At 33.5% G+C, this 230686-nt stretch carries 199 protein-coding genes, 4 tRNA genes, 1 other RNA gene and 22 pseudogenes (2 of these 226 running past the window's edge); 117 read left to right on the plus strand and 109 right to left on the minus strand.

Going from position 1 to position 230686, the window contains the following annotated elements:
- A protein-coding gene (gene cdaA, locus IGB25_RS13400) for a diadenylate cyclase CdaA (protein ID WP_211065434.1) crosses the window boundary here: on the plus strand, positions 1–385 show its 3' end. Its footprint begins 395 nt before the window's first position; 385 of the gene's 780 nt are visible here — the last part of the coding sequence; its start codon lies beyond the left edge, outside the window; it ends in the stop codon at positions 383–385.
- A gap of 13 nt (positions 386–398) precedes the next feature.
- On the opposite strand, the gene IGB25_RS13405 is transcribed toward cdaA, so the two are convergent.
- The 4 genes from IGB25_RS13405 to IGB25_RS13420 form a co-directional block, all read right to left on the minus strand.
- A complete protein-coding gene (locus IGB25_RS13405) occupies positions 399–701 on the minus strand; it encodes a co-chaperone YbbN (RefSeq protein WP_211065435.1) in 303 nt (100 codons plus the stop codon).
- Between the two features lie 754 nt (positions 702–1455).
- Entirely contained in the window at positions 1456–2361 is a 906-nt protein-coding gene (locus tag IGB25_RS13410; protein WP_211065436.1) for a patatin family protein, read from the minus strand.
- Entirely contained in the window at positions 2358–4442 is a 2085-nt protein-coding gene (locus IGB25_RS13415; protein WP_211065437.1) for a M1 family metallopeptidase, read from the minus strand. Before IGB25_RS13415 ends, IGB25_RS13410 begins: the two co-directional genes overlap by 4 nt.
- 58 nt (positions 4443–4500) lie before the next feature.
- Positions 4501–5136, minus strand: coding sequence for a hypothetical protein (locus IGB25_RS13420; protein WP_211065438.1), 636 nt, complete (start codon positions 5134–5136; stop codon positions 4501–4503).
- Between the two features lie 120 nt (positions 5137–5256).
- Here IGB25_RS13420 and gldA point away from each other — a divergent pair.
- From gldA to IGB25_RS13435, 3 genes and pseudogenes are all read left to right on the plus strand, one after another.
- A pseudogene (gene gldA / locus IGB25_RS13425) lies at positions 5257–6157 on the plus strand (gliding motility-associated ABC transporter ATP-binding subunit GldA).
- A gap of 5 nt (positions 6158–6162) precedes the next feature.
- Positions 6163–7500, plus strand: a complete 1338-nt coding sequence (locus IGB25_RS13430; RefSeq protein WP_211065439.1) for a M28 family peptidase — start codon at positions 6163–6165, stop codon at positions 7498–7500.
- A gap of 84 nt (positions 7501–7584) precedes the next feature.
- On the plus strand, positions 7585–8448 hold the full coding sequence (locus tag IGB25_RS13435; RefSeq protein WP_211065440.1) for an RNA polymerase sigma factor RpoD/SigA: 864 nt from the start codon (positions 7585–7587) through the stop codon (positions 8446–8448).
- Between the two features lie 40 nt (positions 8449–8488).
- On the opposite strand, the gene IGB25_RS15235 is transcribed toward IGB25_RS13435, so the two are convergent.
- The 8 genes and pseudogenes from IGB25_RS15235 to IGB25_RS13470 form a co-directional block, all read right to left on the minus strand.
- Positions 8489–8872 (minus strand): transposase, encoded by a 384-nt coding sequence (locus tag IGB25_RS15235; RefSeq protein ID WP_211066853.1) that lies wholly within the window; start codon positions 8870–8872, stop codon positions 8489–8491.
- 5 nt (positions 8873–8877) lie between these two features.
- Positions 8878–9135: pseudogene (locus IGB25_RS15735) on the minus strand (transposase); the annotation flags it as partial.
- Between the two features lie 14 nt (positions 9136–9149).
- Positions 9150–9368, minus strand: a pseudogene (locus IGB25_RS15240) (transposase); the annotation flags it as partial.
- A gap of 11 nt (positions 9369–9379) precedes the next feature.
- On the minus strand, positions 9380–9601 hold the full coding sequence (locus tag IGB25_RS13455) for an IS66 family transposase zinc-finger binding domain-containing protein (RefSeq protein ID WP_211065441.1): 222 nt from the start codon (positions 9599–9601) through the stop codon (positions 9380–9382).
- 2 nt (positions 9602–9603) lie between these two features.
- On the minus strand, positions 9604–9849 hold the full coding sequence (locus tag IGB25_RS13460; RefSeq protein WP_211064596.1) for a DUF6444 domain-containing protein: 246 nt from the start codon (positions 9847–9849) through the stop codon (positions 9604–9606).
- 258 nt (positions 9850–10107) lie between these two features.
- A complete protein-coding gene (locus tag IGB25_RS13465) occupies positions 10108–11199 on the minus strand; it encodes an ABC transporter permease (RefSeq protein ID WP_211065442.1) in 1092 nt (363 codons plus the stop codon).
- Between the two features lie 4 nt (positions 11200–11203).
- Complete coding sequence (locus tag IGB25_RS15740) at positions 11204–11791, minus strand: carboxy terminal-processing peptidase (RefSeq protein ID WP_371815990.1); 588 nt, start codon at positions 11789–11791, stop codon at positions 11204–11206.
- Positions 11765–13344 (minus strand): annotated as a pseudogene (locus tag IGB25_RS13470) (S41 family peptidase); the annotation flags it as partial. The gene IGB25_RS15740 and the pseudogene IGB25_RS13470, both read right to left, overlap by 27 nt.
- 466 nt (positions 13345–13810) lie before the next feature.
- Here IGB25_RS13470 and IGB25_RS13475 point away from each other — a divergent pair.
- Genes IGB25_RS13475 through IGB25_RS13490 form a run of 4 tightly spaced genes read left to right on the plus strand, consistent with a single transcriptional unit; the run spans position 13811 to position 18176 of the window.
- Positions 13811–14821 (plus strand): sugar nucleotidyltransferase, encoded by a 1011-nt coding sequence (locus IGB25_RS13475; RefSeq protein ID WP_211065443.1) that lies wholly within the window; start codon positions 13811–13813, stop codon positions 14819–14821.
- Positions 14822–16186 carry a tetratricopeptide repeat protein gene (locus tag IGB25_RS13480; RefSeq protein ID WP_211065444.1) on the plus strand — a complete coding sequence of 455 codons (1365 nt, stop codon included), beginning with the start codon at positions 14822–14824 and terminating at the stop codon, positions 16184–16186.
- A 10-nt stretch (positions 16187–16196) separates the two neighbouring features.
- Positions 16197–16970, plus strand: coding sequence for a DUF4292 domain-containing protein (locus IGB25_RS13485; protein ID WP_211065445.1), 774 nt, complete (start codon positions 16197–16199; stop codon positions 16968–16970).
- A 3-nt stretch (positions 16971–16973) separates the two neighbouring features.
- Positions 16974–18176 (plus strand): murein hydrolase activator EnvC, encoded by a 1203-nt coding sequence (locus tag IGB25_RS13490; RefSeq protein WP_211065446.1) that lies wholly within the window; start codon positions 16974–16976, stop codon positions 18174–18176.
- A gap of 9 nt (positions 18177–18185) precedes the next feature.
- Here IGB25_RS13490 and IGB25_RS13495 read toward each other — a convergent pair whose 3' ends face one another.
- Together IGB25_RS13495 and IGB25_RS13500 are read right to left on the minus strand one after the other, a co-directional pair.
- Entirely contained in the window at positions 18186–19391 is a 1206-nt protein-coding gene (locus IGB25_RS13495) for an NAD(P)-dependent oxidoreductase (protein ID WP_211065447.1), read from the minus strand.
- Between the two features lie 90 nt (positions 19392–19481).
- A complete protein-coding gene (locus IGB25_RS13500; RefSeq protein ID WP_247653530.1) occupies positions 19482–20222 on the minus strand; it encodes a glycosyltransferase family 2 protein in 741 nt (246 codons plus the stop codon).
- A 234-nt stretch (positions 20223–20456) separates the two neighbouring features.
- Between IGB25_RS13500 and IGB25_RS13505 the strand changes: the two genes are divergently transcribed.
- From IGB25_RS13505 to IGB25_RS13585, 17 genes and pseudogenes are all read left to right on the plus strand, one after another.
- The gene (locus IGB25_RS13505) at positions 20457–20990 is read left to right on the plus strand and encodes a 3-hydroxyanthranilate 3,4-dioxygenase (RefSeq protein WP_211065448.1); all 534 of its coding nucleotides are present in this window, start codon (positions 20457–20459) and stop codon (positions 20988–20990) included.
- Between the two features lie 98 nt (positions 20991–21088).
- Positions 21089–21877, plus strand: coding sequence for a DUF3050 domain-containing protein (locus IGB25_RS13510; RefSeq protein ID WP_211065449.1), 789 nt, complete (start codon positions 21089–21091; stop codon positions 21875–21877).
- Positions 21870–22241, plus strand: a complete 372-nt coding sequence (locus IGB25_RS13515) for a hypothetical protein (RefSeq protein ID WP_211065450.1) — start codon at positions 21870–21872, stop codon at positions 22239–22241. Before IGB25_RS13510 ends, IGB25_RS13515 begins: the two co-directional genes overlap by 8 nt.
- 51 nt (positions 22242–22292) lie before the next feature.
- Positions 22293–23312, plus strand: a complete 1020-nt coding sequence (locus IGB25_RS13520) for a transporter (RefSeq protein ID WP_211065451.1) — start codon at positions 22293–22295, stop codon at positions 23310–23312.
- Between the two features lie 366 nt (positions 23313–23678).
- Positions 23679–23873 (plus strand): type II toxin-antitoxin system RelE/ParE family toxin, encoded by a 195-nt coding sequence (locus tag IGB25_RS13525; protein WP_211065452.1) that lies wholly within the window; start codon positions 23679–23681, stop codon positions 23871–23873.
- A gap of 48 nt (positions 23874–23921) precedes the next feature.
- A complete protein-coding gene (locus IGB25_RS13530) occupies positions 23922–24947 on the plus strand; it encodes a bifunctional oligoribonuclease/PAP phosphatase NrnA (protein WP_211065453.1) in 1026 nt (341 codons plus the stop codon).
- A complete protein-coding gene (gene gldI, locus IGB25_RS13535; protein WP_247653531.1) occupies positions 24934–25482 on the plus strand; it encodes a gliding motility-associated peptidyl-prolyl isomerase GldI in 549 nt (182 codons plus the stop codon). Before IGB25_RS13530 ends, gldI begins: the two co-directional genes overlap by 14 nt.
- The gene (locus IGB25_RS13540) at positions 25479–26522 is read left to right on the plus strand and encodes a peptidylprolyl isomerase (protein ID WP_211065454.1); all 1044 of its coding nucleotides are present in this window, start codon (positions 25479–25481) and stop codon (positions 26520–26522) included. The genes gldI and IGB25_RS13540 overlap by 4 nt, the downstream gene beginning before the upstream one ends.
- Before the next feature lies 1 nt (position 26523).
- Complete coding sequence (locus tag IGB25_RS13545; protein WP_211065455.1) at positions 26524–27648, plus strand: esterase-like activity of phytase family protein; 1125 nt, start codon at positions 26524–26526, stop codon at positions 27646–27648.
- Positions 27645–28202, plus strand: a complete 558-nt coding sequence (locus IGB25_RS13550) for a phosphoglycerate mutase family protein (RefSeq protein ID WP_211065456.1) — start codon at positions 27645–27647, stop codon at positions 28200–28202. The genes IGB25_RS13545 and IGB25_RS13550 overlap by 4 nt, the downstream gene beginning before the upstream one ends.
- Before the next feature lie 5 nt (positions 28203–28207).
- Positions 28208–29272 (plus strand): endonuclease/exonuclease/phosphatase family protein, encoded by a 1065-nt coding sequence (locus IGB25_RS13555; RefSeq protein ID WP_211065457.1) that lies wholly within the window; start codon positions 28208–28210, stop codon positions 29270–29272.
- Positions 29273–29640: 368 nt separating this feature from the next.
- Positions 29641–29895, plus strand: coding sequence for a hypothetical protein (locus tag IGB25_RS13560; RefSeq protein ID WP_211064473.1), 255 nt, complete (start codon positions 29641–29643; stop codon positions 29893–29895).
- Positions 29888–30340, plus strand: a complete 453-nt coding sequence (locus tag IGB25_RS15245; protein WP_211064474.1) for an IS66 family transposase zinc-finger binding domain-containing protein — start codon at positions 29888–29890, stop codon at positions 30338–30340. Before IGB25_RS13560 ends, IGB25_RS15245 begins: the two co-directional genes overlap by 8 nt.
- Before the next feature lie 14 nt (positions 30341–30354).
- Positions 30355–31002 (plus strand): annotated as a pseudogene (locus IGB25_RS15250) (transposase); the annotation flags it as partial.
- Positions 31003–31186: 184 nt separating this feature from the next.
- Positions 31187–31825, plus strand: a complete 639-nt coding sequence (locus IGB25_RS13575) for a hypothetical protein (RefSeq protein ID WP_211065458.1) — start codon at positions 31187–31189, stop codon at positions 31823–31825.
- A 50-nt stretch (positions 31826–31875) separates the two neighbouring features.
- Positions 31876–32763, plus strand: coding sequence for a hypothetical protein (locus tag IGB25_RS13580; RefSeq protein WP_211065459.1), 888 nt, complete (start codon positions 31876–31878; stop codon positions 32761–32763).
- A 96-nt stretch (positions 32764–32859) separates the two neighbouring features.
- Complete coding sequence (locus tag IGB25_RS13585) at positions 32860–33477, plus strand: hypothetical protein (protein ID WP_211065460.1); 618 nt, start codon at positions 32860–32862, stop codon at positions 33475–33477.
- 9 nt (positions 33478–33486) lie between these two features.
- Here the strand turns inward: IGB25_RS13585 and IGB25_RS13590 are convergent, their stop codons facing one another.
- The 3 genes from IGB25_RS13590 to IGB25_RS13600 are packed head-to-tail and all read right to left on the minus strand — an operon-like array spanning position 33487 to position 35266.
- Positions 33487–33948: an RES family NAD+ phosphorylase gene (locus IGB25_RS13590; protein WP_211065461.1), complete on the minus strand. Its 462-nt coding sequence runs from the start codon at positions 33946–33948 to the stop codon at positions 33487–33489.
- The gene (locus tag IGB25_RS13595) at positions 33948–34445 is read right to left on the minus strand and encodes an antitoxin Xre/MbcA/ParS toxin-binding domain-containing protein (RefSeq protein WP_211065462.1); all 498 of its coding nucleotides are present in this window, start codon (positions 34443–34445) and stop codon (positions 33948–33950) included. Before IGB25_RS13595 ends, IGB25_RS13590 begins: the two co-directional genes overlap by 1 nt.
- 59 nt (positions 34446–34504) lie before the next feature.
- Positions 34505–35266, minus strand: a complete 762-nt coding sequence (locus tag IGB25_RS13600; RefSeq protein WP_247653532.1) for a DUF6503 family protein — start codon at positions 35264–35266, stop codon at positions 34505–34507.
- Positions 35267–35381: 115 nt separating this feature from the next.
- Between IGB25_RS13600 and pheT the strand changes: the two genes are divergently transcribed.
- A complete protein-coding gene (gene pheT / locus IGB25_RS13605) occupies positions 35382–37805 on the plus strand; it encodes a phenylalanine--tRNA ligase subunit beta (RefSeq protein WP_211065463.1) in 2424 nt (807 codons plus the stop codon).
- Between the two features lie 100 nt (positions 37806–37905).
- On the plus strand, positions 37906–38124 hold the full coding sequence (locus IGB25_RS13610; RefSeq protein ID WP_211065464.1) for a hypothetical protein: 219 nt from the start codon (positions 37906–37908) through the stop codon (positions 38122–38124).
- Between the two features lie 328 nt (positions 38125–38452).
- On the opposite strand, the gene IGB25_RS13615 is transcribed toward IGB25_RS13610, so the two are convergent.
- The 3 genes and pseudogenes from IGB25_RS13615 to IGB25_RS13625 all read right to left on the minus strand — a co-directional run bounded on the left by IGB25_RS13615 (position 38453) and on the right by IGB25_RS13625 (position 40453).
- Positions 38453–38824 carry an MmcQ/YjbR family DNA-binding protein gene (locus IGB25_RS13615; RefSeq protein ID WP_211065465.1) on the minus strand — a complete coding sequence of 124 codons (372 nt, stop codon included), beginning with the start codon at positions 38822–38824 and terminating at the stop codon, positions 38453–38455.
- Positions 38814–39437, minus strand: a complete 624-nt coding sequence (locus IGB25_RS13620) for a LysE family translocator (protein WP_211065466.1) — start codon at positions 39435–39437, stop codon at positions 38814–38816. The genes IGB25_RS13615 and IGB25_RS13620 overlap by 11 nt, the downstream gene beginning before the upstream one ends.
- Positions 39430–40453: pseudogene (locus tag IGB25_RS13625) on the minus strand (quinone-dependent dihydroorotate dehydrogenase). The gene IGB25_RS13620 and the pseudogene IGB25_RS13625 overlap by 8 nt, the downstream one beginning before the upstream one ends.
- A gap of 84 nt (positions 40454–40537) precedes the next feature.
- On the opposite strand from IGB25_RS13625, the pseudogene pepT reads away from it, so the two are divergent.
- A pseudogene (gene pepT / locus IGB25_RS13630) lies at positions 40538–41781 on the plus strand (peptidase T).
- Positions 41782–41863: 82 nt separating this feature from the next.
- On the opposite strand, the gene fahA reads toward pepT, so the two are convergent.
- On the minus strand, positions 41864–43150 hold the full coding sequence (fahA, locus tag IGB25_RS13635; protein WP_211065467.1) for a fumarylacetoacetase: 1287 nt from the start codon (positions 43148–43150) through the stop codon (positions 41864–41866).
- A 113-nt stretch (positions 43151–43263) separates the two neighbouring features.
- Between fahA and glyA the strand changes: the two genes are divergently transcribed.
- The 4 genes and pseudogenes from glyA to IGB25_RS13650 all read left to right on the plus strand — a co-directional run bounded on the left by glyA (position 43264) and on the right by IGB25_RS13650 (position 45285).
- Positions 43264–44550 carry a serine hydroxymethyltransferase gene (glyA, locus tag IGB25_RS13640; protein ID WP_211065468.1) on the plus strand — a complete coding sequence of 429 codons (1287 nt, stop codon included), beginning with the start codon at positions 43264–43266 and terminating at the stop codon, positions 44548–44550.
- Between the two features lie 34 nt (positions 44551–44584).
- On the plus strand, positions 44585–44815 hold the full coding sequence (locus IGB25_RS15065) for a hypothetical protein (RefSeq protein WP_247653533.1): 231 nt from the start codon (positions 44585–44587) through the stop codon (positions 44813–44815).
- 21 nt (positions 44816–44836) lie between these two features.
- Positions 44837–44989, plus strand: a pseudogene (locus IGB25_RS15070) (DUF2059 domain-containing protein); the annotation flags it as partial.
- A gap of 62 nt (positions 44990–45051) precedes the next feature.
- Entirely contained in the window at positions 45052–45285 is a 234-nt protein-coding gene (locus tag IGB25_RS13650; protein WP_211065469.1) for a T9SS type A sorting domain-containing protein, read from the plus strand.
- A 4-nt stretch (positions 45286–45289) separates the two neighbouring features.
- On the opposite strand, the gene IGB25_RS13655 is transcribed toward IGB25_RS13650, so the two are convergent.
- The 5 genes and pseudogenes from IGB25_RS13655 to IGB25_RS13675 form a co-directional block, all read right to left on the minus strand.
- Positions 45290–46852 carry a hypothetical protein gene (locus tag IGB25_RS13655; RefSeq protein WP_211065470.1) on the minus strand — a complete coding sequence of 521 codons (1563 nt, stop codon included), beginning with the start codon at positions 46850–46852 and terminating at the stop codon, positions 45290–45292.
- 26 nt (positions 46853–46878) lie between these two features.
- Positions 46879–46986 (minus strand): annotated as a pseudogene (locus IGB25_RS13660) (glutaminyl-peptide cyclotransferase); the annotation flags it as partial.
- Positions 46987–47041: 55 nt separating this feature from the next.
- Positions 47042–47341, minus strand: coding sequence for a type II toxin-antitoxin system RelE/ParE family toxin (locus IGB25_RS13665; RefSeq protein WP_211065472.1), 300 nt, complete (start codon positions 47339–47341; stop codon positions 47042–47044).
- Positions 47334–47585 (minus strand): type II toxin-antitoxin system ParD family antitoxin, encoded by a 252-nt coding sequence (locus tag IGB25_RS13670; protein ID WP_211065473.1) that lies wholly within the window; start codon positions 47583–47585, stop codon positions 47334–47336. Before IGB25_RS13670 ends, IGB25_RS13665 begins: the two co-directional genes overlap by 8 nt.
- A 72-nt stretch (positions 47586–47657) precedes the next feature.
- Entirely contained in the window at positions 47658–48686 is a 1029-nt protein-coding gene (locus IGB25_RS13675; RefSeq protein ID WP_211065474.1) for a glutaminyl-peptide cyclotransferase, read from the minus strand.
- A gap of 90 nt (positions 48687–48776) precedes the next feature.
- On the opposite strand from IGB25_RS13675, the gene ffs reads away from it, so the two are divergent.
- The 3 genes from ffs (at position 48777) to fsa (ending at position 50396) form a co-directional block, all read left to right on the plus strand.
- An RNA gene (ffs, locus tag IGB25_RS13680) (signal recognition particle sRNA small type) lies at positions 48777–48875 on the plus strand.
- A 50-nt stretch (positions 48876–48925) separates the two neighbouring features.
- Positions 48926–49729, plus strand: a complete 804-nt coding sequence (locus tag IGB25_RS13685; protein WP_211065475.1) for an SDR family oxidoreductase — start codon at positions 48926–48928, stop codon at positions 49727–49729.
- 10 nt (positions 49730–49739) lie between these two features.
- Complete coding sequence (fsa, locus tag IGB25_RS13690; protein ID WP_211065476.1) at positions 49740–50396, plus strand: fructose-6-phosphate aldolase; 657 nt, start codon at positions 49740–49742, stop codon at positions 50394–50396.
- A 269-nt stretch (positions 50397–50665) separates the two neighbouring features.
- Here fsa and IGB25_RS13695 read toward each other — a convergent pair.
- The 7 genes and pseudogenes from IGB25_RS13695 to proS all read right to left on the minus strand — a co-directional run bounded on the left by IGB25_RS13695 (position 50666) and on the right by proS (position 56305).
- Positions 50666–52207, minus strand: a pseudogene (locus IGB25_RS13695) (acyl-CoA carboxylase subunit beta).
- 6 nt (positions 52208–52213) lie between these two features.
- On the minus strand, positions 52214–53665 hold the full coding sequence (accC, locus tag IGB25_RS13700) for an acetyl-CoA carboxylase biotin carboxylase subunit (protein ID WP_211065477.1): 1452 nt from the start codon (positions 53663–53665) through the stop codon (positions 52214–52216).
- A gap of 19 nt (positions 53666–53684) precedes the next feature.
- Positions 53685–54170 carry an acetyl-CoA carboxylase biotin carboxyl carrier protein subunit gene (locus IGB25_RS13705; RefSeq protein ID WP_211065478.1) on the minus strand — a complete coding sequence of 162 codons (486 nt, stop codon included), beginning with the start codon at positions 54168–54170 and terminating at the stop codon, positions 53685–53687.
- 131 nt (positions 54171–54301) lie between these two features.
- Positions 54302–54553: a 30S ribosomal protein S20 gene (gene rpsT, locus IGB25_RS13710; protein ID WP_211065479.1), complete on the minus strand. Its 252-nt coding sequence runs from the start codon at positions 54551–54553 to the stop codon at positions 54302–54304.
- Between the two features lie 38 nt (positions 54554–54591).
- Positions 54592–54663: transfer RNA gene (locus IGB25_RS13715), tRNA-Glu, on the minus strand.
- 26 nt (positions 54664–54689) lie between these two features.
- A tRNA-Glu gene (locus tag IGB25_RS13720) sits at positions 54690–54761 on the minus strand.
- 65 nt (positions 54762–54826) lie between these two features.
- Positions 54827–56305 (minus strand): proline--tRNA ligase, encoded by a 1479-nt coding sequence (gene proS / locus IGB25_RS13725; RefSeq protein ID WP_211065480.1) that lies wholly within the window; start codon positions 56303–56305, stop codon positions 54827–54829.
- Between the two features lie 102 nt (positions 56306–56407).
- Between proS and IGB25_RS13730 the strand changes: the two genes are divergently transcribed.
- From IGB25_RS13730 to rlmB, 10 genes are all read left to right on the plus strand, one after another.
- Positions 56408–57514 carry a hypothetical protein gene (locus IGB25_RS13730; protein WP_211065481.1) on the plus strand — a complete coding sequence of 369 codons (1107 nt, stop codon included), beginning with the start codon at positions 56408–56410 and terminating at the stop codon, positions 57512–57514.
- A gap of 72 nt (positions 57515–57586) precedes the next feature.
- On the plus strand, positions 57587–59089 hold the full coding sequence (locus tag IGB25_RS13735) for an OmpP1/FadL family transporter (RefSeq protein WP_211065482.1): 1503 nt from the start codon (positions 57587–57589) through the stop codon (positions 59087–59089).
- 42 nt (positions 59090–59131) lie between these two features.
- A complete protein-coding gene (locus tag IGB25_RS13740; protein WP_211065483.1) occupies positions 59132–60787 on the plus strand; it encodes a hypothetical protein in 1656 nt (551 codons plus the stop codon).
- A 120-nt stretch (positions 60788–60907) separates the two neighbouring features.
- Positions 60908–61597: a carboxypeptidase-like regulatory domain-containing protein gene (locus tag IGB25_RS13745; protein ID WP_256437232.1), complete on the plus strand. Its 690-nt coding sequence runs from the start codon at positions 60908–60910 to the stop codon at positions 61595–61597.
- Positions 61584–64025: a SusC/RagA family TonB-linked outer membrane protein gene (locus tag IGB25_RS13750; protein ID WP_211065485.1), complete on the plus strand. Its 2442-nt coding sequence runs from the start codon at positions 61584–61586 to the stop codon at positions 64023–64025. The genes IGB25_RS13745 and IGB25_RS13750 overlap by 14 nt, the downstream gene beginning before the upstream one ends.
- A gap of 15 nt (positions 64026–64040) precedes the next feature.
- A complete protein-coding gene (locus IGB25_RS13755; protein WP_211065486.1) occupies positions 64041–64580 on the plus strand; it encodes a RagB/SusD family nutrient uptake outer membrane protein in 540 nt (179 codons plus the stop codon).
- Positions 64581–64760: 180 nt separating this feature from the next.
- Positions 64761–65456 (plus strand): RagB/SusD family nutrient uptake outer membrane protein, encoded by a 696-nt coding sequence (locus tag IGB25_RS13760; RefSeq protein WP_211065487.1) that lies wholly within the window; start codon positions 64761–64763, stop codon positions 65454–65456.
- Between the two features lie 16 nt (positions 65457–65472).
- Positions 65473–66336 carry a DUF1735 domain-containing protein gene (locus IGB25_RS13765; RefSeq protein ID WP_211065488.1) on the plus strand — a complete coding sequence of 288 codons (864 nt, stop codon included), beginning with the start codon at positions 65473–65475 and terminating at the stop codon, positions 66334–66336.
- 426 nt (positions 66337–66762) lie between these two features.
- A complete protein-coding gene (locus tag IGB25_RS13770; RefSeq protein WP_211065489.1) occupies positions 66763–67164 on the plus strand; it encodes a hypothetical protein in 402 nt (133 codons plus the stop codon).
- A 66-nt stretch (positions 67165–67230) separates the two neighbouring features.
- Positions 67231–67950 carry a 23S rRNA (guanosine(2251)-2'-O)-methyltransferase RlmB gene (gene rlmB, locus IGB25_RS13775; protein ID WP_211065490.1) on the plus strand — a complete coding sequence of 240 codons (720 nt, stop codon included), beginning with the start codon at positions 67231–67233 and terminating at the stop codon, positions 67948–67950.
- A 278-nt stretch (positions 67951–68228) separates the two neighbouring features.
- On the opposite strand, the pseudogene ftsZ reads toward rlmB, so the two are convergent.
- The 17 genes and pseudogenes from ftsZ to IGB25_RS13860 form a co-directional block, all read right to left on the minus strand.
- Positions 68229–70149: pseudogene (gene ftsZ / locus IGB25_RS13780) on the minus strand (cell division protein FtsZ).
- Positions 70150–70168: 19 nt separating this feature from the next.
- Positions 70169–71506 (minus strand): cell division protein FtsA, encoded by a 1338-nt coding sequence (gene ftsA, locus IGB25_RS13785; protein ID WP_211065491.1) that lies wholly within the window; start codon positions 71504–71506, stop codon positions 70169–70171.
- Positions 71507–71509: 3 nt separating this feature from the next.
- Complete coding sequence (locus tag IGB25_RS13790) at positions 71510–72232, minus strand: cell division protein FtsQ/DivIB (protein ID WP_211065492.1); 723 nt, start codon at positions 72230–72232, stop codon at positions 71510–71512.
- Positions 72222–73577, minus strand: coding sequence for a UDP-N-acetylmuramate--L-alanine ligase (murC, locus tag IGB25_RS13795; protein ID WP_211065493.1), 1356 nt, complete (start codon positions 73575–73577; stop codon positions 72222–72224). The genes IGB25_RS13790 and murC overlap by 11 nt, the downstream gene beginning before the upstream one ends.
- A complete protein-coding gene (gene murG / locus IGB25_RS13800; protein ID WP_211065494.1) occupies positions 73574–74668 on the minus strand; it encodes an undecaprenyldiphospho-muramoylpentapeptide beta-N-acetylglucosaminyltransferase in 1095 nt (364 codons plus the stop codon). Before murG ends, murC begins: the two co-directional genes overlap by 4 nt.
- A pseudogene (locus IGB25_RS13805) lies at positions 74665–75896 on the minus strand (FtsW/RodA/SpoVE family cell cycle protein). The gene murG and the pseudogene IGB25_RS13805 overlap by 4 nt, the downstream one beginning before the upstream one ends.
- 5 nt (positions 75897–75901) lie before the next feature.
- A complete protein-coding gene (gene murD / locus IGB25_RS13810; RefSeq protein WP_211065495.1) occupies positions 75902–77236 on the minus strand; it encodes a UDP-N-acetylmuramoyl-L-alanine--D-glutamate ligase in 1335 nt (444 codons plus the stop codon).
- A complete protein-coding gene (gene mraY / locus IGB25_RS13815; RefSeq protein ID WP_211065496.1) occupies positions 77236–78450 on the minus strand; it encodes a phospho-N-acetylmuramoyl-pentapeptide-transferase in 1215 nt (404 codons plus the stop codon). Before mraY ends, murD begins: the two co-directional genes overlap by 1 nt.
- Before the next feature lie 2 nt (positions 78451–78452).
- Positions 78453–79919: a UDP-N-acetylmuramoyl-L-alanyl-D-glutamate--2,6-diaminopimelate ligase gene (locus IGB25_RS13820; RefSeq protein ID WP_211065497.1), complete on the minus strand. Its 1467-nt coding sequence runs from the start codon at positions 79917–79919 to the stop codon at positions 78453–78455.
- On the minus strand, positions 79916–81877 hold the full coding sequence (locus IGB25_RS13825; RefSeq protein ID WP_211065498.1) for a penicillin-binding protein: 1962 nt from the start codon (positions 81875–81877) through the stop codon (positions 79916–79918). The genes IGB25_RS13820 and IGB25_RS13825 overlap by 4 nt, the downstream gene beginning before the upstream one ends.
- Positions 81874–82194 carry an FtsL-like putative cell division protein gene (locus IGB25_RS13830; protein WP_211065499.1) on the minus strand — a complete coding sequence of 107 codons (321 nt, stop codon included), beginning with the start codon at positions 82192–82194 and terminating at the stop codon, positions 81874–81876. Before IGB25_RS13830 ends, IGB25_RS13825 begins: the two co-directional genes overlap by 4 nt.
- 2 nt (positions 82195–82196) lie before the next feature.
- A pseudogene (gene rsmH, locus IGB25_RS13835) lies at positions 82197–83107 on the minus strand (16S rRNA (cytosine(1402)-N(4))-methyltransferase RsmH).
- Positions 83091–83549 carry a division/cell wall cluster transcriptional repressor MraZ gene (gene mraZ, locus IGB25_RS13840; protein WP_211065500.1) on the minus strand — a complete coding sequence of 153 codons (459 nt, stop codon included), beginning with the start codon at positions 83547–83549 and terminating at the stop codon, positions 83091–83093. Before mraZ ends, rsmH begins: the two are co-directional and overlap by 17 nt.
- Before the next feature lie 746 nt (positions 83550–84295).
- Positions 84296–84898 (minus strand): hypothetical protein, encoded by a 603-nt coding sequence (locus tag IGB25_RS13845; RefSeq protein ID WP_211065501.1) that lies wholly within the window; start codon positions 84896–84898, stop codon positions 84296–84298.
- A gap of 3 nt (positions 84899–84901) precedes the next feature.
- Positions 84902–85912 carry an ACR3 family arsenite efflux transporter gene (arsB, locus tag IGB25_RS13850; RefSeq protein ID WP_211065502.1) on the minus strand — a complete coding sequence of 337 codons (1011 nt, stop codon included), beginning with the start codon at positions 85910–85912 and terminating at the stop codon, positions 84902–84904.
- A 3-nt stretch (positions 85913–85915) separates the two neighbouring features.
- Positions 85916–86389, minus strand: a complete 474-nt coding sequence (locus tag IGB25_RS13855; RefSeq protein WP_211065503.1) for a DUF6428 family protein — start codon at positions 86387–86389, stop codon at positions 85916–85918.
- Positions 86390–86434: 45 nt separating this feature from the next.
- Positions 86435–86767 carry a helix-turn-helix transcriptional regulator gene (locus tag IGB25_RS13860; protein ID WP_211065504.1) on the minus strand — a complete coding sequence of 111 codons (333 nt, stop codon included), beginning with the start codon at positions 86765–86767 and terminating at the stop codon, positions 86435–86437.
- Between the two features lie 226 nt (positions 86768–86993).
- Here IGB25_RS13860 and IGB25_RS13865 point away from each other — a divergent pair, with 226 nt between their 5' ends.
- Entirely contained in the window at positions 86994–88088 is a 1095-nt protein-coding gene (locus tag IGB25_RS13865; RefSeq protein ID WP_211065505.1) for an amidohydrolase family protein, read from the plus strand.
- Positions 88075–88716, plus strand: a complete 642-nt coding sequence (locus IGB25_RS13870; RefSeq protein WP_211065506.1) for an O-methyltransferase — start codon at positions 88075–88077, stop codon at positions 88714–88716. Before IGB25_RS13865 ends, IGB25_RS13870 begins: the two co-directional genes overlap by 14 nt.
- Before the next feature lie 13 nt (positions 88717–88729).
- Here IGB25_RS13870 and IGB25_RS13875 read toward each other — a convergent pair whose 3' ends face one another.
- The 7 genes and pseudogenes from IGB25_RS13875 to IGB25_RS13905 form a co-directional block, all read right to left on the minus strand.
- On the minus strand, positions 88730–90967 hold the full coding sequence (locus IGB25_RS13875) for a T9SS type B sorting domain-containing protein (RefSeq protein ID WP_211065507.1): 2238 nt from the start codon (positions 90965–90967) through the stop codon (positions 88730–88732).
- Positions 90968–91084: 117 nt separating this feature from the next.
- Entirely contained in the window at positions 91085–91537 is a 453-nt protein-coding gene (coaD, locus tag IGB25_RS13880; protein WP_211065508.1) for a pantetheine-phosphate adenylyltransferase, read from the minus strand.
- Between the two features lie 39 nt (positions 91538–91576).
- Positions 91577–92539, minus strand: a complete 963-nt coding sequence (locus IGB25_RS13885; RefSeq protein WP_211065509.1) for a D-alanine--D-alanine ligase — start codon at positions 92537–92539, stop codon at positions 91577–91579.
- Position 92540: 1 nt separating this feature from the next.
- Positions 92541–93924: pseudogene (gene hisS / locus IGB25_RS13890) on the minus strand (histidine--tRNA ligase).
- Positions 93925–93934: 10 nt separating this feature from the next.
- A complete protein-coding gene (locus tag IGB25_RS13895) occupies positions 93935–94414 on the minus strand; it encodes a DUF6495 family protein (protein WP_211065510.1) in 480 nt (159 codons plus the stop codon).
- Between the two features lie 202 nt (positions 94415–94616).
- Positions 94617–94690: transfer RNA gene (locus IGB25_RS13900), tRNA-Arg, on the minus strand.
- A 496-nt stretch (positions 94691–95186) separates the two neighbouring features.
- Positions 95187–95636 carry a GatB/YqeY domain-containing protein gene (locus tag IGB25_RS13905; protein WP_211065511.1) on the minus strand — a complete coding sequence of 150 codons (450 nt, stop codon included), beginning with the start codon at positions 95634–95636 and terminating at the stop codon, positions 95187–95189.
- A gap of 113 nt (positions 95637–95749) precedes the next feature.
- Between IGB25_RS13905 and IGB25_RS13910 the strand changes: the two genes are divergently transcribed.
- Positions 95750–96724, plus strand: coding sequence for a DUF3365 domain-containing protein (locus IGB25_RS13910; RefSeq protein WP_211065512.1), 975 nt, complete (start codon positions 95750–95752; stop codon positions 96722–96724).
- Positions 96725–96788: 64 nt separating this feature from the next.
- Positions 96789–97739, plus strand: coding sequence for a calcium/sodium antiporter (locus IGB25_RS13915; RefSeq protein WP_211065513.1), 951 nt, complete (start codon positions 96789–96791; stop codon positions 97737–97739).
- Between the two features lie 285 nt (positions 97740–98024).
- On the opposite strand, the gene aat is transcribed toward IGB25_RS13915, so the two are convergent.
- The 3 genes from aat to IGB25_RS15080 are packed head-to-tail and all read right to left on the minus strand — an operon-like array spanning position 98025 to position 100026.
- Positions 98025–98669, minus strand: a complete 645-nt coding sequence (gene aat, locus IGB25_RS13920; protein WP_211065514.1) for a leucyl/phenylalanyl-tRNA--protein transferase — start codon at positions 98667–98669, stop codon at positions 98025–98027.
- Between the two features lie 4 nt (positions 98670–98673).
- Positions 98674–99246, minus strand: coding sequence for a TIGR00366 family protein (locus IGB25_RS15075; RefSeq protein WP_247653534.1), 573 nt, complete (start codon positions 99244–99246; stop codon positions 98674–98676).
- 21 nt (positions 99247–99267) lie between these two features.
- Positions 99268–100026, minus strand: coding sequence for a TIGR00366 family protein (locus IGB25_RS15080; protein ID WP_247653535.1), 759 nt, complete (start codon positions 100024–100026; stop codon positions 99268–99270).
- Positions 100027–100116: 90 nt separating this feature from the next.
- Here IGB25_RS15080 and IGB25_RS13930 point away from each other — a divergent pair, with 90 nt between their 5' ends.
- The 4 genes and pseudogenes from IGB25_RS13930 (at position 100117) to IGB25_RS13945 (ending at position 105352) form a co-directional block, all read left to right on the plus strand.
- Positions 100117–102081: a putative porin gene (locus tag IGB25_RS13930; protein ID WP_211065515.1), complete on the plus strand. Its 1965-nt coding sequence runs from the start codon at positions 100117–100119 to the stop codon at positions 102079–102081.
- A gap of 399 nt (positions 102082–102480) precedes the next feature.
- On the plus strand, positions 102481–103521 hold the full coding sequence (gene hemH / locus IGB25_RS13935) for a ferrochelatase (RefSeq protein ID WP_211065516.1): 1041 nt from the start codon (positions 102481–102483) through the stop codon (positions 103519–103521).
- A pseudogene (locus tag IGB25_RS13940) lies at positions 103518–104859 on the plus strand (MATE family efflux transporter). The gene hemH and the pseudogene IGB25_RS13940 overlap by 4 nt, the downstream one beginning before the upstream one ends.
- Before the next feature lie 64 nt (positions 104860–104923).
- On the plus strand, positions 104924–105352 hold the full coding sequence (locus IGB25_RS13945; RefSeq protein WP_211065517.1) for a lipocalin family protein: 429 nt from the start codon (positions 104924–104926) through the stop codon (positions 105350–105352).
- On the opposite strand, the gene dusB is transcribed toward IGB25_RS13945, so the two are convergent.
- Positions 105349–106344, minus strand: a complete 996-nt coding sequence (dusB, locus tag IGB25_RS13950; protein ID WP_211066936.1) for a tRNA dihydrouridine synthase DusB — start codon at positions 106342–106344, stop codon at positions 105349–105351. The genes IGB25_RS13945 and dusB overlap by 4 nt on opposite strands.
- A gap of 217 nt (positions 106345–106561) precedes the next feature.
- On the opposite strand from dusB, the gene IGB25_RS13955 reads away from it, so the two are divergent.
- Positions 106562–108970, plus strand: a complete 2409-nt coding sequence (locus tag IGB25_RS13955) for a T9SS type A sorting domain-containing protein (protein WP_211065518.1) — start codon at positions 106562–106564, stop codon at positions 108968–108970.
- Between the two features lie 13 nt (positions 108971–108983).
- A complete protein-coding gene (locus tag IGB25_RS13960; protein WP_247653536.1) occupies positions 108984–109181 on the plus strand; it encodes a hypothetical protein in 198 nt (65 codons plus the stop codon).
- A gap of 93 nt (positions 109182–109274) precedes the next feature.
- Here the strand turns inward: IGB25_RS13960 and IGB25_RS13965 are convergent, their stop codons facing one another.
- The 6 genes from IGB25_RS13965 to IGB25_RS13985 all read right to left on the minus strand — a co-directional run bounded on the left by IGB25_RS13965 (position 109275) and on the right by IGB25_RS13985 (position 114770).
- The gene (locus IGB25_RS13965) at positions 109275–109967 is read right to left on the minus strand and encodes a TIGR04283 family arsenosugar biosynthesis glycosyltransferase (RefSeq protein WP_211065520.1); all 693 of its coding nucleotides are present in this window, start codon (positions 109965–109967) and stop codon (positions 109275–109277) included.
- A 3-nt stretch (positions 109968–109970) separates the two neighbouring features.
- On the minus strand, positions 109971–110756 hold the full coding sequence (locus tag IGB25_RS13970; protein ID WP_211065521.1) for a DUF547 domain-containing protein: 786 nt from the start codon (positions 110754–110756) through the stop codon (positions 109971–109973).
- Positions 110757–110909: 153 nt separating this feature from the next.
- Positions 110910–112025, minus strand: coding sequence for a sodium:proton antiporter NhaD (nhaD, locus tag IGB25_RS13975; protein WP_371815912.1), 1116 nt, complete (start codon positions 112023–112025; stop codon positions 110910–110912).
- Positions 112026–112028: 3 nt separating this feature from the next.
- Positions 112029–112295 (minus strand): hypothetical protein, encoded by a 267-nt coding sequence (locus IGB25_RS15745; RefSeq protein ID WP_371815913.1) that lies wholly within the window; start codon positions 112293–112295, stop codon positions 112029–112031.
- 3 nt (positions 112296–112298) lie between these two features.
- A complete protein-coding gene (locus IGB25_RS13980; protein WP_211065522.1) occupies positions 112299–113525 on the minus strand; it encodes a Glu/Leu/Phe/Val dehydrogenase in 1227 nt (408 codons plus the stop codon).
- A 174-nt stretch (positions 113526–113699) separates the two neighbouring features.
- The gene (locus tag IGB25_RS13985; RefSeq protein ID WP_211065523.1) at positions 113700–114770 is read right to left on the minus strand and encodes an anhydro-N-acetylmuramic acid kinase; all 1071 of its coding nucleotides are present in this window, start codon (positions 114768–114770) and stop codon (positions 113700–113702) included.
- An 89-nt stretch (positions 114771–114859) separates the two neighbouring features.
- Here IGB25_RS13985 and rnpA point away from each other — a divergent pair, with 89 nt between their 5' ends.
- The 15 genes and pseudogenes from rnpA to IGB25_RS14060 all read left to right on the plus strand — a co-directional run bounded on the left by rnpA (position 114860) and on the right by IGB25_RS14060 (position 134118).
- On the plus strand, positions 114860–115213 hold the full coding sequence (rnpA, locus tag IGB25_RS13990; protein WP_211065524.1) for a ribonuclease P protein component: 354 nt from the start codon (positions 114860–114862) through the stop codon (positions 115211–115213).
- A gap of 83 nt (positions 115214–115296) precedes the next feature.
- Complete coding sequence (locus IGB25_RS13995; protein ID WP_211065525.1) at positions 115297–116925, plus strand: S41 family peptidase; 1629 nt, start codon at positions 115297–115299, stop codon at positions 116923–116925.
- Between the two features lie 39 nt (positions 116926–116964).
- Complete coding sequence (locus IGB25_RS14000; RefSeq protein WP_211065526.1) at positions 116965–117243, plus strand: TraR/DksA C4-type zinc finger protein; 279 nt, start codon at positions 116965–116967, stop codon at positions 117241–117243.
- 61 nt (positions 117244–117304) lie between these two features.
- Positions 117305–117526 (plus strand): DUF2683 family protein, encoded by a 222-nt coding sequence (locus IGB25_RS14005; protein WP_211065527.1) that lies wholly within the window; start codon positions 117305–117307, stop codon positions 117524–117526.
- The gene (locus tag IGB25_RS14010; protein ID WP_211065528.1) at positions 117508–117786 is read left to right on the plus strand and encodes a Txe/YoeB family addiction module toxin; all 279 of its coding nucleotides are present in this window, start codon (positions 117508–117510) and stop codon (positions 117784–117786) included. Before IGB25_RS14005 ends, IGB25_RS14010 begins: the two co-directional genes overlap by 19 nt.
- A 333-nt stretch (positions 117787–118119) precedes the next feature.
- Positions 118120–119640, plus strand: coding sequence for a glutamate--tRNA ligase (gene gltX / locus IGB25_RS14015; protein ID WP_211065529.1), 1521 nt, complete (start codon positions 118120–118122; stop codon positions 119638–119640).
- A gap of 5 nt (positions 119641–119645) precedes the next feature.
- Positions 119646–121935: pseudogene (locus IGB25_RS14020) on the plus strand (NADP-dependent malic enzyme).
- A 116-nt stretch (positions 121936–122051) separates the two neighbouring features.
- Positions 122052–122633 carry a Holliday junction branch migration protein RuvA gene (ruvA, locus tag IGB25_RS14025; RefSeq protein ID WP_211065530.1) on the plus strand — a complete coding sequence of 194 codons (582 nt, stop codon included), beginning with the start codon at positions 122052–122054 and terminating at the stop codon, positions 122631–122633.
- Positions 122634–122707: 74 nt separating this feature from the next.
- Positions 122708–129886, plus strand: a complete 7179-nt coding sequence (sprA, locus tag IGB25_RS14030; protein ID WP_211066937.1) for a cell surface protein SprA — start codon at positions 122708–122710, stop codon at positions 129884–129886.
- Between the two features lie 20 nt (positions 129887–129906).
- Complete coding sequence (gene gcvH / locus IGB25_RS14035) at positions 129907–130287, plus strand: glycine cleavage system protein GcvH (protein ID WP_211065531.1); 381 nt, start codon at positions 129907–129909, stop codon at positions 130285–130287.
- The gene (locus IGB25_RS15750; protein WP_211065532.1) at positions 130259–130657 is read left to right on the plus strand and encodes a VanZ family protein; all 399 of its coding nucleotides are present in this window, start codon (positions 130259–130261) and stop codon (positions 130655–130657) included. Before gcvH ends, IGB25_RS15750 begins: the two co-directional genes overlap by 29 nt.
- A 46-nt stretch (positions 130658–130703) precedes the next feature.
- Positions 130704–131414: an energy transducer TonB gene (locus tag IGB25_RS14045; RefSeq protein WP_211065533.1), complete on the plus strand. Its 711-nt coding sequence runs from the start codon at positions 130704–130706 to the stop codon at positions 131412–131414.
- 107 nt (positions 131415–131521) lie between these two features.
- On the plus strand, positions 131522–133627 hold the full coding sequence (locus IGB25_RS14050; protein ID WP_211065534.1) for a gliding motility protein RemB: 2106 nt from the start codon (positions 131522–131524) through the stop codon (positions 133625–133627).
- A gap of 14 nt (positions 133628–133641) precedes the next feature.
- Positions 133642–134004, plus strand: coding sequence for a dihydroneopterin aldolase (gene folB / locus IGB25_RS14055; protein WP_211065535.1), 363 nt, complete (start codon positions 133642–133644; stop codon positions 134002–134004).
- A 43-nt stretch (positions 134005–134047) separates the two neighbouring features.
- Positions 134048–134118: transfer RNA gene (locus tag IGB25_RS14060), tRNA-Cys, on the plus strand.
- 201 nt (positions 134119–134319) lie between these two features.
- Here the strand turns inward: IGB25_RS14060 and glmM are convergent.
- Entirely contained in the window at positions 134320–135702 is a 1383-nt protein-coding gene (glmM, locus tag IGB25_RS14065) for a phosphoglucosamine mutase (RefSeq protein WP_211065536.1), read from the minus strand.
- A gap of 93 nt (positions 135703–135795) precedes the next feature.
- Between glmM and IGB25_RS14070 the strand changes: the two genes are divergently transcribed.
- Positions 135796–136386, plus strand: a complete 591-nt coding sequence (locus tag IGB25_RS14070) for an ACP phosphodiesterase (RefSeq protein ID WP_211065537.1) — start codon at positions 135796–135798, stop codon at positions 136384–136386.
- A gap of 188 nt (positions 136387–136574) precedes the next feature.
- Entirely contained in the window at positions 136575–137879 is a 1305-nt protein-coding gene (gene der, locus IGB25_RS14075) for a ribosome biogenesis GTPase Der (protein ID WP_211065538.1), read from the plus strand.
- 300 nt (positions 137880–138179) lie between these two features.
- On the opposite strand, the gene yaaA is transcribed toward der, so the two are convergent.
- From yaaA to IGB25_RS14090, 3 genes are all read right to left on the minus strand, one after another.
- Positions 138180–138941 carry a peroxide stress protein YaaA gene (yaaA, locus tag IGB25_RS14080; RefSeq protein WP_211065539.1) on the minus strand — a complete coding sequence of 254 codons (762 nt, stop codon included), beginning with the start codon at positions 138939–138941 and terminating at the stop codon, positions 138180–138182.
- Positions 138942–139035: 94 nt separating this feature from the next.
- Positions 139036–140067, minus strand: a complete 1032-nt coding sequence (locus tag IGB25_RS14085; protein WP_247653537.1) for an RluA family pseudouridine synthase — start codon at positions 140065–140067, stop codon at positions 139036–139038.
- A 14-nt stretch (positions 140068–140081) separates the two neighbouring features.
- Entirely contained in the window at positions 140082–140654 is a 573-nt protein-coding gene (locus IGB25_RS14090) for a PASTA domain-containing protein (protein WP_211065541.1), read from the minus strand.
- A gap of 213 nt (positions 140655–140867) precedes the next feature.
- Between IGB25_RS14090 and IGB25_RS14095 the strand changes: the two genes are divergently transcribed.
- Together IGB25_RS14095 and IGB25_RS14100 are read left to right on the plus strand one after the other, a co-directional pair.
- The gene (locus IGB25_RS14095; RefSeq protein WP_211065542.1) at positions 140868–141875 is read left to right on the plus strand and encodes a 3-oxoacyl-ACP synthase III family protein; all 1008 of its coding nucleotides are present in this window, start codon (positions 140868–140870) and stop codon (positions 141873–141875) included.
- A 255-nt stretch (positions 141876–142130) separates the two neighbouring features.
- A complete protein-coding gene (locus IGB25_RS14100) occupies positions 142131–143063 on the plus strand; it encodes a fasciclin domain-containing protein (protein WP_211065543.1) in 933 nt (310 codons plus the stop codon).
- A gap of 22 nt (positions 143064–143085) precedes the next feature.
- Here IGB25_RS14100 and IGB25_RS14105 read toward each other — a convergent pair whose 3' ends face one another.
- From IGB25_RS14105 to IGB25_RS15755, 7 genes are all read right to left on the minus strand, one after another.
- A complete protein-coding gene (locus IGB25_RS14105) occupies positions 143086–145890 on the minus strand; it encodes a metalloprotease (RefSeq protein WP_211065544.1) in 2805 nt (934 codons plus the stop codon).
- Positions 145887–147137: an endonuclease/exonuclease/phosphatase family protein gene (locus IGB25_RS14110; RefSeq protein ID WP_211065545.1), complete on the minus strand. Its 1251-nt coding sequence runs from the start codon at positions 147135–147137 to the stop codon at positions 145887–145889. The genes IGB25_RS14105 and IGB25_RS14110 overlap by 4 nt, the downstream gene beginning before the upstream one ends.
- A gap of 10 nt (positions 147138–147147) precedes the next feature.
- Positions 147148–147834 (minus strand): TIGR00730 family Rossman fold protein, encoded by a 687-nt coding sequence (locus IGB25_RS14115; RefSeq protein ID WP_211065546.1) that lies wholly within the window; start codon positions 147832–147834, stop codon positions 147148–147150.
- Positions 147835–147858: 24 nt separating this feature from the next.
- Positions 147859–150690 (minus strand): excinuclease ABC subunit UvrA, encoded by a 2832-nt coding sequence (gene uvrA / locus IGB25_RS14120; protein WP_211065547.1) that lies wholly within the window; start codon positions 150688–150690, stop codon positions 147859–147861.
- 145 nt (positions 150691–150835) lie between these two features.
- Positions 150836–151267: a dUTP diphosphatase gene (dut, locus tag IGB25_RS14125; RefSeq protein ID WP_211065548.1), complete on the minus strand. Its 432-nt coding sequence runs from the start codon at positions 151265–151267 to the stop codon at positions 150836–150838.
- 3 nt (positions 151268–151270) lie between these two features.
- Entirely contained in the window at positions 151271–152539 is a 1269-nt protein-coding gene (locus IGB25_RS14130; RefSeq protein WP_371815914.1) for a lipopolysaccharide biosynthesis protein, read from the minus strand.
- A 19-nt stretch (positions 152540–152558) separates the two neighbouring features.
- On the minus strand, positions 152559–152777 hold the full coding sequence (locus IGB25_RS15755) for a hypothetical protein (RefSeq protein WP_371815915.1): 219 nt from the start codon (positions 152775–152777) through the stop codon (positions 152559–152561).
- Positions 152778–153207: 430 nt separating this feature from the next.
- Between IGB25_RS15755 and lpxB the strand changes: the two genes are divergently transcribed.
- Together lpxB and IGB25_RS14140 are read left to right on the plus strand one after the other, a co-directional pair.
- Complete coding sequence (lpxB, locus tag IGB25_RS14135; protein WP_211065549.1) at positions 153208–154320, plus strand: lipid-A-disaccharide synthase; 1113 nt, start codon at positions 153208–153210, stop codon at positions 154318–154320.
- Positions 154321–154331: 11 nt separating this feature from the next.
- On the plus strand, positions 154332–155123 hold the full coding sequence (locus IGB25_RS14140) for a UDP-2,3-diacylglucosamine diphosphatase (protein WP_211065550.1): 792 nt from the start codon (positions 154332–154334) through the stop codon (positions 155121–155123).
- Here the strand turns inward: IGB25_RS14140 and rpe are convergent, their stop codons facing one another.
- The 3 genes from rpe to rpmH all read right to left on the minus strand — a co-directional run bounded on the left by rpe (position 155124) and on the right by rpmH (position 158961).
- Complete coding sequence (gene rpe, locus IGB25_RS14145) at positions 155124–155783, minus strand: ribulose-phosphate 3-epimerase (RefSeq protein WP_211065551.1); 660 nt, start codon at positions 155781–155783, stop codon at positions 155124–155126.
- 72 nt (positions 155784–155855) lie between these two features.
- Complete coding sequence (gene carB / locus IGB25_RS14150; protein WP_211065552.1) at positions 155856–158708, minus strand: carbamoyl-phosphate synthase large subunit; 2853 nt, start codon at positions 158706–158708, stop codon at positions 155856–155858.
- 91 nt (positions 158709–158799) lie between these two features.
- Complete coding sequence (gene rpmH / locus IGB25_RS14155; protein WP_211065553.1) at positions 158800–158961, minus strand: 50S ribosomal protein L34; 162 nt, start codon at positions 158959–158961, stop codon at positions 158800–158802.
- 135 nt (positions 158962–159096) lie between these two features.
- Here rpmH and IGB25_RS14160 point away from each other — a divergent pair, with 135 nt between their 5' ends.
- From IGB25_RS14160 to IGB25_RS14175, 4 genes are all read left to right on the plus strand, one after another.
- Entirely contained in the window at positions 159097–159612 is a 516-nt protein-coding gene (locus IGB25_RS14160) for a DUF2892 domain-containing protein (protein WP_211065554.1), read from the plus strand.
- A 282-nt stretch (positions 159613–159894) separates the two neighbouring features.
- Positions 159895–160149: a DUF4834 domain-containing protein gene (locus IGB25_RS14165; protein ID WP_211065555.1), complete on the plus strand. Its 255-nt coding sequence runs from the start codon at positions 159895–159897 to the stop codon at positions 160147–160149.
- Between the two features lie 24 nt (positions 160150–160173).
- Positions 160174–162618 (plus strand): YfhO family protein, encoded by a 2445-nt coding sequence (locus IGB25_RS14170; protein ID WP_211065556.1) that lies wholly within the window; start codon positions 160174–160176, stop codon positions 162616–162618.
- A complete protein-coding gene (locus tag IGB25_RS14175) occupies positions 162611–163900 on the plus strand; it encodes a glycosyltransferase family 4 protein (protein ID WP_211065557.1) in 1290 nt (429 codons plus the stop codon). The genes IGB25_RS14170 and IGB25_RS14175 overlap by 8 nt, the downstream gene beginning before the upstream one ends.
- A gap of 31 nt (positions 163901–163931) precedes the next feature.
- On the opposite strand, the gene IGB25_RS14180 is transcribed toward IGB25_RS14175, so the two are convergent.
- Positions 163932–164567, minus strand: coding sequence for an alpha/beta hydrolase (locus IGB25_RS14180; protein ID WP_211065558.1), 636 nt, complete (start codon positions 164565–164567; stop codon positions 163932–163934).
- Positions 164568–164620: 53 nt separating this feature from the next.
- Here IGB25_RS14180 and IGB25_RS14185 point away from each other — a divergent pair.
- The 6 genes and pseudogenes from IGB25_RS14185 to recG all read left to right on the plus strand — a co-directional run bounded on the left by IGB25_RS14185 (position 164621) and on the right by recG (position 172785).
- A pseudogene (locus IGB25_RS14185) lies at positions 164621–164987 on the plus strand (hotdog fold thioesterase).
- Complete coding sequence (locus tag IGB25_RS14190) at positions 164988–166088, plus strand: chorismate-binding protein (protein ID WP_211065559.1); 1101 nt, start codon at positions 164988–164990, stop codon at positions 166086–166088.
- Positions 166089–166150: 62 nt separating this feature from the next.
- Positions 166151–167878, plus strand: a complete 1728-nt coding sequence (menD, locus tag IGB25_RS14195) for a 2-succinyl-5-enolpyruvyl-6-hydroxy-3-cyclohexene-1-carboxylic-acid synthase (protein WP_211065560.1) — start codon at positions 166151–166153, stop codon at positions 167876–167878.
- Between the two features lie 34 nt (positions 167879–167912).
- Positions 167913–169829 carry a hypothetical protein gene (locus tag IGB25_RS14200; RefSeq protein WP_247653538.1) on the plus strand — a complete coding sequence of 639 codons (1917 nt, stop codon included), beginning with the start codon at positions 167913–167915 and terminating at the stop codon, positions 169827–169829.
- Between the two features lie 176 nt (positions 169830–170005).
- Complete coding sequence (locus IGB25_RS14205; RefSeq protein WP_211065561.1) at positions 170006–170635, plus strand: sterol desaturase family protein; 630 nt, start codon at positions 170006–170008, stop codon at positions 170633–170635.
- A 44-nt stretch (positions 170636–170679) separates the two neighbouring features.
- Positions 170680–172785, plus strand: coding sequence for an ATP-dependent DNA helicase RecG (gene recG, locus IGB25_RS14210; RefSeq protein ID WP_211065562.1), 2106 nt, complete (start codon positions 170680–170682; stop codon positions 172783–172785).
- On the opposite strand, the gene IGB25_RS14215 is transcribed toward recG, so the two are convergent.
- From IGB25_RS14215 to IGB25_RS14240, 6 genes are all read right to left on the minus strand, one after another.
- Positions 172778–173713, minus strand: a complete 936-nt coding sequence (locus IGB25_RS14215; protein ID WP_211065563.1) for a transporter — start codon at positions 173711–173713, stop codon at positions 172778–172780. The genes recG and IGB25_RS14215 overlap by 8 nt on opposite strands.
- Before the next feature lie 317 nt (positions 173714–174030).
- The gene (locus tag IGB25_RS14220) at positions 174031–174609 is read right to left on the minus strand and encodes a cysteine dioxygenase family protein (protein WP_211065564.1); all 579 of its coding nucleotides are present in this window, start codon (positions 174607–174609) and stop codon (positions 174031–174033) included.
- Positions 174593–175996, minus strand: a complete 1404-nt coding sequence (locus IGB25_RS14225; RefSeq protein WP_211065565.1) for an FAD/NAD(P)-binding protein — start codon at positions 175994–175996, stop codon at positions 174593–174595. The genes IGB25_RS14220 and IGB25_RS14225 overlap by 17 nt, the downstream gene beginning before the upstream one ends.
- Before the next feature lie 7 nt (positions 175997–176003).
- Complete coding sequence (locus IGB25_RS14230) at positions 176004–176867, minus strand: sulfite exporter TauE/SafE family protein (RefSeq protein ID WP_211065566.1); 864 nt, start codon at positions 176865–176867, stop codon at positions 176004–176006.
- 12 nt (positions 176868–176879) lie between these two features.
- On the minus strand, positions 176880–177575 hold the full coding sequence (locus tag IGB25_RS14235) for a DUF2490 domain-containing protein (protein ID WP_211065567.1): 696 nt from the start codon (positions 177573–177575) through the stop codon (positions 176880–176882).
- 101 nt (positions 177576–177676) lie between these two features.
- On the minus strand, positions 177677–178102 hold the full coding sequence (locus IGB25_RS14240; protein ID WP_211065568.1) for an Rrf2 family transcriptional regulator: 426 nt from the start codon (positions 178100–178102) through the stop codon (positions 177677–177679).
- Between the two features lie 181 nt (positions 178103–178283).
- Between IGB25_RS14240 and IGB25_RS14245 the strand changes: the two genes are divergently transcribed.
- From IGB25_RS14245 to IGB25_RS14255, 3 genes are all read left to right on the plus strand, one after another.
- Positions 178284–178874 carry a hypothetical protein gene (locus IGB25_RS14245; RefSeq protein WP_211065569.1) on the plus strand — a complete coding sequence of 197 codons (591 nt, stop codon included), beginning with the start codon at positions 178284–178286 and terminating at the stop codon, positions 178872–178874.
- A gap of 227 nt (positions 178875–179101) precedes the next feature.
- Positions 179102–179329: a hypothetical protein gene (locus IGB25_RS14250; RefSeq protein WP_211065570.1), complete on the plus strand. Its 228-nt coding sequence runs from the start codon at positions 179102–179104 to the stop codon at positions 179327–179329.
- Between the two features lie 91 nt (positions 179330–179420).
- Positions 179421–179615, plus strand: a complete 195-nt coding sequence (locus IGB25_RS14255) for a type II toxin-antitoxin system YafQ family toxin (protein ID WP_211065571.1) — start codon at positions 179421–179423, stop codon at positions 179613–179615.
- 164 nt (positions 179616–179779) lie between these two features.
- Here IGB25_RS14255 and IGB25_RS14260 read toward each other — a convergent pair whose 3' ends face one another.
- Both IGB25_RS14260 and IGB25_RS14265 read right to left on the minus strand, forming a co-directional pair.
- Positions 179780–180760: a PLP-dependent cysteine synthase family protein gene (locus IGB25_RS14260; RefSeq protein WP_211065572.1), complete on the minus strand. Its 981-nt coding sequence runs from the start codon at positions 180758–180760 to the stop codon at positions 179780–179782.
- Between the two features lie 73 nt (positions 180761–180833).
- Positions 180834–182069, minus strand: coding sequence for an ABC transporter permease (locus IGB25_RS14265; RefSeq protein WP_211065573.1), 1236 nt, complete (start codon positions 182067–182069; stop codon positions 180834–180836).
- Between IGB25_RS14265 and IGB25_RS14270 the strand changes: the two genes are divergently transcribed.
- Together IGB25_RS14270 and metK are read left to right on the plus strand one after the other, a co-directional pair.
- Complete coding sequence (locus IGB25_RS14270; RefSeq protein ID WP_211065574.1) at positions 182050–183267, plus strand: exo-beta-N-acetylmuramidase NamZ domain-containing protein; 1218 nt, start codon at positions 182050–182052, stop codon at positions 183265–183267. The genes IGB25_RS14265 and IGB25_RS14270 overlap by 20 nt on opposite strands.
- A gap of 304 nt (positions 183268–183571) precedes the next feature.
- Positions 183572–184821: pseudogene (gene metK, locus IGB25_RS14275) on the plus strand (methionine adenosyltransferase).
- A 217-nt stretch (positions 184822–185038) separates the two neighbouring features.
- Here metK and IGB25_RS14280 read toward each other — a convergent pair.
- The 8 genes and pseudogenes from IGB25_RS14280 to IGB25_RS14315 form a co-directional block, all read right to left on the minus strand.
- Positions 185039–186225: pseudogene (locus tag IGB25_RS14280) on the minus strand (pyridoxal phosphate-dependent aminotransferase).
- A 13-nt stretch (positions 186226–186238) separates the two neighbouring features.
- Positions 186239–187336, minus strand: coding sequence for an acyl-CoA desaturase (locus IGB25_RS14285; protein WP_211065575.1), 1098 nt, complete (start codon positions 187334–187336; stop codon positions 186239–186241).
- Between the two features lie 96 nt (positions 187337–187432).
- A pseudogene (locus IGB25_RS14290) lies at positions 187433–188436 on the minus strand (NAD(P)H-dependent glycerol-3-phosphate dehydrogenase).
- A 145-nt stretch (positions 188437–188581) separates the two neighbouring features.
- Complete coding sequence (locus IGB25_RS14295) at positions 188582–188824, minus strand: hypothetical protein (RefSeq protein ID WP_211065576.1); 243 nt, start codon at positions 188822–188824, stop codon at positions 188582–188584.
- A 59-nt stretch (positions 188825–188883) separates the two neighbouring features.
- Positions 188884–189474 (minus strand): nicotinate (nicotinamide) nucleotide adenylyltransferase, encoded by a 591-nt coding sequence (gene nadD, locus IGB25_RS14300; RefSeq protein WP_211065577.1) that lies wholly within the window; start codon positions 189472–189474, stop codon positions 188884–188886.
- Positions 189461–190048 carry a guanylate kinase gene (gene gmk / locus IGB25_RS14305; RefSeq protein WP_211065578.1) on the minus strand — a complete coding sequence of 196 codons (588 nt, stop codon included), beginning with the start codon at positions 190046–190048 and terminating at the stop codon, positions 189461–189463. Before gmk ends, nadD begins: the two co-directional genes overlap by 14 nt.
- Positions 190048–190917 (minus strand): YicC/YloC family endoribonuclease, encoded by an 870-nt coding sequence (locus tag IGB25_RS14310; RefSeq protein ID WP_247653539.1) that lies wholly within the window; start codon positions 190915–190917, stop codon positions 190048–190050. The genes gmk and IGB25_RS14310 overlap by 1 nt, the downstream gene beginning before the upstream one ends.
- A 70-nt stretch (positions 190918–190987) precedes the next feature.
- Positions 190988–192232 carry a DUF5103 domain-containing protein gene (locus IGB25_RS14315; RefSeq protein WP_211065579.1) on the minus strand — a complete coding sequence of 415 codons (1245 nt, stop codon included), beginning with the start codon at positions 192230–192232 and terminating at the stop codon, positions 190988–190990.
- Positions 192233–192386: 154 nt separating this feature from the next.
- Here IGB25_RS14315 and IGB25_RS14320 point away from each other — a divergent pair, with 154 nt between their 5' ends.
- The 17 genes and pseudogenes from IGB25_RS14320 to IGB25_RS14395 all read left to right on the plus strand — a co-directional run bounded on the left by IGB25_RS14320 (position 192387) and on the right by IGB25_RS14395 (position 211141).
- The gene (locus tag IGB25_RS14320; protein WP_211065580.1) at positions 192387–193736 is read left to right on the plus strand and encodes a Na(+)-translocating NADH-quinone reductase subunit A; all 1350 of its coding nucleotides are present in this window, start codon (positions 192387–192389) and stop codon (positions 193734–193736) included.
- 14 nt (positions 193737–193750) lie between these two features.
- Positions 193751–194923 carry an NADH:ubiquinone reductase (Na(+)-transporting) subunit B gene (locus IGB25_RS14325; RefSeq protein WP_211065581.1) on the plus strand — a complete coding sequence of 391 codons (1173 nt, stop codon included), beginning with the start codon at positions 193751–193753 and terminating at the stop codon, positions 194921–194923.
- 1 nt (position 194924) lies between these two features.
- Positions 194925–195677, plus strand: coding sequence for an NADH:ubiquinone reductase (Na(+)-transporting) subunit C (gene nqrC, locus IGB25_RS14330; RefSeq protein ID WP_211065582.1), 753 nt, complete (start codon positions 194925–194927; stop codon positions 195675–195677).
- Between the two features lie 3 nt (positions 195678–195680).
- Complete coding sequence (locus IGB25_RS14335; RefSeq protein WP_211065583.1) at positions 195681–196427, plus strand: NADH:ubiquinone reductase (Na(+)-transporting) subunit D; 747 nt, start codon at positions 195681–195683, stop codon at positions 196425–196427.
- Positions 196428–196451: 24 nt separating this feature from the next.
- A complete protein-coding gene (nqrE, locus tag IGB25_RS14340; protein ID WP_211065584.1) occupies positions 196452–197177 on the plus strand; it encodes an NADH:ubiquinone reductase (Na(+)-transporting) subunit E in 726 nt (241 codons plus the stop codon).
- 12 nt (positions 197178–197189) lie between these two features.
- Positions 197190–198482, plus strand: a complete 1293-nt coding sequence (gene nqrF / locus IGB25_RS14345; protein WP_211065585.1) for an NADH:ubiquinone reductase (Na(+)-transporting) subunit F — start codon at positions 197190–197192, stop codon at positions 198480–198482.
- 54 nt (positions 198483–198536) lie between these two features.
- Entirely contained in the window at positions 198537–198896 is a 360-nt protein-coding gene (locus IGB25_RS14350) for a Na(+)-translocating NADH-quinone reductase subunit F (protein WP_211065586.1), read from the plus strand.
- Positions 198897–198899: 3 nt separating this feature from the next.
- Complete coding sequence (locus tag IGB25_RS14355; RefSeq protein ID WP_247653540.1) at positions 198900–199904, plus strand: FAD:protein FMN transferase; 1005 nt, start codon at positions 198900–198902, stop codon at positions 199902–199904.
- A 68-nt stretch (positions 199905–199972) separates the two neighbouring features.
- The gene (locus tag IGB25_RS14360; RefSeq protein WP_211065587.1) at positions 199973–201490 is read left to right on the plus strand and encodes a S10 family peptidase; all 1518 of its coding nucleotides are present in this window, start codon (positions 199973–199975) and stop codon (positions 201488–201490) included.
- A 15-nt stretch (positions 201491–201505) separates the two neighbouring features.
- Positions 201506–202123: a recombination mediator RecR gene (gene recR, locus IGB25_RS14365; RefSeq protein ID WP_211066941.1), complete on the plus strand. Its 618-nt coding sequence runs from the start codon at positions 201506–201508 to the stop codon at positions 202121–202123.
- Between the two features lie 3 nt (positions 202124–202126).
- Entirely contained in the window at positions 202127–203251 is a 1125-nt protein-coding gene (locus IGB25_RS14370; RefSeq protein ID WP_211065588.1) for a glycosyltransferase family 2 protein, read from the plus strand.
- Between the two features lie 149 nt (positions 203252–203400).
- A pseudogene (locus tag IGB25_RS14375) lies at positions 203401–204009 on the plus strand (superoxide dismutase).
- Between the two features lie 80 nt (positions 204010–204089).
- Positions 204090–204698: a ribonuclease HII gene (locus IGB25_RS14380; protein WP_211065589.1), complete on the plus strand. Its 609-nt coding sequence runs from the start codon at positions 204090–204092 to the stop codon at positions 204696–204698.
- A 116-nt stretch (positions 204699–204814) separates the two neighbouring features.
- On the plus strand, positions 204815–207148 hold the full coding sequence (locus tag IGB25_RS14385) for a hypothetical protein (RefSeq protein ID WP_211065590.1): 2334 nt from the start codon (positions 204815–204817) through the stop codon (positions 207146–207148).
- 99 nt (positions 207149–207247) lie between these two features.
- A pseudogene (locus tag IGB25_RS15255) lies at positions 207248–207772 on the plus strand (SLC13 family permease); the annotation flags it as partial.
- 76 nt (positions 207773–207848) lie between these two features.
- Positions 207849–208679, plus strand: coding sequence for an SLC13 family permease (locus IGB25_RS15260; protein ID WP_256437236.1), 831 nt, complete (start codon positions 207849–207851; stop codon positions 208677–208679).
- A gap of 77 nt (positions 208680–208756) precedes the next feature.
- Entirely contained in the window at positions 208757–211141 is a 2385-nt protein-coding gene (locus tag IGB25_RS14395) for a hypothetical protein (protein ID WP_211065591.1), read from the plus strand.
- 2 nt (positions 211142–211143) lie between these two features.
- Here the strand turns inward: IGB25_RS14395 and IGB25_RS14400 are convergent, their stop codons facing one another.
- The 6 genes from IGB25_RS14400 to IGB25_RS14425 all read right to left on the minus strand — a co-directional run bounded on the left by IGB25_RS14400 (position 211144) and on the right by IGB25_RS14425 (position 219585).
- On the minus strand, positions 211144–212730 hold the full coding sequence (locus IGB25_RS14400) for a peptide chain release factor 3 (protein WP_211065592.1): 1587 nt from the start codon (positions 212728–212730) through the stop codon (positions 211144–211146).
- A gap of 479 nt (positions 212731–213209) precedes the next feature.
- Positions 213210–214526, minus strand: coding sequence for an OmpA family protein (locus IGB25_RS14405; protein WP_211065593.1), 1317 nt, complete (start codon positions 214524–214526; stop codon positions 213210–213212).
- A gap of 105 nt (positions 214527–214631) precedes the next feature.
- Positions 214632–216950, minus strand: coding sequence for an ATP-dependent helicase (locus IGB25_RS14410; RefSeq protein WP_211065594.1), 2319 nt, complete (start codon positions 216948–216950; stop codon positions 214632–214634).
- Positions 216951–217250: 300 nt separating this feature from the next.
- Positions 217251–218213 carry a HaeIII family restriction endonuclease gene (locus tag IGB25_RS14415; RefSeq protein ID WP_211065595.1) on the minus strand — a complete coding sequence of 321 codons (963 nt, stop codon included), beginning with the start codon at positions 218211–218213 and terminating at the stop codon, positions 217251–217253.
- Positions 218214–218216: 3 nt separating this feature from the next.
- Positions 218217–219260, minus strand: a complete 1044-nt coding sequence (locus IGB25_RS14420; RefSeq protein WP_211065596.1) for a DNA cytosine methyltransferase — start codon at positions 219258–219260, stop codon at positions 218217–218219.
- A 4-nt stretch (positions 219261–219264) separates the two neighbouring features.
- Positions 219265–219585, minus strand: coding sequence for a helix-turn-helix domain-containing protein (locus tag IGB25_RS14425; RefSeq protein WP_211065597.1), 321 nt, complete (start codon positions 219583–219585; stop codon positions 219265–219267).
- 195 nt (positions 219586–219780) lie between these two features.
- On the opposite strand from IGB25_RS14425, the gene IGB25_RS14430 reads away from it, so the two are divergent.
- The 7 genes from IGB25_RS14430 (at position 219781) to IGB25_RS14460 (ending at position 225768) form a co-directional block, all read left to right on the plus strand.
- On the plus strand, positions 219781–220305 hold the full coding sequence (locus IGB25_RS14430; RefSeq protein ID WP_211065598.1) for a hypothetical protein: 525 nt from the start codon (positions 219781–219783) through the stop codon (positions 220303–220305).
- 78 nt (positions 220306–220383) lie between these two features.
- Positions 220384–221265 carry an ACP S-malonyltransferase gene (gene fabD, locus IGB25_RS14435; protein WP_211065599.1) on the plus strand — a complete coding sequence of 294 codons (882 nt, stop codon included), beginning with the start codon at positions 220384–220386 and terminating at the stop codon, positions 221263–221265.
- A gap of 3 nt (positions 221266–221268) precedes the next feature.
- Complete coding sequence (queD, locus tag IGB25_RS14440) at positions 221269–221721, plus strand: 6-carboxytetrahydropterin synthase QueD (RefSeq protein ID WP_211065600.1); 453 nt, start codon at positions 221269–221271, stop codon at positions 221719–221721.
- A gap of 178 nt (positions 221722–221899) precedes the next feature.
- Positions 221900–222739, plus strand: coding sequence for an OmpA family protein (locus tag IGB25_RS14445; protein ID WP_211065601.1), 840 nt, complete (start codon positions 221900–221902; stop codon positions 222737–222739).
- 224 nt (positions 222740–222963) lie between these two features.
- Positions 222964–223764, plus strand: a complete 801-nt coding sequence (proC, locus tag IGB25_RS14450) for a pyrroline-5-carboxylate reductase (protein ID WP_211065602.1) — start codon at positions 222964–222966, stop codon at positions 223762–223764.
- A gap of 12 nt (positions 223765–223776) precedes the next feature.
- On the plus strand, positions 223777–224547 hold the full coding sequence (gene proB / locus IGB25_RS14455) for a glutamate 5-kinase (protein WP_211065603.1): 771 nt from the start codon (positions 223777–223779) through the stop codon (positions 224545–224547).
- A gap of 21 nt (positions 224548–224568) precedes the next feature.
- On the plus strand, positions 224569–225768 hold the full coding sequence (locus tag IGB25_RS14460) for a glutamate-5-semialdehyde dehydrogenase (RefSeq protein WP_211065604.1): 1200 nt from the start codon (positions 224569–224571) through the stop codon (positions 225766–225768).
- Between the two features lie 298 nt (positions 225769–226066).
- On the opposite strand, the gene IGB25_RS14465 is transcribed toward IGB25_RS14460, so the two are convergent.
- From IGB25_RS14465 to IGB25_RS14475, 3 genes are read right to left on the minus strand one after another with little or no spacing between them, the layout of a single operon-like run.
- A complete protein-coding gene (locus IGB25_RS14465) occupies positions 226067–226846 on the minus strand; it encodes an enoyl-CoA hydratase-related protein (protein ID WP_211065605.1) in 780 nt (259 codons plus the stop codon).
- Positions 226847–226895: 49 nt separating this feature from the next.
- Positions 226896–227399, minus strand: coding sequence for a hypothetical protein (locus tag IGB25_RS14470; RefSeq protein ID WP_211065606.1), 504 nt, complete (start codon positions 227397–227399; stop codon positions 226896–226898).
- Between the two features lie 4 nt (positions 227400–227403).
- On the minus strand, positions 227404–227886 hold the full coding sequence (locus IGB25_RS14475; RefSeq protein WP_211065607.1) for a DUF4199 domain-containing protein: 483 nt from the start codon (positions 227884–227886) through the stop codon (positions 227404–227406).
- A 105-nt stretch (positions 227887–227991) separates the two neighbouring features.
- Here IGB25_RS14475 and IGB25_RS14480 point away from each other — a divergent pair, with 105 nt between their 5' ends.
- On the plus strand, positions 227992–228786 hold the full coding sequence (locus IGB25_RS14480) for an undecaprenyl-diphosphate phosphatase (RefSeq protein ID WP_211065608.1): 795 nt from the start codon (positions 227992–227994) through the stop codon (positions 228784–228786).
- Here the strand turns inward: IGB25_RS14480 and IGB25_RS14485 are convergent.
- Together IGB25_RS14485 and msrA are read right to left on the minus strand one after the other, a co-directional pair.
- Positions 228761–229339, minus strand: a complete 579-nt coding sequence (locus IGB25_RS14485; protein ID WP_211065609.1) for a DNA-3-methyladenine glycosylase I — start codon at positions 229337–229339, stop codon at positions 228761–228763. The two genes, IGB25_RS14480 and IGB25_RS14485, sit on opposite strands and share 26 nt — an antisense overlap.
- 37 nt (positions 229340–229376) lie before the next feature.
- Complete coding sequence (msrA, locus tag IGB25_RS14490; RefSeq protein WP_211065610.1) at positions 229377–230015, minus strand: peptide-methionine (S)-S-oxide reductase MsrA; 639 nt, start codon at positions 230013–230015, stop codon at positions 229377–229379.
- A gap of 367 nt (positions 230016–230382) precedes the next feature.
- Here msrA and IGB25_RS14495 point away from each other — a divergent pair, with 367 nt between their 5' ends.
- A protein-coding gene (locus IGB25_RS14495; protein ID WP_211065611.1) for a hypothetical protein crosses the window boundary here: on the plus strand, positions 230383–230686 show its beginning. Its footprint extends 479 nt past the window's final position; only the first 304 of its 783 coding nucleotides appear in the window; it begins with the start codon at positions 230383–230385; the stop codon falls past the right edge of the window.

Here is a 230686-nt window from a genome sequence, read left to right on the forward strand (position 1 = left end):
AACAGGTGCTTTAATAGTGATAAGACGAAATTCTAATCTAGATTTTGTTAAAAATACAGGTGATCAGATGGACATCAAAATTAATGAACCCATTATTCAATCTATATTTTATAAAAACAGTACTCTACATGACGGTGCTTTGATAATTGAAGGTAAAAAAATCACAGCCACCCGTGCAATTTTGCCTGTTTCAAACGACCGAAAAATTCCTTTAAGGTTTGGATTAAGGCATCGTCTTGCGGTTGGCATTACTGAAAAAACAGATGCCTTAGCTCTTGTAGTGAGTGAAGAAACAGGACAGATTTCTTATTTAAAAAACGGAGACTTTTGTTTCTTTAAAGATGAACAAGATTTAGTAGATAAAATTAAAAATGACTTAATCTAAAATTAACGCAATCTTAATCAAGTTTGTCGTTTTTTAGAGTCGATAATAAGTCGTTAGCTTCCATAAAGCCACTTTTTCGCCATACCATTTCTCCAGATTTATAAATAACAAAAGTTGGAAGTGTTTTAATACGAAGTGCTTCCGCAAGCTCTTGGTTTTTATCTACATTGATTTTTATGACTTTAGCTTTGTCTCCCATTGCAAAGACAACATCTTTTAGGATTGGGTGTACATGCTTGCAATTTTCATCCCATTCTGTATAAAAGTTTAATAAAATAGGAACTTGTAAATCAATGATTTCACCAAACTTTGACATAATTCATCAAATTTATTTTTAACTAAAGTAATACAATTAATACTGATAAACAAGTATTTTGGTTTTCAAAACCCTATTCTCGATACACTTTTCATAACCTTTTTGGTTGAGAAAAGCACTCCAATTGATCTATTCTTGACTTTATCATAATCGAACTCACGGAATATATAAAAAATATATGTTGGCAATAGTGGTCAATTTTAGTCTGGGTTTCCTCAGAAAGTCAGAATTTAAAGTTATAGATTTCGGGTTTGTTATAACCTGAGTTCGATTTATTGAAAGCTGTAAATCAGATGATTATATCTTTTTGTTAGCAAATTTTGTCATTTCGACGAAGAATGAGGAGAAATCTCATCCTATTGAGATGTCTCGTCGCTCATGCTTCGCTCTTTCGACATGACAAATGATTAAATATCTGTATTTTATATGAATATATTTTATTGGAATTTATATCGAACTCACGTTGTTATAAATAGAATGGCTCCAATCTAACTATTTAAAACCGTTGAAACGCTATGGATTGCAAATATTAGATTGTGAATGGATTTATCCATTTTTTATGATTTCAATTTCTTCCCTGTAAGTCATTGGAATAAATTTTAACACATTCATCCCAAGGAAAATGATAGGCTAATTTTACCCATCTATTATTTTGACTTAAATTCATTTGGCAAAGATTACCAAATTCTTCAAGTTTAATTACTGAAATTGTGAAGTCAGCTGAGGAATTGAAACGGATAGCAGGTTTCTGCTCCTAATCATCATATATTATTTTGTTTTCTGCTTTTTTAGTTTTGGCATATTGAAAGCCGTCTTGCCACCATTGGGTCATCAACTCTTTGTTGAAGATTAATGAATTTTCTGTAAGCTGAATGGGCGTGTAATACAAATTGAGCTTGACTTGGCGTTGTATGGAGGCAAGTTTACCTTCGCGAACATCGTGTTTTTCGACTTGGTCAAGCATAAAGCCAAACAGATTCATTAGGAGTGAAAAAGGGTTTTTGCCCAAAATTTTGTTGTGCTCCATATTTTCGGCTTCGAGAATGATGGCATCAATTTCGGTTGCACCGCGACGAACGGCTTCCCTGATGGGCACCATGCTACCAAAACCACCATCGGCATAGTCTGAACCGTTTTTGGAAGCTAAACTCATAAATGGCACAAAATTAGACGACATCCAAATCCAATCAACAAAATCTTCATAATTAAAATCGTGTATAGATTTGTATTCTATTTTGTTTTTGGTAAGGTTAGATACTGTAACCACTACATCTTTACCACAACAGCGTGCTTGTTCAAACTCTGATTTTGAGAAGTGTTTTAGAATGGTTTTTCGCAGATTTTTACTTTCTCCAAAGGTGCGTTTGCGCTTGATGAACTGTATTACGGTGTTGAGATAGTTAATGGTAACAAACTCGCGGTTGTCTTTTTTTCGTGTTATAAATGGATTTAAACTAAAAATATCCGATTGACAGACGTTGGTATAAATCTGTTTGACTTTTTGAGTATCGCCGAGTGCTAATTGCGATATCAACAAGCTTCCCGTAGATGAGCCTACAAAAAGTTTGTAGTCGTGCTGAACGACATCAATAAGGTATTCGGCTACACCGCCGGCAAAAGCACCTTTGCTTCCACCGCCAGAAATGACTAAAGCTCTCATAATATTTTATTTAGATAAGTGATTGTTTTAGTATCTAATCTTGGTTTTAAGTTATCGATTTGTGTTTTATAAGTCGGATTTTTGAGTAAAGTTTTAAACAATTTTCTACAAAAATCTCTAAAACGCCAAGTGTGATGAAAACAGCCGTCTAATAAATTAATGATAGTTTGGTCTGAAAATGTATCGATTTGATAGAGATAACCAAAGGCGTGTTCCCGAATCTGAAATCTGTATTTTGGTGATGTGTATTGTTCTAAGTCTTGATAGGTTTGTGATGTTTTGTCAGCTTGAAATTCGGGCGTTGCCAAATTGAGCGTAAGCCAGAGTTGTTTCAAGTTTTTATCTCGAAACCCTTCTTGGTTTTGCATTTGTGTTAAATATCGTTTTCGGTCTTCAGGAAAATTCATCCAAAGATTTAAAAAGGCATTTTCACGGGTTTGGTATGATTGGTCTTCAAGTAAACTTTCGTATTCTGTTTTTAATGCTAAAGGTATTTGAGTCAAACTTTCAGATATGGCTTGCCTGACCCAAAGGTCACTTGTGTTGAAAGCCTTTTTGTAAAGCTGTATCACTTTATCATTAGCAGGTGCGTTGGCTAATTGATAGACAGCTTCTTGAGCGATGTAAATATTGAGAGGAAATTCTAAAGCAGTTTCAATGGCTTCTATTTTATTATTTATACTCAAAGGTCGTTTGACAATCAATTCAAAATATTTAGGAATAAATAATGAAGTTTCAAGTCTCGCTAAAGCTTGTTTTGCTTGAAAAGCGGACTGTTTAAACCATTGCTGTTCAAAGTCTGACAAATCAATATTGGTTAATGCCTTGACTTCGTTCATAAAATTATCAGTAGTGACGTTTTGAAATGCATATTTATTTAAGAAATTCTGCACCGCTTGGTCAAAAATCTCTTCGCCTACAATTTGATTGAGCATAAATATCGCCCAAGCACCTTTTTGGTAATAGGTTAATGAGCTGGCATTGGGTTTCAGTAGTTTTTCGCCTTGGCCATTGTCACTTGCAGTTTTTAGAGATTCAGCATATTCATAAAGTTTGTGGTAAAAATAATTGTCGCCAAATATCTGTTGTTCAGCTAAAAGTGCGTAGTAAGTCGCAAAACCTTCATGAAGCCAATGATGTTCTGAATTTGTTTCTGTAATTAAATTGCCAAACCATTGATGAGCTAATTCATGGGCGTTGACATTGACATAATTTCTATCAAAATATCCGATGCTATCAACCACAAAAGCATCAGAAAAAATGGTCAACGAAGTGTTTTCCATACCGGCATATAAAAAATCTCTTACAGGAACTTGTTTGTAATTTTGCCAAGGATATTTCACACCAATCTTGTTTTCAAAATAATCAAATATTTCTTTGGTATGTCTATAAGTTGGTTCTAATAAAAGAGAATCTTTTTTTAGCAAATATTGATGTAGCTCAACTCCAGAAGCTGATTGATTGATTTTTCTGATATAATCACCAACACTTATGGCAACCAAATAACTGCTCATAGACTTTTGCATATCATAAGACCAACGGCTTAAACTATCGTTTTCTCTCCATTGCTCTATGAGTTTGCCATTAGCTAAAGCACCGTAGTGTTTTGGGATAATGAGTGAAAGATCAAATTCAATTTTGTCATTCATATCATCAATACTCGGTAGCCAATGTGAGGTGTATTTGCCTTGACCTTGGGTAAAAATTTGATCGTTTGATTTTGTGTCGTCTTCAAAACCAACAAAATATAGTGTTTGTTTGGGTTTGGCTTGATAGCTAAAATTGATGTTGTAAATTTTATCAGGTTTAAAATTGCCTACAAACCAAATTTTATCAGTAGAAATATTTAGTAACACTTCAGCGTTTGAATTTATCAATTGAGCTGACATATTTTTAGCATCTAAAAAAATTGAATCGGTCTCTTTAGCGACATTAAAACTGAATGTTATTTTGCCTGAAACACTTTGGGTATTAAGATTTGGTTGAATTTCGGCTGAAATTTGTCGGATATCAAAATTTTTGTTTTGAGCTATTATTGAAGAAAAACAAAGTAAAAATCCTATGAAATACAGTCTAATCATAGGCTAAAAATACAGTTTGATTTTGAATAAGAGAAAAAAATATAAAGGAAAGCAAAATTTATTTTTCTTTAACCACAACAACAGAAGCCTTAACGCCAGTCAGTAAATTCCATACATTGTTAGAAACTACAAATCCAGCGTCGTCAGCAATACGAAGTTGAGCTGTGTTTGGACCTGATTGGCCTTGGTTGAGGGCAACAAACACAATTTTGTTGAAACCGACTTTCATCGGAATATCTAAAACGGTAAAACCTGGTCTGAGTAAAACATTTTCGGCTACAATTTCGCCGTTCAACAATACATTGACGCGATCGCCATCAAAAGCCATGTGGTCTCGAAACATGACTTTCATTTTATCAGAATTGCTATTGATGACGCCAAAATCCATATCGTTTTTGTATTTTTCACGGTCAAAATTTTTGCCTTCGTCACCTGTTTTGACTTTATATTGGCTATCCCAAACATTTCCAGGATCGCTGTATTTACTCTTGGCCGTAAAGTCAACGCCTTGTTCTTTATTTTTATTTAAAAACATCCCTTCTTCCTCACGATTAGGAATGCCAAATGTGCTATTGGTTGATTTAGAGTTATTTGAAGAAAAAATATTACCACTTGATGTCCTGTTGCTCGCATCAATTTGAGCAAAAGACACCGAACAAAACAGCAAAAGCAAGAAAGTTAATATTGATTTCATAAAACAAATATAATCAGATTAATCAAATAGACTTACTATCAAAATGTTAAGATTGTTATTTTATAAAACAAAAAATCACAAAAATCCATTATGTTTGAGTTTTATAAATTTAAACACTACATGGCAATATCTGCAAAATCTATAACAAAATATTATCAATCTCAAAAGGCTTTAGATGAGGTAAGTTTTGATATTCCAAAGGGTCAAATTGTTGGGTTTTTAAGGTAAAACGGAGCAGGCAAATCTACCATGATGAAAATCCTTACAGGATATATCAACAATTATAAAGGTCTTGCAAAAATTAATGATACCAACATTAAAGATAATGCTCAAAATGTTCAACGCCAAATCGGTTATTTGCCCGAGCATAATCCGTTATATTTAGATATGTATGTCAAAGAATTTTTAAAATTTAATGTTGATATATACAAATGCTCACCCAAACGAATTCACGAGGTTATTGAGCTTACAAATTTAGGAAGCGAATCGCATAAAAAAATCCATCAGTTGTCCAAAGGTTATCGCCAACGCGTTGGTTTAGCTTCTTGCTTTGGTTCACGATCCAGAAATATTAATTTTAGACGAACCAACAACGGGTCTTGATCCCAATCAATTGGTTGAAATACGTCATCTGATAAAAACTATTGGGCAAAACAAAACAACGCTTTTATCAACACACATCATGCAAGAAGTCGAAGCTATTTGTAATCGAGTAATCATCATGAATCACGGTCAGTTGGTAGCCGATGAAATGTTAGAAGATTTAGCCCATAACCAACAACAAATTATACATGTTGAGTTTGATTATAGTGTTGAGTTAGAAGCTTTAGAACGTCTTGATAAAGTTAAAAAAGCCAAAGAAATTGGATTATACGAATACGAATTGTATTTTGAAACTTCAATCGATATGCGCTCTTATGTATTTGATTTTGCTCACGATATTGGATTAAAAATAAAAACCCTCAACCGAAAACATCAAAGCTTAGAAGATTTATTTAGAGAATTAACCGTTAAAACATAAATTTTATGAAAACCCTTTTAAAATTAGCTGTTTTTATTTTCGTATCTAATATTTATGCTCAACAAAGTCAAAAAATATACAATATCATAGACAGTGTTTCAGCTGAACATATAGAAAAAGACATTCGAAAATTAGCAGGATTTGGAACAAGAAATACCTTTAGTGATACATTGAGCGAAACCCGCGGTATTGGTGCGGCAAGACGATGGATAAAAGCAGAATTTGATAAAATTTCAAAAGAATGTAATGGTTGTTTAGAAGTGTTTTATCACCGCACAATGGTTACTACCGACATGGGAAAACGTGTGCCAAAAGATGCTGAAGTTGTCAATGTGGTGGCTATTTTGAGAGGAACTCAAAATCGAAATTCGTTTGTGATGATGAGTGGCGATATAGATTCCAGAGCGTCTGATACTCAAGATTTCACAACCGATGCACCAGGTGCTAATGACAATGCAAGTGGAATGGCAGGCACAATTGAAGCGGCTCGCGTTTTGTCTCAATATAAATTCAAAAACAGCATAGCTTTTGTTGGACTAAGCGGAGAGGAACAAGGTCTTTTTGGTGGACAATTTTTGGCTAAATATGCTCAAGATAATAATTGGAACATCATTGGTGTTTTTAACAATGACATGATAGGCAATATTCAAGGTATTGATGGCGTGATTGATAACCGTAGTTTTAGAATTTTTAGCGAAGCCCATAATCCCACAGAAACAGAACGAGAGAGAATTATGAAACGTTATTATGGTGGTGAAGTCGATGGTAAATCTCGTCAATTGGCCAGATATATTCACAAAACCGTCAAAACTTATATGCCAGAAATGAACCCAATGATGATTTATAGATTAGATCGTTTTGGTCGTGGTGGCTATCATAAACCTTTTAACGACATAGGTTTTGCTGGCATTAGAATTATGGAAGCTCATGAAAATTATATTTGGCAACATCAAGATGTTCGTGTTGAAAACGGGATAGAATATGGCGATGTTGTTAAGCATGTCAATTTTGATTATGCTAAAAAACTTACGGCAGTCAATGCCATTAATTTGGCAAGTTTAGGTTGGGCACCATTACAACCTGAAAATGTAGAAATCGGTGGAGCTGTTCAGCCATCTACAACATTAAAGTGGAAAAAATCTGAAGACACAAATGTGAAAGGCTATAAAATTTATTGGCGTGAAACCACTTCACCAATTTGGCAATACAGTCGTTATGTTGGTGATGTCAACGAGTTTACACTAAAAAATATTGTTATTGATAATTATTTGTTCGGTGTTGCTACTGTTGGCAAAAACGGCTTTGAAAGTGTGGTTTCGTTTCCTTCTGGCATATTGAGATAAAATATAAATCGAAAATTTAACTTTGATTATGTAACCTAGGGTTGTTTTTTACGTATAAATATATGTAGAAACAATTTTAACAGGATGAGACAACTCAAAATCACCAAACAGGTTACCAATCGCGAAACTGCTTCTTTAGACAAATACCTTCAAGAAATCGGTAAAGTTGACTTAATTACAGCCGAAGAAGAAGTAGAATTGGCACAACGCATTAAAGCTGGCGACGATAAAGCTTTAGAAAAACTGACCAACGCTAATTTAAGATTTGTAGTTTCCGTAGCTAAACAATATCAAAATCAAGGTTTAACTTTACCAGACTTGATCAACGAAGGTAATCTTGGGTTGATAAAAGCGACAAAGCGTTTTGACGAAACCCGCGGTTTTAAGTTTATATCTTATGCCGTGTGGTGGATTAGGCAATCTATTTTACAAGCTTTAGCAGAACAATCTCGAGTTGTTAGATTGCCTCTTAATAAAATTGGCACAATTAATAAAATCAACAAAGCTTACGCACTTTTAGAACAAAACAACGAACGACCACCAAGTCCTGAGGAAATTGCTAAAGAATTGGATATGAGCGTGAACGATGTTAAAGAATCGCTTAAAAATTCTGGTCGCCATCAATCTTTGGATGCTCCTTTGGTTGAAGGTGAAGATTCTAATTTGTATGATGTTCTTAATTTTGGAGAATCGCCAAATCCTGATAAACAACTCCTTCACGAGTCGCTTCAAACGGAAATTGAACGTGCTTTAGAAACTTTAACGGCTAGAGAAGCAGATGTGATTCGCTTGTATTTTGGGTTAAACAATCAACAACCCATGACGCTTGAAGAAATTGGACAAATATTTAGTTTGACCCGCGAACGCGTGAGACAAATAAAAGAAAAAGGCGTAAGGCGACTAAAACATACCAATCGAAGCCGAATTCTTAAAAATTATTTGGGATAACAATTTGATGTGAAAATTTAAAATAATATCTGCATTGTAACTAATCAGTCCGCAAATTAGCAATAATATTTAGTGTAGATAAAACTGATTGCTGATTTTTTAAACAAGAATCTGTTACAGATCTAAGTATGGCAAAGTTATCACAGCCCTGTTCTGATCTAAATTGTCCAGAGATTTTCTGTTTTACTTTTATATTTCTTATTGCTCTTTCAGAGGCGTTGTTATCTGGAGGTACATCCAGATGATAGAGGAATGTAAAGATATAGTTCCTGTATTTTATAAGTCTTTTTTTAAAAGTTATTAATTCTTTATGTTCTTTTGGCGGATCATGATTTAAGATGATATCCATTCTTTTTTCTATACTTTTCTTTATTGGACAATCCTTGTTAAAGGCTATATCTTTTATATTTTTCTTAAAGTTGATGGCTTTTAAAAATAAGTTTTTGCAAGCTCTACTCCATTTATGATCATGCTTTCAGTTAGATAGTTTAAATCCCGAAGTAAATGTGCCATGCAAATTTGGTGTGATTGAGCGTTGGTATTGAAATGACTCTTCCAACAATCGTGCACTAACACAGCATTTTCAAAACCATTTTCAAAGGTTTGTTCTATACTTTTTTGTCCTCTATTATCAGTTATGGTAATAAAGGTTGCTTTTTCATTTTGCCATGTCCACGCCCAGTTTTTGTCTCCTGATACTTTTACTCTGTTTCATCGCTACCGATAGGTGATTTTGAGTTTGCTATTTCTTGTTTTATCAGATTATATGCAGGTTCAGCTTTAGTGACAAGTTTGTTTAATAAATAGTGTATTCCTCCTTCACTTATAGGAATATTAAAAACCGTATTGAACATTTCTTGCATTCTCTTAAAAGGCAAGTATTGTCTGGTATGAAAATATCCTATTAAACTTTCAATATTATTCCCATAGCTTACGGGTGCATTTGCTTGTGATGGATAGTCGCTTTTTGTTTCACAACCGCAAGGACAAACTTTTTATAAACCTTGTGTTCTGTGACTTTTATTTTTATTTCAGGGATGTCAAATACCTGTCGACTTCCTGCATATTGATGTGGAAGTGATGAAAGGTCGTTTCCACAACAGTTACAATAATCTGGTATGTGTTCTTCTGTAACATCAGGTATCTCAACCATCTTCAAAGTATTGCCTTTTCTTCTGTTTGCCCACCTGGCTTACGCCCTGTCTTTATTCTTAGGCTTTTCCTCTTTGGTCTATTTTCATCCTTTGAGGGTGGTATGGAGCTATTATTACTGTTTTTTGGAGTTTCATATTTGGTAAGTCGTGCTTTAAGTTGACTATTTTCTAATTCTAAAGCAATTAGCTTTTTAGAAAGTTCTTCTACCTTCTGCAAGAGTGATTCTATAAGCTTATCCTTTTCCAACTTTTTTTCTTACAAATGTAGGGTGGTATGTTTGTAACAAACAAATTATTAACCAATTAGTTATCAATCCAAAAAGTTAAAAATGTTGATAAAGGTCTGATTTTTAAAATCAAGCTCTAATGAGTGGCTTATTTGAAATTTTTTTTAAAAAATTGAAATAAGCACAAAGAAAATATATGCTCAGTTTGTATTATCCAAAATTTATAGTCTTATTTTTGACACTGATTAGTTACTCTGCATTTTTGCCGAAAGCTATTTTTAATTTTTCACATCAAATGCATCTCTCAGCGTATTGCCAATCATCATAAACGCCATGACTAAACTCATGATGGCTAAACCAGGAATAATAGCCAAATGAGCTTGACCAAGCACGATATAATTGTAATGTTCTTTAATCATATTACCCCATGTGGGAATAGGTGGTTGTGCACCAATACCAAGAAAACTCAAACCACTTTCGATAAGAATTGCCGCTGCAAAATTTGCTGCAGAAATCACAATGACAGGTGCCATAATGTTTGGTAAAATATGTTTGGTTACTATCCGCCAATGCGAGTATCCCAAAGCATGTGCTGCGGTAATGTAGGGCATTTGTTTGACGCTTTTTACTTGTCCACGTACCACTCGGGCAACTTCTACCCACATGGTTAAGCCTACAGCGATAAAAACTTGCCAAAATCCTTTACCTAAAGCTAATGTCAAAGCGATGACCAAAAGCAATGTTGGAATAGACCAAGTAACATTGATAAGCCACATCACAAATTGATCTATTGCACCGCCAAAATAGCCGCCAAGTGCACCGATAAAAATTCCGATAACTAAAGAAATAAAAACTGCCACAAATCCAATAGACAAAGAAACCCGTGTCCCAATCAGCAATCGGCTGAGCATATCTCGACCATAGCGGTCAGTGCCAAGCCAATAGGTTTTGGTGTAAATATAATTTTGTTCAATTTCTCTGACGTTTTTAAAACGGTCTATAGCAATTCTTTCTTTAGGTGCTGTAGCGTCAAAAGGCGTGATTTCAATAAAGTTATTCTTTATTTGATAATCTTGAATAGGTATGATAGAATTGACTGATTTTTGACCAGTTAACCAAGATGTCCAAGAATTTTCAGCTTCGTTTTGATTAGGAATTTCAATGACTAAAGTTTCAAAACCAGGTGATTTAGAATGTATAGCCAACTGCATTTGATTGGCATTGACCGAAGCGTCTGGTGCAATTACATAAGCTAAAAGTGCAATTAAAGCACAAAATACAATATAGCTTAAACTAAAAACGCCCCAAAAACGCGTTTTAAATTTTTGGAGCGCTAAGCTAAATAGTGATTGTCCTTTTGGACTTTTCATAACCTTATTTTTGTGACGAAGCTTCAGCCAATTTAAAGTTTTTGGTGTGTTGTCTCAAGTCTTCTAAAACAGAGACAGCTTCCTCTACATAGATGTCTTTTTGCAAGTTGTTGTGCCAGTTTTCTCGCTTATCTTTTAAAGTTTCATCGGTTTCAAAAGCATCAATTTCAGATGGTAAAGACTTAAAACTTAAGTCATTTTTGTAATTGTTGAGCGAATCAAATCTTTTGGCTTGAGCATCGGCTTCTTCAATTAATTGTTTATAAGCTTGAAAATTAAGCGGAAAATCATTTTTATCGCGTTGAGTTTTAATCCACTTAGCCTGTTCTTCAATCAAAGCAACTAATTGGTGATTGTCCATACGGTTTTGACTTTCTGAAACAATTTCTTCAAGGTTTTCATAGCCAGCCCAATCATTATAATCTGCTTGTTGAATTTTGTCATAAGGTAAAGGGTTTTCGTAATCTCTTTCACCAATATCGATAAATGAATAACGGTCTGGTATTACGACATCACTTTCAACGCCTTTTAGTTGAGTTGAACCACCGCTGATGCGATAGAACTTTTGTGTAGTCAATTTTAATGCACCCATATCGCCTAAGGAATTATTGCGCATCCAGCGGTTAAGGTTGGCTACATTTTGTACGGTTCCTTTGCCATAAGTTTGGCGACTGCCAATAATTACAGCACGTTTATAATCTTGCATAGATGCACTAAAATTTCGGAAGCTGAAGCAGAAAGTTCATTGACCAAAATCACGAGTGGACCATCCCAAAGAGTGCCTTTTTTCTTGTCTTTTAAAACTTCAACATTGCCATCTTTATCTCTAACTTGGACTACAGGTCCTTTATCAATAAACAATCCAGCCATTTCTATAACTGTTGATAAAGAGCCACCGCCATTATTTCTTAAATCGATTATAAGTCCTTGTACTTCAGACTTTTTTAGTTTTTTGATTTCTTTTTCAACATCAGATGCGGCATTGCGTTCATTATAGTTGTCCATATTGAAATAGAATTTGGGCAAATTGATAAACCCAAATTTTGTATCGGCTTTTTCAATGATGGTAGATTTAGCATAGGTTTCTTCTATTTCAACTATATCTCTTACAATGGTAATATTCTCAAAAGTGCCATCCACTCTTTTAACGGTTAATGTCACTTTAGTGCCTTTTGGACCTTTGATAAGTTCAACGGCGTCATCTAAGCGCATTCCAGTAATATTGACGGCTTGGTCTTCGTCTTCTTGTTTAACTTTTATGATTAAATCACCTACTTCTAACTCTTTGCCACGCCAAGCTGGACTGCCAGAAATAATTTCAACAATTTTCACATTGTCTCTTAATTTTTGAAGTCTTGCACCAATGCCTTCTAGTTTACCAGACATCGAAATATCAAAACGCTCTTTATCTCTTGGTGCTAAATATGCAGTATGTGGATCAAATTGAGACACGATTGTATTGACATATAAATTGAACCAATCTTCACGTCTTAAATCTTCAGAGTTTGAAAAATATCGCTCTATCGATTCACGGGTTTGGTCAATAGCTTCTTCTTTAAGTTCTTCGGTTGATTTTAATTCTATGGTATCACTTTTTTCTGCTTGAGCATTTTGGGTGTCATAGGCTGAATAATAATTAGATAGAAATGAAAAGTTTAATTGTTTTCTCCAGCGTTCTTTTAAGGCTTTTGTGTTTTTGACATACTCCAAATTTTCGTAGTCTGTATTGATATGATCATCAGAATTCAAATCGAAATCATCTTCTAAAATAGAGCTGTAAAAAGCTTTAGTTTCATCAAGACGCTGTTGGTAACGGTTGTAAACTAAATTGAAAAAGCTGATATCTTTGTCGCGGATTTGATCATCGATTTCAGTTTCGTATTGGCTAAAATCCTTAAGGTCTTTTTGGGTAAAATGACGTTTCATCGGGTCAAGACTTTCAATAAATTCTTTATAAACCTGTTCTGAAAAGTCGTTGTCAATTTCACGCTTATCGTAGTGACCTTGGTCTATCACATAGGTTATAAGTTCAATTAGAATTTTATCTTTATCAGAACCTTCTCCATCAAATTTTTTAGCGGTGAAGCTACACGAGCTTACAGCCAAAAGCACAGCAATGCATAGTAATGCAAATTTATTTTTCATTAGATTATTGTTTATAAGTTTTCAAAATTATAAAATCAAAAGCACAAATTAAGCCAAATTAAAATTTTAAGCTAATAGATTTCACATAATAGTTTGTTAAAGAGTAGCTAAGCACTGTTTGTTTTGATTTGAATATTTGATTTTAAACTAGATAGCACTTAGTTATCGCTTTCATTAGTAATAATTTAAGCATTAAAACCAAAAAATATTATTTTAACCTGAGTTGGCTACCGTAAGCCTATTCTCGTATTGAACTTTTCTTGTCTTGCCATAAACATTTAACTCACTTCATTTTAAATTGTCATTTAAATAAGATATACAAGATAGGATTAAAAATAATTTTTTTCAACAAAATTTATCAAGTTGAAATATTCATTCAAATATTTTTGTCTCAATTTTTTAATGATAAACATCATTCAAAACATAAATCCTTACTTTTGAAGAAATTTTTGAAATATTTTATATTATGAAAATCATTGTTCCTATGGCGGGTCGTGGTTCGCGACTTAGACCGCATACTCTAACCGTTCCGAAACCACTTATTCCAATTGCGGGTAAACCCATTGTGCAACGCTTGGTTGAAGATATTGCCAAAGTTGTTGATGAGCCTATCGAAGAAATTGCATTTGTAATTGGTAAAGATTTTGGCAAAGCCGTAGAAGAACAACTCGAAAATATTGCCACAGGTTTAAATGCAAAAGCTAGCATTTATGTTCAAGATCAACCGCTTGGCACAGGTCATGCCATTATGAGTGCTGAACCTTCACTTAGTGGTCCAGCTGTTGTGGCTTACGCAGACACTTTATTTAAAGCAGATTTTAGCATTGAAAAAGATACCGAAGCGATGATTTGGGTTAAGCAGGTGGACAACCCCAAAGCTTTTGGCGTAGTCAACATCAATAACAAAGGTCATATTACTGACTTGGTAGAAAAACCCGAACATCCTGAATCTGATTTAGCGGTGATAGGAATCTATTATTTTAGAGACATCAGTATATTAAAAGAACAATTGCAAGCGGTTTTAGATGAAAAACTTATTCGTGGCTGTGAATATCAAATCAATGATGGCATTGAAAAAATGAAGCAAAACGGAATCATTTTTAAACCTGGAAAAGTCGATGAATGGATGGATTGCGGTAACAAAACCGTAACCGTTGAAACCAACAAACGCATTTTAGAACATTTGAAAAATGGAGATGAAAAATTGATTTCAGACCACGTTGAAATTCACAGTTCTGAAATCACAGAACCTTGTTTCATTGCCGATGGTGTCAAATTGATAAACGCTAAAATTGGACCTTATGTTTCTTTAGGAAAAGGCACAGTAGTGAAAGACAGTGCGATTAAAAATAGCTTAATTCAAGAACACACTGAAATCACAAATGCCAATCTCAACAATGCTATGATAGGCAATTTTGCTAAATTCAATGGTCAATTTTCAAGTATCAGCATTGGTGATTATTCGGTTTTAGAATAGATGAAGAACAATATTTTGACATATCTGTTTTTGTTTTTGGGATTTATCATCTTTCAAAATATCAATGCTCAAATTGAACAGGAAATTGAACCACAAGATAGCGTTATACCGGTTAATAATAACAAGGATTTTCAACCGAAATTTTTTAAAGCTCTGTCTGAACGCGGTATAGAAAACTATAAAAAAGCTGCTGAAATTTTAGAAACTCTCAAGGCTGAGCATTCAGATAAAGCCGTGGTTTTTTTTCAATTGGGTTTAAATTATTTCGATTTAGAGCAATACAATCTGGCCTTAGAACATTTGCAAAAAGCAGATGAATTAAAACCTAATGATTTTGATATTCGAGAGGCATTATTTAGGGTTTACTATCAACAAAAAAACTATGCTAAAGCTTTAGAATTGGCAAGTGATTTAGCCTTAAAAAAATCAGAATATTATGAAATTTTAGCTAATCTGTATTTAACTACTGAGCAATATAAAAAAGCTTTAGAAGCTTTAGAAAAAGCAGATCAAAAACAAGGTTTTGATGCACACAAAGATCAGTTGAGAGAAGTGATTTTTGAAGCTTATGACAAACAAAAATTCGCTATTTCTTATTATCAAAAACGCATTGAACTCGAACCTTACAATCCGTTGAATGCTTATCGATTAACAAGATTTTTAATGCAAGAAAATCAATATCATGAAGCATTAAAAGTTTTAGAAAATTTGATTGAAAATCATCCACGTTTTACGAGAGCTTATGTTTTAAAAACACAAGTTTATCTTAAGTTAGACCAAGTTGAACAAGCATTTGATGCATTAGAAGCGGTTGTGTCTGATCGGTTTTTAGAAGAAAACTATAAAGTTCAAGCTATTGAATACATAAAATCCTTTGTTGAAAAGAATCCTGAATATCAAGACAAATTTGTTCAAGTCTTGAATGTTGCTTCTGAAACGGCTGAAAATTCTGCCAGTTTTTTAGATTTAGGCTTGTTTTATTTTGAAAACGATAAGCCTCGAGCTTTGGAAAATTTCAAAAAAGCTTTATCCCAAAACCCACAAGATTTTCAGATTTTAAGATACGTCGGTGTTTTGGAGCTTCAGCTTAACCGTCCGCAAGCGACAATTGAAACAGCAGAAAAAGCCCTTGAAATATACCCAACACAAGCGGTTTTTATGCTGATTAAAGGTCAAGCTTTACTGGAGCTAACACAATATAATTTTGCTGAAACGGTTTTACTTGAAGCAGAATCTTACATTTTTGAAGAAAATGATATGATGCTAAAGCTTTATGAAACTTTACAAAAAGTTTATGTGGGTTTAAATAATGAAGCACAATCAAAACTATATCAATCTAAAGCTGAAGAACTTAAAAATAAATAATGATAAATATATGCCAACCAAATCAGTTTTAGTTGTCTTGATATCAGTTTTGATATTAGTATCTTGTGGCGGAAGTCAGTCGGTTTTAAAAAAGAAAGACCTCAAAAATGAGACCTTAAAAGCGATTGTCAAAAACTACAACAAATCTACGCCAAGGTTTAAAACCATGCGCGGTAGAATAAAAGGGGTTTATGATGATGGCAATCAACAGCAAAATATCAATATCAGTTATAGATTTCAAAAGGATAAAATCTTATGGATGAGTGCTAAATTTGCGGGTCTAATTCAAGTGGCTAAAATAATAATAACACCTCAAAAGATTAAATTTTACGAACGCATAAACAATTCTTATTTTGACGGAAATTTTGAATTGGTCAGTGCTTTTTTAGGACTTGAACTAAATTATGAACAATTGCAAAACCTTTTTACAGGTCAAGCCTTAAAGAATATTGAGATTTCAAACACCGATTTTCAAACAGCAGGCGATTATTTTCAAATATTAACTACTTATGATAACGGTTTTACCCAACATTTGCTTTTAGATGCTAAAACCTTTAAAATCAGGCAACAAAGTTTGAATATAAACAATAAACAAATAAAAATTATTTACAAATCTTATCAAATCATAGATGGTTTTTCATTTCCAGAAGAATTTGTAATTTTAGCAGGAGACAATAAAGAGCATATTCAAATTACGATGACTTACAAAAACATAAAGTTGAACGATGAGTTGAAGTTTCCTTTTAGTTTTCCCAATAACTACTCGCCAATTCAATTGAATTAAATTATGAAACGTTATCTTTTTTTGTTGATAGTTTTAATTTATGGACAGTTTGTTTTTAGCCAAACTCAAAAAGAGTTGGAAAAAGAACGCCAACAAATAGAGCAACAAATCAAACAAATCAATAGCAATTTAGACGAAACTCAATCTCACAGAATATCGGCTATTGAAAAGGTGCAAACTCTTAACCAGCGTATAGCTGTTGCAGAACGACTTGTGCGAATCAACAATCGCGAAGCCAATATGCTATCCAGAGAAATCAACGCCAATACTCAAGCTATAGATAAACTTAGAACTCAACTCAAACAACTCAAAGCTGAATATGCTCAAATGGTAGTTGATGCTTATAAAAGTAAATCTCAACAAAACCGAATTATGTTTTTGTTGTCTTCCGATAATTTTTTACAAGCCTACAAACGCCTTCAATACATGAAGCAATTTGCGGCATATCGTAAGAAACAAGGCAAAGAAATTGAAATACAAACGCGACAACTTCAAGCTTTAAACGAAAAGCTATTTGAGCAACGCCAAGCTAAAGAACAACTTTTGGCTCAAAATCGACAAACCATTGAAAAACTCAATAAAGATAAAGTCGCTGAAAAAGAACTTATTGCTTCCATTAGGAAAAAAGAAAGCCAGTATAAGAAAGAGTTAGAACGGAAACAAGAAAAAATTACCGAGATTGACCAACTCATTCAGAAATTAATTAGAGAAGCCATTGCGAGAGAGAATAAAAAGTTGGGCAAGACCTCCAATAGCCGATTTAAAATGACGCCTGAAGCTAAACTCTTAGGAGGTAAATTTGAAGATAATAAAGGCAAATTGCCTTGGCCTGTGGTTTCTGGTTTTGTATCTCGACCTTACGGCACAAGACATCATGCTGTGGTTAAAACGGTTATGACCAAAAGTGAAGGCGTCCGCATTGACACTCAACAAGGTGCAAAAGCCCGAGCTATTTTTGATGGAGAAGTCAGTCAAATTATGGTCATACCAAACGCTTTCAAAGTGGTTATGATTCGCCACGGTCAGTATATCAGTGTTTACAAAAATATAGACAAACTCAATGTAAGAAAAGGCGATAAGGTCAAGCGTAACCAATTTATAGGTACAATTGGTCAAGATTTGACAGATGGATCTACTACTTTAGGGTTTTATATTTATAAAAACAGTAAAACCCAAAACCCAGCAGATTGGATTTATAAGATGTAAAACATTCAATTATTCTAAATTATCTACAAAGTTTTGAAGATATTCAAATTTTGGAGTCAATTTGCCTTGATTTGTTATTTGTGCTCTTTTTAAAATACCATCTTTGTCATTGTTAAAAAATGCAGGAATAACGTGTTGTGCAAACATTTCTCCAAAACCTTTGCTTGCGTCTTTGGGCAATTCGCAAGGTAAATTATCAACAGCCATAACACCAATAGCATCGGTATTCATAAAGTCAGTCTCGGTTTCTGTTTGAGGATCATAAGCGTAAAAAGGGTTTTCGATGCTTGATGGTCGTATAGTTGAAGCCACAGGACCATCGATATCGCAACTGATATCAGCAACCAATTTAATTTTAAAATCAGATGATTTGGCATCTTCTCTTGTAAACAAATAAGGAGCATTATCACCGTAAAAATGCCCTGCAATAAATAGGTCAGAAGTTTTTGCAAATTTCATAAAATCAGACTTATAAGGTGAAGGGTCTTTAAAAAAATCTTTTATGTTACTTGGCTTACCATCTTTTCTTTTGTTGTAGTCTAAAACTTTAGCATTAGTAAAAACAGGAATATTAAAATCTTTACTTAAATAATCATCAACACTGATTTGTTGTATTTTCAAATGATTTAAAATCTCTTTAGCTCCATTGGCAACTTTTCCTGAGCCAGTCAAAACAATTTTTATTTTTGGAATTTTAATTTTATCGAGTTCTTGTTTGACTTGATTTAAGTCTGATAAATTTTCAACTTTTGGTAAATGGAATAATTTTTCTCTTAAACCTAACAATCTAAAACCATTATATGCTCCTACTAAACCAGCATATCTACCAAATCCAATAAGTCTTCTACCCTTTGTATCAGTAATTGTTTCATGATCAAAAAGATCGATATTTTTTTTTAGTATAGTTTGTAAAAGTTTTCTGTTATAATCTTGTTTCTTGATGGTATGAGAAAAGAAAAAATAAGATTTATTAGGAATCAAAGACTCAACAGGCACTTCTTTTACCCCAATAAGAACATCACAAGCACTTAAGTCAGGGTTGATTTCTATACCAGCTTTTTGGTAAGAGCTATCAGGAAATATTCTAATATCAGAAGGTTCAACAATAAATTTTAGGTTGTTGTATTTTTGTTCTAAACCATGAAGTTGTTGAGGTGTAAAGACGACTCTTCTATCTGGCGGTGTTTTGCGTTCTTTGATAATTCCAATGGTCATACGATAGGAAATTTTGGATTTTTTGATGTATTGCTCGTTAGGTTAAAAATTTTACAAATGTAAAAGATTTTAAATCAGATAAAAATATAGTTAAACTTTTACAAAGGCATATTTAAACACCCAACTTAGAATTTTTATCCCTGCCATTACCGCACCTTTTATGGTTCCAGATACTTTAGATTTGCCAATACGGTTGCGATATTTAACGGGTTCTTCTTTATATTTAAGGTTGTGTTTTAAGGCTTTTAATTGCATCTCAACAGTCCAACCATAGGTTTTGTCTTGCATGTTTAAAGACAGGAGTTTGTGGTATTTTATAGCTCTAAAAGGACTAAGGTCTGTAAACTTTGCACCATACATCAATCGCATTAGCGAAGTAGCCAAAGCATTTCCAAATCTTTGCGGTAAGGTCATCGCTCCTTTTTCTCTCAAAAGTTTTTTACGTGCACCTATAACAAAATCATAATTTTCTTCTATAATAGGCTCGACCAAGCTGGTGAGTTGTTCAGGATAATCACTGTAATCGGCGTCTATAAAAACAACTATATCAGGGCTTTTAGACTGATTTTGAATGTATGCCATCGCCTTTAAACAAGCATAACCGTAGCCTTTTTGTGCTTCAAAACAAATAGTTGCACCTGCTTTTTTTGCAACATATGACGTGTTGTCTGTTGAGTTATTATCAACAACAATCACTTCATCAACAAAATCGGGTATATCTTTTACAACTTTTGCAACAGATTGAGCTTCGTTATGAGCAGGTATGATAACTTTTATAAGCGTATTTTTATACAAATTTAGAACCGTTTTTACAAGTGTATATTTTAGCAAACATACACTTTTAGTATTTATGCATAAGTCTTAAAATTTTAATTTGACTTACAATGAAGTATGAATTTGAAATTAAAAACAAATTATTTAAGGATATAAAATCTAACAATTAAAAACTCAATAGATAATTCTATAAAAAGATGTTTAAAATTAAAACTATAAAATAATGCTAAATAGATTTTTTGCTTTGTGAATTCTTTTGAAAATATTATATTAGCGTTATAAATGATAGTTATGTCAGTTTCAAAACCTTTTAATTTAAAACAATGGATTGAAGACAACAGAGATTTACTTAAACCTCCTGTTGGTAATAAAAATTTATACAAAGACGCTCAAGATTATATCGTGATGATAGTTGGTGGTCCTAATGCTCGTAAAGATTATCACTACAATGAAACAGAAGAGTTGTTTTATCAACTTGAAGGGCAAATAGAAATTCACATTCAAGACAAAGGTAAAAAACGAACCATGTCACTTCCTGGTGATATGTATCTCAATCCACCAAAAGTGCCACATTCGCCAGTTAGGCACGAAAATTCTATAGGTTTAGTCGTTGAACGCAAACGCAGTCACCTTGATATTAAAGATGGTTTATTATGGTTTTGTGACAATTGCAACCATAAACTGCACGAGGTCTATTTTCCACTTAACGATATAGAAAAAGATTTTCTAGAGCATTTCAACCATTTTTACGCGAGTGAAAGTTTGAGAACCTCAGACAATTGTGGAACTGTGATGCCTACTGATAAACGTTTTGTAACAGATTAAGGCTTTCATGTTTGAACTTGTAATATTGAAATTGTTCTACAAAATAAGCAATGAGATCAGATCATTTAAAAATCACTTAAGTTAACACTATTGTAAATATGAGTATTCATTTGCAAAAGCTTATTGAAAATCTCAAACCCTTGAGACAAAAGTTACTTGACCACAATTTATATAGATATATTGAGACACCTGATGACTTAAGAATATTTACTCAGCACCACGTTTTTGCCGTTTGGGATTTTATGTCATTGCTTAAAATATTACAACAAAAATTAACCAATGTCAATGTGCCATGGACGCCAAGCGATAATACAGAATTTACGTATTTGATAAACGATATCGTTCTTGCTGAAGAATCAGACTTAAATAGAGCTGGCAAACACCAAAGCCATTATGAGATGTATCTTGATGCTATGGAAAATCTAACAGCTTCAACGCTTCAAATCAGAAAATTTACTGATCAAATTCAACATGGTACGGATATCTTTTTGGTGATCTCTACTACCGATTTACCTAAGTCTGTCAAATCGTTTTTAATCTTTACTTTTAATACCATTTATCACAAACAAACACATGATATTGTTTCTGCTTTCACCTTTGGACGTGAAGAACTTATTCCTGATATGTTTACAGAAATTATCGCTTATATCCAAAAACAATTTCCTGATGAAAAAATTGATGATTTAAAATACTATTTTGAAAGACATATCGAAATTGATGCAGATCAACACGGACCTATGGCTATTAAACTTATAGAAAATCTTTGTCAAAACGATATTAATAAATGGCAATCTGTTGAAAAAACAGCTGAAATTGCTCTACAAAAAAGAATCGAACTTTGGGACGGGATTTTGAAATCTATTCTTAATCATAAAGCCATTGCATAAAATTAAAGCTTTCATATTGACCTTGCTTTATTTTGTTGCTATGATAAGACCTGCTCAGCCTGTTTTAAATTATATTTTAAATTACGATTATATCGTCAATGTATTATGTATTAATAGAGATAAACCCAAATTAAATTGCAATGGTAAATGCTATTTAATGAAAATGATTGAAGACAAACAAGCGGAAAAACCATTCGATAAACAAGCTTTTCAAATGGAACTTTATCCTATTGGTTTTATTTCTATTCTAAACTTAGAATTTAAAAAAGTTAGTTTTTACAAAAACACAATTTACTCATATATAGATATTTACAATATTTTAATCTCTCGTAATTTTGATAAACCGCCTCAGAGTTTTAGTTAATTTATAGAAAACAAATTAAACTTTTTTACAAATTATTTAAAACTCGATTTTATGAAAATTATAAAATTAGCCCTTGTTATGTTCATTTTTAATATAGCAATGGCTCAAGATACATCAAAAAAAGACAATACAAAATGGACTTCCGCAAGACCCGATGGTCACGCACCAATAAGCGTTATGGGAGACCACTATCACCACAAAGGTGAATTTATGTTCTCTTATCGCTACATGCCGATGTGGATGGATGGAAACATCAAAGAAGATAATAGCATCTCTGATTCAGATATCTATTCTAATTTTATGATAGCTCCACAAGAAATGCAGATGGATATGCATATGCTCGGCGTGATGTACGGTGTGTCAGATAAATTAACCCTGATGCTGATGGGTAATGTTTTATCCAACACTATGGATTTGAGCACAATGAGTGGCAATACATTTACAACAGAATCTGAGGGTTTTGGAGATTTAAAAATCAGAGCTTTGTATCAACTCTTTAATGCTGAAAAACAATCTCTACACTTTAATATGGGTTTATCTATACCGACAGGTGATATTGACCAAACCTCTGTAACGCCTATGTCAGATAACGCTCCAGTTGCCTATCCTATGCAATTAGGAAGTGGCACATTTGACCCACAATTTGGGATGACTTACTTAGGACAAACCGAACAGTTTTCTTGGGGTGTCCAAAGTTTATATACCACAAGATTAGGGACAAATGACAACGACTATAGATTAGGAAATGCTTTTGAAACCAATGCTTGGTTGGCTTATAAAGCCCATGACTATTTCAGTTTTTCAACAAGAATAAAATATGTTGATATCAGGCAAATTTCTGGAGCTGACCCAGCTTTTGATCCGATGATGATGCCTTTGTTTAACATTGAAAACTCTGGTCGAAGCCAAGTTGATTTAGGTTTGGGAGCAAACTTTTATGTGCCAGAAGGCAGTTTAAAAAACCTGAGATTTGGATTTGAGTTTATCTTGCCTTTTTACCAAAATGTTAACGGCATTCAAATGGAAAATGATTATGCTGCCACTTTTGGCATTCAATATACGATTGAATAATTTTTTTTTGAGCTAAAGAAATTGATGCTACTTCGGTTTCTTTAGCTCATGTTATCAAATTTGATGTTTCGATTTGTGTGTTTTTTCAATTGCCAAATTTCATTATGCTTTAATTGAGGTATCCTCAGAAAGTCAGAATTTAAAGTTATAGATTTCGGATTTGTTATAAATAGAATGGCTCCAATTCAACTATTTAAAACCCTTGAAACGCATAGGATTGTGCATTTTCTATAGCCTGCAATACGGTCTCGTAGGTAGTCAAAAAGCGTATCGATTATTTTTTTGGCTTTTTCTCTTGCAGTAATTGAAATAAATTTTAACACTCAAATCAAGTTATAAAATAATTGAAAATGAAACTCAAATTCTTTGTTTAAAGATGCTATCAACTTAATTGCTGAATATCCTGAAATCGGAAAGCCAACCGATAATTATGATGCTCGAATAAAAATTGTTCGTGATTATTTAATCATTTATGAAATCAAAAAAGAAAATATTTTCATTTTAAGCATTTGGAACAGCAGACAAAATCCAGAAAAATTAAAAGTCTTATTAAAAAAGTAACTCATATTTAAGGTTAAACACTCAAAAATAAAATCCTATTTTTGCACTATGCAAAATGAAAATATTCAAAAGCTAAATTCTTTAATAAAATCGTCTAAAAACATTGTTGTCTTAGGTCCTAAAAATCCAGATGGCGATGCCGTTGGAAGTTGTATGGCTTGGGGTTTGTTTTTAAAAAAACTTAATCATAATGTTGAAGTGATAATGCCTAATGATTACCCTGAATTTTTAAATTGGGTGCCAAATCAAGAACAAATTTTGATATTTAATCAAGATAAACCTAAAGTTCAAAAAGCTATTCAAAATGCAGATTTAATTTTTACTTTAGATTTCAATCATTTATCTCGAGTAGGCGAGGAGTTGCAAAAAGATTTAGAAACCATTGATCAACCTTTTGTGATGATAGATCATCATCAAGAACCTGGTGTTTATGCTGAAATCACCATTTCACATCCCGAATATGGTTCAACTGCAGAATTGGTTTTTGAATGTATTGACCACTTAAATTCTACTGATTTAATCGATAAAGACATCGCAAGTTGTTTGTATCTTGGCATTATGACCGACACGGGTTCGTTTAAATTTCCATCAACAACAGCAAGAACACATCAAATTGCAGCAGTGCTTATTGAGAAAGGTGCTATCGCACATCAAATTCAGCAAGAAACCTTTGATGCTAATTCTTACAACAGGTTAAAACTCTTAGGACAAGCTATGCAGAATTTAGAATATTTAAAAGATTTTGGCGTAGCATACATACATTTGAGCCAAAAAGAATTAGACCAACACCATTTTAGAAAAGGTGATACCGAAGGTTTTGTCAATTACGGTTTGTCGATTAAAAATGTGGTTTTAGTCGCTATTTTTAAAGAAGAGGCTCAACAAAAAATCATCAAAATTTCATTTCGCTCAAAAGGAAGTTTTGATGTCAATCAATTTGCAAGACAGCATTTTGAAGGTGGTGGTCACAAAAATGCGAGAGGTGGTAAAAGTGATCTTAGCCTTGATGCAACCATTAAAAAATTTGTAAGTTTACTGCAAGATTATAAAACCCAATTAGATGCTGCAATTTAGGATTGTTTTTAGCTTTTTTTTAATGGCTTTTTTGGTGTCTTGTCATCAACCTCAACCCAGAAAACCTGTCAGTTATCAGAACGGTTCATTTTTAGATAAATCTCTAAAACGCAATAAAGCAATTCTGAAAGCAGAAGAAAAGGCGATTTTTAAAATTATTGAAAATGATAGTTCTAATACTTACTACAATTCTTCTGATGGTTTTTGGTATCATTATGTTCAGAAAAACAACAGCGATACCATAACACCGCAATTTGGTGACCAAGTCACGTTTACTTATAATTTGCGGACTTTTTCTGAAGACACCATTTATACGATGGCTGAAATCGGTCAACGTAAATATTTAATGGACCAACAACGTTTGATGACAGGTCTCCGTGAAGGACTTAAAATTATGAAGGCTGGCGAACAAGTTACTTTTTTATTTCCATCATCTCGAGCCTACGGGTTCTATGGTGATAAAAAAAGAATAGGTTCTGACGTGCCTTTAAAAGCAACTGTAATATTAAAATCCATAAAACAAACAGAACGATGAAAACACTTTTTAAACTATTTTTACTAACCTTAATCATTTCGAGTATGTCTTGTCAAAACGAATACAGCAATTTAGACGATGGTCTTTATGCTAAATTTGACACCAATTACGGTGAATTTATTGCTAAACTTTACCACAAAAAAGCACCGATGACAGTCGGTAATTTTGTTTCTCTCGCCGAAGGCAACAACCCTAAAGCTAAAGAAAAATACCAAGGCAAAAAGTTTTTTGATTCGCTTACTTTTCACCGTGTCATAGACGGATTTATGATTCAAGGTGGCGACCCACTTGGCACTGGTCAAGGCGATCCAGGTTATAAATTTCCAAATGAAATCACAGAACTAACACACGACACCATTGGGGTTTTGTCTATGGCAAACAGTGGTCCAAACACCAATGGCAGTCAATTTTTTATTACACTGAAACCACAATCACCTCTAAATGGTTCGTATTCAGTCTTTGGTCAAATTGTTGAAGGTCAATCCGTTGTTGATTCTATAGGTAAAGTAGAAACCGATACGCGTAACAAACCTAAAGAAGCGGTAAGAATAAACACGGTAGAAATCATTAGAAAAGGTCAAGATGCCAAAAACTTTGACGCGGCAAAAGCTTTTGAAAACGGCATCGCAGAATTTGAAGAGGCACAAGCCAAAAAACAAGAGGAAATCAATAACACGATTAATTCTATGTATGACAATCTCCAAGAAACCGAATCTGGTTTAAGATACGTCATTACTAAAGAAAATCCCTCTGGCGAACAGCCACAAGTTGGCGATAATGTTAGCGTGCATTACGAAGGCCGATTAATAGACGGAACCGTTTTTGACTCGTCTTTTAAAAGAGATAAACCTATTACATTTCCACTCGGTCAACGCCGAGTAATAGCTGGTTGGGACGAAGGTATTGCTCTTATGAAAAAAGGTGAAAAAGCAACTTTGGTTATTCCACCAGACTTAGGTTACGGACCAAGAGGTGCTGGCGGAGTTATTCCACCAAATGCCTACTTGATCTTTGATGTTGAGTTGGTCGATATCAAATAAAATGAGATTAAAACCATTCACTATAAGCTACAATGTTCATTTATTGAATGTTGTGGCTTTTTTTATGATTTTTAATTTAATCGGATGCAAAACAGCCAAACTAAACTTATCTGCGACTTATCAAGTTAAATTTTTAGATGAATTTATTTTAGAAAAAAAATCTTTTGAAAATACTGAAATTGGTGGTCTATCTGGTATAGATTACAATGGTGATTATTTTGTTTTGATTTCAGATAAATCTACAAACCCTGATATTTTTAAGGCTGATATACAAATTGAAAATGATAAAATCAAAGCTGTAAATTTTAACAATCATCAAATCATAAAATGTAATACCATCAAAAGATTTGATACGGAAAGTATTCGTTTTTTACCTGATGCAACTGGCTATCTCGTTTCAACAGAAGGAGCTATCAATTCAAATGAAAATGCCCAAATCATTGAAGTTGACGAACAAGGTCAATGTCAAAAAAAATATGATTTACCAAAACATTTTGATGTCAATCATTTTAATCAACCAAGACATAATGGTGTTTTTGAAGGTTTGAGTATCGATTACAGCAAGCGTGGTTTTTGGGTGGTTAACGAATTGCCATTAATTGAAGACGGTCACAAACCTAAACTCTACAATTCATTCTCGCCAGTAAGAATAACCCATTATAATTTTGATAATTCTCAACCCGATGTTCAATATAGCTATGATTTAGAGCGTTTGGTTAAAATTCCTTTTTTGCCCTTTGGACTCAACGGTGCTACTGAAATTTTACAAATAGACAAAAGGCATATTGTTTTAATAGAACGTTCATTTTCAGCTGGTCATAGCTCAAAAGGCAATCGAGTAAAACTTTTTTTAATCGATATTTCAAAAGGAAAAAACACACTTGACATAAGAAGTTTAAAAAAAAATAAAGCCAAATCAATGCCAAAAACGCTGATTTTTGATTCTAAAAACATAAGAAAACAGCTTCAAAAGAACTTTATTGACAATATTGAAGGTATAAGTTTTGGTCCAGATTTACCAAATGGAAATAAAAGTTTAATTTTGATAAGTGATAATAATTTTAATGCTTTAGGCAAACAACTCAATCAGTTTGTTTTACTAGAACTCATAAAACCAAACCAATGAAATATACCAGACTTGTGATCACCTTTTCTTTTATGTTATGTTTTGCCTGTCAAGGTGATAGAGACAAAGTAAGGCAACTAAATATACCACCAGGCAAAACCCCTAAAGAAACCACATACTATTTGATCAGACACGCAGAAAAAAAGCGTGATAATCCGTCTGAAAAAAATCCCGAACTCAGTGAAAAAGGTTTTGAACGCAGTAAATATTGGGGCGAATATTTTGAAGATAAAAACCTTGAAATGTTCTACACTACAGACTCTATGCGAACATTTCAAACTATGATTCCTATTGTTTATCCATACAAAGCCCAAGTGCAGTTTTATGAAGCCAAAGACACTTTGTTTACTGAAGAATTTTGGACAAAAACCTATGGTAGAAACACTATCATTGTTGGTCACAGCAATACCACACCAAAATTTGTGAATGAAATAATCGGTCAAGACAAATACAAACCCATACCAGACAGTATTAATCACAGACTTTATAAAGTAAAAATTGATAAAGACGGATTTGTGGTTCAAGATACATTCGTCAATATTTTACTCAAATAATGATTGTGGAAGTTTTACTTTTTTGTATTTTGTTAATATCAACTTTGCATTATTGGCCATTTCAACATTGGGTATTTCGCACTTTGGCTTTTGCAAAAATTCAATTGAGTTTTATTCAGACTATTGTCATAGCTATTCTTTTAACACAATTCTCAAGTTTAAGTGATTTAAGTATAATTTTGAGTGCAATAATTTTATTGTTGTGGTTACATAATCTTTTTATTCTCCTGCCTTACACTTCAATTTATCATAGAGAAAGCCAAAGACTTGAAACATCAAAAGAAGCGGTAAGTTTTTTGTCAGTTAATGTGTATCAATATAATCAACAATATCATCTACTTATTGAGCTGATTAAACGTATTCAACCCGATATTTTATTAACGATGGAAAGCGATAAAAATTGGGAAAAAGCCTTAGAAGAAGTAGAAGATTTATTTCAATATTCTAAAAAAGTGCCACAAGACAATACTTACGGCATTCATTTTTACACTAAGCTCAAAGCAAACAAAATACAAGTCAACTATTTTGTTGCAGAGGATATTCCTAGTATTGAAGCCGATTTAGAAACAAAAGATGGTGATGAATTTACATTTTTTGGTATTCATCCGCCACCGCCAAGTCCTACGGAAGAAGAAACATCAAAAGAAAGAGACGCTGATATTTTAGCTTTAGGTCAAAAAATAAAAACTCTGAAAAAGCCCTGTTTGGTAGTTGGCGACTTTAATAATGTAGCTTGGTCAAAATCTTCAAAATTATTCAAAAAAACAACCCAATTGCTCGACCCCAGAATTGGACGTGGTTTTATCTCTACGTTTCACGCCAAGTATTTGTTTTTTAGGTTTCCGATTGATTTGATTTTTCACTCAAAATCCGTTTATATTCAGAACCTAAAAACTGAAAAACATATCAACTCTGATCATTTTCCTTTGTATGGAGAATTTGTTGTCCAACACAAAGCTCAAAAACAAGACACAAATACTGACCGACCTTCTGAAGATGAAAAAGAAACTATAAAAGAAATGATTAAAGAGGGGAAAGCGGTAGAGTCAGATAATAGAAAAATGTTATAGTTTTATACAATTTATTTATATAATCAATAAAATTTAGAGTTTTGTAAATAGAATTTATCTTCCTGACCTTAAATGTTAAAATCTGAATAATTTGGTGTTTTAAAAAAAATACTATAAATTTGATTTAAAATATCTGTAACTAATCAGTGTCAAAAATAAGACTATAAATTTTGGATAATACAAACTGAGCATATATTTTCTTTGTGCTTATTTCAATTTTTTAAAAAAAATTTCAAATAAGCCACTCATTAGAGCTTGATTTTAAAAATCAGACCTTTATCAACATTTTTAACTTTTTGGATTGATAACTAATTGGTTAATAATTTGTTTGTTACAAACATACCACCCTACATTTGTAAGAAAAAAAGTTGGAAAAGGATAAGCTTATAGAATCACTCTTGCAGAAGGTAGAAGAACTTTCTAAAAAGCTAATTGCTTTAGAATTAGAAAATAGTCAACTTAAAGCACGACTTACCAAATATGAAACTCCAAAAAACAGTAATAATAGCTCCATACCACCCTCAAAGGATGAAAATAGACCAAAGAGGAAAAGCCTAAGAATAAAGACAGGGCGTAAGCCGGTGGGCAAACAGAAGAAAAGGCAATACTTTGAAGATGGTTGAGATACCTGATGTTACAGAAGAACACATACCAGATTATTGTAACTGTTGTGGAAACGACCTTTCATCACTTCCACATCAATATGCAGGAAGTCGACAGGTATTTGACATCCCTGAAATAAAAATAAAAGTCACAGAACACAAGGTTTATAAAAAAGTTTGTCCTTGCGGTTGTGAAACAAAAAGCGACTATCCATCACAAGCAAATGCACCCGTAAGCTATGGGAATAATATTGAAAGTTTAATAGGATATTTTCATACCAGACAATACTTGCCTTTTAAGAGAATGCAAGAAATGTTCAATACGGTTTTTAATATTCCTATAAGTGAAGGAGGAATACACTATTTATTAAACAAACTTGTCACTAAAGCTGAACCTGCATATAATCTGATAAAACAAGAAATAGCAAACTCAAAATCACCTATCGGTAGCGATGAAACAGAGTAAAAGTATCAGGAGACAAAAACTGGGCGTGGACATGGCAAAATGAAAAAGCAACCTTTATTACCATAACTGATAATAGAGGACAAAAAAGTATAGAACAAACCTTTGAAAATGGTTTTGAAAATGCTGTGTTAGTGCACGATTGTTGGAAGAGTCATTTCAATACCAACGCTCAATCACACCAAATTTGCATGGCACATTTACTTCGGGATTTAAACTATCTAACTGAAAAGCATGATCATAAATGGAGTAGAGCTTGCAAAAACTTATTTTTAAAAGCCATCAACTTTAAGAAAAATATAAAAGATATAGCCTTTAACAAGGATTGTCCAATAAAGAAAAGTATAGAAAAAAGAATGGATATCATCTTAAATCATGATCCGCCAAAAGAACATAAAGAATTAATAACTTTTAAAAAAAGACTTATAAAATACAGGAACTATATCTTTACATTCCTCTATCATCTGGATGTACCTCCAGATAACAACGCCTCTGAAAGAGCAATAAGAAATATAAAAGTAAAACAGAAAATCTCTGGACAATTTAGATCAGAACAGGGCTGTGATAACTTTGCCATACTTAGATCTGTAACAGATTCTTGTTTAAAAAATCAGCAATCAGTTTTATCTACACTAAATATTATTGCTAATTTGCGGACTGATTAGTTACAAATATCTTAAATGTTAACAAATAATACTCGACACTCGACACTCGACACTCGACACTCGACACTCGACACTCGACTACGAGGTTAACATTATATTTCTCTAAACCTTTTGAATTTACATAGCTTAAAATCTAAGAACTCCAATGATTTTAAAAATTAAGTTTAACTAAAATATTTTAACTATGTATAATTTACTAAAATTTCCACTACTATTTTTTATATTAAGTCTTTTTCTTGTTGGCTGTACATCAGAAGAGGTTAGTCAAGACTTAAACGAAATAACAAATGAAGAAACAAGTTTTGCTAAGCGTGTTGATTTCCCTGATTTAAACACTTATCTAAGCAATAAGTATCCAAACGGCTATACTTTTGGTTATGAAAGAACATTTACAGAAGATGATGATACGTTTGTTGTCAAAGAAGTGTTTGCCAATGGAGCCACAGAAGTGACTGGCTTTGTGAATCTAACAAATGATGATTTCACACAGTATTTAGAATTGCAAAGAGCACGTGATATGATTTGGATAGATGATTTTGTAGATGGCGAGTTATATGAATTTGATGCCAGCGACCCAGATAGCCAAGAATTTTTTGTTCAAGGGTTTTTAGAGAATTCGGCACAACAAACATCAACAGCTAATCGTTTTTGGGGTTGGCAGTGTGGGGAAGAGTACGCAATACCCGAAGATTCATCAAACAAAATAAGAAATTGTTGCTATTACGTTATCTGGTCTAAATTGTCAAAAACATGTAAACCATTTTCAAGTAATAATTTACCAGGTAGTAACCCAAGATTACCTCAGGTTAGTTCAAGTTTATAAATTTTAATCAAAAGGGGATTATTAATTTAATCCCCTTAAACGATCCTTTTATGAAATATATTATTTTACTTTTTTTTATTTCAAATTTTACTTTTTGTCAGACTTTAAAGGTTTATGATAAAAATACTAAAATTAGTGTTCCCTATGCTATTGTATTTCTTGATACAATTGGATATTATACAGATGAGAACGGGGTCTTGAATATTAACGGAAATAATTTTGATAGTATAAGTGTCAAACATTTGAATTACAAAATATTAAAATTGGATTCAAAAAAAGATTTTGACACAATATACCTTAAGCCTAAAGTGAATGTTTTAAATGAAATTCTATTAGTTGATTTTAAAAATAAAAAAGAAAAAAAACTTAAATCACCATCTAATTATTTTAGTTCTTTGATGAGAAATAATAATGAAGTGATAACTTGCCTTTGCCCAAAGAAACAAAAAACTATAGGAAGTATTTTAACTGGATTTAAGTTTGAATTGAGTAAAAATAAGCATTTAAACAACAGAAAAGCACTAACAACTGAAAGCGTTAGTTTTCGTTTAAACTTCTATGAAAACAAAAATTTTATACCTGCAAAGTACTTATATTCAAAGATTTATTCTGATATGTCTATTGTTGAACTTATCGAAGATAAATATAGTATGTACCTTAATTTTAAGGATAAACCATTAGAAATAAAAGAAAATGGATTTTGTTTTGGCCTGGAACATTTAGAATTTAAAAATACTCCAAAAACTAAAACAGATTTCTTTATGAGTATAGAGAATAGCTATAATAAAAGCAAGTACTTTAAGGCTAAAACAGTTACTAATTACTCCCTTTCAGGTAAAAAGCTCTTAACAGCAAAAGAAATTGATTCTGAAGGATTCAAATTTCATAACCTAAAAGATGACCCAGTTTTAATCCCTGAAATGGTAATTTACAAGTAATAAGATATGAACAATTATTTCATTTCAATTTTCAAACTAAGTTCAAAATTATCTTTTGTGTGTTTTCTCTTTGTAACCACATCCTGTGGTTTAACGATGAAAACAATCTCAGGTTTACCTAATCCAAAAGTTCTTACTGAAAAACAAATAATTGATGTAATTAATGGTTTGCCAAAAGATAATAATGTTTATGATGCTATGTATAAACAAGCCATTGATTCATCCAAAATCATGAATTTGTTTTTTAAAGGTATGGAAACCAAAGCTTATATATATAATAGTAGAGGAGAACTTTTATGTAAAAGACAAAAAGCATTTTGTGATTCTGCAGAATTAGAATCTATTGAGCAAAGTAGTATTGAAAAGGAATATAAAATTTGTATTAATAACTCAGAAAATGAAAATTTAAATAAAATCATTGAGGATATAGAATTTTTTCAAGGTAATTATAAAAACACAAATAGTTACACAGTCTTGTACTATTGGAATTTTGCCTCTGATAAAAAGCTTTATAAAGAATATTGGCAAGCTTTCAAATCTTCTTTTAGTAATGAAAAGAATGTTGAATTCATAAGAATAAACACTGATTTATCAGAAAACTGGAATCTTCAACCTGGTAAAAAACTCAAATTAAAATTAAAAAATAAAGGAGATGGTGTTTATAAGATTTTAGTTGGTCAAATGCCATGGGATAAAAAAATACAAATCAAATAGTCAATTGATTTATAAAGACTTCAACCTCTGATCTATCGGAAAATCATCAACAGATTTGATGCTTATAGATTTATAATCAGCGTGATAAGGATTGATAAGATAATTAAAATCTCCATAAACCACAGCACTTGGCACTTTTAATACTAAGCTTTGATTTTGCATAATAAAATCATCACCAATTTTTTGGCTACTCATATGATGCGGTAAAGCATTCCATAATTTTGGTAAGTCTTTGGTAGCGAGAGTTTCTACACTTATGTTTTGTGGAATTTTGATACACATCATTTTGAAATCGCTTGGGAGTTGGTGTAAAGGCAAATGCACCAAAACTTCCGCCATAGCCAAGGCTCTACTTTGTGAAGTGTAAATCATTTCAACGCCTTTGCTGTTCCATCGATTGCCAGATAAAGCTACACCATTACCGCTTAAAGATTTAGAATATTTTAACCGTGTTAACCTGAAAACCTCCACTATGCAAAAATGCCTTGGTCTATTCTGTTGAGCTCATCCATAACAAGTGCTTTGCCGTATGAATCTTTAAGCAACTCTGCTGGTGTGAGGTTATTAAAAACCAAAGATGGTGTATTGAGCCAATCGTAAAACTGTGTATTATTGTCAAAAACTTGCTTTCCAAAAGCCGTAACTTCTGCAATTTCAAGGATTTTTTCAGAATGTATGGGTTTGAAATGAAAATCTTTAGTTTTCTTGTAGCGTTGTAAACTTTTGGTAGAAATATTGAGATATTCGTACCATTCATCTTCAGAAAAAGGTGAAAACAACATTACTGTTTTAAAAAGTTGATACGATAACCCCTTTCTGATGGACTTTATCACTAAAATTTTGTCATTGATAAAGTCAGAAAATGAAAAATTTTTGATGTCATGAAAAGGTCTGATATCTTTGGTAATGTATGCTGAAACGGCTTCATTAACAACTTGTAGCTCGGTATGGGTGCTATATTTTTTCATCTCTCGTTTATTTACAAATATATACAAATGTCTTCAAAATTAAGACAATAGTCTAAACTTTAACATTTTTCTTTAGACTTTTTGACTTGTATTTTTTCGTTTTCAATTTTAGAAACTAATTCGAGCTGTTGATTTTTAAGGGCTTTTGAGATGTTTTCGAGTTTGATATTTTCTGATTTTGGTCGATAATTTTTATAATCTACAAACCTGACGCTATCAATATATCTTTCGTTATAGGCTTCTCTAAATCGAATGCCACCACCGTTGACCATAAAGCTATATGCCAAATAATCGAGTTTGTAGTCATCTTTTCCAAACCAGTATAAATACTTATCCTGAAAATCTGAGCCACCACCAACTTGATCAAAATTTACGGCTATTTTGTGATATATTTTATTTTTTATGGTATCTAAACCCAGATAAGTTTTGTTAACTGCTTTATCATTTAATCGAAATGGCAACTGCACAAAGTAATGCACAGAATTTATTGATTCGGCATATTTTTGTGCAGTAGTATCAGCAATTTGCACTAAAGAATCATTGATATAGCGCTTAAAACTTTTATCAGGTTCATAGTAATCCTTAATCAAGGAGTCAGCACTACGAAAAATTCTTGAATATATATAATGATTGCAATGACCTTGGCTGGTGTATTTTTTGTTTCTAAATGTAAAGCTTACAGTTGAGTGTTTAAAAGCATCTGTACCAGAAACTTCAATAGCTTTATCTACAATACTTTGAGCACTTTGACGAGTATCATTATTAGATTTGCAACTAATCATTATGACTAATAGTGATATAATATAAATATTAGGTTTCATATCGTAGAGAATTATATTTACAATATTACACATTATTATTTATCAGCACACACTCGTTTTATTATCTTTGCAAATTCAAATTAATATAAGCTTTAGAGCTTAGAATACTGATTGCATGAAGATATCTTATAATTGGTTAAAAGATTTTATTGACATAAAGTGGTCAGCTGAAAAAATTGAAACCATTCTTACAGATTTAGGTTTAGAAGTTGAAGGCATAGAAAATTTTGAATCCATAAAAGGACAATTAGAAGGTCTTGTAGTTGGGAAAGTTTTAGAATGCAAAAAACACCCAAACGCCGACCGATTAAAATTAACTCAAGTTGATATTGGCGAAAAAGACCCAGTTCAAATTGTATGTGGTGCACCAAATGTAAATAAAAATCAGTGGGTTCCTGTCGCAACTGTTGGCACAACCATTTACAATCAAAAAGGAGAATCTCTTAAAATCAAAAAAGGCAAGATAAGAGGCGAAGTTAGTATGGGTATGATTTGTGCCGAAGATGAAATTGGTTTGGGCAAATCACACGACGGTATTATGGTTTTAGAAGGTGACTTTCAACCTGGTCAAGCTTTAAATACGGTCTTTCCTGTTGAAACAGACAAAGTGTTTGAAATCGGATTGACCCCAAACCGTGCTGATGCTATGAGCCATTGGGGCGTAGCTCGCGATTTGAGAGCTGGTATTATGCATCAAGGTAAAAGCCTACCAATCAATACACCTTCAATAAGTAATTTTCACGTTGAAGATCGTTCAAGACGAACTAAAATAGAAGTTAAAAACTCTGAATTAGCACCAAGATATTGTGGCATAACAATAACAGATATAAATATTGACGTTTCCCCACTATGGCTTCAAAATAGATTGAAAGCCATTGGCATCAATCCTAAAAACAATATCGTTGACATCACTAATTATGTGATGCACGAAATTGGTCAACCCTTGCACGCTTTTGATGCTGACAAAATTAAAGATTCCCAAATTATGGTCAAAACCTTAGATGAAGGCAGTTTATTTACCACCTTAGATGGTGTTGAGCGAAAACTTTCTTCAGAAGATCTAATGATTTGTGATACAGAAAAACCGCTCTGCATTGCTGGTGTTTTGGGTGGTGAAAATTCAGGCGTTTCTGAAACAACAAAAAGCATTTTTTTAGAAAGTGCTTATTTCAATTCTGTAAGTGTGCGTAAAACAGCTAAAAGACACGGAATCAATACCGATGCTTCGTTTAGATTTGAACGTGGCATTGACCCACACATTACAGAAGATGCTTTAAAACGAGCAACTATTTTAATCAGTGAAATTGCAGGTGGTAAAATCAGTAGTGAAATTGATGATTTTTACCCTAAAAAAATTGAAGACCACCAGGTTTTTCTCACCTTTGATAAAATCAATTCGCTTGTTGGTGAAGAGTTGGATTCTGGAGTTATAAAATCAATTTTGACATCTTTAGACATCAAAGTCAATAATGTTTCTGAAAGTGGAATGGGTCTAACCATACCAGCTTATCGCGTAGATGTAACACGCGAAGTAGATGTGATTGAAGAAATTCTAAGAGTTTATGGCTACAATAAAATAAAGTTAGATAACAAATTTAATGTTTCTGTAGCCAATTCTTCAAAATTTGAAGATTATAAAATTCAAAACATTATCGCTAATATGTTAGTGTCTAAAGGCTTTTACGAAACTATGGCAAATTCCTTGACAACTTCAGATTATACAGAATTTAGTAGCCAAATTTCAAAACGCAACAATGTTGAAATAATCAATCCATTGAGTCAAGATTTAGCTGTGATGAGACAGAGTTTATTGTTTTCTGGTTTAGAAAATATCAGTTATAATTTAAATCGAAAAAATGAAAATCTCAAGTTTTTTGAATTCGGCAAAAGTTATCATAAGTTTGATAAAAAAATAGCTGAACAAAAACACCTTTCTCTTTTTGTCGTTGGAAATAGAGTAGAAGAAAACTGGTTAAAATCTTCAAACCACATCGATTTCTTTTACCTAAAAGGTATTGTTGAAAGTGTTTTAGAAAAATTAGGTTTAAATTTTATATCTGCTCCAAATGAAGATGATACCATTGCAGAAGGCTTATCTTATAAAGTCAAGACAAAAACCCTTGTAAAATTTGGTCGGCTTAAAAAAGAAATTACAGAGGCTTTTGATGTTTCAAAAGAAGTTTTATACGCAGATTTTGATTGGGATACACTATTAAATCTAACAGCTAAGATTAAGTTTAAATCTCAAGATATTCCAAAATATCCAGAAGTAAGACGCGATTTTGCCTTGCTTATAGATGAAAATATTTCATTTGAGCAAATTGAGAATATTGCCAAAAAAACCGATAAAAAACTCCTGCAACAAGTCAACTTGTTTGATGTTTATCAAGGCGAAAATTTACCCGATGATAAAAAGAGTTATGCCGTCAGTTTTACCTTTAGAGACCAAAACAAAACACTAACAGATAAACAAGTAGATAAAATCATGGCTAAACTGCAAAAACAATTTGAAACACAATTGCAAGCAGAGTTGAGGTGATTGTTGAATAAATTTCATTTAAAATAAACTTTATCGCGTTTGTTTACATGCTTAAAGTATAATTTATAAGGTTTTTGTAAATTTGGTAAAATCTGAAAATATGGATATTCAAGCAACAAAGCTTCAACTGGTTAAGACTATTTTAGAGAATGAAAATTCAGAATTTATCCTGAAAATTGCTGATTTTGTAAGTAAAGAAAAAGCTGATTTTTGGAATAAATTAAATACTTCTGAGCAACAAGAAATAAAACAAGGTATTCAAGAATTGAATGACGGAGAAAGGGTTTCATATCAATCTTTTTTAAAGAAAATATCCTAATGAATGAATGTTTTTTTGTCCAAGCTTGCTGAAAAAAAAACTTCTTAAGTTTTATCTCAATATCTTTTAGAAGAATGGAATTTGAACACTCGAGATAAGTTCATATCTAAATTAACCGATAAAATCAATCAAATATCAGCATAACCGGAGAGTTGTCCACAATCAACAGAATTTAAAGGTCTTTATAGATGCGTAGTAACAAAACAAACTACCTTTTATTATAGAATATCAAAAAAATCGAATGAAATCGAGATAATCACTATTTTTGATACACGACAAGACCCAAACAAACTTGAAAAAGATATAAATTAAAACCTTGGTTATTAGGCTATTTATGGTCTAAATTCAACCTGTCTTTTTTAGCAAGTTTACTCACCACAAGCTCATAACTGTGATTAATCAAATGTTTGATAAATTTTTCAGTCAAATCTGAGTTTTCTATAACTACAGTATTCCAATGTTTTTTATGCATATGATAGCCTGGAAAAATGGAGTCTGGATATTTTTCTCGTAGCTCAATAGCCTTTTTGGGGTCGCATTTTAGATTAATACTGCACTCACCTGCTTCCCACTTTTTTAGAGAGGTTAAAGCAAACATTTTATTTATCACTTTAAAAACTAAAGTATCATCATCAAAGGGAAAGGACTCTGAACAGCCAGGTTTTGATAGACAATAATTTCTATACTCTTCAATAGTCATGACTAAAAATAATATACAGTGCAATACCTACAAAAACAGTAATTTGTAAGTATTTAAATATAAAAGCAGATTTTGAATAGTTCTGGATAAAATTATAAAATTTATGAGCAAATATGGCAATAACCCCAAAAATAATAAAAGCTTGAAGCATAAAAATAAAACCTAAAAAATAAAACTGAAAGATTGTGTTTTCGGTTTTGTTCCATAAAAATTGAGGAAAAAAAGCCATAAAAAACAAAGTAACTTTAGGATTAAGCACATTCATCAAAAAGCCTTGCTTTAAATAATTTTGAGATGTTTTTGTAATGGGCTTAGATTTTAACTCAATCGAAGCAGGTTCTTGATATATTTTGAATGCGAGATAAAGTAAATAAAAAGCCCCAGCTAATTTTATAATCAGAAATAAAATATCAGAAGCCGTAATCAAAGCCGAAACACCAAAAGCAACTAACGAGGTATGAACTAAAATTCCTAAAACCAAACCCAAACTCAACAATAAGCCTTGTTTTTTGCCACGACTTAAACCAGTGACCAACACATAAATAATATCTGGACCTGGCGATAACGTCAATAAAACTGAAGCTACCAAAAATTGCAGGATAATCTCAAACATAGCGATTGACATAAGCTTTTTTGATATCTTTCACCAACTTTGACTCTTCATAAACAAACCCTGTATAAAGCTGAACTAAAGACGCACCAGCATTAAATTTTTCGAGGGCATCATTGGCAGAATGGATGCCACCAACCCCAATTATTGGAATATCGTTTTTTGTATTTGTTTTTAGAAACTCAATAACTTCGGTTGACCTTTGCTTTAAAGGTTGACCACTCAAGCCACCAGTTTCATTTTGATGTTTAGATTTTAAATTATCTCTTGAGATGGTCGTGTTTGTTGCGATGATTCCAGCAATTTGACTTTCTTCTACAATGTTGAGAATATCAAAAAGTTGACTCTCATTTAAATCTGGTGCAATTTTAAGTAAAATGGGTTTGGGTTTTGGTCGAGATAAGTTGAGGTCTTGTAAGCGGTTTAAAATTTTTAAAAGCGGTTTTTTTTCCTGTAAATCTCTTAAATCTGGTGTGTTTGGCGAACTCACATTTACCACAAAATAATCGACAACTTCAAACAAAGCTTTAAAGCAAATTTCATAATCATCTACAGCTTTATGGTTTGGTGTGGTTTTGTTTTTACCAATATTACCACCAATTATGATGTTACCTTTGTTTTTTAAAGCCTTCACCACAGCATCAACACCTTTATTATTAAACCCCATTCTATTGATCAGGGCTTTATCCTCTTTTAATCTAAACAACCGTTTTTTTAGATTACCAGGTTGTGGTTTTGGTGTTACCGTTCCTATTTCAATAAACCCAAACCCAAGAGCAGACATCTCTTTATAAAATTCTGCATTTTTATCAAAACCAGCAGCAAGTACCAACTGGATTTTTAAATATTAAATCAAAAACTTTTGTTTGAAGCTTTTCAGACTCATATTTATAATGATTTTTATAAAGTATAGAAAGAAGTGGGGTTTTAAAAATCAATTTTAATAGACTTGTAGTTAAATGATGAACGCGTTCAGGATCAAGACTAAAAAGGACAGGTCTAATAAGCTGTTTATACATAAAAAAACTTTTATCAAAAATAAGGTTTAATAAACAAACTGAACAAAAAACCCTAAATTTGAAATACTAAAACTATAATTGATTATGATAAATAAAGAAGCTCTCCTAAATCGTTTCATTAAATACGTCAAAATAGACTCTCAAAGTAATCCCAACAACAAATCCACGCCAAGCACCAAAAAGCAGTGGGAAATAGCAAATCTTCTTAAAGATGAACTCGTGCAAATTGGTTTAGAAGAAGTTAGTATAGACGAGAACGCCTATGTTATGGCAACTTTGCCTTCAAATATCAAAAATGATGTTCCTTGTATAGGTTTTGTATCTCACTTTGACACTTCACCAGACTTTTTAGGAAAAAATGTCAATCCACAAATCCATAAAAATTATGATGGCGAGGCTATAAAACTTAATGAAGAAAAAGTCTTGTCGCCAGATTATTTTGAAGATCTTAAACTTTATAAAGGTCAAACACTAATCACTACAGACGGAACAACACTTCTGGGTGCTGACGATAAAGCTGGTATTGCAGAAATTGTTTCTGCAATGGAATATCTCGTTAAACATCCTGAAATTAAGCATGGTAGTATAAGAGTATGTTTTACACCAGATGAAGAAATTGGTCGTGGTGCACACAAGTTTGATGTTAAAAAGTTTGGGGCAAAATGGGCTTATACCATGGACGGCAGTCAAGTTGGTGAATTAGAATACGAAAATTTTAACGCAGAGAAGCTAAAATCAGAATAAATGGCAAAAGTGTTCATCCAGGCTATGCTAAAGACAAAATGATTAACAGCAGTTTAATAGCGACAAAACTTATTAGTGTTTTGCCAGAATCAGAAATTCCAGCAAAAACTGAAGGTCGTGAAGGTTTTTTTCATCTGACAAAAATTAATGGAGATGTAAGCTCAACAGAACTTCATTTTATCATTAGAGACCACGATAAGAATTTATTTGAAAACCGCAAGCATCTTTTAAGAGATATCGTTTCAGAAATTAATAAACAATATGGTATTAACACAGTTCAAATAGAAATTAAGGATCAATATTTTAATATGAAAGAAAAAATTGTTCCCGTGATGCATAGTATTGATATTGCTAAAAAAGCTATGGAACAATGTGGGGTTAAGCCATTAATTAAACCAATTAGAGGCGGAACTGATGGTGCTCAATTAAGCTATATGGGCTTACCTTGTCCTAATATTTTTGCTGGTGGGCATAATTTTCACGGTCCTTATGAATATGTTCCATTAGAAAGTATGCAAAAAGCCACAGAAGTCATTATCAAAATTGCAGAAATAACTTCAGAGACTTATGCACAGAATAATTAAATATTCGAGGCATTTTAATAAAAATTGATTTTAGATTATTTTTTAACCTATATCAAATCTTCAAAATAAGAAACAGAAAAATTTATTTGTTTTTAAAAACAGGTAAAAGTTGAGTACTGACCTCACCAAAACCAATTCTAACCTCGTGGTTTTGACAATAACCTCTCATCGTTACAGTATCAAAATCTTCAATAAATTTTCGTTCCTTACCATCATTTAACCTTAAAGGTTTTTCTCCACGCCAAGTTAATTCTAACATTGACCCATAAGAACCTGGCGTTGGTCCAGAAATGGTTCCACTAGCCATCATATCACCGCTGTTAACTGGGCAACCATTGATGGTATGATGTGCCAATTGTTGACTCATATTCCAATACATATATTTAAAATTGGTATGTGATACGACGGTTTCAGTAGCGTTTTTAGGTGTTATTCCAACTTCTAAATTGATATCAAAACTCTTTTTGTTGTCTTTTGATTTTAAATAAGGTAAAAGTGGTTTAATAGGTTTTGGACTCTCAGTTCTAAAAGGCTCTAAAGCATCAAGAGTTACAATCCACGGTGATATTGAAGAGGCAAAACTTTTGGTCAAAAACGGACCAAGTGGCACATATTCCCATTTTTGAATATCACGTGCACTCCAATCATTAAAAATGACCATACCAAAAATATTGTTTTCGGCATCATCAATAGGAATAGGCTGTCCCAAGTGATTAGTCGCGGTGGTTACAAAAGCCATTTCCAATTCAAAATCGACCAATCGTGAAGGACCAAAAATAGGTTCGTTAGCTCCCTTTGGTAATTTTTGACCTTGAGGACGATGCACATGAATACCGCTAGGAATAATCGATGAACTTCTACCATGATAACCTACAGGTAAGTGAAGCCAATTGGGTAACAAAGCATTTTCTGGATCTCTAAATATTTTACCCACATTTGTTGCATGCTCTTTACTAGAATAAAAATCAGTGTAATCACCAACTTGAACAGGCATCTGCATTTCGATTTCATCAAGCTTAAACAAAACCGTTTGGCGATGATCTTTATTATTTTTTAATTTAGGATTATTGGCATCAAATATTTCAGCTATTCTATTTCTGACACTTCGCCAAGTTTTTCTACCATCGGCAATAAAATCATTTAAAGTATCTTGAAGAAAAATATCATCAGTTAAAGGAATGCCTTCAAAATACCCTAATTGATGTAAAGCACCAAGGTCAATAGCGTAATCGCCAATTCGTGTACCAATAGTGATAATATCATCTCGAGTTAGAAACACACCAAAAGGAATATTTTGTATTGGAAAATCAGTGTTATCAGGAATCTCTAACCAGGTTTTTCGTTTGGGATCGTTGGCCAATAAGCTCATATTAAAGTTTTATAGTGTAAATAAAAAGATTAAACATTATTCAAATATATTATTTTATGTTAATTAACCGAATGCTTTTATTATTTTTGAATCAGTTTTAACGATAAATTATTATGACAGAAGATAAAGAAATATTTAAGCTTATTTCAGCAGAAGAATCTCGACAAAAAAATGGATTAGAACTTATTGCCAGTGAAAATTTTGTTAGCCCAAACGTGCTAAAAGCGACGGGTTCTGTTTTGACCAATAAATACGCCGAAGGCTATCCAGGCAAACGCTATTATGGCGGATGCGAAATTGTTGACCAAGTCGAACAAATTGCGATAGATAGAGCCAAAACTTTGTTTGGAGCAAGTTTTGCTAATGTTCAGCCACACTCGGGTTCTCAAGCTAATACGGCTGTTTTTTCAATGTGCTTACAACCAGGTGATAAAATTTTAGGCTTTGATTTATCGCATGGCGGTCATTTAACGCATGGTTCACCTGTAAATTTTTCTGGAAAACTTTACAATCCTGTTTTTTATGGCGTTGATAAAGAAACGGGAATAATTGATTATAACCAAGTTGAAAGCGTTGCACTCAAAGAAAAACCTAAAATGATTATCGCTGGTGCTTCAGCCTATTCCAGAGAAATAGATTATAAAGCCTTTAGACAAATTGCAGATAAGGTTGGTGCAATTTTGTTAGCCGATATAGCACATCCTGCAGGATTAATTGCAAAAGGATTGCTTCAAGACCCTATTCCGCATTGTCACGTGGTAACTTCAACTACCCATAAAACACTTCGTGATTCACGTGGTGGAATTATTTTAATCGGCGAAGATATCGACAACCCATTTGGTGAAAAGTTTAAAAGTGGAAAGCTTAAAAAAATGTCATCTCTGATGAATTCTGGTGTTTTTCCTGGCAATCAAGGCGGTCCATTAGAACATATTATTGCTGCCAAAGCCGTAGCATTTGGTGAAGCATTGACTGACGAATTTTTACATTACACAATCCAAGTCAAGAAAAATTCGGAAGCCATGGCAAAAGCTTTTGTGGACAAAGACTACAATTTAATTTCTAATGGAACTGATAACCACATGATGTTAATCGATTTGCGAAATAAAAACATCACAGGTAAAGCGGCTGAAGAAGCTCTTGGCAAAGCTGGTATCACTGTCAACAAAAACATGGTGCCTTTTGATGACCAATCGCCGTTTGTTACTTCTGGTATTCGTGTTGGCACGCCCGCCATTACTACAAGAGGATTTGTTGAATCTGATATGAAATGGGTGGTTGACTTGATAGATGAAGTCATCACAAATCACGACGATAATAAAGCTTTAGAAATTTTAAAACAAACTCTCGAAACAAAGGTTAAAAACAAACCTTTGTTTGTAGAAACCCAAATTGCGTAACCTAATTAATTATTAATCCTTAAATATTTTTATGATGAAAAAAACCATTTTATTAACCTTAACCTTGTTCTTAGGAACATTTATTTATGCACAAGCTCAAGACGAAGCTTTTGTTCAAGATGCTTACAAACTCACTAAACTATCTTCTGGTGCTGTAGAAGCCAATATGAGTCAAATTTACACAATGATTCCTGAAGATAATGTAGAGGCTTTCAAAAAAGAACTCCAACCTATTATGGATGATTTTTATATGAAATTGGCCTAAAAGAGTACTGAATATTACACTCACGATGAAGTCAAAGAGCTATTAAACTTTTATAATAGTGAACTCGGTCAAAAAACACTTGAAGTTCAAGAAAAAATGACTAAAGAATCTATGGGAATGGCACAAGAACTCAATATGAAATTGATGCCATTGATTCAAAAATATACGAAGTAAGTTTAGAATTAAGAAAAGTTTATTTTTCAAAACCGTCTCAAAAAGAGGCGGTTTTTTTATATTTGAACCAACCCAAAATCTTTCCTAATCCAGCAACTTCTGATGTCAATATTAGCTCAATTAACCCAATTAAAAAACTCAGTGTTTACTCTTTACAAGGTGAATTATTATTTCAAAAAAAATATAATCAAACGGATATCAATTTAGATATTCAAAACTTCGCCGACGGAATTTATATTTTAGAATTACAAGATAAAACTCGTTCATTTAAGCAGAAATTGATTGTTAGGAATTGATATGTCACTCCTCATCAAACACAACACTTTCATAAGCTCCAGCGTCAGGGTTTTGAGAACGGTTTACGCCCAATATGTCAAATGGCACTTCCGCAGAGGTTTGCGTATTACCAATGCCATTAGCAAGAGATTCTTCGCTGATATTCAATTGATTAAGTTGTGTGTCTAAAAACCCAGGAGATTGATTTAAAACAATATTTTCATACAAATTTGTATTGTTAAAATCAAATTCTGGTTCTTCTAAGGGCTGAGAATTAAACGGGTCAATATGCAACAAACTGTTTTCAAATTTAAAATTAAATGCAAGATCTTCTGAACGATTAAACAGGATCTCGACGCGTTCATTGCCATAAATGATACAATTTGAAAACGTCGCTTCAACCAAATCTGCTACAAACAAATTTTCTTGAGTTTCCAATTGGTTTTCTATCAATAAAGCTGGAAATTGTCTAAAAGAATTTTGCCAGTAATTAGCAATGGTAGAGTGTTTAAAACTGTATCGACCACCAAGCGACAGGTTAACAGAAGCTTGACCAGAATTGTTAACCACAAAATTTTCAGCCTCTATAAAACCTGTTCTAGCTAATAAACCCACATTAGATGAGTTGTAAATCTGTGTATTTTTCAGGGTTAAAGTCGGGTTTTCTGTACCGTCATTTGAGTCCATTAAAATTCCAACTGTGGCATTTTTTATGGTGGCATAATCAAATTGATGATCGGTGCTTCCTGCGGTTAGCCAAATCGTTCCCCATTGACCTGGCACTTCAGAAAATTCGGGTTCGAGTCTATCGCCTTCAAAAATGACTTCGTTTTCTAAAATTTCAGGATCGGAGCTCAACTGCCCATTAACGTGTAAAGACGCATTTTCGGCAACTATAATGCCACTGTTTTCGTGAAAATGAATTCTTGCACCAGCCTGTATTTCTAAGGTTTGTCCACTTGGCACACCTGCATAACCAAAAATGACATAAGGTTTTTCGTTTGTGAAAGTAAGCTCAGAGTCGTCTAAAATAAAGCCATCAATCAGCACTTCGTCGCCTTCTTCATTCATACCCAAAGAAATGGTTTCGTTGCTACCATCTTCAAAACGTTCAGGAAAAAGAAACACCGCATCTTGAATTAACGTGACTAAATCGACTTTTTGAAGTCGGTCGCCACTATCAAATTGAATTTCATCAGTCAACAAAAACTGGTTGTTTTGAGCAGCGAGTTCTTCAATACTTGCGGTCACTTCTACAAAGACAAAAATACTATCATTTGCCTGTATTTCAATGTTTTCAAATGTTTTGCCTGGCAAACCATCAATGTTTAATCTGTATTTTGAATTTTCGCCTTCTGCTAAACTTACGCTTGGTATAGAGATGTCGTTGTCACTTCGGTTATAGACTTTAAATTGAAACGTGCTGGATCCGATGTTAGTAAAAACAGTATCAAGGAATAAAGTATCAGTTGAAAATTCGAGATTTCCTGAACTCGGTTCAAAATCAAAATCTTCTCGGCAAGAAGACATTAACACAACAGCTAAAATTAAAAGCAACGGAAAGTAGGTTTTACAGAATTTTATCATAGTTTAAAAACGACAGAGTTTTAATATTATTTTGAAATGACTTTCACTTCAAATAATTTGTTCCAGTTTTTACCTGTAACATAGAATTTTTGAGTTTTAACTTTATAAGTAATACCATTTAACACGTCTAAATCTTAGATTTTGCCAAAAGACCCTCATTATTTATAGCCTCTTGTAGTGCGCAGTTTTTTATTCAGCTATTCTTTTCTTTAAGTCCATTCTTTCGTGCAATATTCTTGTTATTTCAACATAATTTTCATTTTTAGTCCTGTAAAATATTATATGCCGATTTGTTTTCATTCCGAAAAGTTGTTTTGATATTCCGCTGAAATTTTTCCCTAATCTAGGATTTTCAGCAATTTCTCCACATTTTGATATTAGTTCGTCGTAATATTTGTTCGCTTGTTGTTCAGACCAAACTTCAAGAGTGTAATTCCAAATTACTGATAAGTCCTCGACAGCTTTGTTCGTCAACTTATATTTAGCCATTCGAGTGCTTTTTCGCTTTTAGAGATTCAAGGTGTTTTTTGGGGTCGAAGTCGTGAGCTATGCCACTGTCAATTCCTTCTTGTATTGAGGCTTTCAAGGCAATTACCTTATTTTCTTCTTCCTCTAAAAGTCTCAATCCAGCACGAATTACTTCGCTAACATTTTTAAATCTTCCTTCACTTATACGGTTTTGAACGAATTGGTCAAAATAATTTCCGAGTGATATTGATGTGTTTTTGCTCATTTGACAACTATTTTTTCAAATATACCAAAAACTGGTATGTATGCAAAATTTCTTTTAAACTGCTCAATACTATTATTTTGAAATGACTTTCACTTCAAATAATTTGTTCCAGTTTTTACCTGTAACATAAATCTTTTGAGTTTTTTGATGATAAGCAATACCATTTAACACGTCTAAATCTGGATGTTGTCGCACTTGTTTTTTTAATTTTCTAAAATCAACAACTGCTTCAATAGCACCATTTTCGGGATTGATAATAGCAACGCCATCTTTTTGGTATGTGTTGGCATAAATTTTTCCGTTGATATATTCCAACTCATTGAGTTTTTCAGAAATAGAATTATGCGTTGTCGGTTGGATGTAATCGATTTCTTTCAAAGTTTGCGAATCTAAACGCCAAATTTTATCAGTTCCATCGCTTTTATAAATATAATTCTCATCGTGACACAAACCCCAACCTTCTTCGCTTTTGTCATATCTAAATTTATCTACAATCTCAAAGCTATTAACATCATAAATCAAGCCTTCACCTTCACGCCAAGTGAGTTGATAAATCTTATCATTTAAAATAGTTAGACCTTCACCAAAATAATGTTTTTTTAATTGATGTTTTTTATAAATTTTACCGGTTTTATAATCAACTTTTCGCAATTCCGATTTTCCATATTGACCAATACTTTCATACAAAGTGTCTTTATAAAATTCTAAACCTTGTGTATAAGCCTTAATGTCGTGTGGAAAAGCATTAATGACTTCATAATTCAAAATTTTAGGAGGTTTATTATTAAATATTTTAACAGTTTTAGTCATTTTAAACACTTCATTATCGGCATAAATTTTTAGCTTTAAATCATGCTTTCCCAACAACATGTTTTTTAAAGGCAAATCTATTTGCTTTGAAGTAACGCCTGATTTATCTTGAAATTGAAAATCAATGGAATCAATGGTTTTACCAGTCAGAGGAACAACTTCAGCTTCCAAAGTTTGACCGATTTTTAAGTTGTCGGCAGGAGTTTTAAAATCTAATTTAAAATGGTTCACATCTTTACAAGAGTTTAAAACCAAAGGCAATATAAATAAGATAAATAATAAGTTACGCATTTGTAAAACTTTAAAAGAATTTGATACAAATTTAGACAAATTTAAAAACAAAAACATTGGCAAAAGTCATAAAGGTTGTATATTTGCAATTGGCAAGTCCTACACAACCAGCTCCTGTCGAATCCTCCAGGGCGGGAACGCAGCAAAGGTAGATGGTCGTAGCGGTGTGATGTAGGTCGCTTGCCTTTTTTTATGCCTTGATGTCAATAGAAATTCCGATATTTACCAAAAAATAAATTATGCCTAAAGTTGTATTGGTTACTGGTGCATCTTCTGGATTAGGTCAAGCCATTGCTGAATATCTAACTAAACAAGACTATATTGTTTACGGTACTTCAAGACATCCTAAATCTGATAAAATTAATGGTGTAATATTTAAAGCATTAGATGTTACCAAACCAGAAACCATAACATCTTGTGTTGAAAATATTATTAGTACAGAAAAACGTATCGACATTCTTATCAACAACGCTGGTGTTGGCATAACAGGTGCAATGGAAGAAATACCTTTAAAAGAAGCTAAGGATCATTTTGATACTAATTTTTTTGATCCATTGACGGTTATCAATACCGTTTTGCCATTTATGCGAGAGCAAAACAATGGTTTAATCATCAATATTACTTCAATTGCCGCTCATATGGGTTTGCCTTTTCGCGGGATGTATTCGGCGTCTAAAAGTGCTTTAGCAAAAGTGACCGAAGCCTACCGGATGGAAATCAAAGAGTTTAATATTAAAATGGTGAACCTTGCTCCTGGCGATTTTGCTACCAATATTGCTCAAGGTAGATTCCATTCGCCTTTAAAAGAAAATTCTCCTTACTACAAAAATTATAAAGCCTCACTTGAATTGATGGACGAAGATGTGAATCAAGGAGAAAATCCCATAAAAATTGCCAAGAAAGTTCATCAAATCATTCAGAATTCAAATCCAAAAGTCAACTATAAATCTGGTGCGTTTTTACAAAGTTTTTCTGTAACTTTAAAGCATCTTTTACCTCAGAAATTATTTGAAAAAATATTATTAAAACACTACAAACTTTAAAACTTAAGCTATGAAATTTTTTATTGATACCGCTAATCTCGACCAAATTAAAGAAGCCCAAGACCTTGGCATTCTTGATGGTGTAACAACAAATCCTTCTCTGATGGCTAAAGAAGGCATTACTCGTGAAGCCAATATCAAACAACATTATATTGACATTTGTGAAATTGTGGATGGTGATGTCAGTGCAGAAGTTATCGCGACTGATTTTGACGGTATTGTAAAAGAAGGTGAAGCCTTGGCTCAACTTCACGACCAAATTGTGGTTAAAATGCCAATGATTAAAGATGGCATTAAAGCCATAAAGTATTTTTCTGACCACGGCATCAAAACCAATTGTACCTTAGTATTTTCAATAGGTCAAGCTTTGCTTGCGGCTAAAGCTGGCGCGAGTTATGTTTCTCCTTTTATAGGAAGACTTGATGATATTTCTACCGACGGCTTAAATCTGATTGCCGATATCCGACAAGTCTATGATAATTATGGTTTTGAAACCGAAATATTAGCCGCTTCAGTAAGACATACGATGCACGTGATTGATTGTGCACTCATTGGTGCAGATGTGATGACAGGTCCATTAAGCTCTATTGAAGGTTTACTCAAACATCCATTAACCGATAGTGGTTTAGAAAAGTTTTTGGCTGATTATAAGAAGAGCAATGGATAGTTTTGTTGTTTATATGGAATCTTTTGAAAATTTTATCTGATAGTTATCTAATTATTTGGGTTCAATATAAAAGGTTTTAAGTGATTTGACTGATACAAAAATAAATATAGATGAACAGTCTTGCTTTTATATGAAATTAAAAAATACTCAAATAGATAAAGAGACCTGTGTTATAAGCAACATATCTTGTAACATTCCAAGAATTATTCTTCGAGCTATAAAGTGGATATCTAAATACATCTATGGTTATCCATTTGAATCTTTTATCATTATAGAGGTATATTGCCGTGTTTACGATCTGGACGAGAAACAGTTTTGTGTTCAAAAGTAGCAAAAGCTTTGATTAGTTTTCTTCGGCTATTTTGAGGCATTATAATTTCATCAATAAATCCTCGCTGAGCGGCTCGCATTGGGTTGGCAAACATGTCAGCGTATTCTTTTTCTTTTTTAGCTAGTTCTGCTTCTGGGTCTTTGGCTGATTTAATTTCTTTTCTAAAAATAATTTCGCTTGCACCTTTAGCACCCATCACAGCAATTTCAGCCGTTGGCTAAGCGTAGTTGAGGTCGGCACCAATATGCTTAGAGTTCATGACATCATAAGCACCACCGTAGGCTTTACGTGTAATTAATGTAATTCTAGGAACCGTAGCTTCGCTTAAAGCATAAAGCAATTTGGCACCGTGCAAAATGATGCCATTCCATTCTTGGTCGGTTCCTGGCAAAAATCCTGGTACATCCACAAGTACTAATAGAGGGATGTTAAAAGCATCGCAAAATCTTACAAATCGTCTTGCTTTTTTAGAAGCATCAACATCAAGCACACCAGCCAAGCTCAAAGGTTGATTGGCAACAATGCCTACACTTCTTCCACCGAGTCTCGAAAATCCAACTATGATATTGTCTGCGTAGTTTTTATGAATTTCAAAAAAAGAATCTTTATCAATAATACCATTGATAACATCGTGCATATCATAAGGTTTATTAGCGTTTTCAGGTACAACATTTTCAAGTTCTGGTCGGTATTCTTCCCCTAATTTGTACTCCAATTTTTTGGGTTTGCTCTTGTGGCTTTGTGGTAAATAACCCAGTAGGGTTTTGATGTTTTCTAAACACTCAATATCGTTATAAGCTGTTAAGTGAGTTACACCTGATTTTGTAGAATGAGCTGAAGCTCCACCGAGTTCTTCTGCTGTGATATCTTCGTTTGTAACCGTTTTGACCACGTGTGGTCCAGTTACAAACATATAACTGGTATCTTGTACCATAATTGTAAAGTCCGTCATGGCTGGCGAATAAACAGCTCCGCCAGCACATGGTCCCATAATGGCAGATATTTGTGGTACCACACCAGATGCCTGAACATTTCTATAAAATATATCGGCATAGCCACCAAGAGATCGAACGCCTTCCTGAATTCTAGCACCACCAGAGTCATTTAAGCCAATGATAGGCACGCCGACTTTTAAGGCATGATCCATAATTTTACAAATTTTTTCAGCATGGGTTTCTGATAGTGCACCGCCAAAAACTGTAAAATCTTGTGCGTAAATACAAACCAATCTGCCGTTGATTTGACCAAAACCTGTTACCACACCATCGCCGTAGTAGATTTGTTTATTCATCCCAAAATCAGTGGTGCGATGCGTGACTAACATACCAGATTCTTCAAAACTTCCTTCGTCTAAAAGGTATTCTACACGCTCTCTAGCAGTGAGTTTTTTCTTATCGTGTTGTTTTTTGATACGTTCTTTACCGCCACCAAGTTTAGCTTGTTTAATTTTATCTTGAATATTATTTTTGTTTGTTGTCATCACATATTAATTTTTGTTGGCATCAGGAATTTTTAAAAGCTTGCATTCTTCGAGATATGTTTTTATAGCAATTATGGATGCTAGTTGGGCTTCATTTTTGTATTGTTCTTTGAGCTTTTCTGGGGTATAATATTTTTTAACAAAATGTGTATCAAAGTTTCCAGACCGAAATGCTTCATGTTGACAAACAAATTTCCCAAAACTTAATGTGGTTTCAACACCTTCGATTTCGTATAGATCTATGGCTTCAATCATTTTTTGTATAGCAGCTTCGCGGGTATCGCCATAAGTCACTAATTTTGAAAGCATTGGGTCATAGTGAATTGGCACATCCATGCCTTGTTCAAACCCGTTGTCAACTCTGATATTTTTGCCACTGGGCAATTGATATCGTTTGAGGTGACCAACGCTGGGCATAAAGTTTTGAGTTGGATCTTCAGCATAAACACGAAGCTCTAAAGCATGACCATTAATTTGCAAGTCATCTTGTTTGATGCTTAATTTTTCACCTCTGGCAATTTTAATTTGTTGTTCTACCAAATCAACGCCAGTAATCCATTCAGTTACAGGATGTTCAACTTGTAGGCGTGTATTCATTTCAAGAAAGTAGAAATTAAGATTTGCGTCCATTAAAAATTCAACTGTTCCAGCACCGATATAATCACAAGATTTTGCCACATTGACAGCAGCTTCTCCCATCTTGTGGCGTAAATTTTGGTTAAGTAAGGAAGAAGGAGCTTCTTCAATGACTTTTTGATGTCGTCTTTGCACACTACATTCTCTTTCAAACAAATGGACGACATTGCCGTGTGTATCGGCTAGTACTTGGATTTCTATATGTCGTGGTGAAGTTACATATTTTTCTATAAATACAGAGCCATCTCCAAACGCTGATTTAGCTTCACTAATGGCACGTTTCATTTGTTCTTCTAATGATTTTTCGTCTTCTACAATACGCATACCTTTTCCACCACCACCTGCCGAGGCTTTGATTAAAATAGGAAAACCAATGTTTTTGGCAATTTTTTTTGCTTTATTAATGTCTGTGATTGCTTCATCAATACCTGGTACCATGGGAATATTGTAGGACTTAACGGTTTCTTTGGCGACGAGTTTATCTCCCATAACCCGGATAGCATGAGGTTTGGGACCGATAAATGTGATTCCTTCTTTTGCGACTTGTGCTGAAAATTCTGCATTTTCACTTAAAAATCCATAACCAGGATGAATGCCATCAACATTGAGTTTTTTGGCAACTTCTATGATTTTATCAGCTCTGAGATAAGATTCTGAAGATGCAGATGGACCAATACAAACCGCTTCATTAGCAAACTTAACATGAGGTGAATGTCTATCAGCTTCTGAAAAAACAGCAACTGTTTTGATTCCCATTTTTTGGATGCTCTTCATCACTCTTAAAGCAATTTCACCACGATTGGCAACAAGTATTTTTTTCATGTGTTTTTGTTTTTCAAGCTTATTCTAATTCAATCAATAGTTCATTTTTGGAGACGGATTGACCTTTTTTGACTTTTATACTTTTGATGGTTGCGTTACTAGTAGCTGTGATTGTATTTTCCATTTTCATAGCTTCTAAAACTAATAAAGACTCACCTTCTTTGATAACTTGGTTTTCCTTGACATTAATTTCTAAAATTAATCCCGGCATAGGTGCTTTTATTTTATTTTCTATTTGGGTTTTACCAAGTGATAACCCAAGTTTTTTTATTAAAAGGTCTAGTGAGTCTGAAATTTTAACTTCGTAGATGTTAGAATTGATTTTAATATGGTAAGTCTTTTCAAGGAAATTTTTATGCAGAACTTGAATTTGATGAGATTGGTGTTGATAAAGTATATGAAAATCATACTCTGAAATACTTATTATATCTTGATGTTGTATTTTTTCATCGGTAAAATCAAATTCGTATTCACCGTTTACTTGGGTTTGATAGGATTTTGTCATATTTAGTGAGCTTGTTTTGAACGGTAAATATAAAAGGAATGACTAAAAATTAAAAGAAGAATAGTTTAAAAGAAAAAAAACCTTGCTCATTTGAACAAGGTTTGTTTATAATAAGTAAGACTTTAAATTTATTAAAGTGAAGCAACGTGCTTGGTCAGTCTCGATTTGATACGAGCAGCTTTGTTAGGGTGAATGATGTTTTTCTTTGCAAGTTTGTCAACTTTAGAAATAACATCATTAAACATTTTTTTAGCTTCAGATTTGTCTGAAGTGTTTTCTAATTTTCTAACAGCATTTCTCGCTGTTTTGTGTTGATAGCGATTACGTAATCTTTTAGTTTCGCTGTTTCTAATTCTTTTTAAAGCAGATTTATGATTTGCCATAATATATTTTTTTGTCTTACTTGATTAATTTATTATTGTAGTCCGTAGGGGAATCGAACCCCTGTTACCAGGATGAAAACCTGGCGTCCTAACCACTAGACGAACGGACCAGGTGATTATTGTTTTGAACGTTTAGTAGTCCGTAGGGGAATCGAACCCCTGTTACCAGGATGAAAACCTGGCGTCCTAACCACTAGACGAACGGACCGCACATTTATTTGCGGGTGCAAAAATACATTATTTTATTTATGTTGCAATATTTAATATAAAATTTTAATAGGCTTTGGCATAAAGCACTTTAGCGACGGCTTGGTTTTGAGAATACAAACATTTGCTTCCTTTGGGTACATCGGTTTCTAAGATACAACGAATGCTTGCTTTAGTTTCATTTTTTATGTGTTCTTCAGATTCTAAAGTACCGTCCCAATAAGCTTCCACAAAACCGCCTTTAGTATTGATTAGGGTTTTAAATTCTTCGTATGATTTTACTTGACGAGTATTGTCATTTGTAAACTTTTGAGCCTTATCAAAAAGATTGTTTTGAATATCGGTTAAGGTTTGCTTAATGGTTTCAATTAATTCATCTTGCTTGATAAATGACTTACTTAACGTGTCTCTTCTTGCCAACTCAACGGTTTTGTTTTCTATATCTTTTGGACCGATGCCAATTCTTAGTGGAACTCCTTTCATTTCGTATTCTGCAAATTTCCATCCAGGTTTATGTGTATCTCTATCATCAAATTTCACACTGATATTATTAGCCTGTAATTCTTTGATGATGCCTTGTGCTTTTTCAGAAATTTGGTTGAATTGTTCATCGTTTCTATAAATAGGCACAATAACCACTTGATAAGGAGCGAGTTTTGGAGGTAAAACCAAACCATTATCATCGCTATGAGACATAATTAATGCCCCCATAAGTCGTGTTGAAACGCCCCAACTGGTTGCCCAAACATAATCTTGTTTGCCTTCTTTGTTGGTGTATTTTACATCAAATGCTTTAGCAAAATTTTGCCCTAAAAAATGAGAAGTTCCTGCTTGTAAAGCTTTGCCGTCTTGCATTAAGGCTTCGATACAATAGGTTTCTTCAGCACCTGCAAATTTTTCACTTTCAGACTTAGTTCCTTCAATAACTGGCATAGCCATAAAATCTTTAGCAAATTTGGCATAAATACTATTCATAAGTTCTGCTTCTTCTATAGCTTCTTGTTTTGTAGCATGAGCGGTGTGACCTTCTTGCCATAGAAATTCAGTGGTTCTTAAAAATAGGCGTGTCCGCATTTCCCATCTTACCACATTAGCCCATTGATTGATTTTTATGGGCAAATCTCTGTAGGACTGTATCCAATTTTTATAAGCACTCCAAATAATAGCTTCAGAAGTAGGTCTTACTACAAGTTCTTCTTCAAGTTTGGCTTCGGGGTCAACAATAAGTTTTGATTTGTCGTTGTCGTCACTTTTGAGTCGGTAATGCGTAACGACAGCACATTCTTTAGCAAAACCTTCCGCATTTTTTTCTTCAGCTTCAAAGAGGTGTTTTGGCACGAGGAGTGGAAAATAAGCATTTTCATGACCTGTAGCTTTAAACATTCTGTCGAGTTCGCTTTGCATTTTTTCCCAAATAGCATAACCATAAGGCTTGATGACCATGCAACCACGTACATGAGCGTTTTCTGCTAATTCTGCTTTGACGACTAATTCATTATACCATTTTGAATAGTTATCTGAACGTTTTGTTAAGTGTTTAGACATATTTTGATATTTGGCATAGATGTTGTATCTATGTATATGAAATTAAAAATTACGCAAAACTAAGTATTTTGCACTATATAAAATCTTTTAAAACCACAAGTTATGAGACCAAAATTAAATTTTTTCAAATCTGTTCAATTTGTAGCAGGATTAATGTTGGTGGTTTTTGTATCTTCATGCGGTTCGTCTTATGAAAACGCAAGTGTTCAAAACGACGGTATTTACGCTAATGATGATGCTTTAGCCAATGAGGCAACTCAAGGAGAAAACACAAACAACAATGACTCTCAAAATAATAACGATTTTTATAAAAATTATTTTGAACAACAAGACAAATTGATTTCTCAAGCTAGAGAACAAAATGAGGTGTTTACTGATATTGAAAATTATTCGTCTAATAGTGAAGATAGTGTGCAACAAGACGATATTGTTGTAGATGAAAATGAAACTGAATATAATTCTTATGGCGGTTGGGGAACTCAGCCTACTTCTGTGACTATCAACTATATAGATAATGGCTTTTATAGCCCATATTGGGGTGGGTATTACAGACCTTGGTATGGTTCTTATTGGGGCTTTGGTATAGGTTATGGTGGTTTTTACGGCTCATATTGGGGTGGTTGGTCTTATCATAATGCTTTTGTATATGGATATCCTTACTGGGGCGGTTATTATGGTTATTACTGGGGCGGATATTCACCATATTATTATGGCTATAGAAATCCTTATTACGCTTATGCTTACCATAATAATTATAGAAACAATGCTTATGCTTATAACAGAGGACGCTCAAGCCTTGATTCAAGAAGAGGTGTAAGGAGTAATCAGAACATTAGAGGTCGGTCTTCTGATAGTAGAAGTAGAATAAATTCTGCTGTCGCTCGTAGTAACCGAAGTTATGTTAATTCTGATGGAAGAAGAATAAGAAATTCTAGCAATGTCAATGCACGTGTTAGAAATGGAAGATCTAATGATAGAAGTATATATTCAACTCAAAGATCGCGTTCAGGTTACTCTAACCAAAGTATTTACAGTAATTCAACTCAAAGAAATTCTACAATAAACCGAAGCAATAGAAGTTACACTCCATCAACACAACCTAACACTCGTTCTACAAGAAGTAGTTCAAGTGTAAAAAGCACAAGTCGAAGTAGTAGTTCAAGATCTTCTGGAAGTAGTGGAAGAAGTAGTCGAGGTAGAAGAAAATAATAACCAATTTAGCTGTCTGATAATTTATTGAAAATTTCAATGATTTTCGGGCAGTTTTTTAATCATAAAAAAATGAAAGTCAAATTTTTATTTTTACTGTTTTGCTTGCCTATAAGTTTTATTTATGCTCAAGATTTAACTGATGTGGTTAGGTTTTCTAGAGAAGATCTTATGGGAACCGCAAGATTTACAGGAATGGCAGGAGCATTTAGTTCACTCGGTGGTGATTTGTCAGCACTCAAGCTTAATCCAGCCGGATCGTCAGTATTTTTAACCAACCACGCTTCAGGAACTCTTAATTTAAACATCAAAAACAACGATGTAAATTTTACCGATGGTTTTACAGATGAAACCGAAACCACTTTTGATTTGAATCAATTGGGAATCGTTTTTGTTTTTGCTGCAAACAACGAAGATGTTACTTTATCAAAATATGCTTACGGGTTTACGTATGAACAAGTAGCAGATTATGATAATTCTTATGTAGCAAGAGGTAACAATAATCAATCGATAGATCAGTTTTTTGTTGATAGTGCAAATGGAATTCCACTGGATTTGTTAACCCCATTAAACGGAGAGTCTATTGCAGATTTATATACCTTTTTAGGAGAAACTGAAGGTGTTACAGCTCAAAATGCCTTGCTGGGTTTTCAATCATTTGTTATAGATCCTGTAAATCCGGATGATTTTAATAATATGGATTATATTTCAAATGTTACGGCTAACCAATTTTTACAAGATTACTTTATTCAGGAAGATGGTTATAATGGTAAATTTTCTTTTAACGCTAGTTTAGAACTTAATAAACGATTTTACTTCGGTTTAAATCTCAATGCACATTATATGGAATATGACAGGTTTACTTCATTTTTTGAATCAAATTCTGATCCGACAAGTGAAATCAACAGTATTCGCTTTGATAATAGATTGAGAACACGTGCTAATGCTTTTTCTTTTCAGTTGGGAAGTATAGTTAAAATCACAGATCAATTCAGAGTCGCACTATCTTATAATTCACCTACGTGGTATGATGTATCTGACGAAACTTCACAATTTATCAGAACAGGTAGTGATGAGTATGGTCCAGCAAGTGTTAACCCTAGGGTGCTTAATGTTTTTCCAGATTACAATTATAGAACTGCAAGTAAATGGACAGCAGGTTTGTCTTATATATTTAAAGGACGAGGTTTGTTGAGTATTGATTATAGCTTGCAAGATTATTCTAATGCTAAATTTACAACTAATAGTCTTGAGTTTTTGAATACCGACATAGAACAAAATTTGACTTCGGTTACTAATTTAAATATAGGTGGAGAATATGTTTTTAAACAATTTAAGTTTAGAGGCGGTTACTTTTTACAAGAAACTCCTTATGAAGATGATTTTATTCAAGGCGATTTAGAAGGTTTTAGTTTGGGACTTGGTTATACTATAAAAAATGTGAATATAGATTTAGCTTACAGTTTAGCAAGCTTAGATCGTAACGACCGCTTGTATCAAACAGGATTAAATCAAACAGCTCAAATAGACTCTAATATTTCTAATTTGTTTTTGACGGTTTCATTAGGTTTTTAGACAGTTTCATACCATTTATTAGCTTTGAGCGTTAAAATATGTATGAGGTATATTTTACTCTTAGCACTTGGGCTTTGTTTTAGTTTTGCTTCTTCTCAAAACCTATACTTGAAACTACTTACAGAAGATGCTCAGCAAGATAGCATAATCAAGACTTTGAATCCGAAGCAATCTTATAAGGATTTTGAAAGCTTAGAGGAAGCTTCAAAAAAAATAATTACTGACCTTCAACTCAAGGGCTATTTGAATTTGAGAGCAGAGAACTTAGAGATCATAAATGACTCGGTGTTTCAACTTAAATTTAATTTAAGAAAGCAATACAATATAGTTTATCTCAAAAATCACGCTTCTTTTCCAAATGTTTTTAGAAATTTAAAACCTTATGTTGAGGTTGAAAATCTGCCAAATACTTTATATGCTATTTTAAATCAATTGTCTCAACAAGGCAAACCCTTTAGTCAAATAAGACTAAAAGAAGTAGAATTTAATAAAAGCGATACCGTAATAGCTCAATTAGACCTTTATGAATCTGATAAGAGGACTTTAGATAAAGTCATAATAAGAGGTTATGATAAATTTCCAAGAGTTTTTCTAAAAAATTATGCAAATTTAAAAATAGGTTCGGTTTTTAATAGAGAGCAATTGATCAAGCAGTCAGAAAAAATAGATGCACTGCGATTTGTAAATCAAACCAAAACCCCACAAGTTCAATTTACCAAAGACTCTACCAACTTGTTTCTTTACCTTAAACGCTCTCAAGCCAATAGTTTTGATGGATTTTTAGGCTTTAATAATTCAGATGAAAATGATTTTCAACTCAACGGTAATATTGATTTAAAGCTCATCAATAACTTTCACAGTGGTGAAGAAATCAATCTTAATTATAAAAACGACGGCAACGCACAAGAATGGTTTGATGTAGGTGTAAGATTACCATATATATTTAAGTCTCGTTTTTCGCTCGAAGCAGGATTAGGTTTTTTTAAGCAAGATTCTACGTTTTCAAACAATACACAACAAATTAAATTAGATTATCAAGTTACTCAAAATATCAATGTTGGTCTTACAGTCGCCTTTGAAACTTCAACAAATTTGTTAGATGATGAAACACAAATAAACGATATTGAAGATTTTGACAAGACTCGTTTTGGAATTGAAGCAACTTATAATAAACCTAAGCGTTTTTCTGATCTGTTTTTAAGCAATCAATACGTTAATTTGAGTTTCGGTATAGGAAACCGTCAAACTCAAAATATAGATGCAGACCAACAATATTTAAGCTTAGAAGCACGACAGATATTTAAACTTGATAAAAGGCAATACATATATATAGGTATAAATTCTGGTTTATTAAACTCAGATGAATATTTCAGTAATGAATTATATCGTTTTGGTGGTATCAATTCTATTCGAGGTTTTGCCGAAAATCGCTTTTTTGCGAATTTATTTGGAACCATTCAGACCGAATATCGCTATATTTTAGGCTCAAACCTGTATATACATAGTGTTTTAGACTATGGTTTTTACGAAAATGACATCAATCGGTTTAGTGAAAATTTATACAGCATTGGTATAGGTTTTGGCGTAGAAACCCGAGCAGGTGTTTTAAGGCTAATCTTTGCCAACGGCGGGTCTGACACGCAAAACCTAGAATTTAAAAACACCCAAATTCACCTTAAATTTTTGACTATTTTTTAAGCTCGAGATGTCTTTAAGGTTAATTTTTAACACTCTTTTTTTAAATTAAAGTAAAAAAAATTTGTTTGATTAACTATTTATTATGATTTTTGGCGTTGGCTAATTCAAATAAATTAAAAAATGAGAACAAAGTTTAGAGGAATTCTTACGCTACTTTTAGCGTTTGTTGTGCAACTGACGTTTGCACAAGAAAAAACAATCACCGGGAAGGTGGTTGATGGAGATGGTTTGCCTATTCCCGGGGTAAACGTAATCATCAAAAACACTTCATCGGGAACACAGACAGACTTTGATGGAAAATACAGCATTAGTCTTGCATCCAATCAAATTCTGCAATTTTCTTACGTGGGCTTTAAAACTCAAGAAATCAGGGTCGGCACAAAAACTACGATTGATGTAACTATGAAACAAGATTTAGAAAAACTTGATGAGGTAGTTGTAACCTCATATCAAGGGATTTTAAAAGAATCTGAGGTGGTATCAGCATCATCTAATGTTAAATCCGAATCAATTGAGCAAGTTCCAATTGCATCTATTGATCAAATTTTACAAGGGAATGTTGCTGGGGCTAATATACGTGTGGCTTCTGGTCAACCTGGACAGTCTGCTACTGTAATTATACGTGGTCGTACATCATTAAACGGTGACACAGAACCACTTTACATAATTGATGGGATGCCAGTAAACCAGGATAACTTTAGAAACATCAACTCAAATGATATAGAGTCGATGCGTGTTCTTAAAGATGTCATTGCTACAGCCATTTATGGTAACAGGGGAGCAAACTGGTGTGATTTTGATTACAACTAAGAGAGCCAAGAAAAATGAAAATCTTAAAGTACAATATAGAGGTTTATATGGTGTTTCAAATTTGCCAGAGGCAAATTTTAACGTCATGAACACGTCCCAATTGCTTAATTACCAGCGTGATGTTCTACCTGGAGATCAATTTGGTGATAATTTGACAGAAGCTGAGGTTGTGGCTTTATCTAATTCAGTTAATACTAATTGGGCTGATATCATTCAGCAAGAAGGAATTACCGAATCTCATCAATTGGTTGTTACCTCAGGTAGTGAAAATCTTTCTGCATATACTTCACTTCAATATTTTGAACAAGAAGGAACTACCTTAGGGTCAAAGATTCAAAGATTTTCAGTTCGTAATAACCTTAATGGTAGTTTTGAAAAATTTAATTATTCTTCAAATATAAGTGTATCTTATTCAAAAAATAATTTTGTTGTAGATGCAGTCAGAGGAAACAATACAGGTGGTCAGTTAGATAATCCCTTTATTGTACCTTTTTTAGCTCTACCATATTTGAATCCATATAATCCAGATGGGTCATTAAATACATTTGGGACTGTTCAGTCTGGTGCATTTAATCCTGATGGTAGTATTAATGTTTCTGGAGCAAATGGTTTTATGAATACACCATTTATTGCTTTAAATACAGCAAGAGAAAATACTGACCAAGAAAATGAGTTTAGAATTGTTGGTAGTGTAAGAGGTGACTATAACATCATAAAAAATATAACTATAGGTGCTACTGCTGGTGTGGATTATATTCATAGTCAGGATTTATTTTTAGAAACTCCTTTTAGTATCAGAGGTTTGGCAACAAGAGATTTTTTGGCAAATGAAGACTTTTTTGGAGGGACTCAATTTGAAGCTTCTTATAGAGACTTTTCTTTCAATACAAACTCTTTTGTAAGGTATTCTAATAAATTTGGTGAAAAGCACAGTATTACTGCTACAGGTTTCACGGAATATTTTTATAGAAATATCCAAAATTCTGGATTTACCCAAAATGGCTTAAACCCTAAATTCATTGGCTCTAGTCAAGGATTTACTGATGGGCAAACACTCGTAGATGGTCAGGCTGTTTTTGCTCCAACTACTTTTTCTTCAGAGATTGAAACTTCATTACTTTCTTATTTTGGAAATTTAATTTATGATTATGACGGGCGTTATGGATTAGATTTAACTTTACGTCGTGATGGAACTTCAAGATTTCAAAGGTCAAGACGTTGGGGTACATTTTTCTCAGTTGGTGGTCGATGGAATATTAACGAAGAAAGCTTTATGGACGATGTTGATTGGGTTGAAAGTCTGAAGTTACGTGCTAGTTATGGAGAAACTGGTAACCAAAATGTTGCTGGATTCTATCCAGGTTTTCAAACTATAGCGGGTGGTACTGGTTTTCTAAATCAAAACCAATTATCCGTTAATAATTTTGTAGATGAGAATATACAGTGGGAAACAACTAAGCAATTCAATGTCGGTATTGATTTTGGTTTGTGGGACAATAAGTTAACTGGAGCTGTAGATGTGTATAGTAAAACCACTGAGGATTTGTTCTTTAATAAAAACATATCATCTGCTGGTACAGGTTTTTCAAGTGTTCAAACCAATGTTGCAGAAATGGATAATAAAGGTGTAGAACTTCAATTGTCTTACGACATATTAAGAAAAACACCTACAAACCCATGGAAAGTTAATGTGTTTTTTAATGGAGCTTACAATGAAAATGAAATAGTTGACATTGCTAACAATTCAGGTTTTGTTGATAGTGGAGGTTTCGGTTTAAGACTTCAAGAAGGTAAGAGAGCTTTCACTTATTTTTTACAGCGTTGGGCAGGTGTTGACCCTTCAAATGGTCAGCCACTCTACCTTGATGCTGAAGGAAATTTAACTACAACTTTGAATCGTGAAAATGAAGGTGTTTATTTAGACAAACAGTTTGATCCAGTATTTACTGGTGGATTTGGTTTAAATGTATCTTGGAAACAATTCACTTTAAGTTCTTTATTCTCTTATGCGGCTGATACTTACCGTGTAAATGCTTCTTTAGCACTAATTGAAGACTTCGATAGTGCCGCATTTTCAAACTTAAGTACAACGATGTTTGATGTATGGCAACAACCTGGTGACGTAGCTTCTATTCCTGCACCAAGCCAAGCAGGAGGTTTAAGAATTACTTCATCTAACCAAACTGACCGTTACCTTGAGGATGCTTCATTCTTAAGGCTAAGAAATGCTACATTGGCATATAACATAAGTAGTGAGACATTAGACAAAATAGGCTTTTTTAATGCCATAAGGATTTACACACAAGGAACTAATTTAATTACTTGGAGTAAATGGCGGGGTTATGACCCTGAAGCTGATGAAGTTGGTGAATTTTTTAGTTTTCCAACACCACGAACAATTTCATTTGGTGTAGATTTAACATTCTAAAAAAAAATAAAAATTATGAAAAAATATTTAGTCATATTTGTTACAGCTCTTTTGATTTCGAGTTGTGCAGAACAAATTAATAGAACACCTGTAGATGCTTTGATAAGTACTACCGCATTTCAAACTGTAGATGATATAGAGGCTGGTGTTGTAGGGGTCTATACAAGTTTAAATTTCACAAACCAAGTTAGACATAATGCTATCTTTACTGACAATGTAAAGATAGGAACTGATAATGGAGGTCAAGCTTTATCTTTACTTAACCTTCAATTAGATAGTCAAACTAATTCATTTGGAATTTGGTCTGCTCAGTATAATACTGCAAATGATGTTAACAGGATTATTGAAGAAGCAGAATTAATTGAAGTAGAAGGTTCAGAAGAACAAGAACGTTTAGATAATTTATTAGCTCAATGTTACTTAATCAGAGCTTATGCTCACCTTGAAGTTTTACTTTATTATAGTGAAAATATTGAAGACCCTAGTTCGGCTGGTGTTCCATATCAATCAGAAGTTAGTGTAGATGCAGAACCTGCTAGATTAACAACAAAGTAAACTGCTCAACTCATTATAGATGATATTACTACAGCGGAAAATTTATTTTCCTCAGGCTTTAATGATGTTTTTAGAGTAAATCCAGATTATGCTAGCTTCTTAAGAGCTAGATTAGCATTATATACAGGAGATTTTCCTACTGTAATAACAGCTACTAACAGCTTAATAGCAGAATATCCTTTGGCAAATCAAGCTCAATATCAAGCCATGTTTAATGGTGACACAGATCAAACTGAAGTCATTTATAGTTATGATAATGTTGCTGGGGCAAACCTCGAAAATATGGCGGGTCAGTTCATTTTCACTGGTACAGGTGGAAACTTCATTGATATGTCGTTTGAACTTTTTAACTTGTTGGAACAAGAATCTCTTAATAATAATGATGTTCGTTTTGATGTCAATGTTAATCTTAATGGTAATATAGCAGGTGGTGAATTGGGAATCAATAAATATCCTCCTGGTTCTGGTTTATATGTTAATGATTATAAAGTCGCACGTATTTCAGAAGTTTACTTAATGAGGGCAGAGGCGTTTGCAAGACAGTCTCAGTTTCAAGAAGTCGCTGATGCTGTTCAAGCTGTAAGAAATGTGAGAAGGGATACATCAGATGGTGCAAATGCTTATACTAGTTTACAGGAAGCAATTGCTGATATTAAGTTTGAAAGGCGTCTTGAATTATGCTTTGAAGGTCACAGATACATTGATATTAAAAGATATAGAAACATATTAAACGAAGGTCTTGAGCGTAATCCAGAAGACTGTGAGGGTAGTATTCCATGTAACATTAATGTAAGCGACCAAAGATGGGTTTTCCCAATTCCATTAGAAGAACTTAATGGAAACACTAATATGGTTCAAAACGCACAATGGCAATAATCAAAAAAACATAATTATGAAAAAAATATTTGCAATATTAAGTTTAATTCTGGTTTTGTCATCATGTGATGATACAGAACCAGCAAGATTTGGAGGAGAACAAACATTAGTTTACTTTCCTCAATCAACAGCTAATTTAGATGTTGTTATAGATGATGTTGGTGAACTACAACTTCAAATCAACACAACAACACTTTCAGATTCTGATAGAACCGTTACAATAGAAATTGTTAATGAAGATTTAGATGGAGATGGAAATCCTGAAACCACTGTTGACCCAGAAAACTTTGATTTACCTTCAAATACAGCTACAATACCAGCGGGAGAATTTTTTGGATTTATCACAATAAAAGGTATAGATAATTCTGTAGAAACTACACCTGAACTATTAGTTTTAAGAATCACTGATGCTCAAGGTGCTATAATTAATGATGCACCTGTTGAGGTAAGAGTTAGGCAAATCTGTCCTATACCAGAAGGTTCTTTTACTGGTCCTTATTTATTAGAGCAGACTACACCAATACATCCTGCTAATGGTGTCCCATCATTTGAAACACAAGTTGTTGATGTATTTCAAAATGGAGGTTCAACAGAACGTGCATTTACTGCTGTTTGGCTGGAAGGTGCTGGAATAGGACAACCACCATCTACAATTCCTTTTGATTTATCTTGTAATAACATTTTAGTTACAAGTGATAGTATTGGGACGGGGCTAACTTGTGGTGATGGTCCAATAACACTAGGTTCTGCATCTCAAACAGGTAATTATGACCCTACTGATGATTCGTCTTTCACTTTAATCATATCTGAATATATTTTAGATGGCGGTTGTGGTGTTGCTCCACCATTAGTAACTGAGTTTAATCTTACAAAACAATAAAAAATGAAAAATATAATTAAATTATCAACTTTAATTTTAGTCTTTGTGCTAATGAAAGGTTGTAATGCTATTAATGATAAAGCAACTTTAAGCCTAATACAGAATCTGGTTGGGTAGTTTGAAAATGAATCTTTCACTTTAATCATATCTGCTGGATCTGTAGAAATACCTATTGAATATAATGTACCAGTAAACCGTCTTGACACATCAATTTCTTATGAAGTTCAAGTTGTTGAAGGAAGTGCACCTAGTGTAGAAACTGGTACATTTACCACAATCGTACCAGCAGATACTAGAGATGCAAGTATAACGTTTGATATTGACCCTAGTATAACATCTAATTATACAGTTCAATTTACGCTTATTTCAACTAGTAATCCAGATGTTATTGTAGGGTTAGACGGTGATAACCCTATAGTTTTTGCTTTGGAAGTTTGTTATGGAGTTCTTCCTCTTGAGTGGACAGGCTCATCTTTTATTGATGGTTCTCAAGTTAATACTTTTGATATGACTCTTACACCAACAGGTAATGAAGGTGAATATGAAGTGAGTTCAGCTTGGGGTGCTAATTTTGTTGCTGAAGCAACTGGAAACCCTGCTTTTGATGGTCAGTTTATTTATGATGGTGTAATGACTCTTAATCCTGACAATACATTATCAATTGTTGGCAATGGTGATCCCGCAACATTCCCTGGCACTGTACCTGCAGGTGAAGCCACTAATGGTAATCTTTTTGACCCTTGTAACAATCAAATGTTTTATACTTTAGATCAAGGTGTATTTCAAGGAGACTTTGTTGTTGATGTGGTATTATCTCCTGCACCTTAACATAAATTTTTAGTAATATTTAATAAAAAAATCCCGCCACATGGCGGGTTTTTTTATATTTACATTATGCAAGAACAACACACCATTTTCGGAATCCACCCAATTTTAGAAGCTTTAAAAAGCAATAAACCTATAGACAAAATTCAAATTTTGAAAGGTTCTGAAAACACGCAAGAACTTTTAAACCTCGCTAATCAACTTCATATTAAAGTGAGTTTTGTGCCTCACCAGAAATTTAGAAAATACCAATCTAAAAACCACCAAGGCGTTGTGGCTTTTATAGCTCCAATCGATTTTGTTGACTTTGAATCTACTGTAGAACATGCCTTAATGAAAAATTCTGATGCTATATTTCTATTACTTGATGGTGTTACGGATGTAAGAAATTTTGGAAGTATCCTAAGAACAGCTGAGTCTTCTGGAGTTAGTGCTGTTATTGTGCCTCAACAAGGTACAGCTAGAATTAACGAAGATATGGTAAAAACCTCTGCAGGAGCTATTTTTAATATCCCAATTTGCAAAGTTAATCATTTAAAAGATGCTATATATTTTCTTCAAGCACACGAGGTTAAGCTTATTGGAGCAAGTGAAAAATCAAATCAATCTTTGTTTGATGCTAATATCATAAAGCCAGTTGCTTTGGTTATGGGTAGCGAAGGTTTTGGAATACACCATAGCATTATAAAAATGCTTGATCATACTTATTATATTCCAATGAAAGGAAAAACACAATCGCTTAATGTTGCCGTGGTCGCTGGTTTATTCCTTTATGAACTTGTTAGATAATATTTAGCTATCCCATATCGATATTTTAGATGTATTATGACTTGAGTCTTTCAAATATAATCTGTTTAGGTTAACGTGAGTTCGATTTATTGAAAGCTGTAAATCAGATGATTACATATTTTTGCCAGCAAATCTTGTCATTTCGAACGAAGAATGAGGAGAAATCTCCTCCTACTGAGATGTCTCGTCGCTCATACTTCGCTCAGTCGAAATGACAAATGATTAAATTTCTGTATTTTATATGAATATATTTTATTGGAATTTATATCGAACTTACGTTAATCTACATTATCATGCAAAAACGAATTGTTTCGTCTCAGCGTTATTTCATCATCGTCGTTATGTAATGTTGTGCGTGAGAGTTTATTTTGATTGTCTTTTGGGTCATCAAGCTCTACGCCAGCACGTTTGTATGCGGGCTGTTTTTCAATTTCATCAATGTTTTGATTTTGACTAAATCTATAGTTAAATTGTTTCATTTTTGCTCGCCGTTCTCTTGCACGGGCTTTTAACTCTGTGATAGATGCATTCAAAGGATCAATATCCTTAGGTGCTTCATCATCGATAGGTTTTTCTTGAGGTTGAGTTTTAGTTTCAAATTTGAGATTTTCATCATCTTCTTCATTCACAGAATTTTGTGTTGCATCTTCTGATTCAGAGTCTTCTAATTGATAGGTTTTTACCTTTTCGGTTGATTCAGGTTTGATTTCTTCGGGCTCATTCACTTCAATCGACCTGATGTCTTTATCTAAATCAAAAACAACTTTTTGATCTTGAGTTTCTTTTTGAGATTGATACTTATGAGATGAATTTTGTTTTTCATAAGAATTTTGTGATTCTTGATGAAATAAGTCAAAACTCAAATGTTGATTTTCACTGTCTTCACTTTTGTTATCTTCATTTTCAGTTTTATCTGTAATTTCAAAATCTTCAATCTCTAAAAATTCAGCTTCAACTTCAATATTCTCAATCTTTTCAGTGGTTTCTATTATAGGATTGCTCTCTGCTTTTTGAGTTTGATTTTTATCTTGATCATCTTCAACATCTTCAAGTCGATGAACAATTTTGGTTTGTTTTTCATGCTTATCATCTTCTAAGCCCAAAGGTTTGTTTTGAAAATCATCATTTTTTTCAGTTAAGTCAATTTCAGCTTTTTGTTCGTCCTCAAGTGTGTGAATTATTTTTTTGGTCTCAGTGTTTGTAATATCATCTTGTTGTTCAGAATTAAACCCCGTGGCAATTACTGTAACTGAAATAGCATCATCTAAGTCTTCGTCTTCGCCGACACCCATAATGATGTTGGCAGAGTTGCCCGCTTCATTTTGGATATGATCATTGATTTCACCAATCTCATCAATTGTGATTTCGTCTTTACCAGATACGATGAGCAACAACACATTTTGAGCACCTGTGATTTTGTTGTCGTTGAGTAAAGGTGAATCTAAGGCTTTTTCTATAGCCAATCTCGAGCGATTGGTTCCAGAAGCACTTGCAGATCCCATTATGGCAGTGCCACTATTGCTTAAAACCGTTTTAGCATCTCTAAGGTCAATATTTTGTGTATAGTGATGCGTAATAACTTCAGCTATACCACGAGAAGCGGTAGCTAAAACTTCATCGGCTTTTGAAAACCCAGCTTTAAAACCGAGGTTGCCGTAAACTTCTCTGAGTTTATTATTGTTGATGACGATAAGAGAATCTACATTGTCTCTTAATTTTTCTACACCAATTTGGGCTTGTTCGTTTCGGGTTTTGCCTTCAAATTGAAATGGAATGGTAACAATACCGACGGTAAGAATTTCCATTTCTCTGGCTTGTTTGGCAATCACTGGTGCAAAGACCAGTGCCTGTTCCGCCACCCATACCAGCAGTGATGAAAACCATTTTTGTGTTTTTACTCAATAAATCTTTGATGTCTTCAAAGCTTTCAACAGCAGCTTGTTCACCAATTTCTGGGTTGGCACCAGCGCCAAGTCCTTCTGTAAGGTTAACACCGAGTTGAATTTTGGTTGGAATGGGTGAATTTTCTAAAGCTTGTGCATCGGTATTGCAAATGACAAAGTCAACTCCGTTGATACCTTGTTTAAACATATGGTTAATGGCGTTTGAGCCACCACCGCCAACACCAATTACTTTGATGACATTAGATTGATTTTTGGGTAAATCAAAAGAAATGTTGCCTAATTCTTCTGTGCTCATAATATTGTATTTTATGCGTTTATTCTGCGTTATCTAAAAAATCTTTAAGTTTATCTACAAACTTTTCCATAAACGATTTTCTCGGTTTATGGATGGTTTCTTTTTGTTGTTCTGTGTTTTCTTCTGTTTGTTCGTCTTTGCTCTGAGGTTCAGTGTTCTCTTGAGTTTCTTCAGATTTATCTTTTTCGATTTGCTCTTGTTTGTTTAAGCTATTCATCACTAATCCAACAGCAGTAGCGTAAATTGGACTTGCGGTTTCTTTATTTGTATCGCCAGCGAGATGCTCATTGGGGTAACCGACTCTTGTGTCCATACCTGTGATGTATTCAACAAGTTGTTTAAGATGTTTGAGTTGTGCACCGCCACCAGTGATAACAATACCAGCAATGAGTTTTTTGCGTTTTTCTTCGTGACCGTAATTTTTGATTTCTAAGAAAACTTGCTCAATAATTTCAACCGCTCGATAATGAATGATTTTAGCGAGATTTTTAAGCGAAATTTCTTTGGGTTCACGACCGCGTAAACCAGGAATAGAAACAATTTCGTTTTCTTTATTTTCGCCAGGCCAAGCAGAGCCAAATTTGATTTTAAGCAATTCGGCTTGTTTTTCTATAATAGAACAGCCATCTTTAATATCTTCAGTAATGATATTTCCACCAAATGGAATTACTGCTGTATGACGAATAATACCATCTTTAAAAATAGCTAAATCCGTGGTGCCACCACCAATATCAATAAGTGCTACACCAGCTTCTTTTTCTTCTTGACTCAATACGGCGTTGGCAGAAGCAAGCGGTTCTAAAGTCACGCCACTAAGCTCAAAACCAGCACTTTTGATGCATCGACCAACATTTCTAATAGATGAAATTTGACCGACAACCACGTGAAAATTAGCTTCTAACCGACCGCCATACATACCGATAGGTTCTTTGATTTCGGCTTGACCGTCAACTTTGTATTCTTGTGGTAAGACGTGAATAATTTCTTCACCAGGAAGCATCACAAGTTTATGTACTTGATCACAAAGTGCATTGATGTCGTCTTCGCTGATGACTTCGTCTGCATTTTTTCTGGTAATATAATCGCTGTGTTGTAGGCTTCTGATGTGTTGTCCTGCAATGCCAACGGTGACCGCAGAAACATTTTTTCCTGAACTTTCTTCAGCTTCTTTAACAGCCAGTTGGATGGACTGAATAGTCTGCGTAATGTTATTGACCACACCACGATGAACACCTAAACTTTTGGTTTTACCCAAGCCTAATATCTCTAACTTTCCAAACTCATTTTTGCGACCAATCATAGCTACAATCTTGGTTGTGCCAATATCAAGTCCTACTGCTATATGTTCGTTTTCCATAGTTTAAGATTCAATTTTTTCGCAAACAACTTGGTTGCCGTATTGCAAGTCGATTCTTTTGTATTTGTCTAAAAGTTTATCTTTTTTAGCTTTGACATAAAACGCTTTAAAATTCATAAACTTTTTGTTGAGGTTATCTATTTTACCAATAAATATTTTAAAATTTTGCTGTCTAAAATTCAATCCAAATTGTGCATTGGGATAGGTTCTTATTTCAGTGACGTTTTGTTTTAAAAACAAGTCGTGTTGAATATATTTTAAAAGCTTAAAAACATCACTGATCTGTTGATCTTTTATACCCCAAATTATAGGAACTCTTGCAGAATAATTTGGAGATAATGGCATTTTTTTTCCGTTTGAATCAATATAATATTGTTCACTACTAATCACTCGAGCAATGGGTTTACGCTGGGTAATTTCAGTATATAGTGTGCCATCAATATTCAAAAAAACTTCCGCATTTTCTATCATTGGGTGTGCTTCAAGTTGGGTTTCTACAATATTCAAATCTAAGTGTTCTAAGCTTAATTTCTCAACGTGTTTTTTATTTTGTATTAACAATTTATTAACCGTTTTTTTATCTACAAACAGTTGATTTTCCTGTTGGTATGTAATATTTATAGCTTTGATATTCATGCTACTGTGCCGATGATTTGTAAAGCTGACCAAGAATACCATCAAGATGAGCATCAAGCTGATTTTTATGTAAATCCAATTATTTTTCATCGCTATAATAATTTTTAATGCGTTGAGCTTCAATGCCAATATCGCCAGCACCCATAAAAACTATGACTGAACATTTACTGGTTCTGATAGCATATAATATATCATTTTTTTGAATCATTGCTTTGTCTGACAGTTTTATTTTAGACAATAAATATTTTGAATTTATGCCTTCTATCGGTTCTTCTCTTGCAGGATAAATTTCCAAGAGTTTCACATCGTCAAAGCGACTGAGTTCTTGAGCAAAATCATCAGCAAAATCTTGTGTTCTTGAAAATAAATGCGGTTGAAAAATCGCCATCACTTTTTGATTTGGATGCATTTGTTTTACAGCTTGATAAACCGCTTTTATTTCGGATGGATGATGTGCGTAATCATCAATTATGGTTAAGTCTGACCGTTTGACGATATAATTAAATCTTCTTTTTACACCGTTGAAATTGGCTAAAGATTTTGCAAAACTTTCGGCTTTTTCTGGCATATAAGCTACCGACAAAGCTAATGCACTTATGGCATTAAACAAGTTGTGGTAACCTGGCATATTAAGTTGTAAATTTTTCAGATGCAGATTTGGACTTACCCAATCAAAATGATAAGCACCGTTTTTGATACTGATATTTTCAGCATAAAAGTCAGAATTTTCATTTACGCTAATCGTTTTTCCATTAAAATCCAATTGATTTTGATGATATAATTGAGCTTTATCTTTCAATTGATTTGCAAAATCTTTAAAACTTTCTTCTAGTTCTTCTTTGGTATTGTAGATGTCTAAATGATCTGCATCTATGTTGCTAATTAATGCATAATCTGGTTTTAAGTTTAAAAAAGACCGATCAAATTCATCAGCTTCAATCACGTAAACGTCATCACCATTATGAATGTAATTTGAATTATAGTTTTGTGCTATTCCACCGAGAAATGCTGTAACGGGTTGGTTATTTTCTTTAAGTAAAAATGCCAACATACTTGTAATCGTGGTTTTGCCATGTGTGCCAGCAACTGCAATGCAAGTTTTGTTAGAACTTAAATCACCCAACACCTGAGCTCTTTTAAAAATATTAAAATTATTGGTTTTAAAGAATTGAAAAACAGGATGATTTTCTTTAATAGCTGGTGTGTAAATAACAAGTGTGTCGGATTTCTTTAGATTTTTTGCCAACTTTAGGCTTTCATCGTATTCAATTTTTGCACCAAGTTTTACCAACTTATGACACATCTCGTTTGGTGTTTTGTCATATCCCAAAACTGTTTTTCTTAGTTTTATAAAATGAAAAGCCAAGGCACTCATACCAATACCGCCAATGCCGATAAAGTAAACTTGATTGATATGTGCTAAATTTAATTTCATTTGTTATTGATAATGTTTTCTACAATATCAACGATATCTTTCGTTGCATTGGGCTTAGCTAAGGTTTTTATGTTTTTTGATAAACGCTCTCTTTGTGCTTGGTTTTGAATTAAATCTTTTAAGGTTTTCTCAAATATTTGATCTAATTCTGTTTCTTCTAAACAAATAGCGGCTTGATGTTTGGCGACAGATTGTGCATTTTTAAATTGATGATTTTCTGCAACATTAGGCGATGGAATAAAAATGACGGGTTTACCCACTAAACTCAATTCGCTTACTGAGCCAGCACCAGCACGAGAAATAATGATGTCTGATGCGGCATAAGCGGCTTGCATATATTCTATGTATTTTAATATTTTAATGTTCTCGTTTGCTAAATTTTTATAGTCTTCAAAATAAAAAGCTCCACATTGCCACAATAAATTGCAGTTGAGTTGCTCGATTAGCTCTAAATGCTTTGCGATGGTTTTGTTAGGAATTGACGCACCCAAACTACCACCAATCACCAATAAGGTTTGCTTGTCAGGGTTTAAATTAAATTCAGAAAGTGCTTCTTCTTTTGAGAGTTTATTGTCAATTAAGTCTTGTCTAACAGGATTGCCTGTCCAAGTGATTTTGTCTTTTGGGAAGTAACGATCCATATTGTCATAAGCCACACAAATGGCATTAGCTTGTTTGGCGACCCATTTATTAGTTACGCCTGCATAAGAATTTTGTTCCTGAATCAAAGTTGGATAATTCATCATATTCGCCATTTTTAACAACGGTGCACTTGCAAAACCACCTGTGCCAATAACAATGTCAGGTTGATGTTTTTTGATAATTTGTCTTGCTTTTATCAAGCTAAACAACAGCTTAATAGGAAACAGTAAATTTGATAATGTCAATTTTCTTTGAATTCCGCTAATCCACAAGCCAATAATTTTAAAACCTGCTTTTGGTACTTTTTGCATTTCCATACGGTCTTTAGCACCAACAAACAAAATATCAGCATTGGGCTGTCTGTTTTTTATTTCTTGAGCAATCGCAATTGCTGGGTAAATATGACCGCCAGTTCCACCGCCTGATATGATTATTTTCCAAGGTTTCATAAAGTTTGACTCAATACATCTAATGGGTTTTCTTGTTCTTCGTTTTCTTTATATTTTAATTCTTTTTCACTGTAATCTTCGTTTGATTTTGAACTTACACTTAAAATAATTCCGATGCCTACACAAGTCATCCAAATTGAAGAACCACCGCTACTGATTAGAGGCAAAGTTTGTCCAGTTACAGGAAATAAATTCACCGCAACTCCAATATTGATAAAGGCTTGAAATATAATGGGTAAACCCACTCTGCAATGAGAAGTTTGGCGTAAACGGAATCTCTTTTCGTGAAAATAATGGCGATTCTTAACAAAATAAACAGGTAGAGCAGAAGCACAAAAAAACCACCGATTAAGCCAGTTTCTTCAATGATAATAGCATAAATAAAATCTGAAGACGACTGTGGTAAAAAATTTCTCTGTACACTTTTGCCAACGCCTTTTCCTGTTAAACCGCCTGTTGCAATAGCAATTTTAGCTTTTTCAACTTGATATTGTTCTTGTTGTTCATCGTCAGAAACAAAACTTTCTATTCTACTTGTCCACGTATCAACACGGTTTGGAAGTAAACCAGGAAAAGCCATTGATGTTAAAATAAATAAACTAACAATAATTAGAGTGCTACCAAGAATATAACCACAATACTTTATAGGATAACCGCCTAAATACGCCAGAAGCATAACCATACAAAATATGATAGCCGCCGTTGAAAAGTTGGCTGGAAATATCAAACCAACAACTGTTAAAACGGGCACCCAAAGTGGCCAAATGGTTTCTTTAAAAGTTACCTGTTTGTTGGCTATTTTTGATAAATATCTCGCTACATAAACCATCAGCACAACAGCAAGAAAGTTTGATGTTTGAAAACTCATATTAAACACAGGAATAGTTATCCAACGGCTGGCGTAAGCACCATTGATGGTTGTGCCTTGAAACAGGGTAAAAATCAATAAAACAATAGTAAACGGAAGTAGTAAAATAGAAATTCCCCTGAAATATTTATAAGGAATTTTATGCACCGCAAATATGATAACAAACCCCATAAACAAATGCACAAAATGTTTGATAAGATAACTTATGGTGTTGCCATTACCACCATTAAGGTAAGCTAAATTGCTACTTGCACTATATACAGGAATAAATGAAAACACAGCCAACAAAGCCACTATAGCCCAAATGGCTTTATCACCACTCAAATTGTTATTAAAAAAATGGACTAAAGAATTTTTCATTGGATTTATAGGTTTTGCACGGCTTCTTTAAATTGTCTTCCACGATCTTCATAATTGTCAAATAAATCAAAACTGGCACAAGCTGGCGACAGCAAAACCGTATCATCAGCTTTGGCAAGATGATAGGCTATTTTGACACATTCTTGCATAGATTGCGTTTCGTAAATTTCATCTACACAAGATTTGAAAGCTTTAATAATTTTTTGGTTGTCAACGCCAAGACAGATGATGGCTTTGACTTTTTCATTGACCAAAGGCAATAAATCTTCATAAACATTGCCTTTGTCAACACCACCAACAATCCAAATTACGTCTGAAGTTGCGGAGTCCAAAGCATAAAATGTGGCGTTAATATTTGTCGCTTTAGAATCATTGATATAGTTGACATTATTGATTTTTAAAACGTGTTCCAAACGATGTTCTACACCTTGAAAAGTTTCTAATTTTTCTCTGATGGTTTCCTTCCTGATTTTGAGTAAATGAGCAACGGTAGAAGCTACCATTGCATTTTTAGTATTCTGTTTTCCTTCGACTTGTAGAGCGGTTATTGGCATAATATGTATTTTTTTATTGAGGTTTATAATAATTTCGTTGTCTTTGAGATAGGTTCCATATTTCAATTCTTTTTCAGTTGAAATAGGAATACAGGTTGCGTTTACAGGGTGATTTTTAAGCCAATTGCAGAGGTGATTTTCATCGGCATTGTAGATTAAAAAATCATCGGGTTGTTGATTTTTGGCTATTCTAAATTTTGAAGCTGTATATGAATCAAAGTTATTTTGGTAACGGTCTAAGTGATCAGGCGTTATTGATGTTATAATGGCAATATGCGGTCTAAAATTTTCTATACCATCTAACTGAAAACTACTGATTTCTAAAACATAATGTTTAGCCTCTTTTTCAGCGACGGATTTAGCAAAGCTCAACCCAATATTTCCAGCCAAATCCACTTCTTTAAGTTCATCTTCTAATAAATGATACAACATATAGGCAACTGTTGTTTTGCCGTTTGAACCCGTGATACCAATGATATTGGCTTTGGTATGCTGGAAAGCAAATTCAATTTCTGAAATTATAGGAATTTGTTTTTCTTTGAGCTGTTTTACAATTTGAGCGTCATCGGGAATACCTGGACTTTTTACTATTAAATCGGCATCAGCAAGTCTGTTTAAACTGTGTTGGTGTTCTTCAAACTCAATATTGAGATTTTTTAAGGTTTCAATATTAGATGCAGAAATCTTTTGTGAATCACTTAAAAATACGTTGTATTGTTTTTTCGATGCCAAAATAGCAAGACCAAGACCACTTTTTCCACTTCCTAAAATTGCTATGTTTTGCATTATCTCACTTTTAGGGTTATGATTGATATGACAGCTAAAAGAATGCCTATAATCCAAAATCTCACCACAATTTTACTTTCGTGAAATCCTTTCTTTTGAAAATGATGGTGTAAAGGCGACATCAGAAAAATGCGTTTGCCTTCTCCTAATTTTTTCTTGGTATATTTAAACCAACCCACTTGCATTACGACAGAAAAATTTTCGACCAGAAAAATTCCACATAGTATGGGTAATAAAAGTTCTTTTCTTGTGGCTATGGCGATTACAGCAATAATTCCGCCAATCGTTAAACTTCCCGTATCGCCCATAAATACTTGAGCGGGAAATGTATTATACCATAAAAATCCAATTAATGCACCTGTGAAAGTCGCGATAAAAATGGTCATTTCGCCAGATCTAGGGATGTTCATTACGTTTAAATAATCAGAGAAAATAACGTTGCCTGAAACCCAAGCAAAAATGCCAAGAGTCAAAACTATAATAGCTGAAGAGCCTGCAGCAAGTCCATCGATGCCATCGGTAAGGTTGGCACCATTTGATACTGCGGTAACTATAAAAATGACAATAGGTATAAAAATTAACCAAGCGTAAGGTGCTAAATCTTCACTGATCCAAGTGATGATTTTAGAATAATCAAGTTCATTATTTTTTAAAAAAGGAATAGTCGTGGTGGTTGATTTTTCTTCATCTGCAATTTCTATGATTTGATTGGTCTCAGGATTGAGTTGAATGTTATTTCTCACCGTAATATCATTGTGAAAATACATGGTTAAACCTACAATGATGCCGAGTCCCACTTGACCGAATACTTTGAATTTACCTTTTAAGCCTTTTTTGTCTTTTTTAAATACCTTGATGTAATCGTCTAAAAAACCAATACTGCCCATCCATAAGGTGGTGATAATTAATAGAATAATATAAATATTACTTAAATCTGTAAATAGCAAAACAGGAATCAAGGTTGAAAAAATGATAATCAAACCACCCATAGTTGGTGTTCCCGCTTTTTGAGTTTGACCGTCAAGACCTAAGTCTCTGATGCTTTCTCCAACTTGTTGTTTTTGTAAAAAATTAATGATGCGTTTACCAAAAATCAATGAAATCAAAAGCGATAAAATGGTGGCTATAGCGACTCTAAACGATAAATATTGATATAAACCTGCTCCAGAAAAATCATATAAACTATCGAGATATTTTAGTAAATGATATAGCATAGTTATTTTTTAAAGCGGTTTAAATAATATTTCACAATTTCCATATCATCAAAATCTTTTCGCTTTCCTTTTATTTCCTGATAGGTTTCGTGTCCTTTTCCAGCAATGAGAATAATGTCATTGGGTTTGGCTATTTTGCAAGCGGTTTTTATGGCTTCTTTTCTGTTGGTGATGCTCAATATTTTTTGTTGATGTTGAGGTTCAACTCCTTTTTCAATATCATTGATGATTTCGTCGGGATCTTCGTCTCTCGGATTATCACTTGTAAATATGACTTGGTCACTGTATTTTGCAGCAATTTGACCCATTTTTGGGCGTTTGGTTTTGTCTCTATTGCCACCGCAACCTACTACGGTAATTAGAGTTTCGTTTTTGGTTCGTATGCTATTAATGGTTTCTAAAACATTCTTTAGTGCATCAGGTGTGTGGGCATAATCTACAATGGCTGAAATATCTTCAGATTGACTTTTGAAATGTTCAAAACGACCTTCAACAGGTTGTAGTTGACTTAAAAATTTTAGACTTTCTAACTCATCTAATTTAAACAGATTGGCGACAGCATAAACAGCAAGTAGATTATAGGCATTAAATTCGCCAATGACTTTTGTCCATACATCTTGATCATTGATTTTAAGATGTAAACCACTAAAACTATTTTCAATAATTTTGGCTTTATAATCAGCGTAGGATTTTAAGGCATATGTGTAGGTTTTTGCTTTACAATTCTGTATCATAAATTCTCCATTTTTGTCATCACTATTAGTAATGGCAAAAGCCGATTTTTTGAGTTGGTCAAACAGGCGTTTTTTTACATCTCTATAAGCTTCAAATGTTTTGTGATAATCGAGATGATCGTGAGACAAGTTAGTGAAAATAGCAAGATCAAAATCTAAACTTAGACTGCGTTTCTGTTCAATACCGTGCGAACTTACTTCCATAAAAACATATTCTATACCAGCTTCATACATTTGGTGGATGTATTGGTTTATGGTAATAGAATCTGGTGTAGTCAATCGGGTTGGAAATTCTTCGTCATTAATAAGAATTCTAACGGTTGATATCAAACCTACAGAATAACCTAATTTTAGAAACAATTGATAGAGTAAAGTAGAAACTGTAGTTTTACCATTGGTTCCTGTTACGCCAATCAGCTTGAGTTTTGAAGATGGATTATCAAAAAAGTTAGAAGCCATATAGGCTAAAGCTTCACGGGAATCTTTCACTTTTATATAAGTAACACCATTGATTTTAAGCTCTGGAAATTCTTCGCAAACCACAGCGATAGCTCCTTGGTCAACGGCATTTTTGATATAGTGGTGTCCATCTGAATGCGTACCTTTGATGGCGACAAAAATATCGTTTAAGCCCACCTTTCTAGAATCAAAATGTAAGTTGATAAAAGATTGATTAGTAGAACCTTCAACGGCTTCTAAACTGACTTTATACAATATGTCTTTTAATGTATTCAACCTAATATGAGTTTTACGTTTTGATTCTTTTTTATTTTTTGCCCTTTGGCAATAGACTGTCTTAACACTTTTCCTTCACCGACAAATTGAACATTCAATCCTAGATTTTCTATCACCGCTATGGCATCCATTAGTGGCATTCCTTTTAGATTTGGCATAGTATTGATGTGTTCTTCTGCTTTGGCAATGGTTTTATGAACCATCAATTCATCTTGAAGCAACTGGATGCTATCTGCTGTGATTTCATCTTTTATCGGTGTTTTGGTATAAATTTTTTCGGCAATTTCTGCAAAAACAGGAGCGACAACTTGGCTACCGTAAAACCCGATTTTTGTATCAGGCTTATGAACTGTTACAATACAAGAATATTTAGGATTATCAGCTGGAAAATAACCCGCAAAGGAGGCGATATATCTGCCATTTTCAATCCAATATTCAGTTTGGCAAGTGCCGGTTTTTCCTGCCATAGAAAAGTTTTGGTTATAAATGTTTTTAGCTGTTCCTTTTTCCACCGTTTGCTTTAGTAAATCTTGAAGTATTTTTGCTGTTTCTTTTGAGCAAACACTGTTTTGTATGATAGGTTTGTCATAATTTTTTATATTCTCACCCTTGTTCATCACTTTTTTAATGAATCTGGGTTTTATTCTTATGCCATCATTTGCAATAGCATTGTAAAAACTTAAGATTTGTAAAGGCGTCATAGACACGCCATAACCAAAAGACATCCAGGGCAGAGTAGTGCCATACCAGTTTTTATCATCAGGATGTGGAATAGATGGTTGACCTTCGCCTTTAATTTCAAGACCAATTTTTTTATTCAATCCCATATTGATCAATCGATCGACAAACCTTTCAGGATTATTTTTATAATTATCATTTATAATTTGAGAAAATGCTGTGTTAGATGAGACTTTTAAAGCATCACCCACAGAGATTTTTCCATAGCCACCTCTTCTTGAATCTTTTATAGTTCGATTATAAAATTTAATAACTCCATTTTTAGTATCAACTACGGTAGAAGTATCGACTACCTTATCTTCTAGAGCTACAGCAAGGCTCATTAATTTAAAAGTTGACCCAGGTTCATGGCTTTCCCACACAGCATAATTTCTTTTTTCAAAATAAGTGTTGTTTTTGGTTCGACCTAAATTAGAAATCGCTTTGATTTCACTTGTTTTGGTTTCCATAACAATCACGCTACCGTGGTCGGCTTTGAATTTTTCGAGTTGTCTCAATAAAGCATGATGCACAATATCTTGAATGTTGACATCAATGGTAGAAACCACATCTAAACCATCTTCAGGCTCAATACTATTTCCATCATTAAGCGGTTTCCATTGACCTTTAGATATTTTTTGTTTGAACTGTCTTCCTTTTCTGCCTTTAAGGTATTCATCAAAAGCCCCTTCAAGACCAACGTTGTTATAGCCAACAGTTCGTCGACCAACTTTGCCCATAGGATGCACTCTTTCAATACTTTGCTCGGCAATAAAACCACCTTTGTATGGACCTAATTTGAAAAGTGGAAAAGTTTTAAATTGTTGATATTCACTGTAGTCCAGATTGTTGGCTATGAGCAGATAACGATTTTTTTGTTTTCTGGCATTGAGAAGTTTGTTTTTGTAGTAAGAAACAGGTAAATCTGAAAAATCTGAAAGCGCTTTTGAAAGTGATATGAGATTTTTATCAAAGTCTTTTTCAGACACTGTAACGGCATCAAATCTAATCTCGTAAACCGGGACAGAGGTTGCCAATAAATTCAAATTGGTATCGTAAAGATTACCGCGATTAGGCTCGATGATAAAGCTTTTGTATACACTTTGATTGGCGATAGATTTATAATGCTCGCCGTCAATGATTTGAATTTGAATAATTTTATAAACGATTATGCCAGTAAATAAAACCAGCATTACCAGGATGACATAAAATCGTTTAAGAATGTTTTTTTGTGCTATCATTCTGATTTTGATTTTACAATGATTTCGAAAGGTGGTTCTTCAGAAAGTTTAATACCTCTTTTGGTCATAATTTTGGTAACGTTTGACTCCATTTTGAGTTGCATCACATCTTTTTTGGTATCGACAAACTCGCTTCTAAGAGCTTTCATTTTGGTTTTGAGTTCAGCAATCTTATAGACTTTTCGATCTGCACTGTGAGAGCTGGCAATCATAACAAGTGCTAGCACGGCACAAAACAAGATAAAGCTCCAATTTTTAAACGCACCGTCTTGAATTAAAAACTTGCCTTTTATGATATCAATTGCACCTTTGCTCATAATTAAATTTTTTCTGCAATCCTTAATTTTGCACTTCTAGAGCGTTTGTTCTGTCTTATTTCTTCTTCACTTGGCACAATGAGATTGCCAACTTTTTTAAAGGGTTTTTTGATGTTCCCATAAAAATCTTTTTGAATGTCATCTTCAAAATTTCCACTTCTGATAAAATGTTTCACAAGCCTATCTTCTAAAGAGTGATATGAAATCAAGCTAAGTCTGCCACCTGTTTTTACAACATCAGTTGTTTGCAATAAAAATTCTTTAAGTGCTTCAATTTCTTGATTGACTTCTATGCGTAAAGCTTGGTAAATTTGAGCTAAAAATTTATTGATTTTGGTTTGTGGTAATAATGGCTCTAAAATTGTATTTAGCTGAAATGTTGTTTCAATAGGCTGTTGTTGTCTTGCTGAAATTATTGCAAAGCAGTCAACTTTGGAGCCATTCTCAACTCTGCATATTGTCGTATAATTGAAATCAATTTGTCTTCAGAATATTCATTAACAATCTTTTTGGCTGTCAGGTCTTGGCTCTGATTCATCCGCATATCTAAATCAGCGTCAAATCGTATTGAAAAGCCACGTTCGGCAGTATTGAATTGATGAGAAGACACACCAAAATCGGCTAAAACTCCATCGACAGATTCAAAACCGTGAAATTTTAAAAAGCGTTTGAGATATCTAAAATTTTCTGGAATTAAAAGGAATCTATCATCATCAATTTTGTTTTGTAATGCCGCTTCGTCTTGGTCAAAACCAATTAATTTTCCTTTAGAATTTAGTTGATTTAAAATTTCATAAGAATGTCCACCACCACCAAATGTGGCATCAACATAAACGCCGTCGGGTTTGATGTTGAGACCTTTAACGCTTTCATTGCGCAAAACGGGTATGTGATAGTCATTCTGTGTCATCATTGTTTCCCATTACGTCTTCGGCTAAATCTGCAAAATCATCGACATCTTCAATTGAAGATTCGTAGAGGTCTTTATCCCATATTTCTATAATATTGATGGCTGAAGACAGCACTAAGTTTTTATTGATATCAGCGAAGGTTTTTAAATCTTTTGGAACCAGTAATCTACCATTGGTATCGACTTCAACAACTTTGACACCAGCAGTAAACTTTCTGATAAAATCGTTGTTTTTCTTTTTAAATCTATTGAGACCATTAATCTTTTGCATTAACACATTCCACTCCTGCATTGGGTAGAGTTCGAGACATTTTTGAAACACAGAACGCTTTAAAACAAAGCCATCTTCTAAGTGGGAATGCATTTGCTTTTTTAGGGCAGAAGGCACTAATAGCCTTCCTTTTGCATCTATTTTGCACTCATATGTTCCGATGTAGTTTGTCATTGACCTCAATAATTAGGTCAAATATATCAAAAAAATTACCACAATTTACCACTTTTTACCACATTGTTGATAAGTTTTTTGAAAGTAGCACTTATAGCTATTTGGAAGAAACAGTAAATGCAGAGTTTTTAAGTCTTAATTTAGGATATCCTTATTCTTATATAAACCACTAAATTTCAGTAAGATAAGTCAATAAATTTGTTGTTTTAATGCGAGGAAATATATATTGCATAATAACTTTGCATATGATAAAATACACTTCACAATTTCAGTACTGCGAGACCGTATCGCAGTAAAACTTAGAACTTACAGTGAAGAAATTGAAATCATAGAAAATGGATAAATCCATTCACAATCGAATATTTGCAAACCATAGCCAATGCACAATCCTAAGCGTTTCAACGGTTTTAAATAGTTGGATTGGAGCCATTCTATTTATAACAAATCCGATATCTATAACTTTAAATTCTGACTTTAAATTCTAACTTTCTTATAAACCCTAATTTAATTTAACGTAAGTTCGATTTATTGAAAGCTATAAATCAGATGGTTATATCTTTTTGTAAGCAAATTTTGTTATTTCGAACGAAGAATGAGGAGAAATCTCATTCTACTGAGATGTCTCGTCGTTCATGTTTCGCTCTGTCAACATGACAAATGATTAAATATCTGTATTTTATATGAATATATTTTATTGCAATTTATATCGAACTCACGTTAATTTATATAAATCAGAAAGCAAAATATTATAACTGCCTGATCAGAAAACTCAACTCAAGCCCAATTGTCAAAGCCACTTCCCTGTATTTTTCATCCTGCTGAGTTGTGCCATCAAATTGTTTTGGATCGGGATAGGTCAAATTGAAACGCTCTAAGGCATTTGGAATAAATGGGCAATTTTCCGAGGCTTGCTCACAAAGCATAATGGCATAAAAGTTATCACTCGGATTTTGAGCATCGTTATATAATTTTGAAAAGCACTTGATAACATTAGAATTTCCGTAATTCACTTCAACTATTGAATTGCTTGTGTTTTGGGATTTTTGAGCGTCAAAGCCTAAATATCTTAGACAACTTATCGCGTTATCATTAACCGCTGAAACTTCTGTGCCACCAGAATAAGACTCTAAAGCAATATCATAATAATCGGCAAGGACTGTTGCCCAAACTTGACCAAATATACTCCGACGTGAATTATGTGTGCAAACAAAAATGAGTTGAAAAGGCTTTGATGAATGCTGCTGTTTTAAAGTTTCAGCAATGGCTTTAATTTGATGTTTTCTTTCAAGGTCAATTTGATGGTCTTCCTTTTCAAATTGTTGTAGAAGCGATTGAATTGAATTATTCATGTTTTAATATTTCCATTTGTTAGCAATAGCCACAAGCGATAACATCACTGGCACTTCAATCAATACACCAACTACTGTCGCTAAAGATGCACCAGAATTAAGACCAAATAGCGAAATGGCTACCGCAACAGCCAGTTCAAAAAAGTTGCTCGCACCAATCATAGCCGATGGCGAGCAAACACTGTGTTTTAGTTTTAAATAACGACCGATAAACCAAGTGACAAAAAAGATAAAATAAGTTTGAATGGTCAATGGTATGGCAATTAATAAAATATCAAAAGGTTTGTTTAAAATTTTATCGCCTTGAAAGGCAAACAACAAGACCAAAGTCGTGATGAGGGCAATCATAGAGACAGGTTTCAGACGATGTAAAAACACATTTTTAAACCAATCTATACTGTATCTTTTTATTAAATATTTGTTTGAAACATAACCTGCTGTGAGTGGAATAACGACAAAAATAACAACTGAATAAATCAAAGTATCATAAGGAATCTGAATATTAGTTACCCCAAGCAAAAATTTGACAATTGGAATGAAAAGCACCAATAAAATAATGTCGTTTAAAGACACTTGAACGAGTGTATAATTAGCATCGCCTTTGGTTAAATACGACCACACAAAAACCATAGCCGTACAAGGTGCAAGACCTAGGATGATAGCTCCAGCGATATACTGCTCTGCATCTTCTGGCGATAAATAGGCACTAAAAATTTGATCTAAAAACAGCCACGCAAAAAATGCCATGGTAAAAGGTTTGACTAACCAATTTATGACTAAAGTTAAACCTACAGCTTTGTTATTTTTAGTAACGTTTTTTAAGGATGAAAAATCAATTTGCACCATCATCGGATAAATCATCATCCACACCAAAATGGCAACTGGAATATTGACTTTTGCAACTTCTAAATCGCTTAAAAATTGAATAGAATCGCCAAACAGTCGTCCTATACCAATGCCAACTAAGATAGCCAAAGCAACCCAAACGCTCAGGTATTTTTCAAATTTTCCCATAGCTTAACAGCAACCGCTTTCAGGCGAACAACAGGCTTGTGAAGCTTGCAATTCACTTAATTTAACTTTAGGTTTTGACGCTGAAACTCCACATTTGTCTTTAGCCAAACAATCGGTTTGTAATGGTATGAGTTTAAAAACTGAATCGTCAAAATCCAAACCATAAGTTTCAATGGTTTGACCTTGGTATTCCACTTCTATTGTTAAATCCTCATTGAGTTTGAGTTGTTTTTCAGAAAGTTCGATAATTTTATTTAATTTTTCAGCTTGAAGTCTGTGATTTATATCATCGGCTGTCCAGAGTTGAAAATTGATGATATCCTGAAAACGCTCTGTGCCACCACAATCAATAAAATGTTTGGTAACTTTACCAACTTCTGTCACATGAAAGTGCGAAGGCACTTCTGTACCATTGGGTAAAATAAATTTGAGATTTTCAATTTGCTTTAAATGATTTTTAATTTCAGAGAGTGTCATAATTTTATGTTTTAATTTGATTTAATAATATACGTCGGTATTGATTTAACAACAGTCGTCATTGACGGAAATATTGCGGTCTAAAAACGCATTGAGTGTGTTTTTTAATTGTGTCCATTGTTCATCATCAATACAATAGCAAACGCTCGTGCCTTCAATATTACCTTTGATTAATCCAGCATTTTTAAGTTCTTTAAGATGTTGAGAAATGGTCGGTTGTGCTAAATTAATTTGACTGACCAAATCTCCGCAAATACAAGATTGTGCTTTAAATATTTCTTGTAAAATTGCTATTCGAGCCGGATGGGCTAATGCCTTAGCTATAGATGCAATTTGGTTTTGTTCCGCTGTAAAATTTTCTGTTTTGGTTAAACCCATGTTTTGATTTTTTAGCACTTAGCCTATATTAAACTCTTACTAACCACAGCTCACTGCTCACTGTTCACTACTATTACTACATTGCAATATTACGATTAATATTCAATACTAAAAAAGTAATAATTATTTTATTTTCAAAATGTAAGTTTTGAACTGTATAAATATTCTCTTATATTTTACAATTTCTTTAATTTTAACCCAACTAATTGATGTATTTTTACGACATATGAAACGAAAACTACGTATAAACGGTCATTCTCACTTATTACCTTATCCCGAACAGATTCCTAAGTTTATGAAAGAAAAAGGCATTTTTTGGGTGGACGATGAACGTAAATTTATGCTTCAAAAAAACTGGAAACGCCCCGTAACCGATCTGAGTTTTTTTCTTGATGATAAGTTAGAATGGATGGAGCGTTATAATATTGACCATGCGGTGGTGCTGAATCTATCTCAACTTTACGGTAACGGACTACGTGTGGAAGAAATGAAAAAAGCTTTGCGATTTCAAAACGATTTTAATGCAAAAGTTCAAAAAGAAAACCCCACAAAATTTACTTGTGGTTTTGTGGTACATCCGGGTTTCGTCAAAAGTGCTTTGTGGGAAATTGAACGTCGCGTAGAAGAACTCGATATGCGTATTCTTTGCTTACCAACTCATTACATGGATTCTATCGGCACTTGGCGTTGTATTTTTGACGAAGAAAACGAACCTATTTTTGAGCTTGCCAGCAAATATAATCTTGCGGTTGAAGTTCATCCGTATGATGGTGAAAAATTTATCAAACTTGAAAACACCGCTTGGCGCTTTCATCTGATTTGGATGTTGGCTCAATGTGCTGATGCTTATCACTTTTTAACCCTTAATGGTTATCCTGACAAATACCCAAATATGCGGGTTTGTTTTGCTCATGGCGGACAACTCGCACAAATCAATTTAGGGCGAAGAATTCAGGGTTTTGATGGACGTCCTGATTTATTTAAAGGCAAAGTTCACCCGCGAAAATCAGTAGGTCATAAAAATATTTTCTTTGATACTTTGGTGCACGACACCAAATCATTTAAACTTCTGTTAGAAAATCAAAAAAGCAAACAAATTATCGCTGGACTTGATGATCCTTATCCACTTGGTGAAATGGAAAGCCAACCGCAATCATCCTATCCTGGCAAACTTTTGGATTTGGCTGTTGAGCAAAATATTATTTCAGCTAAAGAACGCGACGAAATTTGGAGTAACAATGTGGTAACTTGGTTGTTTGGAGAAGATGAAAAACTAAAAACTGATTTTTATAAACGTATTGGTCACCATGAAAATAATTGACAAAAGCATAGAAGCTTACAGTATTGAGCACAGCGAAAATGAGCCCAAATTTCTAAAAGCCCTTGCCAAAGAAACCTGGCAAAAAGTGCTTCAACCACGAATGCTCAGCGGTGCTTATCAAGGCAGATTATTGAGTTTAATTTCAAAAATTGTCGCCCCGAGTTGCATTTTAGAAATAGGCACATACACCGGGTATTCAAGTTTATGTCTTGCTGAAGGCTTAGCTGAAAATGGCGTATTACACACTATTGATGTTAATGAAGAGTTGGTTGACATTCAGCAAAAACATTTTAAAAACTCTCCGTTCTATCAAAATATCAAAACCCATCTGGGTGATGCTCAAAACATTATTCCTAAAATTGATGCTAAATTTGACTTGGTTTTCATCGATGCCGATAAACAAAATTATAGTCTGTATTTAGATTTGGTGATGCCTAAACTCAATCCTAAAGCCGTTATTTTATCAGATAATGTGCTCTGGGACGGCAAAGTCGTCAACCCACAAATCCACGATGAAGACACGCTGGCTTTACGGGCTTATAATGAAAAACTCATTACACATTCACAATTAGAAACGGTATTGTTACCGATTAGAGATGGATTAAGCATTAGTCGATTAAAAGATTGATTTACTTAAACTTTCAACGTTTTAAAGTAAAATGCCCTGAAACACTTTGTCCAGAATTCATTTCAATTTTATACCAATAATCTTGTGACGGCATTGTTTTGCCATTATACGTGCCATCCCAACCAATCAGTAAAGGTGAAATATTATCCAGCAATTTGCCATACCTGTCAAAAATAAAAATATTTTTGACGTCGTTTTCACTTTGTCTGATGCCTTTGATTTGCCAAAAATCATTAATCCCATCATTATTTGGTGTAAAGAAATCAGGGATTTGAAGTGCAATAAAATTTAATGTTACTTCACCACAGCCATTTTTATCTCTGACAATAATGGTGTTTTCAATTTGATAAATATCAAAAGTATTGGAGTCTGTAAAACCACTATCATTTAACGCAAATTCATAGTCACCACTGCCTTGGGCATTGATTATAACTTGTCCATTTCCCGCAAAACCAGTTTGAGTAAAACTCACTTCAGGTAAGCTTGAAGCATTTACACTAAAATTTTTAGTGTTTGTGCAAACCACTTCAAGACCATCGATCATTTGAACACTTGTGACCTCAACACTAAAACTTCCTGCTTCATTCACCTGAATACTTTCTGTGGTTTCACCAAGATTCCATTCATAGAATGTTTCGCCTTGCGTGTTCACTATGCTGGCATCAAGCGTTACATTGTCATCAGAATTTTCACAAATTAAAAATTCAGATTCAACATTACTAAAAATAGGAGCATCAATTTTTTGAAGAACAACAGGAACAAGACCTAAACAATAATTGTCAGCTTCTACACGAGCAAAAATTGTTAAAGGCAAAAGTTCAGTTTCTATTTCTATAAAACCTGTGTTAATTGAATTGGTTTGATTGATGGCATCGTTTTCTGAAAAATATAACTCTATATTTTGAGCTTGAATTCCAAGAACACTTAAAACTTGATTTTGAATGGCTTGATTGGTAAAAGACGTCGGACTGGTTTCTTGGACAGGACAAACTGTAAACGTAATTTCATCAAAAACTTGACTGTTTCCACTCAACTGAACACTTGCTACAGCAGTGCAATTATTAGCGTTCAAGACACGAACAAAAACATTTTGGTTAGACGTTGTATTTTCAAATGTATTAGGATTTTGAATAGGATTGATGCCTAATTCAGCTTCGTTTTGGGTTAAATAAAAATTTAAAATTTGCAAACTGTTATCTATTTGATTACTCACGTCAAATAAGTTAAAGACTCCAAATCCATTAGCATCAACACAAGTATTGAGACTTAAATCTTGTGGTAAACTCATTTGATCAAAACTGATTTGAACTTCATCAATAGCCGTGCATCCACTTGTTAAATCAGCTTCAACACTGTATTGACCTGCACCAAAATTAGCTTCAGAAACTGTGATATTGTCATCGGTATCATTAATCAATTGACCGTCAAAAAACCACCTAATCGCTGTAACTTCATCATTTTCTACCTGAAGATTTAAGGTTTCGCCTTGGCAAAGGGTTTGGTCTTGACCCAAATCTACGCCAATATTAAAACTGTTTCCTTCTATAAAAACGGCAGAATCATATCTAAAGTTAGTTTCGTCAGCAATCACTAATTTGATTTCATAGGTTTGACCAGCTATAACATCACTTTCAGCGGTTAAAATTGCCGTTTGTCCATTAAAGTTTATCGGAGCATTTACATCATTAAACTGTCCAAAAAATTCTTCATTAATCGCATCACAAGCACCCGGAATTTCAGGTCTAACTGTGGTCACTTGAACAGGAGTGTTAGTGCCAGGCACAAGTGCTAAATTTTGAAACTGTCCACCAACAGGTCGGATCAAAAAAGCAAAGGCGTCAGAAAAATCACAAGTTGAAGAGTTGTTTTCTCGATATTCTTCGGAAGCAAATAGATATCGAAAACTGATGCTATTGGCTTGTGGTACAAACGAAAATTCAAAAATTGTAGCATTGATGGTATTGCTGATACCGAGAATATTTTCTAAATCTTGATCGCCAGACCAATTGGCAGCATCATCATCACTTAGGGAATTATTTGGTCCAGGCACGTTGCTTAACCGACCAGTGGTTAAAACAATGCCGTTGTCAAAAGGAAAGTTAGCGTTGTTGGCATCAAAATATCCATAACTCAATTCACCGTTTGAAAAATTGCCAGAAACCGTGTTAGTCACATTGATGTTATCAACACAATTAGTGCCAAACAACACGTCTTCAACAAGTTGTTGATCTGAAAATGTGTTAGAACTCACACTGATATTTTGACTAAAAGAAAATAGAGTAAAAATAAGAGAAGCAATGAATAAGCTAAAACGTATAAGATTCAACACAAATAATTTTGAATTAAGACTTATAAAAAGCCATTTAGTTTAAACCCTAACGCTATCTGGTACCAAAACGGTATAATCGCCACCATTTCTGATGACATCTCTCACAATTGAAGACGAGATATAGCTTTTGCCACTTGAAGTTAGCAAGAAAACGGTTTCTATTTTTTGTAATTTTCTGTTGGTGTGTGCAATAGCTTTTTCAAACTCAAAATCAGCGGGATTACGCAAACCTCTTAAGATAAAATCAGCTTCATTTTCAATACAATAATCAACGGTTAGTCCTGAATAAGTATCGACTTTTATTTTGGGTTCATCTTTAAAAGTATCTATCAAAAACTGCTTGCGTTGTTCTAAGCTAAACATATATTTTTTGTTGGCATTCACGCCAATAGCTAAGATAATTTCATCAAACAAGGTCATTCCACGACAAATAATATCGTAATGCCCTATCGTTAAAGGATCAAAAGAACCAGGAAAAACCGCACGTTTCATAACAAAACTTTTGGGGTAAAGATAATAAAATAAAAGCGTCTAAGCCATCTCAATAGCATTACTAAAAAGAGCCGATAAAGAAATGCCAGTAGCTTTAGCTTGTTGAGGTAAAATACTGGCTTTGGTCAAACCTGGACAGGCGTTGATTTCTAAAAAATGCGGTTGACCATTGTGAAAAATAAATTCTGAACGTGTCAAACCTTTCATCTTTAATATTTTAAAAATTTTAACCGCTAAATTTTGAACAGATTGGGTTTCATTTTCTGTTAAATTGGCTGGTGTGATTTCTTGAGATTTGCCATAATATTTAGCTTCAAAATCAAAGAATTCATTTTCTGAAATAATTTCTGTAACAGGCAAAGCCTTAACTTCTCCTTGATAATTTATCACCCCAACGGAAACTTCTCGACCATCGAGAAAGGATTCAATAATCACTTCGTCGTCTTCTTTTAAAGCGTGATTTATCGCTTGTGGGATTTCGTCTTTGGTTTTAACTTTAGTAATTCCAAAACTACTACCAGCCCGATTGGCTTTGACAAAACAAGGCAAACCTACTTTTTTGATGATATCATCAGCATCAATAACATCACCTTGATTATAAAAATAATTTTCGGCAGTTGGTATGCCATAGGCTTTTAAAACACTGATGCAGTCTCTTTTGTTATAGGTTAAAGTCGCATTGTAATATTCAGCGACCGTTTGTTTGATGTTTAAATTTTGAAGATAACCTTGTATCAAACCATCTTCGCCTGGCGTGCCGTGAATGGTATTAAACACGACATCAAAGGTGATTTTTTGTCCATCGATTACAACAGAAAAATCGGATTTGTCAATGGGATATTTTTGGGCGTCGTGCCAAACATACCAATTGTCTTTTAAAATATGAGCTTGGTAAACATTATAATCGTTTTTTAGATGCTCATAAACATTTTCTCCACTTTGTATGGAAACATCACATTCACTGGTGTAGCCACCCATAGCGATGGCGATGGTTTTTTTCATATCAGTTATTAAGTTTTTCAGTCATCACATTGACCAAATCCGATTGCTGAATTTGTTCTTGTTTGCCACTGTTCATATTTTTTAGTGTCAAATTTTTGTTTTGAATTTCATTTTCGCCAAGTAAAGCTACGTATTGATATTCGTTTTTATTGGCGTAAGTCAATTGCTTTCTTGGTTTATCAGCATCAGGATACAATTCTCTGCAATACCATTATTTCTAAGTCTTGTAATCAACTTAATGGAATGACGAGCTTCATTTTCTCCAAAGTTGATAAACAACAAACGATTATTTTTGACAAGGTTTTCAGGAAATAAATTTAAACTTTCCATCACCAAAAATATCCTATCTAAGCCAAAAGAAATGCCAACACCGCTTAAATCTTTAAGACCGAAAATACCAGTCAAATCATCGTAGCGACCACCACCACCAATGGAACCCATCTTTACGCCTTCAGGAGCTTGAACTTCAAAAATAGCTCCAGTATAGTAATTCAAACCGCGTGCTAAGGTAACATCAAAATCTAATTGACAAGCTTTTAAGTCTAAATCGCGAGTTTGGTTGACGATAAATTCTAATTCTTCTACACCTTTTAAACCGATGTCTGAAGATGACAATAAAGTTTTAATTTGGTTGAGCTTGGTTTGCATATCGCCTTGTAATTCAAAAATAGGATTGAGTTTTTCAAGGGCTTGTTGATCAATACCTCGCTCCAACATTTCTTCAATCACTTTGTCCTTACCGATTTTGTCAAGCTTGTCTAAAGCCACTGTAAAATCAACAAGTTTATCAGATTCGCCAATGATTTCTGCCAGACCGCTTAAAATTTTTCTGTTGTTGAGTTTGATTTTGCAACCTTTTAGTTTTAGTTGATTAAAAACAGCATTGTAGAGTTGTATAAACTCTACTTCCTGCCATAAACTATGGCTTCCAACCACATCGGCGTCGCATTGATAAAACTCTCTAAAACGACCTTTTTGCGGTCGATCTGCACGCCAAACCGGCTGAATTTGAAAACGTTTAAACGGAAAATTTAACTCGTGTTGGTCTGCACCACATAGCGTGCAAATGGGACGGTTAAGTCGTAACGTAAGGCTTTGCCCGAGATTTTTGATGTAATTTGTGTTGCGTCTTTGGTTTCATAAAGTTTATTATCAACTTTTTTCAAATAATCACCTGAATCTAAAATCTTAAAAATCAACCGATCGCCTTCGTCGCCATATTTTCCCATCAAGGTTGAAGATTTTTCAAAACTTGGGGTTTCAATGGGTTGAAAACCAAACAGCTGAAATTGATGCTTGATCGAATCAAAAATAAAATTACGCTTGGCGATTTCGCTAGCATTAAAATCTCTTGTGCCTTTTGGTATAGCGGGTTTTTGAGCCATTAATTTGGTTTTAGTTTTGGGCGTTAATCCACTTGTTAAAATACTTGAACAACTCGCCTTTTGTGATATTTGCACCTTGTTTAATCAATGCAAAGATATCTTTATTTCTATCATCACTCAAAGCTTTGGTGGCTTCGTGAATTTCAACTTCATCGGCAAGCAAATTATCTTGTAGCCATTGGTAACCTTCTTTAGTCATGATGTCAATTTCTGGATGCTTAACTTCTATTTTTATCAAATCAATTTGCACCTCGGTAAATCTAAACAAAAACATATATTTTGCTGAAATATGTTCGAGATATTCTACTTTTTTGAGCACACCTTCCCAAACCAAATCGCTAAAAATATCGAGTTCTTCTTCAGCCACTTCGGGTTTGTTTTTTTTAATGTCTGCCCACTCTTCAGCAGTAATAGATTGTGTGGCGAGAAAATTGATAAATTCCTGATGCAATTCTTCAAATTGCTCTTTGGTTAATCTTTCGTATTTCATGTTTGCAAAAGTAAAGAAATTGATTTGTATAGCTGTTTATGTTCTATATTTTTGATTTTAAAAAGTGAGATATTATTTGAAGTTTCAAAACCTGTTAGGTTGGCTTTTTAGGTATTCAATGAAGAGTTTAAACTTATCAATATAGATTCTTTAGTATATAATAAAAAAGCCCTTGAAAATCAAGGGCTTAATGTTTATAAAGTGACCCTGGAGGGATTCAAACCCCCAACCGTTGGAGCCGAAATCCAAAGCTCTATTCAGTTAAGCTACAGGGCCATTATTTCAAAATATAATGCATAAAAATTATGCTAAAATATACTTTTATTATTTACTAAGTAGCCGAAATCCATTCCACATGTGCGAGACAGTTGAGCTACAGAGCTAAAAAGTTTTGCAAAATTACAAGAAATATTGCTTACTATGTGAAGTTTTTAAGTTTTTTTATTTTGGAGTCAATTTCGCAAAGGCAGGACTATTCAGTTAAGATACAGAACTGATTTGAATCTAATTTTTAACACACGTACTTCGTTAAATTCTTTTTCTTCTCACTTCTATAATCTTAAAATCAATTAGTGCATTCGTGGCAAAATAAAATTAGTGTATTCGTGGCAAAATAAATAAGACTTTTAAATATTCAAAAACTAAAAACTTGCAATTATTCTGATTAACGCATCATAGTCTTAAGAAAGCATCTTTTGTCAACCAAATTTAAAATTAACAAGACCTCACACGTCTCACAGACACATAAGATATAAAACAATAATCACGCAATCTAAGCCAACTCTTGCTTCACAATCTTAGAAATCACAGCACCTTCAGCTTTGCCAGCCATCTGTTTACTGGCAATGCCCATCACTTTTCCCATATCTTTCATACTACTTGCACCAGTTTGCTCTATAATTTGCTTGACTTCTTTAGCAATAGCCTCTTCGCTCATTTGCTCAGGCAAAAACTCTTCAAGTATTTTCACTTCATTCAATTCTTCTTCAGCCAAATCATCTCGGTTTTGCTCTTGATAGAGTTTTGCGGAATCTTTGCGTTGTTTCACTAACTTTTGGATGAGTTTAAGCTCTTCAGCTTCAGTCATTTCACCACTAAAGTCACCACTGGTTTTGGCTTTCAAAATTTCACTTTTTATAGAACGCAAAGAAGTTAAAGCTACTGTATCTTTAGCTTTCATTGCCACCTTCATTTTGTCCATCACTTGTTTTTCTAAACTCATAATTTCAATTTTTTGACAAAAATACTAAAATATTGTCCAAACTTCTTCATACTGTAACTTGAGTTACATAAAATAACTTATTGATTCCTTACTTTTATAAAAATTTAGTGCCGATGAAATATCTCATTCTTTTATTAGTCGTATCAATCTTATCCTGCAAGTCTGATAAACAACCAAAAACAGACTACAAAGCCTTAAATTCAAAAAGTACAATGAGTGAAAGTCAAGCTTCTAAAGCTTATGAACTTATGAAAACACAATGCTATACCTGTCATAATCCTGAAACAGAGCAAGATAACCTTATAGCACCACCTATGATAGCTGTTAAAATGCATTATCTGCGTGATGATACAACTGAGGATGAATTTACGCAATCAATTTTGAATTTTGTGAATAAGCCAACTAAAGAAAAATCAAAAATGAAAGGTGCAGTTAAACGTTTTGGTGTAATGCCTTATCAAAAATTTAATGAAGCTGATATTAAGGCTATTGCTTCCTATATGTTTAATTATAAGCTCGATAAACCCGAATGGTTTGATGAGCATCTTAAAGAAGGAAGAATGTCGCCTTTTAAGCAAAAAGGGAAACAACTTCAAATGCAAAAAAGAAAAGGACCAAAACAAAAAGGCATGAATATAGCAATGGCTACAAAAAAAGAATTGGGCAAAAACTTAATGAAAGCCCTAAATGAAAAAGGAGCAACCAATGCTGTAGAATTTTGCAATTTAAAAGCCATACCTATCACCTCAGAAAAAGAAGAACAATTTAATGCTAAAATTAAACGTGCCTCTGACCGACCTCGGAATCCTAATAACTTGGCTACAACAAGAGAAGAAATCTATATAAACACTTTTAAAGAAATGATAGCTAAAGGTGAAAGCCCTGAACCTATCATAGAAAAAAACAATGGCAAATTTGATTTTTATTATCCTATTGTTACCAACAGTATGTGCCTAAAATGTCATGGAGAGGTTGGTAAAACCATAAAATCTGAAACCTACAAAACCATTAAACTTAAATATCCAGAAGATAAAGCGATTGGTTATGATGTTAACCAAGTTAGAGGGATTTGGCATATTGAGTTTTAAAAAGATAAATCATAAACTCGGGTTGACGCTTTTAATTTTATATTTGCAAAAATTTTAAGCGTTCATGGATTATCTACTGCTGTTTTTAGGCGTAAGTTTATTGGTCATAGGTGGTGAATTTCTCGTTAGATCTGCGGTTTCTATTTCCTTAAAACTCAACATTTCAAAAATGATTGTCGGCTTAACCGTGGTATCTTTTGCTACTTCAGTGCCAGAATTATTTGTAAGTGTGTTTGCGACTTTAGAAGGCAAACCAGATTTTGCCTTAGGCAATGTGGTGGGTTCAAATATTGCCAATATTGGCTTAGTTCTTGGCGTTACAGCAATCATTCATAAACTTTCAACGGACAAAGATTTTAATCGGTTTTACTGGCCAATTATGATGTTGTTTTCCATTTTTTTATACTACTTTCTATCTACAGAACAAATTTTAAGTGCTTTCGAAGGTTTGATATTACTGATCGGTATCGTCATTTATTTATTGTTTCTAATCATCAGGACACGCACCAAAAAAAACATTGTAATAGAAGATGTTGACGAAAAACTTAAATTAGTTAGTTATTTTAAGGTTATTATTTGGTTGTTGTTAGGTATTATAGGTTTATATTACGGTTCAGAATGGCTTGTGAGCGGTGCAACAGGTATTGCCTTAGACCTTGGTGTTAGTGACCGCGTCATATCCATAACTATGGTAGCTTTCGGCACTAGTGTTCCAGAATTGACCGCATCTATCATGGCGACTATCAAAAAAGAAAAAGATTTGTCACTCGGCAATCTCATCGGGTCAAATATTTTTAATATTGGCAGTGTTTTAGGCATCACGGCACTCATTCATCCATTACAACTCGAATCCACGGAAATGCTAAACTCAGACCTGATTTGGATGATAGCTTTCGCCTTTGTTTTAATGCCTTTAGCCTTGCTCATTCCTCAGCGCTTTTACATCAACCGTCTTAAAGGGATTATCCTTCTAATTGGCTATATGGTATTTATTTTTATGACGTTTTTTAGATAATATCAAATCTCTGTTTTGGGGCTTCCCACGCTTGCAGCGTGGTCGGGCTTTCGGCAGTCGCTTTGCCACGCTTTTTGGCGTGGCAAGAGCTCCAACAATGCCTCAATCCCTAAGCCGAGGAAGACCTCAAAATACACAAGTGGTTTCGCTAAGGCACTTTTAAAAACTTGGTAAAGTAAAAATCTATTTTGTCTTTAGCGAACCTTGCGGTAAGAAATCTCTGGAGGTTTCAAAAAATGTAAGTGAGTGATTTCTCTACCACTAAAAAAAAAAATTGTAAAGGAATTAGTTCTTGCGTAAAACCTTTAAAAACTCATCTCGATCTATCAACTCTGCACCAAGTCGCTCTAAATGTGGCGTGTATATTTGACAATCCACGAGTTTTAGCCCTAAAGTTTTGTAATGTTCCACCATTTTTATAAAAGCAAATTTTGAAGCATTGCTTTGATGAGCAAACATACTTTCGCCACAAAACACACCACAAGATTTTAAATAAACGCCGTATAAACCACCAACCAATTCATCGTCTTGCCAAGTTTCAACAGAATGGGCAAAGCCTTTTTTGTGTAAGTTGGTATAAGCCTTAATCATTTCATCACTGAGCCACGTGCCGTCTTGACCTTCGCGGGGCGTTGTTGCACAAGCGGCAATTACTTTCTCAAAAGCTTGATTAAAAGTTACTTTAAACTTATTTTGATTTAAAAGCGGTCGCATAGATTTTGAGATGTGAAGTTTTTCAGGAAACAACACCATGCGTTGGTCAGGCGACCACCATAAAATGGGTTCATTTTCATTATACCAAGGAAATATCCCATTGCGATAAGCCAACATCAACCGCTCGGCAGACAAGTCGCCGCCAACAGCCAAAACGCCAGATTCGTCAGCGTTTTGAGGATGTGGAAACCACAATTCTGAAGTGAGAAATACCATAAATCTAATAGATAAATACTAAACCAAAGATAAAAATCAAGTCGCCAATTAAAAACATCCACAAGGTAAAAGGCAAAATTTGATAGGCTTTTAGTTTAGTAATAGCCAACAAAGGTAAAGCCCAAAAAGGTTGTAGCATATTGGTGATTTGATCGCCGTAAGCCATTGCCATAATCATTTTAGGCAAAGGTACATTGAGTTGACTAGATGATTCTATAATAATCGATCCTTGAATCGCCCACTGACCGCCACCACTTGGCACAAAAATATTGAGTAATCCTGCACTCATAAATGTAAAAACAGGCAAAGTTTCTGTTGATGAAATACTCACAAAAAATTCGGCAATATTAATCGCCAAACCGCTGTCTTTCATCATGCCCATAATACCAAAATACAAAGGAAATTGTATTAAAATACCACTCACATCGCCTATTGAAATTTTAAGCGCTTTTAAAAACTGATGAAAATTACCGTGCAAAATAAACGCCAAGCCCAACATCAAAAAATTGAGCATATTTGGTGTTAGTCTCAAGTTTAAAAGCATATCTTTATACTGAACTACAAAGGCTAAAAGCATCAGAATTCCAAAAACTATGGCTTACCAACGGCTTTTTTCAAACTTGATGATATCGTCTTGATCGGGTTTTGATTTAGTTTTAGATGAAGAATAATTAAAGCTTATAATGGATTTAGATCTTTTATTTAAAACCAAAAACAACACCGGCATAAGCACAAGCAATAATCCAAAAATGAAAAGATTTTCAACACTTAAAATGGTATCGCTAGTGGCTATAAAGTCAGGCACTACCAATTGACTTAAACTCGCCAAATGTCCGCTTTCTGCAACTTTTAAAGGTGCTGAACCGCTTAAACCACCGTGCCAAACCATAAGACCGATATAGCCCGCAAGACCGAGTAAAGGATAATTGAGTTTAAAGCCTTTTTTTGCAGAAGATTCACCGATTTTACGAACCAAAATCGCTCCAAAAATCAAGCCTAAACCCCAATTTAAAAACGCCATAAACATGGTAGAAACCGTAACAACAACTAAAGCTTTGACCGTTGAATTTATTGGTGCGGTAAGGACATCGAGTAACTTTTGCATAGGTTGACTAAGCACTAAAATATGTCCCAAAACCAAAATCAACATCATTTGATAGGCAAACACCAACATACTTTGGTTCCAAATGCCGTTTTCCCAATAACTCAATACTTGTATAAAATTTTGAGAAGCGCTACCCGAAGTCATACTCAAACTTGCCCACACCATGACCACAAAGGTCAATATCACAGCAATACTAAACGGCGACGGGAAAAAGCGTTTAAAATAATCTTCTATCGTTTTTGAGTTTTTCAATAAGGCAAAACTTTTTGCGTTATACAAAAACCTAAAAGTAAAAAAGTTCATCGAAAAAATGATACTTTTGCACAGAATTAGTGGGTTTTGATGAAATATCTTTTCTTTTTTATTGGTTTTATATGTATTACAAGCACAATGGCTCAAGTCAGAGAGCTGAGACGAGCCGATTCAGGAAATCGTAATATGAACAGAAATGTTGAAGATGCTCAATCTGTCAAAGAAACCAAAGAGCGTCCGCCAATAGATCAATACAAAATTATCACTTCAAAAAATGATACCATTATAGCGGATACGAGTTTAACTATTCAAAAGGTATACAAATACAATTATTTACGCAAAGATGATTTTGAACTTTTGCCGTTTCACAATATTGGGCAAACCTACAATAGCTTAGGCTATTCGTTTGATAAAGTTCATCTCAGACCGCAATTTGGTGCTCAAGCGCGTCGATTTTATTATTTGGAAGCTGAAGATATCAATTACTTTTACGTGCCAACGCCTTATACTGACTTGTATTTTAAAACCACTTTTGAACAAGGTCAAAATTTGGACGCGTCTTTTACCAGTAATTTTACCAAGCGATTTAACTTTTATATCGCCTATAAAGGTTTAAGGTCTTTAGGAAAATATCGACATTCAGCAACTTCCAATGGGCATTTCAGAATTGGTGTGGCTTATAGCACAAAAAACGACCGTTATTATTTAAAAACCCATTTTACATCTCAAGATTTTACAGTTGAAGAAAACGGTGGTCTCACATCTACAGCAAGACAGCAATTTGTTAATGGTGATTCTGAATTTGATAATCGACCATCTTTAGACGTGCAATTTCAAGATGCTGAAAATAAGTTTGTTGGCCGACGGTTTTACGTCGATCACTTTTATAAACTCAGAAAAGGGAATGATTCAACACAAAATGGTCAAATCAAATTGAAACATCAGCTTTTTTTTAAGGATAAAACCTTTAGATATACCCAAACCCAAGCTTCAGATTTATTTGGATCAGCTTTAGAAACTCAAAACTTAAATACAGAAGTACAGTTTCAAGATGTTACTAATACTTTAGGCTTGAGTTATCAAATTAATCCATTAGGTGTTTTTGGGTTTAATGTTTCGCACAGCAATTACAATTATGGCTATCAATCTGTGTTTGTAGGCGATCAAGGCGTTGTTCCAAACCGTCTAAAAGGTGATATTTTAGTCGCTGGCGGATCTTATTCTGGTGAAATAGGAGCATTTAAACTTCAAGGCGATGTCCAATATAATTTCTCTGGCGATTTTGACGGTAACTATATCAAAACCCAAGCTGATTATCAATTTTCAAAAGATTTGAAAGCTACGGCACGTTTGAATATCAACTCACATGCACCAAACTACAATAAACTTTTGCATCAAAGCGATTATAAAAATTACAATTGGTTTAATGATTTTGACAATGTCAAAACCCAATATTTACAGGCGGAAATAAATTCAGAAAAATTTGGTAAACTCGATGCGTCTATCACACAAATTCAAGATTATGCTTATTTTGGTTTTATAGATAATCCCGATACAAATGCCGTCGCCGATTCTTTGGTCAGACCATTTCAATCTGACACAGATGTGAGATATTTGAAATTAAAATTCGAAAAAACCTTGAGATATGGCAAGTTTTCTTTGGCAAATACTATAATGTATCAAAATGTTTTGGATGGAGAAGATGTCTTTAGAGTACCTGATTTTGTAACGCGCCAGTCTTTATTTTACACCGATCGTTGGTTTAAAAAAGCTTTGTTTTTGCAAACGGGATTCAATTTTAAATACTTCACAGGATACAACGCCAATGCTTACGATCCAGTTCTATCTGAATTTGTAGTACAAAACTTTGAAGAATTAGATGATTTTTTTACCGTCGATTTTTTCTTTAATATGAAAGTCAGACAAGCACGAATTTATTTGAAATATGAAAATTTAACAACTCTTTTTGAAACCAACACTAGTTTTTCTGCACCTTATTATCCGTATCGCGATGCTGTTATTCGCTTTGGATTGGTTTGGAATTTCTTTTTGTAAACATTCATTTTTATTTAATGATTGTTCACCCGTCTTGTTTTAACTTTGAATAAAATTATAATGTGAAATGAAATTAAATCAATTTTATTTAAAATCATTTATTAATTTGAAGAAAGATATTTGCGAATCCTTGAAATGATGAAGTTTGATTTGATACATTATATCATTACAATTGTTTGAATATAGTGCGAATCCGAGCAATTGTTTAAACATCGAGCGGAGGCGAGATGTGAGTCGTTCTCGATTTCTCTCGAACTTAAAACAAAGGATATTTTAAAAAGTTTTAAAAAAATGGCTTATCAAACTTGCAGGTTATCGAAATAATGATTTTTTAGAGCAGTTAAATTTAAAGAGATATAATTTTAGAAGTTTCATTTTCACTAAACAAAATTTGAATATATGAAAGGTGTTTTGATGGTAAATCTAGGCTCGCCAAAATCAACAGATCCTAAAGATGTAAAACGATATTTGGGTGAATTTTTAATGGACGAACGCGTGATAGATTTGCCTTACGTTTTAAGGGCAATTTTAGTCAATGGCATTATTCTCAATACACGGCCAAAGCAATCGGCCAAATCCTATGAAAAAATATGGTGGGACGAAGGTTCACCGTTGATTGTGCTTTCTGAAAGACTTCAAGAAAAAATTGATGCTTTCACACAAGTTCCTATAGCTCTGGCAATGCGCTATGGCGAACCATCCATTCATCAAGGGTTTCAAGAATTGCATGATAAAGGCGTAGATGAAGTTTTGCTTTTGCCACTTTATCCGCAATTTGCAATGGCAACGACTGAAACCATTTTGGTTTTAGCCGAAAAACTGAGAGACGAGTATTTTTCAGAGATGAACTTGACTACGATTCCACCATTTTACAATCATCCAGATTACATCAATGTCTTGTCAGCAAGCATATATCAGAAAATTAAAGATTTGGACTATCATCATTTATTATTCAGTTATCACGGCGTGCCAGAGCGACATATCAGAAAAAGCGATATCACCAAGTCGCATTGCAAAATCGATGATAGCTGTTGCCAAACACCATCAAAAGCACATCAGTTTTGCTATCGTCATCAATGTTATGAAACCACACGACTTGTAGCTCAAACTTTAAAACTAAAAGAAAATACTTATAGCACGTCGTTTCAATCTCGATTAGGCTTTGATCCTTGGCTAAAACCATATACGGATAGAACTATTGAGAGATTAGCTCTTGAAGGCTCTGAAAACATAGCAATTGTTACGCCAGCGTTTGTTTCTGATTGCTTAGAAACCTTAGAAGAAATTGCCATGCAAGGCAAAGAACTATTTTATGAAAATGGAGGTAAAAACTTTACATTTATACCGTGTTTAAACGACAGACAAGATTGGGTTAAAACCCTAAGCCGTTGGATTGACGAATGGGCTACACAAAAACAACCAAACCCAAAAACAGTATGAAGAGCCTAAACTCTAAAGAATTAGGCGAGAAACCCATCAGTAAACTATTGATAAAACAATCCGTGCCAGCTTCTATTGGTGTTTTGGTGATGTCTATCAATATTTTAGTCGATACCATTTTGGTTGGAAATTGGATAGGCTCGGTTGCCATAGCGACTATCAATGTTGTTTTACCGATTTCTTTTTTTATTGCAAAGACTTGGAACGGCAATTGGGGTTGGCGGATCTTCTATCATCTCAAGGGCTTTTGGTGCAGATAACAAAAACAAAGCTTTAGTCACTTTTGGCAATCAAATTACGGTTACTTTTATTTTAACGGTAGCAATGGTTGTTGTTGGTTTAACTTTTGCTGATGAATTGATTCCAGCTTTTGGCGGTAAAGGAGATATCTTTGCTCCGGCCAAAATTTACTATAAAATTCTGCTTTACGGAATGCCGTTGTTGGCTTTTTGTATGTTAGGAAATACGGTCATGCGTGCAGAAGGTAAACCTAAGTTTTCAATGATAGCTATGATTATTCCTTCGGTAGGCAATATAGTATTAGATTTTATTTTAATCAAAGGTTTTGATATGGGTATGTATGGTGCGGCTTGGGCAAGCACTATTTCTTATGTATTGTGTTTAGGTTTTATCATTTGGTTTTTCTTGTCAAAGCATTCAGAGCTAAAAATCAGCTTTTCGCATTTTGGGGTTAAAGCAGACATTTTAAGAGAAATCAGTGAATTAGGGGTTGTAACTTTAGCAAGACAGGCTGTGGTCAGCATCACATATTTATTATTGAATAATATTTTATTTAAACTCGGTGGTGAGGCTGGAGTGACAACTTATGCCATTATCGCCCGAATGTTGATGTTTGCTTTATTCCCGATTTTGGGTATTACACAAGGTTTTCTGCCAATTGCAGGATACAATTACGGTGCTGAACTCAAGTCACGTGTATGAGAAAGCATCAACAAAGCCATTCTTTATGCTACAGGGCTTGGCTTGTTGGTATTTGTCAGTATTATGATTTTTGCCGAACCCATCGTTAAAGCCTTTACAGGTGATGCTGAAATTATAGCTCAAGCACCATCGGCAATGCGTTGGGTGTTTGCGGCTATTCCTATTGTGTCTGTCCAGCTCATTGGGTCGGCATATTTTCAAGCTATAGGAAAAGCAAGACCAGCATTTTTATTAACCCTGACACGACAGGGCTTTTTCTTTATTCCGCTCATACTCATTCTGCCATCACTTTACAATGAATTTGGGGTGTGGATTTCGTTTGCACTTGCGGATGTATTATCGACTATAGTCACGGGATATTTTTTACATCGTGAAGTAAGGCGGACTTTATTTTAAAATAAAAGATAACAATATTCAATTTTGATAAATTTTAATTAAATTCGTAATAAACAATTTTTTTATGAAAACCTTTCTTTTAAGCACTTTAGTTATCATTTTCATATCTTTTACATCATGTTCAAGCGATGATGATGCACCAAGTGGTCCAATAGTTCCAAGTGCGGTTTATGCTACTTGGAATATGAGTTTTTTTCAAGAGGATGGGAATTTAGTCACTGAGGTACCTTGTGATTTAGATATTGAATACACCTTTAATAGCAATGGAACTTATTCTAAAACCCTTTTTACGGATTCTAACAATGGTGAAAACTGTGAAATTTCTGTAAGTTTTAATGGCAACTGCGAAGCCATTGAAGACAATGTCATTGAGTTGACGCCATCTTCACAAAGCTTTGAGCAGGAAGTTCTAAATTTAAGATTGATAAACAATAACAATCAACTTGAAATTGAACGTTCTGCAACGCTCTTAGAAGTTTACGATAAGAATTAAACCAAAAATTCAGTTTCTTTAAAAACCTGTTTTACTTCATCTAAAGTTTCATAAATTTGATTGAGGCTTTCAGAGGTTACAAGTGTTTTGCGATAAGGCTTAAAATTTGGAATACCTCTAAAATAATTGGTGTAATGTCGTCTTGTTTCAAGAATTCCTAATTTTTCGCCTTTCCAGTCAACAGACATTTGTAAGTGTCTTTTGGCGACATCAACACGCTCAGCAATTGTAGGCGATGGTAGGTGTTCTCCCGTTTTAAAGTAATGTTTTACTTCATTAAAAAACCAAGGATAACCAATACTTGCTCGACCAATCATAGCACCGTCTAAGCCAAATTTATCTCGCATCTCTACAGCACGTTCAGGTGTATTAACATCACCGTTGCCAAAAACTGGAATATGCATCCTTGGATTGTTTTTGACTTCTGCAATGGGACGCCAATCGGCATTGCCTTTATACATTTGAGCTCGAGTTCTGCCGTGAATAGATATGGCTTGGCAACCTACATCTTGCAATCGTTCGGCAACTTCAACTATTTTGATAGAATCGTGATCCCAGCCCAAGCGTGTTTTAACAGTTATGGGGATTTTGGTATGCATGACCATGGCTTTGGTGAGCGAAACCATCAAGTCTATATCTTTGAGAATGCCAGCACCAGCACCTTTGGAAACGACTTTTTTTACTGGACAACCAAAATTGATGTCAATAATATCAGGTTGTGTTTTCTCAACGATTTCAACCGATTTGAGCATAGCCTCTAAATTTGCTCCAAATATTTGAATACCAACTGGTCTCTCTTTTTCGTAAATATCAAGTTTTATAACACTTTTGGTGGCATCTCTGATTAAACCTTCAGAAGAAATAAACTCTGTATAAACCACATCAGCCCCATTTTCTTTGCACAAGGCTCGAAATGGTGGATCACTCACGTCTTCCATAGGAGCGAGAAGCAAAGGAAAATCCTCTAATTCTATGTTGCCGATTTTTACCATATTTATACAATTCATTGCAAAAGTCTTTTAATTTATCGACTTAAACAAATCTTACCGTAGATTAGCCTACAATAATTAAGCTTTATCCAGCATAAATGATTCTGATTGTGAGAAAGTTATCAATACGAAAACGTTTTAGTAAAATATTTAACTTAGAATGTGCTGTCTATATATAGTTATTTGTTTACTTTTATTTTTAACTCTAAATTAATTTATTATGAAAATAAAATTACAAGGTTTTGGTGTTTATCTGAAAACGATTTTGTTGCATATGAAAGTTTTTTTATGTTTAATGTTTGTTACAGTATTTTATACCAATACTGTTTTAGCCCAAACAACCTATAATGGAAATGGGAATTCTGGTTTTGGTGATGTTGTTGGGAGTAGCACCTTAGAATTTAGTGATGATGGTACAACTATAACTGGAGTATTTACCAAGGGTTCAGGTGATTTTAATGATGCTATGGTAGTTTATATTTCTACTGGTGCCGCTGGTCGTTCTGTTATAGATGGCACTGTAAACGATCAAGGCGATAATTTGAGAAGAGCAATTTCATCTGCTGGAACTGATGCTTCGGACATAACATTTCCTCCTGGTTTTCAAGCCACACACGCCATAGCTATTGATGTCACATTTGGCGGTTTATGGTCTATACCTTCATCAGGTAGTGTTGGTGATAACGGTTTAGTTTATATAAAAACTGTGGGTAATCCCGCAAATACCACTTCTGCAAGTTTTACATTTAGTTTTGATTGGAGTGATATTGGTTTAACTGGAAGTGACAAATTTGAATTTGTCATCACTTACTTAAATCCTAGCAATGGATTTTTGTCTGATGAAGGTTATGGTGACGGTTTGCCAACAGGTAATCCGGGATCTGCAAACGTTACATTTACAGGTTTTAGAAATTACCCCAATTATTATGTTTATAACGGTACAAGCTGGACACCGTCAAATCCTGATGGAGTTACTCAAACTGCAAGAGATGCGTCTGTAGAATCAGGTAATGCAACCTTGTCTAATAATACATCTCTTAGAGATTTTACTATTGAAACAGGAGCTGAATTAAATATTGGTTCATCTGCTGTTTTAAATTTGTCTGGCAACATTTTAAACGATGGACGCTTTATTTTTAAAAGTGATGCTTCAGGTAGTGCCCAGCTTGGTCAATTTAACGGCACGATGTCAGGTTCTGGAAACTATACTACAGAGCGTTTTATCCCAGCTGGCAATAACAATCGAAGAGTTTTTAGATTTCTTGCTTCACCTGTAAACACAGCAAATTCTATTAGAATGAATTGGCAAGAAGGGGCTTTAAGTAATACTGATAATCCTGACCCAGGATTTGGGACTCATATCACAGGTTCAACTGTTGATGGGCAAAATGGATTTGATGGTACCATATCTGGTAATCCATCTTTGTTAGTTTTTGATAATGCGACTCAAACTTGGAGTTCGATTGATAATACAGATGTTAACTCTCTTCAAGTCGGAAATGGGTATAATTTATTTGTGCGAGGTGATAGAAGTGTAGATTTGACCAGTGCATCACAAACACCGACTAACACCACTTTAAGAGCAACGGGTAGTTTAGTTATAGGAAATGTAGATTTGTCTGCAGATTTAGCTTCTGGTGATAGTGAGTGGAGTTTACTGGGAAATCCATATCAAGCTATTGTAGATTTTAACGCTATAACGTTTACTGGTGATATTAACACCAATAATCTTTACATTTGGAATCCAAATGCTTCAACTGAAGGTGCTTATGAAATTATAGACAATACCGTGCCTGCACAACAAATGATTCAGCCTGGTCAAAGTTTCTTTGTGCAAAATTCAGCTACGGTGACAACAGCACCTGGAATTGTATATACCGAAGTGGCTAAAAACCCTTCAGGTATGGTTACTAATGTTTTTGACAACAGCCAAATTGCAATAGCAGATTTAGAACTTTTCAACTCTAATAATATCAAATTAGATGTGCTGAAGTTCAGATTTGAATCGGGAGCCAACAATGGAATTGATGATTTTGACGGTGGAAAATTGAGCAACCCAACTGAAAATTTAGCCTCAGAAAATTCTAATACAATTTTAGGTATTGAGCGCCGTGACATTCCACAAGACAATGAAATTATACCATTATTCGTAAATCAATACCAATTTACACAATATGAATTGAGATTGAGTCTTTCAAATTGGGATGATAATATTGATGTGTACATAGTCGATAGCTATCTTGATACAGAAACTCTTATTGATGCTAATCAAGCTTATAGCTTTAGCGTGGATAGTAGTATTCCTGAAAGTGTAGCTTCAGACCGTTTTAGCTTGAAGTTTGACAATACTACTTTAAGTGTTAATGATAACACTTTTGCTGAAGGATTTAGCCTATATCCTAACCCATCAAAAGACGGTATGTTTAGTATCAAAACTCAAGGCTTAAATTCTGATAATGTTCAGGTTAAAGTTTATAACTTATCAGGTCAAGAAGTATTAAATCAAGGGTTTAAAACACAGCCCAACGGTGAAGTTAATATAAATGCGAGTATCTTATCAACAGGTGTATATTTGGTTGAGTTGATACAAGCAAACCAAAGTTTTAAAAGCAAAATAATCATTCAATAAATAAGACAAGATGATGAAAAATTTAGTATTAAAAACAAGTTTAGTTTTAGTGGTAATATTGATTTCAAGTTCAGCATTGTATGCACAACTGCCACCAGGATTTGGCGACACTAATGTAGATGATACAACAGCTCCAGCTCCTATATCTGGATTGGTCGCTTTGGGTGTGATTGCAGGTGCAACAATTGGTATTAGAAAACTTAAAAAGTAAATAATACCGACGTATATTTTAAATATTGCACTAGCACTCCTTAAAATATTATTGGTATTATACTTTCATCTTTTTATCAGCGATATTATACTTTCAATTGATATGCTTTTTATAAAAGCTAAATAAGTTTTCTGGCGTTGCTCCTAACCATTTTTTAAAATATATTGTCCAAAATAAAAGTTGAAGTTTCAAAATTCCTTTATCTCTAAATCTTCTAGCAGAAGAAATCAAAGGCTTTTGGATGACATAAAACTTTGTTTTGCGATAGATTTTAGCTAAAATATCGTGGTCTTCAAATATTTGGTAACGCTCATCAAATCCTTTAATTTCAGAAAATAAAGACGTTTTTATAAACAAACTTTGGTCGCCTCCGCGGCAAGCTCTATACTTGAATTTTGTTAGCCAACTGATAAATTTTATCCAAGGGTGTTTATGGTCAAAATTCATCCTGAAACATCCAGCTAAATACCCTTTACGAATTGCTTTAACAATATGGTAATCATAGTTTTTTGGAGGTAAACAATCGGCGTGCAAAAAATATAACACCTCACCATTTGCATGTTTAGCACCTTTATTCATTTGCTGAGGACGACTTTTTTCAGATATAATACAGGTTACATTTTCAAACTGCGAAACTATGTTTTGGGTTTCATCAAGACTTTGCCCATCTACAACTATAATTTCATCGATAAATGAATGTTTACTTTGTCTATTCTTTAATTCACAAAGTGTTCTATGTATTTCTTGAGCTTCATTATAAGTAGGTATGATGATGCTTATTTTCAATTGTTAAGCCTTATCTTGTGAGTTGAGTTTCCAATTATAATCTAGATATTCGATATCAGCACTACTTTTGATAGTAATGTTAGAATATTTGTTGATAAAATCAATCACAGTTTGGTTCTCTTTTTCAAAATCGTTTTCATACCATTTAAATATTTTAGAGAGTTTTATTTTATCAGGAGATAGAGCGTTGCGATGTGAATTGATAAATGATTTTGCAACTTGGTCGAGATGTTGGTCGATGTTTTTTGGTTGGTATGCTTTGTTATCTAATTTAGGACACGAATAAGAAGCACAGTTGACAGCAAAATGCACACGAGGGTCACCCATTGGAAGAAGCATGCCTTTTTCAATATCATCTAAAGAAATCATTTCTCCATTGAAATTAATAAAATCTTTTTTAAACACATTATCAAAAAAAACACCGATGTCTTTTATGCTTTTTATTGGATAATGTTCTACCACCAATTGAATTGTGAAAGCATTATATGCATTGATTAGATATGCTTTTTTTTGATTTTTTGTCCAGTTTTTTTGAGGTGTGTTTTCTTCCAAATACTTTGTGAATTCTAAAAGTTTTTGCTTATCTTCTTTAAAACCTTTGTAATCTACAAAGCCTTCATCACTAACATGTTTATGCAAAAGATCATCCCAAGTTGAGTAATCAACTTGATAGGGTTTAGTAGTGACAGCGTTTTTAAAAGAAAAATTCTGATAGTCATTTTGTGCGATGACATTGCATATTAAACCAATACAAAAAATAGAGCTAAAAGTATAAAGCGATAGTTTCATATAATACGATTTCTTAAATAACAAAATTAAATGAATATTTAAATTCACCAACTAAGTCAATTAAGATACAAAAGCCTTACAAAGTTTATAAAGACTTAACAAAATTTATATAGCTGATAAAATTTTTGAAAGGAGTTTAAGACAACAACTTTTCTAACTATAAAAGAAAGTTTCAATAAAAATAAAAACGCCACATCCAGCTATAAATCCGAGAAAAGCAAGCCAAGATACTTTTTTGAAATACCAAATAAAATCAATTTTCTCCATACCCATTGCAGCAACACCTGCAGCAGATCCAATAATCAGTATGCTACCACCATTACCAGCAGAATAGGCTATAAAGTGCCAAATCGGGTTGTCAATAGGAAAATTATACATACCCATTGATCTTGCAACGAGTGGAACATTATCAATAATAGAAGACATTAACCCTAAAAGTATTATGACAATATTCATCGAAGGAATGGCATTAGATAATGATTCGGTTGCATATCTTAAAGTTCCTACAAGATTTCCATCAATTTCTCCAAAAACCACAGTTTCTAAAGCCCCAACAGCGAGTAAAATTCCTAAGAAAAAAAGGATACTCGAAAACTCAATTTTAGACAAGGCTTTGTGTGTAGAATATCTGAATTTATCTTTTTGGCTGATATTTTTTTCTGGTTTAACATATTCTGAAACCAGCCATACTATAGCCAAACTAAACATCATACCGAGATAAGGAGGTAGTCCAGTGATAGCTTTGAAAATTGGTACAAAAGCAATGCTTGATAGGCCAACAATAAGCATAGTTTTACTGCTTAAAAGACGTTCAGCATCTTTGTCAATTATCATCTCTTTTCGCATAGCATAACCTCTAAAGGGCTTGAGTTTAGTAGCGATAAAAAACGGCACTACAAAGCAAACTATTGAAGGTATAACAACATATTCGGTCAACCCAAGAGAGGTAACTTTGTCGCCAATCCACAACATAGTGGTTGTAACATCGCCAATAGGTGACCAAGCACCACCTGCATTGGCAGCAATAACCATCATACTGGCATACCAAATGCGATATTTTCTGCGGACTAAAATTTTACGCAATAAAGCTATCAAAATAATGATTGTGGTAAGGTTATCAATTACCACTGAAAGTATAAAAGCCAACGAGCCCAATGTCCATAATAAATGTTTTTTGTTTTTAGCTTTTATAAATTTTTTGATGATACCAAACCCACGATGTAAATCGATAATTTCAACAATGGTCATAGCACCAATTAAGAAAAACAAGATTTACTTTGTGTTGCTGAAATGGTGTATTAAAATATTTTTAAATCCTTCTTGTTCTCTTGAAATCTCTGATGTTGATTTTAGAACATTAAAAACATCACCGTGATGATTAATTACCGAAAGCCAACCTTGATTAAAACCAAAAGCCAAAACTGCCCACATCAGCGTAGCTATAAGTAAAGCTGGCACAGCTTTGTCTAAATGTATGCTGTGCTCTAAAGTTATAGAAATATAACCTATAATAAAAAGAACAATCAGGAGTGTTATCATTAGTTACAAAAGTTGATTCAATGCTATTTCAAATGCTGTTCGGCTGATGTTCAATTTTGAATCATTGTGGTTATAGGTGTTTTGAATGGCATTTCTAATCGTGATAGAAGTGTCATTAAAAATCGCTTCATCTGTCATTTGAACTCGCCTTTCCATAAAATAGGCAAAAACTCTTGCCATTCCACAATTGGCGATAAAATCTGGAATTAAACTTACACGAGCATCTGTGTATTCCATAATACTTCCAAAGAATATTTCTTTATCAGCAAAAGGCACATTAGCACCTGAAGAAATGACTTCAACACCATTATCAATTAAACTGTCAATCTGAGATTTTGAAACTAATCTTGAAGCGAGACAAGGGGCAAAAATTTCTGCTGGAACATCCCATATTTTTTGGTTGATTTCTTCAAAAGGTATCAAATTTTCAGCATTTAAAGTATTCCCGTCTTTGTTTAAAAATAAAGTTTTGATATCTTCATAATCAAAGCCGTCTTCATTGATTAAACCACCAACTCTATCTATGATACCAACTATTTTAACGCCCATTTTTGATAAATAAAAAGCTACCGCAGACCCCACATTACCAAAGCCTTGAATGATGGCGCGTTTGCTTTTGATATCACCACCATAAATATCATAATAATATTTGATAGACTCAGCAACTCCGTAGCCCGTAATCATATCGGCAACGGTATATTTTTGACTCAAGTCTGGTGAATAATCTACATTTTCTAAAACCTTAATCACACCGTGTCTCAACTGTCCTATGCGATTAATTTTATCACTATCGGAAGGTTGAAAATGTCCAGTAAATACACCTTCTTGAGGATGCCAAACGCCACATTGCTCTGTAATGGGAATAACTTCGTGTATTTCGTCAACATTCAAATCGCCACCTGTGCCGTAATACTGTTTTAATAATGGCGAAACGGCTTTGTACCAACGTTCCAAAACACCGCGTTTTCTCGGGTCTTTGGGGTCAAAATTGATACCAGATTTTGCACCGCCTATTTTTGGACCTGACACGGTAAATTTCACTTCCATAGTTTTGGCAAGTGAAACCACTTCGTTGAGGTCTAAACCTTTTCGCATTCTTGTGCCACCACCAGCGACTCCACCGCGTAGTGAATTGATAACTGTCCAGCCTTTGGCTTCTGTTTCTGGATCATTCCAGTGAAAAACGATTTCGGGTTCTTTGTTTTCGTAGGTTTTGAGAAGGTCTTTCATTAAAAAAATAGTTCTGTAGATTTTAGTGCTACAAATATAAGACAAGGAAATTGTTAGAGCTTTAGTTTCAAGGATAATGTTTCTTAAAAAAAGTTTATGAATTTATAAGTTTTGATTTTTAACATTAAAAAAGAGTCTTAACAAATAAGCTCATAACCTTTTACCTTATAAACATCAAATATAAAACTCAAATATAACTCCCGAACTGTGGTCTCGGCATGCTCCCGTTACTGACTTCAAGACATTAATTTCATTTCTAAATTTTAAAACCCCTAAAAGACCAAATATAAGTGCTTCTTTATAGTTGATGATTTCAGAACTTGGAATATGAATTTCTGTATTTGGTGAGTAATATTTGATACATTCTATTAAATAATCGTGATAAGCACCACCGCCAGTAATTAAGGTTTTGGTGTTTTTTATATTTAGAGATTTTGAAATTTGATAAGCAATATGGTGGCATAATGTATTGAGAAAATCTTGATTAGAAAGCTCAAAACTGTTTAAAATTGGCATCATTTTTTGTTCTAACCATTCTACGCCTAAGGATTTTGGTGGACTTTCTGAATAAAAATCTATATCATTTAGATTTTTTAGAAGTTGTTGGTGGCATTGACCTTGAGCTGCAATTTGCCCTTTATCATCATATTCAAAGCCTTCTTTTTCTGCATAAACGTTAAGCACTTTATTGGCAGGGCAAATATCAAAAGCCAGTCTTTTGCCGTCATTTTCATAAGAAATGTTGACAAAACCGCCAATATTGATACAATAATCGTAGTCCGAAAACAACAACTTATCACCAATAGGAACCAATGGTGCACCTTGACCACATAGAGCGACATCAGCAGTTCTAAAATCACAAACCACGGTTTTTTTGATGAGTTGACCCAGCAATTCAAGATTGCCAATCTGATAGGTAAACCTTTTTTCGGGTTGATGCCAAATGGTGTGACCGTGACTACAGACCATGTCTATTTTTGTAAAATCATCTATAAAATCTAAGATATATTGACTTAACAATTTGCAGTATTTTTCGTCTAAAATTCCAATATCTTTTTTAGATAATTTGTGGGCGTTTTGTAATTTATTTTTCCATTCGGAATTATAAGGAATGGTTTGTGTTTTTTTAATTTTATAAGTCCAGTTTTTTTGGTGATATAAAAATTCAACTTCACATAAATCTACACCGTCAAGTGAAGTTCCGCTCATCACACCAATAACACGGTATGTTTTTTTTAAATTCATTTACCAATAATTAGTCAGTAAAAATAAAGCTTTAAAAAAGGAAATAGGGTTTTGTAAAACATGAATTCTAAAATGTTTAATTTTACAAAATGAATTACAAGTTTCCAAAATCAGAAAAACTGCGGTTAAAACGACATATTGAGTCGCTTTTTAAAAGTGGAAAAACTAAAAAGGCATCACCACTAAGTGTAAAATATTTAAAATTTGAAGATTATGGAACAAATCTTTGTGGCGTTAGTGTGCCTAAACGGAAATTCAAAAAAGCAGTAGATAGAAACAGACTAAAACGACAAATGCGTGAAGCATATAGACTGAATAAACATCTTATTCAATCTGAAACCCATCATTTTCATATGATGTTTGTATATTCAACTTCTGAAAAATTATCTTATCAAGAGATTGAAAAGGCTCTAAAAAAATTATTGAAAGAAATAAGTAGATGAAATTCTGAACAAATGCTCCTAAAATCACATTTTTCAAAATGACACATAGCAACCATAGCAACCATAGCAAACAATAGTCCCAAATGAAAACTATCAAAAAACTAAAATACATTTTACTCACAGCAGTAGCAGCGATTATACTAAGCAGTTACACCGTGTATCGCTCTGATTTTTTTGAAATTGCCAAACAAATTGAAATTTTTACAGCTTTATTCAAAGAAATTAATATGAATTATGTCGATGAAGTCAATCCTGCTGAATTGATGAATACGGCTATAACTAAGATGTTGGCAGACCTTGACCCTTATACCAATTTCTATAACGAACAAGATGTAGAAGACGCCAGAATACAAAAATCTGCCAATTATGCCAATCTCGGAATTCAACTCAAAAAAATTGAAAACAAAGTGGTTGTGACTGAATTGATAAAAGATTTTGTCGCCGATCAAGCAGGATTAAAGTTAGGCGATCAAATTCTTAAAATAGAAAATTCACCCATAAGCAATCTTCAAAACGACCTTAGCGAAGTCCTTAATGGTGCACCAAATACCACTATCAATCTTGAGATAAAACGTCAAAATGAAACCAAGACTATTTCACTAAAACGCATCTTAAGCCAACCTTCTGCGGTGCCGTTTTATGGTATGGCAGATGATAAAACAGGCTTCATAGTATTAAGTCAATTCACTCGTACAGCTTCAAAAGATGTCGGATTAGCAGTCCTTGAACTCAAAGAAAAAGGAGCAAAACAGTTGATTTTAGACCTGCGAAACAATCCGGGTGGTTTGCTTTCTGAAGCTGTGAATGTGAGTAATATTTTTGTGCCAAAAGATCAACTCATTGTTTACACCAAATCGCAAATTGAAAGCTATAATGCCACTTATGCCACAAGACGAGAACCCATTGATACTGAAATTCCATTGGTGGTTTTAATCAATGACAGAAGTGCTTCAGCAAGTGAGATTGTGTCTGGTAGTTTGCAAGACCTTGACCGCGCTGTGATTGTTGGTGCCAGGAGTTTTGGTAAAGGTTTGGTGCAACGCCCAAAACCACTAAAATATGGCACACAAGTAAAAATTACGATTTCACGATATTTTCTACCAAGTGGTCGCGGTATTCAAGCTTTAGATTATGAAAACGGAAAATCGATTAGAAAATCTATTGAAAACTCAACCGCTTTTCAAACCCAAAACGGTCGAACGGTCTATGATGGTGGCGGCATAAAACCCGATGTGAAAATCGAAGCCGAACAGATCAGCGATTTTACGCAAACCTTGATAGACGACTTAGTGATTTTTGACTTTTCAACCCAATTTGCCAACCAAAATCCTGATTTAGATTGGAAAAAATTTGAAGTTGATAATACTATTTTCAATCAGTTTTTAGATTATGTGAAAGACAGAAAATATCTGCCTAAAACAGAAACCGATGAAACTTTTGAAACTTTTGTAAAGTCTGCAAAAGCTGACAATTTTGATGAGAAGTTTATCAAAACACTCAACAACTTAAAGTCTGAAATTCAAGCTGAAAAAGCGGATTTATTTAAAACATATCAATCGCAAATATCAGCATTAATATCAGATCAAATCATTAAACATTACGCTTATAATCAAGGCGTTTATCAACATAATTTAGATCAAGCAGAAGTGGTTCAAAAAGCTGTTGAGATTTTGTCAAATCAAAATAAATACAAAACAATACTAAAACCTTAATGGATAAGAAAGCAATTAAAAATCAATTAGATAAAGAAATTGAACGACTCAAAAAACAAATTGATTGACACCAAACCTATTGCCCCAGAAAACGCCATAGGAAGAGTCTCAAGAATGGATGCTATCAACAACAAAAGCGTGTTGGAAAACGCCTTGCGAAAATCTGAACAACGCTACAACAGTATGCTAAAAGTTTATGACAGAATTGACGACAAAGACTTTGGGATTTGTGCTAAATGTCACGACAAAATTCCGCTTCAACGCTTAATGATTATGCCCGAAAGCCGATTTTGTGTAAAATGTGCTTCTACATCTTAGAAATAAAGCTTTCACAAAATATTAATTTGAAGGCTTAAAAAAATTGCCTAAATTTGTTATTATGGAAACGATTATCATTCAAACCGAAGCTAAAAAAGCCAAAGCCATTAAACAGTTTTTAAAGGCTTTTGATGTTTCATTTTCATCTGATTCTTCTGAAAAATCTTCAAAATCTGAAGAAAGTCCCTACAACCCAGAATTTGTAAAAGAAATTTTAACAGCAAGAGAAGAAGAAGGTGGGAAAATTATCGACCCAAATAACTTATGGGAAAGTTTGAAATAATACTTAAGCCTAAAGCTCAAAAAGATTTTTCAAGAATAGAAAAATCAGGTCAAAAACCTATGATTAAAAAACTTGAAATAATTGTTGATGAATTGTCAAAACACCCTAAAACAGGCACTGGAAAACCAGAAAAATTAAAGTTTGAATTATCAGGTTTGTGGAGCAGGCGGTTAAATAAAAAAGACCGATTAATTTATGAAATTAAAGAAGAACCCTACAAAAATGTGGTCATAATTTCTGCTTTAGGACATTATGAATAATACTATTTTAACGTGAGTTCGATTTATTGAAAGCTGTAAATCAGATGATTACATCTTTTTGTTAGTAAATTTTGTCATTTCGAACGAAGAATGAGGAGAAATCTTATCCTACTGAGATGTCTCGTCGCTCATGCTTTGCTCTATCGACATGACAAATGATTAAATATCTGTATTTTATATAAATATATTTTATTGGAATTTATATCAAACTCACGTTATTTTATGTTGGTAAATTCTCAAGGATTTTAACCTAAACTATCAAAGCATAAAATATTCACTAATGCATCATCAGCTCTTTTTTATTTTATGATATTTGCATAAAACATTTTGACTATGAAAAATTCGGTAAGGGTCAGATTTGCACCGAGTCCAACTGGACCACTTCACATTGGTGGTTTGCGTACCGCACTTTACAACTATTTATTTGCAAAAAAACACAACGGCACATTTGTTTTAAGAATAGAAGACACCGACCAATCTCGCTATGTAGAAGGTGCTGAACAATATATCAAAGATGCTCTTGATTGGTGTGGATTAACTATAGATGAAGGACCAAATAAACCCGGAGATTTTAGTCCATACAAGCAAAGCGAAAGGCAACATATTTATAAAGAATACGCAAAAAAACTGATAGATTCTGGTCACGCCTATTATGCTTTTGATTCTGCTGAAGATCTCGATAAGCTTAGAAAAGAACGCGAAAGCAAAGGCGAAACCTTTACTTACAACTCTCAAAACCGAACGCATCTCAACAATAGTTTAAACCTTTCTGATGATGAATGCCAAAAACGTTTAGATGAAGGTCAACCTTATGTGGTTCGGTTTAAAATGCCAATGGCCAAGCAATTGCTCATCAGTGATATTATCAGGGGAAATATTCAGGTAAGAACAGACGCTTTGGATGATAAAATATTATTTAAAAGCGATGGTTTACCTACTTATCATTTTAGTAATATTGTTGACGATCATTTGATGAAAATCACACACGTTATTCGTGGAGAAGAATGGTTGCCTTCATTGGCATTGCATATTTTACTCTACGATGCTTTGGGTTGGAATGCACCAGAATTTGCCCATTTGCCTTTAATTCTAAAACCAAATGGCAAAGGTAAACTCAGTAAAAGAGATGGCGAAAAACACGGGTTTCCTGTATTTCCTTTAAAGTGGAAAGACCCTAAAACGGGGCAGATTTCTGCAGGTTATCGAGAAGATTATTATCTGCCAGAAGCCGTCGTCAATATGTTAGCACTTCTCGGTTGGAATGACAGTTCAGACCAAGAAATATTTAGTTTAAATGAACTTGTTGATAAATTTGATTTAACACGAGTTCACAAAGCTGGTGCTAAATTTGATCCCGAAAAAACCCAATGGTTTCAACATCAATATATACAAAAAGTTGATGAAGAAACATTAGCCAATCAATTTCAAAAATGGCTTAAAATCGAAAAAGGAATTGACAGTAAAATAGAATACCTTCGTCAAGTCGTAGGTCTTTTAAAAGAGCGTATCACTTTTGTTCCAGATTTTTGGGAAGAAGGTTATTACTTTTTTGAAGCTCCACAAGAATTCAATCCGAAAGCTTCTAAAAAAGCATGGAAAGATGATACATCTGAAATCATTTCAAATGTAAAAACACTCGTTAGTAAACAAGACAATTTTTCAAAACAACATCTTCAATCAACTATCAAAAACTGGATTCAGTCTCAAGAAATTGGTTTTGGAAAAGTGATGCAACCGCTTAGGCTTTCGCTTGTTGGCGATATGAAAGGACCAGATGTTTTTGAAATCATAGCCTTATTAGGTAAAGACGAATTCATCAAAAGATTAGAGTTTGCTCAAAACACATTAAAATAACACACATGGCTGTAAGTAAAAAACAAAGCAAAGAAGCATTAGACTATCACGAGTTTCCTCAACCAGGAAAAATCAAAGTGGTGCCAACCAAAAAATATGCATCGCAACGCGATTTGGGTTTGGCGTATTCACCAGGTGTAGCCATTCCTTGTCAAGAAATTGAAAAAGATAAACACAAAACCTATAAATATACCAACAAAGGTAATTTGGTTGGCGTGATTTCAAATGGTACAGCCGTTTTAGGTCTTGGCAATATTGGACTAGAAGCCTCAAAACCTGTGATGGAAGGCAAAGCCCTATTGTTTAAAATTTTTGCTGATATCGATGTTTTTGATATTGAAATAGACGAAGAAGATCCACAAAAATTTATCGATACCGTTAAAAATATAGCTCCAACTTTTGGGGGAATAAATTTAGAAGACATCAAAGCTCCTGAAGCATTTGAAATAGAAGAACGCCTTAAAGCTGAGTTGGATATTCCCATTATGCACGATGATCAACACGGCACAGCCATCATTTCTCTTTGACTTTGTTGAATGCATTAGAGTTGGCAAAAAAAAGATAGACGAAGTTAAAATTGTAGTCTCAGGAGCAGGATCAGTTGCCATTGCTTGTGCAAAACTTTACGTTTTACTTGGTGCCAAAAAAGAAAACATAGTGATGTTTAATAGTAAAGGTTCACTAAAAAAAGGGCAGGAAGGTTTGTCTGAAGGTCAAAAAGAATTTGCTACGGATAAGTCATACAATTCGCTCGCTGATGCTATGAAAGGAAGTGATGTGTTTCTCGGTTTATCTATCGGTGGTTTGGTTTCGGCAAAAATGCTGAAAAGCATGAATAACAATCCAATCGTTTTTGCTATGGCTAATCCTGATCCAGAAATTGATTACGATTTAGCAACCAAAACGCGTGAAGATGTCATCATGGCAACTGGACGCTCAGATTTTCCTAATCAAGTCAATAATGTGCTCGGCTTTCCTTTTATTTTTAGAGGTGCACTTGATGTTGAAGCTACCAAGATCAACGAAGAAATGAAAATGGTCGCCGTAAAAGCACTTGCTGACCTGGCTAAAAAGCCCGTTCCTGAACAAGTTAATATTGCTTATAGCGAAACCAAACTTCACTTTGGTAGAGATTACATCATTCCCAAACCATTTGACCCAAGACTAATCGGTGAAATTCCAGTAGCTGTAGCAAAAGTCGCTATAGATAGTGGTGTGGCAAGAAACACAATAACAGATTGGGACGCCTATAAGTCAGAATTGCTCGAACGAATGGGCAATGAAGATAAAATCACCAGATTGTTGATGAATAAAGCCAAATCTAATCAAAAAAAGATTGTCTATGCCGAAGCTGACCATATTGATGTATTAAAAGCGACTCAACAAGTATATGAAGATAAAATTGCTATTCCTATTTTGCTTGGCAGACGAGAAATTATATTAGAATTGATGGAAGAGTTAGATTTTGATAGTGAAAATATCACAATAATAGACCCAAAATCAGATGAACAACTTCCTGACTTGAAAAAATATGCAAAAACCTTATGGGAAAAACGTCAACGCAAGGGAATTACGCTTTACGAGGCTGAAACATTGATGCGTGAACGCAATTACTTTGCGACTATGATGGTTGTTGAAGGCGATGCCGATGCGATGCTTTCTGGCTATTCGCGTTCTTATCCTAAGGTTTTAAAACCTATTTTAGAAATTATAGAAAAAGAAAAAGGGGTTTCAAGAATTGCCGCTACCAATTTAATGAATACCACTAAAGGACCTATTTTTATCAGTGATACTTCAATAAATATTGATCCAAATGCTATTGAGTTGGCAAGAATTGCTCAGATGACAGCTTACACCGTCAAAATGTTTGGCATAGAACCTATTGTAGCTTTGGTGTCTTACAGTAATTTTGGCTCATCAAATCACCCTTCAGCAAAGAAAATTAAAGACGCTGTGAGTTATTTGCACAGAAATTTTCCAGATATCTGTGTTGATGGAGAATTACAGGTTGATTTTGCTTTAAATAGAAAATTGCGATACAGCAAGTTTCCATTTAGCAAACTAAAAGATAAACGCGTTAACACCTTGGTTTATTCAAACCTTGAAGCGGGAAATAGCACATACAAGTTGTTGAAAGAACTTAATACTGCAGATTCTATCGGTACAATTTTAATGGGCTTAAACAAACCAGCACATATTTTTCAACTCGGTGCAAGCGTTGAAGAAATGATTAATATGTCGGCAGTAGCGACAGTAGATGCACAGCAAAAGGCTAAAAGAAAGAATAAAACTTGATTTTTGTTGGTAGCTCTATTTTCTGTATATAATCTAAGATTAAAACGTCCATAAATTATTTTTAATAGCATTACTTTCATTTATTTTACTATTTTTGATGCCTTTAACGTTTATTTATGATTAATTTTTTGAGAGGTAAGTTGGTAGAAAAGTCGCCAACACAAATAGTTGTTGACTGCCATGGTGTAGGTTATGAAGTTAATATCTCATTGTATTCATACGGAATGTTGCCTAAAGATGAAGCTATAAGCATTTACACCTTTCTACAAGTTCGTGAAGATGCTCAAATTTTGTATGGGTTCATGGACAAATCTGAAAGAGATGTTTTTACTAAACTCATCAGTGTTTCAGGAATTGGTGCTTCCACTGCCCGAATGATGTTTTCGTCATTATCACCTGAAGAAGTAGTTAATGCCATTGCAAATGGAGATGTTGACACCATAAAAAGCGTTAAAGGCATAGGTCTTAAAACAGCTCAAAGAGTTATTGTAGATTTAAAAGATAAAATCACAAAAGTTGATATTGCAAATGAAGTTTTACCGATTCAAAACAATACACATAAAGATGAGGCGTTATCTGCATTGGTAACTCTTGGGTATTCTAAAAAACAAGCTGAAAAATCTGTTCAGAAAATACTAAAAGATGACCCTGAGGCTAGCATAGAAAATATTATAAAAACAGCGCTTAAAAACTTATAAATAAGTTGAAATTACATCAAGGATTTAATTCAATTTTTACGTCAAAAAAAGCTATAGTTCTCATCGCATTGCTTATGAGTGTTTTAGGCTATTCTCAAGATGAAACCCCAACAGATACGACTAAAACAGGCTATAGCTTAGGCAATATTAAAATGCCAAACCCACAAAGCATAGAATCGAAATATACCTATGACCCCATTTTAGACCGATACATTTATACAGAAAAAATTGATGATATCAATACCATCTATCCATTAGTCCTAACCCGAGAAGAATACCAAGACTTGGTGTTAAGAGAAAAAATGATGTCATATTTTAAAGAAAAAAGTGACGTAGTAAAAGGACGTGATGAAGAAAATCAAGACGATTTGTTACCCATTTTATACGTCAATAACGATTTTTTTGAAACCATTTTTGGTGGTAACCAAGTAGAAGTTAATCCTCAAGGTTCAGTGGGAATTGATATGGGAATTCTTTACTCTAAACAAGATAATCCTACATTATCTCCTAGAAATCAAAGTAACCTTTCATTTGACTTTAATCAAGCTATTAGATTAAGTTTACAAGCAAAAGTTGGAACAAAGCTAACCGTAGATGCACAATTTGACACCGAATCAACTTTTGATTTTCAAAATCAAATCAAATTACAATACACACCAGATGAAGATGATATTTTACAAGACATTCAAGTCGGTAATGTCAATATGCCACTAAATTCATCCTTAATTCAAGGCTCGCAAAGTTTATTTGGTGTAAAAACAAAATTTAAATTTGGAAAAACAACCATTACAAGTGTGTTTTCAGAAATGAATTCAGAACGCCAAAACGTAAGTGTTGAAGGCGGTGGAACAGTAAGAGAATACGACAAATTTATTTTAGATTACGACGAAAATCGACACTTTTTCTTAGCTCAATTTTTTAGAGATGAATATGATAGAGCTTTACAGAATTATCCTTTTATCAACTCAAGAGTGCAAATTCAGCGTGTGCAAATTTGGGTAACCAATCGGACAAACAATCCACAAACCATAGCCAATGCTCGAAATATTGTAGCCATTCAAGACTTAGGTGAATCTGAACCAGACAAACTAGGCTTCTTTTTAGATGATAATGGAAATCCTATTCCGCCACCTTTAGCTAACTTTTTAAACAATCCAGGTAATTTTCCCGATAACCCAAACAATGACTTTAACCCTTTTGGAATCGGCTCGGGTTCCAATTCAGTTTTAACGGAGCAAATTAGAGAAATCGCAACAGTAGGTCAAGGCTTTGGATCAGCTTCAAGTTTTGTTCAAGAAGGCAGAGACTATGGTGTTTTAGAAAATGCTCGAGAATTACAACCCAACGAATATACTTTAAATAGAGAATTGGGCTATATTACTTTAAACCAACGTTTATCAAACGACGAAATTTTGGGTGTTGCGTTTCAATTTACTACTAATGGAAAAGTCTATCAAGTTGGTGAGTTTGCTAACGATGGTATTGATGCTTCTCAAAATATTCAAAATCCTAACCAACAAGACCAGCAAATTGCTCAAAACCAAGCTTTGGTGGTTAAAATGCTAAAAAGTCCCGTGACTAATGTCAACGAACCTATTTGGGATTTGATGATGAAAAACTTTTACAACTTGAATGGTTCAAACCTTGAGCAAGACGGGTTTAAGATGAATATTTTATACACAGATCCACAACCTTTAAACTTTATTAACCCAGCACCTGGTGGAAGTTTGGCTTTGCCCGATGGTGTAGCAGACAAAAACCTATTAAGTGTATTTGAACTTGACCAACTTAATGCTAATCAAGACCCTATTAGCACTCGTGATGGCTTTTTCGATTTTGTGCCAGGAATTACTATTGATACCCAAAATGGTGTCATAAAATTTACAAAAGTTGAGCCTTTTGGTGAGTTTCTATTCAACAAACTGGATAACACACCCAATTCTGGACCAGAAGATTACAACGACCCTACAACTTATAATGACAATCAAGACTTTTATGTATTTCGTTCATTATATACAACTACAAAAACTCAGGCTTTACAAAACGAAGCTCAAAAAAATAAATTTCAAATTAAAGGACGTTACAAGTCTTCGGGTCAAAACGGCATTCCTTTAGGGGCATTTAATGTCCCTCGGGGTTCGGTTACAGTAACAGCAGGCGGACGAACTCTACAAGAAGGCGTAGATTATGTTGTAGATTACGAGTTGGGTAGAGTTCAAATCTTAGATGACGCACTTTTGGCATCCAATACACCAATTCAAGTTTCAACAGAAAACAATGCTCTTTTTGGGCGACAAACCAAACGGTTTACTGGCATTGATGTGCAACATCAGTTTAGTGATAAGTTACTTTTAGGGGCAACTTTTTTAAACTTAAACGAAAGACCATTAACTCAGAAAGCTGATTTTAATCAAGAGCCGATCAATAACACGATTTACGGGTTTAACTTTAATTATAATACTGAAGTGCCTTTTTTCACAAGACTTGTCAACAAGCTACCAAACATAGATACAGATGTGCCATCAAACTTATCGTTGAGAGGCGAATTTGCTTATTTAAGCCCAGGTTCACCAAAAGCTGATAATTTTAATGGAGAAACTACATCTTATGTCGATGACTTTGAAGGCTCGCAAACTTCAATTTCACTACTTAATCCTGACCCTTGGAAGTTGGCAAGTGTTCCAATAGGTTTTCGTGGACCAAACGATATTAATGGGTCATTTGAAACCAATAACGATATAAGAATTAATGATTTTAGAGCAAAATTAAATTGGTATTCTATAGATCCTATTTTTTACAGCACACAAAGACCAGTTGCCATTTCCGATCAAGATTTGTCTGATTATAAAACGCGAAGAATTTTAGTCAATGAATTGTTTCCTAATACAGATATCGTAACAGGTCAGATTCAAACCATTTTTACCCTTGATTTATCTTTTGACCCAACTCGACGTGGAATGTATAATTATAATTCTCTTCTTGCAAATAATAATACCTTGCCAAATCCAGAACAAAATTTTGGTGGTATAATGCGAGGGCTTCAAACTACAGATTTTGAACGTGCCAATGTCCAGTTTATCGAATTTTGGGTAATGGATCCTTTTATTTATCCAGAAAATGCTGGCAATAATGGTGGCCAAATGGTTTTGAACTTAGGAAGTATCACAGAAGATATACTTAAAGATGGTAGAAAACAATACGAAAATGGCTTGCCAGAAGATGGTGGCGAAGCCAATACCATAACAACAGAATTTTCTAAATTACCAACCGAACAATCTTTAGTTTATGCTTTTGATACAGATGGTCAAGAAAGAACCAATCAAGATGCAGGTTTAGATGGGTTAAACAATGCTCAAGAAGCCCAAAAATTTACAAACTTCGCAAGTTTAAACGATCCATCAAATGATGATTATATTTATTATTTAAATCGTGATGGAAATATTGTAGAACGTTACGAAAATTATAATGGAACTCAAGGTAATAACATAACCGAAGTTTCTCAAAACAATAGAGGAAATTCTGCATTTCCTGATGTTGAAGATGTCAATAGAGATAATACGATGAACACTATTGATAGCTATTTTGAATACAAAGTCCCTGTATTTCCTAATATGAGTGTGAATAACAATACCAGTACACAACCAGGTATTAATCAAGATTATATAACCGATGTGAGAGAAACAACAGCAACACTTCCCAACGGCGAACAATTGCCAGTAAGGTGGGTTCAATTCAGAGTTCCTCTCAATACAAGTCAAGAATTTGCTGTAGGTGGAATAGCTGATTTAAGATCGGTTAGGTTCATGCGGATGTATCTTACCGATTTTGATAGAAAAATACATCTAAGACTTGGATCATTAGACCTTGTTAGAGGTGATTATTTAACCTACAAACAACCCATTTTGCCAAATGGATCAGATCCTGAAACCAACGGTTCAACCTCCTTTAGTGCACAATCAGTAAGCGAAGAAAATACCACCGAATATGTTTCGCCACCAGGTGTTGTAAGAGAAGAATTGGTGAACAATAACCAAAGTGTAAGAGAAGATGAACAGTCTTTAGCTTTACTGATAAACAACTTAGAATCTCAAGACTCAAGAGGCGTTTTTAAAAATTTTAGAGTTGATATGCGTCAGTATGAAAACTTAGAAATGTTTTTACACGCACAAGCTTTACCGCCACCTGCTATTCAGCTACAAGATAATCAAATGGTAGCGTTTATTAGAATGGGATTAGATTTTACAAACAACTATTATCAAATAGAAATCCCTTTAAAAGTTAGTGAAGGTGGTGATTTTACGCCACGTGGTGTTTGGCCTTTAGAAAATGACCTTAATTTGCCATTGAATTTGCTTCAAGAAATTAAAGCTTTAGTAATTGGTAATGATGCTTATAGCAATTTAGAGCTTAACTTTTTTAATGAAAACTTAGAACCAGTTACCGGCACTGAACAAACCGAAGACTTAAGAATTGGTATAAAAGGAAACCCAAGTTTTGGTGACATAAGAGTGTTGATGTTAGGGGTCAAAAACCAAACTGCTCAAAACATATCAGGTCAAGTTTGGTTTAATGAATTGAGATTATCTGGCTTACAAAATCAAGGCGGTTGGGCAGGTCTTTTAAACTTAGATACCAACTTAGCTGATTTTGCTACGATTACTGCTACAGGAAGGCAAAGCACAATTGGTTTTGGTAATATAGAAGATGGTCCTAATCAAAGAAGTCGAGAAGATATTCAAGAATATGATGTTACAACTGGTATAAATGTTGGGCGACTTTTGCCACAAGATTGGGGTATAAAAATCCCATTTTCTTATAGCCGTGGTAGAACCTTAATCACACCACAGTTTGATCCTGTATTGAGAGATATAGAGTTAGAAACCTTGTTAGACAATGCACAAGACCAACAAACAGAAGATGAATTGAGAGAAAGAGCCGAAGATTATACAAGGCGTCAAAGCGTGAGTGTTATTGGGCTGAGAAAAGAAAGAACCAATACCACAAAGACCCCGATGCCTTATGATGTTGAAAACTTTGCCTTTTCTGGTACTTATAATCAAATCGATCATAGAGACTTTGAAATTAAAGAGTCTGTAGATCAAAGCGTTGACGTTAATGCTACATACAATTATGCTTTTCCGCAAGTGAAAGTTGAACCCCTAAAAGACAACGAGTTCTTGAAAAAAAGTCCGTATTTTGATTTGATAAAAGACTTTAATTTTAATGCATTACCAACTAGCGTTTCTGCTAGCACAACAATAAACAGACAGTATAGTGAGCTACAATTTAGAGAGTTTAATTTACCCGAAGGCAGTTTAGGCTTACCAAAACTTTATCAACGCAATTACTTTTTTGATTGGCAATTTGCATTAGATTATCAATTAACAGAATCTTTGAATTTTAATTTTAGCTCGAGTCAAAATAGAGTCATTCGAAATTTTATTGATGAAAACAATCAACAAGATGAAAGTGTAGGAATTTGGACTGATTTTTTTGATACAGGTATTCCTAATAGACATTCACAAGCCTTGCAGATTAATTATAATTTGCCTTTTAACAAAATACCAGCACTAAAATTTGTCAATGCACAATATTCATATACAGGAAATTTTTTATGGCAAAAAGGCTCTGAAATTTTAAGAGACTTAGAAGGAATACCAGATTTGGGTAACTCTATCCAAAACTCTTCTCAACATCAAATTAATGGAAATTTAAGTATGGCGACATTTTATGATTATATCGGTTTAAAGAAAAAGGGACAAACTGATACAAACCAAAGATTAAACAATCAAAGAAGTCGTCGTCAAAGAGGTCAGCAACCCAATCAAAATCAACAACCCCAACCACAAAATACAGATGGTGATGATGACAATGGTTTTGGCATAGAGCTTTTAAACACAGGAGTAACAATACTAAGAGCATTAGATAATGTTCAGTTTAATTATTCAGAAAGTCGAGGAATATTTTTGCCAGGATATACTAACAATGTTGGTTTTGCTGGTACGCTAAAACCTACTGCTGGATTTGTCTTTGGAGGACAAAGAGATATCAGAGAAATAGCGACGAGAAAAGGTTGGATAACGCTTTTTCAAGATTTTAACGATCAATATACTCGAAATCTCACAGAGCAATTAGACTTACAAGCTGGTTTAAAACTCCTGCCAGGTCTGACCATAGATTTATTAGCCAATAGAATGTATATGGATACCTATACTGAAAACTTCAAAGTAGATCCAGAAACACTTCAATATCAATCTTTAACGCCTAATTTGTTTGGCAACTTCAATATTACTACAAATTTAATTAGAACCGCTTTTGAAACATCAACCGCAGAAAACTCACCTACATTTCAAGAATTTAGAGAAAATAGATTGGTTATTGCTAGAAGATTAGCTTCTCAGGCAGGCATAAATCCTGATAATCCTGATAACTTAGATGAAGATGGCTTCCCTAAAGGTTTTGGCAAAACCAACCAATCAGTGCTTTTGCCAGCATTTTTAGCGACTTATACTGGACAAGATGCATCATCTGTCAAGCTTGGTGCATTTAGAGATACGCCAATTCCCAACTGGAACATAAAATATACTGGACTTATGCGTATCAAATGGTTTCAAGATAATTTTAACAGGTTTTCTATTGAGCATGGTTATATATCAAATTACACTATCAATCAATTTCAAAATAACCTTGAATATGACCGCATTGACCCTTTTGGAGAGTTTAATAAAGACCAAAACGGCAATTTTATCAATGAACTTTTAATTGGAAATATAAATCTTTCAGAACAATTTTCACCATTAGTAAAAGTAGATTTTGAGATGAAAAATTCTATAAGTATATTAGCAGAAATTAAAAGAGATAGAGTTTTGTCATTAAGTTTTAATAATAATTTACTCACAGAAATGCAAGGTGATGAATACAGATTGGGTTTAGGCTACAGGATAAGAGATTTACGCATTGTTACAAAATTTGAAGGAAATAGGCGAGTGCTCTCCAGTGATTTAAATCTAAAAGCCGATGTTTCTTTTAGACGAAACGAAACTATTATAAGAAGCCTTGACGTGTTAAACAATCGCACAACTTCAGGACAAGATATTTGGACTATCAACTTTACAGCAGATTATGGGTTGACAAGAAATTTAAATGCCGCATTCTTTTACGACCATACTTTTTCTCAAAATGCCATATCGACTATTTTTCCTCAAACCACTATCAGAACTGGAATACGCTTGACATATAACTTTGGAAACTAAACAACCTTAAAATATATAAAATGAAAGTACCAGAAAATTTAAAATACACAAAAGACCACGAATGGGTTAAACTAGACAAAGACATCGCCACAGTTGGTATTACTGATTTTGCTCAGAATGAACTTGGAGATATTGTTTATGTTGAAGTTGAAACTATTGATGAAGAACTTAAAAGCGAAGAAGTATTCGGAACTGTAGAAGCGGTTAAAACAGTTTCAGATTTGTTCATGCCTCTATCAGGAAAAGTAATAGAATTTAACGAACAACTAGAAGACGAACCAGAATTGGTAAACGACAAACCCTATGATGAAGGATGGATTATAAAAATAAAACTAAACGACTCTAACCAAATATCTGACCTACTCACAGCCGATGAATACCAAAAACACATTGAAGGTTAAGCTATCTCTTTTTTTTGCTGTAGCTTTTAGTCTCCTTATATTGTTTTTATCACTCATCAATCAGAGTAAGTTAGAAGTTATTAACCTTAAAATTAATGATAAAATTTACCATACATTATCATATTTATTGATGATATTCTTATGGTTAATATATTTTAAGTATAAAAATAAATCTATTCAAAATAAACTAAAATTTCTAATAGCATCACTAATATTAACGTTTGGTATCATTATTGAGGTTATGCAATTGGTATTAACAAATTATCGAAGTTTTGATTTGTTAGACATCTTAGCAAACGCTTTAGGTATAATGTGCGGTTTGATTTTATTTTTACCTATTGAAAAATATTTTATCAATAAAAACATTTGATATTTAGAAAAATAAATATAATTTAGTAATCTCAAATTAAAAATTTATGGAAACTAAAAAAAATCCAGACAAAGACCTTAGGAATAAAAGCTTACTGTTTTTTCAGATTGGTTTAGCACTTATGCTATTAATATCTTGGAGAGCAATTGAATGGAAGACTTACGACAAGGAAGATATCGATCTTGGAGTTGTAAATTTAGACATGCTTGAAGAAGAAGATGTGCCGATTACAGAAATGCAAAATAAACCGCCACCGCCACCGCCACCACCGCCACCAGCTCCTGAAGTTATTGAAGTTATAGAAGATGACTCTGAAATTGAAGAAGAAGTTATTGAATCTACAGAAACTACAGAAATGGAAGTGGTAGAAGTAGAAGATGTTCAAGAAGTTGAAGAAGAAATAGGTGATGTTCCTTTTGCTATTATTCAGCAAGTGCCAATTTTTCCAGGTTGCGAAAATGCCAAGGACAAAAAGAAATGCATGAATGAAAAAATCAGCAAGTATGTCGATAAAAATTTTGATAGAAGCTTAGGCTCAGAACTTGGTTTAACAGGTAGAAATAGAGTAAGTGTTCAATTTAAAATCGATAAAAATGGAGACGTGGTTGACGTTAAAGCTCGTGGACCTCATCCAAGATTAGAGCAAGAAGCTATTAGAGTTATCAAAGGACTTCCCAAAATGATACCTGGCGAACAAAGAGGCCAAAAAGTTGGTGTACTTTATGGCTTACCAATCAACTTTTTTGTTCAAGAATAACTTTAAATATAATGATAAATTATTAACCTAAGCCCTGAATAGGCTTAGGTTTTTTTATAAACGACTTTGACTTATAATTCATTAAATTTGACCAATCTAAAAATAAAATGAAACTACTACTCAATCTTTTAATCATTATAGCTATAACCTTTACTGCAAAAGCACAAGATACATCATACCCAATATTTGAAGAATGTAGCGAGGTTGATCAAATTCAGCTCCAAAAAGAATGTTTTGAAACTAATTTTAATAACCATTTAAAACAGCTTTTAAAAAACACATCTAATGATAGTTTACCAAAATCTCAAAAAGTTTCTTTGATATTTGATGTTGATAAAAATGGTAAATTCAATCTTATCTTTATAGATGCTGATAGTCAAACAGTAAAACAGAATTTTGAAAAAGCCTTTGACAGTTTGCCAAAAGTAAAGCCAGCTAAAACTTATGGTAATCCTAGCTTTATGCAATTTAGTGTTGATTTGATTTATCCCTTTCATAAAAATGGTTTAGATAAATCTGCAATTTCTTCAACTCACCCACAAATAAAACCTCAAGAAACACAACTTTCTGAGTCTTTAATAAAGGCAAAACAAGAATTTGAAGCGGTAGATAATGAAACAAAAAAATATGATGCTGAGTTGTTTTCTAGTTATGCTTATATCCCATTATCTCACGAAATCTACAATCGTTTTGACAGAGAAATGAATTTAATAGGAACAAATTCTCATACTTCACAAAAACCGTTTACCTACAAAGATGTAAAGCCATATTACGATTTTAAAGAAAAAAACAGCGATTTAGCTTTTAATAAAAACTCTTGGTTTGGACGAAAACTTTTTGATGAACATCTCGCCACAGTCAGTGGTAATAATTATTGGCTTGCCTTAGATTTTGGGGTTGATTTGCAATTAGGAAGAGATACAGACAACAGTCTAAACACTTACAACAACACGAGAATAGGATTTGTTCAAGGTGGTGTTGGAAATAAACTAACATATTACGGTGCTATCTTTGAAAGTCAAGGTCGTTTTGCTGATTACTATAATCGTTTAGCACGCTCAAGAGCACCAATAGATGGTAATCCAGCTATTATACCAGGTCGTGGAGTGGCTAAAAAATTTAATTCTGATGCCTTTGATTACCCTGTAACAGTAGGCTATATCAATTACCGTTTCAATGATAATTTTAATATTCAGTTAGGCAATTATAAAAATTTTATAGGTGACGGCTATCGGTCTTTATTTTTAAGCGATAACGCAAGTCCTTATCCATACGTTAAAGTCGATGCCAAATTTTGGAAAATCAAATATACCAATATTTGGATGCAAACTAGAAACACTAACTTATTAACTGAGAGCGAAGCCTATCAAACTAAATTTATGGCCATTCATCATTTGAGTTATAACGTCAATAAAAGGCTTAACATTGGCTTGTTTGAAGTCGCTATTTGGGATAATGAAAAAGAACGCGGCTTTGATATCAGCTATCTCAACCCCTTATTGTTCTATCAAATGGTTGAGTTTTCTACTGGCACTGAAGGTGGTAAAGTTATGGTTGGAGCTAACTATAAATACAAATGGACAGACAATATTTATTCTTATGGACAATTGCTTATAGATGAACTTTCGTTTAATGATGTTTTTGATGGCAACAATAGTTTTAAAAACAAATTTGGATTGCGACTTGGGGTTAAATATTTTGATGCTTTTAAAATTAAAGACTTTGACCTTCAATTAGAATACAATCAAGTTAGACCTTTTACATATTCGCATAATAAAATTAGCACAAATTATACCCATAACGGTCAATCTTTAGCTCATCTTTGGGGTGCAAATTTTAGGGAAATAATCGCTATTGTACGCTACCGCAAAAACCGTTGGTTTGGTCATACCAAATTGATATTTGGCGAGCGTGGTTTTGAACCCGAAGCTGATCTTGATCCTTTTTACGGTTCAGATTTGTTTGGAACAGAAGATAACTTGTTTAGTGAAACGGGTAATACCATTGACCAAGGTAATCGGGTCAATTCATATTATGCCGAATTAGAAGCAGGCTATCTCATCAATCCAGCAACAAACTTTAAGGTTTACCTAAACATTATTGGTCGTGATTTTAATGCAACTATACAAAACGACAGAACTTTTGATAACAATACAGCTTGGGTCAATTTTGGTTTAAGAACCGATTTGTTTAATTGGTATTTTGACTATTAATGTTTTTAAATTTTATGTTAGACAAAATTATTTTATCAAATATCAGAGTATATGCCTACCACGGTTGTCTTGATGAAGAATCTAAAATTGGAAGTAATTACAGAGTTGATGTAGAAGTTGATGTAGATTTGGAGCTGTCTTCAAATTCAGACAAGCTAAAGGATACTGTAGATTATGTGATTCTTAATCAAATAGTAAAACAAGAGATGTCTATTCCTTCAAAACTATTAGAACATGTTGCTCAAAGAATTAATAGTAGAGTTTTCAAAGAATTTTCGAAAGTTAAACGTATAAAAACACAAGTCGCAAAACTTAATCCACCGATTATAGGTGATGTAGAATCTGTCAGTGTAAAAATGATAAAACGTAGAGAATAGTCTTTATTTTATTATAAAATAACTAAATTTGCAAATCCTAAAAGGTGTCGTGGCCGAGTGGCTAGGCAGAGGTCTGCAAAACCTTGTACAGCGGTTCGAATCCGCTCGACACCTCTAACAAAAACACACTTAACCCTGATGTCCAATACATTTGGGTTTTTTGTTTTTCTCTCTTGACCTACATTATTGCTCAAATATCGAAAATTTAACCCAAATTATTCATTGAAACATAATCTTTCATAATTGAGCATTTTTCGTCATTATTCAATAGAAAATTTCCTTTGAATAATTCGGGCTAAACAGTTTTTTAAACTTTTAAGTCAATGTCTTAATTTCAGAAATCATTTTTTGGGCTAATTGATCAGCTTCATCTTGCGTTTGGGCTTCGGTATAAACTCTAATAATAGGCTCGGTATTTGACTTTCTTAAATGTACCCAAGAATTTTTAAAATCTATTTTCACACCATCTATTGTTGTAAGTTCTTCATTTTGGTATAATTTTTCAACCTTTTTAAGGATTTGATCAACATCAATTTGTGGGGTTAATTGAATTTTTTCTTTAGCCATAAAATAGCTTGGATAAGTTTTTCTCAGTTCAGAAACCTTCATTTGTTTTTGACTCAGGTGTGATAAAAACAAAGCTAAACCCACTAAACTATCTCTGCCATAATGCAAGTTAGGATAAATAATTCCGCCATTGCCTTCGCCGCCAATTACCGCATTGGTGTCTTTCATTGTTTTGACCACATTAACCTCTCCAACTGCACTTGCTGTATAATGACCGCCGTGTTTCTCAGTCACATCTCTCAAGGCTCGAGATGAAGATAGATTGCTCACCGTATTGCCTTTTCTTCGAGACAAAATATAATCTGCAACGCTCACCAAAGTGTATTCTTCGCCAAACATCTCGCCGTTTTCATCCATAAATGCCAAGCGGTCAACATCTGGATCAACAGCAATTCCAAAATCTGCATTTTCTTTAATTACGGTTTTAGATAACTCGGTTAAATGTTTTTTAAGCGGTTCAGGATTATGTGGAAATTGACCTGTTGGTTCACAATATAATTGAATAACTTCTACGTTAAGTTGCTCTAAAAGTGGCACAATAGAAATTCCACCTGTAGAATTGACAGCATCCAAAACCACTTTAAATTTTTGAAGCTTGATATCTTTGACTAAAACATCATCTAAATTTAAAATTTCTTCAATATGTAAGTCGATATAAGAATTGTGATTTGTTCTTTGACCGAGATGTTCAACTTTTGAAAAATTATAATTTTCGGCTTCAACCAAGTCAAGTATGGCTTTACCTTCTTTGCCATCTAAAAATTCACCTTTTTCGTTAAGCAATTTTAAAGCATTCCATTCCACAGGATTATGACTTGCGGTGATGATAATGCCACCGTCGGCATGTTCGAGTTTTACCGCCATTTCAACGGTTGGCGTAGTTGATAGTTCTAAACTAACCACATCAATACCCAAACCTTGTAAGCTGTTGATAACGAGTTCTTGTATCATTTTGCCCGATGGTCTGGCATCGCGACCTATAACCACTTTGTAGTTGTCTTTTTTGCGATAAGATTTTAGCCAAGTGCCATAAGCAGTGACAAATTTAACCGCATCAATCGGTGTTAAATTATCACCAACTTTACCGCCAATAGTACCTCTGATTCCTGAAATAGATTTGATTAGTGTCATAAATTAAATTAAAAAAAGAATTGATTTTCTAAAACTTACTCAAAAATACATAAATTATAAGGATGATACATTAATTTGTTCTACTTTTAAACTATGAATTATTTGGCTCACATATATCTTTCTGGAAAAAATGAAGACATCAGAATCGGTAATTTTATCGCTGATTTTATTTATGGAAGTCGATATCAAAATTATTCTACCAATATTCAAAAAGGCATACTTCTTCATCGTGCTATTGATACTTACACCGATGCACATCCTATTTTTAGACAAAGCAAAAAACGATTATTTTCTGAATTCAAACATTACAGCGACGTGATTGTCGATATGTTTTATGATCATTTCTTAGCTAAAAATTTTGACAATTATTCTTCAGAAGATTTAACTCATTTTGCCACATCTTTTTATAATTCTTTAGACAAAAGGCGTAAAGAATTACCTAAAAAAGTGAATCAAATTCTTCCTGTGATGAAACAATATAATTGGTTGGTAAGCTATAAAAACACTGATGATCTTAGAGATATTCTCAATCAAATGAATCATAAAACCAAGTTCAAAACACAGCTGGATGATTCTGTAGATTTATTGATTGAACATTATGATAGTTTTGAAAATGAGTTTACACAATTTTTTAGAGAAATTCAAAACGAGCAACCTAAAATGCTTAAATCTTTAGAAAAATAAGTGACAAAAAGAGATAAATATTCTATAAATGATTAAAAATATGTGAATTATTAAATCGAACTCACCTTTTAAACAATTACCCGAACATCCATAATCAGAGTTTATTTGATATCATAAAAATTTCACTTATTAGCATATTGATAAAAGAACTAAGAAAAACCTTACCTTTGCAAAAATTTTAAAATTCCATGTCGAATATTGTTGCTGTTGTTGGTCGCCCAAATGTAGGGAAATCCACGTTTTTTAATCGTATGATTCAAAGGCGTGAAGCCATTATTGATGCTGAAAGTGGCGTAACACGCGACCGTCATTATGGAAAATCTGAATGGAATGGCAAGGCCTTTTCATTGATTGATACTGGCGGTTATGTAGAAAACAGCGATGATGTGTTCCAAAATGAAATCGATAAACAAGTGCATCTCGCCATTGAAGAAGCCGATGCTATTATATTTTTAGTTGATGTTCAAGAAGGTCTCACTCCTATGGACGAAGATGTGGCTAAAATTTTAAGAAAAGCTGAAAAACCCGTTTTTCTTGCTATCAATAAAGTTGATAGTAGCAAAAATATTCAAGATGCTATGGAGTTTTACGCCTTAGGTCTTGGCGAATATTACAATATTTCTGCCATCAACGGCAGTGGCACGGGCGAATTGTTAGACGACTTGGTCAAAGCACTTCCTGAAGAAGAAATCAAAGAGGAAGAAAGTTTACCCAAGTTTGCCGTTGTTGGACGCCCAAATGCTGGAAAATCTTCGTTTATCAATGCCTTGATTGGAGAAGAACGCTACATTGTTACTGATGTTGCTGGAACTACGCGTGACTCTATTGACACTCACTACAATCGTTTTGGTTTTGATTTTAATTTGGTCGATACCGCTGGTATTAGACGAAAAGCTAAGGTGAAAGAAAGCCTTGAGTTTTACTCGGTAATGCGTAGCGTAAGAGCTATTGAAAGTTCTGATGTATGCTTAGTGCTTGTCGATGCTCAACGCGGTTTTGACGGACAAGTGCAAAACATTTTTTGGTTGGCTCAGCGGAATAAGAAAGGCATCGTAATTTTAGTCAATAAATGGGATTTAGTCGATAAAGAAACCAACACTTTAAAGCAATTTCAAAACCACATTCTTCAAAAAATTGAACCTTTTACCGATGTGCCAATTGTTTTTATTTCAGTCATCAACAAACAACGTATTTTTAAAGCTATTGAAACAGCAGTTGAAGTTTATCATAACAGAAGTAAACGCATAAAAACCCGTAAACTTAACGATGTTTTATTGCCTTTGATTCAAAAATTTCCACCGCCTGCAGTGAAAGGTAAATATGTAAAAATAAAATTTATCACCCAATTACCCACACATCATCCGCAGTTTGCATTTTTCTGCAATTTACCGCAATACGTCAAAGAGCCTTACAAGCGTTTTCTTGAAAATAAAATCAGAGAAAACTTTGATTTTAAAGGCGTTCCTATAGATATTTATATGCGTAAGAAATAACACTGAATGTTATTTTAAATGTCTCTAAAATGTACAGAGTTCTTGAAATACTTGCCTGCCACGTCGGTATTATAATACCTTAATTAACCAAATTAATCATTTTAATTGGCATAACTTTAGAATGTGATTTTGGAAACCAAAATGTTAAGTTTCGATACAAAATTCGTATCAGAATTTCATTCAAATTGACTCAATTTGGTTGAATTGATATCAGGTTATGTTTTTAGATTGAAATAGAATATTTTATAAACTACTATAAATCAAATATTTATATTTTAGTGTTTAATTGAAAACAAAATGCTATCTCACAAAAACTGGTTGGTTTTTGTTTTTTGTTTCAGATTTGCTGAAAGCATAGTTATCGTCATTAAATTTTAAAATATCTTCGTAACTAGGATTGTCAATTTTTGCGAGATGTTTGGTCATTAAGCCTCTGGCTTTTTTGGCATAAAAACTGATCACTTTGAGTTTACCGTTTTTATAATCTTTAAAAACAGGTTCAACCCATTGTCCTTTCAATTTTGATTTTTGAATAGATTTAGAGTATTCTTTACTCGCTAAATTAACAACCAATTCATTTTCTTCTAATTCATTATTAAGTGTTTCTGTTAAGGTTTCTTTCCAAAATTCGTATAAATTTTTGGCGTTTTCAACTTCTAATGACGTTCCCATTTCAAGTCGGTAAGCTTGTATTAGATCTAAGGGTTTGAGCATGCCGTAAAATCCAGACAATATTCTTAACCTATCTTGCAAACGATTGATATCACTTTTCGATAATTGGTAAGCATCTATACCGTCATACACATCGCCATCAAAGGTGTAAATTGCGGGTCTAGAATTTTGAGGCTGATGATTTATAGAAAAATCTTGAAATCTTGTGTGGTTTAATTCAGCTAATTTGTCACTGATTGACATTAAATCTTTTAAATCATTTTTGGAAGATTGTTTTAAAACCTTATGTATTTTTTCAGTTTTATCTAAAAACTGTGGTGTTGTATAGTTTTTTGTCGGTAAATCTTGTTCTAAATTTAAAGATTTAGCAGGAGAAAGTAATATTTTCATAATCGTTTTTGATGTAAATTTAATAGAAAAACAGCATCAAAACGATTTTGTTTTATAGAAAATTAAGATATTAGAATAGGGAAATCTAATGATCTTAATGTTTAGCGTGTTTTGCATAATTTCGCCACTTGTCAATACAAGCTTGCATATCATCAGGCAAGTTTGTTGAAAATGATAAATATTCACTTGTTTTTGGATGTTCAAATCCTAAGGTTTTAGCGTGAAGTGCTTGTCGTGGCAAAACTTTAAAACAGTTTTCTACAAATTGTTTGTATTTTGTGAAGCTAGTACCTTTTAAAATTCTGTCGCCACCATAGCGGGAATCGTTAAACAAAGTATGGCTAATGTATTTCATATGAACACGAATTTGATGGGTTCGCCCTGTTTCAAGTTGACAAGACACCAAAGTCACATAGCCGAAACGCTCAATAACTTTGTAATGTGTGATAGCCGGTTTGCCATATTCAGCTTTATCACTTTCATAAACTGTATTTTGTAATCTGTTTTTGGGATGTCGCCCAATGTTGCCTTCTATTGTACCTTCATCATCTTTAACATCGCCCCAAACTAAAGCCACATATTCGCGTTGACTGGTTTTGTGAAAAAACTGTTTGCTGAGATGCGTCATAGCTTCTTCGGTTTTGGCCACCACCAAAAGTCCGCTGGTTTCCTTATCAATGCGATGCACTAAACCTGGTCGGTTTGAGCTGTTGTTGGGTAGGTTATCAAAATGATATACCAGTGCATTAATCAACGTGCCTGAATAGTTGCCATGACCTGGATGAACTACCATTCCTGCTTCTTTATTGACCACCAACAAATCATCATCTTCATAAACAATGTCAATAGGAATATTTTCGGGTTCTAATAAATTTTCATAAGGTGGATAAGACATTAAAACCTTGACTTCATCGCCAGCTTTAACTTTATGATTGGGTTTAACGGTTTCTGAATTGACAAAAATATTACCCGATTTTGCGACTTTTTGAATTTTATTTCTTGAGGCATTTTCAATAAAATTCATCAAAAACTTATCCACTCGTAACGGCTCCTGACCTTTTGCAGCAATAAAATGATAGTGCTCAAAAAGATCGTCGTTGTTTTCGTTTTGATTGTCATTCATCATCATTTGAATTTTATCTAATTTGATTCTGAATAATCTAAACTCCCATCGCCTACAACAATATCTACAACACTAGTTTTTTTAAGTTTATCGCCTGGTTTTAATGTTTTGTCTTGATGTTTCAGCTCTAAAACTACATCTTTTGCAATGTCTGGTTTTGTAGTAATTTCACCAATTTTAAATCCTAAAGATTTTAAGGTTGGCAAAACTTGTCTTTTGGTATTTCCGATGATGTTTTCTGGAATGCTCACTAAAGCGTAATCTTTCGGATTTATGGTCAAATATATTTTACGGTTTTCTTTGACCGATTGACCTGGTTTGGGATCTTGTTCTACAACAGAAAACGAGGGATAATCTGGATTGTAAGCGGTTGAATCCATAATGACATACCTCAAATTGAGTTGGTCTAATTTTTTTTCAACAATATCCATTTCTAATTTACTCAAATCTGGAACTTCTATATATTCATCATGGTTGGTGTAATAATTCAGCCAATAGAACAAGCCAATGATTAAAACGATAGTTAGGATTACAGCTAAAACTAGATTTTTTAAAAACGTTTTACTGAATAAAAAATTAAAAAAACTCATATTTTAAATTATATAAGGCAAATATAGTGAAATGAAGTTATGAATGATTTTTGATTCTATCGAAAATAAAAATCTCAAGATCTGATTGAGGAATTTACAAGGATCAGGTTTAAATCTAATCATATATTTATTATGCGTGCATAATTATTGTTAGAATTTAACTGATTTTAAAAACCTAAATATACTTACATTGCATTTTCAATTCAATAAAATATGTATCAATCACAAATATCTGGAGTAGGCAAATACGTTCCTGAAAACGTTGTCACCAATCACGATCTTACAAAAATTATGGATACCACTGACGAATGGATCCAAGAACGCACAGGCATAAAGGAACGAAGACATATCAAAAAAGGCGACGGCAACACCACGGCGGTTATGGGATACAAAGTCGCAAAAATCGCACTTGAACGTGCAAATATTGATAAAGACGATATCGACTTTATTGTCTTTGCTACACTAAGTCCAGACTATTATTTTCCTGGTTGCGGAGTTCAAGTCCAAGATATGCTTGACATATCAACTTGTCCTGCTTTAGATGTCAGAAACCAATGTAGCGGATTTGTTTATGCTTTATCTGTTGCCGACCAATTTATCAAAACAGGGATGTATAAAAATATTCTTGTCATTGGAAGTGAAAATCACAGCGGTGGATTAGATATGACCACACGAGGTCGAAACGTTTCTGTGCTTTTTGGAGATGGTGCTGGTCTTGCTGTTTTAACCCGATGTGAAAACAAAAACAAAGGTGTTTTATCTACACATCTACATTCTGAAGGTAAGTTTGTTGAAGAGTTATCGCTAATTGGACCGAGCACAAAATATTGGGTGCCTGAAATAATTAAAGAAAATCCACAAGAAAATATTCCGTATTATCCACAAATGAATGGTCAATTGGTGTTTAAAAATGCTGTTGTAAGATTTTCAGAAGTCATCAACGAAGGTTTAGCTCATAATAACTTATCGGCTAAAGATATTGATATGTTAATTCCGCATCAAGCTAACTTGAGAATCGCTCAATTTATTCAGAAAAAATTTAAGTTGAGTAACGACCAAGTGCACAACAATATTCAAAAATACGGCAATACTACTGCAAGATCTATACCTATTGCTCTTACAGAAGCTTGGGAAAACAATAAGATAAAAACAGATGACATTGTAGTTTTAGCGACTTTTGGAAGTGGTTTTACTTGGGCAAGCGCCATCATAAAGTGGTAAACAAAAAACCCTTGATGATATTATCAAAGGTTTAATGTTAAAAAAATTGTATCTATTAAAGGCTAATTCAAATAAATGCAATGTCTTATTATATGAAACGATTTTTATTGAAATAAGTTACTTTTATTAACAATATTTAACCTGATATAATATCAATTTAACTTTTTTTTATTTCTTAATAATTTCTTAGGTATTAACAAAGGTTATACATCAAACAAACAAAAACATAATTAAATTTGCACAAATTTTTCACTTATGAAATGTAAAATCAAAACACTAATTGCTATTTTTATAGTGATATCAGCAATGACTTCTTGTAGCGATGATGAAGCTGGTCAAATTATAGACAATACACCTTCAATTTTTGAAATTATTGCAGAAAGCCCAAACCATAACACCTTAGAGCAATTACTAATTGATACACAACTTGACCAAACTATAGATAGTGGTGTCTTTACCATTTTTGCTCCAACAGATCAAGCCTTTCAAGCTTTAGATATAGCAAATCTTAGCAATGAAGAGATTTCTCAAATTTTACTCAATCATGTTTTGAGTGGCAAAGCAGAATCAACAGACCTTGAAACAGGATACGAATTTACCAATGCCACAGAATCTATAACAGGTGATTCTGATTTTTTGAATATTTATGTCAATGTTGATGCTGGAATAAGCTTAAACGGTTCATCAAATGTTACAGAACCAGACATCAATGCCTCAAATGGTGTGGTGCATGTTGTAGATCAAGTTATACCACGGCCAAGTATTGTAACTTTTTTGAATGCTGACAACAATTTTTCAACATTAGTATCGGCTTTAACTCAAGAAAATCAACCAGATTTTATCAGTACCTTGAGCGACTCAGACAACCCAGCTCCATTCACACTATTTGCTCCTAACAATCAGGCTTTTGAAGACTTATTTGTAGAGCTTGAACTCGAGTCACTCATGGATATGGATGCCAATACATTGACTTCAACACTAAACACACATATTGTGGCTTCAAATGTTATCAGAGCCGAAGATTTTTCAGCCAATACTACTGTAGAAACATTAGGAAGTAGTTTTAATATTGATGCATCTACCGATACTATTACTGATCAAAGTGGTAGAAATATCAACATTTTCATCACAAATATACAAGCCACTAACGGGGTAATGCATGTTGTAGATAAAGTTATTTTACCTTAATTTTTTATCGGAATAGATAATTCTAATACCATTTTCTGGTAAATAATTTGAATAAAGTTTTTAAATCAATACTGACAATAAATCTGATTTTTTCGTCATAATTTTCCTGAAACTCCCAGCCTTGACTTGAATAAACGGGAAAATATAGTTCAAAATAATCTTCTACAAAATTTAATCGTATCCCTGAATCGTATAAGAATTTGGTTGACTCATATTTGTTACCTACAAGACCGGCATCACCGTAAACAAAAATCCAATTCCAAATCGTAGTGCTTGTATTGAGTGTAGTTATCCATTTGTTAGCAAAACTAGGTTGCAATTTAGATTTAAAACCACCTTCTGCCATAATAAATTGTTGGCTAAATAATCCACTTTCTTCACTACGACCGTAATAATTTAGATCAAACATATAGTCTGAAGGCCGATCTAAAGCAAAGCTAAAAAAGTCAGAATCACGGGTGTCATTAAATAAGAATGTTCCTAAAAACAATCTCATATTAATCTGTCTATTGTTTTCATAAAGTCTTCTAAAAGTAGCAGTTGCAAATACTTTACTGAACTTTTGAGCGATTTCATAATCGATTGAAGCCACAAAAAATCGATCTAAATTTTTATTTTGATAAGTATATCTTGCGTTAAAAACATTGTAATCTGGATCATCAACTGTATTGCTGATATCCTTATCCCGACGAACATTTACAGAACGAATGGTAAAATACTGTCGTTTATTGCTTCTACGGTCTTTATTATTGCGATACATTAGGGTTAAAAATCCTGAATAACGCTCATAAAACAAATCATAGTTATAAGAAAAACGCGATCCATTTGCACCCATAGTGATTCCATATAAATCTTGATCATATTGCCAAGATGTATAATTAACAGACAATGAGCCAACTATCGAATTGCTTTTCAATCCATATTTAGGTTTAATTTTGTATTCTAAAGGCTTAGGCAAAATGCTACCATTAAAAAATTTAGGTCCAATAGAAACGCCATCATAAATATTGTATGAAAATTCTGGTATAGCAAAAACTTGATTATATTTTGGGTTTTCTATATCATCAAAAAGTTTAAATTGAATGGGTTTACCTAATAATTTTGTGATGGGTTTATAGTTGTTTTTTTGGTTAACTTCTGGAATAACACCATCATAATTCAAAGCTAAACGGTCGGCATTTTTTCTAGCTACCGTAATTTCGGCTATGCTATCAAAGGGTTTAACCCATAATTTATCTAAAACATTTTTATCTTTTAACCAAAATAAAGATACGGGAACTTTTGTATTGTTGATGTTTGATATTTGTATTTTCAAGGAATCATCGTCTCGTCTTAAAGATTTGAATTTAAAATCAATAGGGCTTTTTAAATTGATATAATCTTCAAAAAACCAATCTATATTTTTTGAAGTGTTTTGGCTGAGGTGATTTCTAAAATCCTCGACTTGAGAAAACTTAAGTTTTTGTTGTTTATAAAAAGATTGTATTCCATTTTTAATCTCTTCATTAGAGGTGTAATGTTTTAAAAAATTTATCCCCAATCCTGCTTGATAAGGATTGGCTATTTTTTGATTAAATCTAATCAAAGAATCTTGTGGTGTATTTAAAGATTGCTGGATATTGTTGCGTGTTACATTTTTATATAAAAAATCATATTGATAATTAAAGTCTAAATCGGCTACGTGAAACCACTTGATAACATAAAAATCACTTAGCTTACCAAGCAATTTCATTTCAGGATAATAGGTGTTGACATAATCTATCATCAACCCGATTTGGATGGCATCTATAATCCATTTATCTTCTCTAGTGTTGATAAGAATAGTGTTTTTTAAATACTTTGCAGTTACGGCTTTCATCAATTTTATATCATATTGAAATCCGTCAGGAAATGGACGAATAAAATCTGGTAATTGGTTTAACCCATATACTGGGGCGATTTGATAATCTTCTTCGGATACCAATATATTTTCAAATGGATATTTGCCTAGGTTTTGATTTAAAAACTCTAAAACTCTATATGAAATAATAGATTTGACTTCGGGCTGAAGGTCATCTGAATCGATATTGGTGATCAGCGTCGAAAAATCTGTTTGATTGATGTCAAAATCTGAAGTTTGTTGTAAATAAATATCCGTGTCAACAATCTTTTGTTTTGGAAATTCGTAAATGTTTTGATTGTTAGATTTGTAAACAATTTCATCTTTTAAAGAGGAAACTAAGTTATAAGATGAAGGCATTTTGAATTTTAACTTTAAATCTAAAACTTGTTGTGGCATATCAAAAAGCCGTCGATGAGAATATATAAACCATCGATCTTTATAAAATGCAGGTTTTAATAGCCAATATTTTAGCTTTAGTTGATCGCCATCAACCCCAAAATTGGTGAATTTGGCATCAGGTACTTTCACAAAATACGAAATGTTTATTTTGTAAGACTCTTCATTTTGTAAGGTCTTATCAAGTTTTATTTGAATAACATCAGGATATTTGCTTGGTCGTTTCCAAATTAATTCTTTTTCATTATGGTTGAGGCTTTTTATCAATGTTCCACCGCGTTCTTCTTCTCCTGCAAAGTGAAATTTTCTCACAAACTCTTCTGAAAAACACTGCCCTAAAGCACTTTGTTTATCAGAAAAAGCATTAACCCAATCGTATAAATAGATATATTCTAAAGGCTTTCCTGTTTCATTTTTAAAATTTATCTGCTGTTGTATCGATAAGGTTTTGGCATCATCCAACAAAGTAGCTTCAACTTGCATCTCGTGTTGTGAAAATGCAATAGAAGTAATACCAAAAAAGAGATATAAAAATTTGAATGTTTTCAATGTAAGACTACAAATTTTAAAGCATTTCCTCGGTTGGCTTTCAAAATATAAATGCCATTTGACAAATCATCCATAGAAATGCGCATTGTTGATTTCAAAACGTCTAATGTTTTCATTTGTTGTCCAAGAGTGTTGTAGATATTGAGCTGTTTTATTTCAGATATATGAGTGGCTGAAATTTCTAAAAATAAAGTATTGTCAACAATATTGCCTTCGGGTAATTTGAATATACTTGAATCAGAAAAATGGATTGTGTTCAGAAAATTTTGTTCAAATTCTAAATCCATCACAACAGGCAAGTGATCACTCATATTCCAAAGTAAATTTCTGATGTTTTGAGAAAAAATCCCTGAACAAGTTGTATCGTTTACATTTTTATTAAAACAATTACTATTATTACCAAAAACTTGATAAGTGCCATCAATATAATGGGCTTGGTTGTTGACATCTAAAAAATTTCCAGAAACAAATATAAAATCAAAACGATCATCTAATCCACCGCCAGCACCAAAACCGTTAAAGTTAGAGTTGCTTACTCTTGTGCTTTGTGAATGCACATCAGAATATGTAGAATTGATATGCCAATCGCCTAATTGATTGACGGGATCGTGCATAGGTATAATTGTATTTCCAATAAATAATTGCTGAAATCCACTTTCATTGGCAGTGTAAAAATTAAAATCTCCAGCCAAAATCACATTGGCATTTGCACTTAAATGGGCATTGATATAATTAGTAAAATCTAAAGCCATATCAAAACGAATTTGCTCGTTAGAATCACCTTGACTGGCTTTAAAATGTGCTACAAAAAAATCAATAATTATCGGGTTGGTTTGATTTTGATCCGTCAAAGCTTTCAACTGATATCGATTGATATCTCGTAGCGAAGTTTGAATGATATCCGTTAACTCTAAACCAAATTTTTGTGTATTATAAAACAGCAATTGATTAATCGTACCACCACTACCCGAAGTATTAAAAACAAAAGGTGCAATGACATAAATATTTTGCGTATCGTTTAATGCTTGGTTGAGAATTAGATCAGCTCCATTTTGGTTTTGTAGTTCTGCAACCATAAACACATCTGGTTGCACTTGGTCTATTATATCTTTTAAAATCAATTCCCGATTATCAGGTGGTGCTTCAGGAAAATCTAAAAGATTGTAAAACATAATCTTAGCTGTGTTTTGAGACCAAGCGGTCAAAACCCAAAACAGCATCAAACCAACATATATCACACTTCGCATTTCTCTAAAATCAGAAATTCGGACTAAGCTCGTATTTGTTGTAAAACTGATCTAAAATATCAATCACTTCATCTTCATCATCTACAAGGTGAATCAAATCTAAGTCAATTGCATTTACCGTTGCAAATTCAGTCACCATTACTGATTTAATCCAATCAATAAGCCCAGACCAAAAGTCTTTGCCTACTAAAATAATAGGAAATTTATCAATTTTATGGGTTTGAATCAAGGTGATTGCTTCAAACAATTCGTCCATTGTGCCAAAACCACCTGGCATAACAACAAAGCCTTGCGAATATTTAACAAACATCACTTTTCTGACAAAGAAATAATCAAACTCCAAATTTTTATCCTTATCAATATACGGATTGTCGTGTTGCTCAAAAGGCAGTTCAATATTTAAACCTACAGAAGTTCCGCCACCAAGATGAGCACCTTTGTTGGCGGCTTCCATAATGCCTGGTCCGCCACCAGAAATGATACCATAACCTTGTTCAACGATTTTATTGGCAACTTTTACCGCTAATTCGTAATATGGGTTGTCAGGTTTCATCCGTGATGAACCAAAAATAGATACACATGGACCAATTTCAGACATCCGTTCATAACCATAAACAAATTCGCTCATAATTTTAAACAATGCCCAACTATCGTTGGTTTTGATTTCGTTCCAGTTTTTAAAGTGTTTATTTACCATAACTTCATTATTCAAAAATGACTGCTAATTTAATTCTTTTTTGAGATACTTCGCCGTATAAGATTTTTTGTCTTTAATAATTTGCTCAGGCGTGCCTTTAGCAACGAGTTGTCCGCCAGCTTGTCCACCTTCATAACCGATGTCAAAAATATAGTCAGCCATTTTGATGACATCCATATTATGCTCTATAATCAATACCGTATTGCCTTTGTCCACCAGTTTATTTAAAACAGTCATCAGCACACGAATATCTTCAAAATGTAAGCCTGTTGTAGGTTCATCGAGAATATAAAACGTGCTTCCTGTAGCGATTTTAGACAATTCTGTTGCCAATTTGATACGTTGTGCTTCACCGCCTGATAGCGTGGTGCTTTGCTGACCTAAAGTGATATAACCTAAACCGACATCTTGTATAGTTTTGAGTTTACGGTAAATCTTAGGAATGGGTTCAAAAAACGCTGTGGCTTCGTCAATCGTCATTTGCAATACATCACTTATAGATTGACCTTTGTAGCGAATTTCTAAAGTTTCTCTGTTAAAACGCTTACCGTAACAAGTTTCGCATTCCACATAAACATCGGGTAAAAAGTTCATTTCAATAACTTTTAAACCTGCTCCACCACAAGTTTCACAACGACCACCTTTGACGTTAAAACTAAATCGACCAGGTTTATAACCTCTGATTTGAGCTTCTGGTGTTTTAGCAAATAAGTTTCTAATCTCGCTAAACACTCCCGTATAGGTTGCTGGATTTGAACGCGGTGTTCTGCCAATAGGTTTTTGATTGATATCGATAACTTTATCTAAATGTTTTAACCCACGTATGGTTTTATAAGGCAAAGGTTCTTTAACGCCATTAAAGTAATGAGCATTCAATACGGGATAAAGCGTTTCGTTAATCAATGATGATTTACCACTTCCTGAAACGCCAGTGACGACAATCATTTGTCCTAAAGGGATTTTGATACTGACATTTTTAAGATTATGACCCGTTGCACCAACCAAATGTAAATGTTTGCCGTTGCCTTTTCGACGTTTTTTAGGAACTTCAATTTCTTTAGTTCCATTGAGATATTGAGCTGTCTGTGTATTGTGTTTTAAAACTTGTTCTGGTGAACCTTGACTGATAATTTTGCCGCCGTTCTTTCCTGCAAAAGGAATGATATCTATAATGTGGTCTGCACTGAGCATCATATCTTTATCATGTTCTACCACAATAATAGAATTGCCAATATCTCTTAAATATTTTAAAGAATTAATGAGTTTTTCATTATCACGCTGATGCAAACCAATCTTGGGTTCGTCCAAAATATATAAAACCCCAACCAACTGTGAACCAATTTGCGTTGCGATGCGAATGCGTTGTGCTTCTCCACCAGACAAAGTTTTTGACCCGCGATTAAGATTCAGATAAGTCAATCCTACGTCGATTAAAAACTGTAATCGGGTTTTGATTTCTTTGATGATTTCTTCCCCAATCTGAAGCTCAGACTTAGAAAGTTGTTTGGGTAATTTTTCAATAACTTTAAACAATTCTAAAATATCTTTGTTGACATAGTCAGAAATGTTTTGATTGTTGATTTTGAAATGTAATGCCATTTTCTTTAACCGACTGCCTTGGCAAGATGGACATAAAATGTGATCCATATATTTTTTTGCCCAACGGGTAAGAGATGTTGACGTTTGTTTAGCGTTGTAGGTGTTTTCAATAAAAGTAGCAACACCTTCAAAATCATAGCGATGCACAATATCCATTTTCATCGTCTCGTTGTAATGCTTAAAGTTTGCTTTGCCACCATATAAGATTGCTTCAAGTGCTTCTTTTGGAATTTTGTTGATGGGATCAGATAACTTAAAATCAAAATGTAAAGCAATTTCTTTTAACTGCTTAAACACCCAATTGTTTTTAGCCTTACCGTGTGGCTCAATGCCACCTTTGTTGATAGACAAACTATCATCAGGGATAATTTTATCAGGATTAACCACATATTTTTTCCCTAAACCATTGCAATCAGGACAAGCTCCTTTTGGCGAATTAAAAGAAAAAGTGTTGGGTTCAGGTTTGGGATAAGCAATTCCAGTTGTTGGGCACATCAATTCGCGACTAAAAAACACGGGTTGTTTCTCATCTTTCGCCAAAACCATCAAGGTATTTTGTCCCAACTTCATCGCTGTTTTGATGCTGTCTGATAATCGCTTTTTGACTGATAGTTTGTCTTCAACTTTTAATCGATCAACTACAATTTCAATATCGTGGGTTTTGTAACGGTCAACTTTCAGACCATTGACAATGTCTTTGATTTCGCCGTCAATTCTAACTTTAAGATAACCTTGCTTTGCGATTTGTTCAAACAACTCTCGATAATGTCCTTTTCGAGACCGAATTTTGGGAGCTAAAATATTAATGGCTTGGCCTTTGAAATCAGATAAAATTTTATTCAAAATCTGGTCATCGGTATAGCTGACCATTTTTTCGCCAGTTTTGTAACTATAGGCTGTGCCAACCCGAGCAAACAACAAACGCAAAAAATCATAAACTTCAGTAATGGTGCCAACCGTGCTTCGTGGACTACGACTCGTGGTTTTTTGTTCAATAGCAATAACTGGAGATAAACCGTCAATTTTATCGACATCTGGTCGTTCAAGATTACCCAAAAACTGACGGGCATAAGCCGAAAAAGTTTCAATATAACGGCGTTGACCTTCCGCATAAATCGTGTCAAAAGCCAAAGACGATTTGCCCGAACCCGATAAACCTGTGATGACAACAAGTTGGTTTCGAGGAATTTTTACATCAATATTTTTAAGGTTGTGAGTACGAGCACCCAAGACTTCAATGACTTCTTCAGCTTTCAATAGGTTTTTGTTTTAAACAATACAATTTGCAAATCTACTCAAAGCGATTTTAACTCAAAGCTGAGCAAAGTATAATTAATTAAAAAAAAATATTTTTAATTAGTGTTTTGAATAAATTGATTTCAAAGGCAACTTCAAAACTACATTAATGTCCAGTACTCCCAAACCCACCATCACCGCGAGAGGTTTCATCGAGTTGTTCAACCAGTTTAAACTCAGCTTGCTCAAACTTGGCAATGACCATTTGGGCGATACGCATGCCATTGGTGATTTCAAAATTGTCTTGAGAAAGATTGACAAGAATGACACCAATTTCACCACGATAATCTGCATCAATCGTACCTGGTGAATTTAAAACAGAGATGCCATGTTTTGCCGCTAATCCACTTCGTGGACGGATTTGTGCTTCGTAACCTTCTGGCAAAGCAATGTGCAAACCTGTTTTGATGATTGTGCGTTCTAAAGGTTTTAATATAACAGGAGTTTCGCAAACCGCTTTCAAATCTAAACCCGCTGAATCTTTAGTTTCGTATTGTGGTAAATCGTGCTCGGACGTATTGATAATAGGAATAATCATAAATTATGTTTTTTTGATGTAATACAGTAATTCTCGTTTTTCAAAAGAGAAAGCTAAAATTAAATAGCTTAAAATAAATAAAATACCAATCCAAATTTGTGCTCTAAAAAAGTAAAAAGAAAGCATAGAAAAAGATATACCTAATAAGCTATAAATTGCCAAGCGTTTCAGTGGATAATTGATTTTATAATATTTTTGGCTAAAAGCATAAGACAACAACATCATACTGCCGTAGGCACAAAGTGTAGCAATGGCTGAAGCTTTAAAGCCATAAAGCGGTATAAAAATAATGTTGATGGCTAAAGTCACAACAGCACCAAAGCTCGAAATGATTGCACCAAATTTCGTGCGGTCTGTGATTTTATACCATACCGAAAGATTGTGATAAACACCCAAACACAAATTGGCTATGAGCAAAATTGGCACAACACCTAAAGCTTCATAAAACACGTCATTTTGGATAATGAGTTTTAAATAATCGATAAAAACCACGACGAATAGTAAAATAAAAATCCCACAAATCACAAAATATTTTGTGACTAAAGCGTAGGCTTTTTTGGGGTTTTGAGTTTGAGAATGGCTAAAGAAAAAAGGCTCAATTCCCAGTCGATATGCCGTAGCAAAAAGCGTCATAAACATCGCTAATTTGTAACACGCAGCATAAACACCAACTTGTGATTTGGCAATGTTTTCTGGTAGCAAATAATTGAGTAATATTTTGTCTAAAGTTTCATTGATAGAAAACGCCAAGCCAGCCACCAAAACAGGCAAAGCATATTTCATCATACTTTTCCAAAGTTTGGCATCAAACTGATATTTCAGTTTAACAAAAAATGGAGATAACAGTAAAAACGTCAATCCGCTAGAAATAATAAACGAAATAAAAATATATTCAATTCTAAAATCAGCGACATAAATGGAGTTTAAAAATTGAACATCATTTTTCCAAGAAGGCAATTTTAAAAGAAAAAACACATTAAGACACAAATTAACAGCAACGTTGATGATTTTGATCACCGCGTAGCGAATAGATTTTTTATTGATACGCAAATAGGCAAACGGAATGACACAAATGGCATCAAAAAACAACACCCAAGTGATGAGTTTATAATGAAAAGGGTTGAGGTCTAAAACGTTGGAAATTTCACTATTAAAAATGATAGAAAAAATTAAAAACAACAGACTCGAAAAAATAATAGAAAGCGTAGCCGTGCTGATGACTTTGTCTTTGTGGTCTTGTTTGGTAAAAAACCTAAATACGGTAGTTTCCATCCCATAAGACAAAATCACATTAAAAAAAATAAGATATGAAAATAAGATTGTGATGAATGCCGTAATCTGAATCAGAAAAAAGTTTGGTATAAAGTGGCACTATTGTGATAATGCCGTAATCTGAATCAGAAAAAAGTTTGGTATAAAGTGGCACCAACAAGAAACTCAGCATTCTAGGCAAAACCGTTGCTAAGCCATAGACAAAGGTGTGTTTAAAAAGTGTTTTAAATGGATTCAATCCCTGTGAAATTTTGGTAAAGGTAAAACATTAATATTTCAATGTAAAAAAGTTAGAATTTGAAAATTTGATAATCAAGGCGATTATAGATAAAAATAACTTGACTAACGTGAGTTCGATATAAATTTCAATAAAAAATATTCATATAAAATACAGATATTTAACCATTTGTCATGTTGACATAGCGAAGCATGAGCGACGAGACATCTCAGTAGGACGAGATTTCTCCTTATTCTTCGTTCGAAATGACAAAATTTGTTAACAAAAAGATGTAATTATCTGATTTACAGCTTTTAATAAATCGAACTTACGTTGACTAATTTTGATTTATGCGTTAATTAATCTTTAAAATTATTATATTGTCCAATAACAACTGTCAAAACTTATAATTGTAAATTCTATCTTACCTTTGTATAAATTAAGTCTTTAAATGAAATACTACATCATAGCTGGAGAAGCTTCTGGAGATTTGCACGCCTCTAATCTGATGAAAGCTTTACAACAAATCGATGCTCAAGCCAATTTTAGGTTTTGGGGTGGCGACTTGATGGCTAATGTTGGTGGCACTTTGGTAAAACACTATAAAGACTTAGCCTTTATGGGATTCGCCGAAGTCATAATGAATCTGAGAACGATTTTTAAAAATATTAAATATTGCAAGCAAGACATTCAAGAATTTCAACCCGATGTGATTGTATTTATTGATTATCCAGGATTTAATTTTAGGATTGCTAAATGGGCAAAACAACAAGGTTTTAAAACGCATTATTATATCTCGCCTCAAATTTGGGCTTGGAAAGAAAACCGTATCAAAGCCATTAAACGCGATATTGATGAGATGTATGTGATATTGCCGTTTGAAAAAGAATTTTATGAGCAAAAACACGATTTTCCTGTGCATTTTGTCGGTCATCCACTTTTAGATGCTATTAAAGACTTTAAACCAAAAAGCGTATCAGAATTTATTAAAAATCACCACCTTTTAGATAAACCCATCATAGCACTTTTGCCTGGCAGTCGAAAGCAAGAAATCTCCAAAATGCTGAGTGTGATGTTGAGTGTAGTTGATGATTACCCAGAATATCAATTTGTCATTGCTGGTGCACCAGGGCAAGACGCTGAATTTTACGAACAGTTTAATGCCAAAAAACGCGTTTCTTATGTGCAGAACGAAACTTATAATTTGCTCAGCGTATCCACAGTCGCTTTGGTAACTTCTGGAACAGCGACTTTAGAAACGGCATTGTTTAAAGTGCCTGAAGTGGTTTGCTATAAAGGCAGTAGTATTTCTTATCAAATTGCAAAACGAATTATTAATCTAAATTATATTTCTTTGGTCAACCTTATTATGGACAAACCAGTAGTTAAAGAATTAATACAAGGTGAATTGAATGCTAAGAACTTAAAAAATGAATTACATCAAATTTTATATACCAACAAAAGAAAACAGATGTTTTTAGATTATTATGATTTAGAACTAAAACTCGGTGGAGCAGGAGCAAGCCAAAAAACGGCAGAGCTGATATTTAAAAAAATACAGTAAATTCGCAATTTATGACTGAAAGCATTCAATTGTCTAATGGAAAATCGGCTTATTTTGCTAGCGATAGCCATCTTGGTGCACCTAATCAAGTGAAAAGCAGAGTTCGTGAACGCAAATTGGTGAATTGGCTTGATGAAATTAAAAACGATGCTGAGGTTATTTTTCTCTTGGGTGATTTGTTTGACTTTTGGTTTGAATACAAAACGGTGGTTCCAAAAGGTTTTGTGAGAATTCTCGGAAAACTCGCCGAAATTACAGATTCAGGTATTCCCATTCATTTTTTTGTTGGCAATCACGATTTGTGGATGAAAGATTATTTTCAAAAAGAGTTGAATATTCCTGTTTATCACAAACCACAAGTGTTTGAAATCAATGGTAAACAATTTTTTATCGGTCATGGCGATGGTTTAGGGCTAAAAGATAAAGGCTACAAACGCATGAAAAAAGTGTTTACCAATCCGTTTTGCCAATGGCTCTTTAGATGGTTGCATCCTGATTTGGGCGTGAGATTAGCACAACATTTATCCCTGAAAAACAAACTGATTTCTGGCGAAGAAGACGCTAAATTTCTCGGTGAAGAGAACGAGTGGTTAGTGCAGTATGCCAAACAAAAACTGAAAGCTGAACATTATGATTATTTTATTTTTGGTCATCGGCATTTGCCTTTAAATATTCAGCTTAAACAAAATAGTCAATACATCAATCTTGGCGATTGGATAAAGTATTACACCTATGGTCAATTTGATGGTGAGCAATTTCAATTGAACGCTTTTGGTAAGTCATTCCATTATTCAGATAAATAATTAAAACTCAAGAGTCTTTAAGATTTTTATTGTTTTCTTGGCATCTTTAGACTTAAACACAAAACTGCCAGCCACGAGAACATCAGCACCCGTTTGCACGAGTTGTTTGGCGTTTTTATCGGTAACACCGCCGTCAATTTCTATCAGTGTTTTAGCATTTTTAGACAAAATTAATTCTTTGAGCTCGGCTACTTTTTCGAAGGTGTTTTCAATAAAACTTTGTCCGCCAAACCCTGGATTGACACTCATCACACAAACCAAATCAATATCCTGTATGACATCTTTTAGTAAATTGACAGGCGTATGCGGATTAAGAGCTACGCCAGCTTGCATGCCATTAGCCTTGATGGCTTGCAATGTTCGGTGCAAATGCGTGCAAGCTTCGTAGTGAACGGTCAGTAAATTAGAGCCCAAATCCGCAAAATTTTTGATGTAGCGGTCAGGGTCAACTATCATCAAATGCACATCTATAAATTTGTTAGCGTGTTGGCTTATTGATTTTAAAACAGGCATGCCAAATGAAATATTAGGGACAAAGACGCCGTCCATAATATCAATATGAAACCAATCGGCTTCACTTTGGTTGACCATTTCAATATCACGCTGAAGGTTTGCAAAATCGGCGACAAGAATAGATGGGGCTATTTTATGGGTTTTCATTATAAAAATATTTATGTACCTTAGCGTCTTAGCGAGATTTTTTTTACCGCAAAGTCGCAAAGGTCGCAGGGTTTATTTACTTAAATACATTTTTCTTCTCGTGTACAACTCGTAAAATTCATCATCTTTTAAACTATCAATAAATAAAATACTTTCACCAGTGCTTTTCATTTCAGGACCAAGTTGTTTGTTGACTTCTGGAAACTTATTGAATGAAAATACAGGTTTTTTGATAGCATATCCATCCAAATGAGGCTTAAATTCAAAATCACTGAGTTTATTATGTCCTAACATCACTTTTGTGGCGTAATTGACGTAAGGCTCACCATAAGCTTTTGCAATAAAAGGCACTGTTCTTGATGCTCGTGGATTGGCTTCAATGATATAAACTTTATCGTCTTTGATGGCAAATTGAATATTGATTAAACCCACAGTTTCAAGAGCTAAAGCAATTTTTTTGGTGTGGTCTATTATTTGTTGCATGACTAAATCACCGAGATTAAATGGTGGTAAAACGGCGTTTGAATCTCCTGAGTGAATACCGCAAGGTTCAATATGTTCCATGATGCCAATAATATAAACATCTTTGCCATCACAAATGGCATCGGCTTCGGCTTCTATAGCACCATCGAGATAGTGGTCGAGTAGGAGTTTGTTATTAGGTATTTTTCTCAATAAATCAACAACGTGAGCTTCCAAATCCTCTTGGTTGATGACAATTTTCATCCCTTGACCACCAAGCACATAAGATGGTCTAACCAAAATAGGAAAGTCGAGTTGTTCAGCTAATTCTCTGGCTTCGTCGGCACTTTCGGCTACGCCAAATTCAGGATAAGGAATATTATTCTGCTGAAGTAATTTAGAAAAACTTCCGCGATCTTCGGCCAAATCTAAAGCTTCGTAGCTTGTGCCAAGAATTTTTATGCCATATCGGTTGAGTTTTTCAGCCAATTTTAAAGCGGTTTGTCCACCGAGTTGAACAATAACGCCTTCGGGATTTTCGTGCTGAATGATGTCATAGATGTGTTCCCAAAAAACCGGTTCAAAATAAAGTTTGTCAGCCGTATCAAAATCGGTTGAAACCGTTTCAGGATTACAGTTAATCATAATGGTTTCGTAGCCACATTCCGCAGCGACAAGAACGCCGTGAACACAACAATAGTCAAATTCAATACCTTGACCAATGCGATTAGGACCTGAGCCGAGTACTACAATTTTCTTTTTATCGGTAACAATACTTTCATTTTCTGTAAATGTGTTTCCGTTTTTATCCGTAACTTCTGCTTCAAAAGTAGAATAGTAGTAAGGCGTTTGGGCTTCAAATTCAGCGACACAGGTATCTACAAGTTTATAAACCCGATTGATGCCGAGTTCTTTTCGTTTTTTATGGACTTGACTTTCTAAGCGACCTAACATATGGGCGATTTGCCTATCTGCAAATCCTTTTTGTTTGGCTTCAAGCAAGTATTCTTTGGTTATATTGTCGATGTTAAATTTTGAAATTTCAACTTCAAGATTGTAGAGTTCTTCATATTGTTTTAAGAACCACATATCTATTTTGGTAATCTCGTGAATGCGTTTCAATGGAATACCAGCTTGAACGGCATCATAAATCACAAATACACGATCCCAGCTGGGGTGAGTTAGTTTTTCTATGATGGTATCGTATTTTTTGTAGCCTTTACCATCGGCACCAAGTCCGTTGCGTTTGATTTCGAGTGATTGTGTAGCTTTATGTAAAGCCTCTTGAAAAGAACGCCCGATGCCCATGACTTCACCAACGGCTTTCATTTGTAAGCCGAGTTCGCGGTCAGAGCCTTCAAATTTGTCAAAATTCCATCTTGGGATTTTTACAATCACATAATCTAATGTGGGTTCAAAATAAGCAGAAGTGGTTTTAGTAATTTGGTTTTCAAGTTCATCGAGATGATAGCCAATAGCCAATTTTGAAGCAATTTTAGCAATTGGATAGCCTGTAGCTTTTGAAGCCAATGCTGAAGACCGAGACACTCTTGGGTTGATTTCTATGGCAACAATATCTTCTTTTTCATCTGGGCTTACTGCAAATTGCACATTACAGCCTCCAGAAAAATTACCAATGCTACGCATCATTTTGATAGCCAAATCTCGCATACGTTGGTATGTAGTATCACTCAATGTCATCGCTGGTGCAACGGTAATGGAGTCTCCAGTATGAATACCCATCGGATCCATATTTTCTATGCTACAAATAATAGCAACATTGTCGTTTCTATCTCTGAGCAATTCTAATTCGTATTCTTTCCAACCGATTAAAGCTTTGTCAATAATGACTTCGTGAATGGGTGAAGCTTCTAATCCGCGAGTGAGTGATTTTTCAAAATCTTTTTCGTCGTGAACAATTGATGCACCAAGACCACCCAGAGTGTAAGATGCCCGAATGACCAAAGGAAAACCAAATTCTTGAGCGACTTCTTTGCCTTTCAGAAAAGAAGTTACCGTTTTTGATGGTGCTACGCCAACATTGATATCTTGCATCAGTTTTCTAAACTGTTCACGATCTTCAGTGATATTGATGGCATTGATGTCAACTCCAATCATTTTCACATCAAAGTCATCCCAAATTCCTTTTTCATCTGCTTCAATACAAAGATTTAAAGCGGTTTGTCCACCCATTGTTGGCAACACGGCATCAATTTGGGGGTGTTTTTTAAGGATTTCAATGATTGACTTGGTAGTTAATGGCTTGAGATAAATATGATCTAGTATACTTGGATCTGTCATAATTGTTGCTGGATTAGAGTTGATAAGTATAGTTTCTATACCTTCTTCTCTAAGCGAACGCAGGGCTTGAGAGCCTGAATAGTCAAATTCACAAGCTTGACCAATGATAATTGGACCAGAGCCTACAATTAGAATGCTTTTTAAATCTTGGTTTTTTGGCATTGAATGGTATTTTTAATGGACTAAATTTAGATAAAAAAAAAGTGTTACCGTTAAGTAACACTTTCAAAATATTAAAATAGATATTGTCATTTTATTTTCTTCTCATACTGGTTTCTGATGAAACGCTTAATTTTTTGCGACCTTTAGCTCTTCTTCGTTTTAAAACCTTTCTGCCGTTAGCAGACGCCATACGCTCTCTAAAACCGTGTTTGTTTTTTCTTCTACGCTTTGAGGGTTGAAATGTTCTTTTCATCAGACTCTATGTTATAAGTTTGTATGCTTAATTTTTATCGGGTGCAAATATACAAAGTCTTTTTAATTTTACAACATTAATTTTTAAATCTTTTCCATAGGTTTTTCGTAACTTTGCAAATTCAAAATAACGGCTATGTTCAACAAAATTATTAAGCTTATTCTAGCAGTATTGGTTTTTGCCTATGCTATATATCAATTCATAGAAGGAAATATCGGTAACGGCATATTGCTTGTATTGCTCAGTGGTATTTTTGTGTTTTTATATTTCAAAAACGAACTTATATTGTTAGCGTTTTTAAGATTGAGAAAACAAGATTTTGAAGGCACTAAAAAATGGTTGGATAAAATAAAAAATCCTGAAACAGCTTTAACCCAAAAACAACAAGGTTACTACAATTATTTGCACGGTTTAATTTTGTCGCAAACCAATATGACCAAAGCCGAAAAATATTTTAGAACCGCTATTCGTCTCGGTTTATCTATGAAACACGATTTGGCTATGGCAAAACTCAACTTGGCTGGCATTGCGATGTCTAAACGCCGTAAACGTGAAGCTCAAATGCTCATTAAAGAAGCTAAATCTTTGGATAAACACAATATGCTTGGTGATCAAATCAAAATGATGAAACAGCAGATGAAGAAGTTTTAGCGAAGAGTTTATGAGTTTAAAGTTTTTTCAAATTGCCAAAGTATTTCGCGGTTTTCAATATAAGGCTAATAGTTGATGTGTTTTTAATCTATTGAGAGGTTTATTTCTAATTTTTTTTTTAACCTTTTAGACATTTAGATAATTAAGAATTTTTAGCTAATCTTTCCTTTATTTATAATGCTTAATAAAAATCAAACTATAAATTGATTTCTGTCAACTTTAATAAGATGTTAATATCTTAAAGTTTTAAGTTGTTTAACTTTGCAAGTCCAATACCATTTTATGCAAGATTTTTTTATCACGCTTTTATATATCATCATCGGATTTTGGATTCTTCGCTTAATTCTTAAATGGGCGTTTCCATATTTACTCAAGTATTTTATAAAATATATGGGTAAAAAAGCCCAAAAGCGTTATGAAAATCCTAATCAAAACCCTTTTGATAAGCAACAACAATCTTCTGAGCGTTCAAAAACATCTTCTAAACAAGATAAAGAAAAAGTAGGGGAGTATATCGACTTTGAAGAAATTGATTAATTTGCCCGTTCAAAATTTTTTTAAATGAAAATTAACTGGAAAATCATCGGCATACATTCTGGAATTATCTTGGGGTTTATTGTCGTTGCCGTAGCTTATTTCTATCCTGTTTTGCAAAATAAAATCATCTACCAAAGCGATATCGTACAATATATTGGTATGGCCGATGATAGGAAAGCTCATGTCGAAAAATACGACGAAGAACCGTATTGGATAGACAATGCTTTTGGAGGAATGCCGTCTTATCAAGTTGGGGCTAACTACCCTCATCACTATATCAAATCTTTTGACCGATTTTTAAGGTTTTTACCACGACCAGCCGATTATTTGTTTTTGTATTTTATCGGGCTTTATATCTTGTTTTTGGTGTTGAGAGTCAAACCACTAATTGCTTTTTTTGGGGCATTGGTTTTTGGGTTTTCAACTTATCTCATCATTATTTTGGGCGTTGGTCATAATGCCAAAGCTCATGCCATTGCATATATGCCAGTTGTCATTGCAGGCGTGTTGTTGTGTTTACGGCATAAATATTTAAAAGGTTTTATTTTACTTTCTTTAGGTATGGCACTCGAAATTGCTGCTAACCACTTTCAAATGACTTATTATTTAACTCTGCTTTGTGTGGTGATTGGAATAGTATATTTGATTGAGGCTATTAAAAACAAAGCCTTACCGAAATTTGCTAAAGCTGTTGGCGTTGCATTTGTTGTCGCAATTTTGGGATTAAGTCTAAATGCGACAAATTTATTAGCCACGCAAGAATACACTCAATTTAGTACAAGAGGAGAAAGCACAGTAAGCATTTCACCTGATGGTCAACCTAAATCTGAACAATCTGCTTTAGAATATGACTATATCACCGAATACAGTTACGGCATTGCTGAAAGTTTAAATTTATTTATACCTAGGTTTAAAGGTGATTTTGAGAGAAAACAATTTTCAACTGATTCTCATGCCTACAAAGAATTATTAAAAATTGGAGCGACTCACTCTGAATCTTTGAGTTTTCTTAATCAACAGGTAATCACTTACTGGGGAAAACAACCCATTGTAGCGACCCCGGCGTATATTGGTGCTGGCGTTTTAGTCTTGTTTATATTAGCTTTATTTCTTATAAGAAGCAAGTTCAAAACCTGGATTGTAGTGGGTTCAATTTTAGCTTTGCTCTTGTCTTGGGGCGATAACTTTTCGGTTTTAACAAAATTATTTATCAATTATGTGCCTTTGTATGACAAATTTAGAGCGGTATCTTCTATCCAAGTTTTAATTGAATTGTGTGTGCCGTTGATGGCTTTTGTGGGTTTGGCTTATTTTTTCAGTGATAAAACCTCAAAAGTTGAAAAGAAAAAAGCTTTAAAAATGAGTGCCATAATCTGTGGTGGCTTGTTAGTTTTTTTAATGTTATTTAAAGAATCTTTGTTTGACTTTTCTGGTTTTATGGATAATAATTTCAGAAAACAATTAGGAGAAAACTTTGTAAGAGCCTTAAAACTTGACCGACAAGCGGTGTTTATGGCTGATGCTTGGCGTTCACTTTTTATTGTAGCTTTAGTTTTAGGAGTGTTATGGTTATGGTTTTTGCAAAAGCTCAAAATGCAATGGGCAACTTTAATTATTGGTTTGGTTTGTGTTTTAGATTTAGTTTTGGTAGATCAACGTTATGTTAATGAAGATGACTTTGTTTCTCAAGCAGAAATGAAAAAACCTTTTCAAGCCAATTCGGCTGACCGAGAAATTTTAAAAGATAAAACCCATTTTCGAGTGTTAGACCTAAGTGTTAATCCGTTTAATAATGCTCGAGCATCTTATTTTCACAAATCGCTTGGTGGTTATCACGCTGCTAAACCACAACGCATTCAGGATATTTTTGATTTTCATATTGCACAAGGCAATCGAGAAGTTTTGAATATGTTTAATGTGAAATACAATATCATCCAAAATCAAGGTGAAATTATGGCTCAGCCTAATCCTGAAGCCAATGGCAATGCTTGGTTTGTAGATTCTCTAAATATTGTAAAAGATGACAACCAAGCCATCTTAGCTTTAAGCAATATCAACACAAAACGCGTTGCAATTATTAAAGAAATTTATACAAATCAACTTGGTCAACAACAATTTGAAAAAGATTCACTTTCAAAAATTGAACTTATAGACTACAAAATGAATCATTTGGTTTATGAAAGTCAATCAAGTTACGACGCTTTTGCAGTCTTTTCTGAAATGTATTATCCTAAAGGTTGGCAAGCTTATCTTGACGGCAAACCAGTAAATCACGTTCAGGTTGATTATACTTTAAGAGGTTTAGTGATTCCAAAAGGCAAACATCAAATCGAGTTTAAATTTGAGCCACAGGTCATAAAAACAGGAAGTCGCATCAGCTTAGCTGGACACGTTTTGTTTTTAGTTTTACTATTATTTGGTGCGTTTAAGTATGTTAAACAAACTTCAACCGAAGTCAAAAATGACTAAAGCACCCAAAAAAGTATTGATTGTTTTGTACTACTGGCCACCAGCTGGCGGTCCAGGTGTTCAGCGTTGGTTGAAATTTGTGAAATATCTAAAAGATTTCAATATTCAGCCTACAGTTTTTGTGCCTAAACATCCGCATTATCCTATCGTTGATAAGAGTTTAGAAATGGAAATTCCAAATCACGTTGAAGTTATCAAATCTTCAATTATTGAACCTTATACTTTGGCACAATTATTTTCTAAAAAAGACACCCAATCTTTAAGTAAAGGCATCATCAAAGCCTCTAAAAATCAAAATTTTATACAAAAAGCATTGCTCTATATTCGTGGAAATTACTTTATTCCAGATGCCAGAATGCTGTGGATAAAACCTTCTGTAAAAAGAATTTCTAAACTTTTAGATCAAGCCAATTTTGACGCTATCATTACTACTGGTCCGCCACATAGCTTGCATCGTATAGGTTTTTGTTTAAAAATGAAATACCCCAATCTGCCTTGGATAGCCGATTTTAGAGATCCTTGGGTTAATATTGGTTATCACAAAGATTTAAAACTAACACCATCTTCAGTTGAAAAGCATCAGCAGATGGAAAATGAGGTTTTAGCTTCAGCCGACCACATCACAGTGACGAGTCCGACCACCCAAAAAGAGTTTCAAAAAAAAACTGAAAAACCTGTGAGTTTGATTACCAATGGTTTTGACGATACTGATATTGTTACTGAACTTGATGAGCATTTCAGTTTAGCACATATTGGCACCTTGATGAGTGAGCGCAATCCTGAGAATTTATGGCAAGTTTTAGTTGAGTTGATAGAAGAAGATGAGCATTTTAAAAACAATTTAGAACTCAAATTTATCGGACAAATCAGTCAAAACATTATCGACAGTCTAAAAAGTTTTGACTTGCAAAAACATTCTACGTTTTTAGGCTATTTGCCCCATAAAGATGCTCAACAACAAATGTTTAGTGCACAAGTTTTATTATTGATAGAAAAAGATATGACCCAAACTCAAGGTATCATTCCAGGTAAGTTTTTTGAATATTTACAAGCGAGACGACCCATTTTAGGGATTGGTCCACAAAATTGGGATGTTGCGGAATTAATCAACAAGCATAATGCTGGTTCAGCTTTTAATTATCATGAAAAAGATGAGCTTAAAGTTCAAATCAAAACCTATTTTAAAGCTTTTATGAAAGGAAAACTCGAGGTCAAATCAAAAGATATCGAAGTTTATCACCGAAAAGCTTTAACTGAGAAATTGGTTGAGATTATCAATTAGCTTTTCCCTTAGCGTCTCTGCGAGAGAATTTTTACCCATCAAAAGATTTCAAAATCTCTTGATTTATCTCATGTGTTCCATCAAAGGTTTTGACTTTACATCGATTTCCAAATAGGTTTTCGGCTTTTTGAACTTCTTGTTTTGCTCTATCTTTTGTGATATAGGGATCAGATTTACCATAAATTAAATAAGGTTTAAACCTTAAATCTTTAAAATTTTCAGCTTTTAATTCTACAGGAATTCCACCCGAATGCATCAACAATTTTTCACAGTTTATCTTTGATTGAGCAACCCAACGCATAGCTACAGAAACACCTTGTGAGTAACCCAAAACGATAAGTTTTTTATCAGAAAAAGGCTGGATTTCCTTTTGGTAAATAGCATCAAAATAAGCTTTGATGTTTTGCATTTCAAGCTGAGTTTCTTCACGGGTGAGCCAAGATGCTCCAATGCGTTTAAAACTTTGGTCTTGATAATATTTAGATGGAGCTTGGGGTGCGATGATGTAGTTTTTTTCAGGATTTAATATCGAAAAATATTTTATAAAATATCGACTCAAATAACCTAAACCGAGACAAACCAACCAAATGTTTTCAGTTTTATCCGTCAATAGATTTAAAGTTGAGTATGTTTTTGTAGTCGAGTATGAAATTCTATGTTCAGGCATTTTTTTTGTTTATTTTTACAACAGTTTCAAATTTACATAAAATCCATAAATCTATGACAAATCAAGAGATGCTTGACCGCTATAATGCTTTGAGCAAAAATACATTGATGGAAACACTTTCAATAGAATATACAGAAATTGGCAAAGATTATCTTGTTGCCAAAATGCCTGTAAACTCAAGTGTTCATCAACCCGACGGCGTTTTGCATGGTGGTGCTATGGTAGCTTTGGCCGAAAGTGTTGGAAGTGTTGCATCTATTATGTTTTTAGATCCATCTAAATTCATTATCAGAGGTATCGAAATTTCGGCCAATTACGTGAGAAGTGTGAAATCAATCACGTGACATCAAAATCACTGAAGACAACCGATGTGAAATCTCTGTAAAACTTACTACTATAGCTTTACCAAAGTCAAAATAAATGATTCAAACCGATTTCTTTCAACAACTTAAAACTCATTATTCACACCAATTGCCTTTTGTATGTTATGCTCAAAATCATCAGCTTAAAGCTTATTTGCAAAGCAATAATAACCTAAATACCATAGATAATTTTAACGTACCAGGATTTGTATTTTGTCCATTTTCTGATGCAAACGCTAAAGTCATTTTTCCTGAAAATCAATCCAAAATTTTAAATTCTCAGTTGAATGATAAGGATTTTGAATCCTCAAAAACCAATTACGCAACGTCTGAAACGGAAAAGCAAACTCATATCAATTTGGTTTCAAAAGCCATTGAAACCATTAAAAACACAGACATTCAAAAAATAGTTTGTTCTCGTAAAGTTACTATCAAAAAAACAATTGATCCTTTAAGAACGCTTAAAAAATTAGCTTCAAAATATCCCAAAGCCTTTAGCTATTGCTGGTATCATCCTAAAGTGGGTTTATGGCTTGGGGCAACGCCTGAACGTTTTTTGTATCTCGAAAGAAATATTCTTCAAACCGTAGCTCTTGCAGGAACGATTAATGCTGATGAACAAGCTGAACCACAATGGACAAAAAAAGAAAAGGAAGAACAACAAATGGTGGTTGATTTTATTGTTTCTGCTTTAAAAAATCACTCGGATAAGCTTGATGTTCAGAACGCTCAAAGCGTTAGGGCGGGAAATTTGTGGCATTTAAAATCTAATATTAAAGCCCAAATTGAACCTAAAGATTTGTTTAAAATCATTCAGGATTTACATCCCACATCAGCCGTTTGCGGTTTGCCAAAAGATAAAGCCAAAACGTTTATTGAAGCACACGAGACTTATCAACGCGGTTATTATTCTGGATTTTTGGGACCAATGCATTTTAAACAAGCTATAAGTCGATCCAAAACTCAAAAAAATCAAGAGCAACAAGCTATACAGAGCATCAAACGCATTTCTGATTTGTATGTTAACCTGAGATGTATGCAAGTATTTGAAGATTATATAGAATTATACGTCGGCGGTGGTATTACCAAAGACAGTCAACCCGAAGCTGAATATTTAGAAACTTTGGCTAAATCTCAAACCTTGTTAAATGTGCTTTAATAAAATTACCTTCTAAAAAGTTAATGAATTTAGAATTGTAAATTTGCACAAAACTTTAAGGATTGAAACACAATATATCATCTATTCCATTAGCTCAAACTATTGTAGAATTATGCCGTAAAGCCCATATAAAACACGTTGTAATTTCACCAGGTTCACGCAATGCACCTTTGACCATTAGTTTTGCTACTCATCCATTTTTTAAAACTTATAGCATTGTCGATGAGCGTTGTGCGACTTTTTTTGCAATGGGCATGGCTCAACAACTTCAAGAACCAACAGCTTTGGTTTGCACTTCAGGTTCGGCGATGTTGAATTATTTTCCTGCTGTTGCTGAAGCATTTTATAGTCAAATTCCATTAGTGGTAATTTCAGCAGACAGACCTGAACACTTGATAGATATTGGTGATGGACAAACCATTAGGCGACCTTATGTTTACACCAATCACGTAGCTTACGAAGCCAATTTAAAAAGCGATAACCGCAATGAAGACAATACGTTGATACAAGATTATAATTCTAATCAAATTTTTAAAGCTTTGCAAACTTGCTATCAACAGCATTTGCCTGTGCATATCAATGCACCATTTGATGAACCTCTTTATGATAAAGTTGAAACTTTAAGTGTTGATTTAAACGTTTTTGAATTTGATAAGACAAATTTTTTAAATCAAATACAGCAAAATGATATTGAAAGTTTTGTTACAAATTGGAATCGAGCACAGCGAAAATTAATTATAATAGGCGTCAATCATCCTGATGATATCAAAATTGAAGATATAGAGTTTTTGACCAAAGATGATTCAGTGATTGTGATGACAGAAACCATTTCTAATCTTAATCATAAAACCTTTTTTTACAGCATTGATAGTATAATTTCACCTTTGGAATTGGACGAGCAAAAAGAGATTTTATTTGAAAAATTGCAACCTGATGTATTGTTGACCTTAGGCGGAATGATAGTGTCTAAAAAACTTAAAGCTTTTTTGAGGCGTTTTAAACCAAAATTTCACTATCATCTTCATCCATATCGTGCATTTGATACGTTTTTTTCAGATGTTATTCATTTGCCCTATCAAGTTAGTGATTTTTTGAAAACGATTCAGCCTAAAATAAATACACAATCTTCAGACTATTTTTCGTTTTGGAATTCGATTAAGCAATCTCGAGAAATTCAATCTGAAAATTATATCAATAACATTCCTTTTTCTGATTTTTGGTGTTACAATCACATCTTCAAAAGTTTACCCAAAGATATTTTGCTCCATCTTGGCAATAGCTCGTGTGTGCGATATTCCAATTTTTTTGATTTAGATACGCAAACACAGGTGTTTTGCAACCGTGGTACGAGTGGCATTGATGGTTCATTATCAACTGCAATTGGGTCAAGTGTGGTTCAAAATAAACCAGCGTATTTAATTTGTGGAGATTTGAGTTTTTTATATGATTCTAATGGGTTGTGGAATAATTATTTACCTTCAGATTTTAAAATTATCGTTATCAACAATCAAGGTGGCGGCATTTTTAGAATTTTACCAGGCGATAAACACGATGATTATTTTCATACCTATTTTGAAACGCAACATCAACATACGGCAGAACATTTAGCAAAAATGTATGAGTTTAAATATTTAAAAGTTGAAAACAAAGAAAGTTTAGAACAAGCTTTGCCAGAATTTATTGAGAACAAACACAAATCAATTTTAGAAATATTCACACCTACAGAATTGAATGATAAGGTGTTGTTGGAGTATTTTAAGGTTTTAAAAACCAGTAATTCAACTGAATAAATCCCCGTAAATTGATTTATTAAAATTCAGAGATTTGATTATTTTTGGTTTTGAAATCAATCACATGAAATTCTTTAGCAATTTATTTTTTATCTTAATTATTATACAGATATCAACACTTTCTGCTCAAAATAATTATGGTATAAATTTTCCGAGTCACAATCGAGATCAAGTTTGCAGTTCATTTGTTCAAATATTCAAGCAAAAACCGCGTGAAGTTAAGTTTTCGGTTATTAGAGAAGGTCAAAAATTGTATTTTCAAATCAATGATAAACGCTGGTTCAATACCTTATTTAGCAATAGAGAAGATGGCATTGCAATTGATGTGGTCAGCAAAAAAAGATATGATTGTGATATCGATTACATAAAAGATCTGCAAATTAAAGGAGAACTTTTACCACCTGTTTACAGCAAAGATTTACGCCGTGGTTTAGAATCTTACGACGACAAGTTTTACCGAACTTTTGTCGGAAATGTTCCTCGGAATCTTATGGATGAGTCTTTAGAATACAATATTTTATTTTTAAACAATAATAATTTATGTCGCTATCAAATTATTTATAATTTAGAATCTTATCCATGGGAATTGCTTGATATGGGTATGTATCTTGATAGTTTAACCTATACCAGAAAAGCGATAAATTCTCGAGGTAAAGAAGGTTATGTGTTAAAAAATAAAACGCTAAAATTTATTATTCCATTTGAAAAAAACAAAGCAGAATACACTCAAAAAGACATCAAGCCCATTTATGATTCTTTAAGATTGACAGATTTTAATATTAAAACCATCAATATCAAAGCTTATTCGTCTGTTGAAGGCAGTTTAGAACACAATATTGAACTCCAACAACAACGAGCCAATAGCATTGTAGAAGCTTTACAAAGTTTTCAAAAACCAACAATACAAACCAATGTTTCGACTTCTGAAAATTGGGTGGAGTTTTTAAATGATATCAAAGGCACAAAACATTCTGATTTGGCAAAGCTATCTAAAAATCAAATCAAAACCAAATTGGTGGGCTCACTTTCAAATGATTTAGAACCTATTTTAAAACATCACCGTAAAGCCGTTGTTGAGTTAGAACTTGAAAAGAAAGACAAGTATAAAAACATGACACATAAAGAACTGTTGTCAAAATTTAACTCGGCAATTTCAAATTCAAATCTTGAAGAAGCCAAAACCATTCAAAATTCCATTTTTGAAAAGCTTAAAGATAAAACGATTTCTCCAGATTTTTTAACTCAAATGCAAGTACCAAAGCAAGCTAAGTATGTTAAGATTTTAAACAAAAATGCAACATTTAAGAGTATGTTAGATGTCAGACAATCTTTAATTGTTTACAATGAATTGAAAGCTTTAGAAAAATTAGTACCAAATACTCCTGAAGTGAAATACAATATTGTAGCCACAAAAATCAAACTATGGCAGTTCAAAGCGATTGATGTCAACCCAACAAAATTTAAGAGTCAAATCAAAGCACTTAAAAATTATGGAATTTCAGAACCTTTAATCTCTAGGATGTTGGTCAATTTTCATATCATCAAGGCAGAAAATGATATGCAAAAAAGAGATTATGCAAGCAAAAACGCATCTGTTAATTTTATCAATAACAACTACAAAAAATTTGACTTATCAGATTATGATTACCTCAGCTTAGCTCAGTTTTTTAGTTTTTATGCCAATACGGATCTTGCTGTTGAACTTCTTGAAACCAAGTCGAGAAGCATAGATATAGATGAAGATTTGTTGTTCTATTACCTTAACCTTACGATAATAGATAAAAATTTAACAGAGAACGCTAATTATAGAACAGTTTTGTTAAATGCTTTTAATATGAATTCTGAACGTTTTTGTAAATTGTTTAATTCTATTGAAAATGGCGGTGTAACGTTTCAACTTTTAAGTGATGAATATTTGAGAACTACTTATTGTGAAAGTTGTGAGCAATAAAAGATGTCAGTAGTTTAGTTAGATGTTTTAAATATTGTATAATATAAAAAAATCTATTTTCTTGAATTGAAGTTAGTAAAAATAAATGCAATATCTTTTATAAGAATAAAATTTGATTTGACTTTCATTTAAAAATATTATATTTTTGAATGAATTTATTATTTAAATCAATTAAAATGCCAAAAGTAACCACAGAATATCAGCATGGTGAGGCGAGGATTTTTAAAAATCCTTTTTTAGAAAGTTTGACCAAAACAAACCCTATTTCAAATATTATTGTTTACGGTTTGAGTATTGCGTTGTTTACTTATTATGCAATAGCTAAAGTTGGTTTAGATCCCATAGTTTTTATTGGGCTTTTTGCCTTTGGAATGTTATTTTGGACTTTTGCAGAATATTTGTTGCACAGGTATTTATTTCATTGGATAAATGATAATAAGTTCGTCCAGCGTTTTCATTTTATCATGCATGGTTCTCATCACAAATTTCCAAGAGACGAAGCAAGATTGCTCATGCCACCTGTGCCAGGTTTGATTATGGCAAGTTTGTTGTTCGGTTTGTTTTATCTCATATTTTGGATATTTCAGATTCCAGATTTATGTTTTGGTTTTTTTCCTGGTTTTTTTTCTGGCTATTTGATGTATTCTTTTGTTCATCGTGCTATACATGTAAATAAACCACCTAAACGGTTTAAACACATTTGGTTACATCACAACATCCACCATTTTAAATATCCCGATAAAGCTTTTGGCGTATCCAATACGTTTTGGGATAAAGTTTTTGGAACGATGCCACCAAAAAAATAGCACGCTTTATTTCATCTTTTTTTAGCATGTCTTATATTCGTTGAATGCTTAGTCATCAACTCAACACACCAATTACCTACCTTAAAGGCGTAGGTCCTCAAAAAGCTAAAATTTTAGAGGAAGAACTCAGCATAAAAACTTATGCAGATTTAATTGAATATTTCCCGTTTAGATATATAGACAGAACTCAGTTTTACAAGATAAAAGATCTCAAAAATAGTCTTGCCGAAATTCAAATTGTTGGGGTTATTACAGAAATACGGATGGTTTCTCAACGCCGTGGCAAAAGGTTAGTAGCATCTTTTGAAGACCAAACAGGGCAAATGGAATTGGTGTGGTTTAAAAAACAAAAATGGATAAGAGAAAATTTGAAGATAAATGCTCCCTACGTCATATTTGGAAAATTAAATTTCTTTAACGGTCAGTTTAGTATGATTCATCCAGAAATGGAGTTATATAAAGAATTTAAAAAAGATTTTAATGTAAAACTTCAACCGGTTTATTCTAGCACTGAAAAATTGACTAAGAACAACCTCGGCAATCGCTTTTTTAACAGAATGCTGAAGCAACTTTTTACTGAATTACAATCTCCGTTTCAAGAAATTTTACCACAAAATATTGTAGAAGAATTGAAATTAATTTCACCTTCGAAAGCCTATTTTAATATCCATTTTCCACAATCTAATGAGCTTCTTTCAAAAGCTCAATTTAGACTGAAATGGGAAGAATTTTTCTTTATTCAATTGCAACTGGTAAGAAAGAATCTATTTCATAAACATAAGATCAAAAGTTTTAAATTTAAGCAAATTGGAGATTATTTCAATACATTTTATAACAACATTCTCCCGTTTGAATTGACAAATGCTCAAAAAAAAGTCCTCAAACAAATTAGAAATGATTTAGGACGAACAGCTCACATGAACAGACTTTTACAAGGTGATGTGGGTTCAGGAAAAACCATCGTAGGATTTATGAGCATGTTGATTGCCTTAGATAATGGATTTCAGACGTGTATGATGGCTCCGACTGAAATTTTAGCCAAACAACACTACCAAACTATTGCCGAATATTGTGATCAACTTGGTATTAGTATTAGCCTTTTAACTGGTTCAACTACTGCCAAACAACGCAAAGATATTCATCAAAATCTTGAAAATGGCAACCTACATATTTTGGTCGGCACACATGCTTTGATTGAAGATAAAGTTAAATTTCATAACCTCGGTTTTGCTATTATAGACGAGCAACACCGCTTTGGCGTTGCTCAACGGGCTAAATTATGGAAGAAAAACGATTTGCCACCCAATGTTTTGGTTATGACGGCTACGCCAATACCTAGAACTTTAGCGATGAGTTTGTATGGCGATTTGGACATTTCAGTCATCGATGAGTTGCCACCTGGAAGAAAAACCGTTAAAACGGTTCACCGCTATGATGCCAATCGACTTAAAGTTTTTCAGTTTCTCAAAAATGAAATCTCCAAAGGTCGTCAAGTTTATATTGTTTATCCATTGATTGAAGAATCTGAAAATTTTGATTACAAAGATTTGATGGATGGTTATGAAAGTATATCAAGAGAGTTTCCTAAACCAAATTACCAAATTTCAATTGTTTACGGCAAAATGAAACCCGAAGACAAAGCGGCTGAAATGCAAAGATTTGTCAATGGCGAAACTCAAATTATGGTGGCGACAACGGTTATAGAAGTTGGCGTTAATATACCAAATGCATCGGTAATGGTAATTGAAAGTGCAGAGCGTTTTGGTTTGTCACAACTACATCAATTGCGCGGTAGAGTTGGGCGAGGTGCTGAGCAAAGCTATTGTATTTTGATGACAGGTCACAAACTTAGCGACGATGCAAAAACCCGACTACAAACAATGACCCAAACCAACGATGGATTTCAAATTGCGGAAGTTGATTTAAAACTACGTGATTCTGGTGATTTGATGGGAACGCAACAAAGCGGTTTACTCAATTTAAAAATAGCAGATGTTGTAAAAGACAGTAGCATTCTTGAAAGTGCAAGACATCACGCCATAAGGTTATTAAAAAAAGATCCTAACTTAGAAAAACCCGAACATACGCTTCTTAAAAAAGAATTCATAAAGCTTACACAAGATAAATTTAAGTGGAACTATATCAGTTGAAATCAATGGTTTTTGTGGGTTTATCTTTCTCTTTTTCCAGCTCATCATCTTTCATATCTAAGTATTTATCCTCGTGAAATTGATCAAATCGATAAGACAAACCAATTCCTGCAAGCCAACGTTGAGGTGTGTCTTTAAAATTGATCAGCCCAAAAACATCCAATTGGAGGTCTTTATTAAATAAATATGCACCACCAGCTCTAATTAATTCATCACTGTAAAAATCACTGTTAGTAGTTTCAAATTCTCCAAAAATTGAATATCTTCTATTTAATGCGTGAGTTACTGTAAATATTCCACTATAACTCGGAAAATCAGTTTCAACTTTATCAGCTATAATGTTTATTACCAAAACTGTTCTATCGAGATTGCTTTGTGCAGATACTCCAAGTTTAGATGATATGTTAGGCTCATCTGGAAACATAAAAGGATTGTCACCGAACAGCAAATTGGCTCCAGCATAAACAGAAACGGCAGGTATCAAATCTTTCCATTGAAAACTATGATTAGCATGATAGCTATACAGATTTGGTCCTTCTTTTTGTCTTTTTTTGTGTGGATCGTAAACCAAGTATTTTGCACCGAGAGTATTGGTTTGAAAATCAGAAAATGAAAAACTTTGGGTTATATTGCTTATCATATTAGTTTCATCAGCAAAAGCAAAACGACCTTCTAAAATGAGCTCGAGTTCTTCTAAAATTAAACCGTAACGAAGTGCATAATCGATAAAAAATAAATCTGTGTCCGTTTTAAGCAAATCGTGTTCGTCATTGCCCAGACCTATTCCACCTTCAACTTGTATCACATTTGTTCCTACGCTATAGGCTCCAAAAGAAGCTCCAGGACGATTTGAGTTGATAGTTTCAGTGTATTGCCCAAAAAACAAATTAACACAAAGGAAACACAAAATTGAAAATGTGGTTTTCATAGCTTATTAAATTGGAAAACAAATGTATTAAAAATAAATCTTTAGAAGAATGTTTTTTTAATTTTAGCCTACTTTTAAAAGACTTCAAATGTAATTGCGAAAATCATTAGGCATTTAAAAATTCTTACTGACCTTAATTCTATAAGGCTTGGGTATAGCAAAACATAGCAGAGCGGAAATCCTGAGAGCAATTATTCAACAGTTGTTTTTCGTGAGATTTGTCGTTTTGGGATTGCCGAATCACCAATTGTATAGATTTGTGTTGAAATCATAATGGATATTTATGAAAAATTTAATTCGATATAAAAACAGAAACTTTAAGTTTTGTAGATAAAACCTGTACTGTCAATTTTTGAAAATGCTTCTTTGGGTTGATTCCAACTATAGGAAAAGGCTAAATCGCTCAAAGTGGCTATGATTCCTTTGTTTGGGTCAAATAAAACACTGCCGTTAAGGTTTTGAGATGGTGGATAATAAATGTGCATTGTGCATACGGTTTGCGTTTTTGATGTATTAAAAACTTGATGTATAGCGTCTTTGTTTTCGTAAATAATATCGTTTTCTCGATAGGTTTTAACAGATTTTCGTTCTAATAGTTTTTGATTATCATCAAATTTGTATTCGTGCTCTTCAATTTTACCATCTAAAACTTTAATGACGCCTTTAATGTTTTTGTGCTGATGAATACTTGAAGATACTGATGCTGGCCAAATCATTAAATAAGCGACTACAAAATCATTTAAAATCGGTATTCTGTGATAGCCTCTAGTGGTTTGATTGGCGTCAATCTTGTATCTTGAAACGTCAATATCTTCACTTTCAAGTATTTTAACTAAACTTGATTTGTTGACATCTTTCTCATTTAGATGAACTAATTTTTTAATTAAATTGTGCATAGCTTTTTTGTTTTTTTATTAATATATGAGATAATTCTAAAGCTTGATTTCTCAATTCGTTCACAGCTGTGCTTTCCCAAAGGTCTCCTTTTAAGTTTGGACCTATAGTAAAAATATGTTCGTTAATTTGACTGTTTTGATTTATGGTTTGATAGGTTGGTGTATGCGTTTTTATGCCCAGTTTAAAACGGTCTTGGCTTATGATTCCTTTTTGAAAACAGTGCTTTAAAAAATTGTTTTTGGTTTTAGATAAATCCAAACTTGGTCCTGTGCAATTGATTATTCTTGAAACGTTGATTGCCTTAAAATCGGCTTTAGCTTTATCGTAAAATTTGACATTGACTTGAGATTGATTTAAATCTATATCTGTAATCTGACCCGATATGACATTTAAAATACCATCGATTTTTAGTTGTTGAATTTTATCGTGTATTTGCAGTGGCAGTCTGTGTCTTGCAACACCCCAAAGATGTCTAAGCCGTCTTAAAAAAATGAACTTTTCTTTATCGGAAAAACTCTGCCAAATGGATTGTGATTTTGACCTCAGAGAATCGACGATGACTTCAGCAGAAATACCAAGATTTCTCAGTTTTTTACGATGTTTATTGAACAAACTAAGAATATCTAACAAACTCATATCGTCTTTCAATTGATTGACAAAATCAGGGTAATCATAAACATTTTTTCGATGTGGAATCAGATTGAAACCGTTTGGCGAGATGGCATAAATTTGATTGTCAAACCCATTTTCTAAAAGACCAACCACGGTATCTACCATTGTTAGCCCATTACCAATAATCAAAACAGGTAGGTTTTTATCAATATTTGTAACCGATTGTTTTTGCCACGGATTTTGAAAGTATTTTGATGATTTTATAACTTCTTTAGATATATATTTAGGATGTTTTGGAGCTAAATTGCCAGTTGCTATTACGCATTGGTCAACTTCAAGAATTTGTTTATTGTCAAGTTTTAATTTTATTATCTCATTTTCATTTTCTAAATCTTCAACTGTATGGTTGATATGAGTTATTTTTACATGAGGATTTGTAGAGTAAGATTCATAAATGCTACATAAATAATCTCCATAAATTTGTCTAGGCAAGAAAGACTCTGCTATCAAATTTTCGTTTGTATTTGGAAAAATATTTTGCTTGATTACCCAATTCAAAAAATGATTTGGTTCTTTAGGAAAAGCACTCATCTTTTTAGTTTTCACATTAAGAAGATGATGTTTTGAATAAGAATTGTAGGCTGTGCCTTTTGCTAAATTTTGTTGTTTATCCATAAGATAAATGCGAGTTTCTCTATGCGAATTTTTAGCCAAATGAATGGCTGTCATCATTCCTGAGAAACCTGCTCCTATGACGCCAATTTTTTTCATCATCTATTTTTTATAAAAATAAAGCTTTTATTAAGGTATATGATGAGGTTAAAATAATCATACAACCTACAATAATCATCATTGATTTATGGGGTATTTTTTTAGTGATGATAGCTCCGATTGGTGCAGCTAATGTACCGCCAATGATTAAACCGAGAATAATTTGCCAACTCTGTATTCCTGTAAAATAAATTAAAATTCCTGCACTAAAAAAAGTGACAAAAAACTCTGCGGTATTTACAGTGCCAATCACGATGTTTGGCGTATTGCCTTGTCTAATCAGGTTTGAAGTAACAATTGGACCCCAACCACCACCACCTATAGCATCAAGAAACCCACCAAATAAAGCATAAACAGGTGCAAACTTGAGGTTTTCCTTAATTTTAGGTTTCTTTTTAAAAACTTTTGACAAGATAAAAACACCTAAAATGATAAGATATGCCGCAATAAATGGTTTTATCACTTTACCTTCAATAATAGAGCCTAATAAAAATGCACCAGCACTTGCTGAAATAACTCCTGGAACAAAAAGATTTAAAAATAATTTTAAGTCAAAATTACCTACTCTAATGTGAGATAAGCCTGAAACTCCTGTGGTAAAGACTTCAGCCGTATGAACCGTCGCTGAAGCCAGTCTCGGTGACAGACCAAAACCTAACAATACTGAATTTGAAGTGACGCCATAAGCCATACCTAAAGCACCATCGACCATTTGGGCAAGAAAACCAGCCAAAAGAAACCAAAAGAAAGTAGAATCAAACAGCAAATCTGATTCTGAAGCTTTTGGTAAATAGACACTTAGAATTAAAACAATAAGCAAAATTTTAAGTGTGATGATGGCTATAGAAACGTGAATGGTTTTGATCTTTTTCATAAATGATATGAATTAAGTATTAAATAAATTGAGTTTGTGCCTAAAAGTCAATCTGACAATGTTTCGGTTGAAGTAATCTACACCCGAACTGCGTTGTTGAAACCAATTGAAGTAGCCTAATTCAACACCAAAGTTGTTTGTTAAATTATATAGAATACTTCCGCCAATTCGGTTTTGATCAAACGTGTTGAGTACAACATCATCTCCAAAGTTGAGATGAATTTCATCAAATAACTTTAAAATCATTTTTTCTGTCACATTATATCTCACTTCTATTTTGTATCGAACTCTTAGATTTCTGTATTCAAAAGAATCTTCGGGTTGTTCCATAAATCTGAATTCATTCCAATACCGATGATGAAGTGAAAACTTGGGAGAAAGAGTTTGCTTATAACTTAAACCCAACTGTGGTCTAAGTTCTGTTCTGTTGTTGGTGTCTTCAATATTTGGGTCGTGAGGTAAAGTTTGAAGAAAATAAGTAAAACCCACTTCGGCTTTCCAACCTTTGCCCAGTTTTCTCTCAAGCCGTGTTCTTGATAAAAATTGATGCTGACGCCAAGGAAACCAAAACACTCTTTCTTCAAATTCTTGGTTGATTCCATAGCTTTCGTTGATGTCTGATTTGAGATAATATCTTGTCCAATATAAACTTTGGGTTTCAACGTGTTTTTGAGCTGAGACTTGTGTTGAAAAACAAATTATTATCAAAACGAATAAAATTTTATACCACCTAAGCATTAACTTTTTTTATGCAATAATATTAAAACATACAATACCTACCAAATTAATAGGATTTAAAAATAAAAAAATTATTTGTTTTTTTCTCTTTCGACAATACTGGTAAGTGTTGCAGATTTTAATTGTTGAACCGTTGTATTTCTAATTTCCATCACCACTTGTCTAATGCCACAGGTTTCTTCGTCAATACATTCTTCACATTTTTCGTAATAGTTGTAAGTCACGCAAGGCAAAAGAGCAATAGCACCGTCAAAAAGTCTTACAATTTTTGCTAAATTGATTTTGTCAGGACTTTCATTTAAAAGATAACCACCATATTTTCCTTTTTTGCTTCTAAGAATTCGTGCATTTCTCAACTCCGTCAGAATAGTTTCTAAAAATTTGAGAGGAATATTTTGATTTTCAGAAATATCTGATGCTGCAACAGGTTGATTGTCAATATTTTTAGCTATATAGACTAAGGCATTGATGGCGTATTTTGTTTTTTTTGAAAGCATTTAAAATATTTCCTGTTGTAATGAATTAAATTTGAATAACCAAACATACTAAATCAAGCTCAAATATTCCCATTTTAAAATATTCAAATTTAACTATTATTGATTCTAAACTACATTTTTAAAGTTTACAGTTTTAAAAAAATGCTCTACATTTATGCTTTACTTTAATTACAGTTAATTAATGACAAATCTAAAGTTAGTATTGGTTTCTTTACTTATGACATTTTCAATTAATGTTTCAAATGCACAACAGTTTGTTGAAAGTTATGACGGCACACCAAATTTAGAGCGACATCAAGTGACTTTTAATTATTTTGGTCCTGGATTTCGTTATGAATTGGGTTTATTCAAAAACTTAAGTATTTCTTCAAGTTTTACTCCAGGGCTTGCATTTTATGAAGAAGGCTATGCCTTTGGTTATGTATGGCATACCAGGACACGGTTTTATATTAATTTTGAAAAGCGCTACAATAAAGAAAAAAACATAAGCTATAATTCAGCAGATTATCTCGCTGTTGCACGAAGTGTTTTTTGGGAACCTTTAACTTTTAGCCACAATCTTGATGATGAAGGACAGTTTAGTTTAGTCTTTTGGGGTGGTGTTTATGGTATTCAACGAACAAATGAAAAAGGGTTAAATTATAATTTAGAATTTGGTATTGGTTATTATGAAGGTATTGGTGTAGAAGGCGGATATGGACCGTTGTTTAATTTTACTTTTGGTTGGGTAGCGACGAACAGAAAAAAGAAAAAGGTACATAAGTTAAATTGAAAAACCAAAAACATTTTTACTTCAAATATCGCTTTTCACGCAACCACTCATCATTATACATTTTGTCGACATAACGGCTCTTGAGATAAAAAAGATAATGACTGAGATTTATCCATTAAGGTTTAAAAAGAAATTGTCTATAAAGAAGAGAATACAATTTCCGTTGTGTGATTAAATCAACTATATTTGTATAACACTCTGTTATTAATAATTAAATAGGTGATATTATGGCAACAAAAATTCAAACAGCTGTTAGGCTAAACAAAGATTTAATTGAAGTTTTAAAAGAAAAAGCAAAGGCAGATAATAGAAGTCTGAACAATTATATTGAAAAATTGTTATACCAAGATGTTGGTCATATACCTAATCAGGCAACCAAATCAGCTATTGAAGAAGCTCAAAATAGTAATCTGGAGAGAGTTGAAGACCTTGATGATTGGTTGGAAAAATTGTAAAAGATGTATCATTTAGAGCCAACTACTCGGTTTACAAAAGATTTAAAAAAAAATAAAAAAGTTAGAAAAGAACTGCACTGCTCATGTGAATGTGTTGAAAAAACTTCAAAAAGGAGGTCTTTCTGAAATCCCAAAAACAATGCGACCTCATCGACTGAAAGGCGTTTATAAAAACAATTGGGAATGTCATATTAAACCAGATTTATTGATCATTTGGTTTCAAATTGATAAGCATCAAGTGATACGATTAATCCGAATCGGTTCACATTCAGAATTGTTTCAATAAAATAATTTATTTATAAACTAAGTTCACTTTTGGCGTTTTAGTTTCCACCACAGATTCACAGATACCTTAGATTTAGTTGTTGAAGCCAATCTTTATCAAAGCAAAAATCATTACAAATAACCTCATAACCCTTATAAGTTTTTAAACTTATAACCGCAAAAAAACTACTCCAAATACCCTTTTTCCTTCATCCACTCATCATTATACATTTTACCGACATATCGACTGCCATGGTCGTGAAAGAGGACAACGACTACATCATCTTTTTTGAAATGTTCTTTTAGTTGAAGCAAGCCTTTAACCGTCGCTCCAGCAGAATTTCCGAGAAACATTCCTTCTTCTTTTGCCAGTTTTCGCGTGTAAATTGCCGCATCTTTATCGGTGACTTTAGTAAAACCATCAATGATTTCAAAACGCACATTTTTAGGGAGAATATCTTCGCCAATGCCTTCGGTAACGTAGGGATAAATTTCATTTTCGTCAAAAATTCCCGTCTCGTGATATTTTTTAAACACCGAGCCATACGTATCAATTCCCCAAACTTTAATATTTGGATTTTTTAATTTAAGATAACTACCAACACCTGAAATAGTTCCGCCTGTACCAACACCAACAACAAAATGCGTGATTTTGCCATCGGTTTGTTCCCAAATTTCTGGTCCAGTGGTTTTGAAATGAGCTTTACAATTAGACGGATTATCATATTGATTGACATACCAAGAGTTTGGTGTTTCTCTTGCTAATCTTGCTGAAGTAGAATAATAAGACTCTGGGTCGTCTGGTGCAACGTCTGTTGGACAAACGTGGACTTCACATCCAACGGCTTTGAGAATATTCATTTTTTCTTGGCTTTGCTTGTCACTCAGCACGCAAATCACTTTATAGCCTTTCACTATGGCGACTAAAGCTAAACCCATTCCTGTATTGCCTGAAGTACCTTCAATGATTGTGCCGCCAGGTTTGAGACGACCATCGGCTTCGGCGTCTTCTATCATTTGTAAAGCCATGCGGTCTTTAACAGAGTTACCTGGGTTAAAGGTTTCGTATTTGCCTAAAACTAAAGCATCAATATCTGATACAATAGTATTGAGCTTGACTAAAGGCGTATTTCCAATCGTTTCTAAGATATTTTTGGCGTATTGCATAATCTCATTTTGATTTGCAAAAGTATAAGAAATTAATGTTTTGAAGCTTTAAAATGAATAAAACAAGAAAATTTTAATCAAACTTTATAGCCTTGACAGGCGAAATTTTTGTGATGATATAAGAAGGCAGTAAAAGCATGAGAAGGCAAACAAGAATTGTGCCGAGATTGATGCCTAACAAATAAGTCCAGTCAATGTAAACTGGGGCATGAGTAACATAATAAGTTTCTGGATTAAGACTGATTATTTTTCCATTTTTTTGAAGGAGCAGTAACCCAATTCCAATTAGGTTTCCCCAAAACAAGCCTTTTAAAATTAAATAGGTAGCATTGTAAAGAAATATTTTTCTGATGCTAAAATTTTGACAGCCTAAAGCTTTTAAAATCCCAACAAGCTGGGTTTGTTCTAAAATTAAAACCAACAAAGCCGTAATCATATTGATACCTGCAATGATGACCATAATGATGACGATTAACGCAATATTGACATCAAAAAGTGCAATCCATTCAAAAATGGTAGGATATTGACTAACTATAGTTGTGGCATTGAGAAAAGAACCTATGTTTTCATACACCTGTATTCCTGTTTGTTGGATGTCATCAAAATCTGAAACCATGAGTTCAAATTGACCAATTTGGTAATCTTCCCATTTGTTGAGGCGTTGAATTTGTTTGATATCAGTCATCAAAAATTGCTTGTCAAACTCTAAAAAACCTGAATTGTAAATTCCCACAATATCAAAAGCTACCAATCTTGGTCGGTCGTTGTCTTTATCTTTTAAGAAATAAACAATAACCTTATCGCCCAACTCAAAACCAAGTCGATCAGCAAGATATTCAGAAATCATAATTTCTTTGCTGATATTTTCAGTCAGGTTTAGTTTTCTGCCTTCAACGATAAATTCATCAAAAAAAGACCAATCGTAATCTGTAGAAACACCTTTAACCACAATACCTTCAAAATCATTTTCGGTGCGGATGACGCCGTATTTTGAAGCGGTTTTTTGGACGTGAGTTATTTCAGGAACACTTTCAAATTTGGGATAAAAATCCTGTCTCGCATCAATAGGTTGTAAGTTTTGATTAGATTGATTACTCGTAAAACTTCTGATGGTGATATGCCCGTTGAAAGCGGTAATTTTATCTCTGATTTTTTGTTGTAAACCTAAACCAGTACCAAAAGCTAAAATCATCATGATGATGCCAATACTTATGGCAGTTACAGCAATTTTTATTATTGGGGAAGAAACCTTACTTTTATAGCCTTTGGTTTTAATCAGCTTTTTCGATATGAAATATTCAAAATTCAATTTGTTCGCTCTGTTTTTCAGGTTCAAAAATACAGTTTTATTTAGTTTGTTTTTGATTTTAGCCTGTCAAGCTCAAGATAAATCTTCTAACGAGCAGAAATTGTTGACTGGTGCTGACCAAACTGAAAAATATGTGAACGATTTAAGACAAAAAAACATCGCTATTGTTGCCAATCAAACTTCTGTCATTAAAAATAATAGAGATGGTTATACACATCTCGTCGATTCGCTTTTAAGTCTTAATATCAATATAAAAAAAGTATTTGCACCCGAACACGGATTTCGTGGTCAAGCTGATGCAGGTGAAAAAGTTGATGATGCTATCGATGCTAAAACAGGGTTATCGATTATTTCACTTTATGCTAGTCATAAAAAACCAACAGAAACCGATTTGAAAGGAATTGATATGTTGGTTTTTGATATCCAAGATGTTGGCGTGCGGTTTTATACGTATATTTCTACTTTACATTATGTCATGGAAGCTTGTGCAGAGCAAGATATTCCTTTGATAGTTTTGGATCGACCAAATCCCAACCGACATTATGTTGATGGACCTGTTTTAGAAAAAGCACATCAAAGCTTTGTTGGTATGCATCCTGTGCCAATAGTTTATGGTTTAACGATTGGTGAATATGCTCAAATGATCAATGGAGAACAATGGCTTAAAAATCAAGTCAAGTGTGAATTAAAAATTGTGCCTTTAAAAAATTACGATACTAAAAAAAACTATAAATTGCCTATAAAACCATCGCCTAATTTACATAGCACATTATCAATAAATTTATATCCGAGTTTATGTTTTTTTGAAGGCACAAATGTCAATGCAGGTCGAGGCACATCAACACCTTTTCAAGTGTTTGGATCGCCGTTTTTAGATCGAGAAAAATATGATTTTCAGTATGTTCCTGAGCCTAATCTAGGTTCAAAATACCCTAAACATCAAGGCAAAATTTGCTATGGAATGGATTTAACTTCACATCAATTTTTATCAGAAATTCATTTAGTTTGGCTGATTGAAGCCTATCAAAACACATCAAATCAAGATGATTTTTTTAATTCCTTTTTCACAAAATTAGCAGGCACAACACAACTTCAAAACCAAATTGAAAAAGGAATGAGTAGCATAGAAATCAAAGCGACCTGGCAAAAAGATATAGATGATTTTAAAAAACTGAAGAAGCAATATCATTTGTATTAAATTTAAACATTAAAGTCAAATTTTTATTCTGAATAGACCCCAAAGGTCTTGAAGTAAGAACAATTTTTTTTTTTTGTATCTGTTGCCTGATGGTCTGGCAAAAAAACTTAATAACGCCTTATTAAATTAACGTTAAGTCGAGTCATTTTAGTTTTGGCTTTTTAATATCTTTGCATCGAGGAAAAATTTGACTGATTGCAACCTTTTACAAATGCTAAAACAGTTCTTCACAACTTTTTTATCTTGTAATTTGCGTAGTCTTTTATCGTCAAAGTTTTTAAATTAATATTGAAAAAAAATACTTATGTCCTATTTATTTACTTCAGAAAGTGTCTCTGAAGGTCATCCCGATAAAATTGCAGATCAAATCAGCGATGCTTTACTCGATTACTTTTTAGCTTATGATAAAGATGCTAAAGTGGCATGTGAAACTTTAGTTACTACAGGTCAAGTGGTTTTGGCTGGTGAAGTTAAAAGCAATACCTATCTTGATGTGCAACAAGTCGCTAGAGATGTTATCAACAACATAGGTTATACCAAAAGTGAATACCGATTTAGTGGCGATTCTCGTGGCGTCATTTCTGCAATACATGAGCAGTCTCAAGATATCAATCAAGGCGTTGATAAATCTGACAAAGAAAAACAAGGTGCTGGTGACCAAGGAATGATGTTTGGCTATGCAACAAATGAAACTGAAAATTATATGCCGTTAGCACTGGATATTTCACATAAAATCTTAAAAGAATTAGCAACTTTACGGCGTGAACATAAAGACATCACGTACCTCAGACCCGATGCTAAAGCTCAAATCACCATTGAATATTCAGATGATAATGTGCCACAGCGTATTGATACCATAGTGATTTCTACTCAACACGACGAATTTGATACTGATGACAATATGCTAAAAAAAATAAAGCAGGATATCAAAACCATACTTATACCACGTGTGAAAGCTTTGTTTTCTGAAGATATTCAAGCTTTATTTGATGATAATATTACCTATCATATCAACCCCACAGGAAAATTTGTGATTGGTGGTCCGCATGGTGATGCAGGTTTGACAGGTCGGAAAATCATTGTTGATACATATGGAGGCAAAGGTGCTCACGGCGGTGGTGCTTTTTCAGGAAAAGATCCAAGTAAAGTTGACCGCTCGGCAGCTTATGCGGCTCGACATATTGCTAAAAACATGGTTGCAGAGGCATAGCTGATGAAGTCCTGGTGCAAGTGTCTTACGCTATCGGCATTGACCAACCGACATCAATTTCGGTGAATACTCAGCACAAACATATTGATGTTTCTGATAGTGAAATCGCAAAAGTTATCAAAGCCATTTTTGATATGCGACCAGCGACTATTGAAAAACGCCTAAAACTAAGAAATCCGATTTATTTAGAAACCGCGAGTTACGGACATATGGGAAGAACACCACAAACTGTAACCAAACATTTTGAAACAACTTATTCTGGCAAAAAATCTGTAGAAGTTGAATTGTTTACTTGGGAGAAATTGGATTATGTAGAGACTTTAAAAGCAGAATTTGGCTTATAGTTATTTTAACTTCCTTTTGAATTACTCAACTTGAGTGAGTTTAAGAGTTCTCATTTGGCTTAGGGATTGAAACGGCATCTTTTTTGGAATTTACCTTAGCGTAGTGCAATTTGCAAAGTGCCGTCTTAAACGGTAATTTGCAAATTGCTACGGATGCTTGGTAAATTCCAAAAAAATATAGTGGAAAGCCCGTTAAAAGCCCCAAATACTTATTAGGCTATTGTAAAACTTCAGAAATACGTTTAATCGCTTCTCTAATTTGTGTTTCAGAAGCGACGTATGAAATCCGAATACAATCTGGATTGCCAAAAGCTTCGCCCGTAACCGTAGCGACGTTTGCTTCTTCTAAAAGCAACATACTAAAATCAGTAGCATTTTTAATATGATGACCTTTGATGGTTTTTCCAAACCAAGCACTGACATTAGGAAATACGTAAAAAGCACCTTGAGGTTGATTGCATTCAAATCCTTTTAGGTCATTTAGAAGGTCTAAAATAATTTCACGTCGATTGGCAAATTGATCCACCATATATTGAATTTTGCTCACGGGTTCTTGCAAAGCCGTAATCACAGCACGTTGGGCAATACAGTTGGCTCCACTGGTCACTTGGCCTTGGAGTTTGGTGCAAGCTTTTGCGATATATTCTGGAGCACCGATGTAACCGATTCGCCAGCCTGTCATAGCAAATGCTTTTGATACGCCGTTGACCGTTACGGTGCGGTCATACATATCGTCAAATTGTGCCATTGAAGCGTGTCCACCGATAAAATTGATATGTTCATAAATCTCATCACTGACAACTATTATTTGAGGGTGTTTCTGTAAAACATCTGCCAAAGCACGAAGTTCATCTTTTGTATAAACCGAACCACTCGGGTTGCAAGGCGAACTGTACCAAAGCATTTTGGTTTTTGGGGTTATGGCGGTTTCGAGTTGCTCTGGAGTCATTTTAAAATCTTGCTCGATAGAGGTTTTTACTTCAACCGCTTTGCCTTCACAAAGTCCGATAATATCTCGGTAACTGACCCAATATGGACAAGGCAAAATCACTTCATCATTTGGGTCGAGTAGAGCAGAGGCGATGTTGTATAAGGCTTGTTTAGCACCTGTAGAAACAGTGATTTGACTTAAGTCGTAATTGAGATTATTGTCACGTTTAAACTTGTGTTGAATGGCTTTTTTTAAGTCTGGATAACCATCAACGAGCGTGTAGGAATTGTAGTTATCGTTTATAGCTTGAATCGCAGCATCTTTGATATAATCTGGTGTGTTAAAATCAGGTTCACCAAGGCTTAAACCGATAACATCTTTACCTTCAGCTTTGAGTTCTCTGGCTTTTCTGCCATAGCTAAAGTGGCTGAGGTTTGTAAGTTATTGATTTTTTGTGAAAGGTTAGTTTTCATAACTCAAAATATTTTAAGCCATTTGCGGGTTTTTGCCCATGAATTTTAAATATTTAAAATGGGCAATAATGGCTTTTCTTGTGGTTTTATACTCATTGTAAGGCAAACTAAACTCTTTTGTAGTTTGTTTTACAATTTTAGCAATTTTTGGGTAATGAATATGACTAATGTTAGGAAAAATATGATGTTCGACTTGAAAATTTAATCCACCTGTGAACCAATTAACAATTCTATTATTGTTAGAAAAATTGGTTGTAGTAAACAATTGATGAACCATCCAAGATTTTTCCATTTTGCCTTCTTTATCAGGTGATGGCATCTCATTTTCTCCTACAACGTGAGCCAACTGAAAAACTACGCTCAATATTAATCCCGCGGTATAGTGCATCACAAAAAAGCCTATAGCAACTTCCCACCAAGTTAAACTGGTAAGAGCAATCGGTAAAACAATCCAAATGCTAAAATAGATTAATTTTGTGACAGCTAAAATGATCCATTGTTTTGAAGGTTTTGGTAGCTTGCCGTAATAAAGTTTTTGTTTTAAATAGCGTTTGGTTTGTATATAATCTGTTGTCAAAGCCCAATTAAACGTTAATAACCCATACAAGAAAATGGAATAGTAATGTTGAAATTTATGAAATTTTCGCCATTTGGTATGTTTTGAAAATCTCAAAATACGACCTGCATCTAAGTCTTCGTCGTGACCTTGAATATTGGTATAAGTATGGTGTAAAACATTATGTTGAACTTGCCAATTATAAACATTGCCTGCTAAAATATAAATGCTACTGCCCATAAATTTGTTGATCCACGTTTTTGTAGAATAGGTGCCGTGATTTCCGTCGTGCATTACATTCATACCAACACCAGCCATTCCAACGCCTATAAGTATGGTTAAGGCTAATTTCCAAAGATCATGTATATCTAAAGTTAAAATTAAAAAATAAGGAGCAAGCAATAACGAAAACATAACAGCAGTTTTCAAATGCAATTTCCAATTGCCTGTTTTTTTGATGTCATTGTCTTTAAAGTAGTGGTTAACCCGCTTGTTGAGCGTTCGTATAAAATCTCTTGAATCTTTAGTATTAAAGCGAACTTGAGTATTTTTCATATAAAAATATTGAGACAGCGAAAATAGAATTTAAAATCTATTTCACGGCTTAATTAGTAGAATTTAACGCTGGTTTAGGTTTTTAAAAACCGCGAATTAATTGAGTTTGTAGGTTAACTTTTCAAACACTGATTTTGGATCTTTGTGTTTATAAATGACTTTGTAAACGGCATTAATGATTGGCGTTTTGGCTTTCTTTTTGCCGTCTTGTTTACTCAATAGATAAGCACTTTCAGTGGCGTAGTAGCCTTCAGCAATCATAGTCATTTCCATCATGGCTGATTTTACGGTGTAGCCTTTTCCAATCATATTTCCAAAATAACGGTTTCTGCTAAAATTGGAATAGCCTGTTACCAACAAATCTCCGAGATAAGCCGAGTCGTTGATGTTGCGTTTCATTTTGTAACGTTTATTGATAAAGCGTTTCATTTCGCGAATAGCATTGCTCATCAATACGCTTTGAAAATTATCGCCATAACCGAGTCCGTGGGCAATGCCTCTGCAATGGCATAGATGTTTTTTAAAACGGCGACATATTCAGTGCCGATAATGTCTTTGCTGATAGAGCATTTGATGTAATCGCAACTGAGTTTACTGCTCATCATTTTGGCTTTTTCTAAATCATCACAAGCAATGGTAAGATAAGACAAGCGTTCAAGAGCAACTTCTTCTGCGTGACATGGTCCTGTGATGACGCCGATTTGTTTAAAATCTATGCCCATATTGTCGTGAAAATGCTCGCCGACGAGTTTTCGGTTTTCAGGAATGATGCCTTTGACGGCATTAAAAATGATTTTGTCTTTAAGAGAAACCGTGATTTGGTCTAAAGCTGATTTTAAAAATGCTGATGGTATAGCGATGATTAAGACATCAGATTGACTTACCACAGTGTTGATATCGTCGCTCATATTGAGTTGGTCAGTGTTAAAAGTAACAGAGCTCAAATATTCTTTGTTGTGGTGATTTTTGGTGATGTATTCTATGGCATCAGCATTTCTGATATACCAATTGATACTGTCCACATTTTCACAAAGCATTTTAGATAGAGCCGTTGCCCAACTGCCACTACCAATGATGCCGATGCTTAGGTTTTTTGTCATTTGATAAAATTATTTTTCAAAATTTTTTGTAAAATTTCAAAACAAAAAAAGCTTATCGTTTTACCCAATTCTCAATTTCTATCTTATAAATTAAATTTGATTTGGAAGTAGTGAATACAAATATTAGTATCGATTAAATACTTCATTATAAATTTGAAATAATTGTTTTTTCCACCCTTGAGTTTTTAATTTCAGTTATTATTTCGTCTGAACTTTTATCATCAACCCAAGCGCCATAAAGAGATCCTACATCAAATTCTTTTTCGGATTTAACTTCTAATGAGTTTGTTAACTTTTTGATTAATTTTTTTTTCGAATTCACATCTAAGTTTTTAAGATAACCGTAATATTTATCTAAAATTTTATTTGAAATAGCTAAACTTCCCATTTTGTATATTTTATAAACGCAATTTACAAATTTAAAATTATAGTAAGATGAATAGTTGCCTACCGATAAAAATTCATTTCATCGATATAAGCCCAAACTTTTTCTGGTAGTAAGGGTTTGATGTTTTGTTGTTTTGAAATGGCTTTTCTGATAAAACTGGCTGATATTTCTATAATAGGCACGTCAACAAATTGGACTTTAGCGTGGTTTTGAAGTTCTGAAGGTACATTTTTATGATGAATTCGAGGACACACAATGATATGATGATGCTCAAGAATATAATCGTAATTTTTCCACTTTTTAAAACTTGCCAAATTGTCTTCGCCCATTATAAGATGAAATTGATAATTGGGATATTTTTCCAATAACCTTTCTAAGGTTTTAGAGGTGTAATTGGGTTGTGGCATATCAAACTCAATTTTGCTGGCTTTGAGTTTTGGATATTCTTCGGTGGCTCGATAGACTAATTCGTAGCGATGATGATTATCAAGTAAAGATTCTTTTTGTTTGAAAGGACTTTGTGGTGTGATTACAAACCAGACTTCATCCACTGAGCTAAACTCTGCAATATGATTAGCCATAATTAGATGACCAATATGGATCGGATTAAAAGTACCAAAAAATAAACCGATGTGTTTACTTTTTTTCATCTATAAAGTTTTTAACCAGTTGATAAGCGTCTTCGAGAGCGGCGTTTAAATCATTATTGATTAAGATTTTGTCAAACTGTGGAGCGGTTGCCATTTCAATTGAAGCTTTGGCAACCCGCATATTGATGCGCTCATCAGATTCGGTTTGACGTTTTTTAAGTCTAATTTTAAGTTCTTCTACACTTGGTGGTTTGACAAAAACAGCCAATGTTTGTTCAGGATAAATGTTTTTGATGTCGAGTCCGCCAACCACATCAATATCAAAAATAACATGTTTACCTTTATTCCAAATGCGTTGCACTTCGCTTTTTAAAGTGCCGTAAAAATTGTCGCGATAGACTTCTTCCCATTCTAAAAAATCATCGTTTTTGATGTGTTGTTTAAACTCTTTTAAAGACATAAAATAATAGTCTTTGCCATCAATTTCATAATCACGAGGTGCTCTTGAAGTTGCTGAAACTGAAAATTCAAGATTCAAATCTTCCTTTGATAAAAGATGTTTGACAATGGTGGTTTTGCCAGAGCCAGATGGTGCCGAAAAGACTATGAGTTTTCCTGTTTTTGAAGCCGTCATTATAAAATATTAAGCATTTGTTCTTTAATTTTTTCAAGCTGATCTTTCATTTCTACTACCAAATTTTGGATATCAGCATCGTTGGCTTTGCTGCCAATGGTATTGATTTCTCGTCCCATTTCTTGTGAGATGAAATTCAATTTTTTTCCATTAGATTCGGGTAAATTTAGCGTGTCTTCAAAATATTCGATATGACTTTTTAATCGGATTTTTTCTTCTGAAATATCAAACTTTTCGATGTAATATATCAATTCTTGTTCAAATCGGTTTTTGTCATAGTCAACGCTGAGCTCTTCCAAAGTTGATTTTAATTTTGTTTTGACTCTGTCAACTCGATTTTGATCTATCTCGCTGATGCGGTTTAAATGTTGCTCAATTTGACTGAGGTTAGCTTTGAAATCTTTGAGTAAATTTTGGCCTTCTTGATTTCTGAAAGACACGACTTGTTTTAAGGCTTCATTTAAGGCTGAATCGAGTTTGGCTTGATCATCTTCGGTCAATTCATTAGCTTCAGATTGTGTAGCTTCGGGCAAAGTCATTGCAATTTCAAGCAATTTAGCATTGTCCGTTCTATCTCTTATAGGAATGACGTCTTGTAAATTTTTGATATAAGATTTGATAAGAGTTTTGTTAAATTTTACACTTTGACTTTGCTCGCTATTTTCTATATTAAATTGTATATCAACTTTACCGCGTTTTAAATTTTGAGCAACGGTTTTACGCCATTCTAATTCAAAACTTCTAAATTCTGATGGGATTTTAAAATTGATATCTATGTTTTTGCTGTTAAGCGTTCGGATTTCAATATCAATATGTTTGTTATTTAAAACAGCAGTGGCTTTTCCATAGCCTGTCATAGATTGTATCATAGCAGTTTAAAAAAAATTTTAGCAAAAGTAGTGAAATGTATAAGGATGGGCAATTAAAGGCGTCTCACATTTAATTGATGATATTTCGACTATTTGCCAAACCAACGCCGATAAGTGCATCAAAACGAGCTCCAACATCTCGGTAATAAACCAATATAACGTAGTCGTTTTCTGTGATGTCATAACTTCCGCTGACAAAATGGTCATCAAACTCGCCGTCAGCAGAAAGATAAACATATTTGTAGTTATAAAAACCTTGTTTGAGCAAGATTTGAGTTTCAAATAGACCTGTTTTTTCGTTATAATCCAGATGAGTTTCGTCTGTTAAACTATAGTTGTTAAAACGACCGTAAACATGCAATTCGCCACCATTTAAATCTTTAGGGCAATCTAAACTAAAATGCACCACGGCATATTCTGACTCTCTATTGACATCTTGACCTTGAACGGTATTGATTTTAAAACTGCCATTGATATCGGGGTTGTAAACATATTCTCGTCCTTGTCTGACTCTATCGGTATCCAAATAGGTATGATATAAATCAAACAATTCAACCCGCTGAATGTTAATAGTCGAAACTCTGATGTCGCGATTGTCGAAATATAAAAATTCATTTCCACCCCAAAAAGCAGTCTTATTAGGATAATTAAACACCAAAGTATTGCCAGAAGTAAATTGTGGCTTGATGTCGTAAATAGCAGATTTGAAATCATTGTTTTGAACCAGTACCGTATTGACAGTTTGTTCAGGATTTTTAAAAATAAAACCATCACGACCTACGCTGTATTGCAACAATTGTTTTTTGCCAATTTCTTTTAAGTCCCGCGAACGTCTTACTTGAGCTTGCACGTCAACTTGGCGATTATAGACCATAAATTTTCTTGAAAACACCAACTGCCTGTTGCTGTTAAAAATCTTCAACATATAATTTCCAGAAACTTTCAATCGTCTGGTGTTTTTGTTTGGGATCTGCAATTCGTAGTGCGTGTAAGGTTGAAGTGTTGTTAATGAGTTTTTAAAATCAAAAATTCTAATGTTGTCAAAGCCTTCAATATATTCGTTTTTAGCCAATTTTGAGGGCGTCCAGTTGTAATTGTAATGCTCAATTTTGTAATAGAAATCTGCAACGTCAGCTCTGATATCGTCAAAACTTAAATTGAGATTATCGTTAAGTGAAATCACAGGTGTGCCAGTCAAATCAGCTTGTCCAGTAAATTGAATGGTTTTAATATATTCTGGTGGCAAAACTTCATATTCTTGAGCATAAAAATAATTGGATAATAAAATAATAAATGAGACGAAAATACTTTTCATATTAAATGATTGATTCACAAATTTATAATAATAATTAGTTTTTAAAGCATATATTGTTTAGAATAATTATAAATAAGTTAATATCAACATTTGTTTAAGACCTAAATGAAGTTTTAATTATTAAGTTTGTATCCCGAAAAAACACGCTTTAAATATGGCTATTGATATTAAAGTTAAACGCGGTTTAAAATTGCGACTTAAAGGTGAAGCTGAAAAGATAAAATCACCTGCACTCAAATCTAAAACTTACGCCTTAATTCCTGACAATTTTCACGGTCTTGTGCCAAAAATGTTAATTAAAAAAGAAGGCACGCCAATTAAGGCAGGCGAAGCTTTGTTTTATTCTAAATACAATGAAAAAACAAAAGTTGTTTCACCCGTAAGTGGTAAACTAAAGACCATAGAACGTGGTGCGAGACGTCGTATTTTGAGAGTGATTATTGAAGCTGACGACGAATTTGAATATGTTAGTCACGACAAACTTGACCCTTTAAAAACTGATGCTGACAAATTGAAAAATCATATTTTTGAAGCAGGATGTGGTGCATTTTTCAAACAAAGGCTATACGACATTCCAGCAAATGCTGATGATACACCCAAAGCTATTTATATTTCAGCCTTTAACACAACACCGCTTGGTGCTGATTTTGAATTTATACTGAAAGACAAAAAAGAGCATTTTCAAAACGGAATAAATGCCTTGACAAAATTGACAGATGGCAAAGTTTATCTCGGTGTTGATAGAAATGCTAAAAGCTTTTTGCACGATACTGAAAACGTTGAGCTTATCAGAGTTTCTGGTCCGCATCCAGCAGGCAATGTTGGGGTTCAAATCCAAAAAACAAATCCTATTAACAAAGGTGAAAAAGTTTGGACCATTAGACCTGAAGATGTCGCTATTATAGGCGAATTGTTGTCAACAGGTAAATTTAATGCCGAGCGAACCATTGCGGTTTGTGGTAGTGATGCTGTTGATAGACAATATTTTACAACTCTTATCGGTGCTGAAATCAATTCAATCATTGAAGAAGTCGATACCAACAAAACCAGAATTATTTCTGGAGATGTATTTACAGGAGATAAAGCTGAAAATGGTGATCATATCAATTTTTTTGCTAATGAAATCACTTTAATTCCTGAAGGAAATCACTACAGAATGTTTGGGTGGTTACCTTTTAAAGACAATTATATTCCTTCAATGTCTAATACTTCGCTTTCAAGATTATCAGGTCATAAAGAGTATGTGGTTGATACTAATCTAAACGGCGAAGAAAGAGCACTTGTAGTTACAAGTGAAATGGAAAAAGTTATGCCGATGGATATTATGCCGATGCAATTATTAAAAGCGTGTATGACGGGTGATATAGATAAAATGGAAAACCTCGGAATATATGAAGTAGTTCCTGAAGATTTTGCTTTGGTCGATTATGTGAACACTTCTAAAGTAGAAGCTCAAGAAGTCATCAGACAAGGATTAGATTTAATGCTAACAGAAGTAGGCTAAAAATAAAATTTACGATGAATTGGATTAGAAAAAAAATAGACGAAATTAAAAAACCTTTTCAGCCTGGTGAAAAGTATGAAAAATTTGCACCAGCTGTAAACGCACTTGATACTTTTTTGTTTGTGCCTAATCATACTACAAAAAAAGGTGCACACATACGCGATGCTGTTGATTTAAAAAGAACAATGATAACTGTAGTTATTGCTCTAATTCCAGCTTTGATTTTTGGAATATGGAACACAGGTTATCAGCATTTCAAGCAATTAGATGTTGAATACACATTTATGGATGCTTTCTTGCACGGTGCTATCAAAATTGTGCCAATGATTATTGTGTCTTATGTTGTTGGACTTGGTATTGAGTTTGGCTTTGCCGTAAAACGCGGACACGAAGTAAATGAAGGCTACTTGGTTACGGGACTTTTAATTCCTATGATTATGCCTGTAGATATCCCGTTGTGGATAGTTGCTTTGTCGGTTGCCTTTGCAGTATTAATCGGTAAAGAAGCTTTTGGAGGAACGGGTATGAATATTCTTAATCCAGCTTTAACAGCAAGAGCCTTCGCCTTTTTTGCCTATCCAACCTATATGTCAGGAGACAAAGTTTGGGTAAGTGGAGCTACAGAGGTCAGTGGCATTTCAGGCGAAACCATTTTAGGAACTTTAGCCGCGGGCAAAGAAGTAGCTTACAATAGTGCAGATATGTTTTCAGGATTTATACCAGGCTCTATTTCTGAAACTTCAACCTTATTTATTTTAGTTGGAGCTTTGATTTTGATCTTAACCAAAATAGGCAGTTGGCGTATTATCTTAAGTGGATTTATTGGTGCAGCAGTTATGGCACTTATCTTTAATGCCCTTGGAAGCTCGGTTTTTACAAATAATGATTTGATGAATTTCCCTTGGTATAATCACCTTATTGTTGGTGGATTAGCTTTTGGTGTGGTGTTTATGGCAACAGATCCTGTAAGTGCAAGACAGACCTTAAAAGGGAAATGGATATATGGATTTTTAATTGGATTCTTAGGCGTTATGATCAGAATATTTAATCCCGCATATCCAGAAGGCGTTATGTTGGCTATATTATTAATGAACGTATTTGCTCCAACAATAGATCATTACGTTATTCAAGGCAATATCAAGCGAAGACAAAAACGCTTAAAATTACAAACCGCAAAAACCTCATAAAATGGATAGAAATAGTAATACTTATACTTTCATTTTTTCTATTTCGATGGTTATCGTAGTAGCTGTTGTTTTATCCTTTTTGGCGACAAGTTTAAAACCTAAGCAAAGCAAAAATGTAAGACAAGAAAAAATGCAAAACATTTTAAATACCTTTGTTGGTGATAGTATAGAAGTCGATGGAAAAAAAGTAGAACTAACAAGAGAGTTGGCTTCAGAAAAATTTGATGAATTTATTAAAAATCAATATGCCCTAAACTACAAAGGTGAAACCGTTGAAAGTGTAAACGCTTTTAATATCAATTTGGCAACAGAAATTAAAAAACCTGTTGAAGAACAAATTTTTCCTTTATATGAAGCAGAATTTAATGGTCAAACTTTTTTTGTTATTCCACTACGAGGCTCGGGTCTTTGGGATGCTATTTGGGGCTATGTTGCTTTAAAGGATGACTTGAATACTATTGAGGGAATTATTTTTGACCACAAAGGAGAAACCGCTGGTCTTGGTGCAGAAATCACCACAGATTGGTTTCAAGAAAGATTTAAAGATGAAAAGATCTATGATGGCAATAACATTGTTGGCGTTGAAGTTACAAAAGGTTACAGTGGAGGAAACGACAAAACAGACCATCAAGTGAATGCCATATCAGGTGCTACAATGACAGGCAATGGTGTGACAAATATGATGAAAGAAAGATTGGCTAAATACAAACCTTTCTTTGAAAAATTAAAAAATTCTAAACTCGCAATACAATAAATTATGAGTGAACAGAAAAAAGAAATAAAAACGAAAGAAGAAAAGAAAAAAGAGGAAATGATTCTCTTTTTATCGAAGTCTGAAGAAAAAGAAGCTTTTTTATCAAGAGCTAATAGAAAATTACTCACAGATCCATTAAACGATGATAATCCTATAACCGTCCAAATGCTTGGAATTTGCTCTGCTTTGGCAATTACAGTCCAACTCAGACCAGCAATAGTGATGTCTTTGGCAGTTATTTTTGTAACGGCTATGGGGAATGTTGTGATTTCATTATTGCGAAATTTAATTCCTAATCGTATCCGTATTATCGTACAATTAGTCGTGGTTGCTTCTTTGGTTATAGTGGTTGACCAAGTATTAAAAGCTTTTTTATACGATGTCAGCAAACAGCTTTCCATTTTTATTGGATTAATTATAACCAACTGTATCATTATGGGTCGCTTAGAAGCCTTTGCCTTAGGTAATAAGCCGTGGAAATCATTTTTAGATGGAATTGGAAATGGAGCTGGCTACGGTATAATTTTAATTATAGTTGCCTTTTTTAGAGAATTATTAGGCTCAGGCAAACTATTAGGCTACGAAATATTAGGTCATAAAGGTTTGACTTTAGCCGATTCAACTGGACTTTATGCCTTAGGTTATGAAAATAATGGATTTTTTCTATTATCGCCAATGGCACTTATTATAGTCGGTCTTGTGATTTGGTATCAACGCTCTCGCAACCGCAAACTTATTGAAGAAAGTTAATAAAAATTTTATAATTTAAATCATATGGATTTATTGAATTTATTCGTAAAAAGCATTTTTATAGAAAATATGATATTTGCTTATTTTTTAGGGATGTGCTCTTATTTAGCCGTTTCTAAAACCGTAAAAACCGCTGTTGGTCTTGGTGCGACTGTCATATTTGTATTGCTTATCACAGTGCCACTCAACTATTTGATAGACACTTATTTATTACAACCAGGAGCTTTAAGATGGCTCAGTGAAGATTACGCTAATATCGATTTAAGCTTCTTAAGCTATATTATGTTTATCGCTGTAATCGCTTCTATGGTTCAATTGGTTGAGATGGTTGTAGAAAAGTTTTCACCCGCATTATATGGTTCGCTCGGTATATTTTTACCATTGATTGCCGTAAACTGCTCTATTCTTGGTGGCTCATTATTTATGCAACAAAAAGATTTTACTGGCATAACAGAAGCAATCGTTTATGGTGGTGGAAGTGGAATAGGTTGGTTTCTCGCTATTTTAGCTATTGCGGCAATAAGAGAAAAAATTGCTTATTCCAATGTGCCTGCTCCGCTTAAAGGCTTAGGAATTACTTTTATTATTACTGGCTTAATGGCTATCGGTTTTATGAGTTTTATGGGTATAAAATTAGAAGGAAATGAAGATACAAAAGAAAAAACCACAGCATCTACTATACAAATAGAAAAAAATAAACCTGATAGCAAGACTGTCGAAGTTACTTTAAATAAAACTAAAAACGAATAAACAAAAGGTATTATGGATGTTATTTTAGCGAGTGTAATTGTTTTTTTAGTCTTGATAATACTTTTGGTTATGGTGCTATTAACCGCCAAAGCCAAATTATCACCTTCAGGACCCGTAACAATTAATGTTAATGACGAAAAAGATATGGAAGTCAGTTCAGGTTCAACGCTGTTGTCCACACTTGGCGAAAACAAATTGTTTTTACCATCTGCTTGTGGTGGTGGCGGAACTTGTATTCAGTGTAAATGTATTGTTAAAGAAGGTGGCGGTGCAATATTGCCTACAGAAGAACCTAATTTTACCAAAAGAGAAATAGCAGAAGGTTGGCGTTTAGCATGCCAAGTCAAGGTGAAACAGGATATGAAAATTGAAGTTCCAGAAGAAGTTTTTGGAATTAAAAAATGGGAAGCAACTGTGGTTTCTAATTACAATGTCGCTTCATTTATTAAAGAATTTGTAGTAGAAATTCCTGAAGATATGGATTATAAAGCTGGTGGATATATTCAAATTGAAGTACCACCTTGCGAAGTGAAGTTTGAAAATATCGACATTGAAGCCCATCCAGAAGAGCATCCAGGTCAGCCTGACAAATTCCAAAAGGAATGGGATAACTTTAAACTTTGGCCTTTAGTGATGAAAAACAATGAAACTGTAGAACGTGCTTATTCTATGGCTTCATATCCAGCTGAAGGACGAAGAATTATGTTGAATGTGCGTATCGCTACGCCACCATTTGATAGAGATAAAGGCGATTGGATGAATGTGAATCCAGGTATAGCATCTTCTTATATCTTCAGTCTAAAAAAAGGCGATAAATGTGTGATTTCTGGACCTTACGGCGAATTTTTTATCAATGAAAGTGAAGCAGAAATGCTTTACGTTGGCGGTGGTGCTGGAATGGCACCAATGCGTTCGCACTTGTATCACCTGTTCAGAACTTTAAAAACTAATCGTAAAGTTACCTATTGGTATGGCGGTCGTTCTAAACGTGAATTATTTTATGTGGAACACTTTAAAGCTTTAGAAAAAGATTTTCCTAATTTCAAATTTTATATGGCACTTTCTGAGCCCTTAGAAGAAGATAACTGGAAAGTAAAAAAAGATATTGACGATGAAGAAGGTGATGGTTTTGTCGGGTTTATCCACCAATGTGTAATCGATAATTATTTAAGCAAACACGACGAACCAGAAGAGATTGAATTATATTTTTGTGGTCCACCATTGATGAACCAAGCGGTTCAAAAAATGGGTGAAGATTTTGGTATCCCAGATGAAAACATCAGATTTGATGACTTCGGTGGATAAAATCTATTTATAATTAATACAACCCGAGTCAATAACTCGGGTTTTTTTATCGGTATGGCAGAGCTTAGCAAACAAGAACTTCACAATTTAGCCATGAATATTGTTGGCAAAGATCTCGAAGATCAGGGCTATGAGTTTTTAGCCGTAAACAGTAAGCTTAAAAAAAATCCACAATTTGTGGCTCTTAAAAACAAAAAACTGCATTTTGTTGTTGTTCGAGCAATTAGCTACCCAGACAACCCAAGGGTTTATGACGATAAGTTGATGACCAAAATGAAAAACCACGCCGATAAATTTAATGCACTGACTTTTTTTGCTGGCGTCGGTCTTGCCAATCGTTCAGACTATGAACGTCCATTGACTAAAACAGACGATTATGTGGTTAATTACAATGGTATGATTAAAATTGAGTAACTGATGAAAAATTTTGCGTTTTATATTATTTGTTTCATCACAGTTTTACTGATTTTTTCTTGTAGCCCAAAAAAATATGAACTGAAAGGTAATGCCTTGGGAACAACTTATTCTGTTAATTATTTTTCTGAAACCAAGCAAAATTTTAAACCGCAATTTGATTCTATTTTCAATGTTATTAATCATTCTTTAAGCACTTATATACCTGATTCAGATATTTCAAAGCTCAATCACGGTAAAAATATTAAGGTCGATAATCATTTTAAAAATGTTTTCAAAGCATCTAAACTTATTTATAAAAAAACCGAAGGCTATTTTGACCCTAGTATTGGTTTGATGGTTAATGCATACGGGTTTGGTCCAGAAACTTACGATATACAATTGACTGAAAAAACTATTGATTCCTTAATGAATTTTGTAGGATTTGATAAGTTTTTATTAAAGAATAACACATTACAAACTCATTTACCTTCTTTTTATTTGGATTTTAATGCCATAGCCAAGGGTTATACTGTTGATGTTTTAGCTGATTTTTTAAAAAGTAAAAACATCGATGATTTTTTTGTGGAAATAGGTGGAGAAATTGTTGCTTATGGTCAAGATCACGACCATGATAAAATATGGAATTTTGGAATTGAAACACCAATAGAAAACAACACAAATAGAGAGTTGTCTTACGCCGTTATAATAGAAAATAGAGCTTTAGCCACATCTGGTAATTATAGAAAATTCAAAACGGATTCTCTTACAGGGCAAAAGTTTGTTCACACTATAAACCCTAAAACAGGATTAGCCAAAAAATCTAATGTTTTAAGTGCTTCTGTCATAGCCGATAATTGCATGACTGCCGATGCTTATGCTACTGCTTTTATGGCTATGGGTTTTGATAAAGCAAAACAAATCATTGAAAAACAACAGATTAATGCTCTTTTGATTTACGTCGATGAAGCCAATACAACGCAAACCTATATCTCTAACGGTTTAAAGCCAATAGTTTCTGCACTTTAACTTTTAATTTTATTTTAGTCAAAATCTCTTATAAAAATAGTATTTTAGACCAATTTTAATTTGAATTTATGAAGTCTAAATATTTTATCTATTCTTTTCTTTCGCTTTTAATGATATCAATATTTGCATTTAACCTTAATGCACAAGATCTTCAAATTCCAAAAACTGAGCCAGTTGTTACTTCACACAAAGTCAATATTAAAGGTCAAAGTATCAATTATACCACAGAAACGGGAATGCAAGTTTACCACAACAGTGATGGCAAAGCCAAGGCTGATTTGTTTTATGCCTACTACAAACGTTCTGATGTAAACAATATCGAAAATAGACCTTTGTTGTTTTCTTTTAACGGTGGTCCAGGCTCAGCTTCAGTATGGATGCATTTGGCTTATACAGGACTGAGAGTTTTAAAAATAAGCGATGAAGGTTTTCCTGTTCAACCTTACGGGGTTAAAACCAATCCAAATAGCATTTTAGATATTGCTGATATTGTGTATATCAACCCAGTCAATACAGGCTATTCACGACCTATCAAAGATGAAAATGGAAAATTTAATAGAGATGAATTTTTTGGAGTTCAAGCCGATATCAAATATCTATCAGAGTGGATGAATGCATTTGTCCAAAAACACAACAGATGGCTGTCTCCAAAATATTTAATTGGTGAAAGTTATGGCACAGTTCGGGTTTCGGGACTTGCTGATGAGCTCCAAGACAGACAATGGATGTATATCAACGGTGTGATTTTAGTTTCGCCTACGGAATTGGGTAACTTCAGAAATGGCATACTTGAAATTGCAAATCGCTTACCTTATTTTACTGCTGTAGCTTGGTATCATAAACAATTGCCTGCTGAACTTCAACAAAAATCTCTTGAAGAAGCCTTAAAATTGTCGGAACAATTTACAATGAATGAACTTATTCCGCTTTTATATAAGGGTGGTTTTAAAAGTCAACAAGACCTATATCAAGCGGCTGAAAAAATGGCCTATTTTTCTGGGATAGATAAAGATATTTTTATAGAACATAATTTGGATTTTAGTTATAGCAATTTTTGGAAAATGTTACTCAAAGATGAAGGCTTTACCTTAGGTCGTTTAGATTCTCGTTATCTTGGCATAGATCGTCAAGTTGCAGGAACGAGACCAGATTACAATGCAGAACTCACCGCTTGGTTACAAGCTTTTACGCCAGCCATCAATCACTACATCAAAAATGAACTCAAATTTGATGTGCCTTTAAAATACTATATGTTTGGTCCAGTAAGACCTTGGGATAGAAAAAATAGCCAAAACAATACTGGTGAAAGATTGCGTCAGGCGATGGCTCAAAATCCAAGTTTGCAAGTCTTTATTCAATCTGGATATTTTGATGGAGCAACAACCTATTTCAATGCCAAATATACGATGTGGCATATTGATCCGAGTGGAAGAATGCAAGACCGATTTCATTTTAAAGCCTACAAAAGCGGTCATATGATGTATTTGCGAAATGAAGATTTGAAACAAGCCAATGACGATTTAAGAGAATTTATATTGCAAAGTTTACCTGAAAAAGGCAAACCCATTAAATACAACAGAAAATAGCTTACAAAATTCATGATAGACTATTCATCTAAACTTTTAGAAAATGCCGTCGAAGAGATGTCGAGATTTCCTGGCATAGGAAAACGTTCGGCATTGCGTTTAATTTTGCATTTGCTCAATCAACCTGAAGAACAAACGGTTGACTTAGCTCAGGCTTTAGTGAAACTGAGAACAGAAATTAAATTTTGTAAAAATTGCCATAATATCAGTGATTCTGAGCTTTGCGAAATCTGTCAAAGTTCAAAGCGTCAAAATGAGATAGTCTGCGTTGTAGAAGATATTAGAGATGTGATGGCTATTGAAAATACACAACAATACAAAGGCTTATATCACGTGTTAGGCGGAAAAATCAGCCCGATGGATGGAATTGGTCCTCAAAACCTGAATATTGACAGCTTAGTCCAAAAAGTAAAAGACGGTAAAATTGACGAAATTATCTTTGCACTAAGCTCAACAATGGAAGGCGATACCACAAACTTCTATATCTATAAACAAATTCATAATTACAATGTTAAAACATCAAGTATAGCTCGTGGTATATCAGTAGGAGACGAATTAGAATTTGCTGATGAAATCACTCTTGGAAGAAGTATCATCAACAGGCGACCTTTTGAAACTACTTTAAAACCTTAAAAATTGAAAGTCTCTGTAATCATTGTGAGTTACAAAGTGCCTTATCACTTAATGCTTTGTTTAGAAAGTTTAAACTCAGCCATCAGAGATTTAGATGCTGAAATTATTGTGGTTGATAATGCTTCAAACGATAAAACTTCTGAACTTGTTTCAAAATACTTTCCTCAAGTAAAATTTATACAAAACCCCAACAACGATGGCTTTTCAAAAGCTAATAATATTGGCATCAATCAAGCTAAGGGCAAATACATTTGTCTGATCAATCCTGATACCGTAATCTCAGAAACATCTATAAAAGCAACTATCAAAAAACACGAAAGCTTTGATAATTGTGGAATTTTAGGTCTCAGATTGATTGATGGCACAGGACATTTTTTGCCAGAAAGTAAAATCAATAAATTGACCTTAAAAGTTGCGGCATTAAAGATGTTAGGCTTCTCAAAACAATATTATAACAACAATTTATCAGAAGGCGAAGAAGGACAAACCACAACGCTTGTCGGCGCTTTTATGTGTTTTAGGAAACAAGATTATGAGCGATTAGAAGGATTAGACGAACGCTATTTTATGTATGGTGAAGATATCGATTTGTGTTATCAATTCACCAAAGCTGGATATCAAAACTATTATTTAGGTAAAGAAAGTTTGATACATTTTAAAGGAGAAAGCACATTACGAGATGATGTTTATTTTAAACGTTTCTTTGATTCGGTCAAGTTTTTTTTTACAAAACACTATTCCAATTCAAAATTGATGATAGGTATTCTATCCATCTTTTTCATCATTGCCAAACGATTCAAAAAATCTGATATGCTTAAAAAAGCAAATGTCAAACCCGATTACAATAACATTTTTTACATCGGTCAAAATAAAGAGCTCTATCAAAAACTAAAGATCCATTACAATAAGAATATCAAAACTTTAGAACCAAAACAAATTGATAGTCAAAACTACAAAGACAGTCTTATTGTTTTTGACACCAAAACGCTATCATATCAGCGGGCTATAGATTTTATGCTTAAAAACAACAATTCAGGAAATGCCTTTAGATTTATTCCCCAACATCTTGGTGTTTTGATAGGAAGTGATAGTAGCACATCTCAAGGTGAAGTGGTGTTTTTGAAATAATGATATTGATAAAATCATCAAATCATTTATCTGTTTTTTGCAATTTTTAAATTTATACTTGTATTTTTAAGCTTTTTATAACAAAATAAAATCTTAGTTGTGAGTGATAATATTTAAATTTGATGATATAAATCAAAAAATTTTTAATTATGTCATTTAAACTACCAGATTTAGATTATGCTTATGATGCACTTGAGCCTCATATTGATGCTAAAACTATGGAAATTCATCATAGTAAACATCACGCAGGTTATACGAACAAATTAAATGCGACCATTGAAGGCACAGAAAATGATGACAAATCAATTGAATTTATTTTGTCAAATTTAGACCTCTCAAACTCAGCGATAAGAAATAATGGTGGAGGTTATTACAACCATTCACTATATTGGAAAATTATGTCGCCAAACGGAGGAGGTCAACCCAGCGGAGATTTATTAGAAGCTATAAATAAATCATTTGGTTCTTTTAATGATTTTAAAGAAGCGTTTTCTAAAGCGTGAGCCACACAATTTGGCTCAGGTTGGGCATGGTTGACCGTTCATGAAAAAGGTGGAGTAGAAGTGTGTTCTACGCCTAACCAAGACAACCCACTGATGCCTAATATAGGTTGTGCTGGTGTTCCTATTCTTGGTATTGATGTATGGGAGCATGCTTACTATCTCAATTATCAAAACAGAAGACCTGATTATATTGAAGCCTTTTTTAACGTCATAAATTGGGATGAAGTTTCAAAGCGTTACAAAGAAAATAAATAACATCTCTTTCTCTCATATTAAAAACAGTAAATCTTTTTTGATTTACTGTTTTTTTTTATTTAAAGTCCTAATTTTGTTAAATGCTAAAACATAGAATAATAACAGATAGACTTGAGTGTGGCACTGATGAAGCAGGACGAGGTTGTTTAGCTGGACCTGTAACCGCAAAGACTGTTATTTTACCTGCAGATTTTTCTAATTCTTTAATCAACGACTCTAAGCAACTTTCTTTAAAAAAAAGAGAAAGTTTAAAATCTATTATCAAAAAAGAAGCTATTGCCTATGGAATCGCTCATGTGTTTCCTGATAAAATAGACAAAATCAATATTTTAAATGCATCAATTTTAGCTATGCACAAAGCCATAGAGCAATTAAGTCCACAACCGGAATTTATTTTAGTTGATGGAAATCGATTTAAAAACTTCAAAAATATAAATCATGAATGCATAATTAAAGGTGATGCAAAATACCTTAATATTGCAATGACTTCTGTTCTTGCTAAAACATCTAGAGATGAATTTATGCTTAAATTACACCAACAAAACCCAAAATATCATTGGAAACAAAATAAAGGATATCCAACAAAGCAACACAGAGAAGCCATACAAACATATGGAGTTACATCTCATCATAGACAAAGCTTTAAACTATTGCCCGACCAGTTAAAATTAAATTTTGAAGTTCAATAAATTATGTCATAATCATCTTATGAAACGATATTTAATTTTAAGCTTACTGCTAATATTGGCATCATGTAGTCAAAATAAAATTGAAGAAAGTGAATCTATACACTTCATACCACCTGATGCAAAGACTAATTTTGAGCCACCAAGATTATTCAAAATATTTAGAAAAACTTGATAAACAAAACTTTTTAAGAACTCATAAAGAAAATTCAGTCATTAAATTTTGGTCGCTTCAGCATTGGCATGATTTAGTTGAAATGCCTGAAGAGTTTTTGTTAACCTATAATGTTATAGGTAAGAACAAATTAGCACAAACCTTGATAACTAAAGATTTTAAAAACTCAAGTATCCAAAAAGAGTCTAAATTAACTTATACCTACAATCAAATTAAAATAAAAACTTTTGAAACAAATAAACAAGAGTTTTTTATGACACAGTTAGCTGATAATACCATTTTTAGCACTTCAAAAATTATTATAGAAAATGTTATTAGAAATTATAAAGACAATATTAAAACGAATCAACACATCAAAAAACTATACGATGTGCTATCAGAGAATACGCCTTCTGTAGTCATAAACACTACATTTTTTTCAAAAGTCTCTAAGTTTTTTTTTACAAAAGAGTTTTCAAAAGAATTTCTTTCTCTCTCTGATTATATGGGGTTCGATCTTATTTTAGATGAAAATCAAATACTCTTTAGCGGAATTGTTTTGAAAACACAAGACAAATCCCATCTATGGTCAAATTTTAGAGAAATAAAGCCAAAAAAATCTTTTGTTGCTGAGGTTATACCAAGTTACTTTGTAAGTGCTAAAAGTCTTTTAATATCAGATTACAAAACATTTACACATCAAGAAAATTTAGTCAAAAAAACACCGATCAATGATAGTGTTTTTTTTGATATCAATGAAATAGCTCAATTTAACCTGCCATTAGGTAAGGGCGTAGCAATGGTGTCAAATGATATTAGTAAAACTTATGAAATGCTTAAGGATGATGCTTTACCTATAAAAAAATTTGGTGCTTATCAAATCTATCAACTAAATCATAAACTTGAAACAAATGCAGAACTTCAAAATTTTATAAAACTTGGCGAGCTTAAAAACTTTGTCGTTTTTCAAGATATCATTGTCGGTTCAAATCGGCTTGATGTATTAGAAGATATTATTATACAGGTTAATAATCAAAACGTATTGTCTCTGCAACAAAATTATAAAAATCACTTAAAATCACTCACCGACCAAAGTCATATCTTGTGGTTTACAAATTTAAGTCAGCAAAAAAACTTTTTTGAGCAATATGCTCAACCATCTTATAAAAATGATTTTAAAGCTTTTAATTGGAAAACTTATGGAATTGCAGTAACACAACTTATAGTTGAAGATGATTTTGCTTACTTTAATATTATTCATAAAAAGACTGATTTGGGCAATAATCAAAAAGCTGTTAAACAGTTAGCGAGGCTAAAATTAGAGTCAACAATACAGAATACAACGCAATTTTTTAAAAACTGGAGAACAGGTCAGTATGATATTGTTTATCAGGATATTAACAACGTTTTGCACCTTAAGGATACAAAAGGTAATCTCATTTGGTCAAAACCTTTAGACAGCCCAATAGTTGGTAAAATCAGAACCATTGATATTTATAAAAATACGCGTTTACAACTCGCCTTTGCAACTCAACATAAAGTTTATGTTTTAGATAAAAATGGAAATGAAGTTGACCCATTTCCACTTAACTTTAACAATAAGATTACACAAAGTCTCTCTGTTTTTGATTACGATAACAATGGGCGATATCGTTTTGTCGTGATTATGGACAATAGAATCAGAATGTTTAATAAACAAGGAAAACGCGTCAAAGGCTTTCAATTTAATAGAACTAAAACGCCTTTAGATTTGCCTTTGAAACACATTAGAATCGATAAAAAAGATTATATTTTAGCACAAGAAGAAACGGGGCAGTTACATATTTTAAGCCGAACAGGTAAGAATAGAGTTCAGATTGATAAGAATTTTGAACCTACACATAATGAATGGTATGAACATCAAAAGGAGTTTGTTTCTATGTCAAACAAGGGCCAAATCATTAAGATTAATCCAAACGGAGATGTGAGTATCAGTTCTAAGAAGTGGATTAATCCTAAGTTTGTGGCAAATCCAGAAATAATGGCAAGCATGTCAGAGAATCAACTTTATATCAATGATGCATCAGCAGAACTTCCTTATGGTGTTTATACTAACCCTTTCATAAAAAACAATTTTGTAGCTATAGCCGATTTGCAAGCACAAAAGGTTTACGTTTTTGATAAAAAGGCTAATTTGATAAATGGATTTCCTGTTTATGGCAAATCTATTTCTGACGTTTATAGCAAAAATAACGAGTTGATTTTGCTTTGTCAAGATTCTGATGATGCTGTTTTGATTTACAGTATTATAACAGAATAATTTTATTTAATGCTTTTAATCGATAACTAACAATAAGTTTAAACTAAATTAGAATGTTAGCTTGAATATATTTTACATTTGTAATTCAATTTAAAGTCAATGTCAGATTCTAGAAACTATGCTGGACAATTTCTCAAAAAAATTAACAAACGTGTAAATTGGCATAGTCATTTTACACTTTTTATTTTGTCTTTTCTTATCGCTTTTGGGCTTTTTTATTTAGTTAGCGATTCACAATTTAATGATACTCAGAATTATGTACTCTTTATTTTGTTTCTTTCTATTGCACTTTGGGTTACCGAAGCTATACCGCCTTTTGCTGTTGGTATTTTAATTATTGGCTATTTGGTTTTTACCCTTGGTAAAGACGAACCAGAAAACGTCAAAAAATATGTTCAAACTTGGTCAGATAGTGTGATATGGCTGTTTTTGGGTGGATTTTTTCTTGCCGAAGCCATGAAAAAAACAGGTTTAGATAAAGATTTATTGAGAATAACCATTCCAAAATTTGGAAATAAATCTAATGTTATTCTTCTCGGCTTGATGATGTTAACTGCAGTTTTGTCAATGTTGATGAGTAACACCGCAACAACTGCTATGATGATTGCTACAATTACACCAATATTAAAAAATTTAGGGTCTAAAGCAAGACTATCAAAAAATTTACTCATAGGCATTCCTGCAAAGATCGGTTGGCGGTATGGGAACCATCATAGGTTCGGCACCAAATGCCATTGTTGTTGGAGCTTTAGAAGGTGTTGGTATCAGAATTTCTTTTTTAGAATGGATGTTGTTTGGTATTCCAATAGCCTTAATTTTAATCTTAGTGTTTTGGTATGCCTTACTGAAAAAAAACCCCATTCAAACGAAGACTCTCCAACTTGAGAATTTATTTAATACTGCAGAAGACGCACCTCCTCAAAAACACGCCAAGCTACACAAACGATTAACTTTAATAATTTTAGCAGGAACACTAATATTATGGTTAACTTCAGGTTTTACAGGTATTCCTGTGGCAGTTGTTTCTGGTATTCCTATTATGGCTTTAACGATGTTTTCAATCATTGAGTCAGACGAAGTCAGGGCTTTACCTTGGGATACTTTGATGTTAGTTGCTGGCGGTTTAGCACTTGGTTTAGCTGTTCAAGAACAAGGTTTGGCACAGTATTTTGTGAGTTTAATTCCAACTTCAGATATTAACATTTATATTCTATATATAGCATTTGGATTATTTACAGTTGCATTTTCAAATATTATGAGTAACACAGCCACAGCAACCATATTTATACCTATTGCTATTTCTTTAATTATGAGCATTGATGTATCAAATGCTATAACTTTACCCATGATTATTGGGCTCTCTGCATCTTGTGCTTTGTTGCTTCCAGTGTCAACACCGCCAAACGCTATTGCCTTTAGCACAGGAATGCTCAAACAATCAGATTTTAGATTTGGTGGGATTTTTATTGGTTTGCTTGGACCATTTGTGGTAATTATGTGGTCAATGTTGATGATAGGGATGTTTTATTAGAACTCACTAAAAAAATTGTTAGAAAGCTGTTTGTTTAATTTTAATATAATTACTTTGTTCTTAAAAACTATTTTATTATGAGATTTTCATTTTCTTTATTTTTTTATTTTTTTGTCTTTTCAACAAGTTTTGGTCAATCTGAAAAAAATAAAGTTTCAAAATTTTATCAAGATTATAGTGAATATTTTGAGTTGCCCCGAGAGTCACTTTATCTTCACTTAAACAAAAGTAGTTATTTAAGAGGTGAAAATTTATGGTTTAGCGGTTATGCCTACGACAGACAAACCGGAAAGCTGAGCCCAAAAGTTCGAAATGTCGAGCTTAGGCTTTATGATGAAAAAGGTATAATGCTTCAGAAAAAATTATATCTTTCTATAGACGGAAAATTTAATGGTCAAATTGCTATAGATTCTACTTTTAATGACGGTGCATATTACCTTAAAGCTGAGACAAATTGGATGAAAAATTTTAATGAGGATTATGCTCACCTTCAACAATTTGAAATTATAGGTTCAAGTCAGACTAACACCAAACAAACTTTAAAGGCTTATGATTTACAAATCTTACCCGAAGGTGGGCATAGCGTTATTGACTGTGAAGGAGTCTTAGGTTTAAAGCTCATCAATGAACAAGGTTTAGGGGTTGAATTTGAAGCTGAACTTCTTGATAATGAAGTCCCAATTTTTAATTTTAAAAGCAATCGTTTTGGTTTAGCGAGACTAGATTTAAAACCTGAACCCGATAAAGTTTACAAAATTAAAGTCAAACTTCCTAATGGTAAAACAATAATAAAAACCGTTGACAATATCAAAACTTATGGTTATGACTTAAGGGTAAATAATATTATACCTGGTCAAACTCAAATCTACGTGTCATCTCATTTGTCTTCTTCATCTCAATACAACAATCGTCAAGTCAAATTATTGGTTCATCAAGAAGGTAAGCGTTTTGAAATACCCATAGAATTCTCAAAAGATAAAACTAGCATTGCTAAAGTTATCAATAAACAACAACTTTTTTATGGCGTGAATACTATCACATTATTAGTTGATGATGAACCTGTAGCCGAAAGATTAATCTTCATCAGAAAAAACAGCATCAACAATAAAAAAGATATTGATATTTCTGTAGAAAATTTTAAAAACGATACTCTGACTTTAAATCTGGCACTGCCTAACTACAGTGAAAAGGCACATCTCAGTATTTCTGTACTACCAGAAAATACTATTTCATATATTAAAAATCAAAATATTACATCTGCTCTTTTATTAGAACCTTTTGTGAATGGATATATAGAAAATAAACCTTATTACTTCAGCAATCCCAATCGTATTGTTGATTATAATCTTGATTTGCTATTGCTTACACAAGGATGGAGTCAATACAAGTGGAACAATATTTTTAACAAACCACCAAATGAAATTTATAAACGTAAAGATGGTCTAACGCAAAATGTTAATTTTAACGGTAAAATCCCTGATGATGTAGATAAACTTCTCATTTATAGCACAATTTATAATAAGGAGCAAGTGTTTGCATTAAGTGTTGATCAAACATTAAAACTTAAAAATAGATATCCATTAATTGGTGAGAAGATGGAATTTTCTTTCATCAACAAAAATAAAGATTTTATTAGACCGAATGTGGTTGTTGGTACTGAATTACAACTTAATAACGATAAGTTGAACAATAAAGATTTATTACCACCGCTTTCCAATTTGAGACAATTAAAGCTTGAACTCGATAATAACCGTCTTTATGCCAACTTTTTAGAAGGTGAACTTTTAGACGAAGTTATCGTTAAAGCTTCAAAAGAAAAAGAAGATAAAATCCAAAAAAACTTTGCATCTAATTTTAAAGATAATACCATAAAAGTCGATGAAGAGATGGCTACAACTTATCCTTTACTTTCAGATTATTTAAGCTATAGAGGTTATTTGGTAACAGACAATACGTCTAATTTTAGTATAAGAAATTTGACAAGAACATCTATTAATGGTAGCAATACACCAGTAGTTTACCTCAATGGGGTTCAATTGAACGACTTGTCAATTTTAGGTGGTTCACGTACAGCAGATTATGAAGAAATTTATATTGACAAAACTGGCTATGGTGGTGGTGTGCAAGGAGCAACAGGTATTATTAGGCTTCAGTCTAGAAAAACAGCTTTATTTACTAACGAAAATTCTGCCAAAACAGAATTACCCTATGCACAGTTTGAAATTAAAAAAGGGTTTGAGCCACCTAAACAATTCTACATGCCAGAATATGCATTTTTTCTAACCGATTCTTTCCAGCAAGTTGGTACTTTAGCATGGTTTCCTGATGTTGTAATAGAGCCTAATAAAAACACAAAACTCAATATTTTTGATACTGAACTTTACAAATTCAAATTGTTTATTGAAGGTATTGGTGAAGACGGTAGTATAATCAATATAGAAAAAATAATTAAAAGAAATTAAACTTAGAACTCACTCGTAAAATGAAACTTTAAACTCTTGTATTTATCTTGCGTCATTTGTAACGAAAAAGCAGAATCTGCTAAAAACACCAACTGATTGCGTTTGTCTCTAGCGAGGTATTTAGATTTTATTCGGGTAAATTCTTTAAACTCTTCGCTGTTTTCATCCTCAACCTCTATCCAACAGGCTTTATGCACGTTGATATTTTCATAAGAACATTTAGCACCGTATTCGTGTTCAAGTCTATATTGAATCACTTCGTATTGTAAAGCTCCAACCGTTCCTATTATTTTTCTGTTGTTCATTTCTAAAGTAAAAAGTTGAGCCACTCCTTCATCCATCAATTGATTGATGCCTTTGTTGAGTTGTTTTGATTTCATCGGGTCAGCATTGTTGATATATCTGAAATGCTCTGGCGAAAAGTTTGGTATCCCTTTATACATCAATTTTTCACCTTCTGTTAGTGTATCACCAATTTTAAAATTTCCCGTGTCGTGAAGACCGACAATATCGCCAGGATACATCTCATTTACTACTTGTTTTTTCTCAGCAAAAAAAGCATTAGGACTAGAAAATTTTAAATTTTTGCCTTGTCTCACGTGTAGGTAAGGTTTGTTACGTTCAAATTTTCCAGACACGACTTTTACGAACGCTAATCTGTCTCGGTGTCTCGGATCCATATTGGCGTGGATTTTAAACACAAATCCTGTGAATTGATCTTCATCAGGTTTCACTTCTCGTATATCACTCATTTTTGAGCGTGGTGATGGTGCAATTGTGATAAAACAATCCAATAACTCTCTCACGCCAAAATTGTTCAAAGCAGACCCAAAAAATACAGGTTGTAAGTTTCCTTTTTTATAAGCATCAATATCAAAATCTGGGTAAACACCTGTAGCTAATTCCACTTCATCTCTTAAATTCTTAGCGGCGGTTTCGCCTAACAATTCATCTAAATCTGGTTTGGATAGATCATTGATTTCTATGGTGTCTTCAATATCTTTTCGTGGGTCGCCAGTAAATAAATTGATATTGCTTTCCCAAATATTATAAATCCCTTTAAAATCATATCCCATTCCAATTGGGAAACTCAAAGGCGTCACCTTCAAATCTAATTTTTGCTCTATTTCATCGAGTAGTTCAAAAGCATCTTTACCTTCACGGTCGAGTTTATTGATAAACACAATCATCGGGATGTTGCGCATACGACAAACTTTCACCAACTTTTCGGTTTGTTCTTCAACGCCTTTTGCCACATCTATCACCACTATAACGCTATCTACAGCCGTTAAAGTTCTAAAGGTATCTTCTGCAAAATCTTTGTGACCTGGCGTATCTAAGATGTTGATTTTATTGTTTTTATATTCAAATCCTAAGACAGATGTGGCAACAGAAATACCACGTTGGCGTTCAATCTCCATAAAGTCACTCGTCGCACCTTTTTTGATTTTATTTGATTTTACAGCGCCAGCTTCGTTTATAGCACCGCCAAATAACAATAATTTTTCAGTTAATGTTGTTTTTCCTGCATCTGGGTGCGACACAATACCAAAGGTACGTCGCCTGTTGATTTCGTCTTTAAATTTCATGCTGCAAATTTAATTTTTTAACCAGAATAGGCGAGGAGAGAAGCTAAATCTTTTTTTAAAGGAGCTTGGTATTAAAATTAACGTGAGTTCGATTTATTGAAAACTGTAAATCAGATGATTACATGTTTTTGTAAGCAAATTTTATCATTTCGAACGAAGAATGAGGAGAAATCTCATCCTACAGAGATGTCTCGTCGCTCATGCTTCGCTCTATCGACATGACAAATGATTAAATATCTGTATTTTATATGAATATATTTTATTGGAATTTATATCGAACTCACGTTATTTTAAATGTCTCCCTTATATACGTGGTTTTTAAAATACCAGCCTGCTGTAGGTAGGTAAGTCAGTATTATACATTCATCTTATTAACGATATTATTCATTCAAATTGTCTCTTATTGAATTTAAACAATAAAAAAAAGAACAAAGTGAATTGTTCACTTTGTTCTTTATGAGCTTAGATATTAAAAAGATTTACTTTTTAAGTTTAATCATTACTTTTCTAGCTAATTTTCTAGAGTAAGTTGTGTTTGAATCTATATTTGGGTTAACACCTGAACCAATGGATTCAATACGAGACTCACTTATGCCAGCAGAGACTAAAATGTCTTTAATATATTTTGATCTTTTTTCAGATAAAATTTTATTGTATTCTTTATTGCCTATGCTATCTGTATATCCGATAAGCTGAATAGTTTCGTTAGGATTTTGTTTTAAGAAAGTAATAACGGAATTAACATCATTAATTGAAGCGACTTCAGGATAGACTTTGTCAAATCCAAAATAAACATTAACATAACCTTGTTCAACAAGTGATTTAAATGTACCACTACCACCTGATGTTTTAGATTTATTCAAATCAGATTTTGTAGCATAAGTTTTATTGAGTTCTTTTTCTAACTCATCAGGAACACCATTTTGATTTTGATCTATAGCAATTCCTTTAGTGTTCACAGCAACACCGTTGACAGTGTTAGGTTCATTATCAAGGTAATCAGGAACACCATCACGATCAGTGTCTGAAAGCTTATCTTTTAAGTCGTTAATTTCTTCTTTTAAAGATTGTGTTTCTGCATTTTCACTATGTTCTAAATGATACCAATCAATATTTTTTTGGCTTTTGCCCAAATTAATATTTAAACCAATAGACGCATTGAGCATTAAGCCATCAACCGAACCTGTAGTTGTATGACTAAATCCATCCCAATTAAATTGTTGAGTGGCATTAGCAAGCCCCATGAAATCCATCTTGAGTGAGACTTTATCGCTAATTTTATACATTGGGGTAAAACCTATAACAGCAGTGGCTGTGTAGTCCTCACCATCTGAAAAGTCAGTGGTTAAAACACCGACGCCAAAACCACCATATATTTGCAAGTTAAATCTTTGAGTCCAATTTTGGAAGTCTAATACGCTCCCTAAGTTTAAAACTCCTTCTAAACTTGATTGGATATAAGTCGAATTAAATTCAAATGTTGATTCATCTTCGTTTTCTGAAATATCATTGTATCCACCTTTTAATCTTAAACCAAATTTATCGTTAAACATATATCTAACAGCTAGATCTGCGTGCAAACCTGAAAAGGTTTTTGTGTTGGCAGTTTCAAAGATATTAAGTGAAGGGTTTGAAATATTTGTAAGAGTTCTTCCTGCTTTATTTCCACCTACACCAAATTCTATAAACCACTGATTGTAATCATCGAACTGAGATTTTTTATCGCTATCATTTTTTTCTTGAGAAAAAGCTATGGTCGATAAGAGAACAGATAATAATAAGATTAAGTTTTTCATTTTACTAAAATTTATAATTAGATTTATGCTTGGTTAATTTAAAACATATGCAAATTACGTGAAATATTAATAAAAAAACAAATTAAAAACCAACTTAGTAAAATATTATTTTAAAATTTCTAATTTTGCGAATTTTAATAACAATTTTTTTAAGCCAGCTTCTTCAAAATTTATCTCAGCCTTTTTGTCTTGACCAATGCCAGAAACGCCTATAACTTTTCCTTTACCAAACCTGCCGTGTTTAACTATTTGCCCAGACTTTATAGACATAACTACTTCATTAACAGAAGTTTGAGATGTGATCGGTTTAACTTTTCTCAATTTTCTTAATTGATTTTCAGTGGGTTTATGACTTGGTGGTGGTGTCCCTTTTTTAGGTTTGGTTTGACGTAGTTTAGATTTATCAACTTCATCAAAAATATCAGCGTCAATTTGGGGTTTGTAGCGATAAGAATCTTCTGAGATGTTATATTCTAATGCTGTATCATCAATTTCATCAATAAATCGACTTGGTTCTGCATCAATCAATTTTCCCCAACGGTAGCGGGATAAGGTATAAGTGATGTAAGCTTGTTTTTCGGCTCGTGTCAAAGCCACATAAAACAATCGGCGTTCTTCTTCAAGTTCACTTCGTGTATTCATGCTCATAGCCGAAGGAAACAAATCTTCTTCCATACCTACAATAAAGACATAAGGAAACTCTAAGCCTTTTGCTAAATGCACCGTCATTAATGATACCCGATTGCTATCGCCTTTTTCATTATCAAAATCGGTTGCCAGAGCAACGTCTTCTAAAAATTCACTAATTGAACCTGTGGCGTCTTCCACTTCATTTTGTCCTTCTACAAAATCTTTAACCCCATTGAGCAATTCTTCTAAATTTTCAACTCTTGTTATTCCTTCTGGCGTGCCGTCTTTTTTGAATTCTTGAAGTAAACCTGTTTTTTTAATCACCAAATCGGTGAGCTCAAAAGCATTGAGTTTTTGAGCCGTAATCTGAAAACTCTTAATCATATTCACAAAATTAATCAGCTTGGTTTGGATACCTTTATTGATAGGTAAGTCAATTTTTTGAATATTTTCGATGACTTCAAAAATAGAACGCTTGTAGTGATTAGCCGCCAATACCAATTTATCTAAAGTGGTTTGACCAATGCCACGAGCAGGATAATTGATTACTCGCTTGAGTGATTCTTCATCTTTGGGATTAACTATTAGTCGTAAATAAGCCAAAGTATCTTTTATTTCTTTACGCTGATAAAAAGACAAACCACCAAAAATGCGATATGGCATATCTTTTTTTCGCAAGGCGTCTTCCATAGCTCGACTTTGAGCATTGGTGCGATACAAAATGGCAAACTGGTCGTAATCCAATTGATTTTGCATCTGCAATTCAAATATGGTTGAAGCTACATATCGCCCTTCTTCAGCATCATTGAGTAAACGATTAACTTTTATCTTATCGCCTTGTGTATTTGAAGTCCAAACTACTTTTTCCAGACGTTTTTTATTTTTTTCTATCACCGAATTCGTCGCTTGCACCAAAGTTTTAGTCGAACGGTAATTTTGCTCAAGTTTGTAAGTTTTTACCTCATCATAATCTCTTTGAAAATTGAGAATATTATTGATGTTGGCACCTCTAAACGCATAGATACTTTGGGCGTCATCACCAACCACACAAATGTTTTGATATCTATCACTTAAAGCTTTTACAATTAAATACTGAGAGTGATTCGTATCTTGATACTCATCCACCAAAATATACTGAAAACGGTGTTGATATTTAGATAAAACATCAGGAAATCGCGTTAATAACTCATTGGTTTTTAACAATAAATCGTCAAAATCCATTGCTCCAGCTTTAAAACAACGTTTGACGTATTCTTCATAAATATCACCCAAGCGTGGTCGTTTTGCCATGGCATCAGCTTCTTGAAGTTCGGGATTTTGCCGATAAGCTTTAACGGTGATTAAGCTATTTTTATAAGATGAAATTCTGGAATAGACTTGTTTATATTTATAAACATCTTTGTCTAAATTCATTTCTTTGATGATACTATTGACCAATCTCTGAGAATCTTGGGTATCATAAATGGTAAAATTGGATGGAAAACCCAGTTTATCAGCTTCAAATCTCAGTAATCTTGCAAATACAGAGTGAAACGTTCCCATCCACAAATTCTTTGCTTCACTTGAACCAACAATTTTGGCAATACGATTTTTCATCTCACGAGTCGCCTTGTTGGTAAAAGTCAATGCTAAAATATTAAAAGGATCAACACCTTGATTCATCAAGTGAGCGATGCGGTAGGTCAACACTCTGGTTTTACCCGAACCTGCACCAGCTATAACTATCATTGGCCCATCTTTTTGCAATACGGGTTCGCGTTGGGCGTCATTCAATTCGTCTAAATATGCTTGCAAATTATCAGTTTTTTTAAAATTTCAAAATTAAATAAACCTTAATGAATTTAAGCTGAGATTGTATTTTAATTTCAAAACGTATTTTGATAGATTAAGGACAAGTAATGTAAGGAATTTGAAGAACTCCATTTTTTTTATCGATATCCGTTAGTGTTAAGAATACTCAAAATTACCCCTTTTTCTTGCTTCACCCTTATATATTTATATCTGAAGTACGCATCTTTCTCAAAGGCATACTCTTAGGGAAGGTTTAGTTTATGTTGAATCAGATTTGAAAGGTTTACGGCTTTTTGCGTTAGCTTAGCCATTTACAAATATATGATTTGTAAATAAAGTATATGGTGCACTCACTAAATTTATATCAAATTTTAAAGATGGTTCAACTCTTGAACTCGCATTATGAATTCTAAAAGATATTTGCCAACCTTCATTTAGAGAAACTAGCAAAGTCGTTGTTGAGTTTTCTTGATAAACTATGTCGATTAGCCTTGACGGCAATTTCAATTTAGGAATTTTTGCTTTTGGTTTTACTTTTTCAAATGGTAAATTTAAAGTTCCGTGCAAATTATAAGCTTGAATTTCAACTTTTTTATTGCCTTTAATCACTTTGTAAGAATCCTGATTTCCAATTAAATATTGAACCAAATTTTCTGCCACTATATTTGGGTTTTCTTTGTCTAAACGAAGTAATTCTTTTTTGAAAGCATTTAAAATTGGAATGTAAACCACTTCGTGCATATTCTCAATTGAAGACCATTTAATTGATTTGTCACTATCTCTTAAATCTGTAAGCATATCGAAAACTGGCTTTATTTCTTCAAAATAATCTTGCGAACAAGAAGCACCAAGCCATTTTTTACCAAAATTTATCTTTTGTGATAATCTTGAATGTTTTACAGCTCTATGATTATTTTTTGCAGAAATACCAATCTCCCATTTTTGTAAAGAGCGAATTATCAAAACATCTCGAACATCTCCAGTTTGTCCAGCTTGATCGCTGACTAATTCTAAAACTAAAATATCATCTTCATTAATTCCATTTGATAATCTAGGTTCGATATCTATAAGAAAATTAATTGAAGCACTTGCTGTTATATTAAAAGTTTCTTGCTCTTGCTCTTTAAAACTTTCAAAGAAGCCTTTAGCAGTTATATAAGGTTCATTTTTTGTGATTGATACACTTGTTATGTTTTTTAAACGCTCATAAAACTCAGTAAGCAGGGCATACTCAAAAGCCTTACCGTTTACTGTTTGACTTGCCATAAATTAAGATAAAATATTTTCTAGCTTCATATTTCTTTTAGAAACTGTTTTTTGTTTCTTTTCTGTATTTTCAATTTGTGATTTTATACTAATTGCAATATGATTTGCGAGATTAACAGGAACAGCATTGCCAATCATTTTATATCCAGTTGCAATATGATTGTAATAAAAAATAAAATCATCAGGAAAAGTCTGGATTCTTGCACATTCCCTGACGCTTAATCTACGATATAAATACTCTTTCCCAGGCACAAAAATACGTTTGTTTTGTTCTATGAATTTCATTTTTGGTGCTTGTGGATGAATAGGGGCGTGTCGCCCTCCTGCTTGAATTGTGTAAGATTGTTCATTCCAACTTCTCACTCTATTTCTAGACATAAACATAGATGAAAAACCACCAATCATATATTCGTGATTTGGGACTTTACAATTTTCTTTATTGGTTTTATTACCGTCCTTTGCAGGAACAGCTGAATTTTGTAAATCAGCAATTTTTTGTTGAAGCGTTACTTTTTCTTTTAATGGTTTTGGAAATTCAAAATTGAAATTAAGATCTTTCCGAATACCAATAAAAAAGACTCGTTTACGGTCTTGAGGAACGTCAAAATCTGATGCGTTTAACAGTTTGAAAGATAAATTATAACCAGCATTTTCAAAAAGTTGTTTTATCGTTTTTAGAGCTTCACTATGTCTGTTTAACAGCATTCCACTAACATTTTCCGCAAGAAAAAATTTAGGCTGTTTTGCTTCTAATATTCTGATAAAATCAAAAAATAATTGTCCTCGTTTGTCATTTATCCCACGTTTTGACCCAGCTTCACTCCAACTTTGGCAAGGTGGACCACCAATAATTCCATCACATTCAGGAACTTCGTCAGACTTTATTTCTACAATACTACGTCTATCAAGAATAGTATTCTTATGATTTTTTTCGTAGGTTTCCCAAATGTTTCTATCATATTCGTTCGCCCAAACAACATTAAAACCTGCTTTTTGAAATCCTAAATCGAGTCCGCCAGCTCCCGCAAAAAATGATACTAAATTCATATAATTACTGTGTTTGAAGTGATTTATTAAGCGCTCTTCTGTATTCTGCTTTTTGTTCAGCGACTTGTAAAAGTTGTTTTGTGCAATTTGTTTCGTAAATATGTTTTCCTATTTGGTCGGTTACATATTCGTTCCTCAATTCATTTAGATTTAATTTAAAGATTTTTGCAAGTTTTGGCAAGCGTTTTTCATCAAAATCTCTTTTTCCATTTTCAATTTTACTCAAATTTGCAGAGTCTAAATTCAGTCTAAGTGCAAGCTGAGTTAAAGTAAGTCCGTTTTCGTTTCTTAAAAGTCGGATGTATTCTCCAAATGTGGTTTCCATAAGACTTGTCATTTTTTGACAAATCTAATCTTTTTGTTTGAATAGTCAATTCAAATGTTGCAAAATTTCTGTTTAAGATTTGAATTATATTATAGAAAAAACTAAAAGTGATCAATTAATAAAATAGGTTTAGTATTAAACCTAACTAAATTGTATTTATCAATGATTATCTTTACACCCAAATTTTTTTAAACAATGACAGATTTTAATTTTTCAATTTTAGTATCTTTCTTTTTATCAAGCCTAATTGTTGGTGGTATAGCTTTTTATTTTTTTAAAACCCATATCGAGCATCTTCAGCAAAAACAACGTTTAGATATTCGACTTAAATATCAAAAAGAAACCTTGCCTATTCGCATACAAGCTTATGAAAGATTGGCTCTACTCTCAGAACGGTTATCTTTAGGTAATTTACTCAACCGAGTTACACCCATAAGCAATGACAAAAATGCCTACGAAGACTTACTTATTAAAACCATCGACCAAGAATTTGAGCACAATTTAGTGCAACAAATATATGTGAGCAATCAATGTTGGAATGTGATTAAAACCGCTAAAAACAGCACGATTTCTAAAATCAGAAAAACCAATATGAGCGAAAACATTAGCGATGCATTCAAACTCCGAGAAACATTATTAAGAGATTTACTCGACCAACAAAATTCACCAAATGACATAGCTTTACAACTGATTAAAAAAGAGTTAAGGACGTTGTTTTAAGTTTAAATTTCTTGCATCTTAATTGATTTGTAGAATCACTAAAATGGCTCTACTTTTGTAATCCAAACAATAAAAAATATGAAAGCATACGTATTTCCAGGACAAGGTGCTCAATTTTCAGGTATGGGACTTGATCTTTATGAAAATTCAAAAATAGGCAAACAACTTTTTGAAGATGCCAATGCTATTTTAGGCTTTCATATCACAAAAACGATGTTTGAAGGCTCTGCAGAAGACCTCAAACAAACTGAAATCACACAACCTGCAATATTTTTACATTCCGTCATTTTAAGTCAAGTTATAGGCGATAAATTTCAACCTGATATGGTGGCTGGTCATTCACTGGGTGAGTTTTCAGCTTTGGTGGCTAATGGCACTTTAAGTTTTGAAGATGGCTTAAAACTGGTACATCAGCGTGCCATAGCTATGCAAAAAGCCTGCGAAGCTCAAGAATCTACTATGGCAGCGGTTCTCGGACTTGCAGATGATGTTGTGGAAAACGTTTGTGATAGCACCGAAGGCATTGTTGTTCCAGCAAATTATAACTGCCCTGGTCAATTGGTGATTTCTGGCGAAGTAGAAGCAATAAATGCAGCTTGCAAAACTTTAAAAGAAAAAGGAGCTAAACGAGCCTTAGTATTGCCTGTTGGTGGAGCATTTCATTCGCCTTTGATGGCTCCTGCCAAAGAAGCCTTGGCTACTGCTATTGAAAATACCAATTTTTCAAAACCACAGTGTCCAATCTATCAAAACGTCAATGCTAAAGCCGTTGAAAATCCTGAAGACATCAAAAAAAATCTGGTTGAACAACTTACATCTGCTGTAAGATGGACACAAATTATGCAACATATGCTCAACGACGGCATGACACAATACATCGAAGTTGGTCCTGGTAAAGTGCTTCAAGGTTTAATGAAAAAAATTGACCGTAGGTTTCCAACTGAAAGTGCAAGTATTTAAATGATGAGTAAAATTAGAATCACAAAACAGTTTACCTTTGAAATGGCTCATGCCTTACACGGTTATGATGGCAAATGTAAAAATATACACGGTCATAGCTACAAACTTGACGTCTGTGTGATGGGTTCGCCAATTGAAGATAACACAAATCCAAAATGTGGAATGGTGATAGATTTTGGCGACTTAAAACATATTGTAAAATCTGAAATAGTTGATGTTTTAGACCACGCCATTATGCTTAATATTAACTCACCTCATCAAACTTTAGCTCAAGAATTAGAGTCTTCTGGACACAAAATTGTTGAAGTTAATTACCAACCAACAAGCGAAAATATGGTAGCTGATTTTGCAAATAAAATCCAAGCCAAATTGCATAAAAATCTCAAGCTTCATTCTATAAAATTAAGAGAAACTGAAACCGCTTTTGCTGAATGGTTTGCTACTGATCAACAATAGTAAATAACTTGATTTCGACTATGTTTAAGCCAAGCAAAAAAACGTCATTGGTAGTTAGATAATTTGATATGGATTTAAGGTTTTAAAATGGTTCACACAAAATTAATGTTAATCCCACATCATAAAAGACTTTAATTGCTTATTTTTGTCATAAACCCATTATAAAAAATTAGAACTTATGAGAGTAACTGTTAGTTTAATTATGCTATCTATTGTAATGTCTTCTTGCGTTTCTAAAAAGAAATTTGCTGAAGTCGAAAATAAGTATCAAGAAACTAAAGCTATGCTTGATAATGCTACAATGAAGCTTAATATTTGTCTAGATGAGAAAAAAGCTTTGACTAAGTCTTACGAAGAACAGCTTAAAACATTACAACGCACCAATGAAGCTTTAATTAGCACGCAAGGCGATTTAACTACTTTAACGCAAAAAGGTGCTGAAAATTTAGAGAAGACTTTAGAAAGTATGAAAGAAAAAGATCTTCAAATCAAAACTATGCGTGATGCTATCAATAGAAAAGATAGTGTAACATTAGCATTGGTAACAAGTTTGAAAAGTGCCGTTGGCAATATGGACGATGAAGATATTCAAATTAACGTAGAAAAAGGTGTTGTATTTGTTTCCATTTCAGACAAACTACTTTTTGGCAGCGGTCAATACCAATTAACAGACAGAGCCAAAGAAGTTCTTGGAAAAGTTGCCAAAGTGATAAAAGCAAAACCTGATTTTGAATTTATGGTTGAAGGTCATACTGACAACGTGCCTATTTCAAAACCATGCTTTGAAGATAATTGGGATTTAAGCACCAAAAGAGCAACTTCCGTTGTGAGAGTTCTTCAAAATGAGTATAATGTTGATCCAAGTAGAATGGTAGCAGCTGGTAGAGGTGAATATGTGCCTTTAGAATCTAACAGTGATAAACTTGGAAGAGCGAGAAATAGACGAACAAAAATTATAGTTTTACCAAAACTCGATCAATTTTATAACATGATTGAACAAGGTATGAAAAAGCTTTAAAAACTATCAAAAAGATATAAAACCTCAGCTTGCTGAGGTTTTTTTATGCCGAAATGTCAGGTGTTTTTATAAATAATAAAATATTTAAAAACTAAGCTGATATCAGTTATAGTCTTGTTTTAAAGAATATTTGTATTATATGTTAAGCAAACTTATTACTCTAATTCGTTACTCTGCATAATCATTGTAGTATATATGGCAACTATTAATTTTAAAATTAAAATATGAAAGTATTAGTTATTGGAGCTGGAAATATGGGGCTTACTTATTCTGAAGGTATGGCTCAGTCGGCTTTGCTCAACAGACGCAAATTAATGATTCACGATGTTTCTACAGAAACTATTGAATTGCTCAGAAAAGATGAACAATTTGATGTTTATGAAAAAATAGAAGATTGTTTGCCTGATGCAGACATCGTTTTTATAGCTGTAAAGCCTTATCACTGCGAAGATTTGTTTAAAAACATAAAACCCTACGTCAACAATCAACAAATTTTTGTATCCCTAATGGCTGGTGTGACCATTGCTAAAATTCAAGATTTATTAGGTATTGATAAGGTGGTGCGTACCATGCCAAACCTTCCTGCTAAGGTTGGTAAAGGCGTTACTTCTTTTACTGAATCTGATAGCGTTTCAAGAGTTGAATTGCTTATGATAAGAAACCTACTCGATACCACTGGTGCATCAATTCACGTTAAAGACGAAGATTTTATCAATAAATCTACTGGAATTTCTGGAAGTGGACCAGCTTACATTTTTTACTTTATGCAATCTATGCTTGAAGTCGCCAAAAAAATGGGCTTTTCAGATAATGACTCTAAAGTGTTAGTCAGCAATACCTTTGAAGGTGCGGTAAAATTGTTTAATGATTCAGACCTATCGCCAGAAACCTGGATGGATCGTGTAGCTTCTAAAGGCGGAACAACTCGTGCAGCCCTCGATTCTATGGACGATAATAACGTAAAAGAACTTATTAAAGATGCGACTTATGCAACTTTCAACAGAGCTGTAGAATTAGGTGAATAAAACTTATAATCTATGTTTAAAAAACGAATAGTTGTAAAAGTAGGAACCAATGTGATGACCAATAGAAATAATCGTATTGTTGGTCCTATTCTTAAAAATTTGGTCAGACAAATCGCTTACTTGTACGAACGTGATATCATTACTGTTTTAGTGTCATCGGGTTCTGCTATTGCTGGTAGAGAAGTTCTCGGCAAAAGCAATGAAGAAAACCCTTCTGTGAGGCGACAGATTTATTCTTCGGTAGGTCAACCAAGAATGATGAGACATTATTATACTATGTTTCATGATTTTGGTATGCGTTGTGCTCAAGTTTTGGCTACCAAAAGAGATTTTGCCCCTGGTAAATATCGCCAAAATATGATAAATTGTTACGAGGGACTTCTAAAAGAAGGTGTTATTCCTATTGCTAATGAAGATGATGCCGTTTCGCTGTCTATGTCAATGTTTACTGACAATGATGAGTTAGCAAGCCTTGTTGCTGATTTAGTAAATGCTGACACAATGATTATGTTGACCGATATTGACGGTTTATATACCGGACATCCAGAACACGAATCTTCTGAATTATTGCACGAAGTAAAAGTGCATGAAAACGTAGAAAAATACGTTCAAGAATCTGAAAAAGGCGAAGGCGAAGGTCGTGGTGGTATGGAATCTAAACTAAGAATTGCTAAAGAAACTGCATGTAAAAATATACCAACTTATATTGCTAATGGAAAAGAAGAAAATATCATTTTAGATATTTTGGATGGCAAAAAAGTTGGGACTAAATTTTCTGTTTAATCAAAATTTAAAAATCAAATTATGAAATTATTAGATACAACAACCAAAAACAACGTTTTGCAATCTATGATGAATATTATAGAGGATAAAAGACAAGATATCATAAAAGCTAACAAAAAAGACTTGGACGCTTTCAATAGAGACGATCAAGCACTTTACGACAGACTTGTGGTTGACGACAAAAAAGTTGACGGAATGATACAAGCCATCAAAGAAGTGAAAGATCAAGATGATCCCGTTGGTAATGTGATATCAGACACCACTTTAGATAATGGTTTGAAAATTATCAATAAAACCGATCCTTTTGGAACAATATTAATCATTTATGAATCTCGTACTGATGTTACAATTGAAGTCGCTGTTTTGACCTTTAAAGCCAATAACAAAATTTTACTTAAAGGTGGAAAAGAAGCGGTAAATTCTAATATTATTTTAGAAGAATGCTGGCACAAAGCTTTAGAAGAAAATGGTTTATCCAAAGATTGGATAAAATTGATGCACATCAATAGAGAAGAAACCCAAGAGTTTTTAAGAAATCCATCTGAAAAATTAGATTTAATCGTGCCAAGAGGCGGTGAAAGATTGATTGATTTTGTTAAAACGCACGCCACTTGTGCGGTATTAATCAGTGGTCGTGGTAACAATTTTTTATATGTTTCTGAAAATGCAGATTGGGATAAAACCAAAAAAGTATTAATCAATGCTAAAACTGATAAAATTTCAGGTTGTAACGCTTTAGACAAAGTGTTAATCGATGAAAAATTGCCCGATTTTGAACAGAAAGTTGTTGATTTAGGGAATACACTAAAATCTCATAAAGTTGAAATTTTAACAGATGCCAAAGTTTCCCAAGTGCTTAAAGACGAAGCAAAAGTTGAAAATGAAGACACGTGGTATGAGGAGTTTTTGGCTATGAAAATTGTTCTATCTTCTGTAAGAAACTTTGATGAAGCTGTTGAGAAAATCAATAAATACTCAGGGAAACATTCGTCTATCATTATGACAGAAGATGCCGATGAAGTGACTCAATTTATGGAACAAATTGACTCTCTCGCTGTTTATCAAAATGCTTCTTCTCGTTTCACTGACGGCGGACAAATGGGCGTTGGTGCAGAGTTGGCTATATCAACCGATAAACTACATCACCGTGATTCACTAGGACTTAAACAATTGGTAACCAATAAATATTATGTTTATGGCGATGGACACGTAAGAGTTTAAAATAACGCGAGTTCGATTTATTGAAATCTGTAAATCAGATAATTACATATTTTTGTAAGCAAATTTTGTCATTTCGACGAAGAATGAGGAGAAATCTTATCCTACTGAGATGTCTCGTCGCTCATGCTTCGCTCTGTCAACATGACAAATGATTAAATATCTGTATTTTATATGAATATATTTTATTGGAATTTATATCGAACTCACGTTAAAATACTAAACTCTATAGTTTAAATAGCGGTCTTAAAACAGATTCTGAACTAAATTCAGAATGACAAAAGTTTTAAGACCGCTATTTTTATTTCCCCTTAAATTTGGGTTGACGCTTTTCAACAAATGCATTCACACCTTCTTGATAATCTTCGGTTTGAGCTGAAGCAATTTGATATTTAGACTCTAAAGCCAATTGGTTTTCTAAACCATTTTCAAGACTTTGGTTCATAGCTTTTTTAATAAAGGCTAAAGCTTTGGTCGGCATATTGGCGAGACGATGTGCCAGTTTATCGACTTCATTTTCAAAAGTTTCTGAAGAATAGTACGTATAAATCATCCCCATACGTTCAGCTTCAAAGGCATCAATTTTGTCACCGAGCATCGCTAGGGCAGAAGCACGTTGAAAACCGACAAGGCGAGGTAAAAAATAAGTGCCACCACTATCTGGAATAAGCCCAATTTTACTAAAAGCTTGTATAAAACTGGCTTTTTCACAAGCCACAACAATATCACAACACAATGCTAAATTGGCACCAGCACCAGCCGCAACGCCGTTAACGGCAAGAATTACAGGGATTTCTATATTTCGAATGCGAGTGACAATGGGATTGTAATGCTCTTCAAGGATTTTCTTAAACCCTGGGTTTTCGTCGGGATTGGCAACTTCTTGTAAATCTTGACCTGCACAAAATGCTTTGCCTTTACCAATCAAAACAATAGCTCTTGTTGTTTTGTCTCTTATACAATCATCGAGATGTTGTTGCGCTGATAACGCCATCTCGCGATTAAAGCTATTAAATTTTTCAGGACGATTAAGATACAGATAAGTAACGTTTTGATTTTGTGTTTTAACAATGCTTGACATAAAATAGATTTTGTTATAAAAATACAAATACAATCTTAAACATTAAATTTTATGAGTTGTTTTCTAAAGACGTATTTTCAGTAGCTTTTGTCAACTTTTCTTTTAATTCTTTATAATTTGAGGTTACAATAGAATAAGACTTGTTGTTGTTTTTCAATTTAAATCGAACGGCTGTACCGAATTTTGTATTAAATAACATATCGCCTTTCAAATTGTAACGCCAACCTATACCATACCACATTGAAGGTTTATAAATTTCAATACTTGATTGATCTATCTCTTGAAGTTTAAACTCTTTTTTAAAAACGCCTATGCCAAATTTCACCTTCAAATATTCGTTAGATAAAACTATTTTCATATCATAAAATAGGAGGAAGGCTACTAAAATAAGAGCAACATTAAAAAAAGTAAGACCAATCGGTATAGTTTCACCTTCATCATTGGTGATGTTTTCAACATTAAAGCCAATAACTAAAATGATAATGAGGACGATAATACAAACCACCCAAATCAGGATAGTATTTTGTTTTTCAAAATAGGTAATTTTAGACATATTTTTATTTTGATTTAGTTCTAACAAAAAGGGCAACAATAGCCGTCGTAACTATACCAAATATTGGTGCAAACATTAAAGATTGAAGCATATAATTTTGTGTGTTAAAATAATCAAGGGCTTCCGGCTTAGTCATCATTTCTAATTCAACGCTCTTTTCAATGGCATTACCGAAAAACTCTGGAGAGATATATTCTACCGAAGCATAAGTGCTAAGTGGTGTAAGTAAACTGATCATTAAAGTTAATATAAGTCCACTGATAAAAGCATTTTTGTAATTCATAACACCGTTATAAAACTTACGTTTTTTTTCTTTTAAAGCTAATACATAAATCAGAATAGCAGGAATGGCGTAGAGATTAGTGTAAATAGGTTGCTGTTCAATATACTCGTGATGTAAGCCTGATATTTTTTCTAAGTAAATCCACAGCAAACTCATCAATATAAAAATGATAGTCCATTTGAATTCGGTTTTGATTTTAAACATGGTTGGTTGGTTTTAAAAATTAATTTTTAAATATAATTCATTTTCTCTAATCTTTGACATATAGCTACTTTCTAAAATAATATATTTGCACCCAAAACCATCTTTATGTCTATTATAGAAAGTATCATCATAGCTATTATAGAAGGGCTTACTGAGTTTTTGCCAGTCTCATCTACAGGACATATGATACTCGCTAAAGCCGCTCTTGGGATTACAGAAGACGGTGGTTTTGTAGATTCATTTATTGTGTCTATTCAAATTGGTGCCATTTTGGCGATTATTGGTTTGTATTATAAACGCTTTCTTCAAGGCATTGATATTTATGTGAAGCTAATGGTCGCATTTATTCCAACAGCTATCATAGGGTTGTTGGCGTATGATATTATTAAAAGTTATTTGTTTAACCCGACTGTTGTCGCAGTAGCCTTAATCATTGGCGGTATTGTCTTGATTTTAATTGATAAAAAAGTAGTGGCAAAAGAAACGCAAGTCGTTGATTTGAGTCAAATCCCAATTAAAAATGCGGTGTTTATTGGTTTGTTCCAATGTCTGTCTATGGTTCCAGGAACATCACGAGCAGCAAGAACTATTATTGGTGGGATTTTTAATAAATTCAATAAAACCCAAGCTACGGAGTTTTCATTTCTGTTGGCTGTTCCGACTATGATTGCCGCAACAGGTTACGATTTGTATAAAACGCCAGTTTCTTTTACAAATCACGAAATATTAATTCTTTTGATAGGAATGATAGTGGCTTTTGTAAGTGCTTTTATTGCAGTCAAAATATTTATCAAGTTGGTTGTCGCCTATGGTTTTAAACACTACGGTTATTATAGAATTGGGATAGGAATTGTTTTTCTATTTGTCAGTTGGGTCATAGGTGTTGATTTAGGGTTTTAACATCTTCATATCTAAAACAATCTGTAGTATGGTCATTGGTCATACCTACGGCTTGCATAAATGCATAGCAAGTTGTTGAGCCTAAAAACTTAAACCCATTATTCTTTAAATCTTTGCTCATTAAATCAGAGATATCGGTTTTTGTTGGAATTTCAGATGCAGATTTGAACGCATTTTGGATAGGTTGATGGTTAGCAAACTTCCATAAATATTTAGATAGACTTCCGTGTGTTTTCTGAAGGTTTAAAACACAATTGGCATTATTGATAAAGGCTTTCACTTTTAATCGATTTCTGATAATGCCTTTGTTTTGTAAAAGCTCTTCTACCTTTTGCTCCGAAAAATGAGCTACTTTTTCAATGTCAAAATTATGAAAAGCCTTTTTATAATTATTTCTTTTTTGCAACACGGTCAGCCAACTCAAACCCGCTTGAGCACTTTCTAAACACAACAGTTCAAATAATTTTTGGTCGTTATAAACAGGCACGCCCCATTCGGTGTCGTGGTAGTGTTCTTCAAGTGGATGTTTTGTTGCCCATTCACATTTTGTCATATTTTTTTGGGTTGACTAAATTAGAGTAATTTATTTTTTATTTTAAAACATTAGGCATTTTGGCTTTAAACCTTTCAAATCTCGGATTTGACACATTCTGAATATATCTGTTATTAGGGTGTTTCTTTTTGTAATTCTGATGATATTCTTCTGCAATCCAAAATTTTTCAAAAGGTTTGACTTCTCTCGCTATGGGTTTATCGTAATGATGTTGAATAGACTTTATTTTATTTTCAATGATGTTTTTTTCTTCATCATTTTGATAAAATAGTATAGAACGGTATTGATTTCCTATATCCGGACCTTGACCATTGATTTGAGTTACATTTTGTGATGCAAAATACACATCAACTAAAGTTTTAAAGCTTACAATATCACTGTTATATATCACTTTTACAGCTTCGGCATGACCTGTTTTTCCAGTATTGCTTTCCTCGTAGGTTGGGTTTTTAGTATGTCCTCCAGAATAGCCAGAAATCACTTCTTTTACGCCTTTTACATTTTCGTAAATAGCTTCTACACACCAAAAACAACCGCTAGCAAAATAGGCAAATTTTAAATCTTGGTTGTCAATATAGTTTGAATAATTATGGTCTTGAGCGTCTGTTTTTTTCTCAACTTTATTGCATGCTAATGAGAAATTAGATATTAAAAGTATGATGAGTAATTTTTTCATCTATTTATGTTTTTCAGTAAAATTAAATATAATTATGAGTTTGAATTGATAGAACATTGTTAATATAAAACAAAAATTTATCGTCTTTGGTAGCTATTTATTATAAGTTGTCAATCAGTTAAATGACTGTTGACAATAAATGAGGTTTTCATCTAACATGTTGGTATATAAAATAAATAGGTATTTAAAAAAACTTTTCCTTGAAAAGAAACAAATGGTGTTGAAAAGAAAATATATAGTTGTGGCACATATAACTGAAAACTTCAATAACAAATTATAGAAATAATTGATTTTCAGTAATATAATTTTACGTTAGTCAGAAGGCTAAAGAACGACTACTTTTAAATAAAAATACTACATTTGTAATATGAATAAATGGACTAAACTAAGCATAGAGTATGCAAACCAAAGGTCGTATTTGGACGATTTGTTTCTAGTTTATCCAACTATTCCAGAAGGAATAAGGGAAATAAATAAAGATATTTGGGCAGAAGTTGAAAAATCATTCAAGAAAAAGGACAATGATTTACTGATAAGACAATTGTTGAAATTTGACTTATTCCCTATCAAAGACAGTTACATTGCATATTTAAAACGAGATGGCTCGGCTATTGACAGAAATCCAAGAACGATAAACCGAATCTGTGGTCGTCTTTATGAAATGGGTCTTG

Source organism: Flavobacterium sp. CS20, assembly GCF_018080005.1.
Lineage (GTDB): Bacteria > Bacteroidota > Bacteroidia > Flavobacteriales > Flavobacteriaceae > Psychroflexus.

Excerpts from the sequence above, each read along its gene's own strand:
- IGB25_RS13405 (WP_211065435.1), bottom strand. The coding sequence starts at position 701 with ATGTCAAAGTTTGGTGAAATCATTGATTTACAAGTTCCTATTTTATTA.
- IGB25_RS13410 (WP_211065436.1), bottom strand. The coding sequence starts at position 2,361 with ATGAGAGCTTTAGTCATTTCTGGCGGTGGAAGCAAAGGTGCTTTTGCC.
- IGB25_RS13415 (WP_211065437.1), bottom strand. The coding sequence starts at position 4,442 with ATGATTAGACTGTATTTCATAGGATTTTTACTTTGTTTTTCTTCAATA.
- IGB25_RS13420 (WP_211065438.1), bottom strand. The coding sequence starts at position 5,136 with ATGAAATCAATATTAACTTTCTTGCTTTTGCTGTTTTGTTCGGTGTCT.
- IGB25_RS13430 (WP_211065439.1), top strand. The coding sequence starts at position 6,163 with ATGAAAACCCTTTTAAAATTAGCTGTTTTTATTTTCGTATCTAATATT.
- IGB25_RS13435 (WP_211065440.1), top strand. The coding sequence starts at position 7,585 with ATGAGACAACTCAAAATCACCAAACAGGTTACCAATCGCGAAACTGCT.
- IGB25_RS13455 (WP_211065441.1), bottom strand. The coding sequence starts at position 9,601 with ATGGTTGAGATACCTGATGTTACAGAAGAACACATACCAGATTATTGT.
- IGB25_RS13465 (WP_211065442.1), bottom strand. The coding sequence starts at position 11,199 with ATGAAAAGTCCAAAAGGACAATCACTATTTAGCTTAGCGCTCCAAAAA.
- IGB25_RS15740 (WP_371815990.1), bottom strand. The coding sequence starts at position 11,791 with ATGGGTGCATTAAAATTGACTACACAAAAGTTCTATCGCATCAGCGGT.
- IGB25_RS13475 (WP_211065443.1), top strand. The coding sequence starts at position 13,811 with ATGAAAATCATTGTTCCTATGGCGGGTCGTGGTTCGCGACTTAGACCG.
- IGB25_RS13480 (WP_211065444.1), top strand. The coding sequence starts at position 14,822 with ATGAAGAACAATATTTTGACATATCTGTTTTTGTTTTTGGGATTTATC.
- IGB25_RS13485 (WP_211065445.1), top strand. The coding sequence starts at position 16,197 with ATGCCAACCAAATCAGTTTTAGTTGTCTTGATATCAGTTTTGATATTA.
- IGB25_RS13490 (WP_211065446.1), top strand. The coding sequence starts at position 16,974 with ATGAAACGTTATCTTTTTTTGTTGATAGTTTTAATTTATGGACAGTTT.
- IGB25_RS13495 (WP_211065447.1), bottom strand. The coding sequence starts at position 19,391 with ATGACCATTGGAATTATCAAAGAACGCAAAACACCGCCAGATAGAAGA.
- IGB25_RS13505 (WP_211065448.1), top strand. The coding sequence starts at position 20,457 with ATGTCAGTTTCAAAACCTTTTAATTTAAAACAATGGATTGAAGACAAC.
- IGB25_RS13510 (WP_211065449.1), top strand. The coding sequence starts at position 21,089 with ATGAGTATTCATTTGCAAAAGCTTATTGAAAATCTCAAACCCTTGAGA.
- IGB25_RS13520 (WP_211065451.1), top strand. The coding sequence starts at position 22,293 with ATGAAAATTATAAAATTAGCCCTTGTTATGTTCATTTTTAATATAGCA.
- IGB25_RS13530 (WP_211065453.1), top strand. The coding sequence starts at position 23,922 with ATGCAAAATGAAAATATTCAAAAGCTAAATTCTTTAATAAAATCGTCT.
- gldI (WP_247653531.1), top strand. The coding sequence starts at position 24,934 with ATGCTGCAATTTAGGATTGTTTTTAGCTTTTTTTTAATGGCTTTTTTG.
- IGB25_RS13540 (WP_211065454.1), top strand. The coding sequence starts at position 25,479 with ATGAAAACACTTTTTAAACTATTTTTACTAACCTTAATCATTTCGAGT.
- IGB25_RS13545 (WP_211065455.1), top strand. The coding sequence starts at position 26,524 with ATGAGATTAAAACCATTCACTATAAGCTACAATGTTCATTTATTGAAT.
- IGB25_RS13550 (WP_211065456.1), top strand. The coding sequence starts at position 27,645 with ATGAAATATACCAGACTTGTGATCACCTTTTCTTTTATGTTATGTTTT.
- IGB25_RS15245 (WP_211064474.1), top strand. The coding sequence starts at position 29,888 with ATGGTTGAGATACCTGATGTTACAGAAGAACACATACCAGATTATTGT.
- IGB25_RS13575 (WP_211065458.1), top strand. The coding sequence starts at position 31,187 with ATGTATAATTTACTAAAATTTCCACTACTATTTTTTATATTAAGTCTT.
- IGB25_RS13580 (WP_211065459.1), top strand. The coding sequence starts at position 31,876 with ATGAAATATATTATTTTACTTTTTTTTATTTCAAATTTTACTTTTTGT.
- IGB25_RS13585 (WP_211065460.1), top strand. The coding sequence starts at position 32,860 with ATGAAAACAATCTCAGGTTTACCTAATCCAAAAGTTCTTACTGAAAAA.
- IGB25_RS13595 (WP_211065462.1), bottom strand. The coding sequence starts at position 34,445 with ATGAAAAAATATAGCACCCATACCGAGCTACAAGTTGTTAATGAAGCC.
- IGB25_RS13600 (WP_247653532.1), bottom strand. The coding sequence starts at position 35,266 with ATGAAACCTAATATTTATATTATATCACTATTAGTCATAATGATTAGT.
- pheT (WP_211065463.1), top strand. The coding sequence starts at position 35,382 with ATGAAGATATCTTATAATTGGTTAAAAGATTTTATTGACATAAAGTGG.
- IGB25_RS13610 (WP_211065464.1), top strand. The coding sequence starts at position 37,906 with ATGGATATTCAAGCAACAAAGCTTCAACTGGTTAAGACTATTTTAGAG.
- IGB25_RS13615 (WP_211065465.1), bottom strand. The coding sequence starts at position 38,824 with ATGACTATTGAAGAGTATAGAAATTATTGTCTATCAAAACCTGGCTGT.
- IGB25_RS13620 (WP_211065466.1), bottom strand. The coding sequence starts at position 39,437 with ATGTTTGAGATTATCCTGCAATTTTTGGTAGCTTCAGTTTTATTGACG.
- fahA (WP_211065467.1), bottom strand. The coding sequence starts at position 43,150 with ATGAGCTTATTGGCCAACGATCCCAAACGAAAAACCTGGTTAGAGATT.
- glyA (WP_211065468.1), top strand. The coding sequence starts at position 43,264 with ATGACAGAAGATAAAGAAATATTTAAGCTTATTTCAGCAGAAGAATCT.
- IGB25_RS15065 (WP_247653533.1), top strand. The coding sequence starts at position 44,585 with ATGAAAAAAACCATTTTATTAACCTTAACCTTGTTCTTAGGAACATTT.
- IGB25_RS13655 (WP_211065470.1), bottom strand. The coding sequence starts at position 46,852 with ATGATAAAATTCTGTAAAACCTACTTTCCGTTGCTTTTAATTTTAGCT.
- IGB25_RS13665 (WP_211065472.1), bottom strand. The coding sequence starts at position 47,341 with ATGGCTAAATATAAGTTGACGAACAAAGCTGTCGAGGACTTATCAGTA.
- IGB25_RS13670 (WP_211065473.1), bottom strand. The coding sequence starts at position 47,585 with ATGAGCAAAAACACATCAATATCACTCGGAAATTATTTTGACCAATTC.
- IGB25_RS13675 (WP_211065474.1), bottom strand. The coding sequence starts at position 48,686 with ATGCGTAACTTATTATTTATCTTATTTATATTGCCTTTGGTTTTAAAC.
- IGB25_RS13685 (WP_211065475.1), top strand. The coding sequence starts at position 48,926 with ATGCCTAAAGTTGTATTGGTTACTGGTGCATCTTCTGGATTAGGTCAA.
- fsa (WP_211065476.1), top strand. The coding sequence starts at position 49,740 with ATGAAATTTTTTATTGATACCGCTAATCTCGACCAAATTAAAGAAGCC.
- accC (WP_211065477.1), bottom strand. The coding sequence starts at position 53,665 with ATGAAAAAAATACTTGTTGCCAATCGTGGTGAAATTGCTTTAAGAGTG.
- IGB25_RS13705 (WP_211065478.1), bottom strand. The coding sequence starts at position 54,170 with ATGACAAAATCCTATCAAACCCAAGTAAACGGTGAATACGAATTTGAT.
- rpsT (WP_211065479.1), bottom strand. The coding sequence starts at position 54,553 with ATGGCAAATCATAAATCTGCTTTAAAAAGAATTAGAAACAGCGAAACT.
- proS (WP_211065480.1), bottom strand. The coding sequence starts at position 56,305 with ATGTCTAAACACTTAACAAAACGTTCAGATAACTATTCAAAATGGTAT.
- IGB25_RS13730 (WP_211065481.1), top strand. The coding sequence starts at position 56,408 with ATGAGACCAAAATTAAATTTTTTCAAATCTGTTCAATTTGTAGCAGGA.
- IGB25_RS13735 (WP_211065482.1), top strand. The coding sequence starts at position 57,587 with ATGAAAGTCAAATTTTTATTTTTACTGTTTTGCTTGCCTATAAGTTTT.
- IGB25_RS13740 (WP_211065483.1), top strand. The coding sequence starts at position 59,132 with ATGAGGTATATTTTACTCTTAGCACTTGGGCTTTGTTTTAGTTTTGCT.
- IGB25_RS13745 (WP_256437232.1), top strand. The coding sequence starts at position 60,908 with ATGAGAACAAAGTTTAGAGGAATTCTTACGCTACTTTTAGCGTTTGTT.
- IGB25_RS13755 (WP_211065486.1), top strand. The coding sequence starts at position 64,041 with ATGAAAAAATATTTAGTCATATTTGTTACAGCTCTTTTGATTTCGAGT.
- IGB25_RS13765 (WP_211065488.1), top strand. The coding sequence starts at position 65,473 with ATGAAAAAAATATTTGCAATATTAAGTTTAATTCTGGTTTTGTCATCA.
- rlmB (WP_211065490.1), top strand. The coding sequence starts at position 67,231 with ATGCAAGAACAACACACCATTTTCGGAATCCACCCAATTTTAGAAGCT.
- ftsA (WP_211065491.1), bottom strand. The coding sequence starts at position 71,506 with ATGGAAAACGAACATATAGCAGTAGGACTTGATATTGGCACAACCAAG.
- IGB25_RS13790 (WP_211065492.1), bottom strand. The coding sequence starts at position 72,232 with ATGAAAAATAATTGGATTTACATAAAAATCAGCTTGATGCTCATCTTG.
- murC (WP_211065493.1), bottom strand. The coding sequence starts at position 73,577 with ATGAAATTAAATTTAGCACATATCAATCAAGTTTACTTTATCGGCATT.
- murG (WP_211065494.1), bottom strand. The coding sequence starts at position 74,668 with ATGAAACCTTGGAAAATAATCATATCAGGCGGTGGAACTGGCGGTCAT.
- murD (WP_211065495.1), bottom strand. The coding sequence starts at position 77,236 with ATGCAAAACATAGCAATTTTAGGAAGTGGAAAAAGTGGTCTTGGTCTT.
- mraY (WP_211065496.1), bottom strand. The coding sequence starts at position 78,450 with ATGCTATATCATTTACTAAAATATCTCGATAGTTTATATGATTTTTCT.
- IGB25_RS13825 (WP_211065498.1), bottom strand. The coding sequence starts at position 81,877 with ATGATAGCACAAAAAAACATTCTTAAACGATTTTATGTCATCCTGGTA.
- IGB25_RS13830 (WP_211065499.1), bottom strand. The coding sequence starts at position 82,194 with ATGAGCAAAGGTGCAATTGATATCATAAAAGGCAAGTTTTTAATTCAA.
- mraZ (WP_211065500.1), bottom strand. The coding sequence starts at position 83,549 with ATGACAAACTACATCGGAACATATGAGTGCAAAATAGATGCAAAAGGA.
- IGB25_RS13845 (WP_211065501.1), bottom strand. The coding sequence starts at position 84,898 with ATGAATAATTCAATTCAATCGCTTCTACAACAATTTGAAAAGGAAGAC.
- arsB (WP_211065502.1), bottom strand. The coding sequence starts at position 85,912 with ATGGGAAAATTTGAAAAATACCTGAGCGTTTGGGTTGCTTTGGCTATC.
- IGB25_RS13855 (WP_211065503.1), bottom strand. The coding sequence starts at position 86,389 with ATGACACTCTCTGAAATTAAAAATCATTTAAAGCAAATTGAAAATCTC.
- IGB25_RS13860 (WP_211065504.1), bottom strand. The coding sequence starts at position 86,767 with ATGGGTTTAACCAAAACAGAAAATTTTACAGCGGAACAAAACCAAATT.
- IGB25_RS13865 (WP_211065505.1), top strand. The coding sequence starts at position 86,994 with ATGAAACGAAAACTACGTATAAACGGTCATTCTCACTTATTACCTTAT.
- IGB25_RS13870 (WP_211065506.1), top strand. The coding sequence starts at position 88,075 with ATGAAAATAATTGACAAAAGCATAGAAGCTTACAGTATTGAGCACAGC.
- coaD (WP_211065508.1), bottom strand. The coding sequence starts at position 91,537 with ATGAAACGTGCGGTTTTTCCTGGTTCTTTTGATCCTTTAACGATAGGG.
- IGB25_RS13885 (WP_211065509.1), bottom strand. The coding sequence starts at position 92,539 with ATGAAAAAAACCATCGCCATCGCTATGGGTGGCTACACCAGTGAATGT.
- IGB25_RS13895 (WP_211065510.1), bottom strand. The coding sequence starts at position 94,414 with ATGAAATACGAAAGATTAACCAAAGAGCAATTTGAAGAATTGCATCAG.
- IGB25_RS13905 (WP_211065511.1), bottom strand. The coding sequence starts at position 95,636 with ATGAGTTTAGAAAAACAAGTGATGGACAAAATGAAGGTGGCAATGAAA.
- IGB25_RS13910 (WP_211065512.1), top strand. The coding sequence starts at position 95,750 with ATGAAATATCTCATTCTTTTATTAGTCGTATCAATCTTATCCTGCAAG.
- IGB25_RS13915 (WP_211065513.1), top strand. The coding sequence starts at position 96,789 with ATGGATTATCTACTGCTGTTTTTAGGCGTAAGTTTATTGGTCATAGGT.
- aat (WP_211065514.1), bottom strand. The coding sequence starts at position 98,669 with ATGGTATTTCTCACTTCAGAATTGTGGTTTCCACATCCTCAAAACGCT.
- IGB25_RS15075 (WP_247653534.1), bottom strand. The coding sequence starts at position 99,246 with ATGCTTTTAGCCTTTGTAGTTCAGTATAAAGATATGCTTTTAAACTTG.
- IGB25_RS13930 (WP_211065515.1), top strand. The coding sequence starts at position 100,117 with ATGAAATATCTTTTCTTTTTTATTGGTTTTATATGTATTACAAGCACA.
- hemH (WP_211065516.1), top strand. The coding sequence starts at position 102,481 with ATGAAAGGTGTTTTGATGGTAAATCTAGGCTCGCCAAAATCAACAGAT.
- IGB25_RS13945 (WP_211065517.1), top strand. The coding sequence starts at position 104,924 with ATGAAAACCTTTCTTTTAAGCACTTTAGTTATCATTTTCATATCTTTT.
- dusB (WP_211066936.1), bottom strand. The coding sequence starts at position 106,344 with ATGGTAAAAATCGGCAACATAGAATTAGAGGATTTTCCTTTGCTTCTC.
- IGB25_RS13955 (WP_211065518.1), top strand. The coding sequence starts at position 106,562 with ATGAAAATAAAATTACAAGGTTTTGGTGTTTATCTGAAAACGATTTTG.
- IGB25_RS13960 (WP_247653536.1), top strand. The coding sequence starts at position 108,984 with ATGAAAAATTTAGTATTAAAAACAAGTTTAGTTTTAGTGGTAATATTG.
- IGB25_RS13970 (WP_211065521.1), bottom strand. The coding sequence starts at position 110,756 with ATGAAACTATCGCTTTATACTTTTAGCTCTATTTTTTGTATTGGTTTA.
- IGB25_RS15745 (WP_371815913.1), bottom strand. The coding sequence starts at position 112,295 with ATGATAACACTCCTGATTGTTCTTTTTATTATAGGTTATATTTCTATA.
- IGB25_RS13980 (WP_211065522.1), bottom strand. The coding sequence starts at position 113,525 with ATGAAAGACCTTCTCAAAACCTACGAAAACAAAGAACCCGAAATCGTT.
- IGB25_RS13985 (WP_211065523.1), bottom strand. The coding sequence starts at position 114,770 with ATGAATTTAAAAAAAACATACCGTGTTATTGGTGTGATGAGCGGAACT.
- rnpA (WP_211065524.1), top strand. The coding sequence starts at position 114,860 with ATGAATTACAAGTTTCCAAAATCAGAAAAACTGCGGTTAAAACGACAT.
- IGB25_RS13995 (WP_211065525.1), top strand. The coding sequence starts at position 115,297 with ATGAAAACTATCAAAAAACTAAAATACATTTTACTCACAGCAGTAGCA.
- IGB25_RS14005 (WP_211065527.1), top strand. The coding sequence starts at position 117,305 with ATGGAAACGATTATCATTCAAACCGAAGCTAAAAAAGCCAAAGCCATT.
- IGB25_RS14010 (WP_211065528.1), top strand. The coding sequence starts at position 117,508 with ATGGGAAAGTTTGAAATAATACTTAAGCCTAAAGCTCAAAAAGATTTT.
- gltX (WP_211065529.1), top strand. The coding sequence starts at position 118,120 with ATGAAAAATTCGGTAAGGGTCAGATTTGCACCGAGTCCAACTGGACCA.
- ruvA (WP_211065530.1), top strand. The coding sequence starts at position 122,052 with ATGATTAATTTTTTGAGAGGTAAGTTGGTAGAAAAGTCGCCAACACAA.
- sprA (WP_211066937.1), top strand. The coding sequence starts at position 122,708 with ATGAGTGTTTTAGGCTATTCTCAAGATGAAACCCCAACAGATACGACT.
- gcvH (WP_211065531.1), top strand. The coding sequence starts at position 129,907 with ATGAAAGTACCAGAAAATTTAAAATACACAAAAGACCACGAATGGGTT.
- IGB25_RS15750 (WP_211065532.1), top strand. The coding sequence starts at position 130,259 with ATGAATACCAAAAACACATTGAAGGTTAAGCTATCTCTTTTTTTTGCT.
- IGB25_RS14045 (WP_211065533.1), top strand. The coding sequence starts at position 130,704 with ATGGAAACTAAAAAAAATCCAGACAAAGACCTTAGGAATAAAAGCTTA.
- IGB25_RS14050 (WP_211065534.1), top strand. The coding sequence starts at position 131,522 with ATGAAACTACTACTCAATCTTTTAATCATTATAGCTATAACCTTTACT.
- folB (WP_211065535.1), top strand. The coding sequence starts at position 133,642 with ATGTTAGACAAAATTATTTTATCAAATATCAGAGTATATGCCTACCAC.
- glmM (WP_211065536.1), bottom strand. The coding sequence starts at position 135,702 with ATGACACTAATCAAATCTATTTCAGGAATCAGAGGTACTATTGGCGGT.
- IGB25_RS14070 (WP_211065537.1), top strand. The coding sequence starts at position 135,796 with ATGAATTATTTGGCTCACATATATCTTTCTGGAAAAAATGAAGACATC.
- der (WP_211065538.1), top strand. The coding sequence starts at position 136,575 with ATGTCGAATATTGTTGCTGTTGTTGGTCGCCCAAATGTAGGGAAATCC.
- yaaA (WP_211065539.1), bottom strand. The coding sequence starts at position 138,941 with ATGAAAATATTACTTTCTCCTGCTAAATCTTTAAATTTAGAACAAGAT.
- IGB25_RS14085 (WP_247653537.1), bottom strand. The coding sequence starts at position 140,067 with ATGATGAATGACAATCAAAACGAAAACAACGACGATCTTTTTGAGCAC.
- IGB25_RS14090 (WP_211065541.1), bottom strand. The coding sequence starts at position 140,654 with ATGAGTTTTTTTAATTTTTTATTCAGTAAAACGTTTTTAAAAAATCTA.
- IGB25_RS14095 (WP_211065542.1), top strand. The coding sequence starts at position 140,868 with ATGTATCAATCACAAATATCTGGAGTAGGCAAATACGTTCCTGAAAAC.
- IGB25_RS14100 (WP_211065543.1), top strand. The coding sequence starts at position 142,131 with ATGAAATGTAAAATCAAAACACTAATTGCTATTTTTATAGTGATATCA.
- IGB25_RS14110 (WP_211065545.1), bottom strand. The coding sequence starts at position 147,137 with ATGCGAAGTGTGATATATGTTGGTTTGATGCTGTTTTGGGTTTTGACC.
- IGB25_RS14115 (WP_211065546.1), bottom strand. The coding sequence starts at position 147,834 with ATGGTAAATAAACACTTTAAAAACTGGAACGAAATCAAAACCAACGAT.
- dut (WP_211065548.1), bottom strand. The coding sequence starts at position 151,267 with ATGATTATTCCTATTATCAATACGTCCGAGCACGATTTACCACAATAC.
- IGB25_RS14130 (WP_371815914.1), bottom strand. The coding sequence starts at position 152,539 with ATGGAAACTACCGTATTTAGGTTTTTTACCAAACAAGACCACAAAGAC.
- lpxB (WP_211065549.1), top strand. The coding sequence starts at position 153,208 with ATGAAATACTACATCATAGCTGGAGAAGCTTCTGGAGATTTGCACGCC.
- IGB25_RS14140 (WP_211065550.1), top strand. The coding sequence starts at position 154,332 with ATGACTGAAAGCATTCAATTGTCTAATGGAAAATCGGCTTATTTTGCT.
- rpe (WP_211065551.1), bottom strand. The coding sequence starts at position 155,783 with ATGAAAACCCATAAAATAGCCCCATCTATTCTTGTCGCCGATTTTGCA.
- carB (WP_211065552.1), bottom strand. The coding sequence starts at position 158,708 with ATGCCAAAAAACCAAGATTTAAAAAGCATTCTAATTGTAGGCTCTGGT.
- rpmH (WP_211065553.1), bottom strand. The coding sequence starts at position 158,961 with ATGAAAAGAACATTTCAACCCTCAAAGCGTAGAAGAAAAAACAAACAC.
- IGB25_RS14160 (WP_211065554.1), top strand. The coding sequence starts at position 159,097 with ATGTTCAACAAAATTATTAAGCTTATTCTAGCAGTATTGGTTTTTGCC.
- IGB25_RS14165 (WP_211065555.1), top strand. The coding sequence starts at position 159,895 with ATGCAAGATTTTTTTATCACGCTTTTATATATCATCATCGGATTTTGG.
- IGB25_RS14170 (WP_211065556.1), top strand. The coding sequence starts at position 160,174 with ATGAAAATTAACTGGAAAATCATCGGCATACATTCTGGAATTATCTTG.
- IGB25_RS14175 (WP_211065557.1), top strand. The coding sequence starts at position 162,611 with ATGACTAAAGCACCCAAAAAAGTATTGATTGTTTTGTACTACTGGCCA.
- IGB25_RS14180 (WP_211065558.1), bottom strand. The coding sequence starts at position 164,567 with ATGCCTGAACATAGAATTTCATACTCGACTACAAAAACATACTCAACT.
- IGB25_RS14190 (WP_211065559.1), top strand. The coding sequence starts at position 164,988 with ATGATTCAAACCGATTTCTTTCAACAACTTAAAACTCATTATTCACAC.
- IGB25_RS14205 (WP_211065561.1), top strand. The coding sequence starts at position 170,006 with ATGCCAAAAGTAACCACAGAATATCAGCATGGTGAGGCGAGGATTTTT.
- recG (WP_211065562.1), top strand. The coding sequence starts at position 170,680 with ATGCTTAGTCATCAACTCAACACACCAATTACCTACCTTAAAGGCGTA.
- IGB25_RS14215 (WP_211065563.1), bottom strand. The coding sequence starts at position 173,713 with ATGAAAACCACATTTTCAATTTTGTGTTTCCTTTGTGTTAATTTGTTT.
- IGB25_RS14220 (WP_211065564.1), bottom strand. The coding sequence starts at position 174,609 with ATGCACAATTTAATTAAAAAATTAGTTCATCTAAATGAGAAAGATGTC.
- IGB25_RS14225 (WP_211065565.1), bottom strand. The coding sequence starts at position 175,996 with ATGATGAAAAAAATTGGCGTCATAGGAGCAGGTTTCTCAGGAATGATG.
- IGB25_RS14230 (WP_211065566.1), bottom strand. The coding sequence starts at position 176,867 with ATGAAAAAGATCAAAACCATTCACGTTTCTATAGCCATCATCACACTT.
- IGB25_RS14240 (WP_211065568.1), bottom strand. The coding sequence starts at position 178,102 with ATGCTTTCAAAAAAAACAAAATACGCCATCAATGCCTTAGTCTATATA.
- IGB25_RS14245 (WP_211065569.1), top strand. The coding sequence starts at position 178,284 with ATGACAAATCTAAAGTTAGTATTGGTTTCTTTACTTATGACATTTTCA.
- IGB25_RS14250 (WP_211065570.1), top strand. The coding sequence starts at position 179,102 with ATGGCAACAAAAATTCAAACAGCTGTTAGGCTAAACAAAGATTTAATT.
- IGB25_RS14260 (WP_211065572.1), bottom strand. The coding sequence starts at position 180,760 with ATGCAATACGCCAAAAATATCTTAGAAACGATTGGAAATACGCCTTTA.
- IGB25_RS14270 (WP_211065574.1), top strand. The coding sequence starts at position 182,050 with ATGAAATATTCAAAATTCAATTTGTTCGCTCTGTTTTTCAGGTTCAAA.
- IGB25_RS14285 (WP_211065575.1), bottom strand. The coding sequence starts at position 187,336 with ATGAAAAATACTCAAGTTCGCTTTAATACTAAAGATTCAAGAGATTTT.
- IGB25_RS14295 (WP_211065576.1), bottom strand. The coding sequence starts at position 188,824 with ATGGGAAGTTTAGCTATTTCAAATAAAATTTTAGATAAATATTACGGT.
- nadD (WP_211065577.1), bottom strand. The coding sequence starts at position 189,474 with ATGAAAAAAAGTAAACACATCGGTTTATTTTTTGGTACTTTTAATCCG.
- gmk (WP_211065578.1), bottom strand. The coding sequence starts at position 190,048 with ATGACGGCTTCAAAAACAGGAAAACTCATAGTCTTTTCGGCACCATCT.
- IGB25_RS14310 (WP_247653539.1), bottom strand. The coding sequence starts at position 190,917 with ATGATACAATCTATGACAGGCTATGGAAAAGCCACTGCTGTTTTAAAT.
- IGB25_RS14315 (WP_211065579.1), bottom strand. The coding sequence starts at position 192,232 with ATGAAAAGTATTTTCGTCTCATTTATTATTTTATTATCCAATTATTTT.
- IGB25_RS14320 (WP_211065580.1), top strand. The coding sequence starts at position 192,387 with ATGGCTATTGATATTAAAGTTAAACGCGGTTTAAAATTGCGACTTAAA.
- IGB25_RS14325 (WP_211065581.1), top strand. The coding sequence starts at position 193,751 with ATGAATTGGATTAGAAAAAAAATAGACGAAATTAAAAAACCTTTTCAG.
- nqrC (WP_211065582.1), top strand. The coding sequence starts at position 194,925 with ATGGATAGAAATAGTAATACTTATACTTTCATTTTTTCTATTTCGATG.
- IGB25_RS14335 (WP_211065583.1), top strand. The coding sequence starts at position 195,681 with ATGAGTGAACAGAAAAAAGAAATAAAAACGAAAGAAGAAAAGAAAAAA.
- nqrE (WP_211065584.1), top strand. The coding sequence starts at position 196,452 with ATGGATTTATTGAATTTATTCGTAAAAAGCATTTTTATAGAAAATATG.
- nqrF (WP_211065585.1), top strand. The coding sequence starts at position 197,190 with ATGGATGTTATTTTAGCGAGTGTAATTGTTTTTTTAGTCTTGATAATA.
- IGB25_RS14350 (WP_211065586.1), top strand. The coding sequence starts at position 198,537 with ATGGCAGAGCTTAGCAAACAAGAACTTCACAATTTAGCCATGAATATT.
- IGB25_RS14355 (WP_247653540.1), top strand. The coding sequence starts at position 198,900 with ATGAAAAATTTTGCGTTTTATATTATTTGTTTCATCACAGTTTTACTG.
- IGB25_RS14360 (WP_211065587.1), top strand. The coding sequence starts at position 199,973 with ATGAAGTCTAAATATTTTATCTATTCTTTTCTTTCGCTTTTAATGATA.
- IGB25_RS14380 (WP_211065589.1), top strand. The coding sequence starts at position 204,090 with ATGCTAAAACATAGAATAATAACAGATAGACTTGAGTGTGGCACTGAT.
- IGB25_RS14385 (WP_211065590.1), top strand. The coding sequence starts at position 204,815 with ATGCAAAGACTAATTTTGAGCCACCAAGATTATTCAAAATATTTAGAA.
- IGB25_RS15260 (WP_256437236.1), top strand. The coding sequence starts at position 207,849 with ATGGGAACCATCATAGGTTCGGCACCAAATGCCATTGTTGTTGGAGCT.
- IGB25_RS14395 (WP_211065591.1), top strand. The coding sequence starts at position 208,757 with ATGAGATTTTCATTTTCTTTATTTTTTTATTTTTTTGTCTTTTCAACA.
- IGB25_RS14400 (WP_211065592.1), bottom strand. The coding sequence starts at position 212,730 with ATGAAATTTAAAGACGAAATCAACAGGCGACGTACCTTTGGTATTGTG.
- IGB25_RS14405 (WP_211065593.1), bottom strand. The coding sequence starts at position 214,526 with ATGAAAAACTTAATCTTATTATTATCTGTTCTCTTATCGACCATAGCT.
- IGB25_RS14415 (WP_211065595.1), bottom strand. The coding sequence starts at position 218,213 with ATGGCAAGTCAAACAGTAAACGGTAAGGCTTTTGAGTATGCCCTGCTT.
- IGB25_RS14420 (WP_211065596.1), bottom strand. The coding sequence starts at position 219,260 with ATGAATTTAGTATCATTTTTTGCGGGAGCTGGCGGACTCGATTTAGGA.
- IGB25_RS14425 (WP_211065597.1), bottom strand. The coding sequence starts at position 219,585 with ATGGAAACCACATTTGGAGAATACATCCGACTTTTAAGAAACGAAAAC.
- IGB25_RS14430 (WP_211065598.1), top strand. The coding sequence starts at position 219,781 with ATGACAGATTTTAATTTTTCAATTTTAGTATCTTTCTTTTTATCAAGC.
- fabD (WP_211065599.1), top strand. The coding sequence starts at position 220,384 with ATGAAAGCATACGTATTTCCAGGACAAGGTGCTCAATTTTCAGGTATG.
- queD (WP_211065600.1), top strand. The coding sequence starts at position 221,269 with ATGAGTAAAATTAGAATCACAAAACAGTTTACCTTTGAAATGGCTCAT.
- IGB25_RS14445 (WP_211065601.1), top strand. The coding sequence starts at position 221,900 with ATGAGAGTAACTGTTAGTTTAATTATGCTATCTATTGTAATGTCTTCT.
- proC (WP_211065602.1), top strand. The coding sequence starts at position 222,964 with ATGAAAGTATTAGTTATTGGAGCTGGAAATATGGGGCTTACTTATTCT.
- proB (WP_211065603.1), top strand. The coding sequence starts at position 223,777 with ATGTTTAAAAAACGAATAGTTGTAAAAGTAGGAACCAATGTGATGACC.
- IGB25_RS14460 (WP_211065604.1), top strand. The coding sequence starts at position 224,569 with ATGAAATTATTAGATACAACAACCAAAAACAACGTTTTGCAATCTATG.
- IGB25_RS14465 (WP_211065605.1), bottom strand. The coding sequence starts at position 226,846 with ATGTCAAGCATTGTTAAAACACAAAATCAAAACGTTACTTATCTGTAT.
- IGB25_RS14470 (WP_211065606.1), bottom strand. The coding sequence starts at position 227,399 with ATGTCTAAAATTACCTATTTTGAAAAACAAAATACTATCCTGATTTGG.
- IGB25_RS14475 (WP_211065607.1), bottom strand. The coding sequence starts at position 227,886 with ATGTTTAAAATCAAAACCGAATTCAAATGGACTATCATTTTTATATTG.
- IGB25_RS14480 (WP_211065608.1), top strand. The coding sequence starts at position 227,992 with ATGTCTATTATAGAAAGTATCATCATAGCTATTATAGAAGGGCTTACT.
- IGB25_RS14485 (WP_211065609.1), bottom strand. The coding sequence starts at position 229,339 with ATGACAAAATGTGAATGGGCAACAAAACATCCACTTGAAGAACACTAC.
- msrA (WP_211065610.1), bottom strand. The coding sequence starts at position 230,015 with ATGAAAAAATTACTCATCATACTTTTAATATCTAATTTCTCATTAGCA.